The organism is Limnohabitans planktonicus II-D5 (genome assembly GCF_001270065.2).
GTDB classification, from domain to species: Bacteria; Pseudomonadota; Gammaproteobacteria; order Burkholderiales; family Burkholderiaceae_C; genus Limnohabitans_A; species Limnohabitans_A planktonicus.
In genome coordinates, this window is record NZ_LFYT02000006.1 from 1 (window position 1) to 195,530 (window position 195,530).

At 59.1% G+C, this 195,530-nt stretch carries 189 protein-coding genes, 3 tRNA genes and 6 pseudogenes; 84 read left to right on the forward strand and 114 right to left on the reverse strand.

Features of this window, described 5'->3' with window-relative positions; translation table 11 throughout:
* From H663_RS26985 to H663_RS27095, 24 genes and pseudogenes are all read right to left on the reverse strand, one after another.
* Positions 1-204, reverse strand: a pseudogene (locus tag H663_RS26985) (ISL3 family transposase); the annotation flags it as partial.
* A gap of 113 nt (positions 205-317) precedes the next feature.
* Entirely contained in the window at positions 318-785 is a 468-nt protein-coding gene (locus H663_RS41265; RefSeq protein ID WP_133239978.1) for a hypothetical protein, read from the reverse strand.
* On the reverse strand, positions 782-1,792 hold the full coding sequence (locus tag H663_RS26990; protein WP_083451070.1) for a glycosyltransferase family 2 protein: 1,011 nt from the start codon (positions 1,790-1,792) through the stop codon (positions 782-784). The genes H663_RS41265 and H663_RS26990 overlap by 4 nt, the downstream gene beginning before the upstream one ends.
* Positions 1,785-3,032 (reverse strand): oligosaccharide flippase family protein, encoded by a 1,248-nt coding sequence (locus H663_RS26995; RefSeq protein WP_083451071.1) that lies wholly within the window; start codon positions 3,030-3,032, stop codon positions 1,785-1,787. Before H663_RS26995 ends, H663_RS26990 begins: the two co-directional genes overlap by 8 nt.
* A 152-nt stretch (positions 3,033-3,184) precedes the next feature.
* Positions 3,185-4,048, reverse strand: a complete 864-nt coding sequence (locus H663_RS27000; RefSeq protein WP_133239979.1) for a GumC domain-containing protein — start codon at positions 4,046-4,048, stop codon at positions 3,185-3,187.
* Positions 4,049-4,154: 106 nt separating this feature from the next.
* Positions 4,155-4,706, reverse strand: a complete 552-nt coding sequence (gene rfbC / locus H663_RS27005; RefSeq protein ID WP_053170382.1) for a dTDP-4-dehydrorhamnose 3,5-epimerase — start codon at positions 4,704-4,706, stop codon at positions 4,155-4,157.
* Positions 4,707-4,714: 8 nt separating this feature from the next.
* Positions 4,715-6,061 carry an ATP-binding protein gene (locus tag H663_RS27010; protein WP_053170384.1) on the reverse strand — a complete coding sequence of 449 codons (1,347 nt, stop codon included), beginning with the start codon at positions 6,059-6,061 and terminating at the stop codon, positions 4,715-4,717.
* A gap of 151 nt (positions 6,062-6,212) precedes the next feature.
* On the reverse strand, positions 6,213-6,650 hold the full coding sequence (locus H663_RS27015; RefSeq protein WP_053170386.1) for a hypothetical protein: 438 nt from the start codon (positions 6,648-6,650) through the stop codon (positions 6,213-6,215).
* Entirely contained in the window at positions 6,640-7,230 is a 591-nt protein-coding gene (locus H663_RS27020; protein WP_053170389.1) for a nucleotidyltransferase domain-containing protein, read from the reverse strand. Before H663_RS27020 ends, H663_RS27015 begins: the two co-directional genes overlap by 11 nt.
* Positions 7,231-7,405: 175 nt before the next feature.
* Complete coding sequence (locus H663_RS27025) at positions 7,406-7,945, reverse strand: AlbA family DNA-binding domain-containing protein (protein WP_053170392.1); 540 nt, start codon at positions 7,943-7,945, stop codon at positions 7,406-7,408.
* On the reverse strand, positions 7,942-8,241 hold the full coding sequence (locus H663_RS27030) for a nucleotidyltransferase domain-containing protein (RefSeq protein ID WP_205872685.1): 300 nt from the start codon (positions 8,239-8,241) through the stop codon (positions 7,942-7,944). The genes H663_RS27025 and H663_RS27030 overlap by 4 nt, the downstream gene beginning before the upstream one ends.
* Positions 8,242-8,427: 186 nt before the next feature.
* Positions 8,428-8,769, reverse strand: a complete 342-nt coding sequence (locus H663_RS27035; RefSeq protein ID WP_205872686.1) for a hypothetical protein — start codon at positions 8,767-8,769, stop codon at positions 8,428-8,430.
* On the reverse strand, positions 8,766-9,050 hold the full coding sequence (locus H663_RS27040) for a nucleotidyltransferase domain-containing protein (protein ID WP_053170394.1): 285 nt from the start codon (positions 9,048-9,050) through the stop codon (positions 8,766-8,768). The genes H663_RS27035 and H663_RS27040 overlap by 4 nt, the downstream gene beginning before the upstream one ends.
* 266 nt (positions 9,051-9,316) lie before the next feature.
* Entirely contained in the window at positions 9,317-10,189 is an 873-nt protein-coding gene (rfbA, locus tag H663_RS27045) for a glucose-1-phosphate thymidylyltransferase RfbA (RefSeq protein ID WP_053171565.1), read from the reverse strand.
* A 245-nt stretch (positions 10,190-10,434) separates the two neighbouring features.
* Entirely contained in the window at positions 10,435-11,205 is a 771-nt protein-coding gene (gene uppS / locus H663_RS27050) for a polyprenyl diphosphate synthase (protein WP_053170396.1), read from the reverse strand.
* A 5-nt stretch (positions 11,206-11,210) separates the two neighbouring features.
* The gene (gene nusG / locus H663_RS27055; RefSeq protein ID WP_116695821.1) at positions 11,211-11,765 is read right to left on the reverse strand and encodes a transcription termination/antitermination protein NusG; all 555 of its coding nucleotides are present in this window, start codon (positions 11,763-11,765) and stop codon (positions 11,211-11,213) included.
* A gap of 356 nt (positions 11,766-12,121) precedes the next feature.
* A complete protein-coding gene (locus H663_RS27060) occupies positions 12,122-12,421 on the reverse strand; it encodes an H-NS histone family protein (RefSeq protein ID WP_053170399.1) in 300 nt (99 codons plus the stop codon).
* Positions 12,422-13,013: 592 nt separating this feature from the next.
* On the reverse strand, positions 13,014-14,525 hold the full coding sequence (locus H663_RS27065) for a tripartite tricarboxylate transporter permease (RefSeq protein ID WP_053170401.1): 1,512 nt from the start codon (positions 14,523-14,525) through the stop codon (positions 13,014-13,016).
* A 13-nt stretch (positions 14,526-14,538) separates the two neighbouring features.
* Complete coding sequence (locus H663_RS27070; protein ID WP_053170403.1) at positions 14,539-15,027, reverse strand: tripartite tricarboxylate transporter TctB family protein; 489 nt, start codon at positions 15,025-15,027, stop codon at positions 14,539-14,541.
* Positions 15,028-15,588: 561 nt separating this feature from the next.
* Complete coding sequence (locus H663_RS27075) at positions 15,589-16,359, reverse strand: class I SAM-dependent methyltransferase (RefSeq protein ID WP_053170405.1); 771 nt, start codon at positions 16,357-16,359, stop codon at positions 15,589-15,591.
* Positions 16,356-16,916, reverse strand: a complete 561-nt coding sequence (locus H663_RS27080; protein ID WP_053170407.1) for a DNA-deoxyinosine glycosylase — start codon at positions 16,914-16,916, stop codon at positions 16,356-16,358. Before H663_RS27080 ends, H663_RS27075 begins: the two co-directional genes overlap by 4 nt.
* Positions 16,913-17,758, reverse strand: coding sequence for a TatD family hydrolase (locus H663_RS27085; protein ID WP_053170410.1), 846 nt, complete (start codon positions 17,756-17,758; stop codon positions 16,913-16,915). Before H663_RS27085 ends, H663_RS27080 begins: the two co-directional genes overlap by 4 nt.
* 18 nt (positions 17,759-17,776) lie before the next feature.
* Positions 17,777-18,472: a lipoprotein-releasing ABC transporter ATP-binding protein LolD gene (lolD, locus tag H663_RS27090; protein ID WP_053171569.1), complete on the reverse strand. Its 696-nt coding sequence runs from the start codon at positions 18,470-18,472 to the stop codon at positions 17,777-17,779.
* Positions 18,473-18,695: 223 nt separating this feature from the next.
* Positions 18,696-19,964 (reverse strand): lipoprotein-releasing ABC transporter permease subunit, encoded by a 1,269-nt coding sequence (locus H663_RS27095; RefSeq protein ID WP_053170412.1) that lies wholly within the window; start codon positions 19,962-19,964, stop codon positions 18,696-18,698.
* A 90-nt stretch (positions 19,965-20,054) separates the two neighbouring features.
* On the opposite strand from H663_RS27095, the gene nhaA reads away from it, so the two are divergent.
* Both nhaA and H663_RS27105 read left to right on the forward strand, forming a co-directional pair.
* Positions 20,055-21,239: a Na+/H+ antiporter NhaA gene (nhaA, locus tag H663_RS27100; RefSeq protein ID WP_053170416.1), complete on the forward strand. Its 1,185-nt coding sequence runs from the start codon at positions 20,055-20,057 to the stop codon at positions 21,237-21,239.
* A gap of 141 nt (positions 21,240-21,380) precedes the next feature.
* Positions 21,381-22,223 carry an acid phosphatase gene (locus H663_RS27105; protein WP_240620431.1) on the forward strand — a complete coding sequence of 281 codons (843 nt, stop codon included), beginning with the start codon at positions 21,381-21,383 and terminating at the stop codon, positions 22,221-22,223.
* A 289-nt stretch (positions 22,224-22,512) separates the two neighbouring features.
* On the opposite strand, the pseudogene H663_RS27110 reads toward H663_RS27105, so the two are convergent.
* Together H663_RS27110 and H663_RS27115 are read right to left on the reverse strand one after the other, a co-directional pair.
* Positions 22,513-22,725: pseudogene (locus H663_RS27110) on the reverse strand (PLP-dependent transferase); the annotation flags it as partial.
* Positions 22,721-23,053: pseudogene (locus tag H663_RS27115) on the reverse strand (transcriptional regulator family protein); the annotation flags it as partial. The pseudogenes H663_RS27110 and H663_RS27115, both read right to left, overlap by 5 nt.
* Positions 23,054-23,191: 138 nt before the next feature.
* On the opposite strand from H663_RS27115, the gene H663_RS27120 reads away from it, so the two are divergent.
* Positions 23,192-24,103, forward strand: a complete 912-nt coding sequence (locus tag H663_RS27120) for an alpha/beta fold hydrolase (protein WP_053170423.1) — start codon at positions 23,192-23,194, stop codon at positions 24,101-24,103.
* Positions 24,100-24,978 (forward strand): DMT family transporter, encoded by an 879-nt coding sequence (locus H663_RS27125; RefSeq protein WP_053170425.1) that lies wholly within the window; start codon positions 24,100-24,102, stop codon positions 24,976-24,978. Before H663_RS27120 ends, H663_RS27125 begins: the two co-directional genes overlap by 4 nt.
* A gap of 29 nt (positions 24,979-25,007) precedes the next feature.
* Here the strand turns inward: H663_RS27125 and H663_RS27130 are convergent, their stop codons facing one another.
* The 3 genes from H663_RS27130 to H663_RS27140 all read right to left on the reverse strand — a co-directional run bounded on the left by H663_RS27130 (position 25,008) and on the right by H663_RS27140 (position 28,359).
* Positions 25,008-26,291, reverse strand: coding sequence for an O-acetylhomoserine aminocarboxypropyltransferase/cysteine synthase family protein (locus H663_RS27130; RefSeq protein WP_053171573.1), 1,284 nt, complete (start codon positions 26,289-26,291; stop codon positions 25,008-25,010).
* Positions 26,292-26,503: 212 nt separating this feature from the next.
* Positions 26,504-26,971, reverse strand: a complete 468-nt coding sequence (locus H663_RS27135; protein ID WP_053170428.1) for a CoA-binding protein — start codon at positions 26,969-26,971, stop codon at positions 26,504-26,506.
* A gap of 191 nt (positions 26,972-27,162) precedes the next feature.
* Positions 27,163-28,359: an MFS transporter gene (locus H663_RS27140; RefSeq protein WP_053170431.1), complete on the reverse strand. Its 1,197-nt coding sequence runs from the start codon at positions 28,357-28,359 to the stop codon at positions 27,163-27,165.
* A gap of 430 nt (positions 28,360-28,789) precedes the next feature.
* Between H663_RS27140 and H663_RS27145 the strand changes: the two genes are divergently transcribed.
* The 4 genes from H663_RS27145 to recJ are packed head-to-tail and all read left to right on the forward strand — an operon-like array spanning position 28,790 to position 32,410.
* Positions 28,790-29,476, forward strand: a complete 687-nt coding sequence (locus tag H663_RS27145) for a DUF2076 domain-containing protein (RefSeq protein ID WP_053170434.1) — start codon at positions 28,790-28,792, stop codon at positions 29,474-29,476.
* A 50-nt stretch (positions 29,477-29,526) separates the two neighbouring features.
* The gene (locus tag H663_RS41560; protein ID WP_165803876.1) at positions 29,527-29,667 is read left to right on the forward strand and encodes a hypothetical protein; all 141 of its coding nucleotides are present in this window, start codon (positions 29,527-29,529) and stop codon (positions 29,665-29,667) included.
* A gap of 42 nt (positions 29,668-29,709) precedes the next feature.
* Positions 29,710-30,693: a hypothetical protein gene (locus H663_RS27150; RefSeq protein WP_053170437.1), complete on the forward strand. Its 984-nt coding sequence runs from the start codon at positions 29,710-29,712 to the stop codon at positions 30,691-30,693.
* A 7-nt stretch (positions 30,694-30,700) separates the two neighbouring features.
* Complete coding sequence (recJ, locus tag H663_RS27155; RefSeq protein WP_053170440.1) at positions 30,701-32,410, forward strand: single-stranded-DNA-specific exonuclease RecJ; 1,710 nt, start codon at positions 30,701-30,703, stop codon at positions 32,408-32,410.
* A 1,064-nt stretch (positions 32,411-33,474) separates the two neighbouring features.
* On the opposite strand, the gene H663_RS27160 is transcribed toward recJ, so the two are convergent.
* Complete coding sequence (locus H663_RS27160; RefSeq protein ID WP_116695825.1) at positions 33,475-34,659, reverse strand: acyl-CoA dehydrogenase; 1,185 nt, start codon at positions 34,657-34,659, stop codon at positions 33,475-33,477.
* A gap of 127 nt (positions 34,660-34,786) precedes the next feature.
* On the opposite strand from H663_RS27160, the gene H663_RS27165 reads away from it, so the two are divergent.
* Positions 34,787-35,698 (forward strand): LysR substrate-binding domain-containing protein, encoded by a 912-nt coding sequence (locus H663_RS27165; protein ID WP_053170443.1) that lies wholly within the window; start codon positions 34,787-34,789, stop codon positions 35,696-35,698.
* A 1,232-nt stretch (positions 35,699-36,930) separates the two neighbouring features.
* Here the strand turns inward: H663_RS27165 and H663_RS27170 are convergent.
* Positions 36,931-38,502 (reverse strand): fatty acyl-CoA synthetase, encoded by a 1,572-nt coding sequence (locus tag H663_RS27170; RefSeq protein ID WP_053170445.1) that lies wholly within the window; start codon positions 38,500-38,502, stop codon positions 36,931-36,933.
* Between the two features lie 60 nt (positions 38,503-38,562).
* On the opposite strand from H663_RS27170, the gene H663_RS27175 reads away from it, so the two are divergent.
* Positions 38,563-39,147: a DUF2889 domain-containing protein gene (locus H663_RS27175; RefSeq protein WP_240620433.1), complete on the forward strand. Its 585-nt coding sequence runs from the start codon at positions 38,563-38,565 to the stop codon at positions 39,145-39,147.
* 40 nt (positions 39,148-39,187) lie between these two features.
* Here H663_RS27175 and H663_RS27180 read toward each other — a convergent pair whose 3' ends face one another.
* The 6 genes from H663_RS27180 to H663_RS27210 form a co-directional block, all read right to left on the reverse strand.
* Positions 39,188-39,691: a PIN domain-containing protein gene (locus H663_RS27180; protein WP_205872688.1), complete on the reverse strand. Its 504-nt coding sequence runs from the start codon at positions 39,689-39,691 to the stop codon at positions 39,188-39,190.
* Positions 39,675-39,923, reverse strand: a complete 249-nt coding sequence (locus H663_RS27185) for a UPF0175 family protein (protein ID WP_053170453.1) — start codon at positions 39,921-39,923, stop codon at positions 39,675-39,677. The genes H663_RS27180 and H663_RS27185 overlap by 17 nt, the downstream gene beginning before the upstream one ends.
* Before the next feature lie 583 nt (positions 39,924-40,506).
* Positions 40,507-41,124 carry an RHS repeat domain-containing protein gene (locus H663_RS27195; RefSeq protein WP_053170456.1) on the reverse strand — a complete coding sequence of 206 codons (618 nt, stop codon included), beginning with the start codon at positions 41,122-41,124 and terminating at the stop codon, positions 40,507-40,509.
* A gap of 192 nt (positions 41,125-41,316) precedes the next feature.
* Positions 41,317-41,721 (reverse strand): DUF6258 family protein, encoded by a 405-nt coding sequence (locus tag H663_RS27200; RefSeq protein ID WP_053170458.1) that lies wholly within the window; start codon positions 41,719-41,721, stop codon positions 41,317-41,319.
* Positions 41,722-41,870: 149 nt separating this feature from the next.
* On the reverse strand, positions 41,871-42,527 hold the full coding sequence (locus tag H663_RS42045) for a hypothetical protein (RefSeq protein ID WP_205872689.1): 657 nt from the start codon (positions 42,525-42,527) through the stop codon (positions 41,871-41,873).
* 126 nt (positions 42,528-42,653) lie between these two features.
* Positions 42,654-43,373 (reverse strand): RHS repeat domain-containing protein, encoded by a 720-nt coding sequence (locus H663_RS27210; RefSeq protein WP_053170461.1) that lies wholly within the window; start codon positions 43,371-43,373, stop codon positions 42,654-42,656.
* 188 nt (positions 43,374-43,561) lie between these two features.
* Here H663_RS27210 and miaB point away from each other — a divergent pair, with 188 nt between their 5' ends.
* Positions 43,562-44,899, forward strand: coding sequence for a tRNA (N6-isopentenyl adenosine(37)-C2)-methylthiotransferase MiaB (miaB, locus tag H663_RS27215; RefSeq protein WP_053170464.1), 1,338 nt, complete (start codon positions 43,562-43,564; stop codon positions 44,897-44,899).
* A 203-nt stretch (positions 44,900-45,102) separates the two neighbouring features.
* On the opposite strand, the gene H663_RS27220 is transcribed toward miaB, so the two are convergent.
* Entirely contained in the window at positions 45,103-45,498 is a 396-nt protein-coding gene (locus H663_RS27220) for a gamma-glutamylcyclotransferase family protein (RefSeq protein WP_053170468.1), read from the reverse strand.
* Positions 45,499-45,688: 190 nt separating this feature from the next.
* On the opposite strand from H663_RS27220, the gene H663_RS27225 reads away from it, so the two are divergent.
* From H663_RS27225 to H663_RS27235, 3 genes are read left to right on the forward strand one after another with little or no spacing between them, the layout of a single operon-like run.
* Positions 45,689-47,080 carry a Rieske 2Fe-2S domain-containing protein gene (locus H663_RS27225; RefSeq protein WP_053170471.1) on the forward strand — a complete coding sequence of 464 codons (1,392 nt, stop codon included), beginning with the start codon at positions 45,689-45,691 and terminating at the stop codon, positions 47,078-47,080.
* Positions 47,077-48,555: a glutamine synthetase family protein gene (locus H663_RS27230; protein WP_053170472.1), complete on the forward strand. Its 1,479-nt coding sequence runs from the start codon at positions 47,077-47,079 to the stop codon at positions 48,553-48,555. The genes H663_RS27225 and H663_RS27230 overlap by 4 nt, the downstream gene beginning before the upstream one ends.
* A gap of 41 nt (positions 48,556-48,596) precedes the next feature.
* On the forward strand, positions 48,597-48,926 hold the full coding sequence (locus tag H663_RS27235) for a 2Fe-2S iron-sulfur cluster-binding protein (RefSeq protein WP_053170476.1): 330 nt from the start codon (positions 48,597-48,599) through the stop codon (positions 48,924-48,926).
* A 499-nt stretch (positions 48,927-49,425) separates the two neighbouring features.
* Here the strand turns inward: H663_RS27235 and ffh are convergent, their stop codons facing one another.
* Positions 49,426-50,808 (reverse strand): signal recognition particle protein, encoded by a 1,383-nt coding sequence (gene ffh / locus H663_RS27240; RefSeq protein ID WP_053170479.1) that lies wholly within the window; start codon positions 50,806-50,808, stop codon positions 49,426-49,428.
* Between the two features lie 78 nt (positions 50,809-50,886).
* Here ffh and H663_RS27245 point away from each other — a divergent pair, with 78 nt between their 5' ends.
* The 6 genes from H663_RS27245 (at position 50,887) to H663_RS27270 (ending at position 57,840) form a co-directional block, all read left to right on the forward strand.
* On the forward strand, positions 50,887-51,690 hold the full coding sequence (locus H663_RS27245; RefSeq protein WP_053170481.1) for a cytochrome C assembly family protein: 804 nt from the start codon (positions 50,887-50,889) through the stop codon (positions 51,688-51,690).
* Positions 51,687-51,920: a PP0621 family protein gene (locus H663_RS27250; protein WP_053170486.1), complete on the forward strand. Its 234-nt coding sequence runs from the start codon at positions 51,687-51,689 to the stop codon at positions 51,918-51,920. Before H663_RS27245 ends, H663_RS27250 begins: the two co-directional genes overlap by 4 nt.
* An 11-nt stretch (positions 51,921-51,931) precedes the next feature.
* Entirely contained in the window at positions 51,932-52,519 is a 588-nt protein-coding gene (ampD, locus tag H663_RS27255; protein ID WP_083451072.1) for a 1,6-anhydro-N-acetylmuramyl-L-alanine amidase AmpD, read from the forward strand.
* 461 nt (positions 52,520-52,980) lie between these two features.
* Positions 52,981-55,854, forward strand: a complete 2,874-nt coding sequence (locus H663_RS27260; protein WP_240620443.1) for a ribonucleoside-diphosphate reductase subunit alpha — start codon at positions 52,981-52,983, stop codon at positions 55,852-55,854.
* 141 nt (positions 55,855-55,995) lie between these two features.
* Entirely contained in the window at positions 55,996-57,117 is a 1,122-nt protein-coding gene (locus H663_RS27265) for a ribonucleotide-diphosphate reductase subunit beta (protein ID WP_053170488.1), read from the forward strand.
* A 192-nt stretch (positions 57,118-57,309) separates the two neighbouring features.
* Entirely contained in the window at positions 57,310-57,840 is a 531-nt protein-coding gene (locus H663_RS27270; RefSeq protein ID WP_083451119.1) for a histone, read from the forward strand.
* A 68-nt stretch (positions 57,841-57,908) separates the two neighbouring features.
* Here the strand turns inward: H663_RS27270 and H663_RS27275 are convergent, their stop codons facing one another.
* From H663_RS27275 to H663_RS27300, 7 genes and pseudogenes are all read right to left on the reverse strand, one after another.
* The gene (locus H663_RS27275) at positions 57,909-58,523 is read right to left on the reverse strand and encodes a DUF3426 domain-containing protein (RefSeq protein ID WP_165803874.1); all 615 of its coding nucleotides are present in this window, start codon (positions 58,521-58,523) and stop codon (positions 57,909-57,911) included.
* A gap of 162 nt (positions 58,524-58,685) precedes the next feature.
* A pseudogene (locus tag H663_RS42500) lies at positions 58,686-58,787 on the reverse strand (zinc-ribbon domain-containing protein); the annotation flags it as partial.
* 31 nt (positions 58,788-58,818) lie between these two features.
* Positions 58,819-59,709: a 50S ribosomal protein L11 methyltransferase gene (gene prmA / locus H663_RS27280; RefSeq protein ID WP_053170494.1), complete on the reverse strand. Its 891-nt coding sequence runs from the start codon at positions 59,707-59,709 to the stop codon at positions 58,819-58,821.
* 13 nt (positions 59,710-59,722) lie between these two features.
* On the reverse strand, positions 59,723-61,072 hold the full coding sequence (gene accC, locus H663_RS27285; protein WP_053170498.1) for an acetyl-CoA carboxylase biotin carboxylase subunit: 1,350 nt from the start codon (positions 61,070-61,072) through the stop codon (positions 59,723-59,725).
* A 16-nt stretch (positions 61,073-61,088) separates the two neighbouring features.
* Entirely contained in the window at positions 61,089-61,535 is a 447-nt protein-coding gene (gene accB / locus H663_RS27290; RefSeq protein WP_053170501.1) for an acetyl-CoA carboxylase biotin carboxyl carrier protein, read from the reverse strand.
* Positions 61,536-61,694: 159 nt separating this feature from the next.
* A complete protein-coding gene (locus H663_RS27295) occupies positions 61,695-62,156 on the reverse strand; it encodes a TlpA disulfide reductase family protein (RefSeq protein ID WP_338067168.1) in 462 nt (153 codons plus the stop codon).
* A gap of 96 nt (positions 62,157-62,252) precedes the next feature.
* Entirely contained in the window at positions 62,253-62,837 is a 585-nt protein-coding gene (locus tag H663_RS27300) for a hypothetical protein (protein ID WP_053170508.1), read from the reverse strand.
* A gap of 61 nt (positions 62,838-62,898) precedes the next feature.
* On the opposite strand from H663_RS27300, the gene mpl reads away from it, so the two are divergent.
* Both mpl and H663_RS27310 read left to right on the forward strand, forming a co-directional pair.
* A complete protein-coding gene (gene mpl, locus H663_RS27305; protein WP_053171581.1) occupies positions 62,899-64,272 on the forward strand; it encodes a UDP-N-acetylmuramate:L-alanyl-gamma-D-glutamyl-meso-diaminopimelate ligase in 1,374 nt (457 codons plus the stop codon).
* A 48-nt stretch (positions 64,273-64,320) separates the two neighbouring features.
* Complete coding sequence (locus H663_RS27310; protein WP_053170511.1) at positions 64,321-66,105, forward strand: M61 family metallopeptidase; 1,785 nt, start codon at positions 64,321-64,323, stop codon at positions 66,103-66,105.
* A gap of 93 nt (positions 66,106-66,198) precedes the next feature.
* On the opposite strand, the gene H663_RS27315 is transcribed toward H663_RS27310, so the two are convergent.
* The 9 genes from H663_RS27315 to H663_RS27355 form a co-directional block, all read right to left on the reverse strand.
* Complete coding sequence (locus tag H663_RS27315) at positions 66,199-67,065, reverse strand: alpha/beta hydrolase (protein WP_053171583.1); 867 nt, start codon at positions 67,063-67,065, stop codon at positions 66,199-66,201.
* Between the two features lie 90 nt (positions 67,066-67,155).
* Complete coding sequence (locus H663_RS27320) at positions 67,156-69,327, reverse strand: TonB-dependent receptor plug domain-containing protein (protein WP_053170514.1); 2,172 nt, start codon at positions 69,325-69,327, stop codon at positions 67,156-67,158.
* A 149-nt stretch (positions 69,328-69,476) separates the two neighbouring features.
* Entirely contained in the window at positions 69,477-70,925 is a 1,449-nt protein-coding gene (locus H663_RS27325) for a DEAD/DEAH box helicase (RefSeq protein WP_053170517.1), read from the reverse strand.
* Between the two features lie 68 nt (positions 70,926-70,993).
* Positions 70,994-71,563, reverse strand: coding sequence for a dCTP deaminase (gene dcd / locus H663_RS27330; protein ID WP_019425458.1), 570 nt, complete (start codon positions 71,561-71,563; stop codon positions 70,994-70,996).
* A 199-nt stretch (positions 71,564-71,762) separates the two neighbouring features.
* A complete protein-coding gene (locus H663_RS27335) occupies positions 71,763-72,860 on the reverse strand; it encodes a BMP family ABC transporter substrate-binding protein (RefSeq protein WP_053170520.1) in 1,098 nt (365 codons plus the stop codon).
* A 159-nt stretch (positions 72,861-73,019) separates the two neighbouring features.
* Positions 73,020-73,313 (reverse strand): YciI family protein, encoded by a 294-nt coding sequence (locus tag H663_RS27340; RefSeq protein WP_053170523.1) that lies wholly within the window; start codon positions 73,311-73,313, stop codon positions 73,020-73,022.
* Between the two features lie 17 nt (positions 73,314-73,330).
* Positions 73,331-74,131, reverse strand: a complete 801-nt coding sequence (locus H663_RS27345) for a metallophosphoesterase family protein (RefSeq protein ID WP_053170526.1) — start codon at positions 74,129-74,131, stop codon at positions 73,331-73,333.
* Between the two features lie 22 nt (positions 74,132-74,153).
* Positions 74,154-74,639: a Fic family protein gene (locus tag H663_RS42185; protein WP_053170529.1), complete on the reverse strand. Its 486-nt coding sequence runs from the start codon at positions 74,637-74,639 to the stop codon at positions 74,154-74,156.
* Positions 74,640-74,668: 29 nt separating this feature from the next.
* Positions 74,669-75,718 (reverse strand): adenosine deaminase, encoded by a 1,050-nt coding sequence (locus H663_RS27355; RefSeq protein ID WP_053170534.1) that lies wholly within the window; start codon positions 75,716-75,718, stop codon positions 74,669-74,671.
* A 158-nt stretch (positions 75,719-75,876) separates the two neighbouring features.
* Here H663_RS27355 and H663_RS27360 point away from each other — a divergent pair, with 158 nt between their 5' ends.
* Both H663_RS27360 and H663_RS27365 read left to right on the forward strand, forming a co-directional pair.
* On the forward strand, positions 75,877-76,827 hold the full coding sequence (locus H663_RS27360) for a homoserine kinase (RefSeq protein WP_053170537.1): 951 nt from the start codon (positions 75,877-75,879) through the stop codon (positions 76,825-76,827).
* A gap of 22 nt (positions 76,828-76,849) precedes the next feature.
* Positions 76,850-77,632: a BPSS1780 family membrane protein gene (locus tag H663_RS27365; RefSeq protein ID WP_053170541.1), complete on the forward strand. Its 783-nt coding sequence runs from the start codon at positions 76,850-76,852 to the stop codon at positions 77,630-77,632.
* Positions 77,633-77,741: 109 nt separating this feature from the next.
* Here H663_RS27365 and H663_RS27370 read toward each other — a convergent pair whose 3' ends face one another.
* The 3 genes from H663_RS27370 to H663_RS27380 are packed head-to-tail and all read right to left on the reverse strand — an operon-like array spanning position 77,742 to position 81,514.
* Positions 77,742-78,761, reverse strand: a complete 1,020-nt coding sequence (locus H663_RS27370; protein ID WP_053170544.1) for a methionine synthase — start codon at positions 78,759-78,761, stop codon at positions 77,742-77,744.
* A 21-nt stretch (positions 78,762-78,782) separates the two neighbouring features.
* Complete coding sequence (locus H663_RS27375) at positions 78,783-79,796, reverse strand: LLM class flavin-dependent oxidoreductase (RefSeq protein ID WP_205872690.1); 1,014 nt, start codon at positions 79,794-79,796, stop codon at positions 78,783-78,785.
* Positions 79,793-81,514, reverse strand: coding sequence for a long-chain fatty acid--CoA ligase (locus H663_RS27380; RefSeq protein ID WP_053170546.1), 1,722 nt, complete (start codon positions 81,512-81,514; stop codon positions 79,793-79,795). The genes H663_RS27375 and H663_RS27380 overlap by 4 nt, the downstream gene beginning before the upstream one ends.
* 198 nt (positions 81,515-81,712) lie before the next feature.
* Here H663_RS27380 and H663_RS27385 point away from each other — a divergent pair, with 198 nt between their 5' ends.
* From H663_RS27385 to H663_RS27415, 7 genes are all read left to right on the forward strand, one after another.
* On the forward strand, positions 81,713-82,336 hold the full coding sequence (locus tag H663_RS27385) for a response regulator (protein WP_053170549.1): 624 nt from the start codon (positions 81,713-81,715) through the stop codon (positions 82,334-82,336).
* 233 nt (positions 82,337-82,569) lie between these two features.
* On the forward strand, positions 82,570-84,051 hold the full coding sequence (locus H663_RS27390; RefSeq protein ID WP_053170553.1) for a nucleobase:cation symporter-2 family protein: 1,482 nt from the start codon (positions 82,570-82,572) through the stop codon (positions 84,049-84,051).
* Positions 84,052-84,275: 224 nt separating this feature from the next.
* Complete coding sequence (locus H663_RS27395) at positions 84,276-86,573, forward strand: NADP-dependent malic enzyme (RefSeq protein WP_053170555.1); 2,298 nt, start codon at positions 84,276-84,278, stop codon at positions 86,571-86,573.
* Between the two features lie 216 nt (positions 86,574-86,789).
* Positions 86,790-87,824 carry an ABC transporter substrate-binding protein gene (locus tag H663_RS27400; protein WP_053171587.1) on the forward strand — a complete coding sequence of 345 codons (1,035 nt, stop codon included), beginning with the start codon at positions 86,790-86,792 and terminating at the stop codon, positions 87,822-87,824.
* Between the two features lie 125 nt (positions 87,825-87,949).
* The gene (locus H663_RS27405) at positions 87,950-88,768 is read left to right on the forward strand and encodes an ABC transporter ATP-binding protein (protein WP_053170558.1); all 819 of its coding nucleotides are present in this window, start codon (positions 87,950-87,952) and stop codon (positions 88,766-88,768) included.
* Positions 88,769-88,781: 13 nt separating this feature from the next.
* Positions 88,782-89,549, forward strand: a complete 768-nt coding sequence (locus H663_RS27410) for an ABC transporter permease (RefSeq protein ID WP_053170561.1) — start codon at positions 88,782-88,784, stop codon at positions 89,547-89,549.
* Positions 89,550-89,579: 30 nt separating this feature from the next.
* Positions 89,580-90,410: an urease accessory protein UreD gene (locus tag H663_RS27415; RefSeq protein WP_053170564.1), complete on the forward strand. Its 831-nt coding sequence runs from the start codon at positions 89,580-89,582 to the stop codon at positions 90,408-90,410.
* Here H663_RS27415 and H663_RS27420 read toward each other — a convergent pair.
* Genes H663_RS27420 through H663_RS27435 form a run of 4 tightly spaced genes read right to left on the reverse strand, consistent with a single transcriptional unit; the run spans position 90,407 to position 94,418 of the window.
* Complete coding sequence (locus H663_RS27420) at positions 90,407-91,390, reverse strand: FAD:protein FMN transferase (RefSeq protein ID WP_053170566.1); 984 nt, start codon at positions 91,388-91,390, stop codon at positions 90,407-90,409. The genes H663_RS27415 and H663_RS27420 overlap by 4 nt on opposite strands.
* On the reverse strand, positions 91,371-93,578 hold the full coding sequence (locus tag H663_RS27425) for a PepSY domain-containing protein (protein ID WP_053170569.1): 2,208 nt from the start codon (positions 93,576-93,578) through the stop codon (positions 91,371-91,373). The genes H663_RS27420 and H663_RS27425 overlap by 20 nt, the downstream gene beginning before the upstream one ends.
* Before the next feature lie 10 nt (positions 93,579-93,588).
* Complete coding sequence (locus H663_RS27430; protein WP_053170571.1) at positions 93,589-94,065, reverse strand: DUF2271 domain-containing protein; 477 nt, start codon at positions 94,063-94,065, stop codon at positions 93,589-93,591.
* A 35-nt stretch (positions 94,066-94,100) separates the two neighbouring features.
* On the reverse strand, positions 94,101-94,418 hold the full coding sequence (locus tag H663_RS27435; protein WP_053170574.1) for a PepSY domain-containing protein: 318 nt from the start codon (positions 94,416-94,418) through the stop codon (positions 94,101-94,103).
* Positions 94,419-94,624: 206 nt separating this feature from the next.
* On the opposite strand from H663_RS27435, the gene H663_RS42190 reads away from it, so the two are divergent.
* The 4 genes and pseudogenes from H663_RS42190 (at position 94,625) to vapC (ending at position 96,603) form a co-directional block, all read left to right on the forward strand.
* Positions 94,625-95,347 (forward strand): MgtC/SapB family protein, encoded by a 723-nt coding sequence (locus tag H663_RS42190; protein WP_053170577.1) that lies wholly within the window; start codon positions 94,625-94,627, stop codon positions 95,345-95,347.
* Positions 95,239-95,850: pseudogene (locus H663_RS42195) on the forward strand (DUF4010 domain-containing protein). The gene H663_RS42190 and the pseudogene H663_RS42195 overlap by 109 nt, the downstream one beginning before the upstream one ends.
* Positions 95,851-95,959: 109 nt before the next feature.
* Positions 95,960-96,193 (forward strand): type II toxin-antitoxin system VapB family antitoxin, encoded by a 234-nt coding sequence (gene vapB, locus H663_RS27445; RefSeq protein WP_053171589.1) that lies wholly within the window; start codon positions 95,960-95,962, stop codon positions 96,191-96,193.
* On the forward strand, positions 96,193-96,603 hold the full coding sequence (gene vapC, locus H663_RS27450) for a type II toxin-antitoxin system tRNA(fMet)-specific endonuclease VapC (protein WP_053170587.1): 411 nt from the start codon (positions 96,193-96,195) through the stop codon (positions 96,601-96,603). The genes vapB and vapC overlap by 1 nt, the downstream gene beginning before the upstream one ends.
* Positions 96,604-96,834: 231 nt before the next feature.
* Here vapC and H663_RS27455 read toward each other — a convergent pair whose 3' ends face one another.
* The 8 genes from H663_RS27455 to urtA form a co-directional block, all read right to left on the reverse strand.
* Positions 96,835-97,200 (reverse strand): cupin domain-containing protein, encoded by a 366-nt coding sequence (locus H663_RS27455; protein ID WP_053170590.1) that lies wholly within the window; start codon positions 97,198-97,200, stop codon positions 96,835-96,837.
* A 104-nt stretch (positions 97,201-97,304) separates the two neighbouring features.
* A complete protein-coding gene (locus H663_RS27460) occupies positions 97,305-97,709 on the reverse strand; it encodes a GFA family protein (protein WP_083451074.1) in 405 nt (134 codons plus the stop codon).
* Between the two features lie 380 nt (positions 97,710-98,089).
* On the reverse strand, positions 98,090-98,569 hold the full coding sequence (locus H663_RS27465) for a GNAT family N-acetyltransferase (protein WP_133239980.1): 480 nt from the start codon (positions 98,567-98,569) through the stop codon (positions 98,090-98,092).
* 214 nt (positions 98,570-98,783) lie between these two features.
* Complete coding sequence (gene urtE, locus H663_RS27470; RefSeq protein ID WP_053170596.1) at positions 98,784-99,488, reverse strand: urea ABC transporter ATP-binding subunit UrtE; 705 nt, start codon at positions 99,486-99,488, stop codon at positions 98,784-98,786.
* Positions 99,489-99,606: 118 nt separating this feature from the next.
* Positions 99,607-100,482, reverse strand: a complete 876-nt coding sequence (gene urtD, locus H663_RS27475) for an urea ABC transporter ATP-binding protein UrtD (protein WP_053170599.1) — start codon at positions 100,480-100,482, stop codon at positions 99,607-99,609.
* Complete coding sequence (gene urtC, locus H663_RS27480; RefSeq protein ID WP_053171590.1) at positions 100,479-101,603, reverse strand: urea ABC transporter permease subunit UrtC; 1,125 nt, start codon at positions 101,601-101,603, stop codon at positions 100,479-100,481. Before urtC ends, urtD begins: the two co-directional genes overlap by 4 nt.
* A 14-nt stretch (positions 101,604-101,617) precedes the next feature.
* Entirely contained in the window at positions 101,618-103,201 is a 1,584-nt protein-coding gene (gene urtB / locus H663_RS27485) for an urea ABC transporter permease subunit UrtB (RefSeq protein WP_053171591.1), read from the reverse strand.
* A gap of 162 nt (positions 103,202-103,363) precedes the next feature.
* The gene (gene urtA, locus H663_RS27490) at positions 103,364-104,641 is read right to left on the reverse strand and encodes an urea ABC transporter substrate-binding protein (RefSeq protein ID WP_053171592.1); all 1,278 of its coding nucleotides are present in this window, start codon (positions 104,639-104,641) and stop codon (positions 103,364-103,366) included.
* 223 nt (positions 104,642-104,864) lie between these two features.
* Here urtA and H663_RS27495 point away from each other — a divergent pair, with 223 nt between their 5' ends.
* From H663_RS27495 to ureG, 7 genes are all read left to right on the forward strand, one after another.
* Positions 104,865-105,167: an urease subunit gamma gene (locus H663_RS27495; RefSeq protein ID WP_053170602.1), complete on the forward strand. Its 303-nt coding sequence runs from the start codon at positions 104,865-104,867 to the stop codon at positions 105,165-105,167.
* An 18-nt stretch (positions 105,168-105,185) separates the two neighbouring features.
* Positions 105,186-105,356: a hypothetical protein gene (locus tag H663_RS41570; protein ID WP_165803877.1), complete on the forward strand. Its 171-nt coding sequence runs from the start codon at positions 105,186-105,188 to the stop codon at positions 105,354-105,356.
* 7 nt (positions 105,357-105,363) lie between these two features.
* Entirely contained in the window at positions 105,364-105,669 is a 306-nt protein-coding gene (locus H663_RS27500) for an urease subunit beta (protein WP_053170605.1), read from the forward strand.
* A gap of 1 nt (position 105,670) precedes the next feature.
* Complete coding sequence (gene ureC / locus H663_RS27505) at positions 105,671-107,389, forward strand: urease subunit alpha (RefSeq protein ID WP_053170608.1); 1,719 nt, start codon at positions 105,671-105,673, stop codon at positions 107,387-107,389.
* A gap of 100 nt (positions 107,390-107,489) precedes the next feature.
* Positions 107,490-108,185: an urease accessory protein UreE gene (ureE, locus tag H663_RS27510; protein WP_205872691.1), complete on the forward strand. Its 696-nt coding sequence runs from the start codon at positions 107,490-107,492 to the stop codon at positions 108,183-108,185.
* The gene (locus H663_RS27515) at positions 108,175-108,864 is read left to right on the forward strand and encodes an urease accessory protein UreF (protein ID WP_053171596.1); all 690 of its coding nucleotides are present in this window, start codon (positions 108,175-108,177) and stop codon (positions 108,862-108,864) included. The genes ureE and H663_RS27515 overlap by 11 nt, the downstream gene beginning before the upstream one ends.
* Positions 108,861-109,517 (forward strand): urease accessory protein UreG, encoded by a 657-nt coding sequence (ureG, locus tag H663_RS27520; RefSeq protein WP_053170611.1) that lies wholly within the window; start codon positions 108,861-108,863, stop codon positions 109,515-109,517. Before H663_RS27515 ends, ureG begins: the two co-directional genes overlap by 4 nt.
* Positions 109,518-109,675: 158 nt before the next feature.
* On the opposite strand, the gene H663_RS27525 is transcribed toward ureG, so the two are convergent.
* A complete protein-coding gene (locus tag H663_RS27525) occupies positions 109,676-110,575 on the reverse strand; it encodes an SDR family NAD(P)-dependent oxidoreductase (protein ID WP_053170615.1) in 900 nt (299 codons plus the stop codon).
* Between the two features lie 198 nt (positions 110,576-110,773).
* Between H663_RS27525 and H663_RS27530 the strand changes: the two genes are divergently transcribed.
* From H663_RS27530 to H663_RS27620, 19 genes are all read left to right on the forward strand, one after another.
* Entirely contained in the window at positions 110,774-112,270 is a 1,497-nt protein-coding gene (locus H663_RS27530) for a carotenoid oxygenase family protein (protein WP_053170618.1), read from the forward strand.
* Positions 112,271-112,332: 62 nt separating this feature from the next.
* Positions 112,333-113,808 (forward strand): carotenoid oxygenase family protein, encoded by a 1,476-nt coding sequence (locus H663_RS27535; RefSeq protein WP_053170621.1) that lies wholly within the window; start codon positions 112,333-112,335, stop codon positions 113,806-113,808.
* Between the two features lie 16 nt (positions 113,809-113,824).
* On the forward strand, positions 113,825-114,289 hold the full coding sequence (locus tag H663_RS27540) for a lipocalin-like domain-containing protein (RefSeq protein ID WP_053171598.1): 465 nt from the start codon (positions 113,825-113,827) through the stop codon (positions 114,287-114,289).
* Positions 114,289-115,989 (forward strand): phenylacetic acid degradation protein PaaN, encoded by a 1,701-nt coding sequence (gene paaN, locus H663_RS27545; RefSeq protein WP_083451077.1) that lies wholly within the window; start codon positions 114,289-114,291, stop codon positions 115,987-115,989. The genes H663_RS27540 and paaN overlap by 1 nt, the downstream gene beginning before the upstream one ends.
* Positions 115,986-116,960 carry an NAD(P)H-dependent flavin oxidoreductase gene (locus H663_RS27550; protein ID WP_053170624.1) on the forward strand — a complete coding sequence of 325 codons (975 nt, stop codon included), beginning with the start codon at positions 115,986-115,988 and terminating at the stop codon, positions 116,958-116,960. The genes paaN and H663_RS27550 overlap by 4 nt, the downstream gene beginning before the upstream one ends.
* Positions 116,957-118,195 (forward strand): acetyl-CoA acetyltransferase, encoded by a 1,239-nt coding sequence (locus tag H663_RS27555; protein WP_053170627.1) that lies wholly within the window; start codon positions 116,957-116,959, stop codon positions 118,193-118,195. Before H663_RS27550 ends, H663_RS27555 begins: the two co-directional genes overlap by 4 nt.
* Positions 118,192-119,166, forward strand: a complete 975-nt coding sequence (locus H663_RS27560; RefSeq protein ID WP_053170630.1) for a DUF1295 domain-containing protein — start codon at positions 118,192-118,194, stop codon at positions 119,164-119,166. Before H663_RS27555 ends, H663_RS27560 begins: the two co-directional genes overlap by 4 nt.
* Complete coding sequence (locus tag H663_RS27565) at positions 119,163-120,362, forward strand: acetyl-CoA C-acyltransferase (protein ID WP_053170633.1); 1,200 nt, start codon at positions 119,163-119,165, stop codon at positions 120,360-120,362. Before H663_RS27560 ends, H663_RS27565 begins: the two co-directional genes overlap by 4 nt.
* 40 nt (positions 120,363-120,402) lie before the next feature.
* Complete coding sequence (locus H663_RS27570; protein ID WP_053170636.1) at positions 120,403-121,344, forward strand: winged helix-turn-helix transcriptional regulator; 942 nt, start codon at positions 120,403-120,405, stop codon at positions 121,342-121,344.
* The gene (locus H663_RS27575) at positions 121,341-122,225 is read left to right on the forward strand and encodes a branched-chain amino acid ABC transporter permease (protein WP_053170639.1); all 885 of its coding nucleotides are present in this window, start codon (positions 121,341-121,343) and stop codon (positions 122,223-122,225) included. Before H663_RS27570 ends, H663_RS27575 begins: the two co-directional genes overlap by 4 nt.
* A 20-nt stretch (positions 122,226-122,245) precedes the next feature.
* Positions 122,246-123,322: a branched-chain amino acid ABC transporter permease gene (locus H663_RS27580; protein ID WP_053170641.1), complete on the forward strand. Its 1,077-nt coding sequence runs from the start codon at positions 122,246-122,248 to the stop codon at positions 123,320-123,322.
* Entirely contained in the window at positions 123,319-124,098 is a 780-nt protein-coding gene (locus tag H663_RS27585) for an ABC transporter ATP-binding protein (protein ID WP_205872692.1), read from the forward strand. The genes H663_RS27580 and H663_RS27585 overlap by 4 nt, the downstream gene beginning before the upstream one ends.
* Before the next feature lie 2 nt (positions 124,099-124,100).
* A complete protein-coding gene (locus tag H663_RS27590) occupies positions 124,101-124,877 on the forward strand; it encodes an ABC transporter ATP-binding protein (protein ID WP_053170644.1) in 777 nt (258 codons plus the stop codon).
* Positions 124,878-124,888: 11 nt separating this feature from the next.
* The gene (locus H663_RS27595; RefSeq protein ID WP_205872693.1) at positions 124,889-126,736 is read left to right on the forward strand and encodes an AMP-dependent synthetase/ligase; all 1,848 of its coding nucleotides are present in this window, start codon (positions 124,889-124,891) and stop codon (positions 126,734-126,736) included.
* A gap of 73 nt (positions 126,737-126,809) precedes the next feature.
* Positions 126,810-127,982, forward strand: coding sequence for an ABC transporter substrate-binding protein (locus H663_RS27600; RefSeq protein WP_083451078.1), 1,173 nt, complete (start codon positions 126,810-126,812; stop codon positions 127,980-127,982).
* 63 nt (positions 127,983-128,045) lie between these two features.
* Positions 128,046-128,133 (forward strand) — tRNA-Ser (locus H663_RS27605).
* Between the two features lie 140 nt (positions 128,134-128,273).
* Positions 128,274-129,896, forward strand: coding sequence for an ArnT family glycosyltransferase (locus H663_RS27610; RefSeq protein WP_083451079.1), 1,623 nt, complete (start codon positions 128,274-128,276; stop codon positions 129,894-129,896).
* Positions 129,897-129,929: 33 nt separating this feature from the next.
* Entirely contained in the window at positions 129,930-131,030 is a 1,101-nt protein-coding gene (lptF, locus tag H663_RS27615; protein WP_053170654.1) for an LPS export ABC transporter permease LptF, read from the forward strand.
* 112 nt (positions 131,031-131,142) lie between these two features.
* The gene (locus tag H663_RS27620; RefSeq protein ID WP_053170659.1) at positions 131,143-131,511 is read left to right on the forward strand and encodes a helix-turn-helix domain-containing protein; all 369 of its coding nucleotides are present in this window, start codon (positions 131,143-131,145) and stop codon (positions 131,509-131,511) included.
* A gap of 207 nt (positions 131,512-131,718) precedes the next feature.
* Here the strand turns inward: H663_RS27620 and hemW are convergent, their stop codons facing one another.
* Genes hemW through rph form a run of 3 tightly spaced genes read right to left on the reverse strand, consistent with a single transcriptional unit; the run spans position 131,719 to position 134,253 of the window.
* A complete protein-coding gene (gene hemW, locus H663_RS27625) occupies positions 131,719-132,927 on the reverse strand; it encodes a radical SAM family heme chaperone HemW (RefSeq protein ID WP_053170662.1) in 1,209 nt (402 codons plus the stop codon).
* Positions 132,928-132,930: 3 nt separating this feature from the next.
* A complete protein-coding gene (gene rdgB, locus H663_RS27630; protein WP_053170665.1) occupies positions 132,931-133,533 on the reverse strand; it encodes an RdgB/HAM1 family non-canonical purine NTP pyrophosphatase in 603 nt (200 codons plus the stop codon).
* Between the two features lie 18 nt (positions 133,534-133,551).
* Positions 133,552-134,253 (reverse strand): ribonuclease PH, encoded by a 702-nt coding sequence (gene rph, locus H663_RS27635; protein ID WP_420844039.1) that lies wholly within the window; start codon positions 134,251-134,253, stop codon positions 133,552-133,554.
* A gap of 240 nt (positions 134,254-134,493) precedes the next feature.
* Between rph and H663_RS27640 the strand changes: the two genes are divergently transcribed.
* The 4 genes from H663_RS27640 (at position 134,494) to H663_RS27655 (ending at position 138,629) form a co-directional block, all read left to right on the forward strand.
* The gene (locus H663_RS27640; protein ID WP_053170668.1) at positions 134,494-135,405 is read left to right on the forward strand and encodes a YicC/YloC family endoribonuclease; all 912 of its coding nucleotides are present in this window, start codon (positions 134,494-134,496) and stop codon (positions 135,403-135,405) included.
* A gap of 11 nt (positions 135,406-135,416) precedes the next feature.
* Positions 135,417-136,037, forward strand: a complete 621-nt coding sequence (gene gmk / locus H663_RS27645) for a guanylate kinase (protein WP_053170670.1) — start codon at positions 135,417-135,419, stop codon at positions 136,035-136,037.
* 18 nt (positions 136,038-136,055) lie between these two features.
* On the forward strand, positions 136,056-136,256 hold the full coding sequence (gene rpoZ / locus H663_RS27650) for a DNA-directed RNA polymerase subunit omega (protein WP_019425866.1): 201 nt from the start codon (positions 136,056-136,058) through the stop codon (positions 136,254-136,256).
* A 102-nt stretch (positions 136,257-136,358) separates the two neighbouring features.
* On the forward strand, positions 136,359-138,629 hold the full coding sequence (locus H663_RS27655; protein WP_053170673.1) for a RelA/SpoT family protein: 2,271 nt from the start codon (positions 136,359-136,361) through the stop codon (positions 138,627-138,629).
* Positions 138,630-138,633: 4 nt separating this feature from the next.
* On the opposite strand, the gene greB is transcribed toward H663_RS27655, so the two are convergent.
* From greB to H663_RS27690, 7 genes are all read right to left on the reverse strand, one after another.
* Positions 138,634-139,194 carry a transcription elongation factor GreB gene (greB, locus tag H663_RS27660; protein WP_053170676.1) on the reverse strand — a complete coding sequence of 187 codons (561 nt, stop codon included), beginning with the start codon at positions 139,192-139,194 and terminating at the stop codon, positions 138,634-138,636.
* An 89-nt stretch (positions 139,195-139,283) separates the two neighbouring features.
* A tRNA-Arg gene (locus H663_RS27665) sits at positions 139,284-139,360 on the reverse strand.
* 53 nt (positions 139,361-139,413) lie between these two features.
* On the reverse strand, positions 139,414-140,931 hold the full coding sequence (locus H663_RS27670; RefSeq protein ID WP_053170679.1) for an ABC transporter substrate-binding protein: 1,518 nt from the start codon (positions 140,929-140,931) through the stop codon (positions 139,414-139,416).
* Between the two features lie 20 nt (positions 140,932-140,951).
* A complete protein-coding gene (locus tag H663_RS27675) occupies positions 140,952-141,764 on the reverse strand; it encodes an ATP-binding cassette domain-containing protein (RefSeq protein ID WP_053170682.1) in 813 nt (270 codons plus the stop codon).
* Positions 141,761-142,762 carry an ABC transporter ATP-binding protein gene (locus H663_RS27680; RefSeq protein WP_053171608.1) on the reverse strand — a complete coding sequence of 334 codons (1,002 nt, stop codon included), beginning with the start codon at positions 142,760-142,762 and terminating at the stop codon, positions 141,761-141,763. The genes H663_RS27675 and H663_RS27680 overlap by 4 nt, the downstream gene beginning before the upstream one ends.
* A gap of 5 nt (positions 142,763-142,767) precedes the next feature.
* On the reverse strand, positions 142,768-143,613 hold the full coding sequence (locus H663_RS27685; RefSeq protein WP_053170685.1) for an ABC transporter permease: 846 nt from the start codon (positions 143,611-143,613) through the stop codon (positions 142,768-142,770).
* The gene (locus H663_RS27690) at positions 143,610-144,569 is read right to left on the reverse strand and encodes an ABC transporter permease (RefSeq protein WP_053171611.1); all 960 of its coding nucleotides are present in this window, start codon (positions 144,567-144,569) and stop codon (positions 143,610-143,612) included. The genes H663_RS27685 and H663_RS27690 overlap by 4 nt, the downstream gene beginning before the upstream one ends.
* Positions 144,570-144,630: 61 nt before the next feature.
* Here H663_RS27690 and H663_RS27695 point away from each other — a divergent pair, with 61 nt between their 5' ends.
* Complete coding sequence (locus H663_RS27695) at positions 144,631-145,650, forward strand: P1 family peptidase (RefSeq protein WP_053170689.1); 1,020 nt, start codon at positions 144,631-144,633, stop codon at positions 145,648-145,650.
* 29 nt (positions 145,651-145,679) lie between these two features.
* On the opposite strand, the gene H663_RS27700 is transcribed toward H663_RS27695, so the two are convergent.
* Positions 145,680-146,993 carry a hemolysin family protein gene (locus H663_RS27700; RefSeq protein ID WP_053171613.1) on the reverse strand — a complete coding sequence of 438 codons (1,314 nt, stop codon included), beginning with the start codon at positions 146,991-146,993 and terminating at the stop codon, positions 145,680-145,682.
* 105 nt (positions 146,994-147,098) lie between these two features.
* On the opposite strand from H663_RS27700, the gene H663_RS27705 reads away from it, so the two are divergent.
* Positions 147,099-147,926, forward strand: coding sequence for a symmetrical bis(5'-nucleosyl)-tetraphosphatase (locus tag H663_RS27705; RefSeq protein ID WP_053170691.1), 828 nt, complete (start codon positions 147,099-147,101; stop codon positions 147,924-147,926).
* Positions 147,927-147,961: 35 nt separating this feature from the next.
* On the opposite strand, the gene H663_RS27710 is transcribed toward H663_RS27705, so the two are convergent.
* From H663_RS27710 to H663_RS27720, 3 genes are read right to left on the reverse strand one after another with little or no spacing between them, the layout of a single operon-like run.
* Entirely contained in the window at positions 147,962-148,600 is a 639-nt protein-coding gene (locus H663_RS27710; protein ID WP_053170695.1) for a Smr/MutS family protein, read from the reverse strand.
* Positions 148,601-148,635: 35 nt separating this feature from the next.
* A complete protein-coding gene (locus tag H663_RS27715) occupies positions 148,636-149,040 on the reverse strand; it encodes a group II truncated hemoglobin (protein WP_053170698.1) in 405 nt (134 codons plus the stop codon).
* 25 nt (positions 149,041-149,065) lie between these two features.
* Positions 149,066-151,585, reverse strand: coding sequence for an ABC transporter permease (locus tag H663_RS27720; protein ID WP_053170701.1), 2,520 nt, complete (start codon positions 151,583-151,585; stop codon positions 149,066-149,068).
* Positions 151,586-151,819: 234 nt separating this feature from the next.
* On the opposite strand from H663_RS27720, the gene H663_RS27725 reads away from it, so the two are divergent.
* The gene (locus H663_RS27725) at positions 151,820-152,890 is read left to right on the forward strand and encodes an NAD(P)H-dependent flavin oxidoreductase (RefSeq protein WP_053171615.1); all 1,071 of its coding nucleotides are present in this window, start codon (positions 151,820-151,822) and stop codon (positions 152,888-152,890) included.
* A 3-nt stretch (positions 152,891-152,893) separates the two neighbouring features.
* On the opposite strand, the gene H663_RS41270 is transcribed toward H663_RS27725, so the two are convergent.
* The 4 genes from H663_RS41270 to H663_RS27740 form a co-directional block, all read right to left on the reverse strand.
* Positions 152,894-153,376, reverse strand: a complete 483-nt coding sequence (locus H663_RS41270; protein WP_133239982.1) for a hypothetical protein — start codon at positions 153,374-153,376, stop codon at positions 152,894-152,896.
* 142 nt (positions 153,377-153,518) lie between these two features.
* Complete coding sequence (locus tag H663_RS27730) at positions 153,519-153,782, reverse strand: Txe/YoeB family addiction module toxin (protein ID WP_053170705.1); 264 nt, start codon at positions 153,780-153,782, stop codon at positions 153,519-153,521.
* A complete protein-coding gene (locus tag H663_RS27735) occupies positions 153,779-154,033 on the reverse strand; it encodes a type II toxin-antitoxin system Phd/YefM family antitoxin (RefSeq protein WP_053170708.1) in 255 nt (84 codons plus the stop codon). Before H663_RS27735 ends, H663_RS27730 begins: the two co-directional genes overlap by 4 nt.
* Before the next feature lie 583 nt (positions 154,034-154,616).
* Positions 154,617-154,693, reverse strand: a tRNA-Met gene (locus tag H663_RS27740).
* Between the two features lie 164 nt (positions 154,694-154,857).
* Here H663_RS27740 and H663_RS27745 point away from each other — a divergent pair.
* A complete protein-coding gene (locus H663_RS27745; protein ID WP_240620436.1) occupies positions 154,858-155,625 on the forward strand; it encodes a 2-keto-4-pentenoate hydratase in 768 nt (255 codons plus the stop codon).
* Positions 155,626-155,954: 329 nt separating this feature from the next.
* A complete protein-coding gene (locus tag H663_RS27750; RefSeq protein WP_053170713.1) occupies positions 155,955-156,653 on the forward strand; it encodes a glutathione S-transferase family protein in 699 nt (232 codons plus the stop codon).
* Positions 156,654-156,756: 103 nt separating this feature from the next.
* Here the strand turns inward: H663_RS27750 and H663_RS27755 are convergent, their stop codons facing one another.
* From H663_RS27755 to H663_RS27855, 21 genes are all read right to left on the reverse strand, one after another.
* Entirely contained in the window at positions 156,757-158,007 is a 1,251-nt protein-coding gene (locus H663_RS27755) for a flavin-dependent oxidoreductase (RefSeq protein ID WP_053170715.1), read from the reverse strand.
* Positions 158,008-158,030: 23 nt separating this feature from the next.
* Entirely contained in the window at positions 158,031-159,020 is a 990-nt protein-coding gene (locus H663_RS27760) for a tripartite tricarboxylate transporter substrate binding protein (protein WP_053170717.1), read from the reverse strand.
* Between the two features lie 15 nt (positions 159,021-159,035).
* A complete protein-coding gene (locus H663_RS27765) occupies positions 159,036-159,527 on the reverse strand; it encodes a GNAT family N-acetyltransferase (RefSeq protein ID WP_053170719.1) in 492 nt (163 codons plus the stop codon).
* Entirely contained in the window at positions 159,524-160,420 is an 897-nt protein-coding gene (locus H663_RS27770; RefSeq protein WP_053170721.1) for an isocitrate lyase/PEP mutase family protein, read from the reverse strand. Before H663_RS27770 ends, H663_RS27765 begins: the two co-directional genes overlap by 4 nt.
* Positions 160,417-161,817 carry an FAD-dependent oxidoreductase gene (locus tag H663_RS27775; protein WP_053170723.1) on the reverse strand — a complete coding sequence of 467 codons (1,401 nt, stop codon included), beginning with the start codon at positions 161,815-161,817 and terminating at the stop codon, positions 160,417-160,419. The genes H663_RS27770 and H663_RS27775 overlap by 4 nt, the downstream gene beginning before the upstream one ends.
* 4 nt (positions 161,818-161,821) lie before the next feature.
* Entirely contained in the window at positions 161,822-162,424 is a 603-nt protein-coding gene (locus H663_RS27780; RefSeq protein WP_053170726.1) for a cysteine hydrolase family protein, read from the reverse strand.
* Between the two features lie 1,339 nt (positions 162,425-163,763).
* Positions 163,764-165,836 (reverse strand): hydantoinase/oxoprolinase family protein, encoded by a 2,073-nt coding sequence (locus H663_RS27785; RefSeq protein WP_053170729.1) that lies wholly within the window; start codon positions 165,834-165,836, stop codon positions 163,764-163,766.
* The gene (locus tag H663_RS27790; protein WP_205872695.1) at positions 165,833-167,506 is read right to left on the reverse strand and encodes a hydantoinase B/oxoprolinase family protein; all 1,674 of its coding nucleotides are present in this window, start codon (positions 167,504-167,506) and stop codon (positions 165,833-165,835) included. Before H663_RS27790 ends, H663_RS27785 begins: the two co-directional genes overlap by 4 nt.
* A gap of 17 nt (positions 167,507-167,523) precedes the next feature.
* The gene (locus H663_RS27795; RefSeq protein ID WP_053170732.1) at positions 167,524-168,027 is read right to left on the reverse strand and encodes a LeuD/DmdB family oxidoreductase small subunit; all 504 of its coding nucleotides are present in this window, start codon (positions 168,025-168,027) and stop codon (positions 167,524-167,526) included.
* The gene (locus H663_RS27800; RefSeq protein WP_053170735.1) at positions 168,024-169,304 is read right to left on the reverse strand and encodes a 3-isopropylmalate dehydratase large subunit; all 1,281 of its coding nucleotides are present in this window, start codon (positions 169,302-169,304) and stop codon (positions 168,024-168,026) included. Before H663_RS27800 ends, H663_RS27795 begins: the two co-directional genes overlap by 4 nt.
* Positions 169,301-170,293: a tripartite tricarboxylate transporter substrate binding protein gene (locus tag H663_RS27805; RefSeq protein WP_240620437.1), complete on the reverse strand. Its 993-nt coding sequence runs from the start codon at positions 170,291-170,293 to the stop codon at positions 169,301-169,303. Before H663_RS27805 ends, H663_RS27800 begins: the two co-directional genes overlap by 4 nt.
* Before the next feature lie 66 nt (positions 170,294-170,359).
* Positions 170,360-171,070 (reverse strand): ABC transporter ATP-binding protein, encoded by a 711-nt coding sequence (locus H663_RS27810; RefSeq protein ID WP_053170737.1) that lies wholly within the window; start codon positions 171,068-171,070, stop codon positions 170,360-170,362.
* Positions 171,067-171,843, reverse strand: coding sequence for an ABC transporter ATP-binding protein (locus H663_RS27815; protein ID WP_053170740.1), 777 nt, complete (start codon positions 171,841-171,843; stop codon positions 171,067-171,069). Before H663_RS27815 ends, H663_RS27810 begins: the two co-directional genes overlap by 4 nt.
* On the reverse strand, positions 171,840-172,817 hold the full coding sequence (locus H663_RS27820) for a branched-chain amino acid ABC transporter permease (RefSeq protein ID WP_053170742.1): 978 nt from the start codon (positions 172,815-172,817) through the stop codon (positions 171,840-171,842). The genes H663_RS27815 and H663_RS27820 overlap by 4 nt, the downstream gene beginning before the upstream one ends.
* A complete protein-coding gene (locus H663_RS27825) occupies positions 172,814-173,686 on the reverse strand; it encodes a branched-chain amino acid ABC transporter permease (protein ID WP_053170744.1) in 873 nt (290 codons plus the stop codon). The genes H663_RS27820 and H663_RS27825 overlap by 4 nt, the downstream gene beginning before the upstream one ends.
* Positions 173,687-173,713: 27 nt before the next feature.
* The gene (locus tag H663_RS27830) at positions 173,714-174,916 is read right to left on the reverse strand and encodes an ABC transporter substrate-binding protein (RefSeq protein WP_053170747.1); all 1,203 of its coding nucleotides are present in this window, start codon (positions 174,914-174,916) and stop codon (positions 173,714-173,716) included.
* A gap of 19 nt (positions 174,917-174,935) precedes the next feature.
* Entirely contained in the window at positions 174,936-175,739 is an 804-nt protein-coding gene (locus H663_RS27835) for a GntR family transcriptional regulator (RefSeq protein WP_053171620.1), read from the reverse strand.
* Positions 175,740-175,878: 139 nt separating this feature from the next.
* Positions 175,879-176,373, reverse strand: a complete 495-nt coding sequence (gene coaD / locus H663_RS27840; protein WP_053170750.1) for a pantetheine-phosphate adenylyltransferase — start codon at positions 176,371-176,373, stop codon at positions 175,879-175,881.
* Between the two features lie 45 nt (positions 176,374-176,418).
* Positions 176,419-177,063: a 16S rRNA (guanine(966)-N(2))-methyltransferase RsmD gene (gene rsmD / locus H663_RS27845; RefSeq protein ID WP_053170753.1), complete on the reverse strand. Its 645-nt coding sequence runs from the start codon at positions 177,061-177,063 to the stop codon at positions 176,419-176,421.
* A 513-nt stretch (positions 177,064-177,576) separates the two neighbouring features.
* The gene (locus H663_RS27850; RefSeq protein ID WP_053170758.1) at positions 177,577-177,906 is read right to left on the reverse strand and encodes a hypothetical protein; all 330 of its coding nucleotides are present in this window, start codon (positions 177,904-177,906) and stop codon (positions 177,577-177,579) included.
* 180 nt (positions 177,907-178,086) lie between these two features.
* Complete coding sequence (locus H663_RS27855; RefSeq protein ID WP_053170762.1) at positions 178,087-178,749, reverse strand: NUDIX hydrolase; 663 nt, start codon at positions 178,747-178,749, stop codon at positions 178,087-178,089.
* A 120-nt stretch (positions 178,750-178,869) separates the two neighbouring features.
* Here H663_RS27855 and H663_RS27860 point away from each other — a divergent pair, with 120 nt between their 5' ends.
* The 8 genes and pseudogenes from H663_RS27860 to H663_RS42210 form a co-directional block, all read left to right on the forward strand.
* Positions 178,870-179,676, forward strand: coding sequence for a cysteine hydrolase family protein (locus H663_RS27860; protein ID WP_053170765.1), 807 nt, complete (start codon positions 178,870-178,872; stop codon positions 179,674-179,676).
* A gap of 9 nt (positions 179,677-179,685) precedes the next feature.
* Complete coding sequence (pncB, locus tag H663_RS27865) at positions 179,686-180,909, forward strand: nicotinate phosphoribosyltransferase (RefSeq protein WP_083451080.1); 1,224 nt, start codon at positions 179,686-179,688, stop codon at positions 180,907-180,909.
* 26 nt (positions 180,910-180,935) lie between these two features.
* The gene (locus H663_RS27870) at positions 180,936-181,439 is read left to right on the forward strand and encodes an NADAR family protein (RefSeq protein ID WP_053170768.1); all 504 of its coding nucleotides are present in this window, start codon (positions 180,936-180,938) and stop codon (positions 181,437-181,439) included.
* A gap of 66 nt (positions 181,440-181,505) precedes the next feature.
* A complete protein-coding gene (pnuC, locus tag H663_RS27875) occupies positions 181,506-182,129 on the forward strand; it encodes a nicotinamide riboside transporter PnuC (protein WP_053170771.1) in 624 nt (207 codons plus the stop codon).
* Positions 182,126-183,226, forward strand: coding sequence for an AAA family ATPase (locus tag H663_RS27880; RefSeq protein ID WP_053170774.1), 1,101 nt, complete (start codon positions 182,126-182,128; stop codon positions 183,224-183,226). Before pnuC ends, H663_RS27880 begins: the two co-directional genes overlap by 4 nt.
* A 37-nt stretch (positions 183,227-183,263) precedes the next feature.
* Entirely contained in the window at positions 183,264-184,973 is a 1,710-nt protein-coding gene (locus H663_RS27885; protein WP_053170777.1) for an NAD+ synthase, read from the forward strand.
* Between the two features lie 24 nt (positions 184,974-184,997).
* On the forward strand, positions 184,998-186,038 hold the full coding sequence (locus tag H663_RS42385) for an NUDIX domain-containing protein (RefSeq protein ID WP_053170780.1): 1,041 nt from the start codon (positions 184,998-185,000) through the stop codon (positions 186,036-186,038).
* A gap of 134 nt (positions 186,039-186,172) precedes the next feature.
* Positions 186,173-186,292 (forward strand): annotated as a pseudogene (locus tag H663_RS42210) (antibiotic biosynthesis monooxygenase); the annotation flags it as partial.
* Between the two features lie 49 nt (positions 186,293-186,341).
* On the opposite strand, the gene H663_RS27900 reads toward H663_RS42210, so the two are convergent.
* Entirely contained in the window at positions 186,342-187,715 is a 1,374-nt protein-coding gene (locus tag H663_RS27900) for a M16 family metallopeptidase (RefSeq protein WP_420844040.1), read from the reverse strand.
* Positions 187,716-187,791: 76 nt separating this feature from the next.
* Positions 187,792-189,243, reverse strand: coding sequence for a M16 family metallopeptidase (locus H663_RS27905; protein WP_053170783.1), 1,452 nt, complete (start codon positions 189,241-189,243; stop codon positions 187,792-187,794).
* Positions 189,244-189,271: 28 nt separating this feature from the next.
* Between H663_RS27905 and ftsY the strand changes: the two genes are divergently transcribed.
* The 3 genes from ftsY to pth all read left to right on the forward strand — a co-directional run bounded on the left by ftsY (position 189,272) and on the right by pth (position 192,154).
* The gene (gene ftsY, locus H663_RS27910; protein WP_083451122.1) at positions 189,272-190,306 is read left to right on the forward strand and encodes a signal recognition particle-docking protein FtsY; all 1,035 of its coding nucleotides are present in this window, start codon (positions 189,272-189,274) and stop codon (positions 190,304-190,306) included.
* Between the two features lie 135 nt (positions 190,307-190,441).
* Positions 190,442-191,374 (forward strand): RNA polymerase sigma factor RpoH, encoded by a 933-nt coding sequence (gene rpoH, locus H663_RS27915; RefSeq protein ID WP_053170789.1) that lies wholly within the window; start codon positions 190,442-190,444, stop codon positions 191,372-191,374.
* Between the two features lie 114 nt (positions 191,375-191,488).
* On the forward strand, positions 191,489-192,154 hold the full coding sequence (gene pth / locus H663_RS27920; RefSeq protein WP_053170791.1) for an aminoacyl-tRNA hydrolase: 666 nt from the start codon (positions 191,489-191,491) through the stop codon (positions 192,152-192,154).
* A gap of 24 nt (positions 192,155-192,178) precedes the next feature.
* Here the strand turns inward: pth and H663_RS27925 are convergent, their stop codons facing one another.
* The gene (locus H663_RS27925; RefSeq protein WP_053170794.1) at positions 192,179-192,427 is read right to left on the reverse strand and encodes a YfhL family 4Fe-4S dicluster ferredoxin; all 249 of its coding nucleotides are present in this window, start codon (positions 192,425-192,427) and stop codon (positions 192,179-192,181) included.
* A gap of 151 nt (positions 192,428-192,578) precedes the next feature.
* Here H663_RS27925 and H663_RS27930 point away from each other — a divergent pair, with 151 nt between their 5' ends.
* The 3 genes from H663_RS27930 (at position 192,579) to H663_RS27940 (ending at position 195,038) form a co-directional block, all read left to right on the forward strand.
* Complete coding sequence (locus tag H663_RS27930; protein WP_053170797.1) at positions 192,579-193,433, forward strand: 3',5'-nucleoside bisphosphate phosphatase; 855 nt, start codon at positions 192,579-192,581, stop codon at positions 193,431-193,433.
* Entirely contained in the window at positions 193,430-194,326 is an 897-nt protein-coding gene (locus tag H663_RS27935; RefSeq protein WP_053170800.1) for a DMT family transporter, read from the forward strand. Before H663_RS27930 ends, H663_RS27935 begins: the two co-directional genes overlap by 4 nt.
* 88 nt (positions 194,327-194,414) lie before the next feature.
* Complete coding sequence (locus H663_RS27940; RefSeq protein WP_053170803.1) at positions 194,415-195,038, forward strand: L-threonylcarbamoyladenylate synthase; 624 nt, start codon at positions 194,415-194,417, stop codon at positions 195,036-195,038.
* 294 nt (positions 195,039-195,332) lie between these two features.
* On the opposite strand, the gene H663_RS27945 is transcribed toward H663_RS27940, so the two are convergent.
* A partial coding sequence (locus H663_RS27945) for a DUF3501 family protein (protein ID WP_116695824.1) occupies positions 195,333-195,530 on the reverse strand: 198 nt, incomplete at its 5' end.

Below are 195,530 nucleotides of genomic sequence, written 5' to 3' on the forward strand. Positions count from 1 at the left end.
GTCCAAGTGCCGCCATTGGCGTTTTTGTCGGTCATGAATGCCTTGATCGAGCAAGCCACACACGGGGCAGGCCAGACGTTTGGCATCGCAGGTGAGATCAAAGTCAATGCGACGGCGGGCCATGTCGAGGTTGACGTTTTCAACGCGCCACGGGGCAGACAAGCCCAGCGCACTGGTGAACAAAGATTCGATTCCAATAGCCATTTACGGATCTTCAGTTGATGAACGGACATCCGCCATCAGGATTTGTGAGCAGCCGACTGCGCCTGTGGCCAACAAACACCACCGGGCTCGGTTACTGCATTGTATTTTTCAAGTCAAGTTCCACACGGAATGACGAAGAGCCAACGCAAACCACCAGCTCGCTCACTGGCTTCGGCAAACCAATTAATGGCACCAAAAACGTATTGTATTGGCAGGGTTAATGCTGCAAGAAAGTAGAAAATCGTTAGTACTTGCACAGGTCTCATTGCTGAATCTGAAGCAAGTACAAGGCAAATTATTCCAAGGGGGAACGTAGCCCAAAGGCGGAATAGACCAACAGCTGGGTCACCATATTGATTATCAGAAAAAATTGTTACGAAACTTGCATAATACGTCACAAAAACAGAAAAAAATATCACAATATCAAAATTTATTTCCTCGGTACTTTCCATTGAAAATGCTAATAAAAATATAGCAAGAACTAAACCCAAAGCAATAAAATAAAATGGTGTTAAATTTCGTAAAATATGGAATAGATATAATGTAAAACATAGCAGCCCAAGTGCTTTAGTTGTTCTCATGTGTACCAACCGTCCTTATTAGCGCGTTCCGCACTCATTATTCTTGTCTGTGATCGTGCGCGTACACCATCTCTATATGCTCCTGCAAGCACAAATCTGTAGGCGGTGTTTGAATAAAAGAGTTTTTTGTTATCAAATCGTAATAGTATTCTGGCAATTATCTTAGCCAAATTTGAGTCTAATACAAAGTGTATTGTTTTACGATACAAATTGTGCATTCCACTTTCATTGGAATCTTGTGGCTCAAGCCATTTTGTCTGTCCAATTTCGTCCACATGCTTAAGCGAAATAGATTTGAATACTGGCATGCCATCTCGACCAGCATGGTACATTTTTATCATGAATTTTTTAATATTCCCCCCGAGTTCTTGGTGTACTATGTCTGCACTGCAAGGCTTTAGACTGTACCCTCTGGACATAAGGTCAATGCCAAACTGTATATCCTCAAAACCATAGCCTATATAGTCTTCATTAAATCTCATACCATCTTCGAGTAAAAGTTTTTTTTCAATTAGTAAATTCATTGTCACAATGTTAGTGAAATGAAGTTCGGTAGTAAAAGGTTTTTCCTTTGAAAAATGGCAATTATTGCGGTACCGATAATAATTACTTTGCTTTACCAGTATTGATGGAAACTTGACACCACCACACCATGCGATCCTTTTGCCACTAAATGGTTCAGCAGTTGTCAGAAAAATTTCCAGATGATCAGTTTCTGGTATGCAGTCATCATCTAGAAATACAATAAATTTACCTTGAGATAGTTTTATGCCTGTATTGCGTTTAGTAGTCACTGCATTTGTTTCCGCATCAACAATCCGAAGGTTGAAGTTTGGAAATGTTGAATATTTACTAACAACATCTCTTGTCGCATCACCGCTATTACTATCAATAACAATTGCCTCCCAATGTTCAAATGGTAGTGTTTGTTTTGATAATGCAGCCAATACTTCATCCAGGATATTAGGTCGTCTCCAGGTTGAAATAATTACACTAATTTTATACATAATTTTTCCTTGTTTTTTTTGAAATATAGATACGCACAGCAATAAACATGAAAATTGCAAGGCTTATTTCTGCTGCTATCATTGCAGCAATACCAGAAAATAAAGGTGCAATGTTGAGAATGGTGACAAATGTTGTTAAAGCAATTATTTCAGAAACAAGAATCGATTGAAAGTAAGATTTGTCGTTGCCGGAGGGTACTAATGTAAGTCCACCATAAATAACGCCAATTGCAATAAAGATCGGCGTGGGTGCGGCAATACGAAGCATGAGTGCTAGATCATCTTCATTATTTGGTAGCATGAGTTGTGCAATGTAATCAGCAGCTATGAATATCGTACCAGCACCTACAGTCGATAATGTTAACAAAGTTATTAGTGCGTATTTTCTTAGTTTTTCACTACTGTTCTGATCGTTATTGTGTTGCTCACTCAATAGAGGAAATAACGCATTTGCAAGAGGTATACCTAAAGCAGAAACACTGCGAATAACTCGATCTGTTATCAACAAAAGACCAGCTGCGGCTGATCCAACGTAAGCCCCCGTTAATGCCACGACGATCTGAGAGTGGAATCCTAGTAAGCTTAACGACAAGAAACTTCTCATTGAATTAGCTAAATTTTCCTTGTATTCAATTATTGATACTTTAAAATACCAAGCAATCCTCATTTTTAAAGTAGCATAAAGCAGTACTGCACCCCCAATTAAATATGTACAACCAAATGCAAATCCTGCAAGAAAAAGATCATTTTCACTTTCGATAAAAAATACAACTATAGCTAAAAAACATAACTTGGATAAAAGATTTGAAGTTGCTAACCATGCGAAATAACTTTTTCCATGAAAAAGCCATGTTGCTTGAAATACACTGCCAATAATTGCAGGTACTGATATTGCAAGAAAAAGATGCCCTTCAATAGGGGGTATTTTTAGTATAAATAATAGAATTATCAACAGCAATGTTAAGCACGCAAGGAGTGCACGTGTATTTTGTATTTTTGAATATATTTTCGAAATTTCACTATTTTTTTGTGCTAAGGCTACTTCCCTAGCTGCTACTAATATGAAACCAAAATCAACTATCTGTACTAGAAAAATAGTGATTGCCTGGGCAATTGCAAACTTTCCAAAAGCATTTGTACCAAGGGCATTTGAAAGAAATGGAAAGGCGATTAATGGCAGCAAAAAATTAGCCCCCATTGATATTGCAGAAAGAATAATATTTTTATTTAGTTTCTTCATTTATTATTTAAAAAATTCATCAATTATACAGAATTAAATAAATAATTTTAATTATTTACAAGCAAGTTTTGCCTATAAAATTAAAAAAATTCAACTGCAATGCGACTTAGCATTATTGAATGACTAGTCGGATTCAAAAATAAAGTCCACGATCACATACCTATGGCCTTGAGCCATGATGCTTTGAGAATTGCCAGTTTCTTAGCCAAATTGATGTTACGTTTTGAGTTTCTGATGGAATTTCGAATGAACACCCAAATGAGCAACAAAAACCCTGCAGCTTGCACTGCCAGCACGGTGCTGAGCCCACGTTTGGGTTCTGAATGCTTGGTGGGTAATGTTGCCTCTTGCACCAGAACGCTGGCATCTAGGCCATTCAGTTGTTGCTCGATCGTAGATTGAGCTGCTTGGCTTTCTTGCACAACGCGCATCATTTGAGCATAGCCTTGAGCCACTTCAGATGCACCAGAAGTACCTGTGCTTTCTAGTTTTTTACCTAACAATTGTGCAGATTGGCTGGCTTCTTTTTCACGGGCTTTGGCCTGTTCCAACTGTTTTTCAAGCCTTGCTTTTTCGCTGTCGCGTGGCTTGCTTTGTGCATAGACCTGTTGAAGCACAGACATGTTCAAAGCTTGTGCAGCCTGTGGGGTATGGGCTTTTGTGATCAGGGTGACCAACTTGTCTTTGGCGTTGAACCGGGCTTGAATTTCCTCTTTGAGCTTCAAGCGGGCATCGTCAACCTCCATGCCTGGGGTGTATCCCAAAGTTTTTGCAATGGGGTCAAGTACAGCGGCACTGTGAATGAGGCTAGCCGTTATTTGCTCAGCCTTAAGAATGGCGGTGCTTTCATAGGTTTTGGGCCACAGCGAAGCTGCTGCAAAAACCACAAGACCCGCAACAACGGGGCCAATAACCAGTAATCTCAAGTTATCAACGATGACTTGTAGTAAATCGATCAATGTAAACGTCTCAATGATCGAGACTGTGGATTCGGTATTTGGATTTTCAGTGTTCATATTTCTTTTTGATCATGAATCTTGTACGGTACGCCCGACATGACATTCAAATTGTGATGGGGCGTATGCAGAATGGACTAACGATTTCAAACGTTGAATTAACGTCTTAGCAAAAAACTTCTGCTTGCGCCAAGCTCAGTCCAGCTTGGTCTTTAAGCGACAGTTGTGGCGCCAGCCCTTGCGGCCAAGTGATCCCAATGGCCGGGTCGTTCCACGCAATACAGCGTTCGTGCACGGGGGCGTAGTAGTCGGTGGTTTTGTACAAGAAGTCGGCAGCGTCCGACAACACCACAAAGCCATGCGCAAAGCCCGGTGGCACCCAGAATTGTTTGTGGTTGTCCTCAGTCAGTTCCACTCCGGCCCATTGGCCAAAGGTGGGAGAGCTTTTGCGGATGTCCACGGCCACGTCAAACACGGCGCCGCGCACCACACGCACCAGCTTGCCTTGTGGCTGCTGCAGCTGGTAGTGCAAGCCACGCAACACGCCTTGGGCGCTGCGGCTGTGGTTGTCTTGCACAAAGTTCACATCCAGGCCAGTGACTTGGTTGAAGTCTTGCTGGTTGAAGCTTTCAAAAAAGAAGCCGCGCGCATCGCCAAAGACCTTGGGCTCGAGGATGAGCAGGTCGGGGATGTGGGTGGGGGTGACGGTGTAGGGCATGGATTGGATCAATTGCTGTGGCTCATTTGATCATTGAGCAGCCAGGCGCTGGCCAGGGTGAGTTCAATGTCAGACGGCCAGCTCAGGTCACTGGGTGGCGGCATCAGCACAATCAGTTGTGCATGTGCTTGCGTCAATTGCTTCCGGGCGTCTTGCAACGCACGGATTTCTCGCGTCAAGGTGTCCTGTGAGCTGATGTCTGCACAGACTTGAATCAGTGCTTCGCGCCCATCGGGATAGCGGGCATGAAAATCCACCTCAAACCCGCCGGGCGTGTGAACATAGCTCACTTCGGCACCGTTGCGCAGCAGTTGGTGCAAGACGGCACATTCGAGTGCATGGCCGGTGTTGGCTTTACCGGATCGGTCAAACAAGGCGATCAGCCCGGTATCGACGGGGTAGACCTTGCGGGGGTTGACTTGTTTTTGTCGAACCGAGCTGCTGCAGATGCTGATGCTGGTGAGTAAAAACGCGTCTTCTAAATAAGACAGAAGCTGGTGCAACGTGTCTTTGCCCACAGCAACGCCTCGCGACTTGAGGTCGGCATGGAATTTGTTGATGCTAAAGCTGCCTGCAGCGTTGCCCAAGAGTTGTTGCACCATCCATCGCAGCACCTGGGGCTGACTGAGGTTGTGGCGCTCTATCACGTCGCGCAACAGCAAAACGTCTACGTAATTGCGCAGCAGGGCGTGGCGGCTGCGTGTGTCCAAGCCTTGCGCTTCTGGAAATCCGCCTTGCTCCAGGTACTGATCCAGGTCGTGCGCAAGTTGTGAATGGCTGGCTTTGGTGAGTTTGTACCATTCCTGTGTGGGTTCATGCCCAATGTGGCGCAGCATTTCTCGAAAGCTGAAGGGTGTGACGGTGGCCTCCAGGGCGCGGCCCCGCATGCTGCTGGCCACTTCGCGAGAGAGCATGCGTGCAGAAGAACCCGAGAGGTAGAGGTCGATGTTTTCGGAGTCCAGCAAGCGGCGGGCAAAGGTTTCCCAGCCCGGTACAAGCTGTATCTCGTCTAGATAGAAAGCGGCTCGGCGTTGGTCGCGCCACTCTGGATGAAGCCGGTAGTAGGTTTGCACCAGCCGGTCGAGGTCAGATGCTTGCAAGCCTGCGAGTCGTTCGTCTTCAAAGCTGAAGTAAACCAGCCCTTCACGCGGCGTACCAGCTTGTACGCGCTGGGCCATGAGCTGCCACAAAAACGTGGTTTTGCCGGCCCGGCGCATGCCAATCACGGCCAGCGCTTTGCCCTGCACTTGCGGCAGCCAGACATCGCGTCGGGTCATGACGGGCATGGAGCGCGTTTGCGCATCCACGATTTTTTCCGTGTAGACCGAGTCTATTTGACTATCTGAAAACAACATATATTTTGAATATTATCCTTTTAAAAAGGACAAATTCAAATAAATTTAGGCGGCTGAGCTGGACTCAACAATGAGCAGGTCGGGGATGTGGGTGGGGGTGACGGTGTAGGGCATGGGGAGTTGCTTGAAATCGCCGAACGGAGTTCAGCTCCTATAAGGAGGAATTCAATGACTGTTGAGCGAGTGTCAGGAGTGCTTGGGCTTGGTCAAGGCATTCCTTGAGCAAACTTTCGGTGATGAGTTCACCGTCGTAGTCGGTCAAGTTTCTTTGTTTGCGCAGACTGTCCAAAATTCTGACAGTGGTGGGTGCCACGTTCAGGGTGTGGACAAGGCATTGCAATGTGGTTTGGTGATGGCCTGGTTTGCTGGTCGATGTCCTGTAGCCCTGGCTCAGCAAGGCAGCATCGGCGACCGCTCGAATGGCTGTGTAAGCGCAGTCAAAACGCGTTTCCATGCTGTTGTCGGTGCGCTTGGCGTCTTCCAATCTGATTTGCGCAACATGCAGCATTTTTTGCTGCAGTTCATGAGAAAACGGCACCGAATCAAGCAAGCCAATACGGTGCAGGTTGCTCAGGGGCTCAGAGTTCATGTTCTTCCCCCATGATGAAGAGCTTGGGTTTGTTCATCAGTTCTTGAACAAATGTGTTGTGCACTTCTTTTTTGTCTGACCATTCTTGTCGAGTCATGACTTTGGGATTGATTTCTCGTGCCAAGCTTGTTTGTGCGTCGTACACCGAATTCACCACCTGCCCAAAACTGACGTCACCAATGATCATGAGATCAACGTCACTTTGCGGGCCTTCTGTGCCTTTGGCCATGGAACCAAAGACAAATGCCTGAGCAATGTGTGGCGTGAGCGCTTGCAGCGCTGAGACCAATACATCTTTGAGCCCGGTGGTTTTACGTATCAGCCCCGACAATTCCGGATAGACCGGATGATCGGTGTTGGCGCAAAACTGCGTTTGGTTGCCTACTTTTTGCAGCCGAAGCAATCCGACAGCCACCAGACCATCGAGTTCTTTTTTCAGAGTGCCGGGTGAAGCGCCTGTGAGCCTTGCCAGCTCCCGGAGATGAAGCCATTTTTGTGGGTTCATCAGCATTAAAGCCAATACTTTTCGACGGTATTGATTGGGAAAAAGAATTTCCGATAATGAAAAATTGTTTTCCATAAAAGTACGATTGTTTTTTTATGGAAAACATTTTAGATCGAAAGATGAAATAGAACTAACCAGGATTACCAGGAACAACCCGCTGTCGACGATGGGGCCACATCACCAGTTTGCCTTGGCCTCAAGGATCAGGGCGTCGGGGATGTGGGTGGGGTGACGGTGTAGGGCATGAGCGTTATAGCGAGAAGTAGCCGCCCGTTTTAGGGGCCCCACGAAATTCGATTTTTCCTTGGTCTTTGAGTTGCTTGAGCCAGCGTTCGATGGTGCGTTGAGTCACACCACTTTGCACAACGAGCGCCGCTGTGTTCATGCCGGGCTTTGTGGCAATGAGGCGGCTCAGGTCTTCAGTATTTTTTACTCCGCCACTTACTCCCTCATCCTGCGACTCCGACTGTGACTTTGTAAAAGTTGCCATTACCCCACCGAATTTTTCGGCAATGTCGAAGTGAACTTCCGGGTAGTCCTGCAAAGTTTTGCGGATGCGGATGAAGCCGCTGCCGTATTTTTCAATGCCGGTGGTCAGGTAGAAGGCTTCGGCGACCAGTTTGTTGCGAAGGGTGGTGCCTTGCACGGTTCCCTGGTCTGTGACGCCGACAAGGACATGCCCACCTTTTGCATTGGCAAATGCCATCAGAGTTTCGATACAGGCTTTGTCAAACGAGGACTTGAATTCCTGCGTTTGCGTCTCGCCTGCGTCGATCCATTGCTGAATCACAACGCAACCCCTTGTTGAGCAGCGATGCGGTGAATGGGTTGTTCCAGCAAGTTGGACGCTTTGAGTAGCACATCCACCTTGCGCCCATGCATGGCTCGCGAGACCCTGCTGGCAATGCGGGCCGAGACCACGGCAGGCTCGGGCAAGGCCCGACTCACTTCGATCATCAGGTCCACATCACCGCCTTTGGCCGCGTCATCTACCCGAGACCCAAACAGCGTGACCTGCACGCCCTCACCCAGCACGGCTTGGGCGGTGCTTTTGATGGTTTCGATTTGGGCGGGGGTCAGGCGCATATTGGCGGTTCTTGCTGAAGCTTTGGGTGGGCTGGCATTCGCTTGCAGGGCAAGCTCCTACAGGGATCAATGGGTGGAATAGGTTGTTTGACAAAAGGCAATGAGTTGCTCGTGCCAGAGCAAGAGCTCTGGGGCGGCTTGGATCATTTGGTCAAAAAACTCGTGAAGAACCGCTGGGTCGTCTTCTTATTCGTGGTTGACGCCGTTGCGCAGTTCGCGGATGTCTTTCCAGCGGTCCACCGAGTCGATGCAGCCGAGCTTTTCCATGTAGAGCAAAACAGCCGTGAAGGGCTCAGAGGGTTTTTCTTCCTCCACAGCCACGGCTTTCATGGTTTTGCCCATGTGCTCTTGGTATTCGCTGAAGCGAATGCGAAAGGCGGCCAGCGTTTCGTGCTGATCGGGCTGCAAGACTTGCCAGTTCTGGATGGGCAAAAGGGCTGTCACTTGAGTAATGGAATAACTCAAGTAGTCGCGCATGCGGCCCAGGTGGTCCAGCTTTTTCCAGATGAGGGCGATGTGTTCGCTCACAGGCGGATGCCTTCTTGTTTGGCGATCAAAGCGATGGGGCTGCGGTCGCCAAAGGGTTTGACTATGAGGTTTACCGGCATGTCCAGTTGGTCTTGCAAGCTGACTTTGCAGCGGATTTTTTTCATCAAATCGGGCCGGGTGGTTTCGACGTAAAGGTCCACATCGCCGCCTTTTTGCTGCTCGTCTACGCGTGAGCCAAACAACGTGACCTGCACGGCCTCACCCAGCACGGCTTGGGCGGTGCTTTTGATGGTGTCGATTTGGGCGGGGGTCAGGCGCATGTTGGGGTTTTGTGGATTTTTTCTGGATTGCCACGTCGCTTCATTACCATTGATTCGGCCGTGTGAAGTTTTCAATGCCCAAAGCTGTTGTAGGTCGGCGGTCGAAGACTCCGAAATGGGCCTGTGCCGAAACCCAAAACGTCGGACTCTGCGAGTACCGACCTACCAGATGACATTTCTCACACATTTCAAACTTCAGCGTGCCGGATCAATAGCAATGACGGATTCTGATTCGTCTTTGCGAGCCAAGCGTGGCCATCCCGTGTTTACTTCAGCAAGTTCAACAAGTAATGGCCGTAACCGTTTTTGGCCAAGGGCTGAGCGAGTTTTTGCAGTGATTCGGCGTTGATCCACTTTTGATGGAAAGCGATTTCTTCTGGGCAGGCGACCATAAGACCTTGGCGTTTTTGCAAGGTGGCAATGAAACCAGCGGCTTCGAGCAGGCTGTCGTGGGTGCCAGTGTCGAGCCAGGCATAGCCGCGGCCCATGATTTCAACATTGAGTTGGTCCAGTTCCAGATAGCGTTTGTTGACGTCGGTGATTTCCAGCTCGCCACGGTGTGATGGCTGGATGTCTGCGGCGATATCACAGACTTGGCTGTCGTAAAAATACAGGCCGGTGACTGCGTAATTGCTTTTTGGGGCCTTGGGTTTTTCTTCAATGCTGAGCGCGCGTTGCTGATCGTCAAAGTCGACCACACCGTAGCGCTCGGGATCGTGCACATGGTAGGCAAAGACGCTGGCGCCTGCGTTGCGCTGGTCAGCGCTACCCAGCAGTTTGACCAAGTCATGGCCGTAAAAGATGTTGTCGCCCAAGACCAATGCACTGGGATCGTTGCCGACAAAGTCTTTGCCGATGATGAAGGCCTGGGCCAGGCCGTCGGGACTGGGCTGAACGGCGTATTGGATGTTCATGCCCCACTGGCTGCCATCGCCCAGCAATTCGTTAAAGCGCGGGGTGTCTTGCGGCGTGCTGATGAGCAGCACGTCTTGGATGCCCGCCAGCATGAGCGTGGTCAGCGGGTAATACACCATGGGTTTGTCGTAGACCGGCATGAGCTGTTTGCTCACGGCTTGGGTCACCGGGTACAGGCGCGTGCCGGATCCGCCTGCGAGGATGATGCCTTTGCGATTGGACATGTTTTGTTTGCTTTGTAAGGGGTGCTGCATGAATCAATGCAGGCTACCGCAGTCCAGCAACGCAGGCGTTGCAGACTTAAGACAGATTAAATGCACCATTCCAGTGCAAAAACCATCGACCAACCCTGTTTTCAGGAGGTCCAACATTGTATTCTTAAGACCAATGGGGTTTTTAAAAAAATGTATGCCTATTGACTCATTTAAAAAATCAAATCAGCATTTTCTTGATGTTATTGACAATTTTCTTACAAAGGCGCAGACGATCCAAAACGGCGATCCCGTCCCGAAAACCACTCAATGGCTTGCTTGAGCCGCTTGGGTGTGAAGTCTGGCCACAGGTCGTCCGTGAAGAACATTTCTGCATAGGCGGCCTGCCAGAGCATGAAGTTGCTGACCCGTGACTCGCCACCTGTGCGAATGAGCAGATCGACTTCTGGGGCGTACGAAGTGCTGAGGTATGCCGACAAGCCCTCTTCCGTCATGTCTTGCAAACTCTGGTGAGGATGGGCTTTTTGCCAAGCCTGGGCGGCCTGAATCATGTCCCAGCGCCCCCCGTAATTGGCGCACACGTTGACGGTGATGGCCGTGTTGGCTGCTGTTTGCGCTTCTGCTTTGGCGATGAGGTCTTGCAGCAGGGGGCCAAAGCGCGCCGTGTCACCCACCACTTTAAGACGCACGCCGTTGGCGTTCATGTTGTTGATCTCTTTTTGCAAGTACGTCATGAACAGGCTCATGAGGCTGCTGACTTCTTCTTCGGGGCGTTTCCAGTTTTCGGTACTGAATGCAAACAAGCTCAATTGCGACACGCCCAATGCGGAACAGGCTTTGACGATGTCGCGCACCCGTTTGGCACCGGCGGCATGCCCGAGGGCTGCGGGCATGAAGCGCTTTTTGGCCCAGCGACGATTGCCGTCCATGATGATGGCAATGTGAGCGGGCAGTGTGATGGAGGGGGAGGAAGACAAGTGATGGCCGGTGCTGAATGGGGGAGTGATTTTAGTGGCTTGAATGTGCATTTGAATCAGCCGTGGCTGAGTTCGACTTGATGGTGTTCGAGTTGGACAACGGTGGGACGACCGAGTATTTCCAACAAAACAGCCACCCGTTTACTGGACACATTTTGCACAAGTCCCTCGATGCCTTTGAGGGCTGTGTGTTTGAGTCTCACGGTTTGACCCGCTTTGATGTTGCTCAACTCTTGCAAGGTGGCGTGGTTGCGATCTTGTTCGAGCTGGCGGATGCGCTGCACAAGGTCGTCGTGCAAGAGCGCCGGCTCAAAACCGAAACGCACAATCGTGGCCACGCCTTTGGTGCTGCGCACAGCTGAGATGCTTTGCTCGGGTTTGCCCGGGCGAAACAGGATGTAGCGCGGAAACATGGGCTCAAACAAGGCCACCGGGCCTTGTTCTGTTTTCTTGAACTTCTTGTAAAGCGGCAAATACGATTCAAATGCCTGCTGCTCCAGATTGATGTGGGCGATTTCTTCTTGACGAGGCTTGGTGTAAGCCAAATACCAACGACCTGCGCCTGGGTTGTCGCTAGAAAAGGGATTTGTTGTCTCTTGGATCAAGGGCATGCGCGAAATCGTTAATGAACAAAGTTTAACAAGATTTTAACTTTTTTCTTTACTGCTGAAATCAGTTTTTAAATGCAAAACCCCGCAAAGCGGGGTTTTGCATTTTCAACAACTCAGCCAATCTTTAATTGACAATTAATTTTATCAATTTTGCTTCATTGATTCCAGTCGGCTTGAATCTTACATTGTTCGATTCATGAGGGCAGCCACCTTGCACCGACAACGACCCAGTTTCGCAAGCGCATCTGGCTTGAACCAGAAACTAAACCCTCGCGGGTGGAGTCCTCGAAAAAAAGGGTGGCTGGATCAATAAGGATTGAACAGAGTAGCAGAAAACAATGAAAGGCTCAAAAGACTCAAGCGATCGTGAAAGGCGCGCGGTCTTGACCTTCAATCCACTTGGGCGCTTTGCCTCGACCTGTCCAGGTTTGGCCAGTGGCTGGGTCACGGTATTTGGCAGCCACTTTGCTGACTGCTTTGGCGCTGACACTCTTGCTGACGCGGCCAGGGAATATGTCTTGTGCAGTCAGGCCATATTCAGCCACCAACTCGCGAACTTTAGCGACTGCGCTGGAAATTTCATTCTGGCGGGCTTGAGCAATGGCCAATTCCAAGGCTTCACGCTGGGCCAATAATTCTTTGTAGCTTTGGGTCATGTTAACTCCTGATTAAAATAACAAGTCTGAAATATACACCAAATAATCCGTACGGCATTGTTTTTTTTAAACTGACTGAATTTCAGCAGTTCAATACAGAAAATTCCTCGATCAAAAATTTTTTCCACACAGTGGGTCTACATACAAAAAATGTTGTCCAGATATTATGGAACTGGCCACAAGGTGTTTGAATTTGTTTCGGCTGTGCCAGCGTTGTGCGGCTGACGATGGTTTTCAAGGGGATTCCACGCCCATCAATTGCAATGCAAGCACCGGCGGGTCGCATATTGTCCCGGGAGCGTGACAACACCACCCCTATTGATTTTGCTTATGGATCTGGCACGCTGAAGTTTGAAATGAGTGAGACATGTCATCTTGTAGGTCGGTACTCGCAGAGTCCGACATGGTGGGTTTGGGCACAGGCCCCTGTCGGAGTCTTCGACCGCCGACCTACAACATCGTTGCGCATTGAAAACTTCACGGGGCCGAATCGATAGGTCTTATCGGCCGCCCACCATACCTGGTGCACCCCAAAAAAAACGGCCTCCAAGGAGGCCGTTTTGATGCGCAGCACAAGTGCTTCAGGCGCAGGTCATTCTTCGACGAAGGCTTCTTCACGTTTGGATTTGATCGAAGGCAAAGCCACGATGATCAAAAGCAGCAAGGCCGCAGCCAGCAAACCTGCTGACAAGGGGCGCGTGACGAACACACTCCAGTCTCCGCGTGACAAGAGCATGGCGCGGCGCAGGTTTTCTTCCATCATCGGGCCCAGGATAAAGCCCAACAGCAAAGGCGCTGGCTCCATGCCGAGTTTGATGAAGACGTAACCAATCACGCCAAACATCGCCACCATCCAGATGTCCCAGGTGTTGTTGTTGGTCGAATACACGCCAATGGCGCAGAACAGCACAATGGCCGGGAACAACCAACGGTAAGGCACCGACAGCAACTTGATCCAGATGCCGATCAGGGGCAGGTTCAAGATGATCAGCATGGCGTTGCCGATCCACATCGAGGCGATCAGGCCCCAGAACAACTCGGGGTTGCTGGTCATCACCTGAGGGCCAGGCTGGATGTTGTGGATGGTCATCGCGCCCACCATCAAAGCCATCACGGCGTTGGGCGGAATGCCCAGTGTCAGCAATGGAATGAAGGAAGTTTGCGAGGCCGAGTTGTTGGCTGATTCGGGCGAAGCCACACCGCGGATGTTGCCTTGGCCGAAGGGCACTTCACCAGGACGGAGTTTGGTTTTCTTCTCGATGGTGTAGGCCGCAAACGCTGCCAACAAAGCACCGCCACCGGGCAAGATGCCCAAGGCCGATCCCAAAGCCGTGCCACGCAACACAGCAGGCACCATGTTTTTGAAGTCTTCAGCGCTGGGCATCAAACCGGTCACTTTGGCCGTGAAGACTTCGCGCTCTTCTTCGGGCTTGGACAGGTTGGAGATGATCTCGCCATAACCGAACACACCCATGGCGATCACGATGAAGCCCACGCCATCGGTCAACTCAGGGATGTCGAAGCTGAAACGCGCTACGCCCGAGTTCACGTCGGTGCCGATCAAGCCCATCAACAGACCCAACACGATCATGCCGACCGCTTTGATGAGCGAGCCTGAAGCCAACACCACCGCACCAATCAAGCCCAAGACCATGAGCGAGAAGTATTCGGCGGGGCCGAACTTGAAAGCCACTTCGGTCAGGGGGCCTGCGAAGGCCGCAAGAATCAAGGTGCCCACGCAACCGGCAAAAAACGAGCCCAAACCAGCGGCCGCCAAAGCAGGGCCGGCGCGGCCTTTGCGGGCCATTTGGTAACCGTCAATCATGGTCACCACCGACGAGGCTTCGCCGGGCAAATTGACCAAAATGGCGGTGGTGGAGCCGCCGTATTGCGCGCCGTAATAAATACCGGCCAACATGATCAGCGCAGCCACTGGTGGCAGCGCATAAGTGGCGGGCAAAAGCATGGCAATGGTGGCCACAGGGCCCACACCCGGCAAGACACCAATCAAGGTGCCCAGCAAACAGCCGATGAACGCGTAAATCAGGTTTTGAAAGGTGAAGGCCACCCCAAAACCGAGAGCCAAGTTGTCAAACAGTTCCATGAATTAATTCTCCTCAACCGGTGATGAAGGTGGGCCAGACCGGAAACTGCAGCTTGAGCAGCAGCACAAAAGCGCAGTAGCTGCCAATGGACAGGATGGTTGCCAAAATCAAGACTTCTTTGAGCTTGAAGGTGTCACCTGCCAAACTGACCACCAAGGTGGTGCCGAAAATCGCCACGATCAAACCCATGGCCGGCACGCCCATATTGGGCAGGCCACCCAATAAAAGGCCAAACAACAAATTACCGGCAATGATGAAAAACAAAGGCTTCCAGGCCCATTTGCCAATTTTTTCACCGTCTTGGGTTTCGACCGTCAACGCTTTGAACATGACAAAGGCACCGATAAGCGCCAACAAAATGCCCAGTAACAGGGGAAAGTAACCCGGCCCCATGCGGGCACCGGTACCGACGCTGTAATTGGTCGCGCCAATGGCAAAGGCTGTACCGGCCACGGTATAAAACAGCCCTGAGAAAAAGTCTTTTTGACTCTTGATGTTCACGAGATATCTCCTCTGATTGAGTTGGGGTGATTCTGCGTGAAGATACCCCCTTTGGCGGATGTGGGTTACACCTATATCCCGAGGGTGACAAAGCGCTGGTTTACCCTGATGCGCCCGTACTTTTTTGGGGTTTTTATTTGGGCCCAACATGCGCTTGATAGATCCGGCACGCACAAACCCGAAATAATTGCACTCAGCCATCTCGCAGGTCACGGACCTACGGGAAACCGCAGGCCTCGTGTTGTCGGTAGTTTCAGCTCCGACGTTTATCCTCTTCGGCACAGGCTCCATGTCGGGGCTAAAGCCACCGACCTACAAGAGCCCCCGTCCCCGTAGGTCGGCACTCGCAGAGTCCGACGTTTGCCAAACCATCTGCGGGCCGCATTCATTTCTTGTCGGTTTGCCCACCAATGTCGGGGTCTTCGACCACCGACCTACACAAGCCCCGTAGGTCGGCACTCGCAGAGTCCGACGTTTGTTCGCTTCGGCACAGGCCCATGCAGGGCTGAAGACATGACAACACCCTTGAAGAGGGAAGCCTTCAGAAGCCCGAACAACAGGTCAAGTCGTCAGGGGCTTGAATACACGCAACCATTTGGGGGCGGGTATGTCCCATTTTTCCTGGATGTTTTCGGCTGCGGCCGTGAGCTGTTCACGCTTGGGGCGCGAGGCCGTGCGCTGCGCCAGCACGATGGCGTTGCCTTCGCGGGTGGGCTTGAAGGCCCAGACCGCGTCTTCACCAAAAGCAGCGCAGATTTTCTCCACGCTTTCGCCGTAGCTGGACGAACGGCCAAACAGGTTCACCGTCATCACGCCCTGCGGGGTCAGCAGTTCCCGGCAATGGCGGTAAAAGTCGGGCGTGTCCAGCACGGGTGCTGCGGCTTCTTCGTCGTACAGATCGACCGCCAAGGCATCCACGGTGCCGCGCCATTCTTCCTTTTGAATTTCTTGCAAGGCATCGGCCAGCACCACGCGCAGGCGCTCATCGTCTGGCGGCAGGCGAAACCAGCCCCGGCAGGCATGCAAAACACCGGGGTTGAGTTCGATGGCGGTGCAGGTCATCTTGAGTTTTTTGTAGCAAAACTTGGTGATCGTGCCCGCGCCCAGCCCCAGCTGCATGGCGTGTGCGCCCTTGACTTGAGCGTGCGGGTAAAACAGCAGCCAGCCAAACATGCGCTGCACATATTCCAGCTCGATGTCGTAGGGGCGATCCAGAAACATCGAGCCCTGAATCCACTCGGTGCCCAGGTGCAGATAACGGATCTCGCCGTCTTCGGAGAAGTTGACTTCGGGCAGTTCAAGGGCTGGGTCGCCAGCTTTTTTTCGACTCATGGAGTGGTTCTGTGGTGAATGGCGCTGTCGTCAGCGGGCGGTGTCATCACGGCACGCCAGGCGGCCAGTTTTTGTTCAAAGGTCCAGGACGCATGGGCCGGACTGGTCGATGGTAGGCGATGAATCGTCACCCGCCCGGCCAAACCGGCTTCTTCCAGCGCTTTTTTGACCGTTCGGGCATGCCGGAAACTCTCGCCGCCGTTGTGGGCGATGGTGCTCAGCTGCGGACATTGCGCAAGCAGGCCCGGAAAATCATTGAGCTGGCCCTGCTGGATGGCACTGTCCAGACTGCCCTCGCGTGCGCAGGCGGCATACACGTCCCACACCCCCACGCCCAGCAAAAGCAGGCATTGGCAACGGCGGGCGTAGTCGCGGTCTGCAGGCCACCCGGCACCGGGCCACAGCGCCTGCATGATGGGCCAGAACTGGTTTTGAGGGTGCGCGTAATACTGCTGCGCCTGCAAAGACTTGACACCCGGAAAGCTGCCCAGCACCAATACCCGGGTGCCCGCAGAGACCAGCGGGGCCAGGCCTTGCAACAGAGGGGACGCACTCATGCCTGCACCCTGCGCGAGGCCAGCGCGGCCAGCCGGGGCAAGGCCCGCTGGGCATTGGCGGTGGTGAGCTGCGCCAGCGCCGCCAGCGGCATGCCGCGCAACGGGGCCAGCTGCTGGGCAATGCGCGGCAGCTCGGCCGGGCTGTTGCGCCCTTGCGGCAGGCCCTGTGCGCGCTGCTCGGCGGTCTGGTACAGCCAATGCGGGGGCATGTCGGGCGCATCGGTCTCCAGCACCAGGGCACTTTCGGGCAGCTCGGTGGCCAGGCGGCGCAATTGCAAAGCCCGCTCATAAGTGAGCGCCCCACCAAAACCCAGCGCCCAACCCAGGGCCACAAAGGCCTGCGCCTGCTGAATGCTGCCATTGAAAGCATGCGCGATGCCGCCAGGCACCGCCACCTGGCGCAAGCCTTTGAGCAGCAGATCGGCTGAACGGCACACATGCAAGATCACGGGCAGGCCATGCTTTTGCGCCAGCTGAAGCTGGGCTGTGTAGAAAAACCATTGGCGCTCACGCAGGGCGGGCGTGCACAGCGCAGGCACAAAAAAATCCAGCCCGATCTCGCCCACCGCCACCAGGTGTGGGTCACCCAGGCGCTCGGTCAGGGCTTGGTCCAGCGCCAGCACATCGGCCTCATCAGCCTGCGGCACATACAGCGGGTGGATGCCCAGCGCATACGCATCGCCGTGGCGGGCGGCCAGTTCGGCCACGGCCTGCCAGTGGCTGCGCTGCACCGCCGGGATCACGCACAGCCCCACCCCTTGCTGGCGCGCGAGCGCCCTGACGGCGTCGCGGTCGGCGTCAAACTCGGCCGCGTCCAGGTGGCAATGGGTGTCGATCCACATGGCGCGATGTGACGCCGATCAAACGGCCGCTTGCAGCACGCCCTTGACCAGGTGCAGCTGCCGGTCGCAACGCGCAGCCAGCGCGGCATCGTGCGTGACCACCACAAAGGCGGTGCCACGCTCTCGCGCCAGCTGCAGCATCAGCGCAAACACACCGTCGGCCGTTTCGCGGTCCAGGTTGCCAGTGGGCTCGTCGGCCAGCACACAAGCGGGCTCGTTCACCAGGGCACGGGCCAGCGCCACACGCTGGCGTTCGCCCCCGGACAGCTCGGAAGGCCGGTGGTGCAGTCGTTTGTCCAGGCCCACACGCGCCAGCCACTGCGCGGCCACCAGGGCGGCATCTCTGCGGTTTTGGCGGCGAATCCACAGCGGCATGGCCACGTTGTCCAGGGCGCTGAACTCGGGCAGCAAATGGTGAAACTGGTAGACAAAACCCAGGTAGCGGTTGCGCCACTGGCCTTGTTCAGCCGCGCTCAAGGCCGAGAGCAATTGGCCCTGCAGCTGCACGCTGCCCTGGGTGGGCGCATCCAGACCACCCAGCAAATGCAGCAGCGTGCTTTTGCCCGAGCCCGAAGCGCCCACAATGGCCAGGGTCTCGCCCGCGTGCACCTGCAGGTCCACGCCTTGCAGCACCGTCACATCGAGTCGGCCTTCGGTGAATCGCTTGGTCAGGCCCTGGGCCTTCAAGACGACATGGGCTTTTGGGCTGTTCAGGGGTGGGCTTGATTCGATCTGGCTGAAGACAGAGGTGTTTGCCGGGGACAAGCTTTCCAGAGGCAGGCTGGCCTGCGAGGTGCAGGCCACGGCGGGACTTGCCAAAGGGAGGGTGTCCACAGCAGGCTGCAAATCGGCAGCCTCAGAGTTCGGCGCCGCCGAAGAGCCCAAGCTGGGCGCCGTCAAAGAGCCCAAGGTCTCGGGCAGTGTAGGCAGAGAAAGTTTATTCATAACGCAGGGCTTCCGCCGGGTTCACTTGGCTGGCACGCCAGCTGGGGTAGAGCGTGGCCAGGAACGCCAGCACCAGAGAGATGATGGCAATCGGCCATATGTCGCTGGCCAGCGGCTCGCTGGGCATGCGGCTGATCAGGTAAATGTCGCGCGGCAAAAAGCTGGCGTTGAACAGCTGCTCCAGCGCAGGCACGATCACGTCGATGTTGAAGGCCACCAGCAGGCCCAGCCCCAAACCGCTGAGCGTGCCGATCACGCCCACCGTGGCACCCTGCACCACAAAAATGCCCATGATGCTGCGCGGGCTGGCCCCCAGGGTGCGCAAGATGGCGATGTCCGCACGCTTGTCGGTCACCGTCATCACCAGCGTGCTGACCAGGTTGAAGGCGGCCACCGCCACGATGAGCGTGAGGATGATGAACATCATGCGTTTTTCAACCTGCACGGCGGCAAACCAGGTCTTGTTTTGCTGTGTCCAGTCGCGCACAAAAAAGCCAGCGCCCAGCTGCATTTGCAAATCACGGGCCACCTCGCGGGCCAGGTGCAAATCACGCAACTTGAGCCGGATGCCGCTGGGGCCTTCGAGCCGGAACATGCGGGCCGCATCGTCCACATGCATCATGGCCAGGGCCGAGTCGTATTCATAGTGGCCCGAATGGAAGCTGCCCACCACCTGCATTTGCTTCATGCGCGGCACCACGCCCGCAGGGGTCACCTGCCCCGATGGCGAGACCAGCGTGACCGGGTCGCCGCTTTGCACGCCCAGGTTTTGCGCCAGATCAGCCCCCAGCACGATGCCAAACTCCCTCGGCACCAACCGCGCCAGCACGCCAGCCTGGGCTTCTGACGACAAATCGGTCACCTCGGGCTCCAGCGCTGGATCAATGCCGCGCACCAGCACACCTTTCATGTCTTCACCCCGCGCCAGCAGTGCCTGCGCGGTGATGAAGGGCGCTGCGCCCAGCACTTGAGGATGCGACTTGAGCCGGGCCAGCACATCCGGCAAATGGGTCACCGCGTTGCCATCAGCGGCATACACCTCGATGTGCGAGACCACACCCAGCATGCGGTCGCGCACTTCGCGCTGAAAGCCGTTCATCACGCTCAGCACGATGATGAGCGCCGCCACGCCCAAGGCAATGCCCAGCATGGACACGCCAGAGATGAAAGAAATGAAGCCGTTGCGCCGCGTGGCGCGGCCTGCACGCGTGTAGCGCCAGCCCAGCACCAGCTCGTAGGGGATGTTTTTGAAAAAAGCCATAGGCCGGTATTGTGCAGTGCAGGCCCACAAATCCCCCAGAGGCAGGCCATGAAACACGGACCGCGCAGCCGGATTGAAGACAATGGCCCCATGAAAACATCTCCAACACCCCCTTTCCTGCGTTTTTTCGCGACCGAGTCAGCCCCTGGAATGATCCTGGCGCTGGCGGCTGTGGCTGCTTTGCTGATCAGCAATTCACCTTGGGGAGAGTGGTATCGGTTCTTTCTGAACATTCCCGGCCAGGTGGTCATTGGCGAGCAGGCTTTGGTGCTGTCCAAGCCCCTGATCCTGTGGGTCAATGACCTCTGGATGGCCGTCTTTTTCTTTTTGGTGGGGCTGGAGATCAAACGCGAGTTCCTCGAAGGTGAGCTCTCCGGGCCGGGCCAGTTGCTGCTGCCTGCCGTGGCGGCCTTGGGCGGCATGCTCGTGCCAGCGCTGATTTACTCCGCCATCAACTGGGGTGACGCTGTAGCGCTGCGCGGCTGGGCCATACCCGCTGCCACCGACATCGCTTTTGCCTTGGGCATTGTGGTTTTGCTCGGGCAACGCGTGCCCCTGTCGCTCAAGATTTTTCTGACTGCCGTGGCCATCATCGACGACCTGGGGGCCATCGTCGTGATTGCCCTCTTCTACACGGCCAACTTGTCCTGGCCCATGCTGATGGGCGCGCTGTTGTCGGGGCTGGTGCTCTTCGGTCTGAACCGCCTGCGCATCACCCGGGTCGATGTGTACATCGTGGTGGGGCTGGTCATGTGGGTTTGCGTGCTCAAGTCCGGGGTGCATGCCACTTTGGCGGGGGTCATCACGGCGCTGGCCATTCCCATGCGCGATGGGCACGGCCATTCCCCCTTGGAAACCATTGAACACGGCCTGCAGCCCTGGGTGGCCTTCTTGGTGTTGCCCATGTTTGCCTTCACCAATGCGGGCGTCCTGCTCGAGGGGGTCAGTCTGAATACCTTGTTGTCGCCAGTTCCACTGGGCATTGGTCTGGGCTTGGTGGCAGGCAAAGCCATTGGGGTGTTTGGGACGTCGTACCTGATGATCCGCAGCGGCCTGGCCAAAGCCCCCGCCGACGCCTCGAACCTGCAACTTTTGGGCGTGAGCGTTTTGTGCGGCATTGGCTTCACCATGAGCTTGTTCATAGGTGGCCTGGCTTTCTCGGGCCTGGGTGCCGGGTTTGAACTCCAACTCAAACTGGGGGTGCTGGGTGGCTCGGTCATTGCGGGTCTGCTGGGCACCCTGCTGCTGCGGATCAAACACCGCTCACCCTCCTGATGAACGCAACCAACCAGAGCAGGCATGGTGTTTGCACTTAAAAAGTCACAGAGGTGACGATTTCAAACCCTGCTCCGGTCTGAAATGCCGAAGACCCCCAAGACTCTTTGGGTCCAAGCGCACAAACAAGGAGACACCCCCGTGATCAATCGACTCATGCCCCTGAGCGCCCTGGCCGCCGCCGCATTGCTCAGCGCCTGCCAAACCGCCCCGGTCAAAACCGCCACACCCCCGACTTCGCCCGAAGTGGTGGGCGAATTTCGCAAGGGTACGGGCTATCTGAACGGCTACATCGACCGCAAGGAACTGCCAGACAGCCTGGCCCTGGTGCCGCCTCCGCCTGCCCCAGGCTCGGCCCGCTATTCGGCCGATCTGCAGCAACACCAGCAAACCCGCGCCCTGCGCAACACACCGCGCTGGGAATACGCGTTCAAGGACGTGAACCTGAAGTTCCCAGAAGCAGCCGGGGTGTTCTCGTGCGCGCTGGACATGCCCATCTCGCAAGAAGCCACGCCCCACCTGAACATGCTGCTGCGCCGCAGTCTGGTGGACGCCGGGTTTGCCACCTACAAAGCCAAAGACCATTACCAACGCAAGCGCCCCTTTGCCGAGCTGGGTGAAACCACCTGTTCCCCCAAGGAAGAGGCCCACCTGTCCAAGGACGGCTCGTACCCCTCGGGCCACGCGGCGTTGGGCTGGGCCTGGGGCCTGATTTTGGCGGGTGTGGCCCCGGACAAGGCCAACGCCCTGCTGCAACGCGGCCACGCTTTTGGTGACAGCCGCATGGTCTGCGGCGTGCACTGGCAAAGCGACCTGGAAGCCGGACGCGTGGTCGGGGCCGCCGCTGTGGCCCGCCTGCAAGCCGACCCGGTGTTCCAAGCACAAGCCCAACTGGCCAAAGCCGAAATTGCCTCCGCCCGAGCCAAAGGCCTGAAATCAGACCGCCAAGATTGCGCATCGGAAGCTGCGGCGCTGAAGCGTTGAAAAGCCAAGGCCTGTGGTGTCCCGTAGGTCGGCGGCTTCAGCCCCGACATGAGCCTGCGCCGAAGCCCATATGTCGGACTCTTCGAGTGCCGACCTACAAAAAAACGGTTTCCCGTAGGTCGGCGGTCGAAGACCCCGACATGAGCCTTCGCCGGAGACCGAATGTCGGACTCTGCGAGTGCCGACCTACAAAAAACCTGTCTCCCGTAGGTCGGCGGTCGAAGACCCCGACTTGGGCCTGTGCCGGAGCCCGACTACATGAACCTGCGCCGGAGCCCGACATGGATTTTCAGCGGCTGGCCTTGTCCAGCGCCTGGTCGATGTCCCACAGGATGTCGTCCAGGTTTTCCAGGCCCACCGAGATCCGCACCATGTCGGGCGACACGCCTGCGGCCAGCTGCTGGGCGTCGTCGAGCTGGCGGTGTGTGGTGCTGGCCGGGTGGCTGATCAGGGTGCGGGTGTCACCGATATTCACCAGGTGGCTCATGAACTGGGCCGACTTGAATCTCTGATGCGCTGCGGTTCACCTTGTAGGTCAGCACCTCGATCATCACGGGCACTTGGTGCAGCACAAAGCCTTCGTAAATCACGCGCTCAAAGCTGACCGCATCGCCCAGCAGGCCTGCGCCTTTCTTGATGGCGCGTTCCAGCGTTTCCTTGGGCATGGACACTTAGCGGGCCTGCTCCACCACCAGACACAGGCGCGAGTTGGCCGACGGGTCAGCGCCGTTGCGGGCTGCGAACATGATGTCTTTGGCCAGACAGCCAAACAATTTGCCGCGGGCATCGGCTGCCTGTGCCTTGCCTTTTGCTTTCCACTGCGCGCCCATGGGGTCTTCTTTGTCTTGGGATCAAAGCGGAAAGTTTAAGCGCTCGCCCATCGCAAACCTTGGCCAACAAGGGTCTCAAAGGTCACAGGGGCGCAGGCCTGCCAAGTCAATAATGGCCGATCAGACACAACGCTGCCCATGAACCACCCTGCCTTGCCTTTGTTTCCCGGTTTTGCCCATCACCTGCTGGAGGTCAGCCCCGGCGTGTCGATTTCGGCCATGGTGGGCGGCCAGGGTCCGGGCTTGCTCTTGCTGCACGGCCATCCCCAAACCCTGGCCATTTGGCACAAAGTGGCCCCCACGCTGGCGCAACACTTCACCGTGGTGGCGGCCGACTTGCGTGGCTATGGCGATTCGTCCAAGCCCCAAGGCGGGTTGGACCACATCGCTTATGCCAAACGCAGCATGGCGCAAGACCAGGTGAGCCTGATGCGCCAAATGGGCTTTGAGCGCTTTGCGGTGCTGGCGCACGACCGGGGTGCCCGGGTGGCGCACCGCCTGGCGTTGGACCATGGGCATGCGGTCAGCAGCATGGCCTTGCTCGACATCGCGCCCACCTTGGCCATGTATGAACAGACCACCGAAGCCTTTGCCCGCTCTTATTGGCACTGGTTCTTTTTGATCCAGCCTCATCCCCTGCCCGAGCGCCTGATTCAGGCCGACCCTTCGGCCTACGTCACCGAGGTCATGGGCAACCGCAGCGCTGGGCTGGCCCCTTTCGATCCGCGTGCTTTGGCCGAATACCAGCGCTGCCTGGCATTGCCGGGTGCTGCGCACGGCCTGTGCGAAGACTACCGGGCGTCAGCGGGCATTGACCTGGTGCACGACCGGGAGGACATCGCCCAAGGCCGGCGGCTGGAGATGCCACTGCAGGTGCTCTGGGGCGCGCAAGGCGTGGTGCAGCGCTGTTTTGATCCACTCAAGGAATGGCAAAAAGTGGCCACCCAGGTCACGGGCCAGGCGCTGCCCTGCGGCCACTACATCGCCGAAGAAGCGCCTGAAGCCTTGCTGGCCAAGGCCTTGCCGTTTCTGCAAGGGCTGGCGGCATGAGTCAGCACAACCGGCGCGGCATCGTCACCATGACCGGTGCCATGGTGTTCTTTGTGGTCAACGATGCGTTGGTCAAGTGGGTCAGCACGGACCTTTCAACCCCGCAACTGATTTTTGTGCGCGGGGTGATGACCACGGCGCTGCTGTTGGCCCTGGCTGGGTGGATGGGCCAGTTGCAGCTCTGGCGCACCACACTGACGCGCTCGGTGCCTGCCCGTGCTGTGCTCGACAGTCTGGCGTCCTTCACCTACCTCACGGCGGTGTTCCACATCCCTTTGGGTAACGCCACGGCGATCAATTTGGCGGGCCCGCTGTTCCTGACCCTGATGGCGGTCTTCTTTTTGCACGAGCGGGTCACGCCGGGCCGCTGGGCGCTGATCGTGCTGGGCTTTGCTGGCGTGCTGCTGGTGGTGCAGCCGCGCATGGGGGACTTCAATGCCTATGCCTTGTTGTGCCTGTTTGCGGCGGTGCTGCACGCGGGGCGCGATTTTCTGACGCGGCTGGTGCCCGCTCAAGTGCCTTCGCTCTTGATCACCTTGTCCACGGCGATCATGGTCACTGTGTTGGCGGGTGTGTGGAGTCTGTTCGAGCCCTGGAAGCCCATGGCCACACAAAACCTGTGGCAGCTGTTTGGCGCGTCACTGTGCTTGGCAGCGGGCTACCACTTGCTCACGCTCAGCATGCGTTTGGGCGACATGAGCGTGATTGGGCCGTTTCGCTACAGCGGCTTGCTGGTGGCGCTGGTGCTGGGTTACCTGATGTGGGGCGATGTGCCCAACACGCTGGCTTGGTGCGGCATTGCACTGGTGGTGGCGGCCGGGTTGGGCTTGCTCCAGTCTGAGCGCATGCGCCGGCAGGCCGCGGGCGGCCTGTAGGTCGGCGGCTTCAGCCCCGACATGGGTTTTCAGCGGCTGGCCTTGTCCAGCGCCTGGTCAATGTCCCACAAGATGTCGTCCAGATTTTCCAGGCCCACCGAGATCCGCACCATGTCAGGCGGCACGCCTGCGGCCAGTTGCTGGGCGTCGTCGAGCTGGCGGTGCGTGGTGCTGGCTGGGTGGCTGATCAGGGTGCGGGTGTCACCGATATTCACCAGGTGGCTCATGAACTGGGCCGACTCGATGAAGGTCACGCCTTGCGCCAAACCACCTTTGACGCCAAACGACAGCAAGCCTGAAGCACAGCGCATCTGGCGCTGCATCAGGGCGTGCTGCGGGTGGTCACTCAGGCCGGGGTAGTTGACCCAGGCCACGCGCGCATCGGCCTGCAAAAACTTCGCCACACCTAAAGCGTTGTCACAGTGCTTTTGCATGCGCAGCGGCAAGGTCTCGACGCCTTGCAAAATTTGCCAAGCGCTCATGGGGCTGAGCGATGCGCCAAACACGCGCAGGCTTTCCATGCGGCAGCGCATGGAAAAGCCAAAGTCGCCAAAGGTCTCGTAAAACTTCACGCCGTGGTAGCCCTGCGAGGGCTCGGTCATGCCGGGGAACTTGCCGTTGTCCCAAGGAAATTTACCGCCTTCGACCACCACGCCACCCAAGGTGGTGCCGTGCCCCGCCAGGTATTTGGTGGCCGAATGCACCACGATGTCGGCCCCCAGCGCCAGCGGGTTGCACAGCAGCGGGCTGGGCACGGTGTTGTCGATGATGAGCGGCACGCCGTGCGCATGGGCCACCTCGGCCACGGCCGCGATGTCCAGCACCACCATGCTCGGGTTGCCCAAGCTCTCGGCGTACACCGCCCGGGTGTTGGGGCGCATGGCTGCGGCAAAGGCCTCGGGTTTTGTCGCGTCCACAAAGCTGGTTTCGATGCCGAACTTGGCCAGGCTCACGGCCAGCAGGGTGACCGAGCCGCCATACAAAGCCCCGGCCGCCACCACATGGTCGCCCGCTTGCAGGATGGTCATCAGCGCCATGGTTTCGGCCGCCATGCCCGAGGCACTGGCCACGGCAGCACGCCCGCCTTCGAGCGCGGCCACACGCTCTTCGAGCACCGCCACCGTGGGGTTGCTCAGGCGCGAATACACATTGCCAAAGGTCTGCAGGTTAAACAGCGAAGCCGCATGCTCGGCGCTGTCGAACACAAAGCTGCTGGTCTGGTAGATCGGCAAGGCGCGTGCGCCCGTGGCCGCGTCGGGAATTTGCCCGGCGTGGATGGCCAGGGTTTCGGGGTGGAATTGGCGGTCGGTCATGGTGTTGGGTTTGAAAAGTTGGTTCAAAAATGGCAACAGCAGAAATATTGATCCGGCCCTGTAAAGAGTTCAATGGTCAATGATTTTGTAGGTCGGCGGCTTTAGCCCCGACAAGTGCCCGCGACCAACCAGCACTGTCGGAGCTAAAGCTACCGACCTACGGGGTCGCGGTGCAAAAGATGCAAACATCTGGCCTGATCAATGAGAAGCCCTCATACCAGCCGCCGCGCCGAGATGACGCCGGTGTTCACGCCCACCCAGTTCAGGCCGCCAAACAGCCGGGCGTGTTCGATCTTCACGCAGCGGTTGCTCACCGAATCCATGCCCGCCTGCCGGGCCAGCGCATCGGCCTGTGCATTGGCCACACCCAGCTGCTGCCAAAGACACCGGGCACCGATCTGCACCGCCTGTTCGGCAATCGGCAGCACGTCTTCGCTGCGGCGAAACACATCGACCATGTCCACTTTGAACGGGATGTCGTTCAGGCTGACGTAACAGGTTTCACCGAGGATCTCGCCGCCCGCATAACGCGGGTTGACGGGCACGATCTTGAAGCCGTGCGACTGCATGTACTTGGCCGCGAAATAGCTGGGCCGGTGCCACTCGGCCGACAGGCCCACCACCGCAATGGAGTGGCAACTTTTGAGGATGCGCCGCAGCGCGTGCAAATCGTTGTGCATGAAAGTCCTTCTGTCTCTTGTGCGTCGTTCTGTTGAAGTCTTCAGCTTAAGCGTCGCTAGTTCTTTTGTAGGAGCCCCCCCTGTGGGTGATGGCTTAAAGGGCGTGTCCCACGCCCATCGCCCACAGGGGGGTTCCTGCAAAAACCGACAAGCCAAGTGCCAAATCCGTCATCTTCATAGGGGTCACAGGTTCAATATTTCGCCAAGCCGCTCAGCTTCATTTGCCGCGAGGCCCAGGTGGCGCACAGCGACAGCAGGCCGCACACCGCCATCACACCCAAATAATGCCCGCTCCAGTCAAATGCCGCCCCGGCCAGCACCGGGCCCAGCAAGTTGCCCAATGCCGCGCCGCTGTAAAGCGTGCCCACCACGCTGGCCACCGATCGGCCGCCAAAATAATCCATGCAAATGGCGGGCAAGAGCGACACGATGGAGCCATAACTCAGGCCGAACCACAACGCAAACAGCACCAGCATGGCCTGCCCGCCCGCCGCGCCCCACAGCACATACGACGCACCCATGGACAGCTGCATCAGCACCAGCGTCTGCGCCCGGCCCAGCCGGTCGGCCAGCAGGCCAATGGCAAAGCGCCCCACCAGACTGCCCACGCCAATCAGGCCCACCAAACCGACGGCAAAGGCCTCGCCCAAACCCAAGTCCCGCGCCGAGGCGGACACATGCGCAAAAGGAATGAACATCACGGGCGAGGCCAGCACGGTGGCCAAGTAGAGCCAGCGAAAAGTGGGGTTGCGCAAGGTCTCGCGCAAAGTCAGCCCGGAGGCCGAGCCCCCTGCACTGGTCGCACCGGGGGCGGCCTGCACGGCAGGGGCGCGGCGCAGCAAACCCGCCGCCAACAAGCCCAGCACCAAGACCGCCAAGGCCAGCAGCTGCATGGCTTCGCGCCAGGGCATGGGACCAATCGCCATGGCCACCAGCACCGGCACCAGCAAGGTGCCTGCGCCCACGCCCGAGCTGGCAATGCCCCCGGCCAAGCCGCGCCGGGTGGTGAACCAGGGCTGCACGCTGGCAATGGACGGCGTGTAGACCAGCGCAATGCCCAAGCCCACCAGCAAGCCGTAACTCACGTACACCGCCATCAAGGACGTGGCCCAGCTGGTGGCCAGCAGGCCCAGCGCAATGAGTGCCATGCCCGCCGAGCACACGACGCGCGGGCCAAAGCGGTCGGCCAGCATGCCGCCGCCCGCGCCCAGCACAAAGTAAACAAAGCCCGAGAGGCCAAAGATCCAGGACACATCGGCCCGCTGCGCCGAGAACTCGGCCGCAAACGACTCAAAAAACGCCGCAAACGAATACGACACCCCGAAGATCAGCGCCAAACACACAAAGGTGGCCCAAACCACCACCCAGGCATAGGGGGTCTCTTTCATCTTGTCTCCGGTTCTTTTTGGAAGTGGCTGTCATTGTGCCTTTGAAGCATCGCGGCTTGATGGGTTTTGCGGCCTTGTCGTTTGGCACGCACGCTGGTGGGTGATGGCGTGCGGCGGGGACGCGCGTGCAATCGCCCACAGGGTTAGGCTTCTGTTGATTCGGCACGATGAAGTCTGAGCCGTGTGTTGCCCGTTGGGAGGATTTTGTGGGAGCTTGCCAGCCAAGCGCAAAACCTGTGCTCCACACGCGTCTGATCGCCAGCAGGGCTAGCGCCCACAAGGTGCAAGATTGAAGTCACCCTACAAACTTCACAGGGCCGGATCAATAAACGGGCATGCCCTTGTCGGTTTTCGGATTCATCCGCGGCAGTCAACTCACACATGCTGGGCTTGCCCATAATGAGCCCTCCATTGCCACCAAGGTTCCCCGATGAACGCCACAGAACGTGACCAGTTGCAGCAATTTTTGAGTGCTTTACGCCAGACCCGTGCCGACCCGAAAGACCCCACGGCCGACGGCCTGATTCGCGAAGCGGTCAGTGCACAAGCCGACGCGCCTTATTTGCTGGTGCAGCGCGCCATGGGTTTGGGCGTGGCGCTGGATGCGGCCCAGATGCGCATAGCGCAACTGGAAGCGCAATGCGCACAGCAATTGGCCCAGTTGGCCCAACTGCAAACAAGCCAGGCAAGTCAAGCGCCAGCACCGGCCTCCAACGGTTCATGGATGTCGGGCGCACAGAGCTGGGGCCGTGAAGCTCAAAGGCCCGCACAGCCCTTGCCGACTGCCTCAGCCCCTTTCGCCACCACTTCGCCTGCGGCCGCACGCACTGCTGCCATGCCAGCCCAAGCCCCCGCAGCTACCAGCGCTTGGGGCGGCGGCATGATGGCCCAAGTGGCCACCACCGCAGCGGGCGTGGTGGCGGGCGGCTTGTTGTTTCAGGGGGTGCAAAGCCTCATGGGGCACCACAACCCTTCCCCGGCCTCAAACCCCGCCAACTCGCCTGCTTCGCCGTTGAGCAACGCCCAAGATGAAGCTTTGCCAGGTCTGGTATCGCCACAGGCTTCGGCAGACGATGCAGGTGATGCCTCATGGGACTCTGGCGAAGACTGGGCTTGACACTCCCTTTGATGCACCGACTTGCAAGCAATCACCCACGAAAGCCCCACATGGACCCCAAACGCCCCCTGCACAGATCCAAGAGCCTCGAAGACGTGGTGCTCAAATTCATCGAAAAAAACAACCGAGTCATTTGGGCAGTGCTTTTTGCCATTGCTCTGGCAGTGATCTACGGCATGAACGCCACCTGAAACCGCTCAAAGGTTTTTGGGGGCCTGCGACAATCTGGCCCCATGCACCTGATCATTCCCTACGCAGCCAGCCACGCCCTCAACGGCCCCGAGATTTGGGCCGGTTTGCAGCTGCCGAATTTGCAAGCCCTGCTGTCCCTGCTTCAGCGCCAGCAGGTGCTGCAAGGCCCTGAAGCCACAGCGCTGCACCTGCCCCACGAACGCCTGCAAGCCCAAGCCCTGGGCTGGGCCATCGACACGGCCGCCCTGCCATGGGCCGCCTGGCACCTGGCGGGGCAAGGCCAAGCCAGTGCCGAGCCCCAAGCCTGGATGACGCCCTGCCACTGGCAAATCGGCATGGACCAAGTGGTCATGGCCGACCCAGAACATTTGCACCTGTCGGACGATGAATCGCAGCAACTGCTGCTGGCCATGCAACCGTTTTTGCAAGAAGACGGCTTGCAAGTGACGTGGCACAGCGCCTTGCTGTGGCACGCACAAGGGCCCTTGCTGGCCGATGTGCCCACCGCCTCGCTCGACCGGGTGATCGGCCAAAACGTCAAAGACTGGATGCCCGACCACCCCGCTGCCCGGCCCCTGCAACGCCTGCAAAGCGAGATGCAAATGCTGCTGTACAACCACCCGGTGAACGACGCCCGCGAGGCCCGCAGGCAACACACCGTCAACGCCTTTTGGCTGCACGGCGCGGGCACGCTGCCCGTCAGTGGCACGGTGGCTGCGCAGCCCTTTGCGGGCGCACCAGGTTCTGCAATTTCAGCGCCTGTCACCGTGTCTACAGCCTTGCGATCAGCTGCCTTGCATGGCAACGCGCAGGCTTGGCAGCAAGCCTGGCTGCAACTCGACGCCACGGCCGTGGCCGACTTGCTGCAACACGTCAAAGCCACTGGCCAAGGCACGCTCAGCCTGTGCAGCGAAGACGCGGCCCATACTTACACGGTCGCGCCTGCCGCCTGGCACCACCGGATCACACGCCTGTTCAACAAACCTTCCCCTGCAGCGGCTCTCCAAGCCCTCATCACTAACTGATCACCCCATGAATTTGCTCACCCGAGATGTGCCCCCCCGCAGCGCCTGGGCGCTGGAACAAGCGGGCATCCACCCCCTGCTGGCCCGCCTGTATGCCGCCCGTGGCGTGCAGTCCAAAGACGAACTCGACGACGCGCTGAACCTGCTGCTGCCCCCTGCCAGCATGCTGGGCACACAAGAAGCCGCCAAACTGCTGGCCGATGCCATGGCGCAAAACAAGCGCCTGTGCATCGTGGCCGATTACGACTGCGACGGCGCGACCGCCTGCGCCGTGGGTGTGCGCGGCCTGCGCATGCTGGGGGCACACAACGTCAGCTATTTGGTGCCTGACCGCGTGGTCGACGGCTATGGCCTCACGCCCCCGATTGCCGAGCGTGTGCACCAGCAAGGCGCGGATGTGTTGATCACCGTGGACAACGGCATCGCCAGCGTGGCGGGCGTGCAGGCAGCGCAAGCCCTGGGCCTGCAGGTGCTGGTGACCGACCACCATTTGCCGGGCAGCGAGCTGCCCACAGCCGAAGTCATCGTCAACCCCAACCAACCCGGCTGCAGCTTCACCAGCAAATCCATCGCCGGTGTGGGCGTGATGTTTTATGTGCTGCTGGCCCTGCGGGCTGAGTTGCGCCAGCGCGGCGTGTTTGACGCCAGCACCCAGCCGCGCCTAGACGCCCTGCTGCCCTTGGTGGCTTTGGGCACCGTGGCCGACGTGGTCAAGCTCGACCCCAACAACCGCCGCTTGGTGGCCCAAGGCCTGCGCCGGGTGCGCGCAGGCGCCCTGCCCCCCGGCATGGCCGCGCTCATGCGTGCGGCCAGCCGCGAAACCGCCAAGGCCACGACGTTTGACTTTGGCTTTGCCCTGGGCCCGCGCATCAACGCCGCAGGCCGCCTGGCCGACATGACGCTGGGCATCGAATGCCTGCTGACCGACGACGCGGGCCGCGCCGACGAGCTGGCCAAACAACTGGACGCGATCAACCGCGAACGCCGCGTGATCGAAGGCGACATGCGCGAGATGGCCATGGAAATGGCCGAGTCGCTGTTTGACGAAGGAGACGAGCCACCGCCCGCCATTTGCGTGTTCGACCCGGATTTTCACGAAGGCGTGGTGGGCATTGTGGCCTCGCGCATCAAGGACAAACTGCACCGCCCCACCTTTGTGTTTGCGGCCAGCAGCGCCCCGGGCAAAGAGCACGAACTCAAGGGTTCGGGCCGCTCCATTGCGGGCTTTCATCTGCGCGACGCGCTCGACCTGGTGGCCAAACGCGCCCCGGGCGTGCTGCTGCGCTTTGGCGGCCACGCCATGGCAGCGGGCTGCACCGTGGCCGAAGAACACCTCGATGTGTTTGAAGAAACGCTGAACCAAGTCGCCATGGAATGGCTGGACGCCGCCACACTGCAACGCCGCCTGGAAACCGATGGGCCGCTGCCTGCCGAATACCGCCGGGTGGACCTGGTGGAGATGCTTCACCACGAGGTCTGGGGCCAAGGCTTTGCACCGCCCGTGTTTTGCGAAGAGATCGAGGTGGTGTCGCAGCGCTTGGTGGGCGAAAAACACCTGTCGCTCAAGATGAAGCACCAAGGCCAGCCAGTGGATGGCATTTGGTTTGGCCGGACTGAGCCTTTGCCCGCACGCGTCAAACTGGCCTACCGGCTGGACGCCGACGAGTGGCAGGGGCAAAAGCGCGTGCGCTTCCTGATTGAAGGCGCCGAGCTGTAAACCGGGCAGCATCGCTTACTGCGCAAATGTCGGACTCTGCGAGTGCCGACCTACGAAGGCGATGCAGTAGGTCGGCGGTCGAAGACCCCGACGTTGACTGGCCAAGCCCACAGGCCCATGGCAAGCAGCACCGCTCATCGCGCAATTGTCGGACTCTGCGAGTGCCGACCTACAAGGCGATGCAGTGGGTCGGTGGTCGAAGACCCCGACGTTGGCTGGCCATGCCCATAGGCCCATGGCAAGCAGCGCTGCTCATCGCGCAAATGTCGGACTCTGCGAGTGCCGACCTACGAAGGCGATGCAGTAGGTCGGTGGTCGAAGACTCCGACGTTTGTTTGCCATGTCCACAGGCCCATGGCAAGCAGCGCTGCTCATCGCGCAATTGTCGGACTCTGCGAGTGCCGACCTACGAAGGCGATGCAGTAGGTCGGTGGTCGAAGACCCCGACGTTGGCTGGCAAAGCCCACAGGCCCATGGCAAGCAGCACTGCTCATCACGCAAATGTCGGACTCTGCGAGTGCCGACCTACAAGGCGATGTATTTGTAGGTCGGTGGTCGAAGACCCCGACGTTTGTTTGCCATTCCAATAGGCCCATGGCAAGCAGCACTGCTCATCGCGCAAATGTCGGACTCTCCGAGTGCCGACCTACGAAGGCGATGCAGTAGGTCGGTGGTCGAAGACCCCGACGTTGGCTGGCCAAGCCCACAGGTCCATGGCAAGCAGCACTGCTCATCGCGCAAATGTCGGACTCTGCGAGTGCCGACCTACAAGGCGATGCAGTAGGTCGGCGGTCGAAGACCCCGACGTTTGTTTGCCAAGCCCACAGGCCCATGGCAAGCAGCACTGCTCATCGCGCAAATGTCGGACTCTGCGAGTGCCGACCTACGAAGGCGATGCAGTAGGTCGGCGGTCGAAGACCCCGACGTTGGCTGGCCAAGCCCACAGGCCCATTGCAAGCAGCACCGCTCATCGCGCAAATGTCGGACTCTGCGAGTGCCGACCTACGAAGGCGATGCAGTAGGTCGGTGGTCGAAGACTCCGACATGGGTGGGCAGAACAGCGGTCAGTTGGAAAACGCCGCAATCCCGGTGATGGCGCGGCCCAGGATCAGGGCGTGCACGTCGTGCGTGCCTTCGTAGGTGTTGACCACTTCCAGGTTCACCAGGTGGCGGGCCACGCCGTATTCAGCGCTGATGCCGTTGCCGCCCATCATGTCGCGGGCCAGGCGGGCAATGTCGAGCGCTTTGCCGCAGCTGTTGCGCTTGAGGATGGAGGTGATTTCCACCGAGGCCGTGCCTTCATCCTTCATGCGGCCAAGACGCAAGCAGCCTTGCAGGCCTAGGCTGATCTCGGTCATCATGTCGGCCAGTTTTTTCTGGATCAGCTGGTTCGCAGCCAAGGGGCGGCCGAACTGCTGGCGGTCCATCACGTACTGGCGGGCGCGGGTGTAGCAGTCTTCGGCGGCACCCAAGGCACCCCAGGCGATGCCGTAGCGGGCGCTGTTCAGGCAAGTGAACGGGCCTTTCAAGCCGCGCACTTCGGGAAAGGCGTTTTCTTCGGGGCAGAAGACTTCGTCCATGACGATCTCGCCGGTGATGGAGGCACGCAGACCCACCTTGCCGTGCACGGCGGGGGCAGACAGGCCTTTCCAGCCTTTTTCCAAAATGAAGCCGCGGATTTGGCCGCCATCGTCCTTGGCCCAGACCACGAACACGTCGGCGATCGGGCTGTTGGTGATCCACATCTTGGCACCGGACAGGCTGTAGCCGCCGGGCACTTTCTTGGCGCGGGTGATCATGCTGCCGGGGTCCGAGCCGTGGTTGGGCTCGGTCAGGCCAAAGCACCCGACCCACTCTCCACGGGCCAGCTTGGGCAGGTATTTTTGCTTTTGCGCTTCGGTGCCGAAGTCGTTGATCGGCACCATCACCAAAGACGACTGCACGCTCATCATCGAGCGGTAACCGCTGTCCACGCGCTCGACTTCGCGGGCCACCAGGCCGTAGCAGACGTAATTGAGGCCCGCGCCGCCATATTGCTCGGGGATGGTGGCACCCAAGAGACCCAGCTCACCCATCTCGTTGAAGATGGCGCGGTCGGTGGTTTCGTTCAAAAAGGCGTCTGTCACGCGGGGCAGCAGGCGTTCCTGGCAGTAGGCGCGGGCGGCTTCGCTGACCTGGCGCTCGTCTTCGGTCAGTTGAGACTCGAGCTGGAAAGGGTCGGACCAGGAAAAGCGGTGACTGGAACTCATGATGGCGTCTTTCAAAAAAACAGAAGATGGCTCGATCCTAGAGTGAAAGCCGTCATTTATCAAACGATTGTTTTTCACCCAGATATGATTTTTTGTATGATCAGAAGATATCCCCCACCACCCAGCCATGCGCCGCAAACTGCCCTCCACCCAGGCTCTGATCTGCTTTGAAGCCGCCGCTCGGCACGCCAGCTTCACCAAGGCGGCGCAAGAGCTGGCCCTGACGCAAGGTGCCGTCTCGCGCCAGGTGGCCTCGCTGGAGGACATGCTGGGCGTGCCGCTGTTCAAACGCGGGCAGCACGGCATGCAGCTGACCCCGGCCGGGCAAGACTATGTGCGCCAGATCAGCACCCGGCTGGACGCGTTGGAACGAGACACGCTGGACCTGATGGGCAGGCAAGGCCAGGGCGAGAGCCTGACGCTGGCGGCCGTGCCCACCTTTGCCTCGCGTTGGCTGATTCCCCGCTTGCCCAGTTTTGCCACAGCACAACCGCAAACCCCGGTCCACATCGAAACGCGCACACGCCCCTTCATGTTCAGCGACTCGGGCCTGGACGCAGCGCTGTACGCGGGCACCCCTGCGCAGGTGGCGCAATGGGCGGGCACCGAGGCCACCCGCCTGTTTGACGAAGAAGTGCTGCCCGTGTGCAGCCCCGAACTGCTGGGCCAGACCCGGCCCCTGCGGCCCGAAGAATTGGCGCACTTGCCCCTGTTGCAGCAATCGACCCGCCCCGAAGCCTGGCGCCAGTGGTTTGACGCGCAGGGGATGGACGCCCCACGGGCCATGGCCGGGCCCAGGTATGAGCTTTTTTCAATGCAGGTGGCCGCCGCCCGCTGCGGCCTGGGAGTGGCGCTCATGCCCACGCTCTTGATTCCTTCGGAGCTGGCCAGCGGCGAACTCGTGGTGGCCTGCGACCGCCCCTTGCGCGGACAGCGCGCCTATTACCTGGTGCAGCCACAAGTGGCCCAGCCCCGGCCCATGCTGGCGCACTTCAAGGCCTGGCTGTTGCTGCAAAAAGAGGTGGGCGACGCACCCTGAGCAGCGTACAAGGCCCACAAACGTCGGTGTCTTCGACCGCCGACCCACAAATACCTGGCCTTGTAGGTCGGTACTCGCAGAGTCCGACGTTTCTGGGGTGACCGGTGATGTGGGTCATGGGCCTGGGGGCATGGTGAACAAACGTCGGGGTCTTCGACCACCGACCTACAAATATCTGGCCTTGTAGGTCGGTACTCGCAGAGTCCGACGTTTCTGCGATGAGCAGTGCTGCTTGCCATGGGCCTGTGGGCATGGCCAACAAACGTCGGGGTCTTCGACCGCCGACCTACAAATACATGGCCCTGTAGGTCGGTACTCGCAGAGTCCGACGTTTCCGAGGTGACCGGTGATGTGGGTCATGGGCCTGTGGGCATGGTGAACAAACGTCGGGGTCTTCGACCACCGACCTACAAATACATGGCCCCGTAGGTCGGTACTCGCAGAGTCCGACGTTTCTGAGGTGACCGGTGATGTGGGTCATGGGCCTGTGGGCATGGTGAACAAACGTCGGGGTCTTCGACCGCCGACCCACAAATGCCTGGCCTTGTAGGTCGGTACTCGCAGAGTCCGACGTTTCTGGGGTGACCGGTGATGTGAGTCATGGGCCTGTGGGCATAGTGAACAAACGTCGGGGTCTTCGACCGCCGACCCACAAATACCTGGCCTTGTAGGTCGGTACTCGCAGAGTCCGACGTTTCTGCGATGAGCAGTGCTGCTTGCCATGGGCCTGTGGGCATGGTGAACAAACGTCGGGGTCTTCGACCGCCGACCCACAAATACCTGGCCCCGTAGGTCGGTACTCGCAGAGTCCGACGTTTCTGGGGTGACCGGTGATGCGGGTCATGGGCCTGGGTGCAAGGCCCACAAACGTCGGGGTCTTCGACCGCCGACCTACAAATACCTGGCCTTGTAGGTCGGTACTCGCAGAGTCCGACGTTTCTGGGGTGACCGGTGATGCGGGTCATGGGCCTGGGTGCAAGGCCCACAAACGTCGGGGTCTTCGACCGCCGACCTACAAATACCTGGCCTTGTAGGTCGGTACTCGCAGAGTCCGACGTTTCTGAGGTGACCGGTGATGTGGGTCATGGGCCTGTGGGCATGGTGAACAAACGTCGGGGTCTTCGACCACCGACCTACAAATACCTGGCCTTGTAGGTCGGTACTCGCAGAGTCCGACGTTTTTGGGGTGACGGTGCAACCCATTCATGCATCAGCGTGTCGGATCAACAGGCTCAGGCGTAACGCAGCCGCAAGTCGCGCTTGAGCAGCTTGCCGCTCGGGTTCTTGGGCAGCGCTTCGGCAAAGACCACGCGCTTAGGACACTTGAAACTGGCCATGTGCTGGGCGCAGTGCGCAATCACGGCGGCCTCGTCCAGCGTCTGCCCAGCCTTGACCACCACCACCGCCGTCACGGCCTCGACCCACTTGGGGTCGGGCAAGCCGATCACGGCCACTTCGCTCACTTGCGGCAGGCGGTAAATCATTTCCTCGACCTCGCGGCTGGCCACGTTTTCGCCGCCGGACTTGATCATGTCCTTCTTGCGGTCCACCACGGTGATGTAACCCTCGTCGTCGATCAGCCCCAAATCCCCGCTGTGGAACCAGTCGCCCTCGAACGAAGCTTTGGTGCGTTCGTCGTCATGGAAGTAGCCCAGCATCAAATGCGGTGAGCGGTGCACGATCTCGCCGACTTCGCCCACGGCCACGTCCTGCATGTCGTCGTTGACCACACGGGTCTCAACGTTGCGCACCGCCTTGCCGCACGAGCCCAGTTTGCGAAGTTGGTCGTCCGGGCCGAGCAGGGTGGCCAAGGGCGCGATTTCGGTCTGGCCGTACAGATTCCACAAACGCACCTTGGGCAGGCGCGAAGCCAGCTCTTTGAGCACCTCCACCGGCATGATGGACGCGCCGTAGTAGCCCTTGGCCAGCTGCGCGAGTTTGCCCGCATCCATCAGCGGCGAGCGCAGCAGCGCAATCCAGACCGTGGGCGGGGCAAAGAAGCTGGTGATGCCGAACTTTTCGAGCATGGGCAGCAGGTTGTCGGGCGTGGGTTTGGAGGTGATGACGTTGGTGCTGCCCATGTAAATGGCCGGGCCAAAGAACACATCGAGCTGAGCGCAGTGGTACAGCGGCAGCGCGTGCAGGGCCACGTCGCCCTCGGCAATTTCGGCGTCAATCACGCAGCTGACGTATTGCCACATCACCGCGTCGTGCGTCAGTTGTGCCCCTTTGGGCGAAGACTCGGTGCCGCTGGTGTAGACGATCTGCGCCACGTCGTAGCTGCCCAGCTGCAAATCGGGCAGCGCATCGGTGCAAGCGGCCAGCACATCAAAGCTGTGCATGCCCGACACGCTCTGGCTGGGGTCTTCGGAGGGCAGCCAGATGAACTTCTCGACTTTCGTGTCCAGTTTGGACGCAGCCTGCGCCAGATCGGCCAGACCGCTGTCAGTAGCCAGGGTCTTGGCACCCGCGTGGCGCAGGATGTAAGCCACCTCGTCGGCCTTGAGCATGAAATTGATCGGCACCATGACCGCGCCCCGACGGGCCAGCGCAAAGCGCAGCGCCGCAAACCCGTGCGAGTTGCGCGCCAACACCGCCACCTTGTCGCCCTCGGCCACGCCGATGCTGGCAAGGCCTGCGGCCAGGCGCGTCACCAGCGCATCGAACTCGGCATAGGTCCAGATGGTGCTGCCACACACAATGCCGGTTTTGCCGGGCAAGCGGATCGCGGTGCGGCGCAGGGCATCGGCAATGGTCTGGCGGCGAACGGCGGGGTGGATGGCAGTCTGGGTGGCGTGCGACATGGTGCGGGCTCCTGCATGGATATGATCGGAAGATTGAACACCAGACCCGAGAGAATTCCATTGGCACTACCCCCAGCATCCCCCCGAAAACTGTCACATACGCGAACCGTGGTGTACCAAGGCTTTGACCGCGAAGACGGTCTGTGGGACATCGAAGCCCAACTGACCGACGTCAAGACCTATGGTTTTGAAGTTTCCAACGAACGGCCCTTTCCGGCCAACGAGCCAATCCACAACCTGAAAATCCGCGTCACCCTCGACAACAAAATGGTGATCCAGGACATCGCCACGTCTATGGACGACATCCCGCACCCCGAGTGCGTCGGCGCGCCACACGGCATGCACAAGCTCATCGGCTGCACCATGGGCCCTGGCTGGCGAAAGATCATCAACCAGCACGTAGGCGGCACCGAAGGCTGCACCCACCTGCGCGAAATGCTCTTCAACATGGCGACCGCCGCCTACCAGACCCTGCCCGCAGGCCAATGGCAGCGCCGCGAACTGGCAGGCCAGCCCCACCCCGAAATGACCCAAGCGCCCTACTTCCTCGGTCAGTGCCACAGCTGGGCTTATGACAGCCCGACGGTGCAAAGGGCTTATCCGATGTTTTTCAAGCCGAAGGCGGTTGAGGGGTCTGAGGGCTGAAACGCAGCAGGTTCATCACTGAGAGATGAACCGCACCTCATCATTGAGGATTGCCAAGAACTGACGCAATCAATGAAGGGCTGAGCCAAATGCCATGGCGGCGCATGTTTTCGATGGCATGAGGCAAATCCACAGAAAACCCCAACTGCCGGGCTTTGAGCAAGATGCCCAATGAACCCGTGAGGTTCAGGCCGCAAAGTCTGGCCGTGCGTCGACCGACCACCTCATCAATGCACACCAGCGGTAACGACAAATTCAAAGCCGTCTGAATGACCGAGGCTTCTCCTGCGTCCAGGGAGTTTTTGAGGAACGGCAGCAGTGTGACCGGCCGATCCTGAATATCTAGCCAATCCGCAGCCTGAAACGCATCAACTCCGAAAGAAGTCTGACCACCCGCACGAACCTCTTGGGCCACTTCAAATGGAACCACAACCCTGGCATACATGAATTTCAGGATGTCCAGACTGCCCAGGGCTGCGGTCAATGCAATCAAGGGTGTCGTGTTGGACACCAAAACAGCCGAGCGCTCAGGCATTGAGGACATCGTCGGCCAACTCGTCTTTGGGCAAATCGATCAATGACACCCCAAATCGCGGCAACTCGGCCATAAATGCCACGCGATCCAGACCTGCCAAGGATGCCGCCATGCCAGACGACAAGCGCTTCATTTCAAAAAATTTAACGGCCATGGCCAACTTGGCTTCCCGCTGAAAGTCCTCTTTGCCGCAATGCATCACATCCAGGTAGCTATTGGGAACGTCCAACAAAATCTGCATAGGAACCTCCGAGTGCTCAAAAGTATGGCACAGCTTCCATGTGCATCAGAATATGCTCACCGTATAGCACTTGCAATACGCAAAGCATGATCTTCACAGTTCAGCACCGCTGCCAACGTAGACTTTCAGCGGATTTTTTGATTTCCTGATCCAGCGTGAGTTGGACAGTCCAACCGGTGATCTGGAAATTCCGGAAAAAGCGCGCCATGTCATTCATGCTGGCGTCGGCCTGTTGCGAACATCACCGTTCGCATATCGCAAAGCTTGAGACAGCCCTTTCACACGCGAATTGATCATCGCTTTTGGCAGCACGGGCCATGTCGCGCTCTTTGAAATTGTCAACGACACCACGGTCTTCGTCGGTGCCATTCGGCATCAGCGGCAAAATGGGTTTTGTAGGAGCAGCACCCCGTGCGCGACTCCCCGCAGACCACAAACGCCAATCGCACGCAGGGCGCAACTTCTACAGATCGCATCGCTGATCGTTATGCCCAAGACAAACCGTTCACTTCAAACTTCACAGGGCCAGATCAATAGGCCAATGCCACAGCTGGGCGTTTGACAGCCCAACGGTGCAAAGGGCTTATCCACTCGGGTCCGTCATCGCCAACGGGTTGTTCATCACATACGCATACCGGTTGTAACTCTGCAGGTTCCCCGGGCTTTGGATGAACGGGTCCGCGCTCATGAAGCGGCCAATCAGCGGGTCGTACACCCGACCGTTCATGTGGATCAGCCCCACTTCATCCAGGTGCTCGTGCTCCGTGTAACCACGGTCCGTGGTCTGGCCCACCAGGCGGTCGTTCTTGTCAGCCAGGCCGTTGGCGTTTCTTCGTTTGCCCCGGGGGTCATATGCCAGCCGCTCCACCACTTGCCCCGCCTCGTCGGTGATCACCGCGATCGAATTCAGGTGGTCTTGGTGGAAGTAGCGCACTGGCGCGCTGCGTTTGCTCAGATCACTGGCCGTGCTGCTGACGCCCGCACCACTGCGCGTGGTCACCAACGCAAAGGTCATGCCTGCCGCTTGCAGGTAGTGACGGTTTTCTGTAACGCCGTTGGCATTGAGTTCTTTTTCGAAAACGAGCGCGTTGTTATCGCCGTGCAGATACCAGGTGGTGCCACCCATCAGGCTGGTGGGAGCGTTGTGGGTCAGGGTTTGTTTGACGCGTTGGTGTCGGGGCTGGATTTGCCACAGCGGCACCAGAGAATTTACGCGCTGCTTCGTTATGGCTGGATCAGATTAATTGGGATCTGACCCCGTTTATGCTGCTTCGTTATGGCTGGATCAGATTAATTGGGATCTGACCCCGTTTATGTGTTGGTATCTGAACCCGATTTACGCAGAAGTGATTTGGACATTAGGCCATGACACCGCGCAGGGCGGGCATTGTTGTCATCGGATGATTTTCTGCCCCGGCTTGCTGTGATCCTCCAACGCTACCGAGTCCGCACGAATTCGGATTTGAACCTCTGTGCGATCACCATCAGAATCAACGGAATCCACACTCATGACAAATAAGTACTTTGCCGAATCGCCTTGGAGCGGCTCGGCTCGGATGTCGTTGATTGTGTCGTTTGGAATCGCACCGCTCGGCTCGAAGGACACGCTCCTTACACCCTCAAAGACAATGAAACCATCAGGCAAGTCTTCCGCCGTGTAGTAATCCCATGTGGCTGATCTGACCCGAGATATGCAAGTCGCCTGGACTTTGACTTCAGAGTTCCAGCCGTCAATCAACACCGCTTTACAGCCGCGATCACCAACGTAGACGGTCTTCAAAAATTCAACAACGTTCATAGCAGTCAGTTAATAGGCCAATGAGCGGCGGGGCTGTTCCAAGGAACGACGTTCCCATGAATGTCGAGAGACGACCCTTGACCTCTCATCCCGGGACCTGTGCCAAGCGCATGCCCGTGCCCATGTGGTGTCGGGTTGTTCGTGTGGCCTTACGGATTCAATCGCTGGTAGTTCGAGCCGTTAGGATACAGGGTGTGGGTATCGACACCACCCCTGCCAGCCGCCACCGTACTGCCACCTACAGGTTCAATCATCGCGTTGCCCTTGGAGCCCACAATAATTCGGTCGATCTGGTTTCCAGCCTTATCCGTGGCAGGGCCAGGCAACCGGCCTGACCCCTTTGCTGCACCAGCTCCACCCCCACCCCCGGCACCAGACATCTCCGAACCACAAAGCTGTCCCGGTTTTTGGAATCTAGGTCCCAATTGATTAAACAAATACCCAAAAGCCGCAGTCTCCGCCCCATTGGCAAACTTTCCGCCAGCGATCACTGATCCTTCCCCACCAGCAACTAATGTAGCTGTCGCTTGATAGGCATTGAACTCTCCCGGCTTCACTTTCCAAGTATCACCAATCCAATTGTTTGTGTACTTGCCAAACACCTCACTGGGAGCACCTTGCCCACAACTTCCACCACCTGCTGCACTGCTCACACAACCTCCACCAGCATGGGCTGCATAGCGCGTCAAGCTGTTTGCACCTTCTGCACCCACACCGCCTGTCATGGCCGCTGCGCTGAACAATCCGCCTGACAACGCGCCAATGGCCGCGCCTTTGCTGCTGTCGCTTGAGATGCCTCCGGCCAATGCACCCGCTGCCGCGTTAGAGCCAATCCAGATCCCTGTCACTTGAGCTGTCGTTAAGGTCGTGCCCGCAGCTGCTGCACCAGCAGCTGCCGATCCAGCCCACGCGCTGTAGATGTACTGCGGCGCCTACACCGCAACAGCTATAGCAACCGCCGCCCTGAAGAACTTCCTCAAGCGGAAGTACCCACTCGGATCCGTGAACGCCAACGGGTTGTTCATCACATACGCATACCGGTTGTAGCTTTGCAGGTTCCCCGGGCTTTGGATGAACGGGTCCGCGCTCATGAAGCGGCCAATCAGCGGGTCGTACACCCGACCGTTCATGTGGATCAGCCCCACTTCATCCAGGTGCTCGTGCTCCGTGTACCCTCGGTCCGTGGTCTGGCCCACCAGGCTGTCGTTCTTGTCGGCCAGGCCGTTGGCGTTTCTGCGCTTGCCCCAAGGGTCATACGCCAGCCGCTCCACCACTTGCCCCGCCTCGTCGGTGATCACCGCGATCGAATTCAGGTGGTCTTGGTGGAAGTAGCGCACTTGCGCGCTGCGTTTGCTCAGATCACTGGTCGTGCTGCTGACGCCCGCACCACTGCGCGTGGTCACCAACGCAAAGGTCATGCCTGCCGCTTGCAGGTAGTGACGGTTTTCTGTGACGCCGTTGGCTTTGAGTTCTTTTTCGAAAACGAGCGCGTTGTTATCGCCGTGCAGGTACCAGGTGGTGCCACCCATCAGGCTGGTGGGGGCGTTGTGGGTCAGAACCAGCGTCGCACCCAACGCGCTCTTCATCCAGTGGCTGGCCCCCGGCACGCACATGGTGGCGATGATGTTGTCATGACTGGGAATTTTTGGCATCTTGGACTCAAAGGCCCGCTGCGGATCAGTCTCATCGCCCCTGCCATAACTCCCCCCTCCCCAGCGCCCCAAGCGCTTTCCCTCAACAGCCTCTGGATCTACACCATGAACCGCTGCACTTTGGCCCTTCGCGGGCGTGCTTTGCTTTGCCTTGACTTCATCACCTCCTTTGAATCCGTGGAGGCCGCATGAGCAAGAAGGTCTTCATCAAAACCTTTGGCTGCCAGATGAACGAGTACGACTCGGACAAGATGGCCGATGTGCTGGGCGCGGCCCAGGGTTATGAACCCACGCAAGACGTGGACGAGGCCGATCTGATTTTGTTCAACACCTGCTCGGTGCGCGAGAAGGCGCAAGAAAAAGTGTTCAGCGATCTGGGCCGGGTGCAGCACCTGAAAGCCAAGGGCGTATTGATTGGCGTGGGTGGCTGCGTGGCCAGCCAAGAAGGTGCCGAGATCATCAAGCGTGCGCCTTATGTGGACGTGGTGTTTGGCCCGCAGACCCTGCACCGCCTGCCCGAATTGCTGAACGAGCGTGAGCGCAAGCAGCGCCCGCAGGTGGACATCAGCTTCCCCGAGATTGAAAAGTTTGACCACCTGCCACCTGCAAAGGTGGAAGGTGCCACGGCCTTTGTGTCGATCATGGAAGGCTGCAGCAAATATTGCAGCTATTGCGTGGTGCCCTACACCCGGGGCGAAGAAGTATCGCGCCCGTTTGACGATGTGCTGGTCGAGGTGGCCGGACTGGCCGCGCAAGGCGTGAAAGAGATCACGTTGCTGGGCCAGAACGTGAACGCTTACCGGGGCAAGATGGGCGGCACCTCAGACATCGCCGACTTTGCGCTGTTGCTGGAGTACGTGGCCGACATGCCGGGCATCGAGCGCATCCGCTACGTGACCAGCCACCCCAACGAGTTCACGCAGCGCCTGATTGACGCTTATGAAAAGATTCCCAAACTGGTGAGCCATTTGCACCTGCCCGTGCAGCACGGCTCGGACCGCATCTTGATGGCCATGAAGCGCGGCTACACCGCCATGGAATACAAGAGCACGATCCGCAAGCTGCGGGCGATCCGCCCCGACATGTCGCTCAGCAGCGATTTCATCGTGGGCTTCCCCGGCGAGACCGAGGACGACTTCAGCAAGATGATGAAGCTGATCACCGACGTGGGTTTTGACACGAGTTTCAGCTTCATCTTCAGCCCCCGCCCCGGCACGCCTGCGGCCAACCTGCACGACGACACGCCACACGCCGAAAAATTGCGCCGCCTGCACCACCTGCAAGCGACCATCGAAGAGAACGTGCAGCGCATCGGCGAGAGCCGCGTGGGCACGGTGCAGCGCATTTTGGTGGAGCGCCCTTCACGCAAGGACGCCACCGAACTGGCCGGCCGCACCGAGTGCAACCGGGTGGTCAACTTCCCCGGTGGCCCCAACATGGACCGCCTGATCGGTCAGATGGCCGATGTGCGCATCACGCAGGGACTGTCGCATTCGCTGCGGGGTGAGTTGGTGATCCGCGATTGAAACCAGGCGACATGCCGGGACTGATGAAACAACCTGCGTTTTGTAGGTCGGTGGCTTCAGCCCCGACATGCTATTTGGCGCACTAAGTCGGGGCTAAAGCCGCCGACCTACGAATACCACCCCCGCCTGTACTCGCAGAGTCCGACATGGGTGGGATTGGCGCAGACTCCATGTCGGGGCTAAAGCCGCCGACCTACGGAAGATCAGGACTCTCGGCCGACTTCCCGGATGTAGCGGCGGTAGTCGCCGTGCGGGATGGACGTGCAGCCATCCACCGGAAGGTTGTACAAATAGGTCTGCACCTGCTGGCCTTGCAGCGGGCCGCTGAGCACCGTCACCACCTCCCGCCAGTAGTGTGATTCGGCGCGGTCACCGGGCACCATGCCTTCCACCGCATCCAGACGGGCCAGGTGATCGTCATCGACTTCGTAGACCTCACCGGTGACTTGCCCGTCGCCCTGAAGCAGTCCGGGGTACAGGCCCACATCGATCAATCGACCCGCTATATGGGCTGGCCCCAGCAAGCGGGCACCGTGCATTTCGGCCTCCAGCCGCAGGCCTGGCAACAGGGTGCCGTAGATAAAAATAGCATGTTTCATCCGCCTGATTTTGCGCCAATTCAAGCCTTCGGCTTGACGCCGACTTGACGCATGCCATGCCAAGCCTTGCTTGTCAGCTCTTGGCTGCGTCGTATGCAGGCGTTTAAACTGATCGGCAAGAGACAAGCGTAGCCCGCCCCCGGACGGGCACACGCCACCGGCAGACACAAGGCGCAAGCCAGAGGTGCAGATGAAAGCAGAACAAAACGAACTCATCACCCGCATCGGGCCGGGCACGCCCTGCGGCGCGGTGATGCGCCACTATTGGCAGCCCGTGGCGCTGGTGGACGAGTTCAACCCCGCGCTCGATCCGCGCATGGCGATTCGCCCCGTGAAGGCAGTCCGCCTTTTGGGGCAAGACCTGGTGCTGTTTCGTAACTCGCTGGGCGACTATGGCTTGCTCGACCGTGACTGCCCACACCGCGGGGCCGACCTGGCCTTTGGCCGCAACGAAGGCGATGGCTTGCGTTGCCCTTTTCATGGCTGGAAGTTCGACGTGACGGGCCAGTGCATCGAAACCCCTGCTGAGCCCACCGGCAGCACGCTGTGCACGCGGGTGCGCCAACGCAGTTACCCGATCACCCAACGCAGCGGCATTTTGTTTGGCTGGTTCGGCCCCGAAGGCCAGACCCCACCACCGCTGCCGGGCATCGACGCTTTCAGTGCCCCGGCCACGCACACCTTTGCCTTCAAGGGCCTGTGGCACTGCAACTGGCTGCAGGCCTTTGAAGTGGGCATTGACCCGGCGCACGCGTCGTACCTGCACCGCTTTTTTGAAGACGAATCGCTCGAAGGCAGTTATGGCCGCCAGTTCCGCGGCGCGAGCGCGGGCGATGTGCAAGGCGAGCGCTGGCCCATGACACGCGTGATGCGCGAGCTGGACCAGCCCGAGATTTCATTTGAGGCCACCGATGCGGGCCTGCGCCTGACGGCCCTGCGCCCGATCAACGAGGCGCTCACCCATGTGCGGGTGACGAATGCGCTGTTCCCGCACACATTTGTGATTCCGCTGTCCGAGACCATGACCATCACGCAGATGCATGTGCCGGTGGACGACACACACACCTATTGGTATTCGGTGTTCACCAGCTTTGACGGCCCGGTGGACAAAGAAGCCATGCGCAAGCAGCGCCTGCCCTCTGTCACGCTGCCCGACTACATCCCCAAAGCGGGCAAGCACAACAACTGGGGCTTTAACCCCGAAGAGCAGGTCTCGCGCACCTACTTGGGCATGGGCGAGGACGACATCAACGTGCACGACCAGTGGGCCTGCGAGAGCATGGGTGCCATTCAGGACCGCACCCGCGAGCACCTGGGAACCAGCGACAAAGTGATCATGGCCAACCGGCGCATGCTGCTCAAAGCCATCGAGACGGTGCAGGCTGGGGGCTTGCCGCCCGGGTTTGCGCAAGCGGCTGTGGCCAGCCAGCGCGTGGGGCCCGACACAGTGGACGGCATCGCCCCCAGCGGCCAGTGGCCGCAGTGGTGGCGCGAAGCCTGCGCGGCCAAACGCAGCGGCGCGCCTTGGGACGCCGCCTTGACGGCGGATGTGCCAACCCCAGCCGACACGAGCGCGGCATGAGCTTCGCCGAACGTTGCGGCCTGCACAGCCCGGAGCGGCAAGCGGCTTGCGCGCAATTGCTGCAACAGGTCGAGGCCTCGGGCATCGAGCTGATCCGCCTGGGCTGGTGCGACCTGCACGGCGTGGTGCGCGGCAAGACCATCGTGGCTTCACAACTGCGCAGTGCGCTGGCCAACGGCATCGGCATGGTCAGCACCTTGCTGCTCAAAGACAGCTCGGACCGCACCGCCTTCAAAGTATTTGAGCCCGGCATCGAAGAGACGCTGCCCGGCTTTGCCGGGGCCAGCAATTTCACGCTCATGCCCGACCCGGCCAGCTGGCAGGTGCTGCCCTGGGCCGCCAAGACCGGCTGGCTGCAGGGCCAGCCCTACTTGGCCGACGGCCGCATCGTTCCGCTCGATTCGCGCCATGTGTTGCAGCTGGCCGTGCAGCGTCTGGCTGAGCGCGGCTGGCAAATGCGCTGCGGGCTGGAAGTTGAGTTCCATATTTACCGCCTCAAAGACCCGCTGCACGGTGCAGACCTGGACCCGAACCGTGCCGCCTGGCCCGGCCCTGCTCCCGAGGTCAGCCTGATCCACCCGGGCTTCAACCTGCTGACCGAGGCCTGGTTTGACCGGGCCGAAGAGCCGCTGCGCATCGTGCAGCGCACCGCGCAAGCGTTGGGCCTGCCGCTGATCTCGCTCGAAATTGAACTCGGCCCCAGCCAAGTCGAAGCGGTGTTTGACGTGCGCGATGCGCTCACCGCCGCCGACCACATGGTGCTGTTTCGCAACGCCACGCGCCAGGCACTGCGCCGCGCTGGTTACCACGCCACATTCATGTGCCGCCCGCCGTTTGACGCCATCATGTCCAGCGGCTGGCACTTGCACCAATCACTGGTCGACACCACGGGCCGCAATGTTTTCATGCGCGATGCTGCCGCACCGGGTGTCGGTGTGCTGGATGCGCAGCAGGTGCTCAGCGATGTTGGTGCGAGCTGGTTGGCCGGACTGCTGGCGCACGCGCCAGCGCTCACGGCCCTGTGCACCAGCACCAGCAATGGCTACGGGCGCTTCAGGCCCAACGCGATGGCCCCGCAGTCCATCTTGTGGGGCCGCGACAACCGGGGCGCGATGCTGCGCGTGATCGGCAACGCGGGCGATACGGCCACCCGCATTGAAAACCGCCTGGGCGAGCCTGCTGCCAACCCCTACCTATACATGGCCTCTCAAATCCATGCGGGACTGGATGGTGTGGATGCGCACCTGCAAGCGCCGCCCGCCAGCGAAACACCTTATGCATCAGGGGCTGCCACCATCCCGACCAGCCTGGCCGATGCGGTGCGGGCGCTGCAAAAAAATACGGCCTTGTGCCAGGCGCTGGGCCAGCCCTTTGTGGATTACTACAGCACCATCAAAAAGGCCGAGCACCAGCGCATGGCGCAGGCCGAAGACGCCCAGGAATTCCACCGCCGCGAATACTTCGGGCGCATTTGACCCACCTTTGAATCACCCCGCCCGACGGCGAAGCACTGAACATGATCACGATCCACCTGCAACCCCACAACCCCACACAAGCGGCACATACCCTGCAAGCCCAGCCCGGCCAAAGCCTGATGCAGGCCGCAGTCGATGCGAATTTGCCCGGCATCCAGGCCGATTGCGGCGGGCTGCTCACTTGCGCCACCTGCCATGTGGTGGTGCACAGCGACTGGCAAACCAAGCTGCCTGCCGTGAGCAGCGACGAAGACGGCATGCTGGCCTTCACCGCCCAGGCGCGTGAGCAGGGCAGCCGCTTGTCATGCCAGATTGTGTTGACCCCAGAGCTGGACGGCCTGCAGGTCACGCTGCCCGCAAGCCAGTATTGAAACCACCGAAGATTCTGTAGGTCGGCGGTCGAAGACCCCGACATTGGCCCGTCAAGCAACAACGCCCATGCCTGAACGTGTCGGCACACAAACATGTCGGACTCTTCGAGTACCGACCTACGAGGATTGGGTCGGCGTTGATCACAACCCAAGCCGCTGGGAATTCGATCGGCGTTGATCACAACCCAAGCCGTTGGAAATTAGCAGGTCGGCGGTCGAAGACCCCGACATTGGCCCGCCAAACGTCAACGCCCATGCCAGAACGTGTCGGCCCACAAACATGTCGGACTCTTCGAGTACCGACCTACGAGGATTGGGGCGGCAGTGATCACGCCCCCATTGGATCGGCGTTGATCACAACCCAAGCCGTTGGGAATTAGCAGGTCGGCGGTCGAAGACCCCGACGTTGGGCAGCCAAGCAGCAACGCCCATGCCCGACGGTGTCGACCCACAAACATGTCGGACTCTCCGAGTACCGACCTACGAGTTGCATTGGCGTTCAGCGTGGCATGCCCGGAAAACCGCCCCCGCCCATCATGCCTTTCATGGCACCCATGCGTTTCATCATTTTCATCATGCCGCCACCGGACATTTTTTTCATCATGTCCTGCATCTGCTCAAACTCCTTGAGCATGCGGTTGACGTCTTGCACCTGAACGCCAGCGCCCGCCGCGATGCGGCGCTTGCGGGTGGCTTTGATGAGTTCGGGTTTTTTGCGCTCTTGCGGTGTCATGCTGTGGATGATGCCTTGCTTGCGTCCAATGTCTTTTTCAACCTTACCCATGTCCATGGCACCGGCTTTAGCGGTCAGCTGGCTGGGCAGCTTGTCCATCAGGCTCGACAGCCCGCCCATTTGCTTCATTTGCTGGATCTGAGCCAAAAAGTCGTTCAGATCAAAGCCGCCGCCGCTTTTGACCTTGGCGGCCAGTTTTTGCGCGGCTTCTATGTCCACACCGGCCGTGACCTGCTCGACCAGGGCCACGATGTCGCCCATGCCCAGCACCCGGCCTGCGTGGCGCTCGGCGTCAAACACTTCCAGGCCATCGATCTTCTCGCTGGTACCGGCAAACTTGATCGGCACCCCCGTGATCTGGCGCACCGACAGGGCCGCACCACCGCGTGAGTCGCCGTCCAGTTTGGTCAGCACGATGCCGGTCAGGGGCAAGGCATCACCAAAGGCGCGGGCGGTGTTGGCCGCGTCCTGGCCCTGCATGGCATCCACGACAAACAAGGTTTCGACGGGCTTGAGTTCGGCGTGCAGGGCCTTGATTTCGGCCATCAGGGCTTCGTCAATCGCCAGACGACCTGCGGTATCCACCAGCAGCACATCAAAGTGGTGCTTGCGGGCGTAGTCAATGGCAGCGCGGGCGATGTCGATGGGCTTTTGATCGGCCGAGCTGGGGAACCATTCGGCCCCGGCTTGGGCTGTGACGGTTTTGAGCTGCTCGATGGCTGCAGGGCGGTACACGTCGCCCGACACGGTCAGCACTTTTTTCTTGCGCTTTTCGATCAGGTGTTTGGCCAGCTTGGCGGTGGTGGTGGTTTTGCCGGCACCTTGCAAACCGGCCATCAGGATCACGGCGGGGGGCTGCACGGCCAAGTTGATGTCGGACACGCCCTGGCCCATGGTGGCGGCCAGTTCTTTGTTGACGATGCCCACCAGGGCCTGGCCGGGTTTGAGCGAGCCAATGACCTCTTGCCCCAGCGCTTTGTCCTTGACGCGGGCAATGAAGTCGCGCACCACGGGCAATGCCACATCGGCCTCCAGCAGCGCCATGCGCACTTCGCGCAGCATGTCGGTGACGTTGGATTCTGTGATGCGGGCCTGTCCGCTGAGGTTCTTAACGAGGCGTGAGAGTTTGTCGGTCAGGGCGGAGGCCATGGGGGGAGTCCAGAAATAACCGGTTCAGCGTGATGGCGAAGCCCCTGTGGCTGCGCCTGAAAGGCTAAACTCGGAGCCATGATTTTAGCGAGTACCCCATTTTGGATGCTGCCCGCCTCAGGGCTGGCTGCCTTGGCCTATTTACTGGGCGCTTTGGCCGGCGCTCGCTTGAGTGATCAGAATGTTCGCCGCCTGATGTGGCTGGCTTGGGCTTCCCATGCCGTGGCCTTGCTCGGATTGCTGGCCGGGCCTGTGCGCTTCGGTTTTGCCCCGGCCCTGTCGGTCACTGCCTGGCTGGTGGTGACGGCTTATGGGATAGAACGACACCTTTTTCCGCAACTCAAGGCGCGCTGGGCCATGGGCGTTCTGGGGGCCGCTGCGGTGCTGCTGGCCTGGGTGTTTCCGGGCAACTTGCTGTCCTCTCTCGCATCGCCCTGGCTGCCTTTGCATTGGGCCTTGGGCCTCTCAGCTTATGGCATGTTTGCAGCGGCTGTGGTGCACGCCTGGATGATGACCCGCACGGAGCATGACATTCGCCAGGGCCATGAAGCCGACAGTGGTTTGCCTTTGCTCACGCTGGAACGTCTGACCTTTCGTTTTGTCAGCGCGGGATTCATGCTGTTGACCGCCACACTCGTTGCCGGCGCTTTGTTTGGAGAAGCCCTTTACGGTCAAGGCCACGGCCGTTGGCACTGGGACCACAAAACCGTGTTTGCCTTGCTGTCCTGGCTGACCTTTGCGGTCTTGTTGATCGGGCGCAATCAATGGGGCTGGCGCGGTCGCCGTGCGGTGCGGGTGCTGTACATCGGGGCAGGTTTGCTGCTGTTGTCCTATGCGGGTTCGCGTTTTGTTCTTGAAATTTTGTTGGGACGTGCAGGATGAAGTACCTGTTTTGGCTGTTGGTCGTTTTTGTGGCCATTTGGGCATTCAAGCGCAGTCGCGCCGGCAAGGCCCCCCCTCCAAGCAGCAAGGCCCCCTCCAGCCCGTCTGAAATGATCACTTGCGCCCACTGTGGCATTCACCTGCCCGCAGAAGAAGCCGTGTCTGGCCAAAATGGCGTTTACTGCAGCACCGAACACCGCAGCGCAGCCCATGACCGCAACCCGGTTTGAAGCACCGCACCATGCCGCAATTGCCGCGCTTGTCAGAAAATTCTTGGCTGCAAGGCTGGAACCCACAGGCCCTGAGGCTGGATTCACCCAACTTCGGCCCACGACCCGCAGGCGCCTGCATTGATCTGGTGGTCATCCACTCGATCAGCTTGCCGCCCGGGCATTACGGTGGCCATGAAGTGCAGGACTTGTTCACCAACCGCCTGGACTGGGCGGCGCATCCTTACTTTGAACAGATACGGGGCCTGCAGGTGTCGGCGCATTTTTATATCCGGCGCGATGGCTCTCTGTGGCAATTTGTGAGTTGCGATGAACGGGCTTGGCATGCAGGGGCTTCGCATTACCGGGGACGCAGCAACTGCAACGATGACTCGATTGGCATCGAGCTTGAAGGCTTGGAAGGCGAACCGTTTGAAGACGCCCAATACTTCTGCCTGAGCGCCTTGTGCCGTGACCTGCAGCAACACTATCCGATCGCGCATGTGGCGGGGCATGAGCACATTGCCCCAGGCCGCAAGTTCGACCCGGGCGCGGGCTTTGATTGGACACGTTTGCAAACAGCTTCAAATTTTTCTGCCCAAAGTTTTCCAAAACTCTGACTGTTGCATTCCTGCAAATTTTTATGTGTGCGGCAGCCATCAAGGCTTCAGGCCCGAACTGGGAGTCTGGTCTTCGCCGCTTCATGAAGTGAAGACGCCTTTGCTTGCAAGGCTTTGCCGATGAAAACCCCTTCAAAACCACTCCAGGCTTACGCCCTGCAACAAAAAGCGCATGTTTTATGGGCCTATCTGGCATGTGGTTTCACCGACTGAAAAGCCTCCACCGACTTGAGTGGTTTGATTTTTTTCCGAGCCACTCACCAAGACCACGCAATTGCCCCGGTACACTACCTATAGTGGCTTGAATAACTCCCAGACACCATATATAGTGTCTGACACAAACCAATAAAAATGATAATTCACTCTCTCCAGCTGCCACTGAATGAGACACCCCCACCCTTTTACTGAAGCCCATGACCATGCAAACCAACACGACCATTCCCACCTCGTCCACCGGCTTGATGAATACACCCGAATCTGACACTGCCCACGCATCCAGCAACCATGCTTTGGCCAACTACCAGATCATTCGCCGCAATGGTGCCGTGGTTCCGTTTGAGCCCAATAAAATTGCCGTGGCTTTGATGAAGGCCTTTCTGGCCGTTCATGGCACGCAAGGCGCAGCGTCTGCCAGCGTGCGCGAAGTGGTGGAAGACCTGACCAAAAATGTGGTGCGCGCCTTGATGCGCTCGCGCCCAGGTGGTGGCACATTCCATATCGAAGACGTGCAGGACCAGGTCGAACTGGGCCTGATGCGCAGCAGCAACCACGAAGTGGCCCGCGCTTATGTGCTCTACCGTGAACGCCGCAACCAGGACCGTGCGCAGCAGCAAGTGGCCGCAGCCCCCCAGGAGCCCACCTTGCATGTGCTCGATGGCGGCCAGCGCGTCGCACTGAACCTCGATTACCTCAAAGGCATCATGATCAATGCCTGCCAGGGTCTGGGCAAGGACGTGAGCGCCGAGCCCATCGTGGCCGAAACCTTGCGCAACCTGTACGACGGCGTGCCCATGGAAGAGGTGTACAAAGCCTCCATCCTGGCGGCCCGCACCTTGATCGAAAAAGACCCGGACTACACCTACGTCACCGCCCGCTTGCTGATGCACACCATTGCCAAGGAAATTCTGGGCAAGGAAGTGACGCAAGACCAGATGCCTGAGGCCTACATCGACTACTTCCCCCAATTCATCAAGAAGGGCGTGGACAACGACCTGCTCGACGAAAAGCTTTTGCAGTTTGACTTGAAGCGACTGTCCGCAGCCCTCAAGCCCGAGCGTGACATGCAGTTCGACTACCTGGGCCTGCAGACCCTGTACGACCGCTATTTCCTGCATGTGCGCAAGACCCGTATCGAAATGCCTCAGGCTTTCTTCATGCGCGTGGCCATGGGCCTGTCGCTCAATGAGACTGATCGCGAAGCCCGCGCCATCGAGTTCTACGAAATCCTGTCTTCATTCGACTTCATGTCGTCCACCCCCACGCTGTTCAACAGCGGCACCTTGCGTTCGCAACTGTCGAGCTGCTACCTGACCACCGTGCCTGACGACCTGGACGGCATCTACGAATCGATCAAGGAAAATGCCTTGCTGTCCAAATTTGCGGGCGGCCTGGGCAACGACTGGACCCGCGTGCGCGCCATGGGCTCGCACATCAAGGGCACGAATGGTGAATCGCAAGGCGTGGTGCCCTTCCTCAAAGTTGTCAACGACACCGCCGTGGCGGTCAACCAGGGCGGCAAACGCAAGGGCGCTGTCTGCACCTACCTGGAAACCTGGCACCTGGACATCGAGGAATTCCTAGAGCTGCGCAAGAACACCGGCGACGACCGCCGTCGCACGCACGACATGAACACGGCCAACTGGATTCCAGACCTGTTCATGCGCCGCGTGATGGAAAAAGGCGACTGGACCTTGTTCTCGCCTTCCGACTGCCCCGACCTGCACGATCTGTTCGGTGCCGCTTTTGAAAAAGCTTACGTCGCCTACGAACAAAAAGCCGAACGCGGCGAACTCAAGCCGAGCAAAAAGGTGTCTGCCAACGACCTGTGGCGCAAGATGCTGTCCATGCTGTTTGAAACCGGCCACCCCTGGATTACCTTCAAGGACCCTTGCAATGTGCGTTCGCCCCAGCAGCACGCCGGTGTGGTGCACTCGTCCAACCTGTGCACCGAGATCACACTCAACACCAGCGACACCGAAACAGCGGTGTGCAATCTGGGTTCGGTCAACTTGTCCAAACACCTGAAAGATGGCCCCAACGGCAAAGTCATTGACCAAGACAAACTGCGTCAAACCATCTCGACAGCGATGCGCATGCTCGACAACGTGATCGACATCAACTATTACGCCGTCAAGAAAGCCCGTGACTCCAACCTGCGTCACCGTCCTGTGGGCTTGGGCCTGATGGGCTTTCAGGATGCCTTGTATGAAATGCGCATTCCTTACGCTTCGCAAGCAGCTGTGGAATTTGCAGACCAATCCATGGAAGCGATCTGCTACTTCGCCTACTGGGCGTCCACCGAACTGGCCCAGGAACGCGGCCAATACTCCAGCTACAAAGGATCCTTGTGGGAACAAGGTATCTTGCCGCTGGACACGCTCGACCTGCTGGCGCGCGAACGCGGTGGCTATGTCGAAGTGGACCGTTCTTCCACCTTGGACTGGGACGCACTGCGCAAGAAAATTGCAACAGACGGCATGCGCAACTCCAACTGCGTGGCCATTGCACCGACTGCCACCATCTCCAACATCATCGGCGTGGACGCCTCCATCGAGCCTTGCTTTGGCAACCTCTCGGTCAAGTCCAACCTGTCGGGTGAATTCACCGTCATCAACAGCTATCTGGTGCGCGACTTGAAGCGCCTGGGCCTGTGGGACGATGTGATGGTCATGGACCTGAAGCACTTCGATGGCTCGCTGCGCCCCATCGACCGCGTGCCCCAAGAGATCAAGTCGCTGTATGCCACCGCATTTGAAGTGGAAACGACCTGGTTGGTGGAAGCCGCTGCACGTCGCCAGAAATGGATTGATCAGGCACAGTCGCTCAACATCTACATGGCCGGAGCTTCGGGCAAGAAGCTCGATGACACCTACAAGCTGGCCTGGTTGCGTGGCCTCAAAACCACTTACTACCTGCGCACATCGAGCGCCACACAAGCAGAAAAATCCACGGTGCAAGCGGGCTCGCACAATGCTGTTTCGTCAGGTGCACCTTCGGCTGGCATGAGCGCTCTGGAAGCAGCAGCCGCTGCAGCTCAAGCACAAATGAATGCCACACCTGCGACCGACATCAAGTTCTGCGCCATCGACGATCCTGGTTGCGAAGCTTGTCAGTGATTGATCAAGACATCGCACTGTGTCGATCAGACTCTGTGCGATGCAATTGAACAACACTTCTCAACCGTGCACAGGCATAACGTCAATCACTGCTTTGCATTTCGTGTGCATGCTTTCATAATTTGAACACTGGAAATTTTTATGCTGTCCTGGGACGAACAAGTCAAACCCGCATTGCAACCCGCAATGCCCGCTTCATCTGGTGCTGATGCATTTGCAGCACCTGCTGCTGCATCTGCAAGCCCTCGCCGCATGAATGCCGCTGACAAGCGCATCATCAACGGCCAAACTGACGTCAACCAGTTGGTGCCCTTCAAATACAAATGGGCTTGGGAAAAATACCTCGCTACCTGTGCCAATCACTGGATGCCGCAGGAAGTGAACATGAACCGCGACATCGCCTTGTGGAAAGATCCCAACGGTCTGACCGAAGACGAGCGCCGCATCGTCAAGCGCAATCTCGGCTTCTTCGTGACCGCTGATTCGCTGGCCGCCAACAACATTGTGTTGGGCACTTACCGCCACATCACAGCCCCCGAATGCCGCCAGTTTCTGCTGCGACAAGCTTTTGAAGAAGCGATCCACACACACGCCTACCAATACATCGTGGAATCGCTTGGGCTTGATGAGAGCGAAATCTTCAACGCTTACAACGAAGTCAAATCCATCCGCGACAAGGACGAGTTCCTGATCCCCTTCATCAGTGCGATCATGGACCCTGAATTCAAGACTGGCACGCTGGAAAACGACCAGACCCTGCTCAAGTCGCTGATCGTGTTTGCGTGTCTCATGGAAGGCCTGTTCTTCTACGTGGGCTTCACACAAATTCTGGCTTTGGGCCGCCAGAACAAGATGACCGGGGCCGCTGAGCAGTACCAGTACATCCTGCGCGATGAGTCCATGCACTGCAACTTCGGCATTGACCTGATCAACACCGTGAAGCTGGAAAATCCCCAGCTGTGGACTGCGGAATTCAAAGCCGAAATCAAAGCCTTGTTCCTTAAAGCTGTTGAACTTGAATACCGCTATGCCGAAGACACCATGCCTCGCGGTGTGCTGGGCATGAACGCTTCGATGTTCAAAGGTTATTTGCGCTACATCGCCAATCGCCGCGCCACGCAAATTGGCCTGGAAGCGCTTTTCCCGAACGAGGAAAACCCCTTCCCGTGGATGAGCGAGATGATTGACCTGAAAAAAGAACGCAATTTCTTTGAGACCCGGGTCATTGAATACCAATCTGGTGGAGCCTTGTCTTGGGACTGAACTTCTGAACACCCCCCAAATGACTCCCTTATTCAAGCCACACTCCCCAGCGCCTCACGGCGTTGTGCAGTGTGGCTTTCCCGCGTTCATGGTGCTGAGGAATTCCTCAACACCATGGATCGCTTTGTGCGCTCCAACACGCACCAAGCGTTACCTTTCCGTTGAGTTCTCAACTTGATCAAGGAGAAAATCATGGCAACTGCAAAAAAAGCAGCAGCAAAAAAAGCTGCCCCCGCGAAGAAGGCCGCTCCGGCCAAAGCTGCACCCGCTAAAAAAGTAGCCGCAGCCAAGAAACCAGCCGCTAAGAAAGCTGCTCCGGCGAAAAAGGCTGCTCCAGCTAAAAAAGCTGCTGTCGCCAAAAAGCCTGCAGCCAAAAAAGCTGCTCCCGCAAAGAAAGCTGCTCCAGCCAAAAAAGTAGCCACCGCGAAAAAAGCTGCTCCAGCGAAAAAAGCAGCTCCGGCCAAGCAAGCAGCAGCCAAAAAAGTAGCGGCCAAAAAGCCAGCTGCCAAAAAAGCTGCTCCCGCAAAAGCCGCTGCGCCAGCCAAAAAAGCCACCGCCAAAAAAGCTGCTGCCAAAAAGCCAGCCGCCAAAAAGGCCGTTGTGAAAAAAGCTGCGAAGAAGCCTGCTGCGAAGAAGGCCGCCAAAGCACCCGCTGCCCCTGCTGCACAAACCACTCTGAATCCTCAAGCTGCCTGGCCGTTTCCATCGGCTGCCAAGCCCTGATTCAGCTGTCAAGCAACAGCACTGAAAACCCGACACGGTCAAACGTGCCGGGTTTTTTTATGGCCATTTCAGGGGTAGAAGCTCAGCACACGGTACCCCACCACAGGCAAATTGTCACTGACACCCAAAATCAGCATGCCTGACCAAGTCTGTCCGGCGGCAATTGTTGAAGGTGCCTCCATGTCCTTGGGCAACAACACTTTTCGAACCAGATCGCTGTCTTGCCCATCTTTCAAGCTCAACTCCAGAGCGGTCATACCCAAGGTTTGATGGGAGCTGTTGCGCACGGTCCAATGCAGGACAAAACCATCTTTTTGCTTCACGAAGCTCGAGCTGTCTATGACCATCGCGTCTGGATTTCGCAGCACTGCCGACTCGCAACCGGTGAGCTGACAGACCGACTGAAATGACTGCGCAAGCAAGGGAAACTGTGCAGCCAGCGCATCACGTTGAATCCACACCAGCTGTAGGCACAAAATCAAGGCCAGGCTCAGCGATAAGGCTCGCCATGGACCACGTTGAACAGGCACAACGATGGGCTGTTCGCCCCGCGACTCGGACACCGCCAGAGGGTTGAACAAGTGCTCAGCAACGTCCGAAGGTGGCGCAATGGGTTCATCTGAGTTTTCAGTGTCTGTGCGCAGACCCGTATCCAAGGGGGCAACGACTGCAGAAGCCGTCATAACCGGGTCATTTTTGAGCTCGGGGGTTTGGATGGTTGCAGATTGAAAAGTTGGCTTGGAAGTCGTAACTGACAATGCCACTTCTGGTGTCGGACGCACCACAGGGAGACTGTCAACGCCCCCTTGCCAAGACAACACACGACCGGTGCTGTCAAAGATGTGTGAACAATGGCCGCACCTCAACCAGCCTTTGGCTTGCTTGAGTTGATCGGGCAATACCTGATAAACCGTGAGGCACTCTGGGCAGCGGGTGATCCAATTCATGCCCGATTTTAGTCAGAGTCCGCAGCAATGCTCAAGCTGGCGCAGACTGGGCGGTCATCAAGATCCATCCATCTTCAGAATCAGCCACTTGCAGTTGCACCCATGGCGCATAAGCATCCTGAAGTTCCTGGGCTTGTCGCTCCAGAATGCCCGCCAGCACCAACGCCCCACCAGGTGCCACATGCGCACACAGCAAAGGTGCCAGCACCTTCAGAGGTGTTGCCAGAATATTGGCCAACACGGTTTGGTAGTGGCCTTGAGCCAGCTCAGGCATGCCTGCCACCAAATCAACATGGTTGGCCTGGGCATTCAAGCGGGTCGAGGTGACAGCTGCCTCATCGATGTCCACCGCATCAATGCGGGTGGCACCATATTTGGCAGCGCCAATGGCCAGAATGCCCGAACCACATCCGTAATCAAGAACATGCTGACCCGCCAGGCCCTGTTGCGCAATCCAGCGCAGGCACATGCGTGTGGTCGGGTGCGTGCCCGTGCCAAACGCCAGCCCAGGGTCCAAACGAATGATCTGGCGGGCTTGAGCCGGTGGCTCATGCCAGGTGGGTACGATCCAGAAATCAGGCGTCACCTCCACAGGGGCAAACTGAGATTGTGTCAATCGCACCCAATCCTGATCCGCGACGGCCTCAATCCCCAGCACTTTGCAACCGTCAAAGAAGTCTTGTGCCTGCAATAAATCTGCCGCCTCTTTGGCCGCAGCTTCTTGAGCAAACAAGGCCACCATGCGCGAACGCTGCCAGCCATCCTTGGGGGGTGGCATGCCGGGCTCACCAAACAAAGCCTGCTCTGCAGGGGTCTGGGCATCGGCGTCTTCAACCGACACGCTCAAGGCATCCAATGCATCGAGCGCGTCGCTCAGGACATCGACCCGTTCCTCCGGGCACAACAAACTCAGTTCAAACATGCGTCATCCCGTCTCAGCGCTTGTGCTGGCTGAGCCAGTGTTCCAGGTAATGGATGTTGGTGCCCCCGGACATGAACTTGGCGTCCACCATCAGCTCGCGGTGCAGCGGGATGTTGGTGCTGATGCCTTCGATCACGGTTTCGGCCAAGGCCGTCTGCATGCGGGCCAGGGCTTGTTCACGCGTATCGCCATGCACAATGATCTTGCCGATCATCGAATCGTAGTTGGGCGGCACAAAGTAGTTGTTGTAGGCGTGCGAATCAACCCGCACACCCGGGCCACCTGGCATGTGCCAGGAGGTGATGCGGCCAGGAGAAGGGGTGAACTTGAAGGCGTCTTCAGCATTCACACGGCACTCGATGGCATGGCCCCGAATCTGGATGTCGCGTTGCGTGAAGGGCAGCTTTTCACCGGCTGCCACCATGATCTGGGTTTTCACGATGTCCACACCCGTGATCCATTCGGTCACCGGGTGCTCCACCTGCACGCGGGTGTTCATTTCAATGAAATAGAACTCGCCGTTTTCATACAGGAATTCGAAGGTGCCCGCACCGCGGTAAGCAATCTTCTTGCAGGCGGCCACGCAACGCTCGCCGATTTTCTCAATCAGCTTGCGGGGAATGCCCGGGGCCGGAGCCTCTTCAATCACCTTTTGGTGACGCCGCTGCATGGAGCAGTCGCGCTCGCCCAGGTAAACCACGTTTTTGTGCTTGTCGGCCAGTATCTGGATTTCAATGTGGCGCGGGTTCTGCAGGAATTTTTCCATGTAGACCGCGGGATTGCCGAAAGCCGCACCGGCTTCAGCCTTGGTCATCTGCACCGCATTGATCAGGGCCGCCTCGGTGTGCACCACGCGCATGCCGCGACCACCGCCGCCGCCTGCGGCCTTGATGATCACTGGGTAACCCACACTCTTGGCCACACGGCGGATCTGCACCGGGTCATCGGGCAATTCACCTTCTGAACCAGGCACGCAAGGCACGCCTGCGCGGATCATGGCCTGCTTGGCCGAAACCTTGTCGCCCATGATGCGGATGGACTCGGGGGTCGGGCCGATGAACTGGAATCCGCTTTTTTCAACCCGCTCGGCAAAATCAGCGTTTTCACTCAAAAAACCGTAGCCAGGGTGAATGGCTTCTGCATCGGTCACTTCAGCAGCCGAGATGATCGCGGGCATGTTGAGGTAACTCAGCGGTGACGCTGCAGGGCCGATACAAACGGCTTCTTCTGCCAACTTCACGTATTTGGCTTCTTTGTCAGCCTCGGAATACACCATCACGGCCTTGATGCCGAGTTCACGGCATGCACGCTGGATGCGCAAGGCGATCTCACCGCGGTTAGCCACCAGGATTTTCTTGAACATGAAATGCCCGTTCGCTTTATTCGATGATGAACAAGGGCTGGCCGTATTCGGTCGCTTGACCGTTTTCGCACAGGATTTTGGAAACAGTACCCGACTTGTCAGAGACGATTTCATTGAGGATCTTCATCGCTTCAATGATGCACAAGGTGTCACCTTCCTTGACGACCGAGCCAATCTGAACGAAGGGCGCAGCACCTGGACTGGATGAACGGTAAAAAGTGCCCACCATGGGGGATTTGACAGCATGGCCTGCAGGAGCCGCCACCGGGACTTCTGCAACAGGTGCCGCAGCGACGGGGACTGCCGCTGCGGCAGGCGCTGCCACTTGCTGCATGATCACGGGCGCAGCAACGCCCATGCTCTTGACAATGCGCACCTTGCCTTCAGCTTCGGTGATCTCCAGTTCGGAGACGTTTGAGTCAGATACCAAGTCGATCAGGGTTTTGAGTTTGCGCAAGTCCATAGGTCCTCCATTGCGTAATCCAACGTAATGGATTGAATTTACACCAATTTTCACTAAAAATCCGCTAAACCGACGTTATCTTGAAGTAAAAATTTAATTTTAAAATCAAATTCAATAAATAGCCAAATCAAAAAGCGCAAGCTGTCACTTCTCACGGATTCAGGTTCGATTTGCGTGCCACTTGAGCAAGTCATTTGGCGTGAGTTGGCCCAGCTTCTGCAGCCAAATGGTGCCATCTTCTTTAAAAAACACACTAAATGGCAAACCACCAGCACTGTTTCCCAATGCTTTGGCTAACTCAGTGCCCTGCAAACCTGCGAGTCCGACCGGAAAACCCAGAGGCTGGCGAGCCAGAAAACGTTTGACGGCACTGGGTTGATCAATGGCCAATGCCAGAACTTGAAAGCCGTTGGCATGCTGTTCACGCCAAAAGGCATCAATCAGGGGTAATTCTTCGACGCACGGGGGGCACCATGTCGCCCAAAAGTTCACCAACAGCGGTTTGCCGCGAAAAGCGGCCATGTCCAGCACCTCTCCCGAAACGGTTTCAAACTTTTGAGACCAAAGAGCTTGCTCTGCACCGGGTGCTTGCGCGCCCGGTTGCAAACGCCACCAAGACAAGGCCGCTCCACCGGCAGCCGCCAAGGCACCGGCCCCAAAAATCCAGCGCCGCCTGGAACGCGTTTGCAGTTGTTCTGTCATGGGTGCCATTGTGATTCAAGCTGCCAACAAGCGTTCCAGCGCCTGCAAATCGCCCCGGGGAGAGCGGCCTTGTGAATCGGGCAACAAGGCCCCGCGCAAGTCATCGAGGTCATAAATGCGCAAGTGCACGCCAACGTCTTCTCCCAAGGCCTCACAAAAACTGTGCACGCTCAGCACATCCACGTCATCGCCGTGCAGACCGCGCACCGTTTGGACCTCATACCGCTGGTTCTGGTTGATCAAAGCGATTTCGGCTGATTTGGTGTCATCACAAAACAAAGCCAAATCCACGTCCGACAGCCGCGTGGCCCAGCCTTGCCAGACGGCACCGCCCAAATGCGGCCGAAATGCCGCCAGCCGCTGCATCCAGACCCGCGCCAATTCACGCAGGGCCCTCAATTCAGCGGGCTGGGTATCGGCACAAAACAGGGCAATGTAGTCAAGTACCTCGCGCTCAACAAGTTCATTGGACGGCAAGGCAGTGCGCCCCGGCAAGCCCAGCTCTTTCAGGGCGCGGTGCTTGGCAGGGCCAAAAGCCAACCCCTCTTCCACCACGCAGCGCGCTGCCGTGGCGGCAATTTCAATTGCGACATCGTTCATGAGCGCCGATTCTGCCTGTGCACGCCTGGCTCGCCCGGTTTCGGAGCCTAAAATCCCCCGCATGCATATTCATATTCTGGGCATTTGTGGGACCTTCATGGGTGGTTTGGCAGCACTGGCACGCGAAGCCGGCCACCGGGTCACCGGTTGTGACGCCGGGGTCTACCCGCCCATGAGTGAGCAACTGCGGGCCTTGGGCATCGACTTGATCGAAGGTTTTGGTGCAGACCAAATGGCACTGAAACCCGATCTGTATGTGATTGGCAATGTGGTCAGCCGTGCCCGCTTGCCCGACGGCATGCCGAAATTTCCGCTGATGGAAGCCATTCTCGAAGCCGGAGCGCCCTACACCAGCGGCCCGCAGTGGCTGTCCGAGCATGTGCTGCAAGGCCGTCATGTGCTGGCGGTGGCCGGCACGCATGGCAAGACCACCACCACCTCCATGCTGAGCTGGGTGCTTGAACACGCCGGTTTGGAGCCTGGCTTTCTGGTGGGCGGTGTCCCCCTGAACTTTGGCGTCTCGGCTCGCCTGGGGGGTGGCCGCTATTTTGTGATCGAAGCCGACGAATACGACACCGCCTTCTTCGACAAGCGCAGCAAGTTCGTTCATTACCGGCCGCGTACGGCAATCCTGAACAACCTGGAATTCGACCACGCTGACATTTTTGACAACCTGGCCGCCATCGAGCGGCAATTCCATCACCTGGTGCGCACCATCCCCGGCTCGGGCCGCGTGGTGGTCAATGGCCTGGAAGAAAGCCTGACCCGAGTGCTGGCACAAGGCTGCTGGAGCGACGTGCGCACCTTCGGCTCGACCGTGAGTGACTTTGTGGCCGAGGGCGATCCGTCCAGCTTCCAGGTCCGTCAGGCGGGCCACACCGTGGCTCAGGTGCAGTGGACACTGGGCGGCGTGCACAACCAGCTCAACGCCCTGGCCGCCATCGCCGCATCTGAACACATCGGGGTCAGCCCGAATGTGGCTGCACAAGCCCTGTCCAGCTTTGAAAACGTCAAACGGCGCATGGAAGTGCGCGGCACCGTGAACGGCATCACCGTGTATGACGACTTTGCGCACCACCCCACCGCCATCCGCACCACCATCAACGGACTGCGCCGCCAGATAGGCCCCCATGCGCGCATCCTGGCCATTTTTGAGCCGCGCAGCAACACCATGAAGCTGGGCACCATGAAGGCCCAATTGCCCTGGAGCCTGGAAGAAGCCGACCTGGCCTTTTGCCATTCGGGGGGCCTTGACTGGGACGCCAACGCAGCACTCGCCCCTATGGGCGAGCGGGCGCAAGTGGGTGCCAACGTGCCGGAAGTCATCCAGCAAGTGCTGGCGCAGGCACGTCCGGGCGACCATCTGCTGTGCATGAGCAATGGCGGTTTTGGGGGCATCCACACCCAGCTGCTGACGGCCCTGGGCCAAACTTGAACTGCTCGCTGAGCCCCCCTCTCCTTTTGACTTGAACGAACGCGCCCCATGCACGCCACCACCTACAGCATCGAAGCCGCCGACCTTCACGCGCACCTGTTTCGCGTCACCTTGACCATCCGAGAACCGGCGCTGCAGCAGACCGTGTCGCTGCCCGTCTGGATACCCGGCAGCTACCTCGTTCGGGAGTTTTCAAAAAACCTTCAAAAACTGCAAGCCCGGCAAGGCCGCCGCACTGCGCCCATCGAACAAATGGACAAATGCACCTGGCTCATCACTTGCCGCATGGACGAGCCCCTGGTGCTGAGCTACGAGGTTTATGCCTTTGACAACTCGGTGCGCACCGCCTGGCTGGACACGCAACGGGGCTTTTTCAACGGCACCAGCCTGTGCCTTCGGGTCCACGGTCAAGAGCATCAACTCCAGCACTTGCAGCTGCACCCCGTCAAAGGCCAACCCAGCTGGCAAGCGGCCACGGGCCTGACGCCCGTCAACACCGACAAACGAGGCTTTGGCCTGTACACCGCCACCGACTATGACCACCTCGTGGACAGCCCGGTGGAGTTGGGGGCCTTCTGGTCGGGAAGCTTCAAGGCCTGCGGCATTCCGCACCGCTTTGTGGTGGCCGGGGCACTGCCCTCGTTTGACGGCGACCGGTTGTTGGCCGATACGCAAAAGATTTGCGAAACACACATCCGTTTCTGGCACGGCCAAGGCAAGCAGGCAGCCAGCAAAGCGCCACACAAAGATTACGTGTTCATGCTCAACGCCGTGCACGACGGCTACGGCGGGCTGGAGCACCGCAACAGCACCGCGCTGATCTGCAACCGCTCTGATCTGCCGCGCCAGACCAGCCCGCACACGGGTGAGGGGTACACCACCTTGCTGGGCCTGATCAGCCATGAATACTTCCACACCTGGAACGTCAAGCAACTGCGCCCCGACGCCTTTGCCCGCTATGACTACACACAAGAAAACTACACCCAGCTGCTGTGGTTCTTTGAAGGATTCACGAGTTACTACGACGACCTGCTGCTGCGCCGATCAGGGCTGATCGACGACGCCACTTACATTCAACTGCTGGGCAAAACCATCGCCCAAGTGCAGCAAACGCCGGGCCGCCAGGTGCAGACCGTGGCGCAAGCGAGCTTTGATGCCTGGGTCAAGTATTACCGGCAAGACGAGAACACCCCCAACGCCACCGTAAGTTACTACACCAAAGGCGCTCTGGTGGCGCTGTGCCTGGACCTGACGCTGCGCCAGGAATTCACGGCCGAAGGTCACACGCTGGACAGCGTGATGCACGGCTTGTGGAAGCGCTGCAAAGCCGGACCGATGCGTGAACTAGACCTGCTGGATGAACTGCAAGCCCTCACAGGCCGCAGCTGGCAGCCCGAAATCAAGGCCTGGGTCCACAGCACCACCGACTTGCCGCTGCGCGATCTGCTCAGCGCACAAGGCATCGAAGTCAGTGCCGACACATCGCCCATGGCGCAACGCCTGGGACTTCGTGTGATCGAGACCGGAGCCAGCGTGCAGATCAAGGCCGTGCTGCGCGGCAGCGCCGCTGAAGCGGCGGGACTTGCCGCGGGGGATGAGTGGCTGGGCCTTGACGTGGGCCCTGTCAAAGGTGGCAAGGCGCTAGGCTACAGCTGGCGGCTGTCCAAACTGGACGATCTGCCTGCCCTGCTGGGGCGCGAACGCCAACTCGTGGCCCTGGTGTCGCGCGACAAACGGCTGCTGCGCCTGCCACTGACAGTGCCAGCGCTTGCCAGCCAATGGAAACTGAGCGTGCCTGCAGACCGCAAGGCAGGCCTTTGGCCTGCCGTTTGATCGCTCGTATTTGCCCCGGTCTTTGACCGCCGACCGACCCTGCCCCATCGGCCGGCAGTCGCAAAGTCCGGCATATCCCCGGTAAGGGGCAGCTCAGCGGTGGATCAATTCGCGGGCCAAGGCGTTCAAGCGGCTGCCGCTTTGGGTCAGTTCGGTGACCACGCTGAAATGGTTCAGGCCTGGCAGGTCTTCGCAGACGGGCACCGTCTTGGGCCCCCAGGCCTGGTGGATCAAACGGTTGTGGCGCAAAAACTCCGGGCTCTCGTCGCCCCCGACCACGGTGAAAAGCACGCCTTTGCTCGGACGCAGCCATTTGGCGGGACTGGCCATGCGCACATGCGCCGGGGTCAAGCACAAATCAGCATTCAAAAAAGGTGTTTTGCGCAGGGGCTCCAGATCAAACAGGCCTGAAATCGACAAGGCCTTGCGCACCAGGCCTGCAGGCAAATCGCGTCCCACCCGCTTCCAGTCACAGCCCAGCAACATGGCCACCAAATGACCGCCCGCCGAGTGCCCCATGACGGTGATGTTGTCGCGGTTGCCACCGTATTGGGCAATATTTCGCCAGACCCAGGCGCTCGCCTGAGCCATCTGCAAAGCGATGTCGGGCACGGTAACGGGCTGATCCTCTGTACCTGGGCACAGGGCGTAATTGAGCACCACGGTGCAAGCCCCCATCTCGCGCAAGGCGGGCACCACAAAGGAGTGGTCTGATTTGTCCAGACTGCGCCAATAGCCGCCGTGAATAAAGATCACCACAGGCGCATCTTTTTGTTCAGCCGGGAAGATGTCCAGCGTCTCCTTGGGCCCATCCCCATAAGGCACATCGAGTGTGCACGCGAGTGCCTGTCGGGCCTGGGCCGAGGCGCTTATCCAGTGTGCAAAGTGGTCCGCGAAATCCGGCACCAAGGCACGGTTGTTGTACATGCGGTCATGCCAGGCGGCGTCTTTGAGGGGCATCTTGGTCTCCGGTTCGAGTGACCCGTCATCTTGGCACAAGCAAGCGCCGTGTCCTGGACAACTTGAGACAACTTGACGCCGCAGTACCGATCAAATTTTCATTTCCAAACGCAGTTGGACGTTGCGCCAATTGCGGTCGGTGGTGCGGGCCGTCTCATGCTGAGCGCCGGTATTGAAGGTGGTGGCGGTCTCGTAGTCACGCGGCAGCAAGTTGCTGACGGTCAACCGCAAAGCGGTCGCGGCTGAAAAACGCCACTGGCCATACACATCCACCACGCGCTTGATGCCTTGGTACGACATCTGCTCTTGGCTGCGCCGTGTGTCGTAGTCGGGGTTCCAGTTGACATTGCCACCCAAGGTCAAAGGCATGCCGCGCAGGCGGTAGTCGCCCCCTAAGTTGGCGGTCATGCTGGGTTGTTGGTCCAGACGGTTATCGGGGCCCGGAACATCTTTGACCTTGGATCGGAAGAAGCTGATGTTGCTGCGGATATCGACAGGCCAGGCCTCGGCCCAGGCCTGGTTCAGGCGGAACTTGGCTTCCAGTTCCACACCTTGGGTGACGGCGTCGCCCACGTTTTGGGGGCTGGACACCCAACGCTGCTGGGTAGACCAAGACACGGTCTGCAAACGGGTCTGGTAACGGATCAGATCGCTGATGTTGCGACGGAACACATTGGCGCTGAGTACACCGCCACCTTCGAGATGGCGTTCAAAACCCAAGTCAATGCCGGTTGCCAACTCGGCCTTCAGGTCAGGGTTGCCCACACGATCAGGTTGGGTGGGCACGTTGTTGGGAAACACGTCCGGCTGATAATCCCGCGAGTAACGCAGCGGTGCCACCATGTTGTAGAGCGTGGGCGTTTTGTAGCTGCGCGTGAGGCTCATGCGCACCTGGTCGCGCTTGGTTGGGTCGGGTTTCCACAAAGCATGGAGCAAAGGTGTCCACACCTGACTTTTGTTGCGTTTGAGGTCCTCGCCCACCCGCCCTTCGGTCAGGATGCTTTCGTAGCGAATGCCCGTATAGGCCGACCAATTGGCGTTGATCTTGAACTCGTCTTGGGTGTAGGCCGCCCAACGTGCCGTGCTGGCCTTGAGGTTGCCGCTCTCGTCGCCCGCACCCGCACTGGCCTCTTCAACGCGGCGCACACCTTCGTGCTCCAGGCCACTGACCCATTGGTGGCCGTTGTCCAGCACCCGGGTCCACTTGGCGTTCAAGCTGGTGTTGCGGTCGGTAAAGCGTTGCTCATCCAAGGCATTGGACAAAAGCCCCGTGCTGGTGACAGCCGTCTGGGTGATGTGCTGGTTGTACCTGGCCTGGCCTGAACCAAAACGCACTTCCAAACGGTCATCGGCCGACAAGCGCTGACCCCATTGACCGTTCAGTCGGGCTGCAGCGTAGCGGCTGTGGTTGTCGGTCAGCGCGGTGTCGGTGATGCCGGGTGATGTCAAGCGCCGGGCCTCGATGCGCCCTTGAGCGGCGTATTCAGAATAAATCAAAAACGGCGTCAAGGTCAGGGTCTTGCCCTGCTCACCTTTCCATTGCAAGCGGGCATTGGCATGCACCCCCTGCCTGCGGCCCGAGGTCTCTGACATACGAACTTGATCATCGCGGTAGTCCGAGTCGATCTCGGTCAGGCTTTGGTCGTCACGGTGGTTGTCCATGGCCGACAGCGTGAAGGTGCCTGCCAGGGGCTCGGTTTTGAGGTGATGAACCCAATTGACCATGCTCGAGCCTTGGCCGTGCTCTTGGCTGCCGGTGATTTTCAAATCGTCTGGAGTGGCTTTTCTGCCCTCGCGCAGCACGATGTTGATGGTGCCAGCAATCGCACGAGCTCCGGTTTCGGCCGTCGGAGCACGCAAAATTTCAATTCTTTCAACCTGCTCTGGGGTCAAGGAGTCGACTGAAAACCCCGGCGGCATGCGCTCGCCGTCCAGCAAAATTTGGGTGTAGCCGCCACCCAAACCGCGCATGCGTATCGCACCGCCTCGACCCGGCGCACCTTGCACAGTGACACCCGGCAAACGCTTGAGCACATCGCCCAAGGTGGCATCGCCTTGTTTCTCGATTTCTTCACGCCCAATCACAATTTTGGAGGCGGTGGACTCTTGGCGTGCTTCGTTGTCGTTGTTGCGTTGACTGCGGATCTCCACCCGGCCCAGATCGGTGGTCGGGCTGGGCGTTGCGCTTTGCGCCAGCGCCAATCCTGGCCAGGCTGTGACACCACAGCTGGCAGCCAGCAGAAGGCGAGAAATGGGGGTCAACGTCCAGCAAGTCGGCCGAGCGACACGAGCGGTGGAAGAAAAATTGGAGGCTAGAAAATAAGGGCGCATGTGCCGATTTTGACAGCGCCCCAAGTCACTTCATTAAAGCCCGGGTAAAGACCGGGTCCTTATGTCCTCAACCCAGAGGATCAATCGCCGGACTTGAAGAGGGCCGCCACCTTGCGCTTGGGCTTGATGTTGGCCGAAATCGAGGAACGCACGGGCTTGGGACCACTGGGCTCCCAACTTGGGGCCACATCGGTTTGCGGGGCCTCGTAGGGCTTTTCAAAAAACGGATCGCGGCTGATGGGCGCGGGACGAAAGCCCCCTCGGCGTGGGGACTCCAGTGCGTCACGGGGGTCAAACTCTTCGCGTCGACGCCCTTCGTAGGGGCGTGCACGAGGGCGGTCTTCGGGTCGTTCGCCCCATTTTCCTGCAGAAGGGACTGCAGGCTGTGTGTCGAGCTGGAGGGTTTCGACCTCCAGCTGTTTCTTGATCAGCTTTTCAATGTCGCCCACCAAACGCGTGTCAGACGGACTGACCAGGGTCACGGCCAGGCCGGAAGCCCCGGCTCGGCCGGTGCGCCCAATGCGGTGCACATAGTCTTCGGCGTTGAAGGGCACATCGAAGTTGAACACCGCAGGTACATCCTTGATGTCCAGACCACGCGCGGCCACATCGGTGCAGACCAGCAAATCCACTTCGCCTTGCTTGAAGGCCTCAAGGGCCTTCAAGCGCTCGTCCTGGCTCTTGTCGCCGTGCAAAGCCGCTGTTCGCAGGCCTTCACGCTCCAAAGAGCGTGCCAGGCGGCCACAGCCCAACTTGCTGTTCACAAAAATGAACGCTTGCTTGATGCCGCGGTCGGTGAGCACTTTGTGGATCACACGGCGCTTGTCTTCGTCTTGCGCAGCATAAAAGCGCTGCTCGACGGTGGAGGCGGTTTCGTTGGGACGGGCCACCTCGATGGTGACCGGGTTTTGCAAGTAACTGCCCGCCAGACGTTTGATCTCTGGCGAGAACGTGGCCGAGAACAGCAAGGTGGTGCGCTGCTTGGGCAGGAAACTCAAAATGCGCTGCAAATCGGGCAAAAAGCCAATGTCCAGCATGCGGTCGGCTTCGTCCAGCACCACATATTCCACCTGGTTCAAGACCGCGTTTTTGGCTTCGATGTGGTCCAGCAAACGGCCCGGTGTGGCGACCAGCACCTCGACGCCTTTTTTCAGCTCCAGGGTCTGGGGCTTCATGTCCATGCCACCAAACACCACCGCACTGCGCAGTTGGGTGTACTTGGCGTACATCTTGATTTGTTGGGCCACCTGATCAGCCAATTCGCGCGTGGGCAGCAACACCAAAGCGCGCACAGGGTGGCGTGCTGGCGAGGTGGAAGGGTTTTCGTGCTTGAGCAGGCGCTGCAACAGAGGCAGCGAGAAAGCAGCGGTTTTGCCGGTACCGGTCTGGGCTGCGCCCATCACGTCCTGACCCGTCAACACCACCGGAATGGCTTGGGCCTGGATAGGCGTCATGGATTCGTAGCCCATTTCGGCTACGGCTCGTGCCAGCGTGGGTGCCAGCGATAAATTGGAAAAAGAGTCGGTCATTAACCCGCTATTGTCTCATTTTGGGCTGAGACCCCAAAAAATCTGGTTTCTCGACTCGGTTTCATGGTTCAGGTTTTGGGCAGTGTGACACCCACCTGGCCCTGGTACTTGCCGCCACGGTCCTTGTAGCTGGTCTCACACACTTCGTCACTTTCCAGGAACAGCACCTGGGCACAGCCCTCACCCGCATAGATTTTGGCGGGCAGCGGCGTGGTGTTGCTGAATTCAAGCGTCACATAGCCTTCCCACTCCGGCTCGAATGGCGTCACATTGACGATGATGCCGCAGCGGGCGTAGGTGCTCTTGCCCAGGCAAATGGTCAGCACATTGCGCGGAATGCGGAAATATTCCACCGTGCGGGCCAGTGCAAAGCTGTTGGGCGGGATGATGCAGACATCGCCTTCGATGTCCACAAAACTGCGCTCATCGAAATTCTTGGGGTCCACCACCGTGCTGTAAATGTTGGTGAACACCTTGAATTCAGGGGCGCAACGAATGTCATAGCCATAACTGCTGGTGCCGTAGCTCACGATCTTCTGGCCTGCCGCGTTCTGACGAATCTGACCGGGCTCAAACGGCTCAATCATGCCGTGCTGCTCGGCCATGCGGCGGATCCATTTGTCGCTCTTGATGCTCATGGTGCGTCCTTTGATGATGGCCACGATTTTAGTGGCGATCGAGTCCGCGAACGAGCGCCGCAGTTGGATTGCCCCGTCACCCCGAACCGCGCAATGACCACTTTCCGTCATCGCGAGTGAAGCGCGGCGATCCAGTGTGTGAGCACGCGCAGTAACTGGAATGCCGCGTCGCTGCGCTCCTCTCAATGACACTCAGGCCTCAACGCGAAACCTTGCCCTGCACGCCCTGCACCAGGTAATTCATGCCCAGAATCTGGCCATCATTGAGGCTCTGGCCTGCAGGCAGCACGACATGACCCTCGTTGTCGATGATCGGCCCGGCAAAAGGCAGCAACTTGCCTGCACCCACCAGTTTTTGCTTGGCCAGGATTTCGTCTTGGACCTTTTTGGGCACCCTGGGGCCAAAGTCACCCACGCGAATCATGCCTTCCTTGACGCCACCCCACACACTGCCCGAAGTCCAGCTGCCATTCATGACCGCCTTGACACGGGCCGTGTAGTAGTCGCCCCACTGGTGGGTCACGGCGATGATTTGCGCATCAGGCCCGGTCTTGCGCATGTCCGAGTGGTAGGCCACGGCCATCTTGCCGCGCTCTTGCGCAGCGGCCATCACGGCCGTGGAGCCAGTGTGGAAGGCGATCACATCGACATCCTGGTTGAACAAGGCCATGGCCGCTTCGCGCTCTTTCGGTGGATCAAACCACGCGTTGAGCCAGACCACCTTGACAGTGGCTTTGGGGTTGACCGAGCGCATGCCCAAAGTGAATGCGTTGATGCCCTGCAGGACTTCGGGAATCGGAAAGCCCGCCACATAACCGGCCACATTCGTTTTCGTCATGCGCCCGGCTGCGATGCCCGCCAGGTAGCGGCCTTCGTAATAGCGGGCGTTGGAGGCCGCCACGTTGGGCGCGGTCTTGAAGCCGGTGACCGATTCAAACTTCACGCTTGGAAAGTCTTTGGCCACCTTGAGCGTGGGCTCCATGTAGCCAAAACTGGGCGTGAAAATGATCTGGTGGCCTTGGCTAGCGAGATCGCGGATCACGCGCTCGGCGTCAGCACCCTCCGCCACATCGGCCACAAAAGTGGTCTTGACCTGATCGCCCAAAGCCTTCTCAACGGCCTTGCGGCCCTCGTCGTGCTGCTTGGTCCAGCCCGCCTCAGTGATGGGCGAGACATAGACGAAACCCGCCTTGAGGGGCTGGGTGGATTTGGGAGTGGTTGGTGCTGAGATTTGGGCCTGAACGGCGGGAAGAAAAAAGCAGGCGGCCACGAACGTGGCAGCGAGGTTTTTATACATGGTAGTCCTCTACATGGCCCCGAGATTGAACAAAACAAAGCCCGCCGGGGCAGCGGGCTTCGGGGGTTGATTTTACATGGCTGCTTTATCCAGATCAGTCCCACGCCTGAGCTGCAACACACAGAAAATCATGGCAGCAGGACAGCGTGTGACAAAACCTCAGACCAGCACCTGCTGGTCCAGCGCTTTGCTCCAATGCAAAACTTCCACGCTCTGGCGCAGCCCGCAAGTCCAAAAAGGGTCGGTCTGCATCAATTGATGGACGCTTTCTTTGGTCTCGGACTCAACGATCCACAAGCCACCTTTGGGCACCTGCCCAAGCTGCTCGCGCAAACTGCCGGCCACGCGCACTTGCGCCTGGTGTGCAGCCACCCAATCAATGTGGGCCTGCAAATACGTGGCACGCAAAGCGGCTTGGTCGGGTCGATCAGTGAATAAAACGGCAAACAACATGGTCAAGTTTCCTTGGTTCAAACTCTGGGCATCCACCCAGTTCTCAAAGCATGCGCCCAGTCAGGACGGCCACGCTCGTCTGCCAAAAGCGCCATGGATTCATGGTTATAGGGCACGCTGATCAACTCACAACGCCAATCCGCACCCGATTTTTCGACCACCGCATAACGCGCATCGGGGCTGCCGTTCTCTATGCGATGGAACTTGGAAAAAGGGTAAGGGTGATCGTCATCGTAAGCAGGCAAACCCACGCTGCCCGGGTTGATGATGAGCAACTTTGAACTCAAACGAACCGCCCGTGGAACGTGACTGTGTCCACAGGCCAGCAAGGTGATATGTTCGGGCAGGCGTCCTTCCAAACGCTCTTCAATCTCTGTCACGTTCGCCAATCGGGCTGACTCGCCTTCGGGTGTTTCCAACAAATATTCGATGTCGCTGCGAGGACTGCCATGGCACAGAGCCACATCGCGGCCCAATTGTTCAGGCCAAATTTGAGCCTTGTGCAGCCGGGGGTCAGACGGATCAGCGTGTGCCGTCAACCAATTTTTGACCAACGGATTCAATTGAGCCGATGTGTATGCATCCGACAAATTTTGTCGCTCGATCGGTAAGCGCAACACCTGGCGCTCATGGTTACCTGCGACATGCAACCAAGGTAAATGTTGAAGTCGGTCTGCGGTCTCAAGGGGAAGCAATGGGCCACTCAAGCTGTCGCCCAAATTCACCACACACTGAATTTTGCGATGACTCATGTCGGCAATCACGGCGTCCAAAGCAGCCAAATTGCCATGAATATCTGAAACAAATGCCAAACGCATCACGCCCCCCTCTTGTTATGTTTTAAGCCTGTCTGGCAAGCCAGCGTCGACCTGCTGGCGTCAGTCGGTATTTTTGAAGTCGACTCTGGGGCTTGTCGGGGACCGTCATCTCCAGAACGCCCAAGGCCAAAGCCGTTTGCCGACAGTGGACACGGAAGTGTTTTTCGTCTTTCAAGCCCAACGCGCTCATCAATTCAACGCGGCTCATCTCGCCATGGACCCGCCTCAACATGCGCTCCACTTCGGGGGTGACTTCGGGGGTGACTTGGGCTTCGACTTGTTCGCTCTGCCCTTGCCCCGCCCTGAGCACCTCCAAATAGGCGGGGTCAAATGGGAATTCCAGCCACATGTCAAACGGTTGGTAGCGCAGCAGGGGCTTGGGCGTGCCAGCCGCCGCGCATACCGCAAAGATGCGCTCCACCCCACGGCCCCATGCTTCGATTTCGCCCGCCCTGAAAAAAGCATTGGCTATCGCCGGGTTGTAGGGGCTGGACGAATGCGCGCCCATCAGCCTCTCACGCGGTGGAAGCAAAACGTTCAATCCTGCTCGGCAAACCCCTGAAAACAAGCCTTCAGTTCATGCATCCAGCGGTGCTTGTCGGCCTCGGGTGCAAAGCTCGCTTCGATGCTGTTGGCGGCCAGTTTGTAGGCTTGCTGGGCGTTCAGGTGCAGGGCCGCAAAGGTTTGCAGGTAGTTGTCGTTCAGGTAGCCGCCAAAATAGGCCGGGTCGTCCGAGTTGAGGGTGATGCACAGGCCCGCATCCAGCATCTGACCCAGGTTGTGGTCGGCCAGGTTTTTGAACACACACAGCTTGAGGTTGGACAGCGGGCAGACCGTGAGCGGCATCTGGCTGTCGGCCAGGCGCTGCATCAGACCCGCGTCGTGGATGGCTTGCACGCCGTGGTCGATGCGCTCGACCTGCAGCACGTCGAGTGCGCCCCAGATGTAGGCGGGTGGACCTTCTTCGCCCGCATGGGCCACGCAGTGCAAGCCCAGCTCGCGGGCGCGGGCAAACACGCGGGCAAACTTTTCGGGCGGGTGGCCCAGCTCGCTCGAATCGAGCCCCACGCCGATGAAGTGTTCGCGCCAGGGCATGGCTTCTTCCAGCGTGGCCAGTGCTTCGTCTTCAGACAGGTGCCTCAAAAAGCACAGGATCAGATCGGCGCTGATGCCCAGCTGGGTGTGCGCATCGCGGCAGGCGCGGCTCAGGCCTTCGATGACCGCGCCCATGGCCACGCCGCGTGCGGTGTGGGTTTGTGGGTCAAAAAACAGTTCTGCCCGCACCACATGATCGGCCTTAGCTTTTTCAAAATAGGCCCAGGCCATGTCGTAAAAATCCTGCTCGTGCAGCAGCACGCTGGCTCCGGCGTAATACAGGTCCAGAAAACTTTGCAGGTTGGTGAATGCGTAGGCGCTGCGCAAGGCGGCCACATCGGCATAGGGCAGCTGCACGTCGTTGCGCTTGGCCAGCGCAAAGATCAACTCGGGCTCGAGTGAGCCCTCGATGTGGATGTGCAGCTCGGCCTTGGGCATGAGGCTCAGCAACTCAGGCAAGCGCTCTGGGGGGATGGCGTGGACTTTGAACATGTGCGGCCTTTGAAGTATCAGCCCCGCATATTAATCTGTGAGTCCTTGCGCCAACACACATTCATTGGCCCAAGATGCACCCTGGGTGCAGTGCCTGCCCGCCTACAATCTCCCCTTCGTTCACACACCGGCCATTCAGCGGGCCACCGATTGCAACCATGGCGGTATTCACCGAAGTCACCGAAACCCAGGCCAATGACCTGATGCAGTCCCTGAATTTGGGGCAACTGTGCGCTTTACGCGGCATTGAGGGCGGCATTGAAAACACCAATTACTTTGCCACCACCGATCAAGGTGAGTATGTACTGACCGTTTTTGAGCGCCTGACCCACGAACAGCTGCCCTTTTATTTGTTTCTGATGAAGCACTTGGCAGGCCGTGGCATCCCGGTGCCGGACCCCGCAGCCAACAGAGATGGCGATGTCTTGCACACCCTCAGCGGTAAACCCGCCGCTGTGGTGAACAAATTGGCAGGCAAAAGCCAGTTGCGACCCCAAACCGCCCACTGCGCCGCTGTGGGGGACATGTTGGCACGCATGCACTTGGCCGGGTCCGATTACAACCGCAACCAACCCAATCTGCGTGGCCTGCCCTGGTGGAATGTGACGGTGCCCGTGGTGCTGCCCCACCTCGATGAGGCGCAAGCGAGCCTGCTGCGCAGTGAATTGGCTTACCAAAACCACATCGCACAGGGCGCTGCTTATGCGGCCCTGCCCCGTGGCCCTGTGCATGCCGACCTGTTTCGCGACAACGTGATGTTTGATGGCGAGCAGCTCACAGGTTTTTTTGACTTTTACTTTGCTGGTGTGGACGCCTGGTTGTTTGACCTGGCCGTCTGCCTGAACGATTGGTGCATCGACTTGCCATCTGGCAGGCACGACCCGGATCGCGCCCTGGCCATGCTGCACAGCTACATGGCCGTGCGCCCCTTGAGCGCTGCAGAACGTGAATTGCTGCCTGCCATGCTGCGGGCTGGTGCATTGCGCTTTTGGATTTCACGCCTTTGGGACTTTTTTCTGCCACGCGAAGCCTCGATGCTCAAGCCGCACGACCCCACGCACTTTGAGCGCGTGCTGCGTGGACGCATCGATCAACCCGTGACCCTTTGAACGCTTTTTTGAGCACATCACCATGCAATTGAACATTGTCCCTGCCCGCTCTGGTCCGCATTGGGCGATGCAAGGCATTCGCACGTTTTGGCGTCAGCCGCTGGCCATGTCGGGCCTGTTTTTCCTCTTCATGGCCACCGTGTCTTTGGTCTCGATGGTGCCGTTCATCGGACCGGCCTTGGCCTTGATGGTGCTGCCCAGCCTGACACTGGGCACGATGGCTGCCACCCAGGAGGCTGCTGATGGCAAATTCCCCATGCCAGCGGTGTTGTTTGTAGCACTCAAAACCGGCCCGCAGCGCAAGGCCATGTTTGTACTGGGCGGTCTGTACGCCTTGCTGTTCATCGGGGTCATGTTGGCCTCGGTGTTGGTGGACGGCGGCACTTTTGCCAAGGTGTATTTTGGTGCAGCGGCCATAACCCCCGAGTTGGTGCAAAACGCGTCATTTCAATCGGCCATGTGGTTGTCCATGTTGCTTTACATTCCCCTGTCGATGATGTTCTGGCATGCACCTGCCCTGGTGCACTGGCAGGGCGTGCCAGCGGTCAAAAGTCTGTTCTTCAGCTTCGTGGCCTGTTGGCGCAATTTGCGCGCATTTGCGCTGTATGTTTTGGTCTGGATCGGCGTTTTCATGGCTTCGGGCGTTTTGGCTTTGCTGGCCTCAACCCTGCTGGGCGATGCCCAATGGATGGCGGCCATCTTCATTCCTTTGGCGCTGTGCGTCACAGCCATGTTTTTCACCTCGATGATGTTCACCGTCAAGGATTGTTTCAGCTCGGATGCAGAGGCTCACACGCCCCAGTGACAGCCCACCCAACCTGCACATAGGCATTCATTGGGGGCTTCAGCCATCAGCTGACACGGCATTGCCCCGCTTTCAGGCCCGTGCTGACAAAAGCAGACCTGCTGGATGTTCAGGCGTAACGCTGGCTGGCCAGCTTGGCACCTTCGGCCAGGGCTTTGAGTTTGGCTTCTGCCACGGCGCGGCTCATGGGGGCCAGGCCACAGTTGGTACAGGCAATCAGGCGATTCTTGGGCACGAACTGCAAAGCGCGGCCAATGGTGTCGGCGATTTCTTCGGCCGTCTCGATGGCCGGGTTGGCCACATCGATCACGCCAACCATCACGTCCTTGCCCTCCAGCAGCTTCATCATCTCCATGGGCACATGCGAGTGCATGCACTCGAGGCTCACTTGCTGAATGCTGCTCTTGGCCAAGGCCGGGAACACCTTTTCATACTGACGCCATTCGTGGCCCAGCGTCTCTTTCCATTTGTTGTTGGCTTCGATGCCGTAGCCGTAGCAAATATGCACCGCCGTGGTGCAGGTCAGGCCCCGCGCTGCAATCTCAAGTGCCTTCACGCCCCAGTCGGCAGCTTCGTCCATGTAGACGTTGAAGGCCGGTTCATCGAACTGGATGATGTCCACACCATCGGCTTGCAGCGCCAGCGCTTCCTGGTTGAGCAACTCGGCAAAGGCCATGGCCATTTTGACCTTGTCGCCGTAAAAGCGGTCGGCCACGGTGTCCACAATCGTCATGGGGCCGGGCAAGGTGAATTTGAGTTTTTTCTGGGTATGGGCACGGGCCAGCTGGGCCTCGAAGGCGTGCACGCGGCCCTTCAGGCGCAACGGTGCAACGACCTGTGGCACCTGCGCGTCGTAGCGGTTGTTGCGGATGCCCATGGTGACTTTGTTCACAAAGTCGATGCCCTCGACCTGCTCGACAAAGCCATGCACAAAGTGCTGGCGCGCCTGTTCGCCGTCACCGATCACGTCCAGCCCGGCGTCTTCTTGCGCCTTGATCCACAGCAGCGTGGCGTCAGCCTTGGCTTGCTGCAACTCAGGGCCTTGCGTTGTCCACTGAGGCCAGAGTTTTTCGGTTTCGGCAAGCCAAGAGGGTTTAGGCAAGCTGCCAGCGATCGCTGTGGTGAACATGGTGTGCTCCTTATTTATCAATCAGGTCGATGGGGTGAGCGCAAATTCTTGCGCCATCAATTCATAGGATCGGCTTTGCGCCGCAGGGTCGTGCGTCCAGGTGATGAGCACCAGCTCATCGACCTCCAGCCGTGCGGCCAATTGGCGCAGTTTGCGGCCCAAGGTGGCTGCCGAGCCGATCAGGGCCCCTTCACGCAGGCGCTCGAGTGCGAACTGCTCAGCCGGGCTGTAATCACGCGCCGCGTCTTCGGGCGGCAAGAGCGCACCGATGCGACCCAGGTTGCGGTCCATTTTCCAACGGGCACGGCTTTCAAACAGGCGCAGCGCTTCTTCGTCGGTGTCAGCGGCCAAGGCCCACACACACAAAGCCGCGTTTGGTTTTTGAAGACCTGCACTGGGGCGAAAAGTCTCACGGTAAATCTGCAGCGCTTCGTCAGCACCCTGCCCATCGGTGATGAAATAGGCAAATGCATACGGCAGCCCCAAGTGCGCCGCCAGCTGAGCGCCATAGTCCGAGCTGCCCAGCATCCAGATGTCGGGCGCAGTGTCCGACTGCGGGTACGCATACACCTTGTGCCCAGGGTGGCCGGGTGGGAGATTCTGTCCATTCACCCAAGCTTGCAGCTCCATCACCTGTTGCGGGAAACGCTCTGAGGCATTGCGGTCGGGGTTGAGCAATTGCGCAGTGCGTCCGTCACTGCCGGGCGCTCGTCCCACGCCCAGATCAATGCGGCGCGGGGCCAAAGCATCAAGCACCCGAAACTGCTCAGCCACCTTGAGGGCCGCGTAATGCGGCAGCATCACACCTGCACTGCCCAAGCGAATGCGCTGCGTGCGGGCTGCAATCGCTGCCATCAACACCTCGGGGGCTGTCCCCACGATGCTGGGGTGGCTGTGGTGCTCGCTCACCCAAAAGCGGTGGTATCCCCATGCCTCGGCTTGTTGGGCCAGCGCCAGCGTTTGACGAATGGTCTCGTCCTGCCCGCGCCCATGGGCGGCAGCGGACTGATCGAGGATGGAAAGTTTCAAACTCATTGGGGCTTGCCTGCAGGGTCAAGGGCGGCCATTTCTGCCTCTTGCAAAGCACGCCACATGACCTTGCCACTGCCACTCTTGGGCAAGGCGTCTGCAAAACTGACCACACGCGGAATTTTGTAAACAGCCATGTTCTCGCGGCACCAGTCAATGATGTCCTGCTCGCTCACTTTGCCTTGGTGATCCTGGCGCAACACGACAACAGCTTTGACAGATTCGCCGCGATAGGCATCGCGTGTTGAAATGATGCAAGCTTCCTGTATGGCAGGGTGGCGAAACATCAGCGCTTCGACCTCGGCAGGCCATACCTTGAAACCGCTGGCGTTGATCATGCGTTTCAAGCGATCGGTCATGAAGAAATAGCCTTCTTCGTCCACGCGGCCCATGTCCCCTGATCGAAAGAACGACTTGCCATCGCGCTCAAAAAACGCTGCAGCCGTGGCGTCTGGGCGCTTCCAATAACCCTTGAACACCTGCGGGCCACAAATCACAATTTCACCCGACTCACCTTGTGCCAATTCATCAAGGGTATCCGGATTCACCACGCGGGCATCGACACTCATGAAAGGAATGCCCAGACACTGCTTCTTGGGGTGATCAGGCGGGTTGCTGTGCGAGGGTGCCGCTGTTTCGGTCAGGCCATACCCTTCGGCGTAGCGCAGGCCAAACTGGTCCAGCAAGCGCTGTGCCACAGCCTCGGGCATGGCCGCACCGCCACCGCCGATGTAGACCAGGCTGGACAGGTCGTATTTGTGCATGTTCGGGCTGCCCAGCAAATCAATCACCATGGTCGGGATGTTGGTCCAGTGGGTCACTTTCCATTTGGAAATCAAATGTCCGGCCACATCTCGGTCCCAGCGCGGCATGATGACCAGACACGACCCCAGCAAAATATTGGTGTGCATCAAGCTGACCATGCCGGTGATGTGGAACATGGGCACCACGCACAAAGTCACGTTTTCTGGCGTGCCATTACCCCAAAGACCACTGGCCATGGCGTTGTGCATGATGGTGCTGTGTGTGTGCATGCAGCCTTTGGGCAATCCGGTGGTGCCACTGGTATAGGGCAACAATGCCATGTCAGAAGGCGTGGCTTGGACCTGGTGCAAGCTGACAGGAGCCGCTTGCACCACCAAATCGGCCCAGGCGTGAACCTGTCCAGAAGTCAAGGAAGGCAGCGTGTGCTGCGGCAGCAACCAGCTGCGCCAAGACTGAGGCAAGTCCTCAGGGCTCACCCGGTCTGGATCAAACACATCCGTGAAGTGCGTCACCACCAAATGTTGCAGGCGCCGCCCGTCGGGCAAGGCTTCGCTGGCCTGGGCCAACTCTGACGCAAGATCAGCAGTGGTCACTGCCACACGCGTATCCGGGTCAACGATGTAATGCTTGAGCTCTTCAGCCCGGTTCATCGGGTTGACCGGCACCACAACGGCATCAAGACGCAAGATGGCGAAATGGGTGATGACCAACTGTGGGCAGTTTTGCATATTGAGGACCACACGGTCCCCCGTCTGCACGCCCAAGGCAGACAAATGCGCCGCCATGTGCTCAGCGGCCTGCAACAGTTCACGGAATGTCCAAACTCGCCCCATGAACACCAGTGCAGCCTTTTCAGGGTAACGCAGGGCGCTGATGGCCAAATTCATCCAAAGCGACGTGGCCGGCGGTGTGATCCTTGTCGGTAACCGAGCGGGCCAAACAGCGTCGTGAGCGGGCATCAGAAGTCTCCAGTGACAAAAAGAGGATGATTGCATGTTAATCTTCTTGTCGATACAGCATGTATCGCAGTTTGTCGCAGCGGAGACGATCAAGTCAGGTACATAAAGACCCCATAAATTGTTTCAAATTGTTTATTTTTTTATTCCTTTGTGTTATTTTTCGTGTCCCATTAACATTTTTATCACTAAAATAAACGCATGCAAACACAACACACCCCCGACACCCTCGAAGATTATTGCGGCACTACCTACGCAGCCAAATTACTTGGACTGTCGGTGGGGACGATCCAGACACTCGTTGAAAAAAATGAGCTCCAAGCCTGGAAAACCCAAGGTGGGCATCGCCGCATCTCGATGCCCTCCATTCGTGAGTACCAGCGCAAGCACAATATGCTGATGTCTCCGCTCGACAACCGAGAAGGCCGACTCAAAGTGCTGCTGGTGGAAGACGATGCAGTCACAAGGGACATGCTTCGCGATTTCTGCAACCGTTGCGAAATGCCTGTGGACTGCACCGCCATGTCCTCCGGCCTCGAAGCTTTGATCGACATCTCCAGCATTCAGCCCGACGTCATGATCGCTGACCTCAACATGCCGGGCGTAGACGGATTTGAACTTTTGCGCACTCTGCGCCAAACCTCCCAGTTCAACCGCATGACTTGCTTGGTGATTTCCGCCTTGACGCAGGAAGAAATTGCAGCTCGCGGCGGCCTGCCCGAAGGCACCATCTTCATGGCCAAACCGATCAACATGCAGTGGTTCAACGGATTTTTCACTGCCCTGATGGCCGGGCGAAAAGTTGAACTGCAAGCGACAGCCTGATTTCCATTTTTAGCCATCCCAGCGCCACGGCGCACAGCCCTTAAATTTCACTTTTCAACTCCTCTTCAAGCCACTGCAACTTCTGCAGTGGCTTTTTTTTCATCTCAAGCAGTGCAGGGTTTTCACGCATGCCTGATTGGCCATTCTTTGTATACAGTTTGGCACACAAAGAAGCACACATCTAGTCTCTTTGGCCTGTTTCCCTCCCCGTTTACTTCCAAGGAGACCCCTCCATGAGTTCAACCATCCACCCCGTGGACGAAAAACTGCCCTCTGGCAAGCTCGCCGCTTTGGGCCTGCAACATGTGCTGGTGATGTATGCCGGTGCCGTAGCGGTGCCGCTGATCGTCGGCCGTGCCCTCAAACTCAGCCCCGAGCAAGTGGCCATGCTGATTTCCGCCGACCTGTTTTGCTGCGGCATCGTCACGCTGATCCAGTCGCTGGGTGCCACCCAGTGGTTTGGCATCAAGCTGCCGGTGATGATGGGCGTGACGTTTGCGTCTGTGGCCCCGATGGTGGCCATGGCCAACAACAACCCCGGCGTGCAAGGCGCAGGGCTGATCTTCGGGGCCATCATTGGCGCGGGGGTGATATCGATCTTGATTGCGCCCATCGTGAGTCGCATGCTGCGGTTTTTCCCGCCTGTGGTCACGGGCACCATCATTGCCGTCATCGGCATCAGTTTGATGCGCGTGGGCATCAACTGGATTTTTGGCAACCCCTTCGGCCCCACAGCGCCCACCATTCCCAATCCGGAACACCTGGCCTGGCTCGATGCCGCCAAACAAGCGGCCAGCACGGGCGCGGTACCACCGGTACCAGCGGGCATGAGCATCGTAGGCTCGGTGCCCAACCCCAAGTACGCGCAGCTGTCGCACATCGGCATCGCTGCCATTGTGTTGGCGTCCATCTTGCTGATTGCCAAATACGCCCGAGGCTTTGTGGCCAACATTTCGGTGCTGCTGGGCATCGTGATCGGTGGCGTGGTGGCCACAGCGGCCGGGCTCATGAGCTTCGAAAAAGTCGGCAAAGCCGGCTGGTTTGACTTGGTGCTGCCCTTCGAAATTGCCACCCCCGTCTTTGACCCGATCCTGATCCTGACCATGACCTTGGTGATGATCGTGGTGATGATCGAATCGACCGGCATGTTCCTCGCTTTGGGCGATCTGACCGGCAAAAAAGTCGATCAAAAAATGCTCACTGCAGGCCTGCGCACCGACGGTCTGGGCACGCTGATCGGCGGCATTTTCAACACCTTCCCCTACACCAGCTTCTCGCAAAACGTGGGCCTGGTGGGCGTGACGGGCGTGAAAAGCCGCTTCGTCTGCGTGGCCGGTGGTGTGATCCTGATCGTGCTGGGGCTGCTGCCCAAAATGGCGGCTCTGGTCGAGTCGCTGCCCACCTTTGTGTTGGGCGGTGCGGGCTTGGTGATGTTCGGCATGGTGGCTGCCACCGGCATCCGCATCCTGGCCAACGTGGACTACAAGGGCAACCGCAACAACCTGTTCATCGTGGCGATTTCGATCGGCTTTGGCATGATCCCTCTGATCGCGCCGCGCTACCTGCAGTGGATGCCGCATAGCATCCACCCCCTGATCGAGTCGGGCATCTTGCTGGCCTCCATCAGCGCTGTGCTCTTGAATCTGTACTTCAACGGGGCACACGGCGACAGCAGCGACGCCGTCGAAGCGGCCAAGCAAGCCGACTCGCACTGAAGACCGCATTGAATGGGGCGACGCGACGCCCCGTCGTGACCAGGCGCTGACCACACCGCCAGCATTCCCCACCTGGGCGGAGCTGCCGCACCCGACAGCAACAAGCCAAGCCAAGTGCTTGGCAATTTGCTTTTTTGAGGGGTCATTCCGGGCAGAAGGCAGCTCCAGATGGGTTACGATTTCAACACTTACGTGTTTTTCCTTGATCAATTGAGATAACAACAATGAGCGACAACCTCTCCCCCGCCGAACAAGCCCTGCGCGACGCCGCCCGTGACTACCACCGCTACCCCACACGCGGCAAAATTTCGGTCAACCCCACCAAACCCATGTCCAACCAGCGCGATTTGTCGCTGGCCTACTCGCCTGGTGTGGCTTACCCGTGTCTGGACATTGCGGCTGACCCCTCCAAAGCCCACGAATACACCTCACGCGGCAACCTCGTGGCTGTGATCACCAACGGCACCGCCGTGCTGGGTCTGGGCGACATCGGCCCGCTGGCCAGCAAGCCCGTCATGGAAGGCAAAGGCGGCCTGTTCAAGAAGTTCGCGGGCATTGACGTGTTCGACATCGAGCTGGCCGAGCGTGACCCCGACAAGCTGGTCGAGATCATCGCCAGCATGGAGCCGACCTTGGGCGGCATCAACCTCGAAGACATCAAAGCGCCCGAGTGCTTTTACATCGAGAAGAAGCTGCGCGAACGCATGAACATCCCGGTCTTCCACGACGACCAGCACGGCACCGCCATCATCTCGGCCGCCGCCATGCTCAACGGCCTGGAACTGGTAGGCAAGGACATTGCCCAAGTCAAAGTGGCCGTGTCGGGCGCAGGCGCTGCGGCCATTGCTTGCCTGGATGTGATGGTCGGTCTGGGCGTGAAGACCAGCAACATTTTTGTGTGCGACTCCAAGGGCGTGATCTACGAAGGCCGCCCCGGTGGCTACGATGAATCCAAAGCCCGCTATGCACAAAAGACCGATGACCGCACCTTGGCCGATGCGGTCAAGGGCGCTGACGTGTTCCTGGGCTGCTCGGCCCCCGGCGTGATGACGGTGGACATGGTCAAGACCATGGCCGATAAGCCCATCATCCTGGCGCTGGCCAATCCAGAACCTGAAATTCGCCCCGAATTGGCCAAAGCCGCTCGCCCGGACTGCATCATCGCTACTGGCCGCTCGGACTACCCCAACCAGGTGAACAACGTCCTGTGCTTCCCCTACATCTTCCGGGGTGCACTCGACTGCGGCGCCACCAAGATCACCGAGGCCATGAAGCTGGCCTGCGTGCGCCAGATCGCCGACCTGGCCAAAGCCGACATCAGCGAAGAAGTGGCCAGTGCCTACGCTGGACAAGACCTGACCTTTGGCAGCGACTACCTGATCCCCAAGCCATTTGACTCGCGTTTGATCTTGCGCATTGCGCCCGCCGTGGCTCAAGCGGCCGCAGATTCGGGCGTGGCCATGCGCCCGATCACCGACATGGACGCCTACCGCCAGCAGCTGCAAAGCTTCGTGACGCAAACCGGCCTGTTGATGCGCCCCATCTTCAACGCCGCCAAAGCCGTGGCCCACAGCGCCAAGCGCGTGGCCTATGCCGATGGCGAAGACGAGCGCGCCCTGCGTGCCGCTCAAATGGCCATCGACGAAAAGCTGGCCCACCCAATCCTGATCGGTCGCCCTTCGGTCATCTCCGCCCGCATCGAAAAAGCCGGTCTGCGCATGCGCTTGGGCGTAGACGCCGAGAACGTCAATCCCGAAGACGATCCGCGTTTCCGCCAGTACTGGGAACACTATCACCAGTTGATGAAGCGCAACGGTGCCACCCCCGCTGTGGCCAAGGCTGCGGTGCGCCGATCCAACACCATCATCGGCTCGCTCATGGTCTCGCTGGGCGACGCCGACGCCATGATCTGCGGCCTGGCAGGCACCTACATGACGCACTTGGAGCGCATCGACAGCATCCTGGGCAAGCGCGCCGGTGCAGGCAACTACGCCGCCGTGAACGCCCTCATGACCAACCAGGGCCCACTCTTCGTCACTGACACCTATGTCAATGAAGACCCCAGCGCCGAGCAACTGGCGGAGATCGCCTATATGGCCGCGCAGGAAGTCCAGCGCTTTGGCATCGTGCCCAAAGTGGCCTTCCTCTCCCATTCGAGCTACGGTTCGTCCAAGCGGGCGTCTGCACGCAAGATGCGTCTGGCGCGTGATCTGTTCGTGGCCCAGCACCCCGACATCGAGTGCGATGGCGAGCTGCACGGCGATGCGGCCCTGCAGCCCGAAATTCGCAGCGCCTACATCGAAGACGGCACCCTGAGCGGCTCGGCCAACTTGCTGGTCTGCCCCAATCTGGACGCGGCCAACATTTTGTACAACGTCATGAAAACCACCACCAGCGGTGGCGTGACGGTGGGCCCCATCCTGATGGGCACGTCCGCCACAGCGCACATCCTCACGCCCGCCGCCACCGTGCGCCGGGTGCTGAACATGACCGCTCTGGCAGTGGCACAAGCCCACCACTGAGGCACCTGCAGGGGCACCCATCACGGATGCCCCTGCACCCATCCAGCCGAAACAGCTACAAAAGGCCCCGCTTTGGTGCACTCGCCCAGTTAGCGTGGCACCCAAAGTGGGCTTTTTCTAGGGGATGCACCTGACACGCCCCGCCAGAACCCTGATCGATAATGGCATCGAATTTGCTACACAAGATTCACCGTTTATCAGCCAATGGAGCACCTCATGAACAAGCGTTTTTTACTTAAAGCCACAGCCGCACTCGCCGCAGCCGCTTCTTTTGGCTTGGCACAAGCCCAAAGCACCCCCATCAAGTTCCAACTCGACTGGCGCTTTGAAGGCCCTGCCGCTTTCTTCTTGCTGCCAGCGGCCAAGGGTTATTTCAAGGACGCCAAGCTGGATGTGACGGTGGACTCGGGCAACGGCTCCGGTGGTGCAGTCACCCGCGTGGCTTCGGGCACCTACGACCTGGGCTTTGCCGACTTGGCCGCCCTGATGGAATTCCACGCCAACAACCCCGACGCTCCCAACAAGCCTGTTGCCATCATGATGGTCTACAACAACACCCCCGCCTCGGTGATGGCTTTGAAGAAGTCCGGCATCAAAACCCCGGCCGACTTGGCTGGCAAGAAGCTGGGCGCTCCCGTATTTGACGCCGGCCGCCGCGCCTTCCCCATCTTCCAGAAGGCCAACGACATCGGCAACGTGGCATGGACCGCGATGGACCCACCCCTGCGCGAGACCATGCTGGTGCGCGGTGACGTGGACGCCATCACCGGCTTCACCTTCACCTCGCTGCTCAACATCGAAGCGCGTGGCGTGAAAGCCGAAGACGTGGTGGTCATGCAGTACCCCGACTTTGGCGTCAAGCTCTACGGCAACGCGATCATCGCCTCGCCCAAGATCCTGAAGGAAAACCCCGCAGCTGTGAAAGCCTTCCTGGCCGCCTTCACCAAAGGCGCAAAGGACGTGATCGCTGACCCGGCCAAGGCCATTGAATCGGTCAAGGCCCGCGACGGCATCATCAACGTGGCGCTTGAAACCCGCCGCCTGCAACTGGCCATCGACACCGTGATCAACAGCCCCTCGGCCCGCGCCGAAGGCTTTGGCCAGATCAACGCCCCCCGAATGACGCTGATGGCTTCGCAAGTGTCTGACGCCTTCAACACCAAGACCCGTGTGAAGTCCGACGACATCTGGAACGGCTCGTTCTTGCCCACCGCCAAAGAGCTGGACATCCTGCCCAAGGGCAAGAAGTAAACCAGCGCCAGCTTCGGGGCATGCCGCCCCGGCGCTCCGGGCCCACCGCCCCCCTGCACGGGTCGGTGGGCTTTTACAGGGCGTAGCGTGTATACACTTTCGAACACCATTTTCGAGCTCTCACCATGACCCAAGAATCATTCGTTGATTTCCAGAATGTCTGGCTGGCCTACAACGACGAGTTGCTGGCGCAAAACCACTTCGCTGTCGAAGACATCAACCTGCAGGTCAAGCAGGGCGAGTTCATCGCCATCGTCGGGCCGTCTGGCTGCGGCAAGTCCACCTTCATGAAGCTGACCACGGGCCTGAAGATGCCCAGCAAAGGCCGCATCCTGGTCGACGGTCAGCCGGTCACCGGTCCGCTCAAGATCAGCGGCATGGCGTTTCAGGCCTCTTCGCTCTTGCCCTGGCGCACCACCCTCGACAACGTCTTGCTGCCTCTGGAGATCGTGGAGCCTTACCGCTCCAACTTCAAGCAAAAAAAGGCCGAGTATGTGGAGCGCGCCCGCAAACTGCTGAACACGGTAGGCCTGGGCGGTTACGAAGACAAATTTCCCTGGCAACTGTCGGGCGGCATGCAGCAACGCGCCAGCATTTGCCGCGCCCTGATCCATGAGCCCAAGATGCTGCTGCTGGACGAGCCCTTTGGTGCGCTCGATGCCTTCACGCGTGAAGAGCTCTGGTGCATCCTGCGCGACCTGTGGACCGAGCAAAAGTTCAACGTCATCTTGGTCACACACGACCTGCGCGAATCGGTATTTTTGGCCGACACGGTGTATGTGATGAGCAAGAGCCCCGGCCGCTTTGTGGTGAAAAAAGAAATCGACCTGCCACGTCCGCGTGATCTGGAGATCACCTACACCCCGGAATTCACCAACATCGTGCACGAGTTGCGCGGCCACATCGGTGCCATGCGCAAAACCGGTGCGGCGATCAACCAATGAGCGGGAGCCCCACATGAACAAGAAATCCCTCGAAAGCTGGTCCCCCTGGATCTTGCTGGCGCTGAGCATCCTGATTTGGGAAGGCCTGTGCCGCGCCTTCAACGTGTCGGAATTCATCTTCCCCAGCCCCTCGCGCATCGCGCAGCAAACCATCGAATACCGCGATGTGATCGCGGGCCACGCCTGGCGCACCTTCTGGGTGACCATGGTGGGCTTTGGTATCGCCATCGTGGTGGGCGTGTTGCTGGGCTTCATCATCGGCAGCTCACGCTTGGCCTATGCCGCCGTGTACCCGCTCATGACGGCCTTCAACGCGCTGCCCAAAGCGGCCTTTGTGCCGATTTTGGTGGTGTGGTTCGGCATCGGCATTGGCCCGGCCATCCTCACGGCTTTCCTCATCAGCTTCTTCCCGATCATGGTGAACATCGCCACGGGTTTGGCCACCTTGGAGCCGGAACTCGAAGACGTGCTGCGCGTGCTGGGTGCCAAGCGCTGGGACGTGCTGGTCAAAGTCGGCCTGCCCCGCTCCATGCCTTACTTCTATGGTTCACTCAAAGTGGCCATCACCTTGGCCTTTGTGGGCACCACCGTGTCCGAGATGACGGCCTCCAACGAAGGCATTGGCTACCTGTTGATTTCTGCGGGCTCGGCCATGCAGATGGGCTTGGCCTTCTCCGGCCTGGTGGTGGTGGGCGCGATGGCCATGGTCATGTACGAACTGTTCAGCTACATCGAAAAGCACACCACCGGTTGGGCGCATCGCGGTTCGCAAGGCGAGTGAACAGGCAGCCAGTCTCAGGCGCAAAAGCACATGACTTGGCTGGCCCGACTCGATTTGGACTACACGCTCGAAGCCGAGCGCAGCGTAGCCCGCTACCTGCACCAAGGCCCGCTGCGCATCTTGCAAAGCCTCTACCCCGAAGGCGATGCGGTCTGCCACAACGTGCTGGTGCACCCGCCCAGCGGCTTGGTGGGCGGCGACACACTCGACATGAAAGTCACCGTGGGCCCTGGCGCTCATGGTCTGGTCACGACGCCCGGTGCCACACGCTTTTACCGGTCAGAAGCGGGCCTGGCCGCGCAACAGGTTCATACCCGGCTGGAGTCGGGTGCGCGGCTCGAATGGCTACCACTCGAAGCCATTGCCTACAACGGATGTGATGGCCTCAACCGCGCCGTTTTTGATCTGGCTCCCGGGGCTGAGTTGATCACCTGGGACATCACCGCTTTGGGCTTGCCGGCTGCAGACATGCCTTTCGCTCAAGGCACATTCCGCCAACACATGGAGATTCCCGGCGTGTGGCTAGAACGCGGCACGATCAGCGCCACCGACACCCGATTGATGGACAGCCCACTGGGCCTGGCAGGCAAGCGCTGCATGGCCACACTGGTGTTTGCAGCAGGCAGTGCCATTGCGTCTGAACGCTCAGATCGCGCCCTGGCTTGTGCGCGTGAATTGCTCGAAGCGTCTGAACTGCGCCTGACCGCAGGCGCCACCTCACCACACAAACAGGTGATCGTGCTGCGCGCTCTGGCACCGGTGACCGAGCCTGCCATGCGGTTGCTCCGAAAAGTATGGGCTGCTTGGCGGCATGAGATGTGGGCTTTACCGGGCACTTACCCTCGGCTTTGGCATGTCTAAGCCTTGAGGTTTGCGGCTTGGCCAAACCGTCCCAAACCCAGCTCGATCAGGCTTTCACCACGGCGCAACAAGAACAACACATCCATCCCCATGCGCTGTGCCATGGCCAAACCTTCATCGGAGCCTGCCACCAGCAAGGCCGTAGCCCAAGCATCGGCCTGCATACAGTTTGGAGCCAGCACGGTGACCGATGCCACGCCATTGTTCACCGGTGCCCAGCGGCGCGGGTCCATGGTGTGCGCAAGGCGCGCGCCGCCAACCTCCAGATAACGGCGGTAGTCGCCCGAGGTGGCCACCGCCAGATCCTCCAACTCGATCACGCCGTGCACCGCACGGCGTTCAAGATCGGGGCTTTCCAGCGCCACGGACCAAGGTACGCCGCAGGACTGACCACCCACGGCGCACAGTTCACCGTCCAGCGCTGCCAGTGCATGCCGCACGCCATGTTTTTGCAACACTTGGGTCATTCGATCCACCGCGTAGCCCTTGGCAATGCCGCACAGGTCAAGCTGTAGCGGTGCCTGCTTGCGAACTTTGACTGCGTTGCTGTCCAGCTCCAGACAGGCGTGCGCAGCAAGCGGCTGGGATTGGCGTGCGATGCGAATGGCGTTCGCGTCGGGCGCATCGCTCTGCGCACCAAACCCCCAGGCATTGACCAGCCCCCCAACGCACGGATTAAAGGCACCCGCGCTCTGTCGATGGACATCCAGCGCACAGGCCAAGACCTCCAGCAGTTCTGCGGGCACCTCCACCCAAGCGTCTACAGGCGCACGGTTCACGCGCATGAGGTCGCTGTCCGGCTTCCAGGGCGATATTTGCAGGTCCACCTGATCGACCGCAGCGGCCAGGTCTTGCTGAAAGGCATTGATGTCCAGACTGTCGTCAGCATCCAAGGTGGCCGACCAGCGCGTGCCCATGCTCGGGCCGTTCAAGGTGATGCGTTGGTACTTTGCAGCCGATTCAGAAAACATCTTCGGCATAGCGTTCTTTGGCTTTGAGTTTGGCGACGCTGAGCTGCAGGGGTGCCAATACCGAATCAAGCACATCGGCCACGCCCTGCGCCATGGCGCGGCTGCCGCAAACACGAAAGACGGCGCCTTGGCTGACCCAGTGGCGCAGGCGTTCTGCATCACGGCGCAAGGCGTCCTGCACATAACCGCCACCTTGGGGCACACGCGAGAAAACCGTCTGCAAAGTGGACAAGCGACCTTCACCCAACCAGCGCTCGATCTCAGGGCCGAAGTAAAAATCTTTCGCCGGGTCACGTCCGCCAAAGTAAAGGTGCATGGGCCGCATAAGGTCATTTCGGCGGATGAAGCCCGCCAGTGGTGCCACCCCCGTGCCCGCGCCGATCAGCAACACCGGCTTGCGCGTCTGGGGCAGCGCAAACCCCGGGTTGGGACGGATGAAGGCCTGGATGGCGTCATGGGTTTGCAACCCCAGCAGATGCGTGGAGCACTGGCCACCGGGCATCTGGCGCACGCAGATTTCCAGAAAGCCGTCCTGCCAGCCCGACGCCAGAGAGTAGAAACGCGGCACGCTGGAGCCGGGTGGCACGATGCCCACCAGATCACCCGCCGAAAACCGCGCCAAACCATGCGTGCCCAGACAAGTGCGCAGACCCCGAGCAGGCCATGCAAAGCGCAAGATCGCGGTGGGGTGACCGCCCGCAGGGGCGAAGTTTTGACGCCCGATCAAGGTCAGCACCGTGGTCGGAGGCAGTCGTGGCACATGCTCCAGCACCAACGGCTCGTTCAGCGCTTGAGCCAAGGCCAAGCCCCAACGTGCGAACTGCTGAGCGGATTGTTGGTGGATGCATTCGAGCGGCAGCAATGCGGGCCAGCGTTGCTTGCGCAGCGTCTGATCCAGAGACTCGGCAAAGGCGCAAAACGCCGGGTACTGCCGATCACCAAAACCCAACACCGTGACCGGGACATTGTTGGCCTTGAGTTTGGAAATCAGCGCAAGCGCACCACTGGCATGGGCCGGTGCCTGGCCTTCGCCATAGGTGGCCGCCAGCACCAACACCTGCCGTGTGGCGGCGGTGGTTTGAATGTTTTCCAAAGCGCTGGTGTGCACGCGGTGGTCGCACTTTCTCAGCGCGTCTTGCAGTGTTTGGGCAAAACCCCAGGTGCTGCCCCCCTCGCTGGCCACGAAGATGAGCACATCGGCCTGCGCCATGGGGGCGTTGCCTGTGATCTTGGGGGTCTGGTTGCGCGCTTGCCACCAAATGAAAAAACCCGACAACCAAAACAGCAGCACGCTGGCACCAACAAGGCCGAGCACCACGGCCCACAGCCAAGCCGATTCGCCCGTGTGCAGCACCACAGCCAGGTCGTACACACGCTGCGCCAAGCTGGCTTCTTGCCAGGCCAGCATCTGGCCCGAATAGCGGTCAATCCAGCCCTGCCCCTTGGCGGTGGTGAGCTTCCAGCTGTCTTCGGGGTCGGTGACACCTGGCACATTCAACTTGCGCAAATCTTTGACCAGCAGGCTTTGCAGCGGGGCCAGCTGCGCGCCGGGCAAGGCAGGCTGGCCGGACACCACCGAGAGGACCTCCGGCTCAGTCCCCGCATCCAGCACCACCAGCCCCAAGGTCGATGCACTCATGGTCAGCGCGGTGACCGACGTGAGCAACAGAACAAGCAGCACCACTCGGCCGGTGACCACATGGGTGCGTTGCGCCAACGTGCCGCGCACCTTCTTGGTCAGTCGCTGCCAGCCTCCCATGCGCCGCAGCAGCAGCACCAGCGCCGATGCGCACAGCACCGCCATGACCAGCGCAATGCCCGCTGCCAGCCAGCGCCCGGCGTCACCCAGGAGCAATGAGCGATGCAGGTTCTTCACCCAACGCGGCAGCGCCGAGGCTTGCCAAGGGCCCAGCACCCCGCCATCGGCTGGGTCCACATAAGACGCCTGCGGCTGCTCGCCAGCAAAGCTGAACACCACGATGGCACCCGAGGGCAAGTGCCGGATTTCTTGGGCGTCTGGCACCGTGCGTGTCACGCGCTCGACCAAAGTAGCCGCAGTCAAGTCGCCAAGCGCTGCAGGTGCATTCCAAGCCTGCTGCACCGGGTCGATCGCCAAAATGGCACCGCTGATGCCCAGCACCACAGCCAGAGTACCAAGGGTCAAGCCCAGCCAGCGATGAATCGCTTTCCAACTCATGCGCGTCGCTTCATTGAAGTTGAAAGGTCGCTGACTGGATGTAGGGTTTGCCGGTCTGCGGCTTGCCCGCATTCGCTTTGGTCAGGGGAATGCGGACCTCTGACGGGCTGTCGCGCATGTCTTCGGCAGCGGCATCGATGCGGATTTCATAGCCCGCGTCGATCAATGCATCCGCCAGATCGGCCGTGACCTTGAGGGTGCGCCCCGCGCCCACGCTGGCACCGGTGACGCCATCCAGACGTTTGGCATCACCGGCCGAGAGTCGGTACCAATCCGACAAATGCTTGTGGTACTTGGCCTTGCCACCGGCCACCCAGAGGGTGCGCACATAGGCGCCCTTGGCATCGGTGAGGTAGGCCGCCAGGTAGGCACCGTCACCGCCGTAATTTTTGAGCTGCGCGGTGAGCGTGACCGGGCGGCTGTATGCCAAAGGAGAAAAGGCCAGTGCACAGGCCGTGGCCACAAGGGATAAAAGAGGTTTGGACATGGTGTTGTTTCCGTGAAGCCTGTTGAATGAAGAACTTATGACGCTTCGCGTTCACTTTTTCGCTCGCGTTGGTGGTCGTCCGGCTTGAGCTTCAAGATCTTGAGCGTTTCCGGGTCGATCTTGGCTTTGAATCTGCGGCCTTGGGCATCGGTGACCCGAATCTCATAACAGCCGTCGTCGATCTTCAGCCGCTCTATCTGCCAGCCTTGGGCTGCAGCCATCTGCCGCACGGCATCGCGCGATTGCCAGCGGTTGAGAGGCGCATCGCAATCGTCCTCGGCCAAGGCGGGCAAGGCGGCAAAGCCCAGCGACAACACCAGCAGCCCTTGGCTCAACTTGCGGATGCATTTCATGGGAGGTTCCTGTCAAGCCGGTTCGAGCACCAGGCATTGGGTTGGGGCCATGCTGAAAAAGCCATGGGCATTCAGCCCTGTTGGCGCGTTCACATTAGGTGCGCAGCAAAAGTGAATGATCAAGGTTCTTGTTCGAATCCACGTTGATCAAAGTCAACGCTTGTCGCTGACCCGCATGGTCAGATGCGAATGATGTTTCTTTTGTCATGAACACCCCTGCACATTGGATCGGCTTGCTGACCGCCTTGGGGGTGGGCTTGCTGATCGGCGTGGTGCGAGAGCGCCGGCACGAGCCTCATGTCTCCAAGGCTGGCACGCGAACGCACGCACTGGTGGCGATGCTCGGCTATGTGAGCTGGAGTTTGGGCACTTGGCCATTTGTGGCCACGGTCTTGGTGGTCGGTGCGCTGGTGATCGGTTGCTATCAGGCCACCGCCCGAAGCGACCCTGGCCAGACGGGCGAGGTGGCATTGCTGGTGACCCTGATGCTGTCGGCGCTGGCGCAACAAAATCCTAGCTTGTCTGCGGCTCTCGGCGTGCTGGCTGCGGCGCTGCTGCATGCCAAACACGCTTCGCAGCGCATCAGCCGTGTGTTGATCACGGATCAAGAATTGCAGGACGCCCTGATCCTGGTTGCCGCAGCACTGGTGGTCATGCCGCTGCTGTCAGACCAAGCGATGGACCCCTGGGGCGTGTTGCAAGCCACTACGCTGTGGCGCATCGTGGTGCTGGTCATGGCGGTGGGCATGTTGGGTCATGTCGCACAGCGAGCGCTGGGGGGCGTTGGGGCATGCCACTGGCGGCATTCTTTTCGGGTTTTGTGTCTTCCACTGCCGTGGTCGTCAGCACGGGGCAGCGCGTGCGTGGCGGGCACAGTGATGCACTACCCGCAGCAGCTTGTGCCCTGCTGGCCAATCTGGCGTCGTTGACGTTGTTTGCCGGGGTGCTGGGGGCCGCCTCACCGCCCCTGCTGGTGGCCATGCGCTGGCCACTGGTCTTGGCGGGCCTGGGCTTGCTGCTGGTGGTGGTGCTCGCCTTGCGTCGCATCGAAGGCGATGGTGTTGAGACGCCACCAGGACACGCTTTCAAACTGACCCATGCATTGGGCATGGCCAGCATCATTGCCTTGATGTCCTTGCTCGCCGCCTAGCTGCAACATGTTTTTGGCGATGTGGGTGTGCTGGTGGCTGCCCTGTGTGTGGCTTTGGTGGAAGTGCATGCCGCAGCCGCCAGCATTGCGCAACTGATTCATTCAGGCGGCATGGTGCCTGAGTGGGCGCACTGGGCACTGTTGGCCGTGCTGGCCTCCAGCGCAGTGGTCAAAACAGCTCTGGCGATGGCCAGCGGCGGGATGCGCTACGGCCTGACCGTAGGACTGGGATTCGTGGCCATGGTGGCGGGCGGCGCGGCAGGTGTGATGTGGGTCGTCTGAAGCTCGCAAAGGGTGTGCTGTGGCGTAAGCGATATCTCTGTAAACCGCCCAATTGACTGCGGCTGAGACGCTATATACAATCGCCATATACATTTCCTTGGAGGTCACCATGTCCATCGGCACTGTTTTTGTCAACAACCGTACCCAGGCCGTTCGTCTGCCTTTGGACGTGCGTCTACCCGAGGGTGTCCAAAAGGTTGAGATACGCGTCAAAGGTAACGAGCGCGTCATCTCCCCCTTGGGCCAAACTTGGGACAGCTTCTTTCTGGGTGGCCCCACCGTGAGCGAAGACTTCCTGCCCGAGCGCGCTACCCAGCACCAGCCGGAGCGGGAGGCACTCTGATGCTGCGTTACCTGCTGGACACCAACATCGTCATCTACGTGTTGAAGCGGCGACCTGTCGAGGTGCTTTCCACTTTCAACGCCAACGCCAGCCGCATGGCCATTTCCTCCATTACCTTCGCCGAACTTTTGCACGGTGCGGAGAAAAGCAGCCGCGTGAGCGAGAACTTGGCCACTGTTGAAGATTTTTGCAGTCGCTTGGAAGTTCTGCCCTATGGCCCCAAGGCCGCGCAGCATTACGGAGCCATTCACGCCGCCTTGGAAAAACTCGGCCAACCTATCGGTGTGAACGACATGCACATTGCAGCGCACGCTCGCAGCGAAGGCTTGGTGCTGGTGACGAATAACATGGGGGAGTTCGCACGGGTGCCAGCTATGGAAGCAGAGAACTGGGTTCAAACAACGCAGTAATTGATGAGTTGTCGCGATAGTTGCGGCGGGCCAGCAGCCGACCTTTGGAGTGATTGCCACGCTGACAGCTTAAGGCTGATACCGTTCAGGCGATTAGCGGTTAAGCAGGCATTCAAAATGCGCGTTTACGTTGGCTCTGTGCGGCACGCATCAAATGCTGCAATGCGGAAATTTGCTGCTGCGTGTCCGCGAAGAGCAACATGTTAGCCCGCAGATGTACTTGCCGTGTACTTATGTCGGGCGCAACTGATCTGCTAACGAGCGAGTCTTCTCTGTAACCGTATTGCCTGTGTGAAGCGTGGTCTTCTTTTCAATGAGCATGATGAGGCACTCATGCTCTGCTAGAGGGTTGTGACGTACACCCTTGGGAACAACGAACATCTCGCCCTCCCCAATTTCAACAGTCCGATCCTCCATCTCGATTTTCAGATGTCCTTTGAGCACGAGAAACAGTTCATCCTCATTTTCATGGCTATGCCATGCCAAAGAACCGCTGACTTTGGCAACCTTGATGTACGAATCATCGACTTCTGCAATGACGCGCGGTGACCATAATTCAGTCAGAGATGCTGCGATTTGTTTTGGCGTTGTGGGCATAAAAAGACCTTGTTTGCGGTTTGGTGCTTCGCTTGAGGGATGGGTTAGTAGGGGGGGGATGCGCGTGACCTGTATGGGGCAACTGCATGTGAAAAATGTCGCCCTCATGCTTTCCCGCTGCACTCGTGGTCGGACTTCACATGCCACCATCGCGGGCGACGTGATACATAGGAGTGATACGTTGGCGCGAACTCCTTCAAGTGCGGTTTATCGAAAATGCCCGTGACCAATGCGACGGTTGGCTCGTCGTCAATTGCTCCAATGGTGCTGCCGCAGGTGCTGCAGAAGGCACGGCTGGAATACGAGGAAGACCGCCAGATTGAAGGGCTACCGCCTGGACCCACCCACTCGACGTTCTGTGCGGGGAACTCAACCCATGTAAGGGTAAGCGAACCAGAGTGGTTGCGGCAGCTTTCGCATGAGCATGTATGCGGCTTCCCAGGCTCGCCGGTTGCGCGGAATCTGATCGAGCCGCAAATGCAGCCGCCTTCGTATTGCTTGGTCTTCATTTCTAGACTGCGACAGAATGAATGGTGTTTGATTCGCCTAACGTAATGCACACCCCAAGGCGTGCGGGATATGTTGGGCTCTTCGAAAGAAACTGTACATGAAAACCATCTGAGAATGGCTTGCAGCCTTGTTTACGGCAGTCTTACCTGAAACTCATAAAGGCAAAAAATGCCTACAAGTCACACAGACACTCTTCAAGCAATTCTGACGACGAACAAGCCAGTTATTGGGATTTGGAACCCTCGTCGTAGGACCGCTATCGCTGAAATTCCGACGTCTATGGAACGGCTCAAATAAGCTGACTACGGCCATTTGTAGAGCTTCAATGCAGTCCTGAAATCGAGTCAGTTTTCTGTGCGACTTTGCCGTTAGGCGATCCTTAGAACGACGTCTTTTGCGCTGCATTCCTAGCCATGATGCTAACGAGCTCGCCATCCACCATGGACTGTTCCACTTCGTGCCACCCAAACCGTTCGTACAGTTTTTGTTGATCCGGGGTGTAGAGGAAGAGCGTATGAATGCCCAGATCAATGCTCCGCTGGATACATTCATTGGTCAGGGCAGAGCCAAGGCCTCGCCCTCTTAAGGTATTCAGTATGAACACCTCGCCAAGCCAATGCTCTTTGTCTTGGTGACCAGCAAGTTCAAAGAGTTTCACGCTCGCTGTACCAAGAAATTCGTTCATAGCGGACAACGCCACCAATGTGAATGGTGGCTGTTTCAATTGCGCACCCGCCAGTAATCGCGCTTCAATGATCGGGAGCGAAGCCCACGGTGGGAAGTCGCTCCATTCTTCGTGCAGGAGTTTCGCAATCTTTGCGATCAAATATGGATGGTCGGCCAAAGGCTCAATGCGCATGACTTTGTGTAGTCCGTCGAGAAGACGGATAGCAAGTGTGTAGAGGAACGAAGGGTCTAATGGTACCAAGCGTTTACTTGGCAGAAGACATGACTAAGCGATTTCAACAAACCGAAAAGCCTTGGGATAACGTAACGCTATGTTGATAGAACCCTGGATGTCTAGTTCCGCTGCAATGCCGACCTACACCATCAGCACCTCAAGATCAGCCACCTCAAATCGCCACCAACTGCTGAATATCCTTTTCCTTCATCTCACTGCCCGGCCCCCTGGCGATCACCTCGCCCCGCTCCATCACCAGATACTGGTCGGCCAGTTCTTCGGCAAAGTCGTAGTACTGCTCACACAGCAGCACCGCCATGCGCTGGCCTTGCAGGCCCACGTCGGCCAGTTGGCGGATCACGCGGCCGATGTCTTTGATGATGCTGGGCTGGATGCCCTCGGTGGGCTCGTCCAGAATCAGCAAACGCGGCTTGGCCGCCAGCGCTCGGGCAATGGCCAGTTGCTGTTGCTGACCGCCTGAGAGGTCACCGCCACGGCGGTGCAGCATTTGTTTGAGCACCGGAAACAGTTTAAACAACTCAGGCGGGATCGGGGTGCCGCCGGGCTGCGTGGCCAGGCCCATCAGCAGGTTGTCTTCGACCGTCAGGCGAGCAAAGATTTCTCGGCCTTGGGGCACATAGCCAATGCCTGCTGCGGCGCGTTCGTAAGGCTTGGCGAGTGTCAGATCTTGGCCGTTCAGGCTCACTGTGCCGCTTTTGATCGGCACCAAACCCATGAGCGATTTGAGCAAGGTGGTTTTGCCCACGCCATTGCGGCCCAGCAGTACGGTGACTTGGCCTTGTACGGCGCTCAAACTCACATCGCGCAGGATGTGGGAGCCGCCGTAGTACTGATGGATGTTTTGAACTTCAAGCATGTTTCACTCTTTGAGTAGGTCGGACCTTCAGGTCCGACACAAGGTTTATCGCTGCACATGTCGGAGCTGAAGCTCCGACCTACAAGAACCCGTGCCTGTCGTAGAGCACCACATCCCATCACCGCCCCAAATAAACCTCAATCACCCGCTCGTCGGCCTGCACCTGATCAAGTGTGCCCTGGGCCAGCACAGAGCCGTCGCACAGCACGGTGACGATGTCGGAGATGGTGCGGATGAAGCTCATGTCGTGCTCCACCACCATCAACGAGTGCTGGCCCTTGAGCGTCAAAAACAACTCGGCGGTGCGCTCGGTCTCGTGGTCGGTCATGCCAGCCACGGGCTCATCGAGCAGCAACAACTTGGGGTCTTGCATGAGCAGCATGCCGATCTCCAGCCACTGCTTTTGGCCGTGGCTGAGCACACCGGCCAGTGTGCTGACGCTGCCTGCCAAATGGATGGTGTGCACCACTTCGGCCAGGCGGTCTGACTGCGCCGAGTCGAGCTTGAAGAACATCGAGGCTTTCACGCCTTTGTGGGTCTTCAAGGCCAGCTCCAGGTTTTCAAACACCGTCAGGTGCTCGAACACCGTGGGTTTTTGGAACTTGCGGCCAATGCCCAATTGCGCGATCTCGGGTTCGTTGTGGCGCAGCAAGTCGATGGTGCTGCCAAAGAACACGCTGCCTTCGTCAGGACGGGTCTTGCCGGTGATGATGTCCATCATCGTGGTCTTGCCCGCGCCGTTGGGGCCAATGATGCAACGCAGCTCGCCGGGTGCGATGTCGAGCGACAGCTTGTTGATGGCCTTGAAGCCGTCAAAGCTCACGCTCACGTCTTCCAGATAAAGGATGCGGCCATGGGTCACATCCACTTCGTTGGCGTCTTGCACCACGCGGCCATAGCCTGCGCTGCGGCCGCCGGACTCGGTCGATTGGCTCACCAGCTTGGCGTGTTCGGCCACGCGCTGGGCCCCTTTTTGCAAGAGATCGGGCGTCATGCAGCACCGCCTTTTTTCATCAGTGTCTTGGCCTTGATCTTGGCGATCAGACCCACCACGCCTTGCGGCAAATACAAGGTCACCGCAATGAACAGCGCACCCAAAAAGTACAACCAGATTTCAGGGGCCGTGACCGTCAACCAGCTCTTGGCCCCGTTGACGAGAAATGCCCCCACAATCGGGCCGATCAAGGTGCCGCGACCTCCTACAGCGGCCCACACCGCGATCTCGATCGAGTTGGCAGCGCTCATCTCGCCCGGGTTGATGATGCCCACTTGCGGCACATACAATGCGCCAGCGATGCCACACATCACGGCCGAGATCACCCAGATGCTCAGCTTGTAAGGCAGTGGCGAATAACCCGAAAACATGACCCGCGTTTCGGCATCACGAATGGCCATCAGCACACGCCCATATTTGCTGCCCACCAACCAGCGCGAGAACAGATAAAAACCCAGCAGCGTCAAACCGGTGATCACAAACAGAACCATGCGCATGTTGGGTGTCGCGATGGGCAGGTCGAGAATGCGCTTGAAGTCGGTGAAGCCGTTATTGCCACCAAAGCCGGTTTCGTTGCGGAAAAACAGCAGCATCGCCGCGTAGGTCATGGCCTGGGTGATGATGGAGAAATACACCCCTTTGATGCGCGAGCGGAAAGCAAAATAGCCGAACACAAAGGCGATGAAACCGGGCACGAGCACCACCAGCAGCACGGTGGCGATGAAGCTGTCCGACAGCGTCCAGTGCCAAGGCAATTCTTTCCAATCCAGGAAGACCATGAAGTCGGGCAAGTTGCTTTTGTAGTTGCCGTCTTGCCCGATCTGGCGCATGAGGTACATGCCCATCACATAGCCGCCTAAAGCGAAGAACAATCCGTGGCCCAGCGACAAAATGCCGGTGTAGCCCCAAATCAGGTCCATGGCCAGGGCGCAGATGGCGTAGCACATGATCTTGCCGATCAGGGCGATGGCGTAATCACTCAAATGGAAAGAGCTGCCCGCAGGCACCAGAAGGTTGAGCACCGGGGCCAACACACCGACCACGATCAGCGCCAGCAAGAACACCGACCAGGCCTTGCGGGTGAGCAAAGGGGCGGCTTGGGGTAATGAGAATTTCGTCATGTTCATGCCCCTATTCACGCCTCGGCGCTGCGACCCTTCATCGCGAAGATGCCCTGCGGCCGCTTCTGGATGAAGATGATGATGAACACCAGCACACAAATTTTGGCCAATACGGCACCAGTCCAGCCTTCGAGTAACTTGTTGGCCAAACCCAGACCCAGTGCGGCATACACGGTACCGGCTAACTGGCCCACGCCGCCCAGCACCACCACCATGAACGAGTCCACGATGTAGCTTTGTCCCAGATCCGGCCCCACGTTGCCCACCTGGCTCAGGGCGCAACCGGCCAGCCCCGCAATGCCCGATCCCAATGCAAACGCATAGGTGTCGATGCGGGCGGTGTTGACGCCCATGCACGAGGCCACGGGGCGGTTTTGCGTGACGCCACGCACAAACAGACCCAGGCGCGTTTTGCCAATCAAAAGCGCCATCGCGATCAGCACAGCCGCAGCGAACACGATGATCAGCACCCGGTTCCAAGGCAATTGCAAATTGGGCAGCAATTGCAGCGAGCCGCTCATCCAGGCGGGGTTTTCCACACCCACGTTTTGCGCGCCAAACAGGCTGCGCACGCCTTGCATGAGCACCAAGCTGATGCCCCAGGTGGCCAGCAGCGTTTCCAGTGGACGGCCATACAAATGCTTGAGCACGGTGCGCTCCATCACGGCCCCCACCAAGGCCGAGGACATGAATGCTAAAGGCACCGCCGCCAGCAAATACCAGTCAAAAGCACCCGGCAAGTATTGGCGAAACGCCGCTTGCACCACGTAGGTGGCGTAGGCGCCGATCATCATCAGCTCGCCGTGCGCCATGTTGATCACGCCCATCAGGCCGTAGGTGATGGCCAGGCCCAGCGCCACCAGCAGCAAGATGGAGCCCAAACTGGCCCCTGTGAACAAGGTGCCCAAGCGCTCGCCCCAGCGCAGGCTTTGCTGCACAGCGGCCAATGAGGTCTCAATTTGTTTTTTGACCGAAGGGTCTTGTTCCTCGGCCAAGCGCTGGTTGAGCAAGAGCAACGTTTCGGGTTGCCGACTGGCCGCCAATTCCTGCGCAGCCATCAAGCGGTCATTGGGGCCCTCGCTGCTGAGCAAGGCAGCCGCAAGGGCTTGTCGCACCAAACTCTTAACGGTCTCGTCTGGCTCGGTGGACAGCGCTTTGTCGAGCAAGGGCGCACGGCTGGCGTCGGGCTCTTTGAGCAGCAACAAGGCGGCCAGGCGGCGCACCTTCACATCCGGGCTGAACAACTTGAGCGCTGCCAAGGCGGTGTCGAGTTCGCCCCGCAGGCGGTTGTTGAGCATCACGTCTTCGGCATCATCGGGCACGGGGACCGATTGGCCGGTGACCGGGTCTGTGCCCTGGCCATCGCGGACCATGATCACCTGGTTCTTGCTGATTTTGACAACATCGTCCGACAGCGCCTGCAGGTAAACCGCCGTTTTTTCATCGCCCTGAGCCACCGCTTTGGCCAAGGCTTCCACACGCGCATCGCTGTCTCCGATCGCCATGCCACGGGCCTCCTGAACCGTCAGGGCATGCGCAGCCGTCAGGCCCCACACGGTACTGACGATCAACGCGCCTTTCACCATCCATTTTTTCATTTTGATCATCTCTTGGTCGGACAAAGATCTGCCTCTTGGCTCTGGGCAGTGGCCTCTGCTACCGTTCATGTCGGGGCTAAAGCCACCGACCTACAAAAAGAATTCGACATCTGGAAAAAGGGAGGGACTGCGTCCTCCCTTTTTCAGAACGCTTTCAATCGATCACTTTTTGACAGGTTCGTCCGGCTTGACGTCGTTGCCAGGGATGTAAGGGCTCCAGGGCTTGGCTTTGACGGGGCCGGGTGTCTTCCACACCACGTTGAACTGGCCATCGGCCTTGATCTCGCCGATGAACACCGACTTGTGCAGGTGGTGGTTTTTCTCGTCCATCTTGCTGGTGATGCCGCTGGGCGCCTTGAAGGTCTGACCGGCCATGGCCGCGATCACTTTGTCGGTGTCGGTGGTCTTGGCTTTTTCAACCGCTTGCTTCCACATGTTGATACCGATGTACGTGGCTTCCATGGGGTCGTTGGTGAGAGGCTTGTCTTTGTGGCCAGGGATGTTTTTGGCCTTGGCGTAGGCTGCCCACTTTTTGGTGAACTCGTCGTTGGCAGGGTTCTTGATGCTCATGAAGTAGTTCCATGCCGCCAAGTGACCGACCAAGGGCTTGGTGTCCACGCCGCGCAGCTCTTCTTCACCCACCGAGAAGGCCACCACGGGCACGTCTTTGGCCTTCAGGCCAGCATTGCCCAGCTCTTTGTAGAAAGGCACGTTGGAGTCACCGTTGATGGTGGACACCACCGCGGTCTTGCCACCGGCAGAAAACTTCTTCACATCGGCCACGATGGTCTGGTAATCGCTGTGACCAAACGGGGTGTATTTTTCGTCGATGTCTTTGTCGGCCACGCCTTTGCTTTTCAGGTAAGCACGCAAGATTTTGTTGGTGGTGCGGGGGTACACATAGTCGGTGCCCAGCAAAACCCATCGCTTGGCAGCGCCGCCTTCTTTGCTCATCAGGTAATCGACAGCTGGGATGGCCTGCTGGTTGGGCGCAGCACCTGTGTAGAACACGTTTTTGCTGAGCTCTTCACCTTCGTACTGCACGGGGTAGAACAGCAGGCCGTTCATTTCTTCGACGACCGGCAGCACCGATTTGCGCGACACCGAAGTCCAGCAACCGAAGATGACCGAGACTTTGTCCTGGCCGAGCAGCTGTTTGGTTTTTTCAGCAAACAAAGGCCAGTTGGAAGCCGGGTCCACGATCACGGGCTCGAGCTTTTTGCCCAGCACGCCGCCCTTGGCATTGATCTCGTCGATGGCCATGAGCACAGTGTCTTTGAGCACCGTCTCGGAAATGGCCATGGTGCCTGACAGGCTGTGCAGCACGCCGACTTTGATGGTGTTGCCCGCTTGCGCTTGGGCTTGGTTTGCAAAACTCAGGCTTCCAGCCACAATGGCTGCAGCAGTCGCGAGGGCTTTGAGGTTGCCACGGCGGTTCATCATGTGATCACTCCAATCAGGTTAAGGATGTTTGAAAAAACAAGCGGAGACTTGCAACGCTGCTTCAACCCTTGCAAGCGCCGTGCCAAGTTTTCAAAAAGCCCAGATGCACCAGAAAATGTTCAAGCCCCTTCCCGGGAAAAACACGCACTCCCTATAAAGAGGCACGCTCTTTGCTACATTGACAACACTTCATCCATTCCTTTTCAAAGCACGCACCAAAATGGAACTCACCCCCCGAGAAAAAGACAAACTGCTGATCTTCACGGCGGCACTTTTGGCCGAGCGCCGCAAGGCACGGGGCCTGAAGCTCAACTACCCCGAATCCATCGCACTCATCAGCGCCGCCGTCATGGAAGGGGCACGCGACGGCAAGACCGTGGCCCAACTCATGAGCGAAGGTCGCACCGTGTTGACGCGTGCCGACGTCATGGATGGCATCGCTGAAATGATCCCCGACATCCAGGTCGAAGCGACTTTTCCGGACGGCACCAAATTGGTGACCGTGCACCAACCCATTGTCTAAACACACCCAGGAGCCGCCATGAAAAAATTTGCATTCACTTTGTCTTTGGCTTTCACACAGTTGGCCAACACCGCATGGGCGCACGATGGGCACGGCCTAGGCGGCACCCATTGGCACGCCACCGATGTGCTGGGTTTTATCGCCGCCGCCGCGGTGCTGGCGGTGGCTGTTTACTTCGGCAAGAAGTGAGCCCCGCATGACTCCCGGAGAACTTTTGATTGACCCCGGCCAGCACGCATTGAACGTGGGCCGCCGCACCTGCACCCTGGTGGTGCAAAACGCCAGTGACCGCCCGATTCAGGTGGGCTCGCATTACCACTTTGCCGAGACCAACGGCGGCCTGAGCTTTGACCGCGCTGCTGCGCGTGGCATGCGCTTGAACATTGCATCGGGTACAGCGGTGCGCTTTGAACCCGGCCAGCAGCGCACGGTGGAACTGGTCGACTATGCGGGTGACCGCGTGGTGTATGGCTTTCGCGGCTTAACGCAAGGGAAACTCTGACATGGCCCACATCGACAAACGCGCTTATGCCGAAATGTTCGGCCCCACAGTGGGTGACCGGGTTCGCCTGGCCGACACGGCTTTGGTCATCGAGGTCGAAAAGGACTTCACCCTGCAAGCGGGCGGCTACGGTGAAGAAGTCAAGTTCGGCGGCGGCAAGACCATCCGCGATGGCATGTCGCAATCACAAAGGACTAACGCCGAGGGCGCGATGGACTGCGTGCTCACCAACGCGCTCATCATCGACCACTGGGGCATCGTCAAAGCCGACATCGGTCTGCGCGGCAACCGCATTGCCGCCATTGGCAAGGCGGGCAACCCTGACACACAGCCGGGGGTGGACATCATCATCGGACCCGGCACAGAGATCATCAGCTGCGAAGGCCTGATCGTCACCGCTGGCGGCATCGACTCACACATCCACTTCATCGCGCCCCAGCAGATTGCCGAGGCCCTGGCCAGCGGTGTGACCACCATGCTGGGTGGCGGCACGGGCCCGGCCACCGGCACCTTTGCCACCACCTGCACACCCGGGCCCTTCAACATCGAGCGCATGATGCAAGCGGCCGATGCTTTTGCGATGAACATTGGTTTTCTGGGCAAGGGCAACGCCAGCTTGCCTGCCGCGCTGCACGAGCAAATCAATGCGGGTGCGATTGGCCTCAAGCTCCACGAAGACTGGGGCACCACGCCTGCGGCCATCGACAACTGCCTGAGCGTGGCCGAAGAAACCGACACGCAAGTGGCCATCCACACCGACACGCTCAACGAATCGGGCTTTGTGGAAGACACCGTGGCCGCCTTCAAGGGCCGCACCATCCACACCTTCCACACCGAAGGCGCAGGCGGTGGGCACGCGCCCGACATCTTGAAAGTGGTGGGCGAAGCCAATGTGCTGCCGTCTTCGACCAACCCCACACGCCCCTACACCATCAACACACTCGACGAGCATGTGGACATGCTCATGGTCTGCCACCATCTGGACCCGGCGATTGCCGAGGACCTGGCCTTTGCCGAAAGCCGCATCCGCAAGGAAACGATTGCGGCCGAAGACATCCTGCACGACCTGGGCGCCATCAGCATGATGAGCAGCGACAGCCAAGCCATGGGGCGGGTGGGCGAAGTCATCATCCGCACCTGGCAGACCGCGCACAAAATGAAGCAGCAGCGCGGCAGCCTGCCCGGCGACACCGACCGCCACGACAACGCCCGCGTGAAACGCTACATCGCCAAATACACCATCAACCCCGCCATCGCACACGGCATCAGCCATGAAGTGGGCAGCATTGAGGTGGGCAAGTGGGCCGATCTGGTGATCTGGAAGCCGGCCTTCTTTGGTGTCAAACCCGCCCTCATCATGAAAGGCGGCTTCATCGCGCTGGCCGCCATGGGCGACCCCAACGCGTCCATCCCTACACCACAACCGGTGCACTACCGCCCCATGTTTGGCAGCTTTGGCGGTGCGCTGTCACGCGGCTCGCTGACCTTTGTCTCGCAAGCGGGTTGGCAGGCGGGCGTGGGTGCACGTTATGGCCTGCAAAAAACCTTGTCGGCCGTGAAAAACATCCGCAAGGTGGGTAAGCGCGACATGATCCACAATGACTACGCGCCCCGCATGGAAGTCGATGCACAGACCTATGCGGTGCGTGCCGACGGCCAACTGCTGGTGTGCGAACCGGCCACCAGCCTGCCCATGACACAACGCTACTTTTTGTTCTGAAAGAAACTCTATGCAGGAGCCCACCCCGTGGGCGATGGGCGTGGCACACGCCCCACAAAACCATCACCCACAGGGGTGGGCTCCTGCAAAACCAAGACCCATGACCTCGCTCATCCATTGCTCCAAACTCATGCCCCAAGGCCGAGGCCTCGCCCGCGTACTGATCCAACGTGCCACCACCATCACCCTGGACTGGGACACCCGCCAAAAAAGCCGCTTTGATGCCACCGACAGCCAAGGCCGCGCTCTGGGCGTGTTTTTGCCCCGTGGCACCGTGGTGCGCGGCGGTGATGTGTTGGTGGCCGAAGACGGCTCGCTGGTGCGGGTAGAGGCCGCGCCGCAAGCCGTGCTGCGCATCACTGCTTGCTCAGAACACGGCTCGCCCTTTGACCTGACCCGCGCCGCCTATCACTTGGGCAACCGCCATGTGCCGATTGAGCTGCAACCCGACCACCTGAAGATCGAGCCCGACCATGTGCTGGCCGACATGCTGCGCGCCATGCACATGACGGTGATCGAGGTGTCTGAATCCTTTGAGCCCGAAAACGGTGCCTATGGAGACCATGGCGGGTCCTCACACGGGCATGGGCATGATCATGGTCACAGTCACGAACAGGGTCATACGGGTCATGCACACGCTGCCCACGCCGAGCCCCATGTGCACGGTCCCGACTGCCAGCACGAACATGCGGCCCCGGCAGCAACACCGCCAGCAGGCAAGCGCATCGCCATCCCGGTCCGCGCCGCGCCTGCTGAACCGCACGTACATGGCCCCGGCTGCGGTCATGGGCACTGAGACCGCGCCCTCGGCCCTGCTGCAACTGATCTGGCTCGCCTCGCCTGCGCTGCCGATTGGTGGCTTCTCGTATTCCGAAGGGCTGGAAGCCGCCATCGATCAAGGCCTGGTGCACAACGAAGCCAGCGCCACCGATTGGGTGGTGGACCAGCTGCACCTGACGCAGTCGCGTGGCGACATGGCTGTGGTGGCGCAGGCCATTCCGGCTTGGCAGCGCATGGACACGCAACGCCTGAAAGCGCTGAACGACTGGGTGATGGCCACCCGCGAAACCGCTGAAATGCGCTTGCAAGCCGAGCAGATGGGCCGCTCCTTGCTCGACTGGCTGCGCAACCTGCAGCAAGCCAGCGACGCACAATTGCAATGCTGCGCCCAACTGCCCCCCACTTACCCGCTGGCCATGGCGCTGGCTTTGTCTCTGGCGCAAGCGCCACTCGACCAAGCCCTTCAAGCGGTCGCCTTTGGCTGGGCCGAAAACATGACCCAGGCCGCGCTCAAGGCCGTGCCCCTGGGCCAAAGCGCCGGGCAGCGCATGCTGGCGCGGCTGGCCCGCGAAATTCCGCAGGCGGTGCAAACCGCCTTGCACCTGAACGATGAAGACCGCCAAGCCTTCAGCCCCATGCTGGCCATCTTGTCGTCCCGCCACGAAACCCAATACTCCCGGATCTTCCGCTCATGACTTCAGCACTGCACCACATCCCCCACCGTACCAAAAAACTGCCACCCCTGCGCGTGGGCATTGGCGGGCCTGTGGGCTCCGGCAAAACCACACTGCTGGAGATGCTGTGCAAAAACATGCGCGAGCGCTGGGACCTGATCGCCATCACCAACGACATCTACACCAAGGAAGACCAGCGCTTGCTCACGGTGAGCGGCGCGTTGCCAGCGGAACGCATCATGGGCGTAGAAACCGGCGGCTGCCCCCACACCGCCATCCGCGAAGACGCCTCGATCAACCTCGAAGCGATCGACCGCATGCTCGAGAAGTTTCCCAATGCCGATGTGGTGTTCATCGAAAGCGGTGGCGACAACCTGGCCGCCACCTTCAGCCCGGAACTCTCCGACCTGACGATTTACGTGATCGACGTGGCCGCAGGCGAAAAGATTCCCCGCAAAGGCGGGCCCGGCATCACCAAGAGCGATTTGTTTGTCATCAACAAGACCGACCTGGCCCCGCATGTGGGGGCCGATTTGCAAGTCATGCGCGACGACACCCAGCGCATGCGCCCCAACCCCGAAACCCGCCCCTGGGTGATGACCAACCTGAAAACCTTGGACGGCCTGGCCGAAGTGGTGGCCTTCATCGAAAAGCGCGGCATGCTGAGTTTTTGATTCGGCCCCGTGAAGAATTCAAAGGATTGGCTGTTGTAGGTCGGTGGCTTCAGCCCCGACATGCAGCCTCAGTCGCAGCCAGTCATGTCGGGGCTGAAGCCACCGACCTACGGGGTTCAAACATCAGCGTACCGCATCAATAAAACAGCCTCCTCAGCTCAATGGCCACCATCGGCCATGAAGGACTGAAAAGCGGTGATCGAATCCACATGGGTTTGCCCCTCCAAATCCAACAATTGCGCCCAGACCTGCTCCATGTCGGTACCCGCCACCGACGGGGTCTCCACCGGCCAGGATCTGGCATAACGCCCCCCACCCGCCACCAGCACCTGGCCGTTGATGGTGCACTCGGGACTGAGCAACCAGGCCGCTGCTGGGGCCAGCGCTTCGGGGGCCAGCACATCCGCCCAAGCAGGCGGCAAATGCGATGCGGTCATTTGCGAATGCGCATAGGGCGACAAGGCATTGCAATGGATGCCGTGCTTGACGCCCTCGAGCGCCAGCGAGCGCATCAGGGATTCGATCGCCCCTTTGGAGGCGGCATAAGCCGTCAAGCCGTGGTTGCCAAATCGGCCAGCACTCGACGTGCTGACCAGGGCGCGGCCATAGCGCTGGGCACGGAACACGGGCCAGGCCGCGTGCAACAAGGACAAGGTGCTGACCACGCCCGAGTCGATGATGGTTCTGAGTTCATTCAGGCTCAGGGTATGGAAGGCCGCCTGCTGGGCCACGGCCGCATTGGCGTACACCATGTCCAGGCGACCCCATGCGTTCATGGCCTGCTCGACCATGCGAACGCCTGCATCGGGGTCGAGCGCATCGTCATGGTTGGCAAGCGCTTGCCCGCCTTGCGCGCGGATCATGGCCACCACCTGTGCGGCACTGGTCTGCTCATCCAGCTCTCCCGGATGACGCCGGTTGTTGACCAGCACCTTGGCCCCACGGCTGGCCAATTGCAGGCTGACCGCCCGGCCGATGCCTTTGCCCGCGCCGGTCACGATGACCACACGCCCTGTCAATGCGTTGGAGGTGGGGGTGGCTTGGCTTGCTTGGTTCATGAAATCTCCTCTTGCGAAAACCGGGCGCATCAGGGACTGGCACAAGGCCTGCCCGTGAAACCAAACTGGATTGAATGCGGGAAGTGCGCGATTAAGTAGTCACCTACGTTACTACCCATCCGCTCAAGCCCCATTGCTTTCCTTGCTGAACTGACTTAACCTGAGTTCATTAGAGACAGTAATCAACTTGGGGACGAGATGACCATCGACATTGTGAACACCCTCACCAGCGACTTGGAACCGGGCGACCACCCCTATCTTCAGGGCGCTTGGACACCCTTGCTCGAAGAAGTCAACGCGACCGACCTGAAGGTTCTGGAAGGCACGATTCCGCTGGACATCGATGGCGTCTATTTGCGCAACACCGAAAACCCGGTCTTGCAAGCCAAGGGCAAGTACCACCCCTTCGATGGCGATGGCATGCTGCACATGGCCGCTTTCAAAAATGGCAAGGTCAGCTACCGCAACCGCTTCATCCAAACCAAGGGCCTGCAAGCCGAACTCGAAGCCGGGCGCGCCCTGTGGGCAGGCCTGATGGAAGACCCTGCCTTGTCCGAGCGCGCAGGCTGGGGCGCTCACGGCAGCCTCAAGGATTCGTCGAGCACCGATGTGGTGGTGCATGCCGGACGCGCCTTGACCACGTTTTACCAATGCGGCGAAGGCTACCGTGTCGATCCGATGAACCTGACGCACGAAGGCATCCCGCCCTGGTCGCCGCTCGACGGCATTTCTGCGCATTGCAAGGTGGACGAAAGCAATGGTGAGTTGCTGTTTTTCAACTACTCCAAACACGCGCCCTACATGCACTACGGCGTGGTCGACAAGCACGACAAGCTGGTGCATTACGTGCCCATTCCCTTGCCAGGCCCGCGCTTGCCGCACGACATGGCTTACACCGAAAACTACGCCATCCTCAACGACTTTCCTCTGTACTGGGACCCCGAGTTGCTGAAACAAGGCAAGCATGTGGTGCGCTTTTTCAAAGACACGCCCTCACGCATTGCCATCATTCCACGGCGCGGCCAGCCCCAAGACATCGTCTGGTTTGAAGCCGCCCCCACCTTTGTGCTGCACTGGCTCAATGCCTACGAAGAGGGCGACGAGATCGTGCTCGACGGCTATTTCCAGGACAACCCCATGCCGCGCAATTACGAAGGCGCGCCCGCGGGTTACGAACGCATGATGTCGTATCTGGATCAGAAAAAAATGGGCTGCCACCTGCACCGCTGGCGCTTCAACCTGAAAACCGGCAAGACCACGGAAAAGCGTCTGGACGAGCGCATTCTGGAGTTCGGCATGTTCAACCAGCGCTACGCCACAAAGCCTTACCGTTACGCCTACAGCGCCGTACAAGTGCCCGGCTGGTTCTTGTTTCATGGCTATGTCAAACACGACTTGCAAACCGGCGACTCCTGGGAAATCCGCTTGCCCGAAGGCCAATACGCCAGCGAAGCACCCTTTGCCCCGCGCGTGAATGCGAAGGACGAAGACGACGGTTACCTGGTGAGCTTCATCACCAACGAAAAAACCCAGCGCTCGGAAATCATCCTGATCGACTCCAAGAAGTTTGAAGCCGGCCCAGTCTGCCGCATCGAGTTGCCGCACAAACTGTGCAGCGGCACGCATGCCTGCTGGGCCAGCGGGGCTGATTTGGAAAGTGGCGGCTTGCTGTCCGGCCAGCCACGCTCAAGCTGACCACCGCCGACACAAAACCCTCTCATTTTTTGCCGTCACCCCTTACACGCTCGGAGAACACCATGGGACTTGAAACACTGGTTGATGTACCCCCTTACCTCATTGACAACCCCAACCTCCAAGGCGGTTTTGCGCCAATCAAGGAAGAGTTGGTCGTCAGTGATTTTGAGGTGATTGGTGAGATTCCCAAAGACTTCAGCGGCATGTACGTGCGCAACGGACCCGTTCCGCAGTTCACCCCCAAGGGCAAATACCACTGGTACGACGGCGATGGCATGTTGCATGCCGTCCATTTCCGCAACGGCCAGGTCACTTACCGCAACCGCTGGGTCGACACCGAAGGCTTGCAGGCCGATCAGGCCGCCGGAGAAAGCCTCCGGCCAGGGCTCAAGCAGCGCTTGCCCGAGGGCGTCTTGCCAGACGACGCCCTGAAAAACACCTCCAACACCGATGTGAAATACCACAACGGCAAATTGCTCTCCATGTGGTACCGGGGCGGCGCGGTTTACCAAGTGGACCCCTTGTCGCTGGAGACCGTGGGCAAGCTCGAATCGGATCCACGACTGAAGGGTTTGCAAATTTCCGCGCACTCCCGCGTGGATGAACGCACGGGCGAGTACATGTTTTTTGCCTATGGCAACAAACACCCTTACATGCATTACGGCGCAATGAGCGCCAACGGCGAGTTGCAAACCCTGATTCCCGTTGAATTGCCGGGCCCCCGTTTGCCGCATGACATGGCCATCACGGCCAACTACAGCATCCTGCATGACTTCCCGTTGATCAACAACCCCGAGGCCTTGAAGGCGGGTCGTTACAGCCTGGAATTCCACCCCGAATGGAAGTCGCGTTTTGCCGTCGTCCCACGCCACGGCAGCGCACAAGACATCCGCTGGTTTGAAGCCGACCCTCGCTACATGCTGCATGTGGCCAACGCTTGGGAAGAAGTCAACGACAAGGGCGAAACCGAAATCGTGATGCTGGGCACGCCCTACACCATGCCCAAGCAGTTTGACGGCAGCCTGGATGTCAAGCGCTTGCTGTTCACCATTGGCACCCAAGGCACCGATTACGAGTTCTACCAATGGCGTTTCAACCTGGCCACAGGCAAGACCCGCGAAAGCGTGGTGGACGACATCCTGAACACCGAGTTCCCGATGATCAACGCCTGGTACCAAGGCCACAAAAACCGCTACACCTACCATGTGCTGATGGGCCGTGCGCGCACCGTGGAGCAACCCCACTTTGCAGGTTTGGCCAAGTACGACCTGGAAACCGGCAGCGCGGTGACTTACCACCCCGGCGAAGGTTACTGGTTCAGTGAGGCACCTTTTGCCCCGCGTGACAACCCGCAGGCAGAAGACGATGGCTACCTGATCGGCTTTGTCTGGAACGGCCTGGAAGACCGCTCGGAAGTTTGGATCATCGATGCACAACACGTGGGCAATGGGCCGGTGGCTCGGGTCATCTTGCCGCAGCGCGTGCCCCATGGCTTTCACAGCACCTGGGTGCGTGAATCCCTCTTGCCCACCGCTTGATGGCATGGCGCAGCAGATGAACACAGCTGTCAAACCCCCCACGGCGCAAGACCTGCACGGCGTTTGGACCTTGGTGCGCTGGGAAATCACCTACGACGATGGTCGCCCCACCACCTACCCCTTTGGCCCGGATGCCACCGGCCTGATCCAGTACACACACGACGGCGGCATGGCCGCTTGCATTGCCCGCGCAGGCCGTGTGCCCTTGTCCAGCGCCAGCGTGCGCAGCGCGCCTGAGGCCGAACGCCTGGCCGCGTTTGAGAGTTTCTTTCAGTACGCCGGGCGTTATGAAGTGCGTCAACACGAAGGCCGGGCCCAAGTGGTTCACCACGTCAGCCATGCGCTGAACCCCAATTTTGTGGGCAGCGACCAAATTCGCAACATGGACTTTGCAGCCGATGGCACGCTGACCCTGTCGGCATCCGACCCGGTGCCCGGCAGCACCACCTTGCGCCACCACCGACTGATCTGGAGACGTTGATGACCCTCTTCGAAAAGCACCAAGCCCGCTTTGAGCAGGCCCAGCAAGCCTGTGCCACGCGCCACTGCTGGAGTCCTTACCCGGAAATGCCCGACAAGTACCCCGAGGCTGCGCATGCCAAAAGCGCTGGCCTTGCCGCTTTCGAACAGCACCTGAAAAACGGCCGGTTTGAACTGGACCAACCCGGCATCACGAACTGGATCGGCGAAGAAATATCGCCTTACACCCAGCAAGCGCTGGGTGTGGTCTACCCGCAATCGGACATCAACACCCTGTTCGACGCGGCCGAAAAAGCGATGGACAGCTGGGCACAAGCGCCTTACACGCAGCGCATCGGCGTGCTGATGGAAGTGCTCGAAGTTTTGTACCGTGACCACCTGTTTGAGGTCTTGCACGCAGTCATGCACACCGCAGGGCAAAGCTACAACATGGCCTATGCCGGCTCGGGCGTGAACGCGCTCGACCGCAGCATTGAAGCCTTGGTGTATTCCGAACAAGCCATGCGTTCGGTGGCCCCTTCGGCACACTGGTCCAGGCGCTTTGGCAGCTCTGAGATCCACTTGCAAAAGACCTACCGCCTGGTGCCCCGTGGCACGGCCGTGTGTTTTTCCTGCGCGAGTTTTCCCACCTGGAACGCCTGGCCCTCCATGATGGCGAGCTTGGCCACCGGCAACCCGGTGATCCTCAAACCCCACCCGGCCACCGTGTTGCCCATGGCCATCACGGTCAAGGCCTTTCGCCAGGTGCTGCAGGCGGCAGGCTTTGACCCCAACCTGGTGACCCTGGCCATCGACACGACCAGCGAGCCGATTGGCAAAGTGCTGATCAAACACCCCAAAACGGCCATCGTGGACTTCACCGGCAGTGTGCGTTTTGGCCAATGGGTGGAACAAAACGCCCACCCCGCATTGGCCTTCACCGAAACAGCCGGTTGCAACACCGTGGTGCTGGAATCGGCGCAAGACCTGGACGCGGCTTTGCGCAATCTGGCCACCACCATGTGCCTGTTCAGCGCGCAAATGTGCACCAGCCCGCAAAACATCTACATCCCCCAGTCGGGCGTGAACACACCGACAGGCACGGTGCCCTTCCACGAGGTCGCCCAACGGCTGGCCACGGCCGTGCAGGCCCTGACCTCGGACCCGAAAAAAGCGTCCATGATTTTGGCCACCATCCAGTCGCCACAAACCTTGGCTTTGCTGCAAGAGCTGCAAGCGCAAGGACAGCAGCGTGGCCAGGTGTTGCTGTCACCCCAGCCCTACACACACCCTGAATTTCCGGACGCCCGCACCAGCACGCCACTCATGCTGCAGGTCAGCACGCGCGAGCGTGACCTGTACGCCGAAGAGCGTTTCGGCCCGATCAGTTTTGTCATCGCGTGCGAGGACGCACAAGACGCGCTGAAACAAGCCACGCAAGACGCCCGCAGCCAAGGCGGTTTGACCGCATTTTTGTATTCCACGCGCGAAGACTTCATCGCCCAAGCCGAGGCCGCCTATGCCCGCGCAGGCGCGCAGCTGACCATCAACCTGGTGGGGGCGATGCCTTTGAACTTTGCAGCGGCTTACAGCGATTACCACGTCACGGGCCTGAACCCGGCAGGCAATGCGACGCTGACCAACTTGGCATTTGTGGCCGGTCGGTTTGGCATTGTGCAGTCGCGCCGCCCGGTCACACCAGAAAGTGGCTCCACCCCATGACCCACCCGCGCCTGCCCCTGCGACTGCCGGTGTTTGCTGCGCCGATGTTTTTGATCTCGGGCCCCGAGATGGTCATGGCCGCTTGCAAGGCGGGCATTGTGGGGGCCTTTCCCACCCCCAATGCACGGCCTATTGAAAAACTCGATGAGTGGATGAAAACCATCACCGAAGGCTTGGCGGCTGCCCGTGATGTGCAAGGTGCAGACACCGTGGGCCCTTGGTGCGCCAACCTCGTCACCCACTCGTCCAACACCCGCCTGGCACAAGACCTGGAGTTGATTGCCCGCTACAAACCGCCCGTGGTGGTCACGGCCTTGGGCAGCCCCAAACCCGCCATCGAGGTGGTGCAGGGCTATGGCGGCCGGGTGTTCGCCGACGTCATCAACCTGACGCTGGCCCAAAAAGCCGTCAAGGCCGGGGCCGATGGCCTGGCTTGCGTCTCGGCGGGTGCAGGTGGCCACACCGGCTTTTTGTCACCATTTGCGTTTGTCAGCGCCATCCGCGAGTTCTTCGATGGCGAGGTGGTTTTGGGCGGCGGCATCAGCGACGGCTGGGGCATTGCTGGGGCCATCGCAGCAGGGGCTGATTATGTGTACATGGGCACGCGCTTCATTCCTGCCCTTGAGAGCATGGCGCCCGAGGCCTACAAACAAATGGTCGTTGACAGCACGGTGGACGACCTGATCGTGAGCGCCGGGGTGACCGGCACCTCGGCCAGTTGGCTCAAGCCCTCGCTGCGACTGAACGGCCTGGACCCGGACAACATGCCCGACGCGCCTTCGCGCCAATACGACAGCAGCGCTTCCTTTGCGGGCAAGAAGTGGCTGGACGTTTGGGCCGCAGGGCAGGGCCTGGGCACCATCCACCAAACCGCCCCCATGGCCAGCATCGTCGATCAGTTGTCCCTCGAATACACCACCGCCATGCAGCGCTTGCAAGCCCTGCCCTACCCCCAAAGGAGTTTCCAATGAGCGCACCCGTTTACATTTTGGGCGGCTACCAGTCCGACTTCGCCAAGTCCTGGTCACGCCAGGGTCAGGACATCTCTGACATGGTGCAAGAAGCCACGCAAGGCGTGCTGGACCATGCTGGCCTCGACACCTCGGCCATCGAGAGCATCCATGTGGGCAATGCCTTTGGTGAACTGCAACGCCAGCAAGCCCATCTGGGCTCCATGGTGGCGCAAATGACCCCCGAACTCTGGGGTGTGCCGGCCATGCGTCATGAAGGTGCCTGCGCTTCTTCGTCTCTGGGTGTGTTGGCGGCCATGGCCGAAATCGAAGCGGGCCGTTACGACTGTGTGCTGGTGATGGGCGTCGAGGAATTCAAAAACACCCCTGGCAATGTGGCCTCGGTCAACCAGAATGCTGCCGCCTGGCAGGGGCACGAAGACATTGATTGCACGTACATGTGGCCCGCCGCTTTTGGCCTATTGGCACAAGAATACGAACGCCGCTACGGTCTGGACCGCAAGCACCTGAACCGCATTGCCGAAATCAACTACGGCAACGCCAAGCGCAACCCCCTGGCGCAAACCCGCGCTTGGCAATTCGATGCCCTGAGCTTCACCGATGATGACCAAGCCAATCCCATCATCGAGCCTGGCACACGCCGCCAGGACTGCGGCCAGATCACCGATGGGGCCTGCGCTGTGGTGTTGGCTTCCGCCCGTTTTGCCCAGGCCTATGCCCAAAAACGCGGCCATGGCCTGGACCAACTCGCCCGCATCGCTGGCTGGGGCCATCGCAACGCGGGTCTGCGCCTGCGCGACAAGATCGAACGCAGCCAAGGCCAGACTTTTATTTTTCCGCATGTGCGGCAAACCATCGAAGACGCCTGGCGTCGTGCAGGTGTGTCGGGCATTGACGCGATGAGCGGCATTGAAACCCACGACTGCTTCACCACCACCGAGTACATGGCCATTGACCACCTGGGCCTGACGGCCCCCGGCCAAAGCTGGCAAGCGGTCGAAGACGGCACGATTGCCCCAGGGGGACGCTGCCCCGTGAACATGAGTGGCGGTCTGATTGGCTGTGGCCACCCGGTGGGGGCTACCGGCACACGCATGCTGTGGGATGCCACGCGCCAAGTCACCGGCCAAGCCCAGGCCTGTCAGATTGAAGGCGCCAAGCGCATCCAAACCTTGAACATCGGTGGCTCTTGCGCCACCGTGGTGAGTTTTGTGGTGGAGGCTGGACAAGCATGATCCATTCTTTATGGCTACAGCACGGTCAAATCCTTTTGGTGGTTTGGGCCTTGCTCGCCGCCGTGTGGCTTTGGGCCATGCCGCGCGAAAACATCCGCTGGATTGACCGGGCCTACCCTGTGCTGCCCTTGGGCGTGGTGGCCGTGGCGGCCAGCGGCCAACTGGCCCCGGATTTTTTGGCTGATTTTTTACAGTTAGGCCTTTGGCTGTGGATCTGGCTGACCGTGGTGTGGGTCATCAGCCTGATCAAACGCGATGCCAGCATCATGGACATCGCCTACGGCCTGCTGTTGTTGGCCGCACCCTGGTGGCTTTACCAGCATTTGGGGGCTGACGGGCAGGCATCGCATCTGCTTTTGCTGGCCATGGCCACGGTGGGTTTCGGCCGTTATTCGCTCTACATTCTGTGGCGCAATCTGCCGCACGGTGAAGACCCCCGCTATGCCCGCTGGCGTCAGCGCTCAGGCGCACGCTTTTGGTGGTGGAGTTATTTCCAGGTCTTTTTGCTGCAAGGCGTGGTGGTCTGGGTGTGGGCCATTCCCTTGTTGTTTGGCATGACCTCTCCTGGCCCCATTGGCTTTTGGCATGTGGCGGGTGCCTTGGTCTGGTTGGTTGGTTTTGTGTTCGAAGCCGGTGCGGACTGGCAGCTGACCCGGTTCAAGCGCCTGCGCACAGACAAGTCTCAATTGCTCAACACGGGCTTTTGGGCCCTGACGCGCCATCCCAACTATTTTGGTCAGACCTGCATGTGGTGGGGCTACAGCGTGTTCGCGCTGTCCCATCCTTGGGGCTGGCTGTCGGTGGTCCCAGCGGCTTACGTGACCTGGTTCATGAACAAAGGATCAGCCACCTCGCTCATGGAACGCCACATGGCGAAAAGCAAACCCGGCTACGCCGCCTATTGCGCCAATGTGCCGGCATTTTTTCCGCGCCTCCCGGCCAAGACATCTCAACTCAAGGACACAGCATGAGCCAAGCTCTCATCATCGAAGCCCTGCGCACCCCCCGGGGGCGAGGCAATGACAAAGGCGCGCTGCGCAGCCTCAAACCCGTGGATTTGCTGGCCCAGCAACTCAAGGCACTGGCCCAGCAAACCGGCATCGATACGGCGCAGGTGAGTGACGCCATCATCGGCTGCGTCACGCAAACGGCCGATCAAGGTGCCAACATCGGCAAACTCGCCCTGGTGCGGGCAGGCTGGAGCGACCAGGTGCCCGGCCTGAGCATCAACCGCTATTGCGCCTCGGGCCTGAGCGCTGTTCATTTGGCTGCACAGCAGGCCATGGACAACGACAGCTTGGCTGTGGGGGGTGGTGTGGAGATGATGTCGCGCGTGCCCATGGCCTCTGACCAGGGCCCCCTGACGCACGACTTCGAATTCCAGCAACAGACCATGCTGGTGCCCATCGGCATTTCAGCCGACACCATTGCCACGATGGAAGGTTTTGACCGCGCCCAATGTGATGCCTACGCCCTGGCTTCTCAGCAACGTGCCGTGGCCGCCCTGCAGCAAGGCCGCTACAAGTCCGTGACACCCGTACACGGTGCCGATGGCGCTGTGCTGCTGGCTCAAGATGAAACGCCCAGGGCGCAGACCACACTCGAGACTCTCGGTCAATTGACGCCCGCATTCGCGGCCATGGCCGAGAAATACGGCATCGACAAGCTCATGTGCCAACGCTATGGCCTGGGTCACGTTAACCATGTGCAGCACGCCGGCAACTCCCCCACCATGGCCGATGGGGCCTCGGCCGTTTTGCTCGCCAGCCCTGCTGCTGCAAAGCGTATGGGGCTGAAAGCGCGAGCACGCATCCTGGCCACCGCCACCGTGAGCGTGGACCGCACCTTGGCGCTGACAGGGGCGGTGCAAGCCACCGAAAAGGCCCTGGCCCTGGCGGGCCTGACCGTGCAGGACATCGACCTGTTCGAAGTCAATGAAGCTTTTGCCTCGCTCATGCTGCACTACATGAAGCACCTGAACGTGCCACACGACAAGCTCAACGTGAATGGTGGTGCCATTGCCCTGGGCCATGCCATGGGCTCGACCGGCAGCGCCTTGGTGGGCATGGCGCTGGACGAGTTGGAAGCTAGGCAAGCGCGCCGTGCCGTGATCAGCCTGTGCGGTGCCGCAGGCCTGGCTGTGGCCATGGTGATTGAGCGCGTCTGATCGCCCTCACCTGCACCCTCACTCGCACACCAGTGAACCCATGATCAGCAACCCCGACCTGGAACTGACGCACGCCGCGCTGGCCTCCAGCACGCTCAGCCACGGCCTGAAGGTCTTGGGTGACCGCTGGACGGTGCAGGTCATGCTGTCGGCTTTTCTGGGCATCAGGCGGTTTGATGAGTTGCAAAGCTTTTCCAACATCCCTCGACCCACTTTGTCAGACCGTTTGCACTCGCTGGTGGAGATAGGGGTGATCAAACCACGCCTTTACCAGGGCAACCCGCCGCGCCATGAATACCACCTGACCCGCAAAGGTCTGGGTTTGTACGACGCCACCCTGATGATTTGGGCTTGGGAAAAGAAATGGGGCAAGCGCTCGCAAGACCTGCCCAAAAAACTTTTCCACCAGACCTGTGAGCACCACTTCAATCCCGTGCTGTGCTGCAAAGCATGTGGTGAAAAGATCAGCATGAAGGACCTGGACTACAGCCTCGTGCCCAACCCCCGCCTGCGACATGAACCGCTGGAGGGGCTTCGCACCCCACGGATGTCCGTGCGTGAGGCCCGCGACATGAGCCTGGGTTTGCGCGTGGACCGATGGAGTTTGCTGATCCTCACGGCGGTGGTGCTCGGCTGTCACTACTTTGACCAAATCACCCATGTGCTCGGCATCGGGCCCAAAGTCCTGTCGCGCCGCCTCTCGGACATGGTCGAGTCCCACTTGCTCAGCTGCGAAACCGATGCACAGGACGGCCGCCGCAGGCTGTACCGGCTGACCCCCAGCAGCCGGGATTTGTTTGGCTACATCGTGTGCCTGTCCAACTGGGCCAGTGAATCGCATTTGCACGAGCAAAGTTCGATTCGCCCCCGCCATCGCGCGTGCCAACACCGCTTCTTCCCCATGGTGGCGTGTGATCACTGCCACCAGAACCTGAACCCCTGGGAAGTCTCCTTCCCGACATCCAATGGAAAAACGCCATGAATGATTTTTGGCTAACCTTTGCCCAGCTGACCGTCAACGGCATCGCCGTGGGGGCCATCTATGCGCTGGTCGCGCTGGGCATTGTGCTGATTTACAAAGCCACTGAAGTGCTCAACTTTGCCCATGGCGACTTGCTGGTGGTCTCGGCCTTCAGTGCCTGGGGCTTGATCACGGTGTGGGGCTTGCCGTTTTGGCTGGCCTTGATGATCACCGTGGTGGGCGTGGCCCTGTTTGCGTTTGCACTGGATGCCTTGGTCATTCGTCGCATTGCAGGCCAGCCGCAATTTGCGGGGGTGATGTTGACCATTGCACTGGCCTTCATGATCCGGGGTGCTGTGAGCATGCTGTTTGGCTCCGAGTCACGCAACTACCCCACACCCTGGAGCCAGCAAAGCACGCAATTGGCCGGCGTGTCGATTGCCAACTTGCAATTGGTCATTCTGGGCGTGTCCATGATGGTGACCTTGGTGCTGTTCTTCTTTTTCCGCTTCACCCGACTCGGTGTGGCCATGCAGGCGGCTTCACAAAACCAACTGGCCGCTTACCTGAACGGCGTGCGCGTCAAGCGCGTGAACTCCATGGTCTGGGCGCTGGGCGGCGTCACGGCGGCCTTTGCAGGTGTGCTGTTGGCACCCATCACCTTGGTGGACATCAGCTTGTGGTTTGTCACCCTCAAGGCCTTGTCGGCCCTGGTGCTGGGTGGCTTTGGCAGCATTCCTGGCGCGATCGTGGGCGGTCTTCTGATTGGCCTGATCGAGCAGTACGCCGGTGTCTACATGCCCGATGGCACCAAAGACATCGTGGCCTATCTGGTGCTGATTGCCGTGCTCATTGTGCGTCCCCATGGCTTGTTGGGCGAAGCCCATGGCCGACGTGTCTGAAACAAGAAAGAACCCCATCGATGCGTTTTGATTACCACACCCAATACCGCGAAGGCTTCGCCCTGTGGCGCAGCCCGTTTGACCGCAACCTTTATGCCTTGCTGCTGCTGGGCTTGTGCGCACTGCCCTGGTTCATCACGCCCTTCATGCTGGGCGAGATGGCCTATGTGTTCATCCTGTGCGTGGCCAGCCTGGGCTTGATGTCGCTGACCGGCCTGACCGGACAAGTGTCATTGGGGCATGCCGCCTTCATTGCCATTGGGGCCTATGGCCACGCTTGGTTCCTGTCCAAAGGCGTGCCATTGCCGCTGTCGATGGTGCTGGCCGCACTGCTGAGCGCCAGCGCCGGTTTGCTGGTGGGCATTCCCGCCATCCGCGTCTCCGGCCTCTACCTCGCCATGGTGACCATGGCGTTCGCCATCATCGTCGAGCAAATCATCGGCCACTGGAGTTCCGTGACTGGAGGCTTCACTGGCTTGGCGGTGAACGAACCTGTTTTTCTGGGCTTGTCGCTTGGCGGCTCCAAAGCTTTTTATTACTTGTGCCTGGCCATTTTGGTGCTGGTGCTGCTGGCCTTGCTCAACATCTTGCGCTCTGGCATGGGCCGCGCCTTGATCGGCGTGCGTGAATCCGAAGCCGCCTCTTACGCCTTGGGCATCCCGGTCGAGCGCATGAAGGCAGGCGCTTTTGCCTTGTCAGCAGGCATCACCGGCCTGGCTGGCAGCATGCTGGCCCACCACCTGAAATACCTCACGCCCGATGGCTTCACCTTGCTGCTGTCGCTGGAGCTTGTGTTGATGGTTGTGATTGGCGGCCTGGGCAGTCTGCGCGGCGCGGTGCTGGGGGCCATTCTCATCAGTTCCCTGCCCACCGCCATCTCCCGCATCAAACCGTTTTTGCCTGACAGCGTGGCCAAACAGTTTGGCCTTGAGACTTTCATCTTTGGCTTGGTGCTGGCCCTTTTTGTGCTGTTTGAGCCCATGGGGCTGAACGGCCGCTGGCTCAAGATCCGCAGCCTGCTGGAATCTTTCCCGATCTACCGAAAAGACACCTTCAAGCGCAACAAGCGTTACATGAAATCGGAGCGTTACCGTTGAAAACATCCAACGCCACACCCCCACTGCTGACAGTGGACAAACTCTCACTCACTTTTGGTGGCGTGCAAGCCATTGCCGATCTGAGCCTGGAAGTCCGGCCCGGCGAAGTGCTGGCCGTGATCGGGCCCAACGGTGCGGGCAAAACCTCGCTGCTCAATGCGGTCACCCGCGTGTTCGACCCCAGTGGTGGGCAAATCCACTTCAAGGGCCAGGACCTCACACAGATGCAGCGCCACCAAATCGCCACCCTGGGCATTGCACGCACCTTCCAGAACATTGAGCTGTTTGAAGCAGCCACGGTGCTGGACAACCTGTTGCTCGGACGCCATCGTTTCTTTCAGGGCCATTGGTGGCAACAAGTTTTGCGCACACCGGCCCTGACCAGGCTCGAAGAGGCGGCCCACGCCGAAGTGGAAAGAATCATCGACTTTCTGGACCTCACGCCCTGGCGGCATGCGACCATCGCAGGCCTGCCTTACGGCGTGCGCAAAGTGGTGGAGCTCGGCCGTGCCTTGTGTGCCCAGCCTGAGCTCTTGTTTCTGGATGAACCGGCCTCGGGCCTGAACCCCGAAGAAACGCGTGAGCTGGCCTTCTGGATCGACGACATCCGCAGCGAACTGGGCATCACCGTGGTCATGGTGGAGCACGACATGTCCCTGGTCAGTGCCGTGGCCGATCGGGTCATTTGCATGGCACAAGGTCGGGTATTGGCACAAGGCAGTCCGACCGAAGTTCAAAGTCATCCGGCCGTCATTGCCGCTTATTTGGGAGCTTGAGCATGAGTGCCTTGCTGGAAGTACGCAACCTGGAAACCTGGTACGGCCCCATTGCGGCCATGCAAGGGGTGAACCTGCAGGTTGAAAAAGGACAAATGGTCACGGTGCTGGGGGCCAATGGTGCGGGTAAAACCACCTTGCTCAACACCCTGGCCGGGGTGATCGACCCGTTCAAAGGCCAAGTCCTGCTGAACAACCAAACCATCCACGGTCTGGACGCTGATGAGGTGTGTCGACGGGGTTTGGTGCTGGTGCCCGAGGGTCGTCAAATTTACCCCTTCCTGAGTGTGCGGGAAAACCTCAACATGGGGGCCTACACACGGCGCGATGCCGAGGGTATTCGCCAAGACCTGGAGCGGGTCTTTCAATGGTTTCCGCGTTTGCTGGAACGCGCGCAACAACACGCTGGCTTGTTGTCCGGAGGCGAGCAGCAGATGCTGGCGATTGGCCGCGCCTACATGGCGCAACCGCAACTGCTGATGCTCGATGAGCCCTCGCTGGGTCTGTCGCCTTTGCTGACCAAAGAAATCTTTCACATCATCAGCCGCATCCGCCAGGAAACGGGCACCGCGGTTTTGGTGGTGGAGCAAAACGCCGCCATTGCACTGGCGCATGCGGACTATGGCTACATCATGGAACTGGGCCGCATCGTGGCGGCCGACAGCTGCGCTGTGCTGAGTCAAAAAGCCGATGTGCGCGAAGCCTATCTGGGCGGCCACAGCACCCAAGGCATCAGCGGCACTTCGCAACGCTGGAAACGCCGCAAAACCTGGCGCTGATACCGCACACCATGAACACCGCAGACACCATGAACGCTCCCACCGCCATCTCTTTTCTGGGCGAAGACACGCCCGCCAAAGTCTTTCGCCAGCGCTGCCGCACCTGGGCCGATCAACCGGCCTTGCGCTACAAGCAAAGGGGCCTGTGGCAAAGCACCACATGGGCCGAATATTTTGCCCGCGCACGGGCAACCGGCCTGGCCATGCAAGCGCTGGGGCTTGAACGTGGTCAAGTGGTTTGCGTGCTGGCCGAAAACCGACCCGAATGGCTCTATGTCGACATGGGTGCCCAATGCATGGGCCTGGTCGGCAATGGCGTCTACCCCACCTCTTCCGCAGGTCAACTGCAACACATCCTGATGGACTCGGGCAGCCGAATGCTGTTTGTTGAAAACCAGGAACAACTCGACAAGGCTTTGGAGATTCGCGCCCAATGCCCGCAGCTGCAGCGCATTGTGGTCATGGACCGTGAAGGCCTGCGCGGCTTTGCCGATCCGGATGTGGAATTTTTTGATGAATTCCTGGCACGCGGCATGGCCTTGGCCGATACCCGTCAAGCCCTTTTTGAGGCCTCGATCGACAGCACCCAAGCCGAAGACCTGGCTTTTTTGGTCTACACCTCGGGCACCACCGGGGCACCCAAGGGGGCCATGACCCTGAACCGCAACCTGGTCTTTCAACTGAGCCTGGCCACCGACTACCTGGACATCCAGCCGGGTGACAAATCCGTGTCCTTTCTCCCGCTTTGCCACATCGCCGAGCGCATGTCTTCGGTCTACAACCCCTTGGCCTTGGGGCTGGTGGTCCACTTTCCGGAAAACTCGGGCACGGTGTTCAACGACATGCGTGAAGTGGCCCCGCATCTGGTGTTTGCACCGCCCCGCTTTTGGGAAAAAATGTATTCCCAAATCGACTTGTTCATGCGCGACGCCATCGCCCCGGCCCGCTGGGCTTACCAGACCACACGCGCCATGGGCGCGGCCAGGGTCGAAGCCCAGCTGCAGGGCCAAGCCATCAGCCCACCGAGTCTTTTGCTCAGGGCCATGCAGTGGCTGACCTTGCGCAATGTCCGGATTTTTTTGGGTCTGCAAAACGTCAAAAGTGCACTCACCGGTGCCGCGCCTGTCCCACCGGATTTGATCCGCTGGTATTTGGGCTGCGGCATCGAACTGCGCGAAGCCTTCGGCATGACGGAAACCACCGGCTTTTGCACCGCCACGCCCAAAGGCGGCATTCGTTTGGGCTGGGCGGGCGTCAAGGCTGCGGGCACCGAGCTTCGAATCGGCAAAGACAACGAGGTGTTGGTGCGTGGCCCCAACGTGTTCGGCGGTTACTGGAACCTGCCCGACAAAACCCGCGAAAGTCTGGACGAGGAGGGCTGGCTGCACACCGGCGACTGCGGCGAAATCAATGCCGAGGGCTACCTGGCCATTCGCGACCGCATCAAGGACATTTTGATCACCTCGGGCGGCAAGAACATCACCCCCAGCCACATCGAAAGCCTGCTCAAGTTCAGCCCCTACATCACCGATGCCGTGATCATTGGCGATGGCCGCAAATACCTCACTTGCCTGGTCATGATCGACCAGGAACATGTGGCCCGTTATGCCCAAGAGCACCAAGTTCCCTACACCGATTTTGGCAGCCTGACGCGGGCCCCCGAAGTGGTCGCCCTGATCCACAGCGAAATCGAACGCATCAACCCGCAACTGGCACGGGTCGAGCAAATCAAGTCTTTCAAAATCATCTCGGAACTGCTCACCGCCGAAGACGAAGAGCTCACCCCCACCATGAAACTCAAACGCAAAGTCATTGCCAGCAAATATGCGGCTTTGATTGACAGCATGTACCCCAACTGAGGTGGCCGCTCAGGGTAAGCACGCATGCGTAAACCAGGCCTGAAGACTATCTTTTAACCACCAGGAGACAACCATGAAATTGAACCGAAGACTTCTCATACTCGCCACCACCGGCATGCTGGCCAGCGGTGTGCAAGCCCAAACCACCCAAGGGGTGAGTGACAACGAAATCGTGATTGGCACCCACATCGACCTGTCCGGCCCAGCCGCCCCCGGCATGCCCATGCTGCGCAACGGCATGCAGATGCGCATTGACGAACTCAACGCCGCAGGTGGGGTTAACGGCCGCAAGATCAAACTCATTGTGGAAGACAACGGCAGCCAGCCCCAACTGGCGGTGCGAGCCGTGCAAAAGCTGATCAAAAGCGACAACGTTTTTGCCATCATCAACCCCTTTGGCTCCGGCCCCAATGCAGCCACAGTCAAACTCGCCAACGACGCAGGCGTCATGGTCTTTGCGCCTTGGGGTGCATCGGGCATCATTCAAAAGGTCAGTGGCAACAGCCCTTTGCTGTTCACCACCGTGATGAACTACGACACCACCACCGCCACGGCACTGAGCTGGGCCGTGAACAACTGGAAAACCCAAAAAGTCGGCGTGATCTACCAGGAAGGCCCGTTTGGTGATCTGGTCCGAGGTGGCATCACCCAAGCGCTCAAGGGTGGCGGTTTCACTGTGGCGGCAGAAGCGGCCTACAAAGTGGGTGACATCGATTTTTCATCCCAAGTGGCCAAGATGAAGGCGGCCAACGTCGACCTGATCGTGGCCGGCACCGTGGTGCGTGAAACCCTGGGCGTCATGAGCGAAGTGAAAAAGCTCAACTGGTCGCAAGTCAAGGTCTTGACCACCATTCCAGGTCGCTCCAGCATCGTCGCCCGATTGGGCAAGGACAGCGTGGAAGGCCTGTATGGCATCGGTGGCTGGAAACTCCACGAAGCCGACAGCAGTGATCCGGTGGCCAAGAAATTCATGGCCGACTTCAAAGCCAAGTTCAACATGGACGCCGACGAGAACGCAGCCAATGCTTACTCCTACACCTCCTGGTTCATTGCGGGCCTGCAAGCCGCCGGTCGCAATCTGACATCGGCAGGTTTGGCCAAAGCCATGCCCGCTGTGGCCCACCAGGACTTCACCACCTTCACGCGCCAAAGCTTCACCAACAACCACGTCGGGCCGGAGATGGTCTCCATTGACCAGATCAAAGGCGGCAAGTGGGTTCAAGTGGCAGCACCCGGCAGTAAATAATGCACTCAACAGGGGGCGCTCTCGGGCGGACCCCCTGTTGATACGGCTACAATCTCACCCCAAGGAAGCGTGGCAGAGTGGTCGATTGCACCGGTCTTGAAAACCGGCGACTTGAAAAGGTCCGTGAGTTCGAATCTCACCGCTTCCGCCAAATGGCCGCTCTAGTTCAGCCCTCGATCACCGATATTCAGCGCCCTCGTGGCGCTTTTTTCATGGCCATGTGTTTATTCCCCGCACCCCTGCGGTAAAGGGGTGGGAAGTTACACTGGAATTTCATTCGCCAGGGGACTGATGACCCCTTGCCAACAAAAATCCTGCCTAACCATTCACCGTCCATCATTTCCAATGACCGAGAAAACAAAGTCCTGGTTGACCATCGCTTGCATCTGGTTGCTGCTGCTGGTCTTGGCGCTCATCAGACCTTTATCGCTGCCCGATGAAGGCCGTTATGCCGACATAGGGCGCTGGATGTTCATCTCAGATGATTGGCTGGTGCCCAGGCTCAATGGCATTCCTTTCTTTCACAAGCCACCCCTGCTTTACTGGTTACAAGCCGAGGTATTTCACTTGGCAGGCGTGCATGTATGGACGGCCCGCCTGGTGACGGCTGTGCATGCACTGATCATGTTGACGGGGGTGTATCTGGGCGTGCGGCGCATTCTTGGCGAGATCACAGCCCGGAAGGTGAGTCTGGTGCTGGGTACGAGTGTGGGATATTTGGTGGGCGGCCAATACATCAACCATGATTTTTTGGTGGCCACGTGGATCACTGTCGCCATCGGCTTGTTTGCCGTCGCGATGAAAGATGACGATAAACCCGATGTATTTTGGGCTCGACTCGGATTTTTAGCATGTGGCCTGGGTGTGCTGAGCAAGGGGCTGATTGGGATCGTACTTCCCGGCATGGTGATGCTGACCTGGGTGATTTTGATGGGCAAAACGCGACAGCTTATTCACTTTCCGTGGCTCAGTGGTTTGTTGATTTGTGGGCTGACAACTCTGCCCTGGATGCTGCAAGTCGAGGCACAGTTTTCAGGATTTTTAGACTATTTCATCATCGGACATCACTTTTCCCGTTTCAGTGGGTCACAGTTCAACAATCATCAGGATTGGTGGTTTTACCCGGGCGTCATTGGGATTTTCATGTTCCCCTGGGTGCTTTTCATTGCCTGGCGTGTTGCTCAACAAATTTTCAAAGGCAAGGTTTTGCGCGGTGGCCTTGCAGCTTTGAGGCTCAATCCCTGGACGTCTTTGCCCTGGATTTGGTTGGGCGTGATCTTGCTCTTTTTCTCGCTGCCCAACTCCAAATTGATCGGCTACATCCTGCCCGTGATTCCGGCGGTTGCCATCCTCGCCGTTCAGAACTGGGACGCATTGATGGGGCACAAAAAATCAGCCAACGCCTGGTTTTGGGGGGTATGTGGTTTCAGCTTGGCTTTGGCCACCGGGGCCAATTTTCTGGCACGCTACAACAGCATGAAAGATCACAGCCAAGATGTCGCACAAACACTCACATGTCTGTCGAATCCCGAAGACAAAGTTTATGTATTTGGAGAATACCCCTTTGATTTACCCTTTCTGGCCCAACGATCTCAAGCGCTGATCGTCATTGAAAACTGGGACGAAGTACGCAAAAACTCTGGGGACAATTGGCGAAGGGTTTTTTTTGAAGGGGCTGATTTTGACCACACAGCTGGACAGGTGCTGCAATCGCCTGAAGTCCTGAAACAGTCATCGCCAGAAGTGCGTTGGCTAGTGACGCCTGCACAGCTTTCCCACCCCAACATGAAAGATGGCTGGCAAGTGGCTTTCAAGGGCCACGCTTGGTGGCTGTGGCGCTCAGGTCCTGCTTTGGCACAGATCACCACGCCTGAAGCCCAACGCTGCGGACTCACCAGCGACATCAAACCATGATCATTGCAACTGCTTTGATTTGATCGATTCACCATGGTGTTGCAATCTTCCCTCCGCAAGGATTTAGCCCAGTCCTTTGTGACAACCTTGGTGGTCCTGCTGACCGTGGTCATGACCAATATGCTCATTCAGACCTTGGGCCAGGCCAGCCGAGGCAGCATCAACCCTTCCGATGTGTTGTTGGTCATGGGCTTCACAGCTTTGGGTTATTCCGCCACTTTGCTGACCTTGAGTTTGTTCCTCTCGGTGGTTTCCACACTCTCGCGCATGTACAGCGACAGTGAGATGGTGATCTGGTTTTGCAGTGGGCGCAGTCTGTTTTCTTTCGTCGGCCCCATTTTTCGATTTGCCTGGCCCATCTTGGTGGCCATATTTTTTTCCGCCTTGGTGGTTTGGCCATGGAGTAACCAAAAAATACAGGAGCTCAAAGACCGTTTTGAATCCAGAAGCGATGTCGAGCGTGTGGCTCCGGGCAAATTTCAGGAGTTCTCGGGTGGCAAAAGTGTTTTTTTCATTGACAAGGAAACTTCGGGAAGCATGTCCGGCACCAACGTCTTTGTATCGACAAGCGATGGGGATATGCAAACCATCACAACCGCACAACAAGGATTTGTCGACAACATCAAAAATGAGCGTTTTCTGAAACTGAAAAACGGTCAACAGATCTCCCTCAATACGGTGACCCAGGAAACCCGAATCACCACCTTTGAAAACTATCAATTGTTGATCGAAGAGCATGCAGTTGCCGCCTCAGGAGCGCGTGCCAACCATATGGTTCCCAGCCTGGACTTGATTCAGAAACCCGACCCCTCACGCATGGGTGAGATTTTCTGGCGCTTAGGTCAGGGATTTTGCGCACTGAATCTGGTTTTCCTGGCTTTGGCATTGGCAGCCGTCAATCCGAGAGCAGCCAAAAGTTATCATTTGATGAAAGCCATTTTGACTTTCGTGATTTACTACAACATGATCAATTTCGGTCAGCGCTGGATTGCCGAAGGACGCATGCCATTGGCTTTGCTGGTCATTTATCTGCACGGCGCTGCAGCTTTGATTGCTGCATTGTGGATCATGCGCCGACAAACCAATTGGACATTGCGGCTATGGCTTTTCCGGCGACGCCACGGGCATGCCTGAAGTTCCAGCATTCAGCCATTGGCAACACATTCATAATTCACGATTTTATAGACTCATTTTTGTAATTAAGCTTAATCTGGCATTTCAATTTGATTGATAAAATCAAATCACTATGGATAAAAACACCAGCCCGTTTGCCACGGCTTATCTGCAATTCCTGCAATTGACACGGGTCGTTAAAGCTTTGCCAGAGGGCATGGAAATGGATGCGAATGAATCTGTACTTTTGCAAGCTGTGGCGCTGAGATGGTATGAAAATCAGCCCATGACCGTGCGCGAAGCCATTGGTCTGGCTGATTTAGGCTCGCCAGCCACCTTGCACAAACGCATCACGCGTCTGCGCGAAAAAGAAATGCTCAGCACCCTCAATATCGACGGTGACCGCCGCGCCAAATACCTGACGCCCACACCACGGACCATTGAGTATTTCAGCCATCTGGGTCAGTCCATGCAGCAGGTGCATCAAACCCCGGCTGCATGACCACGGCAATTCAGGAAGCCTTGCAAACTGAGGTGCTGGCTGGGTCAGTGCTGTTTTTTCTGGGTGATGCTGCACCCCACTCACGTCAATTGGTGTTTTGATGTGTCGACGATGTTTGTGGGCGATGTAGCAGGCGCACTCTTGATGCTTTTTGCATGGAGGTTACTGCTCTCATTTCTCAAGCGCTGACAAGTTGGGCTGCAGCTTTCAGGCTGCATCACTCAAGAAAAGGGCTTGAAGATCAGACAGAAAATCAAAGCCCCGCACGGTGGGCCAGACACGGATCAGGTCTCTCTGAATCAAACCCAGGCGTTCGGCTTCCTGCAAGCCTTTTTGAATGCTGGTCACGGCCAGCCCTGTGCGCTCGGCGAAATCCGTCAATGCAAAACCCTCGCGCAAACGCAGGGCGTTGAGCATGTATTCAAAGGGCAAATCCTGGCGTGAGACCTCGGTGTTTTGCGTGACCGGCTCGCCTTTCATGGCCTGCTGCATGTACAGCTGTGGCTCACGAAAGCGCACTTGCCGCACCAAACGGTGCGCAAAGCTGAGCTTGCTGTGCGCCCCAGCGCCAATGCCCAGGTAATCCCCATACTGCCAGTAGTTCAGGTTGTGCGCACAGGCGTGGCCAGGTTGGGCGTAGGCCGAGACCTCATAACGCGACAAGCCACGCGATGCCGTCAGTTCGGTGATGCGGTCCATCATCTCGTAGGCCAGATCGTCCTCGGGCAGCGCCGGTGGAAACTTGGCAAACACCGTGTTGGGCTCGATCGTCAAGTGGTAAATGGAGATGTGCGGGGGCGCAAAAGCCAGCGCGGTCTGAATATCCTCGCTCAAGTCTTCCAGCGTCTGGCCAGGCAAGGCATACATGAGGTCCAGGTTGAAGGTGTCAAACACCTGCGCCGCCTCGGTCACGGCAGCCAGCGCCTGATCACGGTCATGCACACGGCCCAATGATTTCAGGTGCGCGTTGTTGAAACTCTGCACCCCAATAGACAAACGGGTGATGCCGGCCTGGCGAAATGCCTTGAAACGGTCTTTCTCAAACGTGCCCGGATTGGCCTCCAGGGTGATTTCGGCATCGGGTGCCAGGCGCACACGGGCACGAATGCCGCCCATCAGCTGGTCAATGGCTTCGGGCGTAAACAGGCTGGGTGTGCCGCCGCCCAAAAACACGGTCTGAATGCTGCGCCCCCAGATCAGGGGCAGGCTCGCCTCCAGATCGGCCAACAAGGCATCGATGTATTGGCTTTGCATCGACCGGTCATCGCCTGCGCGCCACTCATGCGAGTTGAAGTCGCAATAGGGGCACTTTTTGATGCACCAAGGCAAATGCACATACAGCGACAACGGTGGCAGCGCTTTGAGCTGCAGCATGCCTGGGCGCATGGCGTGAACCGGATCAAGCGGGTGACTCATGCGTCAGGCCATCCAGCGTTCACGCATCAAGGCCAGCATGGCCTGCGCAGCGCGGCCACGGTGGCTGTTGGCGTTTTTGACTTCGACCGGCAATTGCGCAAAGGTTTTGCTAAATTCGGGGATGAACATGATGGGATCAAACCCGAATCCCTGGGTGCCGAGACGTTCGCGTGCAATCTCGCCCACCACACGCCCCACGGCAATCAGGGGCTCCGGGTCATCGGCACTGCGCACAGCCACCAGCGTGCTGACCATGGCGGCACGCCGGTTGTCGATGCCCTGCATTTGTTCCAGCAGCGCCGTGACGTTGTTGTCATCGCTTTTGGCATAACCGAAACGGGTGGCGTAATAGGCCGTATCCACACCGGGCAGCCCGCCAAAGGCATCCACACACAAACCGGCATCGTCTGCCAAAGCGGGCAAGCCACTGAGCCTGGCTGCATGGCGGGCTTTGGCCAGGGCGTTTTCAACAAAGGTTCTGAAGGGCTCTTCGGCCTCCGGAATGTTCAGCTCGGACTGGCGCACCAGCGTCATCTGGAGCGGGGCGAACATGGCTTGCAGTTCGACCAATTTGCCCGAATTGTTGGAAGCAAGAACGATTTTCATGCGCACGGGGCCTGCGGATCAGGCCGAGAAGGTCAAGGTCTTGGGTTCGTCGTGCGCCTGCTTTTGCAAACCCACCAATTGCGCGATGCCTTTTTCGGCCAAGGCCAGCATGCGGTCCATCTCAAGGCGGGTAAAGGCCACGCCTTCAGCGGTTCCCTGCACCTCGACAAAGTTGCCAGCGCCGGTCATGACCACATTCATATCGGTATCGCAAGCGGAGTCTTCTGGGTAATCCAAGTCGAGCAATGCGGTGCCCGCTTTCAACCCCACAGAGATGGCCGCCACACGGTCCAAGATGGGCGACTCTTGCAGCTTGCCGGTGGCCATCAGCCAAGCCACCGCGTCCTGGGCCGCCACAAATGCGCCAGTGATGCTGGCCGTGCGCGTGCCGCCATCGGCTTGCAGCACGTCGCAGTCCAGGTGGATGGTGCGCTCGCCGAGTTTTTTCAGGTCAAACACCGCACGCAGTGATCGGCCAATCAAACGCTGAATTTCCTGTGTGCGCCCGCTTTGCTTGCCCCGAGCCGCTTCACGGTCTCCACGGGTGTGGGTGGCGCGAGGCAGCATGCCGTATTCCGCCGTGACCCAACCTTCGCCACTGCCTTTTTTATGGCCAGGCACTTTTTCTTCCACCGAGGCCGTGCACAACACACGGGTATGACCAAATTCGATCAGAACCGAGCCCTCGGCGTGAATGGTGTAGCCACGGGTGATGCGCACAGGGCGCAATGCGTCAGTAGCACGGCCGGTTCGGACATAAGCAAAAGCAGTGGTGTTCATGATGGTGCGAAGATGGTCCTGAGCGGCACCCATGGGCGCAAATCGAGCAAGGGTGGTCAGGTGAGAGTTTGAGATAATGCCTTGTTTCATGCACAGCTGTTAGGCTGGGCATCTGCAGCGCTCTTGTGCCAAGTTGGCAATGCGCTGTCACAAGGATCCTGATCAATGCCAGTTTACAGTATGACCGGTTACGCCAGCGTGCAGCACAGCCCGCTGCCCGTGGACGTCGAGGCCAATGCCCCAGCGGCGACCATTACCCCCACAGCGCGACTCGGACTTGAAATCCGCTCGGTCAACAGCCGATTTCTGGACCTGAGTTTCAAGCTGCCCGAAGATCTGCGCCAGCTCGAACCCAGCTTGCGCGAACTGATCACTCGCCAGATCAAACGCGGCAAAGTGGAAGTGCGCGCCAGCCAGGATGCTGGCGATGGCACTTCCTTGCAAGCCCCCAACCACCAGGCCTTGCAAAAAATTGCAGCCCTGCAAGACAAGATTCATGACTGGCTGCCAAAAGCCCGGGAACTGAGCGTGGCCGACGTGCTGCGCCTGACGGCGGGCAATAGCACGCCAGTGGCCTTGGAAGAAGTCGCCTGGCTCGCACTGGCCCAACAAGCGATCACCGCCTTGCTTGACGCCCGCGCCCGCGAAGGCGCACGCCTGACTGACATGCTGCAAGGCCACATTGACCAATTGCGTACCCTGGCCGAACAAGCAGCGCCCTTGGTCCCGCAACTCGTTGAGCAGCAACGCCAGCGTTTTCTGGAACGCTGGAAAGACGCCATGGCCCTGGCCGATGGCAGCCACCTGCCTGAAGCGGCGCAAGACCGCGCCCTGACCGAGGCCACTGCCTTCGCCATCCGCATTGATGTGGCCGAAGAATTGACCCGACTGCGCTCGCACTTGGATGAGATCGCCCGCCTGCTCAGCAAAGGCGGTGACATCGGCAAACGACTGGACTTCCTGATTCAGGAACTGCACCGCGAAGCCAACACCTTGGGCTCCAAATCTGCCGTACTTGAAATGACCCGCATTTCGGTGGACATGAAGGTGCTGATCGAGCAAATGCGCGAACAAGTCCAAAACATCGAATAAAGCACAACACCATGGAATACCCAGGAAACCTTTTTGTCGTGGCCGCCCCCAGCGGGGCGGGCAAATCCAGCCTGGTCAAGGCTTTGATGGAACTCGACTCGGGCGTGCACCCCTCTGTGTCGCACACCACCCGCGCACCCCGTGGCCAGGAAAAACACGGTCGGGAATACTTCTTTGCCTCGCAGCAAGAATTTGACGCGATGGTGCTGGCTGACGCCTTTGTCGAGTGGGCCAACGTGCATGGCCAGCGCTACGGCACCTCCAAAAAAATGATCGAGGAGCGCATGGCCCAAGGCTCCGATGTGGTGCTGGAAATTGATTACCAAGGTGCGATTCAGATCAAACAGATGTATGCCAATGCTGTACTGATCTTCATCTTGCCCCCCAGCTGGGAAGAATTGCGCTCAAGGCTGGAGCGCCGCGGTGAAGACGCACCCGACATCATCGAGTTGCGCATGCAAAACGCCGCCGTCGAGCTGGCGCAGGCCAAAGAATTCGACTTCGTTATAATCAACGAAGTTTTTGAACGTGCTTTGTTTGACCTCAAAGCCATCGTTCATGCCCAAAGGCTCAAGTATCCCGCTCAACGCAGAGCCCGCGCAGACACATTCGAGGCGCTGCATCTCGCCTAACCCGAAGGAAAAATCACCATGGCCCGTATCACTGTTGAAGACTGCCTGGAGCAGATCCCGAACCGCTTCCAACTGGTTCTGGCGGCCACCTACCGGGCTCGCATGCTGAGCCAAGGCCACACGGCCCGCATCGAAAGCAAAAACAAGCCCGGCGTGACGGCCTTGCGCGAAATTGCGGCCGGCAAAGTGGGCATCGAAATGCTCAAGCGCGTCTCCTGATTCACACACACTTGGCTTCGGCCAAGGACACTGAAGCCCCAGCAATGGGGCTTTTTCACGTCTGCAATCTGTGCAGAGGGTCGCTTCAGTTACATTGATACCATGAGTGCCGTCATGCCACCCTCCCCTTCAACTGGTCACAACAGCTGTGCTGTGGTGAGTCCTGCCACCGCCAACGCGGCGGCAGCCAGTTTTGCAGCCCTGACGGCCCGGCTCGATTACCTCAGTGCATCCGACGCTGAAATGGTGCGCAAAGCCTACAAGTTTGCAGACGAATCCCACCTGGGCCAGATGCGCAAAAGCGGCGAACCTTACATCACCCATCCGATTGCGGTGGCGGCGCTGTGTACCGAGTGGAAGCTGGATGTCCAAGCCCTTTCGGCCGCCCTGTTGCATGATGCCATGGAAGACTGTGGCGTCACCAAGGCCGAATTGATTGAACGCTTTGGTGCCCCGGTGGCCGAGCTGGTGGATGGACTGACCAAGCTCGAAAAGCTGGAATTCAATACCCGCGAAGAAAACCAGGCCGAGTCGTTTCGCAAAATGCTCTTGGCCATGGCACGCGACGTGCGGGTCATCCTCATCAAGCTGGCCGATCGCACGCACAACATGCGCACCATGTCCGACATGCCGCGCAGCAAATGGGGCCGGATTGCATCCGAGACCCTCGAAATATATGCACCCATCGCGCACCGTCTGGGCCTGAACCAAATCTACAGAGAATTGCAGGACCTGTCTTTCAAGCACCTGCTGCCCTGGCGTTATGCCGTGCTGACCAAAGCTGTATCGCGTGCACGCAACCGTCGGCGCGACCTGATCCAAAAGGTGCAAACCGAGGTTGAATCTGTTTTTGCCCAAGCGGGTATGGATGTGCGTATCAGTGGCCGAGAAAAAACGCTGTATTCCATCTATAAAAAAATGGACGACAAGCATCTGAGCTTTGCCCAAGTCACTGACATCTATGGCTTTCGGGTCATCGTGCCCTCGGTCATCGACTGCTACACGGCCTTGGGCTTGTTGCACCAGATCTACAAACCGGTGCCCGGCAAGTTCAAGGACCACATCGCCATTGCCAAAGTCAATGGCTACCAATCCCTGCACACCACACTGGTGGGGCCATCCGGGGTGAACGTCGAGTTTCAGATGCGTACCGAAGCCATGCATCTGGTGGCTGAATCCGGCATCGCTGCACACTGGCTCTACAAGGAGCACAGCACCGCCCAAGCCCAGTCTGAACGCCTTGGCACGCAATGGCTGCAATCGCTGCTCGACATCCAGAACGAGACACGCGATGCAGCAGAATTCTGGGACCATGTCAAAGTCGACTTATTCCCCGATGCGGTCTACGTTTTCACACCCAAGAGCCAAATCATGGCGCTGCCGCGTGGAGCCACCGTGGTGGACTTTGCATATGCGATTCACAGCCGCGTCGGCGACCACGCCATGGCTGCAAAAATCAATGGCGACCAGGTGCCGCTGCGCACCGAGCTGAAAAATGGCGACGTGATCGAAGTGATCACAGCGCCCGTGTCTTCCCCCAATCCAGCTTGGTTGGGCTTTGTGCGCACGGGCCGGGCCCGCTCCAAAATCCGCCACCATCTGAAAACGATGGCACAAACCGAGTCGGTGGAGTTGGGCGAAAAATTGCTCAGCCAGGCCCTGAGGGCGGAGGGTATCGACGAATTGCCTACAGAAGAGGCTTTGCTTCAACCCTTGTGGGATAAATTGCTGCGCTTTACCGGCAATAAAAATCGCGCCGATTTATTGATGGACTTGGGCTTGGGCAAACGCATTGCCAGCATCGTCGCCAAACGCTTGGTGGTGCTGCTCGGCGAACTGGGTCAAAAACCCGACGCCTTGCTGATGACCCGCGAACGCTTCACGGCCCATGAATCCGTGTCTCAAGGAGCCATCACACTCGATGGCAGCGAGAACGCTTCTGTGGTCTATTCACGCTGCTGCCGCCCCTTGCCTGGCGATGCAATTGTGGGCTACCTTGGCCGCGGTGAGGGCTTGGCAGTTCACTGCCGTGAATGCGCCATCGCCAAAAAACTTGAGCACAAGGACAGCGAACGCTTCATCGGCGTGGAATGGTCGGATGAACCTGCGCGGAACTTCGAGACCGGTATTGCAGTCACTGCGGTCAATGGCAAGGGGGTGCTGGCCCGTGTGGTAGGGGCTTTGGCCACCGCAGAAGCCGACATCGTTCACGTCGATATGGGTCAGGACTCACAACAGGACACTGCGGATTTGCGGTTCGTGATTGCCGTCAGGGATACATCGCACCTAGACTCCGTCTTGCGCCAGCTCAAACGCAACCCCGCTGTCATTCAAGCCAGCCGACAAACGAACACGGGACACCCGCTCAGCTGACCCCTCAAAGGGGGCCTGGCGAGGGATAACTCACCTGCAGCACCTCAATGGCCATCACGCCAGATGGCGTCACCAGCTGAAGTTCATCACCTTCACGCGACTTGATCAAAGTGCGTGCAATGGGCGACACCCAGCTGACCTGGCCCTTCAAGCTGTCTGCTTCATCAATGCCCATGATGGTGACCGTGCGCTCGACCCCTGAGGACTCCAGATACGTGACTGTGGCGCCGAAGAAAACCTGATCACTGCCGTGGTGCACCGAAGGATCAACCACCTCGGCCATTTCAAGGCGTTTGGTCAAAAACCGTATACGACGATCAATCTCGCGCAAACGCTTTTTACCGTAAAGGTAGTCACCATTTTCTGAACGGTCACCATTGCTGGCCGCCCAATGAACGATCTCCACCACCTTGGGGCGCTCATCGTCGATCAAGGAAAACAATTCCGCGCGCAAACGCCCATAACCCGCAGGCGTCATGTAATTGCGAGCACCGGCAGGCAAGGCAGGCAGTGCGATGTCGTCATCGTCATCTGCATCTGTTTCTTTGGTGAAAGCTTTGCTCATGCTGTGAAGACCCATGTGCGAGAGAGGAAGCCTGATGCACAGGCCCCAAAGAGAAAAAGCCCACAACTTTCGTTGTGAGCTTTTCAATATGGTGCGGCTGGCAGGAATCGAACCCACGACCCCTTGGTTCGTAGCCAAGTACTCTATCCAGCTGAGCTACAGCCGCGCTATGCATTGAATTATAGCGGCATTTTGAGCCGCTTTTGAGACGATGAACAATTATTGCCAGGAAACTGCAGCAATGTCATTGGCAAAAATGGGTGAGCTGGACCACAGGCCTTTGAGGCCTTTACGGTACACCGCTGAATTGGATGCATTGAACAAGAAAACATTCACCGCATCCGTGGCAATCAAGCGTTGCATGTCACCAAACAATTTGGTGCGATCTTTGGCGTTGGTGGCTTCTGAATGCTTGGCCGCCAGATCGCGGAAAGCCTTGCTGTCGTAGCCCCAGTAGTACTGGGGATTGGCATAGGCCATGTAGTCCAGGGGTTCCACATGGTTGATCACGGTCAAGTCAAAGTTGCCTTTGAAGGCCCCGCCCAACCATTGCGCCCATTCCACGTTTTCGATCTTGGCATTGATGCCGACCTTGGCCAGCTGAGCGGCCAGGATTTCACCACCTTTGCGTGCGTAGGGTGGTGGAGGCAAAGTAAGTGTGACATTCAAGGGCGTTTGCACCCCTGCTTCCTTGAGCAGGGCCTTGGCTTTTTCGGGATCGTAGGCATACAAACCACTCAATTCGACATAGCCAGCGTCGGTGGGTGCCATGTGACTGCCAATCGGTTTGGCCATGCCTTCAAACACGCCATCAATGAAGGCTTTCTTGTCGACAGCATGCGACAGCGCACGGCGTACACGCACATCATCAAAGGGCTTCTTGCGGTTATTGATCGTCATGATGCCTTTGCCAGCGGAGCTGCCCATCTCGACTACAAAGCGCTTGTCACTTTGAAATTGCTTGAGACTTTGGGGTGACTGAAAACGCGGCATACCGTCGATGTCACCGGCCAGCAAAGCCGCCACTTGCGCGGCCGAGTCATTGATGAAGCGGAAAGTGACCTTCTTGATCTTGACAGCCCCGGCATCACGGTAACCCTCCCATTTGGACATGGAAATGGAGGAACCTTTTGCCCAAGAATCGAGCCTGTAGGGGCCGGTACCCACGGGTTTTGTAGCCGCGTTGGCTGCACTGCCGGGGTGCAGGATCACCGCCGTGTTTTCACCCAGACGAAACAGGAAATTGCCATCAGGATTGTTCAGCACGATCACCACCGTATGCGCGTCAGGTGTGGCAATGTGGCTGATGTTGTTGAAGACAGCTTTCGCCTTGTTGGTGCTTTTTTCGCCCTTGGCGCGCTCAAAGCTGAACTTGACGGCCGACGCATCAAAGTCAGAACCATCTGAAAACTTCACACCTTTGCGCAATTTGAAAGTGAAGGCCTTGCCATCCGCATCCATCTTCCAGCTTTCTGCCAGCAGCGCGGCAACCGAGCCATCCACATTGATCTTGGTCAGCCCCTCCAGAATGTTGTAGTGCACCACCTCACCAATGGCTGCAGCCGGAGCCATCGTGGGGTCCAGACTGGTGGGCTCCAAAATCATGCCCAGAACCAGGCTGTCTTTACGGGCTTGAGCCTGTGCCATGGAGGGCATCACCCAACTGGCCCCCACCAGCAAAGCCACCGCGCACCAACCCGCCGTGCGACGCGAAAAAGTGTGTTCCTTGAATGTCATGAGATCTCCTGAAAAATAGGTTAATGGTGTCCGGGCACTGCAGCCATCAGTGCTTGCGTATAGGGGTGTTGCGCTTGACTGAACACCTGCTGGGCCGAGCCTTGCTCCACCACACAGCCCGATTGCAAAACCAGCACATCGTCGCACATGAGTTTGACCACGGCAAGGTCATGACTGACAAACAGGTAACTCAAGCCATAGCGGTCTTGCAAATCCATCATCAAATTGAGCACCTGCGCCTGAACGGACACATCCAGAGCGCTGACCGGCTCATCCGCCACGATCAATGACGGTCGCGTGATCAAGGCCCGCGCCATGGCGATGCGTTGACGTTGCCCACCTGAAAATTCGTGCGGGTATTTGTCCAAGTCAGACGTTCGCAGCCCCACCTCACACAAAGCCTGCGCTGCGCGTTCATCCACCTCGGCGGCACTGCCTGATGACAACACCGCCAGGGGCTCGGTCACGATCTGGCGCACCTTCTGGCGAGGATCCAGGGAACCGTAAGGGTCCTGAAACACCATTTGAAAGCGTGGGCGCAGCCTGCGCAAATCCGCTGGTCCCAGTTGATGCACATCCACGCCATCCAGCAGAACCTGCCCCTCGCTGGGCTTGTCCAGCGCCATCACCAACTTGGCCAGCGTGGACTTGCCAGACCCCGATTCCCCCACAATGCCCAGGCTGCGCCCGGCCTCCAGGCGAAAACTGACATCAGACAAGGCCTGCAAACTGCCCGCCGCACTGAACAGGGATGATTTTGGCAAGGCAAAGCGCTTGCCCAAGTGACGCACCTCCAGCAAAGGCGCAGGCGCCAACATCGGCCCAGCACTCATGACAAACTCCAGCGTGGGCAGCTCACCCGGTGCGGCACATCAGACACCACGCGAGGCGCAATGGTTTGCGCCACCACCGCCGTCGTCCGGCATGCCTCGACGGCCCCATCACATCGGTCAGAAAATGCGCAACCCGCTGGCAGGTCCATCAACTCGGGCACGCTGCCCGCAATGGTCTGCAAACGTGTGCCGCGTGACAAGCCCAGACGTGGGCGCGCCGCAAACAAACCCCGTGTGTAAGGGTGCGCCCTTTGTGCAAACAACTCCTGCGTGGCTGCTTCTTCGACCACGGTGCCGCCATACATGACCATCACGCGGTCAACCTGGTCTTGCATGAGCCCCAGGTCGTGGCTGATCAGCACCAGGCCCATGCCGTCCTCCCGCACCAATTGACGGATCAGCGACAGAACCTCTTTTTGCACCGTGACATCCAGCGCCGTGGTCGGCTCGTCGGCAATCAGCAGATCCGGGCTGCAGGCCAAAGCCATTGAAATCATCACGCGCTGACGCTGCCCGCCTGACAACTGGTGCGGATAGGCCTGCAGCCGCTCACGGGCACGCGGCAATTGCACCCGCTCCAGCAATTCCAGCGCCTTGGCCTTGGCTTGCTCAAGCCCCATGTTCTGGTGCAAACGCAAAGGCTCTGCAATCTGCCGCCAGATGGGGTGCAGCGGATTGAGCGCGGTCATTGGCTCCTGAAAAATCATGCCCATGCGGGCTCCGCGCAATTGACCATAAGCGGCATCGGCCATGCCCACCAACTCGGCACCTTGAAAACAAACAGAACCACTGATCCGAGCCTGCTCGGGCAAGAGCCCCATCAACGCCAGCGCGGTCAGCGATTTGCCGCAACCGCTCTCACCAATGAGCCCCAGCGTCTGACCGCGGGCCAAATTAAAAGACACGCCGCGCAAAGCCTGTGCCCAGCCACGCGCGGTGGGCAAGCTCACGCGCAAGTCACGCACTTGCAGCATGGGCTGAGAAATGGAATCGGTCATGGTGCTCATCTTTGCCTGGCCAAACGTGGGTCGAGCAGGTCACGCAAGCCATCGCCCATCAGGTTCAAACCCAACACCGCCAAGGCAATCGCCACCCCGGGGTAAACCGCCAACCAAGGGGCCTGAAACATTTGGGACTGCGCCTCATTGAGCATGCGCCCCCAGCTTGGCTGCGGCGGCTGCGTGCCTAAACCCAAATAGGACAGAGCCGCTTCGGCCAGAATGGCAATGGCAAACTGGATCGTCGCCTGCACGATCAGCACGCTCAGGATATTGGGCAAGACATGTTCTCGCGTGATGCGCCAACTGCCTTTGCCAGCCGTGCGGGCAGCCGCGCAAAAATCCCGCGACCACACCGCATTCGCCGCACCTCGCGTGATGCGCGCAAACACCGGGATGTTGAAAATGCCAATGGCCACCACACTCACCACCAAACCGGGTCCGTAAATGGCCGACAACATGATCGCCGACAACAAGGCCGGAAAGGCAAAGGTCAAATCGGCGGCCCGCATGACAAGTTCCTCCACCCAACCCCGACGCGCCGCCGCCAGCAAGCCCAAAGGAACACCCGCGCCCATGCCCAGACCCACCGCAATAAAGCCCACCCACAGCGAGTTCTGACTGCCCACCAGCAACAAGCTGGCAATGTCCCGCCCCAGGCTGTCGGTGCCCAGCCAATGTGCAGCACTGGGCGGTGCCAATTTATTCGGAATATCGATGTCGCCCACCGGGTAGGGCGACCAAAAGACTGACACCAGCGCGCTGAGCACCAGCAGCAACACCATCGACCCTCCCGCCACAAAACTGGGGTGGCGCCAAGCACGGCGCCATGATGCTTGCGTGTTGCTCATGACACAGCTTTCAAACGCGGATCAATCCAGACATACAACACATCAATCACGAAATTGATGACGATGACCATGACCGACAACAACATCACCACATCACGCACCACGATCAAATCACGGTTGGCAATGGCCTGAAAAATCAGGCGTCCGATACCCGGCAATACAAACACGTTTTCCACCACAATCGCGCTGGTGATCAGGTTGCCAAACTGCAAGCCCATCACGGTGAGCACTGGCAACATGGCATTGCGCAGCACATGACGCCAGAGCACCTGCCTGCGGCTCAAGCCCTTGGCCCGCGCCGTGCGTACAAAGTCTTCACGCATCGTCTCCAGCACCGCCGAGCGCGTCACCCGCGTCAAAATGGCCGTCTGCACTGCCGCCAAAGCCATGGCGGGGAGCAGCAAAGCCTTGATCGCCTCCCAAATCCCGCCCCCTGACGCTTCAGTCCAGCCCGGAAAGCCGCCAGCGCTGACCCACTGCAGATGCACGGCAAACAACAAAATGAGCAAGATGGCCAACCAGAAATTGGGCAGCGCCAAACCCAGCTGGCTCAGACTCATGACCCCGACATCGCCAGCGCGGTTTTGGCGGGATGCGGCATAAATACCCAGCGACAAAGACAACAACACCGTCAGGCTCATGGCCATGATGGCCAATGGCAGCGTGACCTGCAGCCGTTCGGCCATCAACTGCGCAGTGGGCGTCTCATAAGAAATGCTGATACCCGACTCCCCGGCCAGCATGCCGCCCACCCACTGCAGGTAACGGACATGCGCGGGCAAATTCAAACCGAGCTTTTCTTCCATCGCCGCCAAAGACTCGGGCGTGGCCGTCTCGCCCAGAATCACCTGAGCGGCATTACCGGGCAGCAACTCCAGCACCGCAAACACGATGACCGAGGCGGCCAACAGCGTCACCATGAAGCTGCTCAGTCTTTTGAGGAAAAATAAGGACACGCGTTCGCCTAAGATGAATGACAACACGGCAGCATAGCAACGGTACAAAACGAGCACGCCCATGAGATCTGAAATTATTGTAAACACTGCCCCCGGTGCCATCGTGGATGTGCCAGGCCTGCAAGTCGGCCACTTCACCCACAACCAGCGCCTGACCGGCTGCACCGTCGTGCTGGCCCCCGATGGTGCCGTCGGTGCCGTGGATGTCCGGGGCGCGGCACCCGGCACCCGCGAAACCGATTTGCTGGACCCTGCCAATCTGGTCGAAAGGGTGCACGCCGTCTTGCTCAGCGGCGGCAGCGCCTTTGGGCTGGACGCCGCCAGCGGCGTGATGCGCTGGCTGGACGAACACCACATCGGTTTTGAGACGCCCTTTGGTCGGGTGCCGATCGTGCCTGCGGCGGTGCTCTTTGATCTGCCTGTGGTCAGGCCAGGCGACATCCCCCACATCCGCCCCGACGCCGCCGCCGGTTATGCCGCCTGCCAAGCCGCCAGCTCAGGGCCACCCGCCGCAGGCAATGTGGGCGCAGGGGCAGGCGCCAGCGTGGGCAAACTGTTTGGCATGGACCGCGCCATGAAAGGCGGCATGGGTCACGCCAGCGTGCGCGTGGGGCCGTGGGTGGTGGGCGCCCTGATCGCCTGCAATGCGGTCGGTGATGTACTCGACCCCAGCAGCGGCCAGATCCTGGCAGGTGCCAGGACGGCAGATGGTCAGCGATTACTCGACACGCAACACGCCTTGCTCTGTGGCGATACTGGCAGCCGCCCCCTGCCCGGCACCAACACCACCATAGGTGTGGTGGGCACCAACGCCACCTTGACCAAAGCGCAGGCCAAGCGCCTGGCCATCAGTGCACACGACGGCCTAGCCAGAAGCATCCGCCCTGCGCACACCACCCTGGACGGCGACACCCTCTTTGCCCTGGCCACCTGCACCGAAAACCAGCCCGCCGACCTGATGCTGCTCACTGTGATGGCGGCGCAAGCCACCGCACTGGCCACGCTCGACGCGATACACCATGCGAATGGCGTTCAGACCACACTGGGGTACTTGCCAAGCGCGCTGGAAATGGGCGCTTGAATACGTCGCCGTGATACCCGTTCCAACAGCTAGATTTGCGCCCCTTCATCCTCTTGCTTGAGGCGTTGACCCAACACCTTGTCAATGCGCCGACCATCCAGATCGACCACTTCAAACACCCATTCATCGATCTCGATTTTTTGGCCCGTCACAGGCAATTGCCCCAACACAAACATGAGCAAACCGGCCAAGGTGTTGTAGCGGTTCTTGTCTTCAGCGGGTAATTCCTTGATGTCCAGGCGCGCCCTGAGTTCATTGACAGGCATCAGGCCGTCCAGCAGCCAACTGCCGTCCGAGCGCTCTGTGGCCCAGGCTTCGGTTTGGGTTTCGGGTTTGAGTTCGCCGGTGATGGCTTCGAGCAAATCCAGGGGCGTGAGCAAGCCCTGAACTTCACCATATTCATCCACCACAAAAAGCATGCGGCTGGATTGATCGCGCATTTGTTCCAGCAACTCCATGCCGGTGAGGGTTTCGGGCACAAAGTGAGCCGCCTGGGCATAGCGTTCAATGGCGTGTCCGTCAGCCACGGGCAAAGCCAGCAGGTGCGACAAGCTGATGACCCCCACCACATGCCCCAGATCTTCCCGGCACACGGGATACCAGGAGTGGTTGCCCTGCTGTCGCATCTGGTTGATGCGGTCCATGGCCTGCTGCGGCGTGAGGCCCGCTTCCAGCCACTGGATATCGCTGCGCGGCGTCATCATCGACGTCAGGGCGCGGTCGTCCAGATGGAACACGTTGCGCACCATCTGGTGCTCGTGCTCCTCGATCAGCCCGGCATCGACGCCCTCTTCCAGGCTGGCCGTGATTTCTTCTTCGGTCACAGCCCGACTGCCCTGGCTGTCAATGCGCATGAGCTTGAGCATGCCCTGGGTGGACAGCGACAAGAGCTTGACAAACGGCCCGGCAGCTTTGGCCAGCCAGGCCATGGGCCGCGCCACAAGCCGCGCCACAGCTTCAGGATAAAGCTGCCCAATGCGCTTGGGCACCAGTTCGCCAAAGATGATGGTGGTGAAGGTGATCAGGGTCACGACTATCGCCGTGGCCGTGATGCCCGCCACCGACTCTGTCAAGCCCCAGCCCCCCAGTTTGGCGGCCAGGCTGGCACTGAAAGCGGCCTCACCCACAATGCCGTTGAGCACGCCAATGGACGTGATGCCCACCTGCACCGTCGACAAAAACTGTGTGGGTTCCTGGAGCAACTCAATAGCGGCATGTGCGCCTTTATCACCCGCCTCATCCATGGCCGCAAGACGGGCCTTGCGACTGGAAGCCAGCGCCAACTCAGACATGGCAAACACCCCGTTGAGCAGGGTGAGGAAAACAATCAATAAAAAATCCATGGGCACCATTGTGCCAAGGATGTTTGGCCCGCCCGTGCACCTTGCATGGCAACACCCCATGGGGGGCGAGCAATCATCCCGCACAATCGGGCACCAGAGGTGAACATGTCAAATTATTGGGTGGGTGATATCCAGGGTTGCAATGCGCCCTTGGGCCGCTTGTTGGAACAAATGAATTTTTCGCCAAGTCGCGACACCTTGTATGTGCTGGGCGATTTGGTCAACCGGGGACCAGACTCGGCGGGCGTGCTGCGCCGCTTGATGGGCTTGGGCACAGCGGTGCACTGTGTGCTGGGCAACCATGACTTGCATTTGCTGGCTGTCGCCGCCGGTGCTGGTCGCCTCAAGCCCGGGGACACACTCGACGACATCTTGCAAGCGCCAGACCGCACGGCCATGCTCGATTGGCTGCGCCACCAGCGCCTGGCCATCCAGGCGCACGATGTACTGATGGTGCACGCAGGCGTGCTGCCCAGCTGGACTGCCCAGCAAACCCTGGCCTTGGCCGCCGAGGTGGAGTGTGTGCTGCGCGGGTCAGATCTGCCGGACTTTTTGCATCAGATGTATGGCAATGCGCCTGCTGCCTGGCGGGATGATTTGGCGGGAATGGATCGCTTGCGGGTGATTGTCAATGCGCTCACCCGCTTGCGTTTTTGTTCGGCCGATGGGGTGATGGAATTCGCCGCCAAAGAAGGTGCCCATGCAGCGCCCGAAGGTTTCATGCCCTGGTTTGATGTACCCGGACGCCAAACCGCCGATGGGGTCGTGGCTTTTGGACACTGGTCCACTCTGGGAGGGCTGCAGCGCCCGGACGTGTGGGCTTTAGACACGGGCTGCGTGTGGGGCGGCTGCCTGAGCGCCATGCGCCTGTCGGATACCGGGCTTCACGAGGTGATCCAGGTGAAATGCGAACAAGCCCAGCGGCCGGGCTGATCTCCTGGACGCAAGACCGAGCACCTGAATGCGCGTTAATCAGCGGGTTTGAGGAGCACCACCAAGGCCCCCGCACCGCCTTCTGCAGGTTTGGCCTGAACAAAGGCCATGACCTGATTTTTTTGGACCAGCCAGCTGTGCACTTTGGATTTGAGCACCGGCGTTTTACCGGGCGAGCCCAGACCTTTGCCGTGCACCACGCGCAGGCAGCGCAGGCCTTGGCGGTGTGCCAGCCGAATGAATTCGGCCAGCGCCAGTCGCGCTTCGTCGCTGCGCAGGCCGTGCAGATCAATTTCTCGCTGAATGGACCAGTCACCTTTGCGCAGTTTGTGGGTCACATCACGCCCAATGCCCGGCCTGCGAAAGCTCAGCGCGTCATCGGTGTCCAGCAAGGTACTGGCATCAAATTCATCACTGAGCGAATCACGCAAGACCGCTTTTTCGTCTTTTTGCCGCTGCGAAGCCACCGGCGCCGGTGCAGGCGGTGAGATGCTGACGGGGTCGGGATGGGAGATGCGCTGGACCACCCCCACGGCGCGCGCAAACAAATTGCTCTCGGCCTCTCGTTGGCGGGCAGCGGCCGCCTGCGCGGCAGCTTGGGCTTGCGCTTGTGCGTGGGCATCGGCCAGCTTTTTCTGGACCTGTTTGAGGTCTTGCAGCGAGTTGAGTTTCAAAAGGTGTCCCGTTCCATGAAGGTGTGCCCCACCGCTCAGGCGCCGCGATTGCGCATCCAGTCGGCGGTCTGGAAAAAGCTTTTCTTCAGACGATCACGCAGCACGGGGTCTACTTGAACTTCGCCCATGGCCTGGTCCATGCAAGCGAGCCATTGGTCTCTCTCCTCAATGCCGATGGAAAAAGGCATATGGCGCATGCGCAAGCGGGGATGGCCAAAGCGCTCAACATACAAATCCGGGCCACCGAGCCAGCCACACAAGAACATGAACAATTTGTCGCGGGCACCCTGCAAGGAACTGCCGTGGCTGTCACGCAAAGCCTGGTACTTGGGCTCCAGGTCCATCAGGTCATAAAAACGCTCCACGAGCGCACGCACCTGCGCCTCACCCCCGATCCACTCAAAGGGGGTGTCAAAAGGTGGTTTTTCTTCAATCTGCATAGGCTTGTATTGTGACGTGACTGGTTCACTCGGCAGCTTGGCGCAAAGTGTGCATGACCGGTTGGCGCAAGACCCCGGCCAAACTCAGGCTGCCTGCAGCCCAGGCCAGCACAGCCCCCAACACGCCGCCAAGCAGAGGTGCCCACAATGGCGGCTGCCAGGCAAATTCAAACACATAACGCGCCAAAGCCCAGCCCACGACGAGCGCCATGCTGCTGGCCATGAAACCCGCCAGCCAGCCAATGCCCAGCAGTTCGGTGCGCTGCACCTTCGCCAGCAAGGCGCGCCCGGCGCCCAGCGCCCGCATGATGGCGTACTCACGTTCACGCGCCTGGCGACTCGCGCCCACAGCGGCCAGCAAGACCATCAAGCCCGCAGCCAGGGTGAAGGCAAACAGGAACTCCACAGCGCGAATCACCTGATCCATCACCCGCTGAATCTGGCCCAGGGTGCTGCGCAGGTCGACGCTGGTGATGTTGGGGAAGCGACTCACCAAGGCGTTTTCAAAACCGGGTGCGCCTTCAGGGGTGCGAAAAGCCGCCATATAGGTCATGGGCAAATCGGGCATGTCGGCCACCGGAAAGAGCATGAAAAAATTGGCCCGCATGGAGCCCCAATCCACCTTGCGCAGCGAAGTGACGCGGGCTTCGCGCACTTGCCCGGCGATGTCAAAGCGCAATTGATCCCCCAGCTTCAGGCCCAGGGTCTGGGCAATGCCCGACTCCACGCTGACGCCGTCGGCTTCCTCCGCCACCCAGCGCCCGCTTGTCAATGCGTTGTGGCCCGGTAAATCGGCCGTGTGTGAGAGGTTGATTTCCCGGTCAATCAGGCGTTTGGCGCGATCCTCCACAAAATCACCCGGCCCCACGTCTCGACCGTTGATGGCCACCAGACGCCCCCGGATCATCGGAAACCAATCAGGCGACTGCACCCCGGCATTTTGCAGATGGGCCAAAAAGTCCTGCGCCTGCTCGGGCTGCACATTGATAACGAAACGGTCGGGCGCGTTGGCCGGTGTGGCCTGGCGCCAGCTGCCCACCAGATCGGTGCGCAGCAAGACCAGCAAAGCCAGTGCCAGCAAACCCACCGACAAGGCACTGACCTGCACCACCGCAAACACCGGCCGGGCCGCCACCTGGCGCGTCGCCAAGCGTAACCAGCGCGGTGCTTGCTCGCCAGGCACCGCACGGCGCAGCAGCCACAGTGCCGCGGCGGCCAAGCCCGCAAACACCAGCAAAGCCATGGCAAAGCCACCCACGGTGATCAGGCCCAGCGTCAAGTTGCGACTGACCATGAGCAGCGTGGCCGCAAAACCCAGCAAACCCATGACCAGCACCAGGCCCGAGCGCACTTGCAACTGACCCAAATCGCGCCGAATGACCCGCAGGGGTGGCACCTGCGCCAATTGCAAAACGGGCGGCAAGCCAAATGCGACCAGCAAAGTCAGGCCCATGGCCAATCCCATGAGCACAGGCTGCGCCGAAGGCGCGGGCAACTGGGCATCCACCAGCCCTGCCAGCAGCTGCACAAACACCAAATGCACGCCATAGCCCGCCAGCACGCCCAAGGCGCTGGCCAGCAGCCCCGCGCCCAAGAACTCCAGCCCATAACTCAAGGTGAGTGTGCGCTGGCTTTGACCCAAAACCCGCAGCAAAGCACAGGCATCGAGCTGCCGCTCGGCATAGCTGCGGGCCGCCAGGGCCACCGCTACCGCGCACAAGAGCGCCGCCAGCAAGGCCACCAAATTCAAAAACTGCGAAGCACGGTCCAGGGTCTGGCGCATTTCAGGGCGACCGCTGTCCAGGGACTCGATCTGCACGCCGTGCACCCGAGATGACTCCAGCTCGGAGCGGGCCCACTGCACAAAGCGCTCGGAAGATGCGGCATCGCCCGCCACCGCCATGCGCCAGGTGATGCGACTGGCCGGTTGCACCAGCCCCGTCGCGGCCAAATCGGCCGCATTCATCATGACCCGGGGAGCAAAACTCATGAAACCCGCCCCCCGGTCGGGCTCGCGCACAATGGTGGCGACAATGCGAAAGTGGCGTTCCCCCAAGCCAATCATCTGTCCGGTTTGCAAGCTCAGGGCTTCCAGCACAGCCGGGTCCACCCACACTTCACCCGAAGCTGGAAGTGCAGGCGGTGTCGCTGCAGGCGACAGATCAAGTCGACCACGCAGGGGGTAACCCGATTCCACCGCCTTCAAGGCCACCAAACGGCTGGCCCCGCCTTGCTCGGCCAGTGCGCGGGCCATGGTGGGAAAGCTGATATTGGTGTTGGTCACCAGCCCAAGTTTTTGTGCCTGCTGCACAAACGCCGCAGGGGTGGCCTGGTCACTGACCACCACCGCATCACCCCCCAGCAATTGGCGGGCGTCGCGCCACAAGCCGTTTTGCAGGCGGTCGGCCAAAAACCCGACCGCCGTCAGTGCCGCCACCGCCAGTGTGACCGAGAGCATCAAAAGCCGCAGTTCACCCGCCCGCAAGTCACGCCACAACTGGCGCCCACCGAGACGAAGACCGTGCATCCATCCTTGTTGATTCATGCCCTGACCTTACCGCACACGCAGAGGTCTTGTGAGGGCGGGGATTTTGACGAGATCAAGGAGGCAGCACCTTGGCTTGGACCTCTTTACCCGACTACACGCCCCCAATTTTCCAGTTCAACAGTGTTTACACTGAGCGTCATTGAACGGCCTTGAAAGGTGTCTGGGTGGTGTGCCTCCATTGAAGGCCTTCTGCGCAGGACACAGCATCTACGGCCCAGCAAAGGAACATTCATGAGAATGCAAGCACTCCTTGGAGTGGAACTCCCCATCATTCAGGCACCCATGGCGGGCGTGCAGGGCAGCGAACTGGCGATAGCCGTTTGCAACGCGGGTGGGCTTGGCTCGCTGCCATGCGCCATGCTGAGCCTGGATGCCATGCGCCAGGAACTGGCTGTCATCCGCATGCGCACAACGCGGCCCTTCAACGTCAACTTCTTCTGCCACTCACCGCCTGTGCCCAGCGCTGTTCGGGAGCAAGCCTGGAAAGCCGCACTCTTACCGTACTTCGAAGAATTCGGGATTGACCCAACAGCTGTGACTTCGGGCCCTGGCAGGCATCCATTCAACGAGGAAGCCGCCGACGTATTGGCCGAGTTCAGACCGGAAGTCGTCAGCTTTCACTTCGGGCTGCCCTCGGCCAAACTGCTCGCTCGGGTCCGCAGTTGGGGAAGCAAGATCCTGTCTTCGGCGACCACTGTGAGCGAAGCACGTTGGCTTGAGGCACAAGGTGTCGACGCGATCATTGCGCAAGGGCTTGAAGCAGGTGGACATCGAGGAATGTTTTTATCCGACGACCTCCATACTCAAATCGGGACGTTCGCCTTGCTGCCCCAGATGGTGAAGGCGGTCAAAGTGCCTGTCATCGCTGCAGGCGGAATTGCCGATGCAAACGGCGTGGCAGCAGCGTTGGCGCTGGGCGCGGCGGGTGTTCAGGTTGGCACTGCATACATGCTCTGTCCCGAGGCGACCACCTCCACCTTACACCGCGCCGCCTTGATGAGCAAAGAATCCGAATTGACGGCGCTGACGAATCTGTTCACCGGTCGACCCGCCCGTGGAATCATGAATCGGATCATGCGGGAACTGGGCCCTATCCGTGCGGACGTGCCTGCGTTTCCCCTGGCGACCTCCGCCATCGCACCTCTGCGGCAAGCGGCTGAAGCTCGCGGAATAGACGGTTTCTCACCTCTATGGGCAGGGCAAAACGCATCTGGCTGCCGCGAGATACCGGCTGCGTCGCTGACTCGGTTACTCGCAGGTTTGTCAGTTGCGTCTGAACCCCTCGCTGAACTCGAACGTTAGGCATCAAGAGGCCAAGAGTACAAACCATCGTCCAAGGCGATAAGCCAAATCAAGTTGAAGCCGTGGAATCAGAGTTTGCGCGTTGATCAACGCGCCTGCCCCGTCAACCCGAAAACCATGGTTGTGGCTGTTGTTGGGACATATGGGAGAACAAATCACCCGCCGAGGCAATCGCCGAACTGCCAGAGCAATGGCACGCATTACAAGAGTGAACATGCGGACTTTGAAAATCAAACCGCGCAGGTCGCTCACAAGACATCCAGCGAATGCGCTGCGTTGCCGGTGGATCGATGTCAAATTCGAGAAAAATGCCCACTTGCGCTGTGCTCCATGCCCACTCACACCCAGCATTTGCCCCTGGCTGGGCTGGGACAACATCAGGCCGTTTCGCAGGTAACGGAATTCGGCCCCTGTCAGCTTGGATGGTTTCTTGGTCAGGGCCGTGCAAATGGTTGGCGTCAAGCCTTCCAGGTCATCAATCGCCACCGCTTGGCCATAGGGTGTTTATTGCACCCGGTAGCCGTTGACAAGCCGCATGTTTTGCAAGCCCCCGTCTGTGTGGTGGTACATGGTCCTTTCTCCTATCAGTAACGCAGTGACAACAATTCCAGCCCCGGCGCTGGTTGGCTCAGTCGTCGTAGTGAAAGCGACAGGCCACGATCAACACAGACACTTCATCGGCTTCGTAAACCAGACGGTTGGTTTCATCGATGCGCCTTGACCAAAACCCCGCCAAGTTGCCCACCAGGGGTTCGGGCTTGCCTATTCCTTCAAATGGATCGCGGCAAGCGGCATCGATCAGGGCGTTGATTCGCTTTAGTGTTTTTCGGTCTTGCCCTTGCCACCAGGTGTAGGCGTCCCAGCCGTCAGGGGTAAAGCGAACCTCTCTCATGCGTCTATCAGCTTGCGCCGCTTGGCCTTACCGGCTTTGGCTTGGTCGACAGACCGCATCAGGGCGCGGGCGTTGGCTGGGCTTGAAAGCAGGTAAAGCGTTTCCTGAATGGATGAATACGCCTGTTCAGACAGGATCACGGCGTTGCCCCCTTCACGCCTGTGAATCAGCGTAGGGGCTTGATCGTCAATCACTTGGTCAATCACCGCTTTGAGTGAGTTACGGGCATCGGTGTAGCTGATCACTTGCATGGTGGAAACCTGTTCAGGTAGTTGAACATCTATTTTAAGGGCGCAGGCCAGGCCATGCAAAGCGCCGCCGAAGGTGGGGCCATGGGGGTACCCTTTTCGCGGCCATTTCCGGGGCGGTCTATTGCAGGCCGGGGCCGTGCGGTAGTGGGTACCGGGTAAGGACACCGGGCCGGGGTCAGTCAGGCCACCGGCAACAGCCGGGGCGAAGGGCGCAGTACAGGGCAAGGCATGGGGCCAATTGAACGATTGAAGGGGCCGAAAAAAGCAGGGGCAATACAGGTCGCGCAGGCGGTCAAGGTAATCGGCCCATTGCTGAATCTGGTCAAAGCGTTTTTTCAGGTGGGCATGTCGCGTTTCTACATTCGGCATCGGTCAACATGACGGGCTTCTCTCTGGTTTCATTGGGGGGTAGGGGAACAAAACACGTTTTTTCTTGTTCTCCCGTTTTTGTGCCACCAATTGTTCCCCCGCTTTGAGCTGGCTGCCAACGAACCGCACCGGACTAACTTGGACGATAGAACAGCGATTTCCCAATGAAAAAAGCCGTTCACTGGATGTCAGTGAACGGCCTTGGATCGTGTTCTGGTGGTGATAGGTGGATTTGAACCACCGACATCAGCATTATGAATGCTGCGCTCTAACCAACTGAGCTATATCACCTTTAAACCAACTTCATGGCAAACTGTCATGAAGTGGATGACGCGTGTCATCAAGCCCATTATTCTACACATAAATTTGACGAAAAAAGCCATCCTCGGCGCAAGAAAACCCAGATGACCTCAAAAAATTCAAAGGATGAGACGTTCGCAACACAGGCTGCCCAAGTGATTTGGGAACTGTGGCAATCGGGTCAGACACGCCAAGCCCTGCCTGAAACCTGCAAACCCTTGACCGCGATACAAGGCTACCAGGCGCAAGCCCAGTTGCCCATGGTGTCTGGCCGTGCTGTGGTGGGCTGGAAGATTGCAGCCACCAGCAGCAATGGCCAGGCCCACATCAACGTGAGCAGTCCTTTGGCAGGGCGCTTGTTGTCGGGACAGGTGTTTGAAAGCGGGGCCGCCGTGCCATCAAAGGGCAACCGCATGCGGGTGGCCGAGCCGGAATTTGCCTTCACGATGGGCCAAGACCTGACACCGAAAACAGAACCTTACAGTGTGGCCGAAGTCATGGCCGCCGTGGCCACACTGCATCCGGCCATCGAAGTGCCGGACTCGCGGCTCGAGCCATTTACCGAAGCGGGAGAGGCCCAATTGCTGGCCGACAACGCTTGCGCACGTCATTTCGTGCTGGGGCCAGCCGCTCCCGAGGGGTGGCAAAACACCGATTTGAGCCAGCATGAAGTGCACTCACAAGTGATGCAGGGCGAAAGCCTGCGTTACATCCGCAAAGGCTCAGGCGCTTGGGTCTTGGGTGATCCACGCATGGCCTTGACCTGGCTGGCAAACCAGCTGTCGAGTCTGGGCATCACGCTTCAAAAAGGGCATGTGGTCACCACCGGCACCTGCATGGTCCCCCTGGAATTGGAACCCGGTGAAACCGCACATGCTGACTTTGGCGTGCTGGGGCAAGTGAACATGCATTTTTCAGACTAGCCCACCTGCACGGTGATGGGCAGCAACATGCGCCGTGTGCCCAGCCAAAGGTTGGCCACATAAGCCCCACAACAAGCGCCGGCCAATGCTGCCCCAATGCGTGACGATGCATCTTGTTGACGGGACCTGCTGTGGGCAAGGGACGAACGCATCAACACAGGACAGACCACGGAGTCACCCAGATGACTGAGTACATGCCACGAACCCTGCGGGTCTGGGCGACACTGACCATTGGCAAGCCCTTTGGACTTTAAGGTGTGAACTTGAACATGGGGTCTTGAAAACTGCCCTTCAACCTCCTGCCTCCCCCCACTCAACGGAGTACCTTCATGCTGAAATTCTTCTTCAACGCCGCCCCCAACCCCATGAAGATCGCCCTGCTGCTCGAAGAGCTGGGTCTGCCTTTTGAAGCCGTGCCCGTGGACACGCGCAAGGGCGAACAATTTGCGCCAGACTTTTTGGCCATCAACCCCAACGCCAAAGTGCCTGCCATCACCGATGGTGACGTGACCGTGTTCGACAGCAACGCCATCTTGTTGTACTTGGCCGAGCGCGAACAAAAATTCATGCCTGGTGTGGCACAAGCCAAAGAGCGCGGCGCAGCCCTGTCTTGGTTGCTTTTCATCGCGAGCGGCATCGGGCCGTTTTCGGGTCAATCGGTGCACTTTCGCCATGCCGCACCCGAACCCAAAGACTATGCTTTGAACCGCTACGACTTTGAAGCGCACCGCCACTGGAGCGTGCTGGAAAAGCATTTGGCGCAAAACACTTACATGCTGGGCGAGCACTACAGCATCGTCGACATGGCCCTGTGGGGCTGGGCCCGCATGCTGCCTTATGTGTTGGGCACGGGGGAAGCTACCTGGACGCAGTACCCCCACATCAAACGCGTGCTGGATCTGGTCAACGCCCGCCCGGCCGCGCAACGTGCCGAAGCCTTCAAAACGAAATACACCTTCAAGACCGAAATGGATGCGGACGCCAAGAAGTTCATGTTCCCGCAAAACGAGCGGCTGAACAAGGCCTGAGCCCAAAGCTCAGCCCAGACGTGGTGGCGGCGATGTCAACCATCGCCCACAGGGGGGCCCTTCGATGGGATCGCATCGCCCGAGGGGCTTGCGTTCATGACTTCTATTTCATCGTCTGAAGCGAAAAGCCCGCGATTTTTTTGTAGTCCTCTGAAATTTGCCGCAACTCGGCCTGACTGATCACGTCGTCAATGTGGCGAAACGGTTTGCCTTGTGTCAGTTCATCGACCTTGATGTTGATGAAGTCCGGCGGCGTGCTGCGGTTGGTCAAGACCACCTGGGTGGTCAATGGCCTGCGCACAGTTTCGTAACGATGCAGGGCCTGCACCCAATCACCGCCTGGTGGGATCTGGGCCAATTCGTCGGCCAAGGTGCGTGCATCCACCAGCGCTTGCGCCGAACCATTGGAGCCACGCGGATACATGGGGTGCGCTGCATCGCCCAGCAAGGTGACGCGCCCAAACGTCCATTGCGCAACAGGATCCTTGTCCACCATCGGGTATTCCAAAATCGAATCGGCCTTGGCGATCAATTCGGGCACGTTCAGCCAATCAAAGGTCCAGTCCTTGAACAAGGGCAAGACATCTTCCAGTCGACCTTGGCGGTTCCAGTCGTTGGGGCTTTCGTTTTGCAAGCCGATTTCAGCCACCCAGTTGATCAGCTGGGTGCCTTGCCCGTCAATGTTGTCAGCAATCGGGTAAATCACCATCTTGCCGGTGTCGATCGAGCCCACCCGCATATAGCTTTTGCCCGTCAGGATCGGCTTGTGCCGCGTGACGCCGCGCCAGGTGTTGATGCCATTGAATGCCACTTTCTCATTCGGGTAAAACACCCGGCGCACCGCCGAGTTGACGCCGTCCGCTGCCACCACCACACCAGTGCGCACCGCTGGCAAAGTTTGACCTTGCGCATCGGTGAAGAAAAGCGTCACACCCGTTTCGTCCTGATGCAGGCTGGCAAAGCGGTGCCCCGTGTGCACCCGCTCAGCACCCAAGCGCTGCACCGCCGCGTCCCACAAAATCTTGTGCAGCTTGCCCCTGTGAATGCCCACCTCAGGCAGCGCATAACCGGCATGGCGACCTCGCAGTTCGCTGTAAATGAACTGGCCATAGCGGTTGTAGAACACGCTTTCGTAGTTTTCAATGCCTGCGGCCTCCACCGATTCGGCCAAACCCAACGCCGCCAACTCGCGCATGGCATGCGGCAACACGGTGATACCCACCCCGATCTCGTTGACTTGGGGCACCGCTTCAAACACATCACACACCACACCGCGGTGGTGCAAATGCAGCGCCAAAGCCAAACCCCCAATGCCACCGCCCACGATGGCGATGTCTGCTGTTCTTTGTGTCATATGCACCCTTGAATCCAAGCCCTTCAATCGGCTGAAATTTGTTTGGAACGAATCACATGGCCCCAACGCGGGTAGTCTTTGGCCACCAAGGTGCCCAACTCGGCCGGGGTGGAGGTGCTGGCATCCATGCCCGCTCGGGCCAGCAGTTCCTTGACATCGTTTTGGCGGATGATGGCCGAAATTTCGGCATTTAACCGGGTCACCACCGCAGCCGGTGTTTTGCTGGGCGCATAAAACGCGTACCAAAGGTCAACGTCTATGCGCTGGATGCCGACCTCGGCAAAGGTAGGCACTTCCGGGGCCACGGGATGCCGCTTTTGGCTGCCCACTGCCAGCGCCACCAAGCGACCGCTTTTGACAAACCCGGCGGCCACATGCACTGGCAAAAATCCAGCCTGAACTTCACCCGCCAACAAATCTTGCGTGTAACCCGCCGTGCCGCGATAAGGCACATGCAACATGAAGGTGTCGGTCTCGAGTTTGAACAATTCCATGGCCATGTGGTGGGGGGTGCCCACACCGGGCGAACCAAAATTCAAACGACCCGGCTGGGCCTTGGCCATGCGCACCAAGTCACTGGCGGACTTCACACCGGTTTTGGGATGGGCCACCAACATCAAGGTGCCGTAGGCCGTCATGCCAATGGGCGCAAAGTCGGTGACCGGGTTGTAGCTGCTCTTGGCGCTCATTTGTGTGGCCATCAGCATGGTGTTGGCCGTGATCAACAGGGTGTGGCCATCAGGGACCGATTTGGCCACCGCATCCGAGCCAATGTTGCCGCTGGCACCCGCTTGGTTTTGCACCAACACCGGTTGGCCCAAGCGCTCACTCAGGCGCGGTGCCACGGCCCGGGCAATCGTGTCCATGCCGGTGCCCGGCGTGAAGGGCACGATGATTTTGATGGGCTGGGTGGGGTAAGGCGCTGCGGTCTGGGCTTGCGCAGCGCCCATGAGCACGAAGGCCGTCAAAGCAACCAGGCAAGCCCGGCTATGGCGAAGTGAAGGAAATGTCATCGAAGTCTCCTGTCGTTAAATGTTCAGGTCCAGCGCCCAATACTGCCCCACCAGATCGTGTCCAAACGAATGGTGCTTTTCTTCAGACACCAACACAAAACCCGCAGTTTGGTAGATGCGGCGTGCCGCATGCAGGATGTCGTTGGTCCACAAAGTCAGTTTTTGATAGCCCCGGTCTTTGGCAAAAGCGATGCATTCCTGCGTCAGGCGTCGACCCAGACCCGTGCCGCGCATCTCGGGCTCCACATACAGCAAGCGCAGTTTGGCTTCAGTGTCCGAGACCTTGACCACAAAGGCCGAGCCCACCACCTGGCCTTCGCACTCGGCAATCCAGGCGTTTTCTTTGGCGGGGTCCAGGTTGTTGACGTAGTGCGCAGCGATCTCGGCCACCAAGGCTTCGAAGGTGCCATCCCAGCCGTATTCTTGGGCGTACAAAATGCCCTGACGGTGCGCCACCCAACCGATGTCGCCCACTCGCAGGCCGCGCAAAACGATGTGGGGTGTCATGACTTTTCACCGATTTCGTAGCGTTGCCCCAGCGCCAGCAATTGAGGCGTTTCAATGACCGCGTTCAGGCCATCGAAGTCCAGCATCTGATCTTGCCAGGGCCGCGTGGTCTGGTGGGCGTGCAAGCTCGCATAGTAGCCCTGCAAGGTGTGCAGCACCGCCCGCGCGGTGCCGCCCGGAAAGATCACGATCTTGAAGCCACGCTCGCCCAACTCAGCCGCGCTTTGCACCGGCGTCTTGCCGCCTTCGACCATGTTGGCCAAGAGCGGCACACGCTTGGCAAACTGGGCGCAGGCACGGGTCATTTGTTCATCGGAGCGCAGGGCTTCGATGAACAGTGCATCCACCCCACATTCGAGGTAACGCTCGGCCCGCTCCAGCGCTGCGTCCAGGCCTTCGACCGCCACCGCATCGGTGCGCGCCAGGATCAAGGTGTTCTTGTCATGGCGGGCATCGAGTGCAGAACGCAGTTTGCCCTGCATCTCGGCCACGGGCACCACACCTTTGCCGTCCAGGTGGCCGCAGCGTTTGGGGAAGGTCTGATCCTCGATCTGGATCATGGCGGCCCCGGCCCGCTCAAAGTCGCGCACGGTGCGTTGGGTGTTGAGCGCGTTGCCAAAGCCGGTGTCGGCGTCCACGATCACGGGAATGCTCACCCGGTCGGTGATGTGCGCCAAGGTTTGCGCAACTTCGGTGGCGGTGGTCAGACCAATGTCGGATCGGCCCAATCGCGTGTAGGCGATCGATGCGCCCGACAGGTACACGGCTTCAAAACCGGCTTGCTGCGCGACCAGCGCGGTGAGTGCGTCGTACACACCGGGGGCGAGCAAGGCCTGGTCTTGTTGCAGCCGCTTTGCCAAAAGGGATTGGACCAAAGGGTGTGGCTGGCTCATGGCGTGTCTTTCAAAAGTTGTTGTGCGGTGTGCGCTGCAATGTGACCACCCGCGATGGCGCTGAGCAAACCATTGCCCGACAAATAACCCCAGACTTCTTGGCCCGACACGCCCCGTGCTGCACCGCCTGCGGCCAGCACATTGGGCAAAGGGGTGCCGTCCTGGCGCAACACGCGGGCTTGCGCGTCGATGTCCAAACCGCCTTGGGTGTGGAACAAAGCGCCCGTGACTTTGATGGCGTGAAACGGGGCTTGCAAAGCGCGTTTGAAGTGACGGCCCGTGGACTGGTCGGTGCCGGGTTGCACGGCGTTCAAGCTGGCTTGTAAAACGTCTGACGGGCACCCGATGAGTTGCGCCAGTGCCACCGCATCGCCTGCGTGCTGCACCGCGCCCGCACCTTGCGCCGCCACAAAATCCGGAAAGTCTTGTGCAAAGGCCAGCAGCGCATCGTCAAACACATTCCAGGCCACGCCACCCGGCTGCGCCAGCACATGCACTGCCGCCTCGGAGTAGCCTTGGGTTTCGTCGTGAAAGCGTTGGCCTTGTGCGTTGATCTGCACGCCGCCTTCCATCATCAGCGCCCACGAGATCAATGCCCCTTGTGGCACGGCCCAAGAGCCGTGGCCTTGGTACGCGCCCAAGTCGGCCAGGCGTGCGCCCAGTTGTTGGCCCCAGGCAATGGCACTGCCGTCGTTGCCCACATGGCCCGCATAAGTGGCCTCGGCCATTTCGGGCAGCATCTCTTTCACCATGGCCGTGGCCCCGCCAAAACCGTTGCAGGCCAAGATCACCGCATCACAGCGGATGCGCTCGGTCTGGCCATCGGGCCTGACAAAACCCACACCGTGGATGCGCTGCGCGTCGTCGGCCCACAGCTCGGTGACTTGCGCTTGTGTGAGCACCACCACGCCGGCGGCGTCGGCTGCCGCTTGCAGGCGGCTCATCAGACCGGCACCGGTTTTTTCGGGCACGGCGTGCATGCGGTGGGCGCTGTGGCCGGGGTACAAAAAGTTGTCCAGCACCTGCCAGGGCAAGCCGTGGTGATTGGCCAGTGCGTCCATGGCGGGGCCGATATGCTGGGCATAGGCTTGCAACAGGTGGGGTGCGGCTTGGCCATGGGCCTTGGCCTGAATGTCTGATGCGAACAAGTCCACGCTGTCGGTGATGCCTTGGGCTTGTTGCGCTTGCGTGCAGGGGGCCGGGATGAAGCCAGAGGACAAAGCGGTGGAGCCTGCGGCAAAGGCATCGCGCTCCAGCACCACACAGTCCACGCCCAAACGGTACAAAGCCAGCGCTGCTGTGAGCCCACAAGCACCAGCGCCCACAATCACCACCGGTGTGTGGTCCTCGGCTTGCAAATCAGCAGCCAGACGAACTTGCGGCAGCGGCGCGTTCATGACCTCAGCCCAGTTGCTGCAAAAAAGTGGCGCTGTCCATGACATCGGCCACCGAGCCCATGTCGGCCAACGCCGCCTGGTGCGCGGCATCTCTGAAGGCGGCGCAACCGTCCGACAACACAATGGCGTGGTAGTCGCGCACATGGGCATCCCGCACCGTGCTGGCCACGCCACCGTTGGTCACGATGCCGCACACCACCAGGGTGTCGATGCCCGATTTTTTCAGCACCCAGTCGAGCTGCGTGTTGAAGAAAGCCGAATACGCCACCTTGAACACCGACACATCGACCAGCGGGGCCAGCAGGTCCACATTGGCTTGCCCCCGACTGCCCGGTGCAAAGTCGCCCTTGCGCAAAAACGGGCGGCGCTCTTTCAGGTGCGCCGAGATCATGGGCTCGCCCTGCGCATCGGGCCAGAGGGTGAACAGGCTGGCCGTGACCAGGCCGCCACGGCCTTTGATCGCACGGGCCACAGGGGCCATGCGCTCGGGCAGTTTCACGGCTTCTGCACTCAGGGTGTTGCCCCGTGCATAAGCGCCATCGGGCGCGAGAAAGTCGTTTTGCAGGTCCACGATGACCATGCCCAGTTTCGCGTTCTTCAAGTTCATGCGCTTTACTCCTGTCACTTATCGATCGGACTTCTGAGCTCCGTGGACTTGGTCCCCCACAGAAATGTCGGGGTCTTCGACCACCGACCTACAAGACACCGCCCATGTTGTAGGTCGGCACTCGCAGAGTCCGACATGGCCAGCTTCACCGGTGACATTGACACAGGCCGCATAGGTTCACGCAGAATTGTCGGGGTCTTCGACCACCGACCTACAAGACAGCGCCCTTGTCGTAGGTCGGCACTCGCAGAGTCCGACATGGCCAGCTTCGCCGGTGACATTGACACAGGCCGCATAGGTTCACGCAGAATTGTCGGGGTCTTCGACCACCGACCTACAAGACACCGCCCATGTTGTAGGTCGGTACTCGCAGAGTCCGACATGGCCAGCTTCACCGATGAAGTCCACACAGGCCCCTCAGGTTCGCTCAGAATTGTCGGGGTCTTCGACCACCGACCTACAAGACAGCGCCCTTGTCGTAGGTCGGCACTCGCAGAGTCCGACATGGCCAGCTTCACCGATGAAGTCCACACAGGCCCCTCAGGTTCGCTCAGAATTGTCGGGGTCTTCGACCACCGACCTACAAGACACCGCCCATGTTGTAGGTCGGTACTCGCAGAGTCCGACATGGCCAGCTTCACCGATGAAGTCCACACAGGCCCCTCAGGTTCGCTCAGAAATGTCGGGGTCTTCGACCACCGACCTACAAGACACCGCCCATGTTGTAGGTCGGCACTCGCAGAGTCCGACATGGCCAGCTTCGCCGGTGACGTTGACACAGGCCGCATAGATTCACGCAGAATTGTCGGGGTCTTCGACCACCGACCTACAAGACGGCGCACATGTTGTAGGTCGGTACTCGCAGAGTCCGACATGGCCAGCTTCACCAATGAAGTCCACACAGGCCCCTCAGGTTCGCTCAGAATTGTCGGGGTCTTCGACCACCGACCTACAAGACAGCGCCCTTGTCGTAGGTCGGTACTCGCAGAGTCCGACATGGCCAGCTTCGCCGATGAAGTCCACACAGGCCCCTCGGGTTCGCTCAGAATTGTCGGGGTCTTCGACCACCGACCTACAAGACAGCGCACATGTTGTAGGTCGGTACTCGCAGAGTCCGACATGGCCAGCTTCGCCGGTGACATTGACACAGGCCGCATAGGTTCACGCAGAATTGTCGGGGTCTTCGACCACCGACCTACTAGACGGCTCCCTTGTCGTAGGTCGGTACTCGCAGAGTCCGACATGGCGAGCTTCACCGATGAAGTCCACACAGGCCCCTCGGGTTCGCGAAGAGGTATCGGGGTCTTCGACTGCCGATTTGCAACGTACAGACGCACGGTCACTCGCTGCGCTCCACCAATAAGTTGCCGAGTTTGTCGACCCGGCCCTCAAAGCCCGGCTCCAACCACACCGTGGTGTCGGGTTGTTCCAAAATTGCCGGGCCTTGCACCACGGTGCCCACGGGCAAGCTCAAGCGCTCGTAGCGCTGCGCCGTCCACCATTGGCCCTGGTGGTAGACCTGCTGCTCGCCCACCGGAGTGGTGCGGCCTTCGCCCTGTGGGGCCAGCACCGCCAGATCGAACTTGGGACGCCGTCCGATACGGGCATAACGCAGGTTCATCACGCGGATCACCGGGCCTTGCAGCACACGGCCAAAGGCGTGCTGGTAAGCCGCTTCAAACGCGGCCAACAAGCCCGCCGCATTCAAAGCTTCTCGTTTCACCGGCACTTGCAGGGTGTGGGTTTGGCCCATGTAGAGCATGTCAAAGCTGATGACTTCGTCCACCCGCACAAAGTTCACACCGGCAGAATCGAGGCGCACCTGGCAAGCCTCGGCCAGTGCGTCTACGCGTTGCAGCAACGCAGGCCAAGCCACATCGACCAGCGCCACGTTCAGGGTTTGCACCGCATCATGGCGCATGTCGGCCATCACACAACCCAGCGCCGATGTGACACCCGGGTAACGCGGCACGATGCCGGTGGTCACGCCCACCTCGCGCATCATGGCGCAGACATGCAGGCCGCCGCCGCCGCCAAACGGCATGTAGGCGAACTGGCGCGGATCGTGGCCGCGCTCGATCGACACCACGCGGATCGCGCCCGCCATGCGGGCATTGGCCACCGTCAAAATCGCTTCGGCTGCAGCCAGCGCGGTCAAGCCCAAAGGCTCGGCCACATGCTGGGCAATTGCTTTTTCGGACAAGCCAGAATCCAGCTTTTGCAACAAACCGCCACCCAAAGGCCGATCTGCCGCGATGCGGCCCAAGAGCACATTGGCGTCGGTCACCGTGGGTCGGGTGTTGCCGCGCCCGTAACAAGCGGGGCCGGGAATGCTGCCGGCCGACTCGGGGCCCACTTGCAGCATGCCGCCCGCATCGACCGAAGCGATCGAGCCGCCACCGGCACCGATGGTCTCGATCTGGATCATGGGCGAGCGCACCACCAGGCCAAACTCGATGGACGTTTGCGCGGCGAGGGCCGCTTCGCCACCGGCCACCAAGGACACGTCAAACGAGGTGCCGCCGATGTCGCCCGTGATGACGTTTTCAAAGCCCGAAGCCCGCGCAATCTCTGCGCAAGCCATCACGCCTGCCGCCGGGCCAGACAGCGCCGTGCGCACCGGCACATCACAAGCGGTCTGGCGTGACATCACGCCGCCGTTGCTTTGCACAATCAGCAACTCACCGCCAAAGCCCTGGGCGCGCAAGTCACCATCGAGGCGCTGCAAATAGCTGCCCACCACAGGCTGCAAAGCGGCATTCAGGGTAGCAGTCGAGCAGCGCTCGAATTCACGAATCTCGGGCAGCACTTCACTGGCCGCCGTCACATAGCTGTTGGGCCAGATCTCGCGCACAGCCGCCACGGCCGCTTGTTCGTTGCCGGGGTTGGCATAGGCGTGCACAAAGAAGACACACACCGCCTCGCAGCCTTCGGCCAGCAAGGCGCGGGCTTGTTCGCGTACTTGGTCCAAATTCACAGGCGTGTGCAATTGGCCATCGGCCAGCACGCGCTCGTCCACTTCCAAACGCCAAGCCCTTGGCACCACGGGCGTGTAGCTGCCGCGCAGGCCCCAGGTTTGTGGGCGGTCGCGGCGGCGCATTTCCAGCACGTCGCGAAAGCCGCGTGTGGTGATGATGCCGGTGCGGGCGATCTTGCGCTCCAGCAAAGCGTTGGTGCCCACGGTGGTGCCGTGCACGATGGTGGCGATGTCTTTGGCGCCATCGGCACCCGTGTTGCCGGTGACCTTGGCGATGCCGTTCATGAAGCCCCGGGCTTCTTCACCCCGGGTCGACGGCACTTTCACGATGCGGGCCTGGCCGGTTTTTTCGTCCAGCACAAACAGGTCGGTAAACGTACCGCCCACGTCCACACCCACCACCCAATGCGGTTGGTTCACAGAATGCCCACTCATGCTTGTTCCTTGCGTTCTTGGCTATAACCGAGTGCGATGTCCTTGGCACGGTCTTGTTCTGACCGGTCTGCCGGGTTGCCCCAGCCGCCACCGCCCGGTGTTTGCAGGCGAACCCGGTCGCCCTTCTTCAATTGAATGCCAAGCATCTTCGACACCATCGGCGGTGTCTTCCACTCCCCGTTCTGGCAATACTCAAACACATTGGGCAGCGCAGGCTGGCCGCCATGAATGCCCTTGGGGGCCGACTTGCCACGCTCGCCAAAGATGAAGGCCTCGGCGCTGTCTTCGAGCAATTCGATCTCATAGATCGCGCCCAAGCCGCCCCGGTGCTGGCCATCGCCCCCCGAGCCGGGGCGCAAAGCCCACTGCGTGAATCGCACCGGGTAGGCCGCTTCCAAAATCTCCATGGGTGGGATGGTGGCGGTCGAGATCGGCGCGTTGCCGTGCGACAGGCCATCGCCATCCGAATGGCCACCGTGCCCGCCTCCAAAGAAGCTGAACATCACCCAGCGCTGCCCTTTACGCTTGTCGTCGGTGCGGTGACCGGCGATCGACAAGGCGTTGATGGTGCCGTAGGCGTGGGCCACCGCCCGCTTGGGGTCCGCCAAAGCCGTGGCGCTGAAGATCACATCGATCATGCGCAAAATGGTTTCGGTGTAGCCGCCCACCGGGCGCGGACGCGAGGCGCTGATGACCAGGCCATCCGGAATCACAAAATCCACCGCATCCAGCACGCCTGCGTTGGCCGGCACATCGGGGAACACATGCTTCAAAGCCACATAACAAGCGGCGACTGCCGTGGCGCGTGAGATGTTCACTGGCCCCGCGCATTGCGCCGAGGTGCGCGAAAAGTCCAGCGTCAACCGGTCACCGGCCACGGTCATGTCGAGCGCAATCGTCAGCAGCTCGTCTTTCACGCCGTCGTTGTCCAGCACGTCTTCAAAGCTGTAGCGGCCATCGGGCAGACTGCCAATGTGTGAACGCATCAAGCGCACAGCGCGGGTGCGCAGCTCCACCAAGGCCTGGGCCACTTTGGCGTCGCCGTATTCGTCCAGCAAGCCGTCCAGGCGGCGCGCGCCCAATTCGAGCGCGGCCAGCTGGCCGTTCAGGTCGCCCCACAGGCTGTCGGGCAAGCGGGTGTTGGCGCGCAAAATGGCCAGCACATCGTCATCCAGGACACCCGCACGCAAGATGCGCACCGGCGGGATCTGCACCGCTTCTTGCCAGCACTCGGTCGCGGCCGGGTTGTAGTTGCCGGGCACCGCACCGCCCACGTCGTGCCAGTGCGCAGCCGATGCCAAAAAGCAATACAGCTGCCCATTTCGAAAGCAGGGCTTCACCAGCTTGAAGTCGTTGGCGTGTGTGCCGCCCTCATACGGGTCGTTGAACAGCCACACATCGCCTGGCTGCATGCCGCCACGCTCAGCGGCCACACGCATGGCCGCGCGCACGGCAAAAGCCATGGCGCCCACAAACACGGGCAAGCCCGACTTGCCCTGAATCAGCGTGTCGCCGGTGCGGGCGTCATACAAGCCGTGGCAAGCGTCGTGCGCCTCGGCAATGATGGGGTTGAAGGCGCTGCGGTAGAGCGTCGCGTCCATCTCGTCGGCAATCTGTTCGAGTCGGCCGCGCAACACAGCCAAGGTGACGGGGTCCATCACAGCTTCCATCACAGGTTCAGTCGGGTTCATGCAGGCTTTCTTTGTTTGAGCAGGGGGAGCAAACCGCCTACATCGACCATGTCCATCAAAAAATCAGGAATCGGGGCGCAGGCCAAGCGCTGGCCGTTGGCGCGAATCACCAGCGGTGTATCGCCTTCAAACGTCACACCCACACGCTCGCCCTCTTCGATGCGGTCGGCTTCGGGGCAAGTCAACAGCAACAAGCCCAAGTTGAAGGCGTTGCGAAAATACAGGCCGCTGTACGACGGCGCGATCACCGCCGCCAGCCCCAAGTGCCGCAGCACCCCTGCCGCCTGTTCGCGCGATGAGCCGATGCCAAAGTTGGCCCCGGCCACGATCACATCGCCCTCTTTCACGCCCGAGGCGAAGTCACTGCGTACCGCCTCCAGGCAATGCCAGCCGATCACTTCCAGACCGTGCTTCATGTACGCGCCAGGGGCCAGGGCATCGGTGTCCACATCGGCACCCACACGCCAAACGCGTGCGTTTTGGGAACTGCGCTTGTTCATGCCAGCACCTCGCGTGCATCACTGATGCGCCCGCGCAAGGCCGAAGCCGCCACGGTGAAGGGCGAGGCCAAATACACGTTGACACTGGCCGGGCCCATGCGGCCTTTGAAGTTGCGGGCGGTGGTCGAAATCACGGTGGAGCCTTCTGGGAAAGTCGCGCCGTAGCCCGCACACGCGCCGCAGCTGTTGGGCAGCACCGTGGCCCCGGCGTCCAGCAAAGTTTGCATCACGCCTTCTTGTGTGGCCTGCGCTTGTTCGCGGGCACTGGCAGGGGCCACCATGAGCTGCACCCCAGCGGCCACACGCTGGCCCTTGAGAACCGATGCGGCGGCGCGAAGGTCTTCAAGCTTGGCCCCGGTGCAAGCACCGATGTAAGCAATGTTCGGCAACACGTCGGCAAACGCACCCACATCCCGTGTGTTGGCCGGGCTGTGTGGCGCGGCCACTTGCGGGCTGAGGGTGTTGGCGTCAAAGTTTTGCTGTTCGTACTCGGCGTCTTCGTCTGTGCACCATTGCCCGGCCCCAGCCAAATGCTCAGGGGCGACGCCAATACCGCGCAAATACTGCAAGGTGGTGTCGTCGGCGGCGATCAAGCCCGCCTGCGCGCCCATCTCGGCGCTCATGTTGGACAACGTCATGCGCTCGGCCATCGACAACGCCTGCACGGCAGGCCCGGCAAATTCGACCGCTTGGTATTGCCCGCCGTTCATGCCAAAGCGCCCGACCATGTGCAGCATCATGTCTTTGGCCGACACGCCGCGCTGCAAGCGGCCCGACCAGTGCATGCGCAAGGTGCGTGGCACCTGCACCCATATCTGGCCGGTCACACACACGCCCAGCATCTCGGTCGCGCCGATGCCGAACATATAGCAACCAAACGCGCCGCCTGTGGGCGAATGCGAGTCGCCACCCACACAAAACATACCGGGCTTCAAATGGCCCCGCTCGGGCAGCACCACATGGCAAATGCCCTCGCTGTCGATCACATGCGGCAGCTTCCATTGTTTGGCCGTCTCGCGTGCGATCTGCACGATCTGCTGCGCATCGGCGTCTTGTGCGGGCACGTAGTGGTCCAGGACCAGCACCACTTTGTTTTTGTCCCAAATCTCTGCGCCCAGTTCGTCGAGCATGGGCTTCAAGCGGCGCGGGCCGGACGAGTCGTGAAACATGGCCAGGTCCACCTTGCAGGTGACCACCTCGCCCACGGCCACATGGGCGCGGCCAGCGGCGCGGGCAATGAGTTTTTGCGCCAGGGTTTGCGATACAGCGGCGCTCATTCTGGTTTCGCTCCCGCGTACTGCACCACCTTGCGCCAGCGCACGATCTCGCTGTCGACAAAACGGGCAAATTCTTCCGGGCTGTTGCCCACCGCCGTGGCCCCTTCACTTTCGATGCGGCGCTTGACATCGGGCGACAACACCGCCGCGCGGGCCGCATCGGCCAGGCGTTTGCTCAGTTCAGGGCTCATGCGCGCCGGGCCAAACAAACCAAACCAGGCACTCGACTCGTAGCCCGGCAGGCTCTCGCCAATCGCGGGCACATCCGGGAAAGCCGCCAGCCGCTTGGCGCTGGTCACCCCCAAGGGCTTGAGCTTGCCCGCCTTGATGTGCGACTGCACATTGCCCACTGCCGCGAACATCAGATCGACTTGACCGGCCAGCACATCTTGCACTGCAGGCGCCGTGCCCCGGTAAGGGATGTTGACAATGAAAACGCCTGCTTGCATCTTGAACGCGTCGCCCGCCATGTGCAGCGATGAACCGAGCGCACCAATGGCAAAGTTCAGCTGTCCGGGCTTGGCTTTGGCCAACTTGACAAGCTCAGCCGTGTTGTTGGCGGCCACTTTGGGGTGCGCCACCAAAATCGATGGCGAGGTCGACACCATGGTCAAGGGCGTGAAATCTTTCACCGGGTCAAACGGCAAACTGGGGTAGAGCGAGGCGTTGATGGCATGGCTGGTGAAGCTCATGAGCAGCGTGTTGCCATCGGGCGCGGCCTTGGCCACCGCGTCAGCCGCCAGGTTGCCGCCCGCGCCGGGTTTGTTTTCGACCACCACGGTGCGGCCCAGCTGCGTGCCCAAGACCGTGGCCAGTGTGCGGGCCATGGTGTCGGTGGTGCCGCCTGCCGGGGCACCCACCAAAATTTTGATGGGCGGCAGCGTTTGGGACTGAACCCCGCTCACCCAAGCGGCACAGGCCAAAAGCGTGCCCAACACCCAAGCGCGCCGTGGCGGCTTGGCAGGGTGCGAAGTGGTTAGGTGCGTCATGTGGCTGTCTTCCGTGTCTAAATTCAATCGGGTCCTGCAGCTGGGGGCAGCACAGCCCCACGGCCTTCACATGCCCAAATAGGCTTGTCTCAGCGTGTCACTGGCCAACAACTCGGCGGGTGTGCCGGAAAAACGAATCTGGCCGTTTTCCATCACATACGCACGGTCGGCGATGTCGAGCGACTGACCCACGTTTTGCTCCACCAGCAAGATCGCCAGGCCACTGCTGCGCAGCTGCGAGATCAGGCCAAACAACTCTTCCACCAACAAGGGCGACAAACCCAGTGAGGGCTCGTCCAGAATCAACAAGCGCGGTTCGGCCATCAGGCCCCGGCCAATCGCCAACATCTGCTGCTCGCCACCACTCAAAGTGCCGGCCAACTGCGCCACACGCTCTTTCAGTCGCGGAAAGGTTTCGTAAACCTTGTCCAGGTTTTGCTGCTTGCGCTCACGCCCCCGGGTGAAGGCCCCCAGCTCCAGGTTCTCGTGCACGCTCAGGTTGGGAAAAACCTTGCGGCCTTCGGGCACCTGAATCAAGCCGTGCTGGACCACCTGGCGCGAATGCAAACCGGTGATGTCCTGCCCGTCAAACCCCACTTGGCCCGCACGCGCAGCCACCAGGCCGCTGAGCGTGAGGTTGAGCGTGGTCTTGCCCGCACCGTTGCTGCCGAGCAGCGCCACCAACTCGCCAGGCATGACCTGCAGGTCCACACCCCGCAAAACCTCGACCACACCGTAACCGGACTTGAGGCCCTGCACATTCAACAAAGCGCTCATGCCTGAACCTCCTGCGCTGTTTTGGCTTGGGCCGCGTTCTTTTGCAAACGCTCGGCCGTGCCGTGGCCCAAATAAGCCTCGACCACGGCTTTGTTGTTCGTCACTTCAGCGGGTGTGCCTTGGGCAATCAGCTGCCCCTGCGCCAGCACCCACACTTCTTGCGCCAGGCTCATCACCGCTTGCATGACGTGCTCGATCATCAGCACCGTTACGCCGCTTTGGGCAATGCCCTGCACCACCGGGATCATCTCGGCAATTTCTTGCGGGTTCAGGCCTGCCAGCACTTCGTCCAGCAGCAGCAAGCGCGGCCGCGTGGCCAATGCGCGGGCCAGCTCCAGGCGCTTGCGCCCGGCCACCGTGAGGTCGCTGGCCAGCTTGTCGAGTTGGGGCGTCAAGCCCACTTGGCTTGCCACCGATTCGGCAAATTCCAGCGCCTGCGCTCGGCGCGGCAAATGCAGGTGCGCCCCCACCGCGATGTTTTCACGAACGGTTTGCGCGGCAAAAGGCTGCACAATTTGAAACGTCCGCGTCAGGCCCATGCGGGCGTTCAGGTGCGGCGGCTGGCCGGTGATGTCCAGGCCTGCAAACACCACACGGCCCGTATCCGGCGTCAGAAAACCCGACATGAGCGCAAACAAAGTCGTCTTGCCTGCGCCATTCGGCCCGATCAAGGCACTCAAACGGCCCTCGGTCACCGACAGGCTCACGTTCTGCACGGCTTTGAGGCCACCAAAGGATTTGCCCACGCCCTCGATCTGCAGCAGCGTGCTCATGGTTTGTCTCCGTCAGACTTTTGGCCGCGCAACCATTGCAACGGGGTGATGGTGCCCAGCCCCGCGATGCCGCGCGGCAAGAACATCACGATCACGATCAGCACCACGCCATAAATGACCATGTTGATGCCCGGCAACTGGCCAAACAAATTGCGCGTGACATCGGCCAGGATGTGCAGACTCACAGCCCCCAAGAGCGGCCCCCACAGCGTGCCCATGCCGCCCACAATCGCACCCACCAGGGCCTCGACCGAGGTGTGCGCCCCAAAGGCAATGCCCGGATCGATGTACTGGAACACCTGCACATAAAACGCGCCGCCTGCGCCCATCAGACCGCCCGACAAAATGGTGGCGATCAACTTGACGCTGAAGGGGTTCACCCCAATGGCGCGGGCCGCGTCTTCGTTGTCACGCACGGCTTGCAAGTAGGCCCCAAAGCGAGAGTGGCGCAGCCAAGCGGTGATGCACAGCGCCAGCGTGACCAGGCCCAGCATGAGCCAGATGAAACCGGCGCGGCTGCCAAACTGCATGTTGGCGGCCGACTCTTTGAGCGGCAGCATCAGGCCCACGCCCGCCCCCGTGAAGGGCACCGAAGTGGCCAAAATGCGGAACACCTCGGCAAAGGCCAGCGTGACCAGCGCAAAGTAAGAACCCTTGAGGCCATAGCGAAACGAGGCCGCGCCCACAAAAGCGCCCACGCCCGCGGCAAAAGCCATGGCCAGCGGCAAAGCCACCCAGGGGCTCAGGCCCCACTGCATTTGTGCGATGGCCTGCACATAAGCGCCCGTGCCAAAAAACAAAGCATGGCCAAAGGAAAACTGTCCGCCAAACCCGCCCAGCACGTTCCAGGCTTGCGAGAGCAGGCAGGCGTACAAAGACGTCATGACAAAGTTGAGCATCACGCCCGAATCGGTGAACAAGGGCACCGCCCCCACCAGCACCACAAAGACTGCGATGTTGCGAAAGTCTTTCATGCCTTCGCTCCAAAAAATCCTTGCGGCCTGAGCAAAAGCACCGCAATGAAAATCACAAAAATACCCACCTGGCCCAGCGACTCACCCAGCAGCAAACCGCCCAGCGACTCCACCACACCAATCAGCAAGCCGCCCAGCAAGGCCCCGGCAAAACTGCCCATGCCACCCAGCACCACGATGGTGAAGGCCACCAGCACAAAGCCGTTGCCCACTTGCGGGTTCACGTAATAAGCCGGCATCAAAAAGCAGGCCGCTGCGCCCAGACTGGCCAGGCCCAAACCAAAACACATGGCGTACACATGGTCCACATCGATGCCCATCAAACGTGCGCCTTGCTTTTCTTTGGACACGGCGCGAATGGCACGACCCAAGTCGGTTTTTTGCACGATGAGCAACAAAACAGCCGACACCACCAAAGCCCCAGCAAAAGACACCAGCTTGGGCAGCGCGATGAAGGCAGGCCCGATCTCCACCGTGGTCAAGGTGTAGGCGGTCTCGATGGTGCGGGTGTCCGACTTGAAGAACAAGAGCGCCAAATTTTCGAGCACGATGGAGATGCCCAGCGTGACGAGCAAGATGTTTTCATCCTTGCCGTGGCTGGCGCGGTTGATCACGCCGCGCTGCAGTGCGTAGCCCAACACAAACATGGCGGGCACCATGATCGGCAGGGCCATGTAGGGATCGACCCCGAAGTGTTGCTTCAACATGTACACGCCATACAGCGCCACCATCAAAGACGCGCCGTGCGCGAAATTGATGATGTGCAGCACGCCATAAATCAGCGTGAGGCCCAGCGCGATCAGCGCATACACGGCACCGGTGGTGATGCCGTTGAGCACCGAAGGAAACAGGATGTTGAAGTCCAGCATCGGGGTCTTTCTGTTCAACAAACCGGTTTAGCCTTTGAGCGGGAAAATCGGATCAATTTCGCGGTAATCGCGCGGCACGATCACCTTGATGTCGCCCTTGTGGACTTGGGTCATCAAAGGCTGTGCACCCATGTTCTGACCGTTGACAAAATTGGTCGCGCCGTAGGGCATGATGTGGTTGGCGAACTTGCTGGACGCCAACGCGTCGATGATGGCCGCGCGGTCGGGCGACTTGGCGCGCTCAATCGCATCGGCCAGCAGCATCATGGCGGTGTAGGTCATGAACACTTCGTAGCTGAAGAACTGGCCCTGCGCTTCCACGCGCTTGCGCAACTCGGCCGAGCGCTTGTCTTTGGGGTTGAACCAATGGTTGCAGTCGATGATGCCGTTGGCTGCTTCTGGAAACTCCTTGACGAACTTGTAGCTCGACGCCGCACCACCCAGCACCGAGTAAATGGCTTTGGGTGTGATTTTTTGCTGCTGCAAAGTGCGCACCAGCAGGGCGTATTCGTTGTAGTAGTTGGCCGGGATCAGGATGTCGGGGTTGACCTGCTTGATGCGCAGCGCAATGTTGTTGAAGTCACGCGTGGGGTTGGCGTGCTTGATGATTTCTTTCACCTCATAGCCATAGCCGGGCAACTCTTTGGCCAGCAAGTTGGCCGTGCCTGTGCCAAACAAAGACTCTTCGTGCACGATCATCACGGTGCGGGCGGGCTTGCCTGCGGCGGTGTTCAAAACGTGCAGGCTGGACACGGCCACTTCGGCGCACTTCTTGTAGCCAGGGCCAAAGCGGAAGGTGTTTTTCAGGCCGCGCTCAACGATCTGGTCGGCCACGCCGACATCGACCACATGGGGCAGGTTGTATTTGGCCGCCGCTTGTGTGGTGGCCAGGCAAATGGCCGAGGCGAAGGCGCCGACCACGGCGCTCACACCCGCTTCGTTCATCTTCTCGATCTCGGCCGTGCCCGCTTGAGGGCTCGACTGTGCATCGCCCAGCATGGCTTCGATCTTGGCGCCGCCCAGCGACTTGATGCCGCCGGCCTTGTTGATGTCTTCAATCGCCATCAAGGCACCCATGCGGCACTGCTGACCGGAGTAAGCCAAGGCACCCGTCACAGGGTGCAAAACACCGACTTTGATGGGCTTGGGCTGAGCCCCGCCCACCAGTGGAAAGGCGAGAGCCGAGGCCGCAGCAGCGGACTGGCCCATGAAAGTGCGACGTGAGGTCATGAGAACATCCTTGAAAAAGTTAATGGAAGTTGGCGGACAGCTCTTGGCTTACCCACACCTTGGCGTCAATGCTGCCAACGCGGGATAACTGCATCTGGTATTCATACCGGTCCGGTCGGTACAAGCCATGCAGCCATTGGACGGGACGGTCGTCCTCGTCATAAATCAAACGCCGCACCGCCAGCAAGGCCGATCCGACAGAAACATCCAGGTGCTGGGCCATGCCCACATCGGCCAAACGGGCCGAGATGGTTTGCTCGGCCCGGCCCACTTTGACGCCCGACTCTTCGAGCAGCACCAAAATGGGTTTTTGCGCCAATTCGCGCTTGCCAAACCCTGAAGAAATCGCATCGGGCACCCATGTGGTGATGTGCGACAAAGGGCCTTCAGGGGTGCTGCGCACGCGCTCGGCTTTTTGCACCGCAGTGCCTGCCTGCAATTGCAAGGCCGCGGCCACATCCACAGGTGCACGCATACGCTCCACCGACAAGACCTTGACTTTGGTGCGCAAACCCATGGTGACCAGGTTTTCAAGCAAGCCCGTGAGTCGCGCTTGTTGGCCAGTGGCCATGGTGGAGGCCTGCATCTGCACTTCATTGGCCCGTGCGTGTACAGGTCGTGTGCCACGTCCAGGCTCCCGGCTGATCAAGCCTTCTTGCGCCAACTGAGACAAGGCCCGCCGCACCGTGACACGGGCCACACCAAACTGCCCCATCAAGGCAATCTCGCCAGGCAGCCCGGCATCAAAACGCCCTTCACGCAATTGCTCGCGCAGCACCAGATAAACCTGATGGTATTTGGGCAAAGGCAAGGCTGCATTCATGCTTTGCATGGTTGATCAGTCCTAATGTTCTGTCAATAGAACAAACAGGTCCCATGCATGAGACATTTGACTAGGATTTACCCTGAATTCGGACCGTCCGAAAATCACGCCACAGGGCCTGCGAGGCCCATTCAGGCTGTCAGGCCTTGAGTGAGACTTTGGCCCGCAATGCCAGCTGCACAGGAGCCGACACCAAACCCGAAACGTCACCTCTCAATTTGGCGATTTCGCGCACCAAGGTGCTGCTGATGTGCTGCACGCTCGCGCTGGTGTGCAGGAAAACGGTGTCCAGCTGAGGGGCCAGGTGCCTGTTCATGCCTGACATCTGGGTTTCGTAGTCGTAGTCGGTCACCGAGCGCAGGCCACGCACGATGACCTGGGCGTTTTGTGCTTGCACAAAGTTGACGATCAGGCCGTCAAAAGGCAGCGCAGTCACATTGGGGCAATCGGCCAGGGCGGCCTGCGCCAGCGCCAGCCGTTCGTCCAGGCTGAACATCGTGTTTTTGTGGTGGGCTTTGGCCACAGCGATGATGACCCGGTCAAACATCTGGGCTGCGCGGCGAATGGCGTCTTCATGCCCCAGGGTGATGGGGTCAAAAGTACCGGAATACACAGCGGTCACAGATCGGTTCATGGGATTGTCCTTGGACGAGTGGCAGGGCAAATGGATGGCGGCAAATTATGCAGTGCGTTGCAGCAAATGTGCGTGCACGGCACCGGCTTTGAGGTGGCGCTCGCACTGCAAGCCCAGCGGCTGCAAAGCCTCTGGCGTCCAGACCTGCGGCGCTTCGAGGTAGACCCAGCCGCCCACAGGCACTGCCCGGACAGCAGCTTGAAGTGCGGGCTCAAACCAGGGTCCATCAAAGGGGGGGTCGATGAACACCAGATCGACACTGCCTGCAGGCAAGCGCTGCAAGGCGGTGATGGCGTCGCTGCGCTGCACCTGAACCATGCTGGCTTGTAAACGCACAGCATGATCTTGCAAGGCGCGCACAAGCAAAGGGTCTTGTTCGAGCATGAGCACATGCGCTGCCCCCCGCGATGCGGCTTCGAGGCCCAGAGCACCCGTGCCCGCAAAGGCATCCACACAGCGCCAGCCGCTCAGGTCTTGTCCGAGCCAGTTGAAGAGGGTTTCACGCACGCGGTCGGGCGTGGGGCGCAGGCCAGGCTTGTCGATCACTTTCAGCCGGGTTCTGCGCCACTGGCCGCCGATGATGCGCACTTCGTGTGCGGGGTGTCCCTTGGGGCCACGCTGTGTGGCTGGCTTGGCTGCAGCTTGGCGCGCAGACGACGCTGCAGTTCTGTTTTTGGGCGTTGGAGGCATAGGCGGCAAGTGTAAAGGCCGCGAGCAAGCCGTGACTGCGCACCAGGTCTGGATGGATTGTGGGCCTGGGCAATGGTAGATGTCGGGGCTCATGACGCCGACAAATACGGCCCACGTAGATCCGCTCTGACGGTTGTCCGTTCCGGCACGGGCCCCCATGTCGGGGTCTTCGACCACCGACCTACGAGTACAGCCCCCCGCAGGTCGGTAGCTTCAGCTCCGACGTTTTTTGCTTCGGCGCAGACCCCATGTCGGGGTCTTCGACCACCGACCTACGAATACCGCCCCCGTAGGTCGGTAGCTTCAGCTCCGACGTTTGTTCGCTCCGGCACAGACCCCATGTCGGGGTCTTCGACCACCGACCTACGAATACCGCCCCCGTAGGTCGGTAGCTTCAGCTCCGACGTTTTTTCGCTTCGGCACAGGCAAGAAAAAACCAGCACTCGGCTGGTTTTTTCGGGGCAGGGTCGCATGCCTCATGCAACGCCAGACTATGCATCTGGCGTTCACCGTTTACTTGCCTTGAGGGGCTTTAGCGTCGGTTTTCACGTCGGTTTTGGCAGCTGGCTTTTCAGCAGCTTTGGCAGCAGGAGCGGCTGCTTTGTCTGTTGTCTTGGCTGCAGCTTCTTTCTCAGCTTTCTTTTCAGCTTTCTTTTCAGCTTTGGCCGCTGCCTTTTTCTCGGCTTTGGCCGCTTTGGCTTCGGCCTTGGCATCTTTCATGTCCGCCTTGGCGGGCGCAGCAACTGCTGCGGTTGCGGCAGTCGCCGCAGGGGCGGCAGGCGCTTGAGCGAATGCACCGGCGGCGAAGAAACCGGCAACCAGGGTAGCGAGCAACTTGTTCATGAGAAGACTTCTTTCATTCGGGTTTGAAGCCCAACACCTTGTTGGACTTGTAACTACAACGCGGCTCAAAGTCGCCGTGAGGACGAAGTGCTGGGTGCAGTTGTAACGCTGTGTGTCTGAACGTGATGTGAAATTCTGAGTTCAGTCCACGCTGAACAACCCTGCGAATTCAGCAATGCCTTAAAGACCTCTGTCCCGAACCGAGAGCCTGTCTCTGTATTTCTTTCGCACCACGTAAACCTGACTGGGTCGACTCCTGCCGGCACTTCGCAGGAGACCTGAAACAGGTTCCAAAAGATCCAAGTCAGCCAACTTGCGTCTGAAGTTCGCCATGTTGATACGCTCCCCCAGGACAAGCTCATAAGCAGCATGCAACTGCGCAATCGTGAACTCCTCAGGACACAAGTGCACCGGTAGCGAGGAATAGCTGGCCTTGCTTCGCACCCGCTCCACCACGGCAGACACTATCTGCCCGTGATCAAAGGGCAAGTTTGGCAAGCGATTGACCGGGAACAAGGTGATGCGAGCCGACACAACTGGAACAAGAGCGTAGTAAACCAAGGTCAGCGACCAGCCACGAGGGTCACGAACCGGGCCTGAGTAGCTGCCGAACTCTTCGAGATAAGGGCTCTGCACATCGACCTTATCGCGCAAGACCCTGGCCGCAGCCGCCTTCGCGGAATCATCTTCTTGAGTGTGAATAAAGCCCCCTGGCAATGCCCAGTGTCCGGCAAAGGGAGCGGCTTCCCGCTTGTGCAATGCAACGCACAGTTCATTGCCAGCAATGGTGAGCAGTACCGCATCGACAGTGACAATCGGGGGGGCTGTCAAAGAATTTTTCATATAAACCCATTAAACAACTAAATCTATCATTTGACAAACAAATATTAAGTTGCATTTTGAATTTATATAGATTACATTCATAGCCAGCCACTGGCATTCATTTCGTCAAGGAGCACCCTCATGAAAAAGTTACTCATCATTGATCCGCAAAATGACTTTTGCGATATCGCTGGCGCCGCCTTGCCCGTGGCTGGAGCCAGCGCTGATTTGCAGCGACTGGCATCCTTTGTTGCAGGCGCACCCTTGGACGGCATCACCGTCACATTGGACTCTCACCCCAGCGTAGCGGTCGAACGCGTTACTTTCTGGAAGACAGACGACGGCAACTCGCCCGCGCCGTTCAGCTTTGTGACCCGCGCTGATGTGATCAGTGGCAAATTCACGCCTCGGGATGCATCCCTTACTGAGCAAGTGCTTGTCATGCTTGACCAGCTGGCAAGCACCGGGCGGCCTGGGTTGGTCATCTGGCCCGTGCACTGCGTGACGGGCACATGGGGCCACAACATTTTCACCCCTTTGGCCGAGCAACTGAACCAATGGGAATTCACCCGACAACGCGCAGTACGCAAGGCTCTCAAGGGCGAGTACCCCCTGAGTGAGCACTTCGGCGTTTTTGAAGCGGATGCGCCAGACGAAGCCGTTGCCTCCACCCAGTTCAATCACACCCTTGCGACAGAATTGACACAGGGCGTGGACGTTCTCTTCATTGCCGGGGAAGCAGGTAGCCACTGCGTAGCGTCCAGTGTGGACCAGCTCATGCGCTACCTGAACGGGATCGCAACACAACGCCCGCGCATCATCTTGCTGACTGACTGCATGAGCCCCGTCACCAGCTTCGAAGCAGACCAAGCAGCCTTCGTGCTGCGCGCCTCGGCCTGGGGTGCCGAAACAATGACCAGCGCCCAAGCAAGCGCCGCGTTCAACTAGGAGAGACTTGTGAGCCAGACAAGAGAGAACACCCCCGTCATCCGCAGCCTGCTGGAAACGGACCTGTACAAATTCACCATGCACCAGCCCATGCTGCACGCCATGCCAACCAACCAGGCAGAGTACCGCTTCGTTTGTCGAAACACGCCAGAATTTCCGCTGGCCGAACTGGCTACCGAAGTGAATGAACAACTGGATGCCCTGTGCGCCCTGCGCTTCAAAGAAGACGAGCTGGCTTACCTGGCCGGGCTGCGCTACATCCGGTCTGACTACATCGACTTCCTGCGCCTGTTTCAGTTTCAACGCCGTTTCATCACCGTGTTCACGCAAGGCGATAGCTTGCGCATCACGGCCAAAGGGCCACAAGTTCATGTCATGGGATTTGAAATCTTTGTGCTGGCCATCGTCAACGAGTTGTACTTCCGCCGCCTCACGCAGGAGCGCGGCGGCCAAGAGGTTTTTTTGCAAGAAGGCCGCAAGCGCCTGCAAACGAAGATCGCCCAACTGCGCGACTACGCACCGAGCACCCCACTGCGACACCCATTTGAGTTTTTTGACTTCGGAGTACGCAGACGCTTCTCTGGCGAGTGGCAAGCAGAGATGGTGCAGACCCTTGCACGCGAAGTACCGCAGTACTTCAAAGGCACATCCAACGTGCTGTTAGCCAAAGAGTGCAACTTGGTCCCCATTGGCACGATGGCGCATGAATACCTGCAAACCTTCCAGGCTACCGGAGTCCAGCTCAAAGGCTTTCAAAAAGCGGCACTGGAAACATGGGTGCAAGAGTACCGCGGCGACCTGGGTACGGCGCTGACCGATGTGGTGGGTATGGATGCCTTCCTTGCCGACTTTGACCTCTACTTTGCCAAGTTGTTTGATGGCTTAAGGCACGACAGTGGAGATCCTGTGGTGTGGGGTGAAAAGGCTTTGGCGCACTACGCCAAACTCAAAATCGATGCCAATACCAAACGTCTCGTCTTCTCGGATGGTCTCGATGTACCTACTGCGCTGCAACTTCACCAGCACTTTGCTAACCGCGTTCAAACCGGCTTTGGCATTGGCACCAACCTGAGCAACGATACCGGGCTGAGGCCGTTGAACATTGTGATGAAGCTCGTCAGCTGCAATGGCCAACCGACTGCCAAGCTCTCGGACACGCCAGGAAAAACTTTGTGTGAAGACGCCACCTTCCTGGCGTACCTGCGACAAGTTTTCGATGTACACGCGAATTAAAGCAACACATAAGCAAAGGGATAGATATGCGTACTGCCAATGGAATGACATTTTTTTGGAGAACTGCTGAAGTTTTCAGCAACTGGAATCTCGGCACCTTCTCTGTCGAAGGTCGCGCTTTCAACTGCGCAGAACAGTTCATGATGTTCACGAAGGCTATGTTGTTTGGGGACACGTTAATGGCGCAGCGGATCATGGCCGAACCTAATCCCCGAAAACAAAAAATGCTTGGACGTCAAATTCAAGGCTACGTCGATACCGAATGGCATAGGCAAGCAGAAGAACTTATGTTTCCTGGCTTGTTGGCAAAGTTCACACAAGATCAGATGCGTAAGGCCGCAATACTGGCAACTGGTGACACATTGCTGGTCGAAGCTTCGCCCGACGACGCGATCTGGGGTATCGGACTAGAGGAGACCGATCCAAGATGCATGAATCCGAATGAGTGGCTAGGTCAAAACAAGCTTGGACGAGTACTGACCAGAGTCAGGGATGCCATAAAAGCAAATGAGGCTAACCAAGTGCTGTAGCTTCATCCCAGTTCATAAGCTCCTCCGCTGCACAACTCTTACCTCACAGAAGCACACACAACTCCAATGAACATCATTGAAATACTCGCTAGCAATCTCGTGGTTGGTTCGATTCAAGTCACAGCAGGGGATGCGTTAGGTTTCCTCACCGGATTGTTATGTGTCTGGCTCACCGCCAAAGCCAGTATCTGGAATTTTGCGTGGGGCATGGTCAACAGCTTGATCTTGGGTTTGGTTTTTCTAGACCAAAGACTCTTTGCCGACTCCGCACTACAGGTGGTTTTCATCGCGCTATCAATTCAGGGCTGGTGGCAATGGAAAGTACGAGGCAACCCTCAAGCGAGTCGGTTCAGAGCGACTACCTGGCATGAACAGGCAATACTGCTTGCTGTTGCTAGCATTATGGCTTGGTTGATGTGGTTGATCTTGGTAGAGCTGCGTGGTAGCGCGCCGCCCTTGGACGCACTCATCACCGCACTTAGCCTATGCGCCCAGTGGCAGCTCAACCGCCGCCAAGTATCCAGCTGGTACTGGTGGATAGCGGTGGACTTGATCTCTGTGCCTATCTATTGGAGCCGCGGCCTTTATCTGATTGCGTGTCTCTACGTCGTCTTCTTGGCACTGTGTGTATATGGATTGCGCAATTGGCAACAGACTCGTCGAACCCAATCTCCTATGGCAATAGCATGAGTAGACGTGATTTCCAGCATGGCCTAGTGATAGGCAAGTTTTACCCGCCACATCTGGGACACGAATACCTGATTCGTACTGCGGCCGTGCACAGCCAAACAGTGACAGTAGTTGTGATGGGCGCCAGTACTGAAAAGCTAAGCATCGCACAGCGTGTGCAATGGCTTCGCAATGCCTTTTGGGATCACCACAACGTGCGAATTGTGGGCGAAATTGATGACGTACCGGTGGACTACCAGGACGAAGGAATCTGGCAAGCGCATGTGGAAATCATGCGTAAAGGCATTCGACAAGCAGCCGAACGCTGGAACCCACAGCCCCCGGTGGACGCGGTCTTCACTTCTGAGCCCTATGGCGACCGCCTTGCCAAATACTTTGAATGCCCTCATGTCTGCTTGGACAAAGCGAGGAGTCTCTACCCCACCTCGGGTACTGCGGTGCGTGCAAATGTGGCGGGCCAATGGCACATGTTGTCGCCTGCAGTGCAAGCAGGCATGGCGCTGCGTGTGGTCGTGCTGGGCGCCGAATCCACCGGCACAACCACGCTGAGCAGGGAATTGACAGACGCGCTCCATCAACGCGGCGGCATATGGTCGCGAACACAGTGGGTTGCCGAATACGGCCGGGAGTACAGCGCAAACCTGCTGGCTTTGACCAGATCAAACGATCTGCAAGCCACTGCAAGTGACATTGCTTGGGAATCTACAGACTTTGTTCAAGTGGCTCAAATGCAATGCAGACTCGAGAACACTGCAGCAGCACGAGGCGGTCCAGTATTGATATGCGACACCGATGCCTTTGCCACCCGCATTTGGCACGAGCGATACATGAGCGCAGGCAACGCTGCGGTGGATGAGATTGCCGCCAATATGCCGCCACGCGCACTTTATATTCTTACCAGTGACTTGGGTGTTCCCTTTGAAGATGATGGACTGCGCGACGGAGAGCATCTTCGAAGTTGGATGACCCAACGATTTCGGACTGCACTTGTAGCTCAAACCGTACCTTGGATCGAAGTGCACGGCTCTCCAAAATCGCGTTGCACCGATGCACTGCACGCCCTCGACCAGCTGATTGCCCAGCAATGGGCCTTTTGACTTTCACGACAGTTCTCAAACCCGCGTAAGCAATGACATGTTGAAAATTACCAGCGCACAAATCAACCCCACCATCGGAGACATCCAAGGCAACATTGCCCTGATGCTGCACGCAGCACGGCAGGCGCGTGACGAACATGCCCACATGGTGGTCTTCCCAGAACTGAGCCTCACCGCCTACTACCCTGCAGACCTGCTGGACGACGCTCATTTCCAGACCCGATTGGACGAGGGCCTTGAGCAACTGAAAATCGCTAATCGCGAGACTCCGAATCTCTTGTGGGTAGTCGGTACCCCCATGCGCCGTCAAGGCCCCGGCAAAGCGTTTCACAACGCGCTGTTGGTGCTGAAAAATGGCAAGGTCGTCATGGAGTACTTCAAGCAGCTCTTACCCACTTACAACATCTTCGACGAGCGCCGCCATTTCGAACCTGGGCCCGATGTCGTGCGTGTTCTTCGCATCGCTGACCAGCAGGTGGGACTCATGATTTGCGAAGATGGCTGGAACGACGATGGCAGAGACTACACCGTCAATCCATTTCAACGCCTCGCTGACGCATCGCCCGACCTCGTGGTGACCATCAACGCCAGCCCGAGCAATGTGGGCAAACGAGAGCAACGGCACATCGTTTTCGGCAAAGCCTGCATGCGCCACAAACTTCCTTTGCTGTATGTGAATCAGATCGGAGGGCATGATCAATTGGTCTATGACGGAGCCTCATTCGCCATGGATGCCGCGGGACATGTGGTTTATGAAGCCAGGCGCTTTGCACAAGACGTGACCACTCTGACCTTTGACAGCCATAGTCAAAGCTTCACGGATTCATACGGGCAAGCGCTAGCGCCAGTCCTTGGCGCGGGCCTGTCCACCATGGAGTTCTACCGTCAGCAAATCGTGCTGGGGCTCAAAGACTATGCCCGTCGCTGCGGCTTCAAAACGGCAGTCGTCGGCTGCTCGGGTGGCATTGATTCAGCCCTCACATTGGCATTGGCGACCGAAGCGCTCGGTGCGCAGAACGTGGTCGGCATCACCATGCCCTCCAAGTTTTCAAGCGAAGGCAGCGTATCGGATTCGGCCATCTTGTGCAAAAACCTGGGTATTCAACTGGTGGAGCATCCCATTCGCGACATCGTCGCCGAGTTTGAATCAGGCTTTGAGAACGCATTTGGCACATCCTTGCAAGGCCTGCCTCTGGAGAACCTGCAGGCGCGTGTACGGGGCACCACGCTCATGGAGTATTCAAACGCCTTTGGACATCTGCTGCTCACCACAGGCAACAAATCCGAAGTCAGCGTAGGCTACTGCACGCTGTATGGCGACACCAATGGTGGTCTGGGCCTGATTGGTGATCTGTACAAGACGGAAATTTTTGAACTCTGCCGGCATGTCAACGCCACTGCCGGGCGCGAAATCATTCCCGATGCAATCATCGAGAAACCGCCTTCAGCTGAATTGGCACCGGGGCAGAAAGACACCGACAGTCTGCCCCCTTATGAGGTTCTGGATGAAATCCTCAAAGCCCTCATTGAAGGTGAGCGCCTGCCTGAATCGGAACGCCATCGTTCAGAAAAAAAAATGGCTCAATTGCGCACTGAGGTGACTGGTAAAGCCCTCATCGAACGCATTCAAAAAATGATTGCTCGCAATGAATACAAACGCCGTCAAGCGCCTCCAGTTTTGCGCGTTCGGGGGCGTGCATTTGGCAGCGGTCGCCAAGTCCCGATTGCAGCAGTGCAATACGCCTGACTGTTTTTTTCCTGAGGAACCTGCATGACTCCACACACTTCCCCCCCGTCGGGCACCGCAATCATCGTCGGGCGCTGGCAAATCTTCCACAAGGGGCACGAAACCCTGTTGCGCACCGCGCTCAGCATGGCGCAGCAGGTGATCGTGGTCATCGGCTCTGCCTACAGGTCGCGCAATCCGCAGAACCCGTTCACTTGGCAGGAGCGCCAGAGCATGATTGTGTCCACCTTGTCTGAGTACGACAGGACGCGAGTGCAGTTTTTACCTGTACGAGACTACTACGACGACACGCGCTGGAACGCAGCTGTCCGCGAAGGCGTGAAGCAACTGACAGCGGGCGCTCCTGCCAATGGCATCACGCTCGTCGGTTTCAAGAAAGACCACACCAGCTACTACCTGGACAACTTCCACCCTTGGACCTGGAAAGAAGTCACGCAAGACATCGAAATTGATGCGACAGCATTGCGCAACGTCTTCTTTGAAGGCGCCGATCCTGATGCACGCCTGGAAGTCATGCGCCCCTACATCAGCGCCCCGGTACTGGCCTACCTCCAAGCATGGGCGCGCTTGGGGGTGTATGCCGAAAGGGTGAATGAGCATGCTGCTGTAACGGTCTATCGCAAGCGTTGGGCGGCACCTTTTCATTTGACTGCAGATGCCATCGTGCAAGCCAACGGACACGTCTTGCTCGTGCGGCGCGGTGGAGACATCGGCCACGGCCTGTGGGCGCTCCCTGGTGGGTTTGTTGATCCGGGCGAACGCATGTACACGGCGGCCTTGCGCGAACTGCATGAAGAGACGGGCTTAAAGCCACTTGCATCCACGATGCAAACCGCTTTCAAGTGCAGTGTGGTGTTTGATCATCCCGGACGCAGCCCGCGCGGGCGCATCATCACCCACGCTTGCCATTTCGATTTGGGCAACATCAATCTGCCTGAAGTCAAAGGCGCGGACGACGCACAGGAAGCCCGGTGGATTCCGCTCAAGGACCTCGCCAGCTTGGAAAACCAGCGGTTTGACGATCACGCTGCGGTGCTGGACCATTTTTTTGGTTTGTATCGCTAGGCGTTGGTTTTGGAGATTTAAAGGCCGCTGGTGTCAACGCCGAAGGCGACTTTAAAGGCACGATGTCCTGTGGGCGTAATCGTCACAGCCCGACTATCTATGTCGCAGCGCAACCAAGCTCGCGACAGGCTTAGTCCAGTGGACGCTCCCACGTTTTTGCTGACTACCGTTTGCGTGTCGCGCATGTGTTGCGCGACTATGGTTTGAACGAACGAGACCAGGCACCTGCAGACAACCGAGCGGCACATGGCTAGGCAAGTGCCATTTCTTGTTTGACAGTCCAAATTGCACGGACTGTGATTTTCAAGGCGCACTTGCGCCCAGCACCACGGTGACCATGCGCTCAGGCTGCAGCACGCGGGCCATGGCCCGACGTACATCGGCGGCCGTCACGCGCTCGACCTGTTGCGTCCAGGTATCCAGGTAATTCAGGGGCAAGCGATTCCAGGCGATGTTGGCCACGTTGTCCAGCAGTTTGCGGTTGCTGTCGATGCGCAGGGCAAAGCCACCGATCAAATTCGATTGGGCCGCTTTCAATTCAGCTTCGGTGGGGCCTTCGCGCACAAAGGTCTGAACGACCTCTTGGGCCACACCCAGCGCCTGCGCGGCCTGGTCAGGACGGGTTTGCAGGCCTACGCCAAAGGCCCCGGCATGCAGCCCCGGCGAGAAGTAGCTGTAAACGCTGTAGCTCAGGCCCCGTTTTTCACGCACCTGCTCGGTCAAGCGCGACACAAAGCCACCACCACCTAGAATATGGTTGCCCACCAGCAAGGGGAAAAAGTCGGGATCGTTGCGTTTGTAGCCGGGCTGCCCGATGAGCACCTGGGCTTGCGCCGAATCAAACGGCAGCTTCAAGTCCTGAGCCTGCGTCAAAGCGGCCACCTCGGGCACCGCAGGCAGGCTCTGGCATCCGGCTTCGCTGGGCCACAGCGCCAGCAAGCGCTTGACCAGTTCATCGGCTTGCGCACGCGTCAGGTCACCCACCACACTGACAGAGGCACGGCAAGAGCGCAGCGCTTTGGCGTGCAAGGCTTGCAAGTCTTGAGCCGAGATGCGCGACAAGGACTCGGGCGTGGCCCGATAACCATAAGGGTGCGCGCCATACACAGCTTGGGCAAAACGGTTTTGCGCCACGACAGCGGGCTTGGTCAGGGACTCACGCAGGCTGGCCGACATCTTCTCGCGGTCTCTGGCCCAGATCGCCTCGGGGAAGGCAGGATGCGCCATCTGACGCGCAGCCAGTGCCACGGCCTTGCTCAGCAAATCCGGGTAGCTCAAGCTGCGCAGGGAAAAACTCAAGCGGTCACCGCTGGCGCTGCCGCCAAAACTGGCCCCCAGATCGGCCCATGCCTCACCGATCTGGTTTTCATCGAGCGCCTGGGCATACGGTCCTTTGCCCGACGGATCGGCCCGCAGGCCGCTGGCCATTTGCCCGGCCATGACCGAAGCCAGCCCCGCCTGGGCTGCCGGGTCCCGGCGGCTGCCTGCATCCAGGTCAATCTGCACATCGACCATCGGAATGGCATGACTCTCGACCAAGTAAACCCGCGCTCCGCTGGCCTGGGTCCAGTGCGCAATGGGCAAGGCCGCTTGCGCCCAACCAATGCAACACAGGCTGACGCCAAACAACACGGAACGCAGTCGACGAACCCGTAACGCTGGCAATGAAAACAACATGGACATGGAAAAATTCACTTTCATGGGGTGCCGATGGCTGCACACAAGGTGCTCAATACCGCTCTCAATAGCGCGCTCAATGCCGCGCACCCGCCGGCGCGCGGCGTACACGGGGCTGGCCTGACAAAGGCTGCGGGCGCAGGATGCCAACCGTAAGACTGTCGTCGCCAAAGTATTTTTGGGCCACCGCTTGCACCTGCGCCGCCGTGACCTGGCGCAAACGGGCCAGCAATTGCGTGCCGTGATCGGGCGGCATGCCCAAGACCCAGGCCACACCCAGCTCCCGGGCCTGGTTGAACACCGAATCAAGTTTGTAGACCTCGCTGGCCACCCATTGGGTTTTGACGCGCTGCAATTCGGACTCGGTCACGCCCTCATTGGCCACACGCTGAACTTGTGCGCGCAGCGCCGCCTCCAGCGCCTCGGGGGTCTGGCCTTTGGCGGGCACACCGTCCAGATAAAAGAACTGCGGGCCACGGCCCATCAAGCCGTTGTGAGCGCCCACGCTGTCGGCCAGGCGCTGCTCACCCTGGGTCAGGGCACGCTCCAGCCGCGCACCGCTGTAGCCATCCAGCACCGCAGCCAGCACCGTCAGGGCCAGTGCATCGTCGTGTTCAGGGGTGGCTTGCAAACTGGTCAAACGCGGCACTTTGAAGGCCAACGTGACATAAGACTGCTCGGCAGGAGCCTTGAACTCCAGGCGGCGCAAGCCTTGTTGTGCAGGCTCTTGCTGCGGCTTGCGCTCGGGCAAGGCATGGCTTGCAATGCCGCCGTAATACTTGTCGGCCAAGGCTTTGACCTGCACCGGGTCCACATCGCCCGCGACCACCACCACCGCATTGGCCGGGGTGTACCACTTGCGGAAAAAGTCACGCGCGTCTTGTGCCGTCATGGCCTCCAGATCGCTCATCCAACCCACGATCGGGCGACGATAGGGAGATGCCGTCAATGCGGTGGCCGAGAGCATTTCATGCAACTGGGCTCGGGGGTTGTCTTCGGTGCGCATGCGGCGCTCTTCCTTGACCACCTCCAGCTCTTTGGCAAATTCGACGTCAGCCCACTGGTTGTTGGCAAACCGATCCGACTCCAGGCGCATCACGGCTTCGAGCTGGCTGGACGGGATTTGCTGGTAATAGCCGGTGTAGTCTTTGGCCGTGAAGGCGTTTTCCCTGCCTCCCAAAGCCGCCACACGCCTTGAAAATTCACCAGCAGCTACCGAGGGCGTGCCTTTGAAGAGCATGTGCTCCAACACATGGGCCACACCGCTGGTGCCGTCCACCTCGTCCATGGCACCCACGCGCAACCAGACCATGTGCACGGCCGTGGGCGCACGGCGGTCGGGTTTGACCCACAGCGTCATGCCGTTGGCCAATGTGAAGGTTTGAACCGATGCTCCGGGCGCGGCCTTGGCAGCTATGGCAGTTGGTGCGTTGCCCGCTTTGGTGGGCGTTGTCTGCGCCCACAAGGCCAAAGGGGATGTCAGCACGGCGGTCGATAGGGAAATTCCAGCAAGAAAATGGGGTTTCATAGAATGCATGATCCTTGAAAAGCCCGCCATGTTCAGTTTCTTCAAAAAAAAATCCCCGCCACCTGAGGCCCAATCCCAGACTGCAGGCCTCCACGAGGCCGCATTGGCCGACATGTCGCCTGCAGCCAACACAGCAGCCCCAGGTGCCCAAACCGCAACAACGGCAAGACAAGGCTGGATGGATCGGCTCAAAGCCGGTCTGCGCAAAACCGGCTCCAACCTCACCACGGTGTTCACCGGCACGCGCATCGATGATGAACTTTATGAAGAGCTGGAAACAGCCTTGCTGATGGCCGACAGTGGCGTCAAGGCAACCGAGTATTTGCTGCAAGACCTCAAGCGCCGCGTCAAGGAAGCCAAGGCCACGGAACCGGCACAAGTCAAAGGTTTGCTGGCCGACGCCATTGCCGAGTTGTTGCAACCCCTGCAAAAACCCCTCGAAATCGGTGCCCACCACCCCACGGTGATCATGGTGGCCGGTGTCAACGGGGCGGGCAAAACCACCTCGATTGGCAAGCTCACCAAACACTTGGCCGATGATGGCCTGAGCGTGCTGCTGGCTGCAGCCGACACCTTCCGCGCAGCGGCCAAGGAGCAATTGGCCGTCTGGGCCGATCGCAACACGGTAGAAATCATCAGCCAACAGGGCGGTGACCCGGCTGCTGTGAGCTTTGACGCAGTGACCGCCGGGCGCGCCCGGGGCCGGGATGTGGTGCTGGTGGACACCGCCGGGCGTCTGCCCACGCAGCAGCACCTGATGGAAGAACTCAAGAAAATCAAGCGCGTGGTGCAAAAAGCCGATGCCACGGCACCTCACGAGGTCTTGCTGGTGATCGATGGCAACACGGGCCAAAACGCCCTGGCCCAGGTCAAAGCCTTTGACGAGACCCTGGGCCTGACCGGCCTGATCGTGACCAAACTGGACGGAACGGCCAAAGGCGGGGTTCTGTGCGCCATTGCACGCGAAAGGCCGATCCCGGTCTATTTCATCGGCGTGGGCGAGCAACTGCAGGACCTGGAAACCTTCGATGCGCGCGAGTTTGCCCAGGCGCTGCTGAGCTGAAAACAAGCGCTCTACGAGGAAAATTTCGATAAATAGAGGGTTAACCCCAACACCTTCAGGGTGCAGACCGTCTGATTTAGCACTCCACCCCGGAGAGTGCTAATATTCAAGGAATTCTCTGAAAGGAGTTCTGGTATGTCTGTTCTCACTGGATCCCCCACCCAAGCCATCGCATTGACCAACCCCTGGGCCGTGGTGCCCTCGCTGGGTCACCTGGACGCTTACATCTCTGCGGTCAACCGCATGCCCTTGCTCACCCTTGAGGAAGAGCAAGAGGCCGCCCGCCAACTCAAAGCCAACGACGACCTCGAAGCCGCCCGCAAACTGGTGCTCTCGCACTTGCGTCTGGTGGTGTCGGTATCGCGCCAATACCTGGGTTACGGCCTGCCCCACGGCGACCTGATCCAGGAAGGCAATGTGGGCCTGATGAAGGCGGTCAAACGCTTTGACCCCGACCAGGGCGTGCGTTTGGTCAGTTACGCGCTGCACTGGATCAAGGCCGAAATTCACGAATACATCCTGAAAAACTGGCGCATGGTCAAGGTGGCCACCACCAAGGCCCAGCGCAAGCTGTTTTTCAACCTGCGCTCGATGAAGCAGGGCTACAAATCCGATGCAGATGTTGGCACGCACCGCGACACCCTGACGCCCGACCAGGTCGACTCGATGGCCAACAGCTTGAACGTCAAGCGCGAGGAAGTGCGTGAGATGGAAATGCGCATGTCTGGCGGCGATGTGCTGCTGGACCCGGCCCCCTCGGACGACGGTGAGCAGGCCTTTGGCCCCATTGCTTACCTGGCCGATGTGAACCACGAGCCCACCGCCATGATCGAAGCGCACCAGCGCGACCTGATGGCCAGCGATGGCCTGGCCAGTGCCCTGAGCGTGTTGGACGATCGCAGCCGCCGCATCGTGGAAGAGCGCTGGCTCAAGGTGAACGACAACGGCTCGGGCGGCATGACACTGCATGACCTGGCCGATGAATACGGCGTGAGCGCCGAGCGCATCCGCCAAATCGAGGTGGCGGCCATGAAGAAGATGAAAAAGGCTTTGGTGGAGTTCGCCTGAAGCGTCTTTGCATCCCTATTGAGCATCCAAGGCCCGCGCAAGCGGGCCTTTTGCTTGGCCTGCACTGTGGCAAGCCCGGCATAAACCTAGAAACCGTGCTGGGATAATGGCCCCATGATCAAACTCTTAGTGGGCCTGGGCAATCCGGGCAGTGAATACGAAGACACCCGGCACAACGCCGGTTTTTGGTGGATCGACGCGGTCGCACGCGAACTCAAGGTCTCCCTCGTGCCCGAGCGCAGTTACCACGGACTATTGGCCCGCACCACGGTCAAGGGGCAAACCGTGTGGCTGCTGGAGCCGCAAACCTTCATGAATTTGTCGGGCAAATCGGTCAGCGCCCTGGCCAGGTTCTTCAAAATTCAACCTCAGGAAATTCTGGTGGCCCATGACGAATTGGACATTTCACCGGGTGAAGCCAAGCTCAAGTTGGGCGGCAGCCATGCAGGACACAACGGACTGCGCGACATCCACGCCCAATTGGGCACGGCCGATTACTGGCGCTTGCGCATTGGCGTGGGCCATCCGGGCGTCAAATCCGAGGTGGTGAACTGGGTCTTGAAAAAGCCCATGGCAGAGCACCGACAAGCGATTGAGGAGAGCATTGCCCGTTCCGTCAAGGCCTTGCCCTTGCTGCTGGCGGGCGACATGGAAAAAGCCATGGCCCAAATTCACACCAGCAAGCCCCCGCGCCCCAAACCACCGAAACCTGCCCCAAGCCAAGCAACTGTCACACCAGCGGACACACCAAGCCAAACGCCATCGCCTACAGCCAAATGAGCGGCCAGAGCCCTCTAAAGGCTTTTACTGGCTCTGCAAACGCCGGTATTTGGCCCACAAGGATTCCTGGTTTTCCACATGCTGGGGGTTGACCGGGATGCAAGCCACAGGGCAGACCTGTACACACTGTGGCTCGTCAAAATGCCCCACGCATTCGGTGCATTTGCCGGGATCGATTTCGTAAATTTCCTCGCCCAAATAAATCGCCTGATTCGGGCACTCGGGCTCACACACATCGCAGTTGATGCATTCGTCGGTGATCATCAGTGCCATGGCTGGGGCTCCGCAAAAGTCTGCATCGTGGTCATGCCCGGATTATCGGCCACAGACATCAGCCCGAAGGACTGCAGGGCTGTTGCTTGCTGCCGGGCTTTGGCAAGACAAGACCCTACAACCTGCTCTGGCCCAGCGGCATGGGCCTAAAATGGTTTGCATGATGAATGCCGACTTGCACTGCCACTCCGTCATCTCTGACGGCACCCTCACCCCCGAAGCCCTGGCCGAACGCGCCAAAGCCAACGGCGTGGAACTGTGGGCGCTGACCGACCACGACGAAGTGGGCGGGCAAGACCGCGCCCTGGCCGCCGCCCGCGCGCAGGGCCTGCCCTACCTGACCGGCACCGAGATTTCGGTCACCTTTGCCCACCAGACGGTGCACATCGTTGGCTTGGGCTTTGACCACCACAACACCGCGTTGGCTGAAGGCCTTCGCCGCACACGCGGTGGCCGAAGTGAACGCGCTCAAGAAATGTCGGATGGATTGGCCAAAGTGGGCATCCTCAACTGCTACGAAGGGGCGCTGAAGTACGTGGGCAACCCGGAGTTGATCTCGCGCACCCACTTTGCCCGCCACCTGGTTGAAACGGGCGTGTGCAGCGACACCTCCGAGGTATTTCGCAAATACCTGACCGAAGGCAAACCGGGCTACGTGCCGCACCGCTGGGCCCGCCTGCAAGAAGCGGTGCAATGGATCACCGAGGCCGGTGGTATCGCCGTCATTGCCCACCCGGCACGCTACGGATTCACACCCAACGAAGAGTACGCGCTGTTCAGCGAATTCAAAGCCCATGGCGGGCGCGGCGTGGAGGTCATCACCGGCAGCCATTCTTCACCCGAATCGGTGCGCTACGCCGAAACCGCGCTGGAGTTCGATCTGGCCGCCTCACGCGGCAGCGACTTTCACAGCCCTGACGAAAGCCGCATCGACCTGGGCACCTTGCCCTTTTTGCCGGGTCAACTGACCCCCGTTTGGGACCTGCTGGCCGACCGCATTCTGTGAATTCGGTCAAGGCCAATACGCTCCACGGCATAGGTTTTGCCGTTTTGGCCACGGCCTGCTTTGCCACGCTGGACACCACCACACGGCACGTCAGCACCAGCCTGTCGGTGCTGGTGGCCCTGTGGTTTCGCTACGCCATTCAGGCGCTCATCACCACCGCCGTGGTCTGGCCTGGGCGGGGCCGCAAGGTCTTGTTAACCCGGCATCCGCGCTTTCAAATGGCCCGTGGGCTGCTGCTGTTTGCCTGCAGCCTGTTGGCATTTTTCAGCCTCAAATACATGCCGGTGGGCGAATTCACCTCGGTAGCCTTGCTCGCCCCCTTGGTCATCACCTTGCTGGCCGCCTGCATGCTGCGCGAAAAAATCCGCACACTGCGCTGGCTCTTGGTGCTGGGCGGCTTCATCGGCACGATGGTCATCATTCGCCCTGGCAGCCAGCACTTTGACTGGACGGTGCTGCTGCCGCTGCTGCTGGTGGGCACCAATTCGGGTTTTCAGATTTTGACCAGCAAGATGGCCCAAACCGAAGACCCGATGACCATGCACTTTTACACCGGCTGGATCGGCACCATTTTGTCCACACTGATCTTGCCCTTTGTCTGGGAAATGCCCCGGGACGGGGTGGTCTGGCTACAACTGCTGTTGATGGGCGTGCTGGCCTCCATTGGGCACTTTTTGTTGATCCTCGCTTATGGCCGCGCACCGGCCGCCACCCTGACGCCCTACATGTACACGCAAATTGGCTTTGCTGTGCTGGGCGGCTGGCTGGTGTTTGACCACCTGCCCGATCAATGGACCTTTGTGGGCATGGGCCTGGTGGCGCTGTGCGGTGCTTTGGGGGCTTGGCTCACGGTGCGCGAAAACCGAATCGCCATCCAGCCGCCAGAATCGTGATGTTGCCCCTGTGAAAAAAGCGTATGACCCCCACATGGTCTACATCCAGCTCCACACACTCACCCCCTGTAATTGACAGTAGACCCCCATGGCTCAATTTTTCAGCGTTCACCCCGACAACCCGCAAGCGCGTTTGCTCAAGCAAGCCGTGCAACTGCTCAACCAAGGCAGCGTGCTGGCGGTGCCCACTGACTCCAGCTACGCACTGGTCTGCCACCTGGACGACAAGAATGCCGCCGACCAGTTGCGCCGCATCCGCGCTGTGGACGACAAGCACCACCTGACGCTGCTGTGCCGCGACTTGAGCGAGCTGGCCAACTACGCCCGGGTGGACAACCGGCAGTTTCGCGCCATCAAGCAAGCCACCCCCGGGCCCTTCACCTTCATTCTTGAGGCCACCAAGGAAGTGCCGCGCCGGGTCAGTCACCCTCAACGCAAAACCATTGGTCTGCGCGTGCCCGAGCACAAAGTGCTGCAGGAACTGCTGGCCCTGCATGGAGCCCCGCTGCTGGCAGCCACCTTGATCATGCCGGGCGAAGATGCCCCCCTGAACGACCCTCAGAACATTCGCGAGCGACTGGAGCACCAGGTGGGCGCTGTCATTGATGCCGGGGCTTGCTCGCTGGAGCCCACCACGGTGATCGACATGAGTGGCGATGAACCCACCGTGGTGCGCCACGGTCAGGGCGACCCTGCGCTGCTGGGCCTCTAAAACACAAAACAGCCTGTCCGGACCAAGGCCTTGGGCTCTGCCCCGGCAAAAACGACCGTCAGCCGCCCCCAAAGAAAACCCCTGCAACAGCACGATTGATGCGGCCCTGAGATGTTTTCAACGCTCAAAAATGTTGTCGGGGTTCGAATACCCCGACAGGGACCTGAGCCGAAACCCGTCATGTCGGACTCTGCGAGTGCCGGCCTACGAGATGACATGTTTCACACATTACAAACCTCTGCGTGCCGTATCCACAAGGGCTGCAGCAGGGGTCGAGCATGAAAACCAGACGGATTACTTCAGATCACCCGCCAAACTGGCCAGCGTGTCGGGCGCGATGTCGATGTGTGAGGGGTAATGCGTGTGGTCGCAGCCCATCTTGACGCCAGCGCCAGCCTTCACGGCCGCGCACATGTCGGGCTTGAGTTCAAAACGCACAAAGTGCACCGCTGAGGTTTTTTCGTCGGTCTCGCGGTCCAGGTCTTCGTCGGC

What these genes read in the sequence shown, in the direction of transcription:
- pth (WP_053170791.1), top strand. Translation starts at nt 191,489, where the DNA reads ATGATCAAACTCTTAGTGGGCCTGGGCAATCCGGGCAGTGAATACGAA.
- H663_RS27850 (WP_053170758.1), bottom strand. Translation starts at nt 177,906, where the DNA reads ATGAACAAGTTGCTCGCTACCCTGGTTGCCGGTTTCTTCGCCGCCGGT.
- pnuC (WP_053170771.1), top strand. Translation starts at nt 181,506, where the DNA reads ATGAACATCATTGAAATACTCGCTAGCAATCTCGTGGTTGGTTCGATT.
- uppS (WP_053170396.1), bottom strand. Translation starts at nt 11,205, where the DNA reads ATGCACATTCAAGCCACTAAAATCACTCCCCCATTCAGCACCGGCCAT.
- H663_RS27060 (WP_053170399.1), bottom strand. Translation starts at nt 12,421, where the DNA reads ATGACCCAAAGCTACAAAGAATTATTGGCCCAGCGTGAAGCCTTGGAA.
- urtB (WP_053171591.1), bottom strand. Translation starts at nt 103,201, where the DNA reads ATGAAAAAATGGATGGTGAAAGGCGCGTTGATCGTCAGTACCGTGTGG.
- H663_RS27750 (WP_053170713.1), top strand. Translation starts at nt 155,955, where the DNA reads ATGCTGAAATTCTTCTTCAACGCCGCCCCCAACCCCATGAAGATCGCC.
- H663_RS27160 (WP_116695825.1), bottom strand. Translation starts at nt 34,659, where the DNA reads ATGAGTTCCAGTCACCGCTTTTCCTGGTCCGACCCTTTCCAGCTCGAG.
- miaB (WP_053170464.1), top strand. Translation starts at nt 43,562, where the DNA reads ATGAGCAAGAAGGTCTTCATCAAAACCTTTGGCTGCCAGATGAACGAG.
- H663_RS27540 (WP_053171598.1), top strand. Translation starts at nt 113,825, where the DNA reads ATGAACACAGCTGTCAAACCCCCCACGGCGCAAGACCTGCACGGCGTT.
- H663_RS27355 (WP_053170534.1), bottom strand. Translation starts at nt 75,718, where the DNA reads ATGTTCAAAGTCCACGCCATCCCCCCAGAGCGCTTGCCTGAGTTGCTG.
- H663_RS27675 (WP_053170682.1), bottom strand. Translation starts at nt 141,764, where the DNA reads ATGAGTGCTGGGCCGATGTTGGCGCCTGCGCCTTTGCTGGAGGTGCGT.
- H663_RS27235 (WP_053170476.1), top strand. Translation starts at nt 48,597, where the DNA reads ATGATCACGATCCACCTGCAACCCCACAACCCCACACAAGCGGCACAT.
- H663_RS27600 (WP_083451078.1), top strand. Translation starts at nt 126,810, where the DNA reads ATGAAATTGAACCGAAGACTTCTCATACTCGCCACCACCGGCATGCTG.
- recJ (WP_053170440.1), top strand. Translation starts at nt 30,701, where the DNA reads ATGAATTTGCTCACCCGAGATGTGCCCCCCCGCAGCGCCTGGGCGCTG.
- H663_RS26990 (WP_083451070.1), bottom strand. Translation starts at nt 1,792, where the DNA reads ATGTATAAAATTAGTGTAATTATTTCAACCTGGAGACGACCTAATATC.
- H663_RS27260 (WP_240620443.1), top strand. Translation starts at nt 52,981, where the DNA reads ATGAATACACCCGAATCTGACACTGCCCACGCATCCAGCAACCATGCT.
- H663_RS41265 (WP_133239978.1), bottom strand. Translation starts at nt 785, where the DNA reads ATGAGAACAACTAAAGCACTTGGGCTGCTATGTTTTACATTATATCTA.
- H663_RS27800 (WP_053170735.1), bottom strand. Translation starts at nt 169,304, where the DNA reads ATGAGCGCCGCTGTATCGCAAACCCTGGCGCAAAAACTCATTGCCCGC.
- H663_RS27065 (WP_053170401.1), bottom strand. Translation starts at nt 14,525, where the DNA reads ATGGAACTGTTTGACAACTTGGCTCTCGGTTTTGGGGTGGCCTTCACC.
- H663_RS27595 (WP_205872693.1), top strand. Translation starts at nt 124,889, where the DNA reads ATGAACACCGCAGACACCATGAACGCTCCCACCGCCATCTCTTTTCTG.
- H663_RS27655 (WP_053170673.1), top strand. Translation starts at nt 136,359, where the DNA reads ATGAGTGCCGTCATGCCACCCTCCCCTTCAACTGGTCACAACAGCTGT.
- H663_RS27085 (WP_053170410.1), bottom strand. Translation starts at nt 17,758, where the DNA reads ATGTGGATCGACACCCATTGCCACCTGGACGCGGCCGAGTTTGACGCC.
- rfbA (WP_053171565.1), bottom strand. Translation starts at nt 10,189, where the DNA reads ATGTCCAATCGCAAAGGCATCATCCTCGCAGGCGGATCCGGCACGCGC.
- H663_RS27570 (WP_053170636.1), top strand. Translation starts at nt 120,403, where the DNA reads ATGATCAGCAACCCCGACCTGGAACTGACGCACGCCGCGCTGGCCTCC.
- ftsY (WP_083451122.1), top strand. Translation starts at nt 189,272, where the DNA reads ATGTTCAGTTTCTTCAAAAAAAAATCCCCGCCACCTGAGGCCCAATCC.
- H663_RS27145 (WP_053170434.1), top strand. Translation starts at nt 28,790, where the DNA reads ATGAACGCCACAGAACGTGACCAGTTGCAGCAATTTTTGAGTGCTTTA.
- H663_RS27925 (WP_053170794.1), bottom strand. Translation starts at nt 192,427, where the DNA reads ATGGCACTGATGATCACCGACGAATGCATCAACTGCGATGTGTGTGAG.
- H663_RS27940 (WP_053170803.1), top strand. Translation starts at nt 194,415, where the DNA reads ATGGCTCAATTTTTCAGCGTTCACCCCGACAACCCGCAAGCGCGTTTG.
- H663_RS27405 (WP_053170558.1), top strand. Translation starts at nt 87,950, where the DNA reads ATGACCCAAGAATCATTCGTTGATTTCCAGAATGTCTGGCTGGCCTAC.
- H663_RS41570 (WP_165803877.1), top strand. Translation starts at nt 105,186, where the DNA reads ATGAAAAAATTTGCATTCACTTTGTCTTTGGCTTTCACACAGTTGGCC.
- H663_RS27815 (WP_053170740.1), bottom strand. Translation starts at nt 171,843, where the DNA reads ATGAGCACGCTGCTGCAGATCGAGGGCGTGGGCAAATCCTTTGGTGGC.
- H663_RS27300 (WP_053170508.1), bottom strand. Translation starts at nt 62,837, where the DNA reads ATGAACGATGTCGCAATTGAAATTGCCGCCACGGCAGCGCGCTGCGTG.
- H663_RS27095 (WP_053170412.1), bottom strand. Translation starts at nt 19,964, where the DNA reads ATGGCTTTTTTCAAAAACATCCCCTACGAGCTGGTGCTGGGCTGGCGC.
- H663_RS27810 (WP_053170737.1), bottom strand. Translation starts at nt 171,070, where the DNA reads ATGAGCGCTTTGTTGAATGTGCAGGGCCTCAAGTCCGGTTACGGTGTG.
- H663_RS27130 (WP_053171573.1), bottom strand. Translation starts at nt 26,291, where the DNA reads ATGACCGACCGCCAATTCCACCCCGAAACCCTGGCCATCCACGCCGGG.
- H663_RS27930 (WP_053170797.1), top strand. Translation starts at nt 192,579, where the DNA reads ATGGTTTGCATGATGAATGCCGACTTGCACTGCCACTCCGTCATCTCT.
- H663_RS41560 (WP_165803876.1), top strand. Translation starts at nt 29,527, where the DNA reads ATGGACCCCAAACGCCCCCTGCACAGATCCAAGAGCCTCGAAGACGTG.
- H663_RS27565 (WP_053170633.1), top strand. Translation starts at nt 119,163, where the DNA reads ATGAGCCAAGCTCTCATCATCGAAGCCCTGCGCACCCCCCGGGGGCGA.
- H663_RS27670 (WP_053170679.1), bottom strand. Translation starts at nt 140,931, where the DNA reads ATGACATTCAAGGAACACACTTTTTCGCGTCGCACGGCGGGTTGGTGC.
- H663_RS27525 (WP_053170615.1), bottom strand. Translation starts at nt 110,575, where the DNA reads ATGAACCAAGCAAGCCAAGCCACCCCCACCTCCAACGCATTGACAGGG.
- H663_RS27880 (WP_053170774.1), top strand. Translation starts at nt 182,126, where the DNA reads ATGAGTAGACGTGATTTCCAGCATGGCCTAGTGATAGGCAAGTTTTAC.
- gmk (WP_053170670.1), top strand. Translation starts at nt 135,417, where the DNA reads ATGGAATACCCAGGAAACCTTTTTGTCGTGGCCGCCCCCAGCGGGGCG.
- H663_RS27220 (WP_053170468.1), bottom strand. Translation starts at nt 45,498, where the DNA reads ATGAAACATGCTATTTTTATCTACGGCACCCTGTTGCCAGGCCTGCGG.
- rfbC (WP_053170382.1), bottom strand. Translation starts at nt 4,706, where the DNA reads ATGCCCTACACCGTCACCCCCACCCACATCCCCGACCTGCTCATCCTC.
- H663_RS27040 (WP_053170394.1), bottom strand. Translation starts at nt 9,050, where the DNA reads ATGCGCCTGACCCCCGCCCAAATCGACACCATCAAAAGCACCGCCCAA.
- nhaA (WP_053170416.1), top strand. Translation starts at nt 20,055, where the DNA reads ATGAAAACATCTCCAACACCCCCTTTCCTGCGTTTTTTCGCGACCGAG.
- H663_RS27680 (WP_053171608.1), bottom strand. Translation starts at nt 142,762, where the DNA reads ATGACCGATTCCATTTCTCAGCCCATGCTGCAAGTGCGTGACTTGCGC.
- urtC (WP_053171590.1), bottom strand. Translation starts at nt 101,603, where the DNA reads ATGACGAAATTCTCATTACCCCAAGCCGCCCCTTTGCTCACCCGCAAG.
- accC (WP_053170498.1), bottom strand. Translation starts at nt 61,072, where the DNA reads ATGTTCAAGAAAATCCTGGTGGCTAACCGCGGTGAGATCGCCTTGCGC.
- H663_RS27015 (WP_053170386.1), bottom strand. Translation starts at nt 6,650, where the DNA reads ATGAACTCTGAGCCCCTGAGCAACCTGCACCGTATTGGCTTGCTTGAT.
- mpl (WP_053171581.1), top strand. Translation starts at nt 62,899, where the DNA reads ATGCATATTCATATTCTGGGCATTTGTGGGACCTTCATGGGTGGTTTG.
- H663_RS27535 (WP_053170621.1), top strand. Translation starts at nt 112,333, where the DNA reads ATGGGACTTGAAACACTGGTTGATGTACCCCCTTACCTCATTGACAAC.
- urtE (WP_053170596.1), bottom strand. Translation starts at nt 99,488, where the DNA reads ATGCTTGAAGTTCAAAACATCCATCAGTACTACGGCGGCTCCCACATC.
- H663_RS26995 (WP_083451071.1), bottom strand. Translation starts at nt 3,032, where the DNA reads ATGAAGAAACTAAATAAAAATATTATTCTTTCTGCAATATCAATGGGG.
- H663_RS27610 (WP_083451079.1), top strand. Translation starts at nt 128,274, where the DNA reads ATGACCCCTTGCCAACAAAAATCCTGCCTAACCATTCACCGTCCATCA.
- H663_RS27795 (WP_053170732.1), bottom strand. Translation starts at nt 168,027, where the DNA reads ATGAACAAGCGCAGTTCCCAAAACGCACGCGTTTGGCGTGTGGGTGCC.
- H663_RS27420 (WP_053170566.1), bottom strand. Translation starts at nt 91,390, where the DNA reads ATGCCGAAGATGTTTTCTGAATCGGCTGCAAAGTACCAACGCATCACC.
- H663_RS27705 (WP_053170691.1), top strand. Translation starts at nt 147,099, where the DNA reads ATGTCAAATTATTGGGTGGGTGATATCCAGGGTTGCAATGCGCCCTTG.
- H663_RS27250 (WP_053170486.1), top strand. Translation starts at nt 51,687, where the DNA reads ATGAAGTACCTGTTTTGGCTGTTGGTCGTTTTTGTGGCCATTTGGGCA.
- H663_RS27200 (WP_053170458.1), bottom strand. Translation starts at nt 41,721, where the DNA reads ATGAACGTTGTTGAATTTTTGAAGACCGTCTACGTTGGTGATCGCGGC.
- H663_RS27230 (WP_053170472.1), top strand. Translation starts at nt 47,077, where the DNA reads ATGAGCTTCGCCGAACGTTGCGGCCTGCACAGCCCGGAGCGGCAAGCG.
- H663_RS27345 (WP_053170526.1), bottom strand. Translation starts at nt 74,131, where the DNA reads ATGCGTTTGGCATTTGTTTCAGATATTCATGGCAATTTGGCTGCTTTG.
- ampD (WP_083451072.1), top strand. Translation starts at nt 51,932, where the DNA reads ATGCCGCAATTGCCGCGCTTGTCAGAAAATTCTTGGCTGCAAGGCTGG.
- H663_RS27725 (WP_053171615.1), top strand. Translation starts at nt 151,820, where the DNA reads ATGAGAATGCAAGCACTCCTTGGAGTGGAACTCCCCATCATTCAGGCA.
- coaD (WP_053170750.1), bottom strand. Translation starts at nt 176,373, where the DNA reads ATGAACCGATCTGTGACCGCTGTGTATTCCGGTACTTTTGACCCCATC.
- H663_RS27515 (WP_053171596.1), top strand. Translation starts at nt 108,175, where the DNA reads ATGGGCACTGAGACCGCGCCCTCGGCCCTGCTGCAACTGATCTGGCTC.
- H663_RS27335 (WP_053170520.1), bottom strand. Translation starts at nt 72,860, where the DNA reads ATGTATAAAAACCTCGCTGCCACGTTCGTGGCCGCCTGCTTTTTTCTT.
- H663_RS27270 (WP_083451119.1), top strand. Translation starts at nt 57,310, where the DNA reads ATGGCAACTGCAAAAAAAGCAGCAGCAAAAAAAGCTGCCCCCGCGAAG.
- H663_RS27125 (WP_053170425.1), top strand. Translation starts at nt 24,100, where the DNA reads ATGAGTCAGCACAACCGGCGCGGCATCGTCACCATGACCGGTGCCATG.
- H663_RS27375 (WP_205872690.1), bottom strand. Translation starts at nt 79,796, where the DNA reads ATGAGTTTGAAACTTTCCATCCTCGATCAGTCCGCTGCCGCCCATGGG.
- H663_RS27785 (WP_053170729.1), bottom strand. Translation starts at nt 165,836, where the DNA reads ATGAGTGGGCATTCTGTGAACCAACCGCATTGGGTGGTGGGTGTGGAC.
- greB (WP_053170676.1), bottom strand. Translation starts at nt 139,194, where the DNA reads ATGAGCAAAGCTTTCACCAAAGAAACAGATGCAGATGACGATGACGAC.
- rsmD (WP_053170753.1), bottom strand. Translation starts at nt 177,063, where the DNA reads ATGCCTCCAACGCCCAAAAACAGAACTGCAGCGTCGTCTGCGCGCCAA.
- H663_RS27685 (WP_053170685.1), bottom strand. Translation starts at nt 143,613, where the DNA reads ATGAGCAACACGCAAGCATCATGGCGCCGTGCTTGGCGCCACCCCAGT.
- H663_RS27640 (WP_053170668.1), top strand. Translation starts at nt 134,494, where the DNA reads ATGACCGGTTACGCCAGCGTGCAGCACAGCCCGCTGCCCGTGGACGTC.
- H663_RS27180 (WP_205872688.1), bottom strand. Translation starts at nt 39,691, where the DNA reads ATGTCCTCAATGCCTGAGCGCTCGGCTGTTTTGGTGTCCAACACGACA.
- H663_RS27275 (WP_165803874.1), bottom strand. Translation starts at nt 58,523, where the DNA reads ATGACGGCTTCTGCAGTCGTTGCCCCCTTGGATACGGGTCTGCGCACA.
- ureG (WP_053170611.1), top strand. Translation starts at nt 108,861, where the DNA reads ATGACTTCAGCACTGCACCACATCCCCCACCGTACCAAAAAACTGCCA.
- H663_RS42385 (WP_053170780.1), top strand. Translation starts at nt 184,998, where the DNA reads ATGACTCCACACACTTCCCCCCCGTCGGGCACCGCAATCATCGTCGGG.
- H663_RS27400 (WP_053171587.1), top strand. Translation starts at nt 86,790, where the DNA reads ATGAACAAGCGTTTTTTACTTAAAGCCACAGCCGCACTCGCCGCAGCC.
- H663_RS27730 (WP_053170705.1), bottom strand. Translation starts at nt 153,782, where the DNA reads ATGAGAGAGGTTCGCTTTACCCCTGACGGCTGGGACGCCTACACCTGG.
- H663_RS27760 (WP_053170717.1), bottom strand. Translation starts at nt 159,020, where the DNA reads ATGACATTTCCTTCACTTCGCCATAGCCGGGCTTGCCTGGTTGCTTTG.
- H663_RS27855 (WP_053170762.1), bottom strand. Translation starts at nt 178,749, where the DNA reads ATGAAAAATTCTTTGACAGCCCCCCCGATTGTCACTGTCGATGCGGTA.
- H663_RS27820 (WP_053170742.1), bottom strand. Translation starts at nt 172,817, where the DNA reads ATGAAAGACTTTCGCAACATCGCAGTCTTTGTGGTGCTGGTGGGGGCG.
- H663_RS27325 (WP_053170517.1), bottom strand. Translation starts at nt 70,925, where the DNA reads ATGACCGACTCTTTTTCCAATTTATCGCTGGCACCCACGCTGGCACGA.
- H663_RS27370 (WP_053170544.1), bottom strand. Translation starts at nt 78,761, where the DNA reads ATGTTCACCACAGCGATCGCTGGCAGCTTGCCTAAACCCTCTTGGCTT.
- H663_RS27360 (WP_053170537.1), top strand. Translation starts at nt 75,877, where the DNA reads ATGGCGGTATTCACCGAAGTCACCGAAACCCAGGCCAATGACCTGATG.
- H663_RS27560 (WP_053170630.1), top strand. Translation starts at nt 118,192, where the DNA reads ATGATCCATTCTTTATGGCTACAGCACGGTCAAATCCTTTTGGTGGTT.
- H663_RS27165 (WP_053170443.1), top strand. Translation starts at nt 34,787, where the DNA reads ATGCGCCGCAAACTGCCCTCCACCCAGGCTCTGATCTGCTTTGAAGCC.
- H663_RS27410 (WP_053170561.1), top strand. Translation starts at nt 88,782, where the DNA reads ATGAACAAGAAATCCCTCGAAAGCTGGTCCCCCTGGATCTTGCTGGCG.
- H663_RS27225 (WP_053170471.1), top strand. Translation starts at nt 45,689, where the DNA reads ATGAAAGCAGAACAAAACGAACTCATCACCCGCATCGGGCCGGGCACG.
- H663_RS27870 (WP_053170768.1), top strand. Translation starts at nt 180,936, where the DNA reads ATGCGTACTGCCAATGGAATGACATTTTTTTGGAGAACTGCTGAAGTT.
- H663_RS27700 (WP_053171613.1), bottom strand. Translation starts at nt 146,993, where the DNA reads ATGGATTTTTTATTGATTGTTTTCCTCACCCTGCTCAACGGGGTGTTT.
- H663_RS27315 (WP_053171583.1), bottom strand. Translation starts at nt 67,065, where the DNA reads ATGCCCCTCAAAGACGCCGCCTGGCATGACCGCATGTACAACAACCGT.
- H663_RS27695 (WP_053170689.1), top strand. Translation starts at nt 144,631, where the DNA reads ATGAGATCTGAAATTATTGTAAACACTGCCCCCGGTGCCATCGTGGAT.
- rpoH (WP_053170789.1), top strand. Translation starts at nt 190,442, where the DNA reads ATGTCTGTTCTCACTGGATCCCCCACCCAAGCCATCGCATTGACCAAC.
- H663_RS27340 (WP_053170523.1), bottom strand. Translation starts at nt 73,313, where the DNA reads ATGTTGTTTGCCGTTTTATTCACTGATCGACCCGACCAAGCCGCTTTG.
- H663_RS27780 (WP_053170726.1), bottom strand. Translation starts at nt 162,424, where the DNA reads ATGAACTTGAAGAACGCGAAACTGGGCATGGTCATCGTGGACCTGCAA.
- H663_RS27555 (WP_053170627.1), top strand. Translation starts at nt 116,957, where the DNA reads ATGAGCGCACCCGTTTACATTTTGGGCGGCTACCAGTCCGACTTCGCC.
- H663_RS27415 (WP_053170564.1), top strand. Translation starts at nt 89,580, where the DNA reads ATGACTTGGCTGGCCCGACTCGATTTGGACTACACGCTCGAAGCCGAG.
- H663_RS27380 (WP_053170546.1), bottom strand. Translation starts at nt 81,514, where the DNA reads ATGCCCGCTCACGACGCTGTTTGGCCCGCTCGGTTACCGACAAGGATC.
- H663_RS27860 (WP_053170765.1), top strand. Translation starts at nt 178,870, where the DNA reads ATGAAAAAGTTACTCATCATTGATCCGCAAAATGACTTTTGCGATATC.
- H663_RS27000 (WP_133239979.1), bottom strand. Translation starts at nt 4,048, where the DNA reads ATGAACACTGAAAATCCAAATACCGAATCCACAGTCTCGATCATTGAG.
- H663_RS27495 (WP_053170602.1), top strand. Translation starts at nt 104,865, where the DNA reads ATGGAACTCACCCCCCGAGAAAAAGACAAACTGCTGATCTTCACGGCG.
- H663_RS27030 (WP_205872685.1), bottom strand. Translation starts at nt 8,241, where the DNA reads ATGCGCCTGACCCCCGCCCAAATCGAAACCATCAAAAGCACCGCCCAA.
- H663_RS27210 (WP_053170461.1), bottom strand. Translation starts at nt 43,373, where the DNA reads ATGCCAAAAATTCCCAGTCATGACAACATCATCGCCACCATGTGCGTG.
- H663_RS27310 (WP_053170511.1), top strand. Translation starts at nt 64,321, where the DNA reads ATGCACGCCACCACCTACAGCATCGAAGCCGCCGACCTTCACGCGCAC.
- H663_RS27835 (WP_053171620.1), bottom strand. Translation starts at nt 175,739, where the DNA reads ATGAATGCAGCCTTGCCTTTGCCCAAATACCATCAGGTTTATCTGGTG.
- prmA (WP_053170494.1), bottom strand. Translation starts at nt 59,709, where the DNA reads ATGTTTGAACTGAGTTTGTTGTGCCCGGAGGAACGGGTCGATGTCCTG.
- nusG (WP_116695821.1), bottom strand. Translation starts at nt 11,765, where the DNA reads ATGCCCTTGATCCAAGAGACAACAAATCCCTTTTCTAGCGACAACCCA.
- urtA (WP_053171592.1), bottom strand. Translation starts at nt 104,641, where the DNA reads ATGAACCGCCGTGGCAACCTCAAAGCCCTCGCGACTGCTGCAGCCATT.
- H663_RS27715 (WP_053170698.1), bottom strand. Translation starts at nt 149,040, where the DNA reads ATGCAGATTGAAGAAAAACCACCTTTTGACACCCCCTTTGAGTGGATC.
- H663_RS27755 (WP_053170715.1), bottom strand. Translation starts at nt 158,007, where the DNA reads ATGACACAAAGAACAGCAGACATCGCCATCGTGGGCGGTGGCATTGGG.
- H663_RS27805 (WP_240620437.1), bottom strand. Translation starts at nt 170,293, where the DNA reads ATGACGCACCTAACCACTTCGCACCCTGCCAAGCCGCCACGGCGCGCT.
- H663_RS27580 (WP_053170641.1), top strand. Translation starts at nt 122,246, where the DNA reads ATGCGTTTTGATTACCACACCCAATACCGCGAAGGCTTCGCCCTGTGG.
- H663_RS27120 (WP_053170423.1), top strand. Translation starts at nt 23,192, where the DNA reads ATGAACCACCCTGCCTTGCCTTTGTTTCCCGGTTTTGCCCATCACCTG.
- H663_RS27900 (WP_420844040.1), bottom strand. Translation starts at nt 187,715, where the DNA reads ATGTTGTTTTCATTGCCAGCGTTACGGGTTCGTCGACTGCGTTCCGTG.
- H663_RS27465 (WP_133239980.1), bottom strand. Translation starts at nt 98,569, where the DNA reads ATGCGCATTGAGCCTTTGGCCGACCATCCATATTTGATCGCAAAGATT.
- H663_RS27020 (WP_053170389.1), bottom strand. Translation starts at nt 7,230, where the DNA reads ATGGAAAACAATTTTTCATTATCGGAAATTCTTTTTCCCAATCAATAC.
- H663_RS27170 (WP_053170445.1), bottom strand. Translation starts at nt 38,502, where the DNA reads ATGTCGCACGCCACCCAGACTGCCATCCACCCCGCCGTTCGCCGCCAG.
- H663_RS42190 (WP_053170577.1), top strand. Translation starts at nt 94,625, where the DNA reads ATGAACACCCCTGCACATTGGATCGGCTTGCTGACCGCCTTGGGGGTG.
- ffh (WP_053170479.1), bottom strand. Translation starts at nt 50,808, where the DNA reads ATGGCCTCCGCCCTGACCGACAAACTCTCACGCCTCGTTAAGAACCTC.
- H663_RS27245 (WP_053170481.1), top strand. Translation starts at nt 50,887, where the DNA reads ATGATTTTAGCGAGTACCCCATTTTGGATGCTGCCCGCCTCAGGGCTG.
- accB (WP_053170501.1), bottom strand. Translation starts at nt 61,535, where the DNA reads ATGGACTTGCGCAAACTCAAAACCCTGATCGACTTGGTATCTGACTCA.
- H663_RS27720 (WP_053170701.1), bottom strand. Translation starts at nt 151,585, where the DNA reads ATGAATCAACAAGGATGGATGCACGGTCTTCGTCTCGGTGGGCGCCAG.
- ureC (WP_053170608.1), top strand. Translation starts at nt 105,671, where the DNA reads ATGGCCCACATCGACAAACGCGCTTATGCCGAAATGTTCGGCCCCACA.
- H663_RS27075 (WP_053170405.1), bottom strand. Translation starts at nt 16,359, where the DNA reads ATGAGTCGAAAAAAAGCTGGCGACCCAGCCCTTGAACTGCCCGAAGTC.
- paaN (WP_083451077.1), top strand. Translation starts at nt 114,289, where the DNA reads ATGACCCTCTTCGAAAAGCACCAAGCCCGCTTTGAGCAGGCCCAGCAA.
- H663_RS27010 (WP_053170384.1), bottom strand. Translation starts at nt 6,061, where the DNA reads ATGTTGTTTTCAGATAGTCAAATAGACTCGGTCTACACGGAAAAAATC.
- H663_RS27390 (WP_053170553.1), top strand. Translation starts at nt 82,570, where the DNA reads ATGAGTTCAACCATCCACCCCGTGGACGAAAAACTGCCCTCTGGCAAG.
- rpoZ (WP_019425866.1), top strand. Translation starts at nt 136,056, where the DNA reads ATGGCCCGTATCACTGTTGAAGACTGCCTGGAGCAGATCCCGAACCGC.
- H663_RS27140 (WP_053170431.1), bottom strand. Translation starts at nt 28,359, where the DNA reads ATGAAAGAGACCCCCTATGCCTGGGTGGTGGTTTGGGCCACCTTTGTG.
- H663_RS27575 (WP_053170639.1), top strand. Translation starts at nt 121,341, where the DNA reads ATGAATGATTTTTGGCTAACCTTTGCCCAGCTGACCGTCAACGGCATC.
- vapB (WP_053171589.1), top strand. Translation starts at nt 95,960, where the DNA reads ATGTCCATCGGCACTGTTTTTGTCAACAACCGTACCCAGGCCGTTCGT.
- H663_RS27395 (WP_053170555.1), top strand. Translation starts at nt 84,276, where the DNA reads ATGAGCGACAACCTCTCCCCCGCCGAACAAGCCCTGCGCGACGCCGCC.
- H663_RS27500 (WP_053170605.1), top strand. Translation starts at nt 105,364, where the DNA reads ATGACTCCCGGAGAACTTTTGATTGACCCCGGCCAGCACGCATTGAAC.
- vapC (WP_053170587.1), top strand. Translation starts at nt 96,193, where the DNA reads ATGCTGCGTTACCTGCTGGACACCAACATCGTCATCTACGTGTTGAAG.
- H663_RS27775 (WP_053170723.1), bottom strand. Translation starts at nt 161,817, where the DNA reads ATGAACGCGCCGCTGCCGCAAGTTCGTCTGGCTGCTGATTTGCAAGCC.
- H663_RS27620 (WP_053170659.1), top strand. Translation starts at nt 131,143, where the DNA reads ATGGATAAAAACACCAGCCCGTTTGCCACGGCTTATCTGCAATTCCTG.
- H663_RS27425 (WP_053170569.1), bottom strand. Translation starts at nt 93,578, where the DNA reads ATGAGTTGGAAAGCGATTCATCGCTGGCTGGGCTTGACCCTTGGTACT.
- lptF (WP_053170654.1), top strand. Translation starts at nt 129,930, where the DNA reads ATGGTGTTGCAATCTTCCCTCCGCAAGGATTTAGCCCAGTCCTTTGTG.
- H663_RS27905 (WP_053170783.1), bottom strand. Translation starts at nt 189,243, where the DNA reads ATGAAACCCCATTTTCTTGCTGGAATTTCCCTATCGACCGCCGTGCTG.
- urtD (WP_053170599.1), bottom strand. Translation starts at nt 100,482, where the DNA reads ATGACGCCCGATCTCTTGCAAAAAGGGGCCCAGCGCGTGGCCGAACAC.
- ureE (WP_205872691.1), top strand. Translation starts at nt 107,490, where the DNA reads ATGACCTCGCTCATCCATTGCTCCAAACTCATGCCCCAAGGCCGAGGC.
- H663_RS27550 (WP_053170624.1), top strand. Translation starts at nt 115,986, where the DNA reads ATGACCCACCCGCGCCTGCCCCTGCGACTGCCGGTGTTTGCTGCGCCG.
- H663_RS27765 (WP_053170719.1), bottom strand. Translation starts at nt 159,527, where the DNA reads ATGACACCCCACATCGTTTTGCGCGGCCTGCGAGTGGGCGACATCGGT.
- H663_RS27735 (WP_053170708.1), bottom strand. Translation starts at nt 154,033, where the DNA reads ATGCAAGTGATCAGCTACACCGATGCCCGTAACTCACTCAAAGCGGTG.
- H663_RS27430 (WP_053170571.1), bottom strand. Translation starts at nt 94,065, where the DNA reads ATGTCCAAACCTCTTTTATCCCTTGTGGCCACGGCCTGTGCACTGGCC.
- H663_RS27435 (WP_053170574.1), bottom strand. Translation starts at nt 94,418, where the DNA reads ATGAAATGCATCCGCAAGTTGAGCCAAGGGCTGCTGGTGTTGTCGCTG.
- H663_RS27590 (WP_053170644.1), top strand. Translation starts at nt 124,101, where the DNA reads ATGAGTGCCTTGCTGGAAGTACGCAACCTGGAAACCTGGTACGGCCCC.
- H663_RS27455 (WP_053170590.1), bottom strand. Translation starts at nt 97,200, where the DNA reads ATGCCCACAACGCCAAAACAAATCGCAGCATCTCTGACTGAATTATGG.
- H663_RS27530 (WP_053170618.1), top strand. Translation starts at nt 110,774, where the DNA reads ATGACCATCGACATTGTGAACACCCTCACCAGCGACTTGGAACCGGGC.
- H663_RS27080 (WP_053170407.1), bottom strand. Translation starts at nt 16,916, where the DNA reads ATGAGTGCGTCCCCTCTGTTGCAAGGCCTGGCCCCGCTGGTCTCTGCG.
- H663_RS27150 (WP_053170437.1), top strand. Translation starts at nt 29,710, where the DNA reads ATGCACCTGATCATTCCCTACGCAGCCAGCCACGCCCTCAACGGCCCC.
- H663_RS42185 (WP_053170529.1), bottom strand. Translation starts at nt 74,639, where the DNA reads ATGGGCGCGCATTCGTCCAGCCCCTACAACCCGGCGATAGCCAATGCT.
- H663_RS27790 (WP_205872695.1), bottom strand. Translation starts at nt 167,506, where the DNA reads ATGGAAGCTGTGATGGACCCCGTCACCTTGGCTGTGTTGCGCGGCCGA.
- dcd (WP_019425458.1), bottom strand. Translation starts at nt 71,563, where the DNA reads ATGAGCATCAAGAGCGACAAATGGATCCGCCGCATGGCCGAGCAGCAC.
- H663_RS27185 (WP_053170453.1), bottom strand. Translation starts at nt 39,923, where the DNA reads ATGCAGATTTTGTTGGACGTTCCCAATAGCTACCTGGATGTGATGCAT.
- H663_RS27460 (WP_083451074.1), bottom strand. Translation starts at nt 97,709, where the DNA reads ATGAAGACCAAGCAATACGAAGGCGGCTGCATTTGCGGCTCGATCAGA.
- H663_RS27135 (WP_053170428.1), bottom strand. Translation starts at nt 26,971, where the DNA reads ATGCACAACGATTTGCACGCGCTGCGGCGCATCCTCAAAAGTTGCCAC.
- H663_RS27265 (WP_053170488.1), top strand. Translation starts at nt 55,996, where the DNA reads ATGCTGTCCTGGGACGAACAAGTCAAACCCGCATTGCAACCCGCAATG.
- H663_RS27830 (WP_053170747.1), bottom strand. Translation starts at nt 174,916, where the DNA reads ATGACCTCACGTCGCACTTTCATGGGCCAGTCCGCTGCTGCGGCCTCG.
- H663_RS27825 (WP_053170744.1), bottom strand. Translation starts at nt 173,686, where the DNA reads ATGCTGGACTTCAACATCCTGTTTCCTTCGGTGCTCAACGGCATCACC.
- hemW (WP_053170662.1), bottom strand. Translation starts at nt 132,927, where the DNA reads ATGAGTCACCCGCTTGATCCGGTTCACGCCATGCGCCCAGGCATGCTG.
- H663_RS27385 (WP_053170549.1), top strand. Translation starts at nt 81,713, where the DNA reads ATGCAAACACAACACACCCCCGACACCCTCGAAGATTATTGCGGCACT.
- H663_RS27365 (WP_053170541.1), top strand. Translation starts at nt 76,850, where the DNA reads ATGCAATTGAACATTGTCCCTGCCCGCTCTGGTCCGCATTGGGCGATG.
- H663_RS27885 (WP_053170777.1), top strand. Translation starts at nt 183,264, where the DNA reads ATGTTGAAAATTACCAGCGCACAAATCAACCCCACCATCGGAGACATC.
- H663_RS27770 (WP_053170721.1), bottom strand. Translation starts at nt 160,420, where the DNA reads ATGAGCCAGCCACACCCTTTGGTCCAATCCCTTTTGGCAAAGCGGCTG.
- rdgB (WP_053170665.1), bottom strand. Translation starts at nt 133,533, where the DNA reads ATGAAAATCGTTCTTGCTTCCAACAATTCGGGCAAATTGGTCGAACTG.